Source organism: Phyllobacterium pellucidum (assembly GCF_013327855.1).
In the GTDB taxonomy this organism is placed as follows: Bacteria; Pseudomonadota; Alphaproteobacteria; order Rhizobiales; family Rhizobiaceae; genus Phyllobacterium; species Phyllobacterium pellucidum.
Map to the genome: position 1 here is coordinate 786,773 of NZ_JABUMX010000002.1, position 225,131 is coordinate 1,011,903.

218 protein-coding genes, 1 tRNA gene, 2 pseudogenes and 1 riboswitch (2 of these 222 running past the window's edge) are annotated in these 225,131 nt (G+C 59.3%); of the genes and pseudogenes, 99 read left to right on the forward strand and 122 right to left on the reverse strand.

Features of this window, described 5'->3' with window-relative positions; translation table 11 throughout:
* A protein-coding gene (gene trxB / locus HQ945_RS11805; RefSeq protein WP_174208106.1) for a thioredoxin-disulfide reductase crosses the window boundary here: on the reverse strand, positions 1 to 194 show its 5' end (the start). Its footprint begins 781 nt before the window's first position; 194 of the gene's 975 nt are visible here — the first part of the coding sequence; its start codon is at positions 192 to 194; the stop codon falls past the left edge of the window.
* Between the two features lie 313 nt (positions 195 to 507).
* On the opposite strand from trxB, the gene HQ945_RS11810 reads away from it, so the two are divergent.
* Both HQ945_RS11810 and HQ945_RS11815 read left to right on the forward strand, forming a co-directional pair.
* Positions 508 to 1,908 (forward strand): TrkH family potassium uptake protein, encoded by a 1,401-nt coding sequence (locus tag HQ945_RS11810; RefSeq protein ID WP_174208107.1) that lies wholly within the window; start codon positions 508 to 510, stop codon positions 1,906 to 1,908.
* Between the two features lie 98 nt (positions 1,909 to 2,006).
* Positions 2,007 to 2,477: an Lrp/AsnC family transcriptional regulator gene (locus HQ945_RS11815; RefSeq protein ID WP_027233388.1), complete on the forward strand. Its 471-nt coding sequence runs from the start codon at positions 2,007 to 2,009 to the stop codon at positions 2,475 to 2,477.
* Here the strand turns inward: HQ945_RS11815 and HQ945_RS11820 are convergent.
* Genes HQ945_RS11820 through greA form a run of 3 tightly spaced genes read right to left on the reverse strand, consistent with a single transcriptional unit; the run spans position 2,474 to position 4,743 of the window.
* The gene (locus HQ945_RS11820) at positions 2,474 to 3,208 is read right to left on the reverse strand and encodes a glycosyltransferase family 25 protein (protein WP_113282111.1); all 735 of its coding nucleotides are present in this window, start codon (positions 3,206 to 3,208) and stop codon (positions 2,474 to 2,476) included. The genes HQ945_RS11815 and HQ945_RS11820 overlap by 4 nt on opposite strands.
* The gene (locus tag HQ945_RS11825; RefSeq protein WP_113282139.1) at positions 3,205 to 4,251 is read right to left on the reverse strand and encodes a glycosyltransferase family 4 protein; all 1,047 of its coding nucleotides are present in this window, start codon (positions 4,249 to 4,251) and stop codon (positions 3,205 to 3,207) included. Before HQ945_RS11825 ends, HQ945_RS11820 begins: the two co-directional genes overlap by 4 nt.
* 18 nt (positions 4,252 to 4,269) lie before the next feature.
* Positions 4,270 to 4,743, reverse strand: a complete 474-nt coding sequence (gene greA, locus HQ945_RS11830; RefSeq protein ID WP_174208108.1) for a transcription elongation factor GreA — start codon at positions 4,741 to 4,743, stop codon at positions 4,270 to 4,272.
* A 305-nt stretch (positions 4,744 to 5,048) separates the two neighbouring features.
* On the opposite strand from greA, the gene HQ945_RS11835 reads away from it, so the two are divergent.
* The gene (locus tag HQ945_RS11835; RefSeq protein WP_113282110.1) at positions 5,049 to 6,185 is read left to right on the forward strand and encodes a PQQ-dependent sugar dehydrogenase; all 1,137 of its coding nucleotides are present in this window, start codon (positions 5,049 to 5,051) and stop codon (positions 6,183 to 6,185) included.
* A gap of 83 nt (positions 6,186 to 6,268) precedes the next feature.
* Entirely contained in the window at positions 6,269 to 7,213 is a 945-nt protein-coding gene (locus tag HQ945_RS11840) for a DMT family transporter (protein ID WP_113282109.1), read from the forward strand.
* On the opposite strand, the gene HQ945_RS11845 is transcribed toward HQ945_RS11840, so the two are convergent.
* On the reverse strand, positions 7,142 to 7,492 hold the full coding sequence (locus tag HQ945_RS11845) for a DMT family protein (protein ID WP_027233393.1): 351 nt from the start codon (positions 7,490 to 7,492) through the stop codon (positions 7,142 to 7,144). The genes HQ945_RS11840 and HQ945_RS11845 overlap by 72 nt on opposite strands.
* A 193-nt stretch (positions 7,493 to 7,685) precedes the next feature.
* Here HQ945_RS11845 and HQ945_RS23140 point away from each other — a divergent pair, with 193 nt between their 5' ends.
* Positions 7,686 to 8,726, forward strand: a complete 1,041-nt coding sequence (locus tag HQ945_RS23140) for an extensin family protein (RefSeq protein WP_174208109.1) — start codon at positions 7,686 to 7,688, stop codon at positions 8,724 to 8,726.
* Here the strand turns inward: HQ945_RS23140 and HQ945_RS11855 are convergent, their stop codons facing one another.
* A complete protein-coding gene (locus HQ945_RS11855) occupies positions 8,727 to 9,914 on the reverse strand; it encodes a low temperature requirement protein A (protein ID WP_113280781.1) in 1,188 nt (395 codons plus the stop codon).
* 174 nt (positions 9,915 to 10,088) lie between these two features.
* Between HQ945_RS11855 and HQ945_RS11860 the strand changes: the two genes are divergently transcribed.
* On the forward strand, positions 10,089 to 10,511 hold the full coding sequence (locus HQ945_RS11860; protein WP_113280782.1) for a VOC family protein: 423 nt from the start codon (positions 10,089 to 10,091) through the stop codon (positions 10,509 to 10,511).
* A 4-nt stretch (positions 10,512 to 10,515) separates the two neighbouring features.
* Here HQ945_RS11860 and HQ945_RS11865 read toward each other — a convergent pair whose 3' ends face one another.
* On the reverse strand, positions 10,516 to 10,893 hold the full coding sequence (locus HQ945_RS11865; protein WP_036815387.1) for an acyl-CoA thioesterase: 378 nt from the start codon (positions 10,891 to 10,893) through the stop codon (positions 10,516 to 10,518).
* A gap of 187 nt (positions 10,894 to 11,080) precedes the next feature.
* On the opposite strand from HQ945_RS11865, the gene HQ945_RS11870 reads away from it, so the two are divergent.
* The 3 genes from HQ945_RS11870 to uvrB all read left to right on the forward strand — a co-directional run bounded on the left by HQ945_RS11870 (position 11,081) and on the right by uvrB (position 15,659).
* Entirely contained in the window at positions 11,081 to 12,277 is a 1,197-nt protein-coding gene (locus HQ945_RS11870) for a mandelate racemase/muconate lactonizing enzyme family protein (protein ID WP_113280783.1), read from the forward strand.
* 199 nt (positions 12,278 to 12,476) lie between these two features.
* Positions 12,477 to 12,734 carry a SemiSWEET transporter gene (locus tag HQ945_RS11875; RefSeq protein ID WP_113280784.1) on the forward strand — a complete coding sequence of 86 codons (258 nt, stop codon included), beginning with the start codon at positions 12,477 to 12,479 and terminating at the stop codon, positions 12,732 to 12,734.
* A gap of 114 nt (positions 12,735 to 12,848) precedes the next feature.
* Positions 12,849 to 15,659 carry an excinuclease ABC subunit UvrB gene (uvrB, locus tag HQ945_RS11880; RefSeq protein WP_091923810.1) on the forward strand — a complete coding sequence of 937 codons (2,811 nt, stop codon included), beginning with the start codon at positions 12,849 to 12,851 and terminating at the stop codon, positions 15,657 to 15,659.
* 28 nt (positions 15,660 to 15,687) lie between these two features.
* Here uvrB and HQ945_RS11885 read toward each other — a convergent pair whose 3' ends face one another.
* Positions 15,688 to 16,260, reverse strand: a complete 573-nt coding sequence (locus HQ945_RS11885) for a TetR/AcrR family transcriptional regulator (protein WP_091923812.1) — start codon at positions 16,258 to 16,260, stop codon at positions 15,688 to 15,690.
* Positions 16,261 to 16,376: 116 nt separating this feature from the next.
* Between HQ945_RS11885 and HQ945_RS11890 the strand changes: the two genes are divergently transcribed.
* The 3 genes from HQ945_RS11890 to HQ945_RS11900 all read left to right on the forward strand — a co-directional run bounded on the left by HQ945_RS11890 (position 16,377) and on the right by HQ945_RS11900 (position 20,404).
* Complete coding sequence (locus HQ945_RS11890) at positions 16,377 to 17,420, forward strand: aldo/keto reductase (RefSeq protein ID WP_174208110.1); 1,044 nt, start codon at positions 16,377 to 16,379, stop codon at positions 17,418 to 17,420.
* Positions 17,421 to 17,452: 32 nt separating this feature from the next.
* Complete coding sequence (locus HQ945_RS11895; protein WP_113280787.1) at positions 17,453 to 18,757, forward strand: MFS transporter; 1,305 nt, start codon at positions 17,453 to 17,455, stop codon at positions 18,755 to 18,757.
* 126 nt (positions 18,758 to 18,883) lie between these two features.
* On the forward strand, positions 18,884 to 20,404 hold the full coding sequence (locus tag HQ945_RS11900; protein ID WP_113280788.1) for a helicase HerA domain-containing protein: 1,521 nt from the start codon (positions 18,884 to 18,886) through the stop codon (positions 20,402 to 20,404).
* Here HQ945_RS11900 and HQ945_RS11905 read toward each other — a convergent pair whose 3' ends face one another.
* Positions 20,405 to 21,130 (reverse strand): HAD family hydrolase, encoded by a 726-nt coding sequence (locus HQ945_RS11905; protein WP_244532949.1) that lies wholly within the window; start codon positions 21,128 to 21,130, stop codon positions 20,405 to 20,407.
* Between the two features lie 151 nt (positions 21,131 to 21,281).
* Here HQ945_RS11905 and HQ945_RS11910 point away from each other — a divergent pair, with 151 nt between their 5' ends.
* From HQ945_RS11910 to HQ945_RS11920, 3 genes are all read left to right on the forward strand, one after another.
* Positions 21,282 to 22,118 carry a transglycosylase SLT domain-containing protein gene (locus HQ945_RS11910; RefSeq protein WP_113280917.1) on the forward strand — a complete coding sequence of 279 codons (837 nt, stop codon included), beginning with the start codon at positions 21,282 to 21,284 and terminating at the stop codon, positions 22,116 to 22,118.
* Positions 22,119 to 22,510: 392 nt separating this feature from the next.
* A complete protein-coding gene (locus tag HQ945_RS11915) occupies positions 22,511 to 22,726 on the forward strand; it encodes a cold-shock protein (RefSeq protein WP_027233407.1) in 216 nt (71 codons plus the stop codon).
* A gap of 311 nt (positions 22,727 to 23,037) precedes the next feature.
* A complete protein-coding gene (locus tag HQ945_RS11920; protein WP_027233408.1) occupies positions 23,038 to 23,451 on the forward strand; it encodes a BA14K family protein in 414 nt (137 codons plus the stop codon).
* Between the two features lie 48 nt (positions 23,452 to 23,499).
* Here HQ945_RS11920 and HQ945_RS11925 read toward each other — a convergent pair whose 3' ends face one another.
* The 3 genes from HQ945_RS11925 to HQ945_RS11935 form a co-directional block, all read right to left on the reverse strand.
* A complete protein-coding gene (locus HQ945_RS11925) occupies positions 23,500 to 24,147 on the reverse strand; it encodes an MBL fold metallo-hydrolase (RefSeq protein WP_027233409.1) in 648 nt (215 codons plus the stop codon).
* A gap of 191 nt (positions 24,148 to 24,338) precedes the next feature.
* The gene (locus tag HQ945_RS11930) at positions 24,339 to 24,650 is read right to left on the reverse strand and encodes a hypothetical protein (protein WP_027233410.1); all 312 of its coding nucleotides are present in this window, start codon (positions 24,648 to 24,650) and stop codon (positions 24,339 to 24,341) included.
* A 132-nt stretch (positions 24,651 to 24,782) separates the two neighbouring features.
* The gene (locus HQ945_RS11935) at positions 24,783 to 25,673 is read right to left on the reverse strand and encodes a branched-chain amino acid aminotransferase (protein ID WP_091944310.1); all 891 of its coding nucleotides are present in this window, start codon (positions 25,671 to 25,673) and stop codon (positions 24,783 to 24,785) included.
* Positions 25,674 to 25,924: 251 nt separating this feature from the next.
* Between HQ945_RS11935 and HQ945_RS11940 the strand changes: the two genes are divergently transcribed.
* The 3 genes from HQ945_RS11940 (at position 25,925) to HQ945_RS11950 (ending at position 28,669) form a co-directional block, all read left to right on the forward strand.
* Complete coding sequence (locus tag HQ945_RS11940) at positions 25,925 to 26,428, forward strand: MarR family winged helix-turn-helix transcriptional regulator (RefSeq protein ID WP_091923819.1); 504 nt, start codon at positions 25,925 to 25,927, stop codon at positions 26,426 to 26,428.
* Positions 26,429 to 26,498: 70 nt separating this feature from the next.
* A complete protein-coding gene (locus tag HQ945_RS11945) occupies positions 26,499 to 27,203 on the forward strand; it encodes a response regulator (protein ID WP_027233413.1) in 705 nt (234 codons plus the stop codon).
* 170 nt (positions 27,204 to 27,373) lie between these two features.
* Positions 27,374 to 28,669: an ATP-binding protein gene (locus HQ945_RS11950; protein ID WP_370462209.1), complete on the forward strand. Its 1,296-nt coding sequence runs from the start codon at positions 27,374 to 27,376 to the stop codon at positions 28,667 to 28,669.
* 14 nt (positions 28,670 to 28,683) lie between these two features.
* On the opposite strand, the gene HQ945_RS11955 is transcribed toward HQ945_RS11950, so the two are convergent.
* Complete coding sequence (locus HQ945_RS11955; RefSeq protein WP_027233415.1) at positions 28,684 to 29,004, reverse strand: ribbon-helix-helix domain-containing protein; 321 nt, start codon at positions 29,002 to 29,004, stop codon at positions 28,684 to 28,686.
* Positions 29,005 to 29,222: 218 nt separating this feature from the next.
* Between HQ945_RS11955 and HQ945_RS11960 the strand changes: the two genes are divergently transcribed.
* The 3 genes from HQ945_RS11960 to HQ945_RS11970 all read left to right on the forward strand — a co-directional run bounded on the left by HQ945_RS11960 (position 29,223) and on the right by HQ945_RS11970 (position 31,902).
* On the forward strand, positions 29,223 to 29,618 hold the full coding sequence (locus HQ945_RS11960; RefSeq protein WP_027233416.1) for a VOC family protein: 396 nt from the start codon (positions 29,223 to 29,225) through the stop codon (positions 29,616 to 29,618).
* A 96-nt stretch (positions 29,619 to 29,714) separates the two neighbouring features.
* Positions 29,715 to 30,284, forward strand: a complete 570-nt coding sequence (locus HQ945_RS11965; protein ID WP_091923821.1) for a Twin-arginine translocation pathway signal — start codon at positions 29,715 to 29,717, stop codon at positions 30,282 to 30,284.
* 46 nt (positions 30,285 to 30,330) lie between these two features.
* Positions 30,331 to 31,902 (forward strand): GMC family oxidoreductase, encoded by a 1,572-nt coding sequence (locus HQ945_RS11970; RefSeq protein ID WP_113280790.1) that lies wholly within the window; start codon positions 30,331 to 30,333, stop codon positions 31,900 to 31,902.
* A 104-nt stretch (positions 31,903 to 32,006) separates the two neighbouring features.
* On the opposite strand, the gene HQ945_RS11975 is transcribed toward HQ945_RS11970, so the two are convergent.
* The 4 genes from HQ945_RS11975 to HQ945_RS11990 form a co-directional block, all read right to left on the reverse strand.
* Positions 32,007 to 33,221, reverse strand: coding sequence for an MFS transporter (locus HQ945_RS11975; protein WP_113280791.1), 1,215 nt, complete (start codon positions 33,219 to 33,221; stop codon positions 32,007 to 32,009).
* A gap of 60 nt (positions 33,222 to 33,281) precedes the next feature.
* On the reverse strand, positions 33,282 to 34,271 hold the full coding sequence (locus HQ945_RS11980) for an AraC family transcriptional regulator (RefSeq protein ID WP_113280792.1): 990 nt from the start codon (positions 34,269 to 34,271) through the stop codon (positions 33,282 to 33,284).
* Positions 34,272 to 34,368: 97 nt separating this feature from the next.
* A complete protein-coding gene (locus HQ945_RS11985; RefSeq protein ID WP_113280793.1) occupies positions 34,369 to 34,704 on the reverse strand; it encodes a tRNA-binding protein in 336 nt (111 codons plus the stop codon).
* Between the two features lie 32 nt (positions 34,705 to 34,736).
* Entirely contained in the window at positions 34,737 to 35,237 is a 501-nt protein-coding gene (locus HQ945_RS11990; protein ID WP_091924029.1) for a type III secretion system chaperone family protein, read from the reverse strand.
* A 518-nt stretch (positions 35,238 to 35,755) separates the two neighbouring features.
* Between HQ945_RS11990 and HQ945_RS11995 the strand changes: the two genes are divergently transcribed.
* The gene (locus HQ945_RS11995; protein WP_162737192.1) at positions 35,756 to 35,929 is read left to right on the forward strand and encodes a hypothetical protein; all 174 of its coding nucleotides are present in this window, start codon (positions 35,756 to 35,758) and stop codon (positions 35,927 to 35,929) included.
* Positions 35,930 to 35,991: 62 nt separating this feature from the next.
* Here HQ945_RS11995 and HQ945_RS12000 read toward each other — a convergent pair whose 3' ends face one another.
* Complete coding sequence (locus HQ945_RS12000) at positions 35,992 to 36,306, reverse strand: accessory factor UbiK family protein (protein WP_113280918.1); 315 nt, start codon at positions 36,304 to 36,306, stop codon at positions 35,992 to 35,994.
* A 179-nt stretch (positions 36,307 to 36,485) separates the two neighbouring features.
* Here HQ945_RS12000 and lgt point away from each other — a divergent pair, with 179 nt between their 5' ends.
* Genes lgt through HQ945_RS12020 form a run of 4 tightly spaced genes read left to right on the forward strand, consistent with a single transcriptional unit; the run spans position 36,486 to position 40,433 of the window.
* The gene (gene lgt, locus HQ945_RS12005) at positions 36,486 to 37,337 is read left to right on the forward strand and encodes a prolipoprotein diacylglyceryl transferase (RefSeq protein ID WP_113280919.1); all 852 of its coding nucleotides are present in this window, start codon (positions 36,486 to 36,488) and stop codon (positions 37,335 to 37,337) included.
* On the forward strand, positions 37,334 to 38,473 hold the full coding sequence (locus HQ945_RS12010; RefSeq protein ID WP_113280794.1) for a class I SAM-dependent methyltransferase: 1,140 nt from the start codon (positions 37,334 to 37,336) through the stop codon (positions 38,471 to 38,473). Before lgt ends, HQ945_RS12010 begins: the two co-directional genes overlap by 4 nt.
* A gap of 12 nt (positions 38,474 to 38,485) precedes the next feature.
* The gene (pgeF, locus tag HQ945_RS12015; protein WP_113280795.1) at positions 38,486 to 39,277 is read left to right on the forward strand and encodes a peptidoglycan editing factor PgeF; all 792 of its coding nucleotides are present in this window, start codon (positions 38,486 to 38,488) and stop codon (positions 39,275 to 39,277) included.
* Positions 39,278 to 39,281: 4 nt separating this feature from the next.
* Positions 39,282 to 40,433 (forward strand): M24 family metallopeptidase, encoded by a 1,152-nt coding sequence (locus HQ945_RS12020; protein ID WP_091923829.1) that lies wholly within the window; start codon positions 39,282 to 39,284, stop codon positions 40,431 to 40,433.
* 339 nt (positions 40,434 to 40,772) lie between these two features.
* On the opposite strand, the gene HQ945_RS12025 is transcribed toward HQ945_RS12020, so the two are convergent.
* The 3 genes from HQ945_RS12025 to HQ945_RS12035 all read right to left on the reverse strand — a co-directional run bounded on the left by HQ945_RS12025 (position 40,773) and on the right by HQ945_RS12035 (position 41,855).
* Positions 40,773 to 41,249: an Hsp20 family protein gene (locus HQ945_RS12025; RefSeq protein WP_113280796.1), complete on the reverse strand. Its 477-nt coding sequence runs from the start codon at positions 41,247 to 41,249 to the stop codon at positions 40,773 to 40,775.
* Between the two features lie 146 nt (positions 41,250 to 41,395).
* Positions 41,396 to 41,548 carry a hypothetical protein gene (locus HQ945_RS12030; protein WP_174208111.1) on the reverse strand — a complete coding sequence of 51 codons (153 nt, stop codon included), beginning with the start codon at positions 41,546 to 41,548 and terminating at the stop codon, positions 41,396 to 41,398.
* 127 nt (positions 41,549 to 41,675) lie between these two features.
* The gene (locus HQ945_RS12035; RefSeq protein ID WP_113280798.1) at positions 41,676 to 41,855 is read right to left on the reverse strand and encodes a DUF3606 domain-containing protein; all 180 of its coding nucleotides are present in this window, start codon (positions 41,853 to 41,855) and stop codon (positions 41,676 to 41,678) included.
* A gap of 390 nt (positions 41,856 to 42,245) precedes the next feature.
* Here HQ945_RS12035 and HQ945_RS12040 point away from each other — a divergent pair, with 390 nt between their 5' ends.
* Positions 42,246 to 42,785, forward strand: coding sequence for a hypothetical protein (locus HQ945_RS12040; protein ID WP_246272648.1), 540 nt, complete (start codon positions 42,246 to 42,248; stop codon positions 42,783 to 42,785).
* A 144-nt stretch (positions 42,786 to 42,929) separates the two neighbouring features.
* On the forward strand, positions 42,930 to 43,862 hold the full coding sequence (locus HQ945_RS12045; RefSeq protein WP_027233431.1) for a ribose-phosphate pyrophosphokinase: 933 nt from the start codon (positions 42,930 to 42,932) through the stop codon (positions 43,860 to 43,862).
* A 7-nt stretch (positions 43,863 to 43,869) separates the two neighbouring features.
* On the opposite strand, the gene HQ945_RS12050 is transcribed toward HQ945_RS12045, so the two are convergent.
* On the reverse strand, positions 43,870 to 44,223 hold the full coding sequence (locus tag HQ945_RS12050; RefSeq protein ID WP_174208113.1) for a HepT-like ribonuclease domain-containing protein: 354 nt from the start codon (positions 44,221 to 44,223) through the stop codon (positions 43,870 to 43,872).
* On the reverse strand, positions 44,223 to 44,507 hold the full coding sequence (locus tag HQ945_RS12055; protein WP_425500646.1) for a nucleotidyltransferase family protein: 285 nt from the start codon (positions 44,505 to 44,507) through the stop codon (positions 44,223 to 44,225). The genes HQ945_RS12050 and HQ945_RS12055 overlap by 1 nt, the downstream gene beginning before the upstream one ends.
* Before the next feature lie 233 nt (positions 44,508 to 44,740).
* Between HQ945_RS12055 and HQ945_RS12060 the strand changes: the two genes are divergently transcribed.
* Genes HQ945_RS12060 through HQ945_RS12080 form a run of 5 tightly spaced genes read left to right on the forward strand, consistent with a single transcriptional unit; the run spans position 44,741 to position 48,191 of the window.
* On the forward strand, positions 44,741 to 45,370 hold the full coding sequence (locus tag HQ945_RS12060; RefSeq protein ID WP_091923833.1) for a 50S ribosomal protein L25/general stress protein Ctc: 630 nt from the start codon (positions 44,741 to 44,743) through the stop codon (positions 45,368 to 45,370).
* Positions 45,371 to 45,400: 30 nt separating this feature from the next.
* Entirely contained in the window at positions 45,401 to 46,126 is a 726-nt protein-coding gene (pth, locus tag HQ945_RS12065) for an aminoacyl-tRNA hydrolase (protein WP_174208114.1), read from the forward strand.
* Between the two features lie 12 nt (positions 46,127 to 46,138).
* Positions 46,139 to 47,242 (forward strand): redox-regulated ATPase YchF, encoded by a 1,104-nt coding sequence (ychF, locus tag HQ945_RS12070; RefSeq protein ID WP_027233434.1) that lies wholly within the window; start codon positions 46,139 to 46,141, stop codon positions 47,240 to 47,242.
* 14 nt (positions 47,243 to 47,256) lie between these two features.
* Positions 47,257 to 47,727, forward strand: coding sequence for a MaoC family dehydratase (locus HQ945_RS12075; RefSeq protein WP_174208115.1), 471 nt, complete (start codon positions 47,257 to 47,259; stop codon positions 47,725 to 47,727).
* Entirely contained in the window at positions 47,724 to 48,191 is a 468-nt protein-coding gene (locus HQ945_RS12080) for a MaoC family dehydratase (RefSeq protein WP_174208116.1), read from the forward strand. The genes HQ945_RS12075 and HQ945_RS12080 overlap by 4 nt, the downstream gene beginning before the upstream one ends.
* A gap of 40 nt (positions 48,192 to 48,231) precedes the next feature.
* Here the strand turns inward: HQ945_RS12080 and HQ945_RS12085 are convergent, their stop codons facing one another.
* The 6 genes and pseudogenes from HQ945_RS12085 to HQ945_RS12110 all read right to left on the reverse strand — a co-directional run bounded on the left by HQ945_RS12085 (position 48,232) and on the right by HQ945_RS12110 (position 55,822).
* Positions 48,232 to 48,777, reverse strand: coding sequence for an adenine phosphoribosyltransferase (locus HQ945_RS12085; RefSeq protein ID WP_027233437.1), 546 nt, complete (start codon positions 48,775 to 48,777; stop codon positions 48,232 to 48,234).
* 107 nt (positions 48,778 to 48,884) lie between these two features.
* Positions 48,885 to 49,748, reverse strand: a complete 864-nt coding sequence (locus HQ945_RS12090; protein ID WP_027233438.1) for a cytochrome c1 — start codon at positions 49,746 to 49,748, stop codon at positions 48,885 to 48,887.
* A 29-nt stretch (positions 49,749 to 49,777) separates the two neighbouring features.
* A complete protein-coding gene (locus HQ945_RS12095) occupies positions 49,778 to 51,076 on the reverse strand; it encodes a cytochrome b (RefSeq protein WP_091923840.1) in 1,299 nt (432 codons plus the stop codon).
* Positions 51,077 to 51,097: 21 nt separating this feature from the next.
* A complete protein-coding gene (gene petA, locus HQ945_RS12100) occupies positions 51,098 to 51,661 on the reverse strand; it encodes a ubiquinol-cytochrome c reductase iron-sulfur subunit (protein WP_113280803.1) in 564 nt (187 codons plus the stop codon).
* A gap of 188 nt (positions 51,662 to 51,849) precedes the next feature.
* Positions 51,850 to 53,701 (reverse strand): annotated as a pseudogene (locus HQ945_RS12105) (ABC transporter ATP-binding protein).
* A 273-nt stretch (positions 53,702 to 53,974) separates the two neighbouring features.
* Entirely contained in the window at positions 53,975 to 55,822 is a 1,848-nt protein-coding gene (locus tag HQ945_RS12110; RefSeq protein WP_113280805.1) for an ABC transporter ATP-binding protein, read from the reverse strand.
* A 324-nt stretch (positions 55,823 to 56,146) separates the two neighbouring features.
* Here HQ945_RS12110 and HQ945_RS12115 point away from each other — a divergent pair, with 324 nt between their 5' ends.
* A complete protein-coding gene (locus HQ945_RS12115; RefSeq protein WP_027233443.1) occupies positions 56,147 to 56,602 on the forward strand; it encodes a tRNA (cytidine(34)-2'-O)-methyltransferase in 456 nt (151 codons plus the stop codon).
* Positions 56,603 to 56,663: 61 nt separating this feature from the next.
* On the opposite strand, the gene HQ945_RS12120 is transcribed toward HQ945_RS12115, so the two are convergent.
* Positions 56,664 to 57,767 (reverse strand): ABC transporter substrate-binding protein, encoded by a 1,104-nt coding sequence (locus HQ945_RS12120; protein ID WP_027233444.1) that lies wholly within the window; start codon positions 57,765 to 57,767, stop codon positions 56,664 to 56,666.
* Positions 57,768 to 58,000: 233 nt separating this feature from the next.
* Positions 58,001 to 58,273 carry a hypothetical protein gene (locus HQ945_RS12125; RefSeq protein WP_027233445.1) on the reverse strand — a complete coding sequence of 91 codons (273 nt, stop codon included), beginning with the start codon at positions 58,271 to 58,273 and terminating at the stop codon, positions 58,001 to 58,003.
* Positions 58,274 to 58,429: 156 nt separating this feature from the next.
* On the opposite strand from HQ945_RS12125, the gene hemF reads away from it, so the two are divergent.
* On the forward strand, positions 58,430 to 59,344 hold the full coding sequence (gene hemF / locus HQ945_RS12130; RefSeq protein WP_113280806.1) for an oxygen-dependent coproporphyrinogen oxidase: 915 nt from the start codon (positions 58,430 to 58,432) through the stop codon (positions 59,342 to 59,344).
* Positions 59,345 to 59,471: 127 nt separating this feature from the next.
* A complete protein-coding gene (locus HQ945_RS12135; RefSeq protein ID WP_027233447.1) occupies positions 59,472 to 59,654 on the forward strand; it encodes a DUF1059 domain-containing protein in 183 nt (60 codons plus the stop codon).
* Here the strand turns inward: HQ945_RS12135 and HQ945_RS12140 are convergent, their stop codons facing one another.
* Genes HQ945_RS12140 through HQ945_RS12150 form a run of 3 tightly spaced genes read right to left on the reverse strand, consistent with a single transcriptional unit; the run spans position 59,655 to position 62,169 of the window.
* On the reverse strand, positions 59,655 to 60,926 hold the full coding sequence (locus HQ945_RS12140; RefSeq protein WP_113280807.1) for a CCA tRNA nucleotidyltransferase: 1,272 nt from the start codon (positions 60,924 to 60,926) through the stop codon (positions 59,655 to 59,657). It lies immediately after the preceding gene.
* On the reverse strand, positions 60,923 to 61,564 hold the full coding sequence (locus tag HQ945_RS12145) for a CoA pyrophosphatase (protein WP_113280808.1): 642 nt from the start codon (positions 61,562 to 61,564) through the stop codon (positions 60,923 to 60,925). Before HQ945_RS12145 ends, HQ945_RS12140 begins: the two co-directional genes overlap by 4 nt.
* Complete coding sequence (locus HQ945_RS12150) at positions 61,561 to 62,169, reverse strand: DUF1285 domain-containing protein (RefSeq protein WP_113280809.1); 609 nt, start codon at positions 62,167 to 62,169, stop codon at positions 61,561 to 61,563. Before HQ945_RS12150 ends, HQ945_RS12145 begins: the two co-directional genes overlap by 4 nt.
* Before the next feature lie 152 nt (positions 62,170 to 62,321).
* On the opposite strand from HQ945_RS12150, the gene HQ945_RS12155 reads away from it, so the two are divergent.
* The 4 genes from HQ945_RS12155 to HQ945_RS12170 are packed head-to-tail and all read left to right on the forward strand — an operon-like array spanning position 62,322 to position 69,149.
* Complete coding sequence (locus tag HQ945_RS12155) at positions 62,322 to 63,329, forward strand: AAA family ATPase (RefSeq protein ID WP_091944242.1); 1,008 nt, start codon at positions 62,322 to 62,324, stop codon at positions 63,327 to 63,329.
* Positions 63,329 to 64,246 carry a DUF58 domain-containing protein gene (locus HQ945_RS12160; RefSeq protein WP_113280810.1) on the forward strand — a complete coding sequence of 306 codons (918 nt, stop codon included), beginning with the start codon at positions 63,329 to 63,331 and terminating at the stop codon, positions 64,244 to 64,246. The genes HQ945_RS12155 and HQ945_RS12160 overlap by 1 nt, the downstream gene beginning before the upstream one ends.
* Positions 64,243 to 67,068 (forward strand): DUF4159 domain-containing protein, encoded by a 2,826-nt coding sequence (locus HQ945_RS12165; RefSeq protein WP_174208117.1) that lies wholly within the window; start codon positions 64,243 to 64,245, stop codon positions 67,066 to 67,068. Before HQ945_RS12160 ends, HQ945_RS12165 begins: the two co-directional genes overlap by 4 nt.
* Before the next feature lie 8 nt (positions 67,069 to 67,076).
* Positions 67,077 to 69,149 (forward strand): hypothetical protein, encoded by a 2,073-nt coding sequence (locus HQ945_RS12170; RefSeq protein WP_113280920.1) that lies wholly within the window; start codon positions 67,077 to 67,079, stop codon positions 69,147 to 69,149.
* Positions 69,150 to 69,151: 2 nt separating this feature from the next.
* On the opposite strand, the gene HQ945_RS12175 is transcribed toward HQ945_RS12170, so the two are convergent.
* Positions 69,152 to 69,664, reverse strand: coding sequence for a GNAT family N-acetyltransferase (locus HQ945_RS12175; RefSeq protein WP_091923855.1), 513 nt, complete (start codon positions 69,662 to 69,664; stop codon positions 69,152 to 69,154).
* A 287-nt stretch (positions 69,665 to 69,951) separates the two neighbouring features.
* Between HQ945_RS12175 and HQ945_RS12180 the strand changes: the two genes are divergently transcribed.
* Positions 69,952 to 70,947: a glutathione S-transferase family protein gene (locus tag HQ945_RS12180; protein WP_113280812.1), complete on the forward strand. Its 996-nt coding sequence runs from the start codon at positions 69,952 to 69,954 to the stop codon at positions 70,945 to 70,947.
* Positions 70,948 to 70,952: 5 nt separating this feature from the next.
* Here HQ945_RS12180 and HQ945_RS12185 read toward each other — a convergent pair whose 3' ends face one another.
* Positions 70,953 to 71,423 (reverse strand): NUDIX domain-containing protein, encoded by a 471-nt coding sequence (locus HQ945_RS12185; RefSeq protein ID WP_113280813.1) that lies wholly within the window; start codon positions 71,421 to 71,423, stop codon positions 70,953 to 70,955.
* Between the two features lie 117 nt (positions 71,424 to 71,540).
* Between HQ945_RS12185 and HQ945_RS12190 the strand changes: the two genes are divergently transcribed.
* Positions 71,541 to 72,470 (forward strand): metallophosphoesterase family protein, encoded by a 930-nt coding sequence (locus HQ945_RS12190; protein WP_113280814.1) that lies wholly within the window; start codon positions 71,541 to 71,543, stop codon positions 72,468 to 72,470.
* A gap of 3 nt (positions 72,471 to 72,473) precedes the next feature.
* Here the strand turns inward: HQ945_RS12190 and HQ945_RS12195 are convergent, their stop codons facing one another.
* From HQ945_RS12195 to putA, 8 genes are all read right to left on the reverse strand, one after another.
* Positions 72,474 to 73,088, reverse strand: coding sequence for a hypothetical protein (locus HQ945_RS12195; protein ID WP_113280815.1), 615 nt, complete (start codon positions 73,086 to 73,088; stop codon positions 72,474 to 72,476).
* Between the two features lie 126 nt (positions 73,089 to 73,214).
* On the reverse strand, positions 73,215 to 74,921 hold the full coding sequence (leuA, locus tag HQ945_RS12200) for a 2-isopropylmalate synthase (protein ID WP_113280816.1): 1,707 nt from the start codon (positions 74,919 to 74,921) through the stop codon (positions 73,215 to 73,217).
* Positions 74,922 to 75,223: 302 nt separating this feature from the next.
* Positions 75,224 to 76,171, reverse strand: a complete 948-nt coding sequence (locus HQ945_RS12205) for an alpha/beta hydrolase (RefSeq protein ID WP_245273700.1) — start codon at positions 76,169 to 76,171, stop codon at positions 75,224 to 75,226.
* A 287-nt stretch (positions 76,172 to 76,458) separates the two neighbouring features.
* Positions 76,459 to 77,040 carry an NUDIX domain-containing protein gene (locus HQ945_RS12210; RefSeq protein ID WP_113280817.1) on the reverse strand — a complete coding sequence of 194 codons (582 nt, stop codon included), beginning with the start codon at positions 77,038 to 77,040 and terminating at the stop codon, positions 76,459 to 76,461.
* A gap of 28 nt (positions 77,041 to 77,068) precedes the next feature.
* Positions 77,069 to 77,977, reverse strand: coding sequence for a cation diffusion facilitator family transporter (locus HQ945_RS12215; RefSeq protein ID WP_027233464.1), 909 nt, complete (start codon positions 77,975 to 77,977; stop codon positions 77,069 to 77,071).
* A gap of 31 nt (positions 77,978 to 78,008) precedes the next feature.
* Positions 78,009 to 80,192: an anthranilate synthase gene (locus HQ945_RS12220; protein WP_174208118.1), complete on the reverse strand. Its 2,184-nt coding sequence runs from the start codon at positions 80,190 to 80,192 to the stop codon at positions 78,009 to 78,011.
* Between the two features lie 231 nt (positions 80,193 to 80,423).
* Entirely contained in the window at positions 80,424 to 82,103 is a 1,680-nt protein-coding gene (locus HQ945_RS12225; RefSeq protein WP_113280819.1) for a formate--tetrahydrofolate ligase, read from the reverse strand.
* A 99-nt stretch (positions 82,104 to 82,202) separates the two neighbouring features.
* Positions 82,203 to 85,295, reverse strand: a complete 3,093-nt coding sequence (gene putA, locus HQ945_RS12230; RefSeq protein ID WP_113280921.1) for a bifunctional proline dehydrogenase/L-glutamate gamma-semialdehyde dehydrogenase PutA — start codon at positions 85,293 to 85,295, stop codon at positions 82,203 to 82,205.
* Positions 85,296 to 85,404: 109 nt separating this feature from the next.
* On the opposite strand from putA, the gene HQ945_RS12235 reads away from it, so the two are divergent.
* Entirely contained in the window at positions 85,405 to 85,866 is a 462-nt protein-coding gene (locus tag HQ945_RS12235; RefSeq protein ID WP_027233468.1) for an Lrp/AsnC ligand binding domain-containing protein, read from the forward strand.
* Positions 85,867 to 86,205: 339 nt separating this feature from the next.
* On the opposite strand, the gene HQ945_RS12240 is transcribed toward HQ945_RS12235, so the two are convergent.
* From HQ945_RS12240 to HQ945_RS12260, 5 genes are all read right to left on the reverse strand, one after another.
* Positions 86,206 to 87,327 carry a DUF2333 family protein gene (locus HQ945_RS12240; protein WP_027233469.1) on the reverse strand — a complete coding sequence of 374 codons (1,122 nt, stop codon included), beginning with the start codon at positions 87,325 to 87,327 and terminating at the stop codon, positions 86,206 to 86,208.
* A gap of 146 nt (positions 87,328 to 87,473) precedes the next feature.
* A complete protein-coding gene (locus tag HQ945_RS12245) occupies positions 87,474 to 88,757 on the reverse strand; it encodes a DUF6638 family protein (protein ID WP_113280820.1) in 1,284 nt (427 codons plus the stop codon).
* Between the two features lie 76 nt (positions 88,758 to 88,833).
* Complete coding sequence (locus HQ945_RS12250; protein WP_113280821.1) at positions 88,834 to 90,744, reverse strand: AAA family ATPase; 1,911 nt, start codon at positions 90,742 to 90,744, stop codon at positions 88,834 to 88,836.
* Positions 90,745 to 90,791: 47 nt separating this feature from the next.
* Positions 90,792 to 91,943, reverse strand: coding sequence for a hypothetical protein (locus tag HQ945_RS12255; RefSeq protein ID WP_113280822.1), 1,152 nt, complete (start codon positions 91,941 to 91,943; stop codon positions 90,792 to 90,794).
* Between the two features lie 3 nt (positions 91,944 to 91,946).
* A complete protein-coding gene (locus tag HQ945_RS12260) occupies positions 91,947 to 93,035 on the reverse strand; it encodes a coiled-coil domain-containing protein (RefSeq protein ID WP_113280823.1) in 1,089 nt (362 codons plus the stop codon).
* Between the two features lie 184 nt (positions 93,036 to 93,219).
* On the opposite strand from HQ945_RS12260, the gene HQ945_RS12265 reads away from it, so the two are divergent.
* Entirely contained in the window at positions 93,220 to 93,603 is a 384-nt protein-coding gene (locus HQ945_RS12265) for a winged helix-turn-helix domain-containing protein (RefSeq protein WP_091944205.1), read from the forward strand.
* On the opposite strand, the gene modC is transcribed toward HQ945_RS12265, so the two are convergent.
* From modC to modA, 3 genes are all read right to left on the reverse strand, one after another.
* Entirely contained in the window at positions 93,597 to 94,673 is a 1,077-nt protein-coding gene (gene modC, locus HQ945_RS12270) for a molybdenum ABC transporter ATP-binding protein (protein WP_113280824.1), read from the reverse strand. The genes HQ945_RS12265 and modC overlap by 7 nt on opposite strands.
* Entirely contained in the window at positions 94,670 to 95,371 is a 702-nt protein-coding gene (gene modB, locus HQ945_RS12275; RefSeq protein ID WP_091923883.1) for a molybdate ABC transporter permease subunit, read from the reverse strand. The genes modC and modB overlap by 4 nt, the downstream gene beginning before the upstream one ends.
* A gap of 66 nt (positions 95,372 to 95,437) precedes the next feature.
* A complete protein-coding gene (gene modA, locus HQ945_RS12280; protein WP_113280825.1) occupies positions 95,438 to 96,232 on the reverse strand; it encodes a molybdate ABC transporter substrate-binding protein in 795 nt (264 codons plus the stop codon).
* A gap of 112 nt (positions 96,233 to 96,344) precedes the next feature.
* Between modA and HQ945_RS12285 the strand changes: the two genes are divergently transcribed.
* A complete protein-coding gene (locus HQ945_RS12285; protein ID WP_113280922.1) occupies positions 96,345 to 97,364 on the forward strand; it encodes an ABC transporter substrate-binding protein in 1,020 nt (339 codons plus the stop codon).
* Positions 97,365 to 97,373: 9 nt separating this feature from the next.
* Positions 97,374 to 97,898, forward strand: a complete 525-nt coding sequence (gene tsaA, locus HQ945_RS12290; protein WP_113280826.1) for a tRNA (N6-threonylcarbamoyladenosine(37)-N6)-methyltransferase TrmO — start codon at positions 97,374 to 97,376, stop codon at positions 97,896 to 97,898.
* Between the two features lie 6 nt (positions 97,899 to 97,904).
* Here tsaA and HQ945_RS12295 read toward each other — a convergent pair whose 3' ends face one another.
* Together HQ945_RS12295 and HQ945_RS12300 are read right to left on the reverse strand one after the other, a co-directional pair.
* Positions 97,905 to 98,111, reverse strand: a complete 207-nt coding sequence (locus tag HQ945_RS12295; RefSeq protein ID WP_027233480.1) for a TOBE domain-containing protein — start codon at positions 98,109 to 98,111, stop codon at positions 97,905 to 97,907.
* A gap of 81 nt (positions 98,112 to 98,192) precedes the next feature.
* Entirely contained in the window at positions 98,193 to 98,795 is a 603-nt protein-coding gene (locus HQ945_RS12300) for a thymidine kinase (RefSeq protein WP_113280827.1), read from the reverse strand.
* A gap of 189 nt (positions 98,796 to 98,984) precedes the next feature.
* Between HQ945_RS12300 and HQ945_RS12305 the strand changes: the two genes are divergently transcribed.
* The 3 genes from HQ945_RS12305 (at position 98,985) to choV (ending at position 101,923) form a co-directional block, all read left to right on the forward strand.
* The gene (locus HQ945_RS12305) at positions 98,985 to 99,926 is read left to right on the forward strand and encodes a choline ABC transporter substrate-binding protein (RefSeq protein WP_113280828.1); all 942 of its coding nucleotides are present in this window, start codon (positions 98,985 to 98,987) and stop codon (positions 99,924 to 99,926) included.
* Positions 99,927 to 100,040: 114 nt separating this feature from the next.
* The gene (gene choW, locus HQ945_RS12310) at positions 100,041 to 100,883 is read left to right on the forward strand and encodes a choline ABC transporter permease subunit (protein WP_027233483.1); all 843 of its coding nucleotides are present in this window, start codon (positions 100,041 to 100,043) and stop codon (positions 100,881 to 100,883) included.
* Entirely contained in the window at positions 100,880 to 101,923 is a 1,044-nt protein-coding gene (gene choV / locus HQ945_RS12315) for a choline ABC transporter ATP-binding protein (RefSeq protein ID WP_174208119.1), read from the forward strand. Before choW ends, choV begins: the two co-directional genes overlap by 4 nt.
* A 3-nt stretch (positions 101,924 to 101,926) precedes the next feature.
* Here choV and HQ945_RS12320 read toward each other — a convergent pair whose 3' ends face one another.
* The 6 genes from HQ945_RS12320 to HQ945_RS12345 form a co-directional block, all read right to left on the reverse strand.
* Entirely contained in the window at positions 101,927 to 102,193 is a 267-nt protein-coding gene (locus HQ945_RS12320) for a hypothetical protein (RefSeq protein ID WP_027233485.1), read from the reverse strand.
* Between the two features lie 105 nt (positions 102,194 to 102,298).
* The gene (locus HQ945_RS12325; RefSeq protein WP_027233486.1) at positions 102,299 to 103,132 is read right to left on the reverse strand and encodes a dipeptide ABC transporter ATP-binding protein; all 834 of its coding nucleotides are present in this window, start codon (positions 103,130 to 103,132) and stop codon (positions 102,299 to 102,301) included.
* Entirely contained in the window at positions 103,129 to 103,983 is an 855-nt protein-coding gene (locus HQ945_RS12330; RefSeq protein WP_051615418.1) for an ABC transporter ATP-binding protein, read from the reverse strand. Before HQ945_RS12330 ends, HQ945_RS12325 begins: the two co-directional genes overlap by 4 nt.
* A 2-nt stretch (positions 103,984 to 103,985) precedes the next feature.
* On the reverse strand, positions 103,986 to 104,846 hold the full coding sequence (locus HQ945_RS12335) for an ABC transporter permease subunit (RefSeq protein ID WP_051615420.1): 861 nt from the start codon (positions 104,844 to 104,846) through the stop codon (positions 103,986 to 103,988).
* 64 nt (positions 104,847 to 104,910) lie between these two features.
* A complete protein-coding gene (locus tag HQ945_RS12340) occupies positions 104,911 to 105,918 on the reverse strand; it encodes an ABC transporter permease subunit (RefSeq protein ID WP_027233488.1) in 1,008 nt (335 codons plus the stop codon).
* Positions 105,919 to 105,971: 53 nt separating this feature from the next.
* A complete protein-coding gene (locus tag HQ945_RS12345; RefSeq protein WP_027233489.1) occupies positions 105,972 to 107,576 on the reverse strand; it encodes an ABC transporter substrate-binding protein in 1,605 nt (534 codons plus the stop codon).
* A 335-nt stretch (positions 107,577 to 107,911) separates the two neighbouring features.
* On the opposite strand from HQ945_RS12345, the gene HQ945_RS12350 reads away from it, so the two are divergent.
* Positions 107,912 to 108,673, forward strand: a complete 762-nt coding sequence (locus HQ945_RS12350) for a 3-hydroxyacyl-CoA dehydrogenase (protein WP_113280829.1) — start codon at positions 107,912 to 107,914, stop codon at positions 108,671 to 108,673.
* Positions 108,674 to 108,843: 170 nt separating this feature from the next.
* Entirely contained in the window at positions 108,844 to 109,233 is a 390-nt protein-coding gene (locus HQ945_RS12355; protein ID WP_113280923.1) for a DUF930 domain-containing protein, read from the forward strand.
* 52 nt (positions 109,234 to 109,285) lie between these two features.
* Here the strand turns inward: HQ945_RS12355 and HQ945_RS12360 are convergent, their stop codons facing one another.
* On the reverse strand, positions 109,286 to 110,305 hold the full coding sequence (locus tag HQ945_RS12360; protein ID WP_051615425.1) for a cell wall hydrolase: 1,020 nt from the start codon (positions 110,303 to 110,305) through the stop codon (positions 109,286 to 109,288).
* A 194-nt stretch (positions 110,306 to 110,499) separates the two neighbouring features.
* Here HQ945_RS12360 and HQ945_RS12365 point away from each other — a divergent pair, with 194 nt between their 5' ends.
* From HQ945_RS12365 to HQ945_RS12375, 3 genes are all read left to right on the forward strand, one after another.
* Positions 110,500 to 110,691 carry a hypothetical protein gene (locus HQ945_RS12365; RefSeq protein WP_027233493.1) on the forward strand — a complete coding sequence of 64 codons (192 nt, stop codon included), beginning with the start codon at positions 110,500 to 110,502 and terminating at the stop codon, positions 110,689 to 110,691.
* A gap of 74 nt (positions 110,692 to 110,765) precedes the next feature.
* A complete protein-coding gene (locus tag HQ945_RS12370) occupies positions 110,766 to 111,545 on the forward strand; it encodes a DUF2470 domain-containing protein (protein WP_113280830.1) in 780 nt (259 codons plus the stop codon).
* Positions 111,542 to 112,366, forward strand: coding sequence for a TrmH family RNA methyltransferase (locus HQ945_RS12375; RefSeq protein WP_174208120.1), 825 nt, complete (start codon positions 111,542 to 111,544; stop codon positions 112,364 to 112,366). Before HQ945_RS12370 ends, HQ945_RS12375 begins: the two co-directional genes overlap by 4 nt.
* On the opposite strand, the gene HQ945_RS12380 is transcribed toward HQ945_RS12375, so the two are convergent.
* Both HQ945_RS12380 and HQ945_RS12385 read right to left on the reverse strand, forming a co-directional pair.
* On the reverse strand, positions 112,322 to 113,383 hold the full coding sequence (locus HQ945_RS12380; protein ID WP_113280832.1) for a coiled-coil domain-containing protein: 1,062 nt from the start codon (positions 113,381 to 113,383) through the stop codon (positions 112,322 to 112,324). The two genes, HQ945_RS12375 and HQ945_RS12380, sit on opposite strands and share 45 nt — an antisense overlap.
* 110 nt (positions 113,384 to 113,493) lie before the next feature.
* Entirely contained in the window at positions 113,494 to 114,072 is a 579-nt protein-coding gene (locus HQ945_RS12385) for a DUF1134 domain-containing protein (RefSeq protein ID WP_027233497.1), read from the reverse strand.
* A gap of 314 nt (positions 114,073 to 114,386) precedes the next feature.
* Here HQ945_RS12385 and chpT point away from each other — a divergent pair, with 314 nt between their 5' ends.
* The 3 genes from chpT to HQ945_RS12400 all read left to right on the forward strand — a co-directional run bounded on the left by chpT (position 114,387) and on the right by HQ945_RS12400 (position 116,092).
* Complete coding sequence (gene chpT / locus HQ945_RS12390) at positions 114,387 to 115,016, forward strand: histidine phosphotransferase ChpT (RefSeq protein WP_027233498.1); 630 nt, start codon at positions 114,387 to 114,389, stop codon at positions 115,014 to 115,016.
* Between the two features lie 126 nt (positions 115,017 to 115,142).
* Positions 115,143 to 115,499 carry a response regulator gene (locus tag HQ945_RS12395; RefSeq protein ID WP_228017854.1) on the forward strand — a complete coding sequence of 119 codons (357 nt, stop codon included), beginning with the start codon at positions 115,143 to 115,145 and terminating at the stop codon, positions 115,497 to 115,499.
* Complete coding sequence (locus HQ945_RS12400; RefSeq protein WP_113280833.1) at positions 115,499 to 116,092, forward strand: YdeI/OmpD-associated family protein; 594 nt, start codon at positions 115,499 to 115,501, stop codon at positions 116,090 to 116,092. The genes HQ945_RS12395 and HQ945_RS12400 overlap by 1 nt, the downstream gene beginning before the upstream one ends.
* Positions 116,093 to 116,150: 58 nt before the next feature.
* Here the strand turns inward: HQ945_RS12400 and ctrA are convergent, their stop codons facing one another.
* The gene (gene ctrA / locus HQ945_RS12405) at positions 116,151 to 116,852 is read right to left on the reverse strand and encodes a response regulator transcription factor CtrA (protein ID WP_027233501.1); all 702 of its coding nucleotides are present in this window, start codon (positions 116,850 to 116,852) and stop codon (positions 116,151 to 116,153) included.
* Between the two features lie 477 nt (positions 116,853 to 117,329).
* Between ctrA and HQ945_RS12410 the strand changes: the two genes are divergently transcribed.
* Positions 117,330 to 117,713: a hypothetical protein gene (locus tag HQ945_RS12410; protein WP_027233502.1), complete on the forward strand. Its 384-nt coding sequence runs from the start codon at positions 117,330 to 117,332 to the stop codon at positions 117,711 to 117,713.
* A 12-nt stretch (positions 117,714 to 117,725) separates the two neighbouring features.
* On the opposite strand, the gene HQ945_RS12415 is transcribed toward HQ945_RS12410, so the two are convergent.
* Together HQ945_RS12415 and HQ945_RS12420 are read right to left on the reverse strand one after the other, a co-directional pair.
* Entirely contained in the window at positions 117,726 to 118,022 is a 297-nt protein-coding gene (locus HQ945_RS12415) for a GNAT family N-acetyltransferase (RefSeq protein ID WP_081815999.1), read from the reverse strand.
* A gap of 63 nt (positions 118,023 to 118,085) precedes the next feature.
* Complete coding sequence (locus tag HQ945_RS12420; protein ID WP_113280834.1) at positions 118,086 to 120,197, reverse strand: carboxy terminal-processing peptidase; 2,112 nt, start codon at positions 120,195 to 120,197, stop codon at positions 118,086 to 118,088.
* 284 nt (positions 120,198 to 120,481) lie between these two features.
* On the opposite strand from HQ945_RS12420, the gene HQ945_RS12425 reads away from it, so the two are divergent.
* On the forward strand, positions 120,482 to 120,943 hold the full coding sequence (locus HQ945_RS12425) for a paraquat-inducible protein A (RefSeq protein ID WP_113280835.1): 462 nt from the start codon (positions 120,482 to 120,484) through the stop codon (positions 120,941 to 120,943).
* 69 nt (positions 120,944 to 121,012) lie between these two features.
* On the opposite strand, the gene sciP is transcribed toward HQ945_RS12425, so the two are convergent.
* On the reverse strand, positions 121,013 to 121,288 hold the full coding sequence (gene sciP / locus HQ945_RS12430) for a CtrA inhibitor SciP (RefSeq protein ID WP_081816000.1): 276 nt from the start codon (positions 121,286 to 121,288) through the stop codon (positions 121,013 to 121,015).
* Between the two features lie 301 nt (positions 121,289 to 121,589).
* Between sciP and mnmA the strand changes: the two genes are divergently transcribed.
* Complete coding sequence (gene mnmA / locus HQ945_RS12435; RefSeq protein WP_174208121.1) at positions 121,590 to 122,780, forward strand: tRNA 2-thiouridine(34) synthase MnmA; 1,191 nt, start codon at positions 121,590 to 121,592, stop codon at positions 122,778 to 122,780.
* Between the two features lie 75 nt (positions 122,781 to 122,855).
* On the opposite strand, the gene HQ945_RS12440 is transcribed toward mnmA, so the two are convergent.
* The gene (locus tag HQ945_RS12440; RefSeq protein WP_113280925.1) at positions 122,856 to 123,977 is read right to left on the reverse strand and encodes a DegT/DnrJ/EryC1/StrS family aminotransferase; all 1,122 of its coding nucleotides are present in this window, start codon (positions 123,975 to 123,977) and stop codon (positions 122,856 to 122,858) included.
* Between the two features lie 154 nt (positions 123,978 to 124,131).
* On the reverse strand, positions 124,132 to 125,115 hold the full coding sequence (locus HQ945_RS12445; protein ID WP_174208172.1) for a Gfo/Idh/MocA family protein: 984 nt from the start codon (positions 125,113 to 125,115) through the stop codon (positions 124,132 to 124,134).
* 570 nt (positions 125,116 to 125,685) lie between these two features.
* Between HQ945_RS12445 and HQ945_RS12450 the strand changes: the two genes are divergently transcribed.
* Positions 125,686 to 125,762 (forward strand) — tRNA-Met (locus HQ945_RS12450).
* Between the two features lie 240 nt (positions 125,763 to 126,002).
* Here the strand turns inward: HQ945_RS12450 and HQ945_RS12455 are convergent.
* A complete protein-coding gene (locus HQ945_RS12455) occupies positions 126,003 to 127,667 on the reverse strand; it encodes an arylsulfatase (protein WP_113280836.1) in 1,665 nt (554 codons plus the stop codon).
* A gap of 170 nt (positions 127,668 to 127,837) precedes the next feature.
* On the opposite strand from HQ945_RS12455, the pseudogene HQ945_RS12460 reads away from it, so the two are divergent.
* Positions 127,838 to 128,026, forward strand: a pseudogene (locus tag HQ945_RS12460) (sulfatase-like hydrolase/transferase); the annotation flags it as partial.
* 27 nt (positions 128,027 to 128,053) lie between these two features.
* Here HQ945_RS12460 and HQ945_RS12465 read toward each other — a convergent pair.
* On the reverse strand, positions 128,054 to 128,329 hold the full coding sequence (locus HQ945_RS12465) for a hypothetical protein (protein WP_027229593.1): 276 nt from the start codon (positions 128,327 to 128,329) through the stop codon (positions 128,054 to 128,056).
* 166 nt (positions 128,330 to 128,495) lie between these two features.
* Between HQ945_RS12465 and HQ945_RS12470 the strand changes: the two genes are divergently transcribed.
* On the forward strand, positions 128,496 to 129,125 hold the full coding sequence (locus HQ945_RS12470; protein WP_027229592.1) for a LysE family translocator: 630 nt from the start codon (positions 128,496 to 128,498) through the stop codon (positions 129,123 to 129,125).
* Here HQ945_RS12470 and HQ945_RS12475 read toward each other — a convergent pair.
* Together HQ945_RS12475 and HQ945_RS12480 are read right to left on the reverse strand one after the other, a co-directional pair.
* Positions 129,122 to 129,700 carry an alpha/beta fold hydrolase gene (locus HQ945_RS12475; RefSeq protein ID WP_091923922.1) on the reverse strand — a complete coding sequence of 193 codons (579 nt, stop codon included), beginning with the start codon at positions 129,698 to 129,700 and terminating at the stop codon, positions 129,122 to 129,124. The two genes, HQ945_RS12470 and HQ945_RS12475, sit on opposite strands and share 4 nt — an antisense overlap.
* A 60-nt stretch (positions 129,701 to 129,760) precedes the next feature.
* Positions 129,761 to 130,672: a LysR family transcriptional regulator gene (locus HQ945_RS12480; protein ID WP_113280926.1), complete on the reverse strand. Its 912-nt coding sequence runs from the start codon at positions 130,670 to 130,672 to the stop codon at positions 129,761 to 129,763.
* A 104-nt stretch (positions 130,673 to 130,776) separates the two neighbouring features.
* On the opposite strand from HQ945_RS12480, the gene HQ945_RS12485 reads away from it, so the two are divergent.
* Both HQ945_RS12485 and HQ945_RS12490 read left to right on the forward strand, forming a co-directional pair.
* Complete coding sequence (locus tag HQ945_RS12485; protein ID WP_113280838.1) at positions 130,777 to 131,400, forward strand: pyridoxamine 5'-phosphate oxidase family protein; 624 nt, start codon at positions 130,777 to 130,779, stop codon at positions 131,398 to 131,400.
* Positions 131,401 to 131,560: 160 nt separating this feature from the next.
* Complete coding sequence (locus HQ945_RS12490) at positions 131,561 to 134,134, forward strand: DNA translocase FtsK (RefSeq protein WP_113280839.1); 2,574 nt, start codon at positions 131,561 to 131,563, stop codon at positions 134,132 to 134,134.
* A gap of 62 nt (positions 134,135 to 134,196) precedes the next feature.
* Here HQ945_RS12490 and HQ945_RS12495 read toward each other — a convergent pair whose 3' ends face one another.
* The 4 genes from HQ945_RS12495 to HQ945_RS12510 all read right to left on the reverse strand — a co-directional run bounded on the left by HQ945_RS12495 (position 134,197) and on the right by HQ945_RS12510 (position 137,690).
* A complete protein-coding gene (locus tag HQ945_RS12495) occupies positions 134,197 to 135,219 on the reverse strand; it encodes a Tim44 domain-containing protein (protein WP_113280840.1) in 1,023 nt (340 codons plus the stop codon).
* 486 nt (positions 135,220 to 135,705) lie between these two features.
* Positions 135,706 to 136,479, reverse strand: a complete 774-nt coding sequence (locus HQ945_RS12500; RefSeq protein ID WP_091923929.1) for a molybdopterin-binding protein — start codon at positions 136,477 to 136,479, stop codon at positions 135,706 to 135,708.
* Positions 136,476 to 137,342 carry a cytochrome b/b6 domain-containing protein gene (locus tag HQ945_RS12505; protein WP_113280841.1) on the reverse strand — a complete coding sequence of 289 codons (867 nt, stop codon included), beginning with the start codon at positions 137,340 to 137,342 and terminating at the stop codon, positions 136,476 to 136,478. Before HQ945_RS12505 ends, HQ945_RS12500 begins: the two co-directional genes overlap by 4 nt.
* Before the next feature lie 69 nt (positions 137,343 to 137,411).
* Entirely contained in the window at positions 137,412 to 137,690 is a 279-nt protein-coding gene (locus HQ945_RS12510) for a hypothetical protein (RefSeq protein ID WP_113280842.1), read from the reverse strand.
* Positions 137,691 to 137,978: 288 nt separating this feature from the next.
* Here HQ945_RS12510 and HQ945_RS12515 point away from each other — a divergent pair, with 288 nt between their 5' ends.
* Complete coding sequence (locus tag HQ945_RS12515; protein WP_113280927.1) at positions 137,979 to 138,536, forward strand: sigma-70 family RNA polymerase sigma factor; 558 nt, start codon at positions 137,979 to 137,981, stop codon at positions 138,534 to 138,536.
* Positions 138,523 to 139,164 (forward strand): NrsF family protein, encoded by a 642-nt coding sequence (locus HQ945_RS12520; protein ID WP_091923936.1) that lies wholly within the window; start codon positions 138,523 to 138,525, stop codon positions 139,162 to 139,164. Before HQ945_RS12515 ends, HQ945_RS12520 begins: the two co-directional genes overlap by 14 nt.
* Before the next feature lie 23 nt (positions 139,165 to 139,187).
* Here the strand turns inward: HQ945_RS12520 and iolB are convergent, their stop codons facing one another.
* From iolB to HQ945_RS12550, 6 genes are all read right to left on the reverse strand, one after another.
* Entirely contained in the window at positions 139,188 to 139,985 is a 798-nt protein-coding gene (gene iolB / locus HQ945_RS12525; RefSeq protein WP_174208122.1) for a 5-deoxy-glucuronate isomerase, read from the reverse strand.
* A 3-nt stretch (positions 139,986 to 139,988) separates the two neighbouring features.
* Positions 139,989 to 140,201: a DUF3329 domain-containing protein gene (locus HQ945_RS12530; protein ID WP_113280928.1), complete on the reverse strand. Its 213-nt coding sequence runs from the start codon at positions 140,199 to 140,201 to the stop codon at positions 139,989 to 139,991.
* Entirely contained in the window at positions 140,201 to 141,085 is an 885-nt protein-coding gene (gene iolE / locus HQ945_RS12535; protein WP_113280844.1) for a myo-inosose-2 dehydratase, read from the reverse strand. The genes HQ945_RS12530 and iolE overlap by 1 nt, the downstream gene beginning before the upstream one ends.
* A 105-nt stretch (positions 141,086 to 141,190) precedes the next feature.
* The gene (gene iolD, locus HQ945_RS12540; RefSeq protein ID WP_113280845.1) at positions 141,191 to 143,041 is read right to left on the reverse strand and encodes a 3D-(3,5/4)-trihydroxycyclohexane-1,2-dione acylhydrolase (decyclizing); all 1,851 of its coding nucleotides are present in this window, start codon (positions 143,039 to 143,041) and stop codon (positions 141,191 to 141,193) included.
* A gap of 50 nt (positions 143,042 to 143,091) precedes the next feature.
* Entirely contained in the window at positions 143,092 to 145,020 is a 1,929-nt protein-coding gene (locus HQ945_RS12545) for a bifunctional 5-dehydro-2-deoxygluconokinase/5-dehydro-2-deoxyphosphogluconate aldolase (RefSeq protein WP_113280846.1), read from the reverse strand.
* Between the two features lie 176 nt (positions 145,021 to 145,196).
* Positions 145,197 to 146,030 carry a MurR/RpiR family transcriptional regulator gene (locus HQ945_RS12550; RefSeq protein ID WP_027229576.1) on the reverse strand — a complete coding sequence of 278 codons (834 nt, stop codon included), beginning with the start codon at positions 146,028 to 146,030 and terminating at the stop codon, positions 145,197 to 145,199.
* A 133-nt stretch (positions 146,031 to 146,163) separates the two neighbouring features.
* Here HQ945_RS12550 and HQ945_RS12555 point away from each other — a divergent pair, with 133 nt between their 5' ends.
* The 3 genes from HQ945_RS12555 to HQ945_RS12565 all read left to right on the forward strand — a co-directional run bounded on the left by HQ945_RS12555 (position 146,164) and on the right by HQ945_RS12565 (position 147,891).
* On the forward strand, positions 146,164 to 147,273 hold the full coding sequence (locus tag HQ945_RS12555) for a Gfo/Idh/MocA family protein (protein ID WP_113280847.1): 1,110 nt from the start codon (positions 146,164 to 146,166) through the stop codon (positions 147,271 to 147,273).
* Positions 147,274 to 147,344: 71 nt separating this feature from the next.
* A complete protein-coding gene (locus HQ945_RS12560; protein WP_113280848.1) occupies positions 147,345 to 147,599 on the forward strand; it encodes a type II toxin-antitoxin system RelE/ParE family toxin in 255 nt (84 codons plus the stop codon).
* Complete coding sequence (locus tag HQ945_RS12565; RefSeq protein ID WP_113280849.1) at positions 147,571 to 147,891, forward strand: HigA family addiction module antitoxin; 321 nt, start codon at positions 147,571 to 147,573, stop codon at positions 147,889 to 147,891. Before HQ945_RS12560 ends, HQ945_RS12565 begins: the two co-directional genes overlap by 29 nt.
* Positions 147,892 to 147,945: 54 nt before the next feature.
* Here the strand turns inward: HQ945_RS12565 and iolG are convergent, their stop codons facing one another.
* From iolG to HQ945_RS12585, 4 genes are all read right to left on the reverse strand, one after another.
* Complete coding sequence (gene iolG / locus HQ945_RS12570; RefSeq protein WP_174208123.1) at positions 147,946 to 148,935, reverse strand: inositol 2-dehydrogenase; 990 nt, start codon at positions 148,933 to 148,935, stop codon at positions 147,946 to 147,948.
* 181 nt (positions 148,936 to 149,116) lie between these two features.
* Positions 149,117 to 150,145: an ABC transporter permease gene (locus HQ945_RS12575; protein ID WP_113280851.1), complete on the reverse strand. Its 1,029-nt coding sequence runs from the start codon at positions 150,143 to 150,145 to the stop codon at positions 149,117 to 149,119.
* 22 nt (positions 150,146 to 150,167) lie between these two features.
* The gene (locus tag HQ945_RS12580) at positions 150,168 to 151,709 is read right to left on the reverse strand and encodes a sugar ABC transporter ATP-binding protein (RefSeq protein ID WP_174208124.1); all 1,542 of its coding nucleotides are present in this window, start codon (positions 151,707 to 151,709) and stop codon (positions 150,168 to 150,170) included.
* Positions 151,710 to 151,795: 86 nt separating this feature from the next.
* The gene (locus tag HQ945_RS12585; RefSeq protein WP_027229569.1) at positions 151,796 to 152,725 is read right to left on the reverse strand and encodes a sugar ABC transporter substrate-binding protein; all 930 of its coding nucleotides are present in this window, start codon (positions 152,723 to 152,725) and stop codon (positions 151,796 to 151,798) included.
* Between the two features lie 502 nt (positions 152,726 to 153,227).
* On the opposite strand from HQ945_RS12585, the gene HQ945_RS12590 reads away from it, so the two are divergent.
* Together HQ945_RS12590 and HQ945_RS12595 are read left to right on the forward strand one after the other, a co-directional pair.
* A complete protein-coding gene (locus HQ945_RS12590; protein ID WP_113280852.1) occupies positions 153,228 to 156,659 on the forward strand; it encodes a GH92 family glycosyl hydrolase in 3,432 nt (1,143 codons plus the stop codon).
* Positions 156,656 to 157,309 (forward strand): hypothetical protein, encoded by a 654-nt coding sequence (locus HQ945_RS12595; RefSeq protein WP_162737193.1) that lies wholly within the window; start codon positions 156,656 to 156,658, stop codon positions 157,307 to 157,309. Before HQ945_RS12590 ends, HQ945_RS12595 begins: the two co-directional genes overlap by 4 nt.
* Positions 157,310 to 157,788: 479 nt before the next feature.
* On the opposite strand, the gene HQ945_RS12600 is transcribed toward HQ945_RS12595, so the two are convergent.
* Complete coding sequence (locus HQ945_RS12600) at positions 157,789 to 158,616, reverse strand: TIM barrel protein (protein ID WP_175585001.1); 828 nt, start codon at positions 158,614 to 158,616, stop codon at positions 157,789 to 157,791.
* 138 nt (positions 158,617 to 158,754) lie between these two features.
* Positions 158,755 to 159,786 carry a LacI family DNA-binding transcriptional regulator gene (locus tag HQ945_RS12605; RefSeq protein ID WP_174208125.1) on the reverse strand — a complete coding sequence of 344 codons (1,032 nt, stop codon included), beginning with the start codon at positions 159,784 to 159,786 and terminating at the stop codon, positions 158,755 to 158,757.
* Positions 159,787 to 159,939: 153 nt separating this feature from the next.
* Here HQ945_RS12605 and HQ945_RS12610 point away from each other — a divergent pair, with 153 nt between their 5' ends.
* Genes HQ945_RS12610 through HQ945_RS12625 form a run of 4 tightly spaced genes read left to right on the forward strand, consistent with a single transcriptional unit; the run spans position 159,940 to position 163,445 of the window.
* Positions 159,940 to 161,043 (forward strand): fatty acid desaturase family protein, encoded by a 1,104-nt coding sequence (locus tag HQ945_RS12610; protein ID WP_113280854.1) that lies wholly within the window; start codon positions 159,940 to 159,942, stop codon positions 161,041 to 161,043.
* 39 nt (positions 161,044 to 161,082) lie between these two features.
* A complete protein-coding gene (locus HQ945_RS12615; protein ID WP_091944092.1) occupies positions 161,083 to 161,397 on the forward strand; it encodes a MocE family 2Fe-2S type ferredoxin in 315 nt (104 codons plus the stop codon).
* Between the two features lie 5 nt (positions 161,398 to 161,402).
* On the forward strand, positions 161,403 to 162,635 hold the full coding sequence (locus HQ945_RS12620; RefSeq protein ID WP_174208126.1) for an NAD(P)/FAD-dependent oxidoreductase: 1,233 nt from the start codon (positions 161,403 to 161,405) through the stop codon (positions 162,633 to 162,635).
* A 12-nt stretch (positions 162,636 to 162,647) separates the two neighbouring features.
* A complete protein-coding gene (locus HQ945_RS12625) occupies positions 162,648 to 163,445 on the forward strand; it encodes a 3-methyl-2-oxobutanoate hydroxymethyltransferase (protein ID WP_113280856.1) in 798 nt (265 codons plus the stop codon).
* A gap of 19 nt (positions 163,446 to 163,464) precedes the next feature.
* Here HQ945_RS12625 and HQ945_RS12630 read toward each other — a convergent pair whose 3' ends face one another.
* From HQ945_RS12630 to HQ945_RS12690, 13 genes are all read right to left on the reverse strand, one after another.
* Positions 163,465 to 164,556 (reverse strand): FAD-binding oxidoreductase, encoded by a 1,092-nt coding sequence (locus HQ945_RS12630; protein ID WP_162737194.1) that lies wholly within the window; start codon positions 164,554 to 164,556, stop codon positions 163,465 to 163,467.
* Positions 164,557 to 165,798 (reverse strand): aromatic ring-hydroxylating oxygenase subunit alpha, encoded by a 1,242-nt coding sequence (locus HQ945_RS12635; RefSeq protein WP_174208127.1) that lies wholly within the window; start codon positions 165,796 to 165,798, stop codon positions 164,557 to 164,559.
* A gap of 117 nt (positions 165,799 to 165,915) precedes the next feature.
* A riboswitch (cobalamin riboswitch) is annotated at positions 165,916 to 166,113 on the reverse strand.
* A gap of 132 nt (positions 166,114 to 166,245) precedes the next feature.
* Positions 166,246 to 167,529 carry an L-fuconate dehydratase gene (locus tag HQ945_RS12640; protein ID WP_174208128.1) on the reverse strand — a complete coding sequence of 428 codons (1,284 nt, stop codon included), beginning with the start codon at positions 167,527 to 167,529 and terminating at the stop codon, positions 166,246 to 166,248.
* 58 nt (positions 167,530 to 167,587) lie between these two features.
* Positions 167,588 to 168,433, reverse strand: coding sequence for a fumarylacetoacetate hydrolase family protein (locus HQ945_RS12645; RefSeq protein ID WP_174208129.1), 846 nt, complete (start codon positions 168,431 to 168,433; stop codon positions 167,588 to 167,590).
* 15 nt (positions 168,434 to 168,448) lie between these two features.
* Positions 168,449 to 169,183, reverse strand: coding sequence for an SDR family oxidoreductase (locus HQ945_RS12650; protein ID WP_091944074.1), 735 nt, complete (start codon positions 169,181 to 169,183; stop codon positions 168,449 to 168,451).
* 33 nt (positions 169,184 to 169,216) lie between these two features.
* Positions 169,217 to 169,672 (reverse strand): MaoC/PaaZ C-terminal domain-containing protein, encoded by a 456-nt coding sequence (locus HQ945_RS12655; RefSeq protein ID WP_113280860.1) that lies wholly within the window; start codon positions 169,670 to 169,672, stop codon positions 169,217 to 169,219.
* Positions 169,673 to 170,752: a Gfo/Idh/MocA family oxidoreductase gene (locus HQ945_RS12660; protein ID WP_174208173.1), complete on the reverse strand. Its 1,080-nt coding sequence runs from the start codon at positions 170,750 to 170,752 to the stop codon at positions 169,673 to 169,675.
* Positions 170,753 to 170,758: 6 nt separating this feature from the next.
* Positions 170,759 to 171,088: an L-rhamnose mutarotase gene (locus HQ945_RS12665; protein ID WP_091923977.1), complete on the reverse strand. Its 330-nt coding sequence runs from the start codon at positions 171,086 to 171,088 to the stop codon at positions 170,759 to 170,761.
* A gap of 2 nt (positions 171,089 to 171,090) precedes the next feature.
* Entirely contained in the window at positions 171,091 to 172,203 is a 1,113-nt protein-coding gene (locus HQ945_RS12670) for a mandelate racemase/muconate lactonizing enzyme family protein (protein ID WP_174208130.1), read from the reverse strand.
* 4 nt (positions 172,204 to 172,207) lie between these two features.
* Positions 172,208 to 173,305: an ABC transporter ATP-binding protein gene (locus tag HQ945_RS12675; RefSeq protein ID WP_027229553.1), complete on the reverse strand. Its 1,098-nt coding sequence runs from the start codon at positions 173,303 to 173,305 to the stop codon at positions 172,208 to 172,210.
* Between the two features lie 5 nt (positions 173,306 to 173,310).
* A complete protein-coding gene (locus tag HQ945_RS12680) occupies positions 173,311 to 174,177 on the reverse strand; it encodes a carbohydrate ABC transporter permease (RefSeq protein ID WP_174208131.1) in 867 nt (288 codons plus the stop codon).
* A 1-nt stretch (position 174,178) separates the two neighbouring features.
* Positions 174,179 to 175,075, reverse strand: a complete 897-nt coding sequence (locus HQ945_RS12685) for a carbohydrate ABC transporter permease (RefSeq protein ID WP_027229551.1) — start codon at positions 175,073 to 175,075, stop codon at positions 174,179 to 174,181.
* Positions 175,076 to 175,237: 162 nt separating this feature from the next.
* On the reverse strand, positions 175,238 to 176,554 hold the full coding sequence (locus HQ945_RS12690) for an ABC transporter substrate-binding protein (RefSeq protein ID WP_174208132.1): 1,317 nt from the start codon (positions 176,552 to 176,554) through the stop codon (positions 175,238 to 175,240).
* Between the two features lie 171 nt (positions 176,555 to 176,725).
* Between HQ945_RS12690 and HQ945_RS12695 the strand changes: the two genes are divergently transcribed.
* The 5 genes from HQ945_RS12695 to HQ945_RS12715 all read left to right on the forward strand — a co-directional run bounded on the left by HQ945_RS12695 (position 176,726) and on the right by HQ945_RS12715 (position 182,790).
* Positions 176,726 to 177,529 carry an IclR family transcriptional regulator gene (locus HQ945_RS12695; protein WP_027229549.1) on the forward strand — a complete coding sequence of 268 codons (804 nt, stop codon included), beginning with the start codon at positions 176,726 to 176,728 and terminating at the stop codon, positions 177,527 to 177,529.
* A gap of 19 nt (positions 177,530 to 177,548) precedes the next feature.
* Entirely contained in the window at positions 177,549 to 178,400 is an 852-nt protein-coding gene (locus HQ945_RS12700) for an amidohydrolase family protein (protein WP_246272649.1), read from the forward strand.
* An 87-nt stretch (positions 178,401 to 178,487) separates the two neighbouring features.
* Entirely contained in the window at positions 178,488 to 180,320 is a 1,833-nt protein-coding gene (locus HQ945_RS12705) for a monovalent cation:proton antiporter-2 (CPA2) family protein (protein ID WP_174208133.1), read from the forward strand.
* A gap of 13 nt (positions 180,321 to 180,333) precedes the next feature.
* Positions 180,334 to 180,885 carry a DUF924 family protein gene (locus tag HQ945_RS12710; protein ID WP_027229546.1) on the forward strand — a complete coding sequence of 184 codons (552 nt, stop codon included), beginning with the start codon at positions 180,334 to 180,336 and terminating at the stop codon, positions 180,883 to 180,885.
* 330 nt (positions 180,886 to 181,215) lie between these two features.
* Positions 181,216 to 182,790: a TerC family protein gene (locus HQ945_RS12715; RefSeq protein ID WP_113280865.1), complete on the forward strand. Its 1,575-nt coding sequence runs from the start codon at positions 181,216 to 181,218 to the stop codon at positions 182,788 to 182,790.
* Positions 182,791 to 182,833: 43 nt separating this feature from the next.
* Here the strand turns inward: HQ945_RS12715 and aztC are convergent, their stop codons facing one another.
* The 3 genes from aztC to aztA are packed head-to-tail and all read right to left on the reverse strand — an operon-like array spanning position 182,834 to position 185,481.
* Positions 182,834 to 183,772, reverse strand: coding sequence for a zinc ABC transporter substrate-binding protein AztC (aztC, locus tag HQ945_RS12720; protein ID WP_113280866.1), 939 nt, complete (start codon positions 183,770 to 183,772; stop codon positions 182,834 to 182,836).
* Between the two features lie 19 nt (positions 183,773 to 183,791).
* Positions 183,792 to 184,658 carry a zinc ABC transporter permease AztB gene (gene aztB, locus HQ945_RS12725; RefSeq protein ID WP_027229543.1) on the reverse strand — a complete coding sequence of 289 codons (867 nt, stop codon included), beginning with the start codon at positions 184,656 to 184,658 and terminating at the stop codon, positions 183,792 to 183,794.
* The gene (aztA, locus tag HQ945_RS12730; RefSeq protein WP_174208134.1) at positions 184,651 to 185,481 is read right to left on the reverse strand and encodes a zinc ABC transporter ATP-binding protein AztA; all 831 of its coding nucleotides are present in this window, start codon (positions 185,479 to 185,481) and stop codon (positions 184,651 to 184,653) included. The genes aztB and aztA overlap by 8 nt, the downstream gene beginning before the upstream one ends.
* A 178-nt stretch (positions 185,482 to 185,659) precedes the next feature.
* Between aztA and HQ945_RS12735 the strand changes: the two genes are divergently transcribed.
* Entirely contained in the window at positions 185,660 to 186,064 is a 405-nt protein-coding gene (locus HQ945_RS12735; protein ID WP_091944048.1) for a Fur family transcriptional regulator, read from the forward strand.
* A gap of 13 nt (positions 186,065 to 186,077) precedes the next feature.
* Here the strand turns inward: HQ945_RS12735 and HQ945_RS12740 are convergent, their stop codons facing one another.
* Positions 186,078 to 186,770: a TetR/AcrR family transcriptional regulator gene (locus HQ945_RS12740; RefSeq protein WP_091944045.1), complete on the reverse strand. Its 693-nt coding sequence runs from the start codon at positions 186,768 to 186,770 to the stop codon at positions 186,078 to 186,080.
* A gap of 146 nt (positions 186,771 to 186,916) precedes the next feature.
* Here HQ945_RS12740 and HQ945_RS12745 point away from each other — a divergent pair, with 146 nt between their 5' ends.
* The 6 genes from HQ945_RS12745 (at position 186,917) to HQ945_RS12770 (ending at position 194,012) form a co-directional block, all read left to right on the forward strand.
* On the forward strand, positions 186,917 to 188,098 hold the full coding sequence (locus tag HQ945_RS12745) for an HlyD family secretion protein (protein ID WP_113280868.1): 1,182 nt from the start codon (positions 186,917 to 186,919) through the stop codon (positions 188,096 to 188,098).
* Between the two features lie 18 nt (positions 188,099 to 188,116).
* Complete coding sequence (locus HQ945_RS12750) at positions 188,117 to 189,706, forward strand: DHA2 family efflux MFS transporter permease subunit (RefSeq protein WP_036812877.1); 1,590 nt, start codon at positions 188,117 to 188,119, stop codon at positions 189,704 to 189,706.
* A gap of 268 nt (positions 189,707 to 189,974) precedes the next feature.
* Entirely contained in the window at positions 189,975 to 191,078 is a 1,104-nt protein-coding gene (locus HQ945_RS12755) for an ABC transporter substrate-binding protein (protein WP_027229537.1), read from the forward strand.
* Positions 191,079 to 191,243: 165 nt separating this feature from the next.
* Positions 191,244 to 192,143 carry an ABC transporter permease gene (locus tag HQ945_RS12760; protein WP_027229536.1) on the forward strand — a complete coding sequence of 300 codons (900 nt, stop codon included), beginning with the start codon at positions 191,244 to 191,246 and terminating at the stop codon, positions 192,141 to 192,143.
* The gene (locus HQ945_RS12765) at positions 192,140 to 192,931 is read left to right on the forward strand and encodes an ABC transporter permease (protein WP_174208135.1); all 792 of its coding nucleotides are present in this window, start codon (positions 192,140 to 192,142) and stop codon (positions 192,929 to 192,931) included. The genes HQ945_RS12760 and HQ945_RS12765 overlap by 4 nt, the downstream gene beginning before the upstream one ends.
* Positions 192,932 to 192,947: 16 nt before the next feature.
* Positions 192,948 to 194,012 carry an ABC transporter ATP-binding protein gene (locus HQ945_RS12770; RefSeq protein ID WP_113280869.1) on the forward strand — a complete coding sequence of 355 codons (1,065 nt, stop codon included), beginning with the start codon at positions 192,948 to 192,950 and terminating at the stop codon, positions 194,010 to 194,012.
* Positions 194,013 to 194,096: 84 nt separating this feature from the next.
* Here HQ945_RS12770 and HQ945_RS12775 read toward each other — a convergent pair whose 3' ends face one another.
* The 5 genes from HQ945_RS12775 to HQ945_RS12795 all read right to left on the reverse strand — a co-directional run bounded on the left by HQ945_RS12775 (position 194,097) and on the right by HQ945_RS12795 (position 200,677).
* A complete protein-coding gene (locus tag HQ945_RS12775) occupies positions 194,097 to 195,263 on the reverse strand; it encodes an iron-containing alcohol dehydrogenase (RefSeq protein ID WP_113280870.1) in 1,167 nt (388 codons plus the stop codon).
* Between the two features lie 111 nt (positions 195,264 to 195,374).
* Positions 195,375 to 196,760, reverse strand: a complete 1,386-nt coding sequence (locus HQ945_RS12780) for an aldehyde dehydrogenase family protein (RefSeq protein WP_113280871.1) — start codon at positions 196,758 to 196,760, stop codon at positions 195,375 to 195,377.
* Between the two features lie 36 nt (positions 196,761 to 196,796).
* Complete coding sequence (locus HQ945_RS12785) at positions 196,797 to 198,167, reverse strand: glutamine synthetase family protein (RefSeq protein ID WP_113280872.1); 1,371 nt, start codon at positions 198,165 to 198,167, stop codon at positions 196,797 to 196,799.
* 82 nt (positions 198,168 to 198,249) lie between these two features.
* Positions 198,250 to 199,803 carry an amino acid permease gene (locus tag HQ945_RS12790; protein ID WP_027229528.1) on the reverse strand — a complete coding sequence of 518 codons (1,554 nt, stop codon included), beginning with the start codon at positions 199,801 to 199,803 and terminating at the stop codon, positions 198,250 to 198,252.
* A 67-nt stretch (positions 199,804 to 199,870) separates the two neighbouring features.
* Positions 199,871 to 200,677 carry an N-formylglutamate amidohydrolase gene (locus HQ945_RS12795; RefSeq protein WP_027229527.1) on the reverse strand — a complete coding sequence of 269 codons (807 nt, stop codon included), beginning with the start codon at positions 200,675 to 200,677 and terminating at the stop codon, positions 199,871 to 199,873.
* A gap of 143 nt (positions 200,678 to 200,820) precedes the next feature.
* On the opposite strand from HQ945_RS12795, the gene HQ945_RS12800 reads away from it, so the two are divergent.
* The 3 genes from HQ945_RS12800 to HQ945_RS12810 all read left to right on the forward strand — a co-directional run bounded on the left by HQ945_RS12800 (position 200,821) and on the right by HQ945_RS12810 (position 203,954).
* Positions 200,821 to 201,654 carry a MurR/RpiR family transcriptional regulator gene (locus HQ945_RS12800; RefSeq protein WP_027229526.1) on the forward strand — a complete coding sequence of 278 codons (834 nt, stop codon included), beginning with the start codon at positions 200,821 to 200,823 and terminating at the stop codon, positions 201,652 to 201,654.
* Between the two features lie 118 nt (positions 201,655 to 201,772).
* Positions 201,773 to 203,191 (forward strand): NADP-dependent phosphogluconate dehydrogenase, encoded by a 1,419-nt coding sequence (gene gndA, locus HQ945_RS12805; RefSeq protein ID WP_113280873.1) that lies wholly within the window; start codon positions 201,773 to 201,775, stop codon positions 203,189 to 203,191.
* Between the two features lie 148 nt (positions 203,192 to 203,339).
* Positions 203,340 to 203,954: an alpha/beta hydrolase gene (locus tag HQ945_RS12810; protein ID WP_113280874.1), complete on the forward strand. Its 615-nt coding sequence runs from the start codon at positions 203,340 to 203,342 to the stop codon at positions 203,952 to 203,954.
* A 38-nt stretch (positions 203,955 to 203,992) separates the two neighbouring features.
* Here the strand turns inward: HQ945_RS12810 and HQ945_RS12815 are convergent, their stop codons facing one another.
* Positions 203,993 to 204,604 carry a GNAT family N-acetyltransferase gene (locus HQ945_RS12815; RefSeq protein ID WP_113280933.1) on the reverse strand — a complete coding sequence of 204 codons (612 nt, stop codon included), beginning with the start codon at positions 204,602 to 204,604 and terminating at the stop codon, positions 203,993 to 203,995.
* Positions 204,605 to 204,684: 80 nt separating this feature from the next.
* Positions 204,685 to 205,818: an ornithine/lysine decarboxylase gene (odc2, locus tag HQ945_RS12820; protein ID WP_113280875.1), complete on the reverse strand. Its 1,134-nt coding sequence runs from the start codon at positions 205,816 to 205,818 to the stop codon at positions 204,685 to 204,687.
* A 543-nt stretch (positions 205,819 to 206,361) separates the two neighbouring features.
* Between odc2 and HQ945_RS12825 the strand changes: the two genes are divergently transcribed.
* The 4 genes from HQ945_RS12825 to HQ945_RS12840 all read left to right on the forward strand — a co-directional run bounded on the left by HQ945_RS12825 (position 206,362) and on the right by HQ945_RS12840 (position 210,302).
* Complete coding sequence (locus HQ945_RS12825) at positions 206,362 to 207,555, forward strand: amidase (protein ID WP_113280876.1); 1,194 nt, start codon at positions 206,362 to 206,364, stop codon at positions 207,553 to 207,555.
* 1 nt (position 207,556) lies between these two features.
* Positions 207,557 to 208,456 carry a LysR family transcriptional regulator gene (locus HQ945_RS12830; protein ID WP_174208136.1) on the forward strand — a complete coding sequence of 300 codons (900 nt, stop codon included), beginning with the start codon at positions 207,557 to 207,559 and terminating at the stop codon, positions 208,454 to 208,456.
* 80 nt (positions 208,457 to 208,536) lie between these two features.
* Positions 208,537 to 209,193 (forward strand): DUF1007 family protein, encoded by a 657-nt coding sequence (locus tag HQ945_RS12835; RefSeq protein ID WP_027229519.1) that lies wholly within the window; start codon positions 208,537 to 208,539, stop codon positions 209,191 to 209,193.
* A 14-nt stretch (positions 209,194 to 209,207) separates the two neighbouring features.
* Positions 209,208 to 210,302 carry a nickel/cobalt transporter gene (locus HQ945_RS12840; protein WP_027229518.1) on the forward strand — a complete coding sequence of 365 codons (1,095 nt, stop codon included), beginning with the start codon at positions 209,208 to 209,210 and terminating at the stop codon, positions 210,300 to 210,302.
* Positions 210,303 to 210,315: 13 nt separating this feature from the next.
* Here the strand turns inward: HQ945_RS12840 and HQ945_RS12845 are convergent, their stop codons facing one another.
* Complete coding sequence (locus HQ945_RS12845) at positions 210,316 to 210,519, reverse strand: hypothetical protein (RefSeq protein ID WP_036812866.1); 204 nt, start codon at positions 210,517 to 210,519, stop codon at positions 210,316 to 210,318.
* A 70-nt stretch (positions 210,520 to 210,589) separates the two neighbouring features.
* Positions 210,590 to 211,264 (reverse strand): GNAT family N-acetyltransferase, encoded by a 675-nt coding sequence (locus HQ945_RS12850; RefSeq protein ID WP_091925465.1) that lies wholly within the window; start codon positions 211,262 to 211,264, stop codon positions 210,590 to 210,592.
* 97 nt (positions 211,265 to 211,361) lie between these two features.
* Here HQ945_RS12850 and HQ945_RS12855 point away from each other — a divergent pair, with 97 nt between their 5' ends.
* A complete protein-coding gene (locus tag HQ945_RS12855) occupies positions 211,362 to 212,531 on the forward strand; it encodes a pyridoxal phosphate-dependent aminotransferase (protein ID WP_113280934.1) in 1,170 nt (389 codons plus the stop codon).
* Positions 212,532 to 212,762: 231 nt separating this feature from the next.
* Here HQ945_RS12855 and HQ945_RS12860 read toward each other — a convergent pair whose 3' ends face one another.
* From HQ945_RS12860 to HQ945_RS12885, 6 genes are all read right to left on the reverse strand, one after another.
* Positions 212,763 to 214,628 carry a 5'-nucleotidase C-terminal domain-containing protein gene (locus tag HQ945_RS12860; protein WP_174208137.1) on the reverse strand — a complete coding sequence of 622 codons (1,866 nt, stop codon included), beginning with the start codon at positions 214,626 to 214,628 and terminating at the stop codon, positions 212,763 to 212,765.
* A 113-nt stretch (positions 214,629 to 214,741) separates the two neighbouring features.
* A complete protein-coding gene (omp10, locus tag HQ945_RS12865; protein WP_027229507.1) occupies positions 214,742 to 215,128 on the reverse strand; it encodes an outer membrane lipoprotein Omp10 in 387 nt (128 codons plus the stop codon).
* 43 nt (positions 215,129 to 215,171) lie between these two features.
* Complete coding sequence (locus HQ945_RS12870; RefSeq protein ID WP_174208138.1) at positions 215,172 to 215,549, reverse strand: hypothetical protein; 378 nt, start codon at positions 215,547 to 215,549, stop codon at positions 215,172 to 215,174.
* 97 nt (positions 215,550 to 215,646) lie between these two features.
* The gene (locus HQ945_RS12875; RefSeq protein ID WP_174208139.1) at positions 215,647 to 217,095 is read right to left on the reverse strand and encodes a homospermidine synthase; all 1,449 of its coding nucleotides are present in this window, start codon (positions 217,093 to 217,095) and stop codon (positions 215,647 to 215,649) included.
* A 150-nt stretch (positions 217,096 to 217,245) separates the two neighbouring features.
* A complete protein-coding gene (locus tag HQ945_RS12880) occupies positions 217,246 to 218,160 on the reverse strand; it encodes a heme-dependent oxidative N-demethylase family protein (protein ID WP_174208140.1) in 915 nt (304 codons plus the stop codon).
* Positions 218,160 to 220,037: a M3 family oligoendopeptidase gene (locus HQ945_RS12885; RefSeq protein WP_174208141.1), complete on the reverse strand. Its 1,878-nt coding sequence runs from the start codon at positions 220,035 to 220,037 to the stop codon at positions 218,160 to 218,162. The genes HQ945_RS12880 and HQ945_RS12885 overlap by 1 nt, the downstream gene beginning before the upstream one ends.
* 351 nt (positions 220,038 to 220,388) lie before the next feature.
* Here HQ945_RS12885 and mepK point away from each other — a divergent pair, with 351 nt between their 5' ends.
* The gene (mepK, locus tag HQ945_RS12890) at positions 220,389 to 222,254 is read left to right on the forward strand and encodes a peptidoglycan L,D-endopeptidase MepK (protein ID WP_113280883.1); all 1,866 of its coding nucleotides are present in this window, start codon (positions 220,389 to 220,391) and stop codon (positions 222,252 to 222,254) included.
* A gap of 745 nt (positions 222,255 to 222,999) precedes the next feature.
* On the opposite strand, the gene HQ945_RS12895 is transcribed toward mepK, so the two are convergent.
* Positions 223,000 to 223,638, reverse strand: a complete 639-nt coding sequence (locus HQ945_RS12895) for a 2-dehydro-3-deoxy-phosphogluconate aldolase (RefSeq protein ID WP_091925459.1) — start codon at positions 223,636 to 223,638, stop codon at positions 223,000 to 223,002.
* A 169-nt stretch (positions 223,639 to 223,807) separates the two neighbouring features.
* On the opposite strand from HQ945_RS12895, the gene trhO reads away from it, so the two are divergent.
* Entirely contained in the window at positions 223,808 to 224,737 is a 930-nt protein-coding gene (gene trhO / locus HQ945_RS12900; RefSeq protein WP_113280884.1) for an oxygen-dependent tRNA uridine(34) hydroxylase TrhO, read from the forward strand.
* Between the two features lie 109 nt (positions 224,738 to 224,846).
* Positions 224,847 to 225,131, forward strand: partial view of a tellurite resistance TerB family protein gene (locus HQ945_RS12905; protein ID WP_174208142.1) — the 5' portion only. Its footprint extends 435 nt past the window's final position; only the first 285 of its 720 coding nucleotides appear in the window; the start codon lies at positions 224,847 to 224,849; its stop codon lies off the right edge, out of view.

The following is a 225,131-nucleotide window of genomic DNA, read 5'->3' on the forward strand; positions in this document are numbered from 1 at the left end:
ATCATCCAGGGTCCCTGAACGGGATCGGCGTAGCCCGGATAGTTCTCGACATCGGTCGTGATCATCAACTGGCCGCCCTGCTGCAGGCCCGCCACGATAAGCGGTTTCAAATTAGCGCGGGCAGCGTAGATCGCAGCGGTATAACCCGCGGGACCGGAGCCGATAATGAGAACGGGCACATGGCGCTTCGACATAACAAGACCTTAAATTCATTTCTCACAAAAGTTGGCGCGGGCCACAGCTCGCGTTCGACCGCCATAAGGTAGTGGCTCAGCCCCCGGTGTTGCAAGGTCTGTGCAAAACATAGGCGGGTTAGCCACAGCTTGCTGCTGCCTTTCCCGCCTCTTCGTTCCATTGTGCGCTCTGCACGAACCAGTTATGAAACTGAAGATGTCAAAAATGCGGACCACCGCCCTTTCCAGAACGTAGCGACCGATTTCTGACGGATGGAGGGTCAACGCCATTTTTCGCACCATCATCAATCTATGCGCGCGGTTCGGCCTCATCATGGCAGCGACGATGCTCATACCGGCCCTCATCGACCTCAAGGCCGGCAGTCGCGATTGGCTCGTCTTCGTCCAGGCAGCAGGTCTTACCGCTGTCCTGTGCTGGCTGACCAGCCTTGCCACGCACCACCCCGAGATCCGCTTCACCCCCCGGCTTGGATTCCTGCTGATAGTCGCCCTCTGGCTTAGCGCGGCCGTATTCGGCGCCCTGCCCTTCATCTTCTCACCGCTGCCGATCAGCATCATCAAGGCCTTCTTCGAGTCCATGTCCGGCATTACCGCCACCGGCGCCACGGTTCTGACCGGTCTCGACAGGATGCCACGCGGTATCCTGCTCTGGCGCTCGATGCTGTGCTGGTTCGGCGGCCTCGGCTTTATTGGCCTGGGGCTTTTGCTGCTGCCGTCCTTGCGCGTCGGCGGCATCCAGCTGCTGCACATGGAATCCTCGGACAAGTCGGAGAAGATACTGCCGCGCATCCACCAGATCGCGACCGGCATCGTCCTCGCCTATGTCAGCCTGACGCTGGTTTGCACCATTCTCTATTTTGTCGCCGGAATGGGCATGTTCGACGCCATAAATCATGGCATGACCACAGTTGCGACGGCGGGCTTTTCGACGCACGATTCATCACTCGGCTTTTACGCCCACAACCGCGCCATCCTCATCATCGCCACCGTATTCATGATCCTCGGTGCCCTGCCCTTCGTGCTCTATATCAAGGCGGCGATGCCGCAACGCCGGGTATCGATGAGCGATCCGCAGGTCACGCTGTTCTTCATCATCATTATCGGCTTCAGTGCGATCCTTGCCACCGGGCTGATGCTGGAAACCGGCATAGGGCTTGTTGACGCGATCATCGCGGCAACGTTCAACCTTGTCTCGGTGATCACCACGACGGGCTTTGCGACAGAAGACTATACGCTTTGGGGTGCCGAGGCGCTCGGCATATTCTTCCTTGTGACGTTCATTGGCAGCTGCTCCGGTTCAACTTCCGGCGGCATCAAGATCAATCGCCTCATCATTCTCTGGCAGATGGCATCTGCCAGCCTGACGCGCCTGATCCTGCCGAACGCCATCGTCAAGATGCGCTATGGGAAATCGGAAATCACCGACGAAGTCGCACAATCGGCCCTCCTGTTCATCTTTCTCTACATGGCCTCGCTCGTCGCAGGCGCCACGGTGCTTGCCATGCTCGGCAACGATCTCGGGACAGCTTTCACCGGCGCGCTGACTGCGCTTTCGAATGTCGGCCCAGGATTTGGCGAAACGATCGGCCCGGCCGGCAATTTCTCGACAATCGGCGATCCATCGCTGCTGGTTCTGAGCTATCTGATGCTCGCAGGACGTCTCGAAATCGTCACCGTCGTTATTCTCTTTACCCGTCGCTTCTGGACGAGATAAATCGCAACCTGTTTGCAACCGGCGGGCAATGCATTACACAGCAGCAGGAATCGCTTATGTATAACGCACTTACCGTGTGAAACAGGATAAAGGCACCCATGCCTCTGAAGGCGGAACTCGACGCGATCGACTGGAAAATCCTGAAACAATTGCAGGACAATGGCCGCATCACCAATGTGGAGCTCGCCGAACGCGTCGGTATCTCGGCGCCGCCCTGCCTGCGCCGCGTGCGCAAACTTGAGGAAAGCGGCGTCATTCAGGGCTATCGCGCGATCCTGAACGGCGCGGTCCTTGGGCAGGACATCGTCGCTTTCTGCATGATCCGCCTGCACCGCCAGTCCGATGCCGATCTGAAGAGCTTTGCCGAGAAGACCCAGAACTGGACGCTCGTGCGCCGTGCCTGGATGGTTTCAGGTGAATCGGACTTCCTGCTTCACTGCGTTGCGAGCGACCTTTCCACCTTCCAGAACTTCGTCATCGAGGAACTCACCTCGACTCCGAACGTCGATTCGGTGCGCACATCGCTGACCATCCGCTCGGTAAAGAACGAACCTTTGATGGTGCTCTAGGTTCGTCGCGTGCGGCTGTAGAGGTTCAACGCGACCCGGTAATACGGCCTTAGAATTTCCCGTTTCAAGCGGGCGCCGAAACTCTTGTTCTTGCCCTGAACGACCGTACCGCCAAGATCGAAATCGATCTCGCGAATGGTGATCGGCCGCGCGGAAAGAATGCGCGCGGTATGCAGCCAGCGCATCTGTATCGTCGTGTCGACCGGACGATCGAACCGCTCCGTCGCCTTCAGGAGTTCTGCGGCAGCCTCGCGGCCGACAAGTTGCATCTGCATGCCAAGGCCGGGCAAGCGCGGCTGCATGATCGAACAGGTGCCATTGCGCGCAATATCGGTTCCATGTTCGCCCCGCGTCCAGCGCGGAAAGCGGATATAATCGCCGGGCTGAATGGCTTCCAGCGCCAGTGCCAGTTGCTCAGCGAATGGCCCGTCGTCGATATCGACATCGTCCTCGATGACAAGCCCCGCATCGAGATTGCGCTCGACGATCGTCGCCCACGCCTTGCGGTGCGACTGGAAGCAGGCGATTTCCGAAGGACGCAGCTCGAACGGGTAGTACGGCTTTCGCAATGACCGGGCATAGACCGCATCGATTTCGCCCGGCGTCATGTTCATGGCGTCAACGGCATTGAGGATTTCAGCCTTGATTGGCAGGCGCTTGATCAGCTTCTCGACGTGTTCGCCGCGCTTTGTGGCGCGCTTTAGATGGATGATCAGCGCCGCAGTCTTCACCGCAGCCCGCCCGCGAAAATAGCCTCGTAGACGTCGAGTATCTTTCCGGCTTCCTTTTCCAGCGGAAAATTCTGCCGCACATGGGCAAGGCCGGCCTTGCCCATATTGGCGCACTGGGCCGGATCGGCAAGATAAGGCGCGATCGCTGCTTCCAGCGCCTTGCCGTCACCCGCAGGAACGACCGATCCTGCTTCGGGCGTAATCATCTCGGCATAGGCGCCCGCATCGCTCGCGACAACCGCCGTCTGCGACGCCATGGCTTCGAGCGGCGTCAGGCCGAAGCCTTCCTTGCGGGACGGGGCAACGTAAAGCGTCATGCGGCGATACCAGATGCGCACGTCCGGCACTTCGCCGAGGAAAAGAATGCGGTCCTCAAGTCCGGCAGCGGCGATCTTCTGCCGCAGTTCCTGCTCGAAACCCTTGTTTTCAACGGTTGTGCGGCCGGTCATGATTGCCGTCCATTCCGGATGGTGCGGCAAAAGGCTGATCATTGCGTCGACGAAGAGATCGGTTCCCTTCGAATGCCGAATCCGGCCCGAACAGCCGATGAGATATTTCCCCGGCAGGCCAGAGGCCGCAAAGCTGTCCTCTTCGCCCGATGGCGGGTGAAACCGCTCTGTGTCGACACCGTGCATGATAACCGTGTGCGGCACCTCAAGGAAGCTGCCGGATTTCCCGCTCGTCGCGATGACGGCGTTCATTTGCCGGATAAGCCACTTGGTGAAGGACCTGTGGTCACGCTGCGCCGCCGATGTAAAAAGCAACTTTAGCCGCATGCGCAACACCGAACGCATCAAAATGCCGGCGACCATCTCCGTATTGCGGCGGGCGTGCCAGATGCGGAACGGACGGGTTCGCGGCCTTAGCCATAGGCCAGGTAGCCCCAACCAGCGGATCTTCGACAGATCGTCCGGCAGGCCCGGCCCCAAGGTTGCTATCTTGAGGCCGTTTGCGCGTTGCAATGGAATAAGCTGGATGATGGTCGAGGTGACGCCAGAAAGCGTGCGCTTGAAGTTCGGCGCAATCACCTCGACGTTTGACACGGTATCGAACGACACCGCTTAAACGAATCTGAAGCCAAGGATCTCGTAGGACCGGGCGCCGCCCGGCGCATTGACTTCGATCGTGTCGCCTTCGCTCTTGCCGATCAGGGCGCGGGCAATTGGCGAGGAAACGGAAATCCGGCCCGCCTTGGGATCGGCTTCCTGGTCGCCGACGATCTGGTACGTCCGCTCTTCCTCGGTATCCTCATCGACAAGACGGATCGTTGCGCCGAACTTGATCTTGTCGCCGGAAAGCTTGGAAATGTCGATGATCTCGGCGCGCGCCGCATAGTCCTCGAGTTCGCCGACGCGACCCTCGTTGTGGCTCTGCGCTTCCTTGGCAGCATGATACTCGGCGTTTTCCGAAAGGTCGCCATGAGCGCGCGCCTCCGCAATCGCCTGGATGATGCGCGGCCGTTCTTCTTGCTGGCGCCAGCGCAGCTCTTCCTTGAGCTTGTCAAATCCTGCCTGAGTCATCGGGACCTTTTCCATGTCCTCTCCTTTCGTTGTAGTGCCAAAACGGGCCAAAACAGAGCCACGCGGCACAAAAAGAAAACGGTCGCCGGAGCTCAAAGCTTCGGAACCGTTCAATCATTCCTGACTTAATATAGCATCGTTTCAGGCAATTTCACGAAGAAAGTGGAAATAGTGCCGGCAAACGGATTTGCGAGCGATACATTATCGAATCACGAGGGACTCACATCACTGTGAGGCGACCGAACCGTCGAAATGTGTTCTCAATTTCCCAAACTGACTAGCCACGCCCGACAATGCCCACGATGAAAGGACCCTCATCGATGCGACGGAGAATAGCTATTTTGCTGGCCGGCGCCCTTTGCTTTGGCGGCCAGATGGCACATGCCGAGACCTTCGACACCGAGAAAGCGCCCGTCGCTTCCGAGACGGTCGCGAGCAACCTCGACCACCCCTGGAGCCTCGCCTTCCTTCCCGATGGCGCCCTTCTCGTAACGGAACGCGCCGGGAATATGCGGATCGTCAAGGATGGCAATGTATCGGACCCGCTGAAAGGTGTACCGGAGGTCGCTGCGATGGGCCAGGGCGGCCTGCTCGATGTCGTGCTGGCGCCGGATTTTGCGCAAAGCGGGCGCTTCGTTTTTACCTTCTCAGAACCTGGCAAGGACGGCGCGGGCACTGCGATTGCAAGCGCCAGACTCGTGCGCAGTGGGCAGGGCGGAACCCTCGAGGACGTCACCGTCCTCACCTCGATGCGCAAGAAGACCAGCAAGGGCCAGCACTTCGGCTCGCGCATCGTCATTACGCCGGATGGCAAGCTGTTCGTCACGATGGGCGAGCGCGGCGACCGCAACCGCGCCCAGGATTTCAAGGATGAAGCAGGTTCCGTGCTTCGCATCAATGCCGACGGTACCACGCCGGCGGACAATCCGTTCGCCGATGGCAATAAGGGGCTGCCGCAAATATGGTCGAAGGGCCATCGCAATCCGCAAGGGGCGACCTGGGATCCAGTCACGCAGACGCTCCTGACAGTGGAGCATGGCGCAAAGGGTGGTGATGAGATCAACCAACCTCAGGCAGGCAAGAATTATGGCTGGCCGGTCATCTCCTACGGCAAGGATTATTCCGGCGCCAAGATCGGCAAGGGCACGAAGGCCAAGGGTTACGAGCAGCCACTCTACTATTGGGATCCGTCGATTGCGCCGTCGGGACTGGCCGTCTATGAAGGCGAGATGTTTCCTGAATGGCAGGGCGATCTCCTTGTCGGATCGCTGAAGTTTGCAACGCTGGTGCGGCTTGAACGCGATGGAAAAGGCACGATCGCAACCGAGGAGCGCATGCTCAAGGACGCGTTCGGCCGTATCCGCGACGTCCGCGTCGCGCCGGATGGCTCGGTCTATCTTCTAACCGACGATGCTGATGGCAGGATCGTTCGATTGACACGCGCGCGAGCGAGCTAAGCGTCTTGCAGTCGTCGGTTGCAGCAGTTAGAGCAATTGCGACTGCGGAACCTGATGTAACCGCACCAACTTGTGGGATCGTCATGACGCATGGCCGCGCCAATATTCTGTTGCTTCTTGCCGGAGCGATCTGGGGTTTCGGCTTCGTTGCCCAGTCGACGGCCATGGCCAGCGTCAAGCCGTTCATGTTTGTCGCCATCCGCTTTTTTCTTGCGGCGCTGACCGTCCTGCCTCTCGCAATCCGTGAGGCAAAAAACGCGCGCCAAGGGCTGACACAGCGCGATTATCTTGGCTTTTTCTTCATCGGCCTCCTGCTCTTTTCCGGCGCAGCCCTGCAGCAGGTTGGCATGCTCACATCGTCCGTCACCAATGCCGGGTTCCTGACCGGGCTTTACGTCGTCATGGTGCCGATCCTCGGCGTATTTCTATTTTGGCAATGGCCGCATCCGGTCGTCTGGCCCTGCGCCATGACTGCGCTTGCCGGTATCTACCTTCTTTCCGGGGGCCGTCTCGATGGTCTGACCGTGGGTGACTGGCTTATCGTGGGATGTGCAGTTTTCTGGGCACTGCAGATCATCTTCATCAATCGCATCGGCGTTCAGAGCGGGCGCCCGATTATGCTGTGCCTCGTGCAGTATCTGGTTTGCGGCATCCTCGGCCTGCTGGTCTCGATGACAAGCGAGCGGACCGAACTGTTTTCGATCCTCGCGGCCGGTCCGGAACTCATTTTTGCGGGTGTCCTGTCGTCGGGCGTTGGCTTCACCCTGCAGGCCGTCGGCCAGCGTTTCACAACTGCGCCGCAGGCCGCCATCATGCTTTCGTCCGAAGCCCTTTTCGCCGCGATCTTCGGCATGATTCTGCTCGGCGAGCGCCTGACGCTTCAGGGCCTCGTCGGGTGCGCCCTCATTTTTTCGGCAATGATCGCTGTCGAACTCATCCCGATGCTGCGCAACAAGTCACGCCTTGAAGATCAAGGTCGCCCCGCCGGCAATCAGGGCAAATCCGGCCACGTGCTGCCAGGTGAATGATTCCTTGAGATAAAACACCGAGAACAGGCTGAAGACGACGAGCGTGATGACTTCCTGCATCGTCTTCAGTTCAGCGGTCGAATAGACCGTGTGGCCGATGCGATTGGCGGGAATGGCCAGCCAATATTCCATCAGCGCAATGCCCCAGCTGATGAACACCACCTTCGCCAATGGCGCTGACGGAAACTTGAGGTGACCGTACCAGGCGAAGGTCATGAAAACATTGGAAGCAATAAGCAGGAAAATGGGCGCAATGGATGGCGATAGGAAATTCGGCATGATCGCTCTTTCAAGAACATAGGTCGTTGGCTACGGCAGGCTAAATGCACCGGCAATTGCAGCAAAATCAAGCCATTTGCGGGCCCGTCATGTTTCGATCCCAAATGTTAAGAAGCCGCTGACCTTTCCTTTACGATTTGCCTCTACTTTCACCCGTTGCTGCGCCTCGATTCAGGCAATGGGATGTGGTGACATGAGTTGTGCGTTGTCGTCCGCTGTGCGCTTGAAGCGCTTATCCACGATACTGCTGTTGTCCGTGTCGACGACCCTCAGTGGCTGTGGCATGGACGAAGTGCGCCGTCCCATGGCCGACGTCGGCAGCGGTTCGGATACCGCTATTGCCAGCAGATCGCTCGCCAACGAGGAAAATCAGGTCGCTGTCGAAACGCAAACGCTGCCGAGCTCCGGGATGGACCAAATGTCTGGGCCACCCCCCGACGTCATTTCTGTGCCGGACACCAGCCAGGCGGCGAGCGAACCGATCGAGCCGGCGACGCCGACCTTGCAGCCGCCCGAAGCAGCGCCGGAAATTCCGCGGCTTGGGGAAACCAAGCCCTATTCCCTGCCGGAAATGGAACCCCCGTCGGATGATGACAAGAGCTATGGGTATCTGAAAAATTATAGTTATCCCAATGCGATACGCGATCCTATCGCACGCGGCGAAAGCGTTCTCGGCATGTCCGGCGGCGAGATGGCCTGCCGCACCGAACTCAAGAAGCTTGGCGTGGTGTTTCAGGAGAAGCCGCCAATCAACGATGGCGGCGCTTGCCGCATCGACCATCCGCTCGCGGTCAGCGGTTTTGCCAGCGGCAATATAAAGCTGAAGCCGACGGCTACGCTGAATTGCCAGATGACGCTTGCATTGGCTCGCTGGGTCAAGGGCGACCTCTCGCCATCGACGCGGCTGCGCTACCTTTCGGGCATCAACACCATACATCAGGCGTCGAGCTATTCTTGCCGCACCATGAGCAGCCAGCGCGGCCGGCCCATGTCCGAGCACGCCAGGGGAAATGCGCTCGACATCGCGAAAATCACGCTCAACAACGGCCGCGAAATCGAGGTCGAAAGGCCGGGGCTCTTCTCGTTCCGCCAGCGTGGTCTTCTCAACACCGTTCGTTCGGATGCTTGCGACTATTTCACCACCGTGCTCGGACCCGGTTACGACCGTTTTCACAGCACGCACTTCCATTTCGACCTGATGCAGCGGCGCAGCGGCCACCGCGCCTGCCGCTGATCAGTGCGGGTTTAATTTCCGCTGCTTGTAGCTCCGATATTCCCAGACGGTGACGACGATCAGGATAGCGCTGGTCGCGGCGCCGATCGCCAGCGGTGAAAGTGCCGGGCAAATGACCGCCAATCCGGCACACAGCACGAGCCCAACGAGATGGGATAGCGGTACCCGGCCATTGACGTAGCGCTTGAAGAGAAGATTGCCGACAAGATAAAGCGCCGTGCCGCCGACCGACGTCCAGATCATGGCAGCTTCCGCATGGCCGAGCGGATGATCCAGCACCAACTCGTCCGAGACGGCGACGACGATGATGCCAGCGACCAGCAGCACGTGGACATAGGTATAGGCGATGCGGGCGATTCGCCCCGGATCGTCGGTCTCTGCAATCTTGTGATGCGCTGCCGACTGGCCGAGATTGAAATAGATGAGATACATGGCGACGGACGCGACGAAAGTGGTCAAGAACGCCGCCAGCGAAACCAGGCTCCATTCTTGCTCCGAAAAGGTGGCGCCGGATACGAGGATGGATTCGCCGAGTGCAATGATGATGAAAAGGGCCGCCCTTTCGGCCATATGGTCGCCGCTGACATTCCAGTCCGTGGTGATTGAGGCGCCAAGCCGGGGCGCCCAAAATCCCACGGCCGGCCCAAGGATCTCAATTGCCAGCGCCGCTGCCCACAGCGGCAGACGATATTCCGGCATAGCCAGGCCACCGGCCAGCCAGAAGATCGCCGAAATACTGAGCCACACGGCAATGCGCTGGAAGTTGCGGAAGTTGGCATCGTCGTGATGCCGCACGGCCCACAGCATGAACAGGGTGCGTCCAAGTTGCATCGAGACATAGGCGAGCGCAAAGACGATGCCGCGCCCGGCAAAGGCGGCGGGGATCGAGGTGGAGAGCACAAGCCCGGCGAGCATCAGCGCGAACAGCATCGTGCGGACTGGCGCGGTCGCGGGGTCGAGCCAGTTGGTCACCCACATCGTATAGACCCATACCCACCATACGGCGGTGAGCAGCAGCGCGCTTTCGGCAAGGCCCTTGAGGCTCAGATCATGCAGGAGGAAATGCGATATCTGCGTAATGGCGAATACGAAGACGAGGTCGAAGAAGAGTTCGACGAAATCGACCTTCGCACTATCAGCAGCATCCCGCTGACGGGAATAGTCCCGAATTGCCCCGAAGAATGCCACGCCCCATCTCCCAAATCATTAGCCTGCCCGTAAGATGAAGCGGTTCCACTCAAAAATGAAATGGTTTTTGGCGCAGCCAGAACCTGAACGCGCACGACACTCCTGACAATTTGGGGTTGCGCTTGCGCGCCGCTTTCCCACTTTTAGATGATCAAACAACTCCGGGAGGAACCCATGCGCTTCGTTGACCGCTATCCAATCATCGTCACAGACCGCAAGGAGGCCTGCCGCGACTTCTGGATCGAGCATCTTGGCTTTGTCAGCGCATTCGACAGCACCTGGTTCTCTTACCTGATCGCCGAAGATCAATCGGCCAGCATCGCTTTCATGACGCCTGACCACCCGTCCGCCCCGCCCGGCCGGGAAAAGTTCAGCGGAACCGGCATGTGTTTCGAATTACAGGTGGAGGATGCCCGGGAAGCCTTCGACAAGATCGCGTCCACCGGCCTCAAGATCGAATACCCGCTGACCGACGAGCCCTTTGGGCAGCGCCGCTTCGGATTTCATGATCCATCGGGCCTCTGGATCGACGTTGTCGAGCAAATCGAATCGGCAGCTGGATTTTGGGATCGCTACATGATCGGCAGCCAGAGCTGATCGGTCAGATTTCCTTCGGAACCGGGGTGGGCTTGCCGTCCTTGTCCAGCGCAACCATGATGAAGTCGGCGTGGGTGACGAGTTCCATCAGGTCGGACAGGTAACGTTGCGCCCAGGCCTCGACCTTCAGCGTGATCGAGGTGCGTCCGACATGGGCGATATGGGTGTAGATGCACAGCGTATCGCCGATCTTGACCGGTTTTGCGAAGGCCATTTCCTTGACGGCAGCCGTCACTACGCGTCCGCGCGCCCGTTCCGCGGCCCGAATGCCGCAGGACAAATCCATCTGCGCCATGACCCAGCCACCGAAAATGTCCCCGGCCGCGTTGGCGTCCGCCGGCATCGCCAGCGTGCGCAGGGTGAGTTCGCCGATAGGCTTCATCTCTTCGGTCAATTGCCGTCTCCGTCAATGAATTGCGTTGCCGCCATGATGGGGTGCGGCCGCAGGATTGAAAAGGGGCCTTCGCCCGCAACTGTCAGAAACCCGACATTGCGGGTCGTTGACCGGTTTCGGTTTCGTATCGCCGCTGGCTTAGTCTGGCAGTACAGCGAATGTACCGGAGGGGATCATGAAAATAACCGACGTCAGGACCTTCGTGGTCGGCAATCCGCCGCCCTCGTTTGGTGGCACATGGTTCCTCTTCGTCAAGTTGACGACCGACTCCGGCGTTGTCGGCTATGGCGAGGCCTATAATTCCACGGTCAGTCCGCAGATTATGCGCAAGGTCGTCGAGGACGTCGCCGAGCGCTGGCTCATAGGCGAAGACCCGCACCACATCGAACGATTTTTCCGCCGCGCCTATTCGAGCGGCTTCACCCAGCGTCCTGACGTGACGGTCATGGGCGCCATTTCGGCGCTGGAAATGGCCTGCTGGGACATCATCGGCAAGGAAGCCGACAAACCGGTCTATGAACTTCTTGGCGGCAAGGTGCACGAGCGGCTGCGCAGCTACACCTACATCTATCCCAAGCCCGAACTCGGCGAGACCTCCGCCATCTACTGGAACGCGGAAGCGTCAGCGGAGCGTGCTGCCGAATATGTGGAGGAAGGCTATACCGCGGTGAAGTTCGACCCCGTTGCCCCCTATACCTCGTTCGATCCGCGCCAGCTTTCGCTCGAACAACTCGATCTCGGCGAGAAATTCGTTCGCCTCGTGCGTGAAGCCGTGGGCAGCAAGGCCGACCTTTTGTTCGGCACCCATGGCCAGATGACGCCGACCAGCGCGGTGCGGCTGGCCAAGCGGCTCGAACCCTATGATCCGCTGTGGCTGGAGGAACCAGTCCCACCTGATATGCCGGAGAACATGGGGTATGTGCAGCAGCACACCTCGATCCCGGTCGCGGCCGGCGAGCGCCTGACGACGAAGTACGAATTCCAGCGCCTTCTCGTCAATCGTGCCGCCAATATACTGCAGATGAATCTCGGCCGCGTCGGGGGCATTCTCGAAGCCAAGAAGATCGCAGGCATGGCGGAGACATTCCATGCGCAGATCGCACCGCACCTTTATTGCGGGCCGATCGTCGGAGCCGCCAACATCCAGATCTCCACCTGCAGCCCGAACTTCCTGATCCTTGAATGTATCCAGGGCTTCGGAGGGTTCCACGCCAATATCCTGAAAAAGCCGATCAAGTGGGAGGATGGCTACGTCATCCCGTCTTCGGAACCCGGCCTCGGCGTCGAACTTAACGAGGATGTTGCCGCCGCGCACGCCTATGACGGCCATGACCTGCATCTCGGCATGGGACGCGATCCGCTGATCGTATGATCGCAATGGACCTATCGATCTGGGCTCTGAGGCCGGTCGCGTTCCCGCCTCGGCGCGCTCAGCCATAGCCGTCAAAGCTGCCTTCCCGCGTTCCACGAAAATAATTGTCGCATGTAAAGCTTGATGCCATTATTCCGCTGTATTTCAAGGAAAAATCAGCTCATATATTAATCGCATTTTTCTTCGAAAGACCCGATCCGTGCCGCTCCATATTGAACTTGTCGGTAGCCTTGCTGCCGTGATCACCACGCTGTGCTGGATCCCGCAGATCATCAAGATCATGCGGCACCGGGAAACGGCCAGCATTTCCCTTGTATCCAACGCTTCGCTGATGCTCGGCGTTTTTCTGTGGCTGATCTACGGCATGATGATCGGCTCATTGCCGGTGATCATGGCAAACGGCGTCACTTTCCTGCTCATCCTCGCCATTCTCGGCCTGAAAATCCGCTACGGCTGATTGCCAGCAAACCGGCCTGGCTTGGCCGCCCTCCTGACAACCTATTGTCAGGAGCCTGTCAGTTTCTGCCGGGCCGCCCTTTCCATTTCGCCGGACTCTTACCATATTCGACGAATGGCTAAATCTCCTGACAAGTACAATGTAAGCGGTTTCGGCGAAGCGCCCCAATCCGAGCTGGAAGGCACGCCGCTTTCCGGCTCTATCAGCGATTGGGCGAACCAGATCACCGAAGCTTCGGCCAAAGCCAAGCCAGCGAAGGCCAAGGCAAAGCAGGGTGCGAAGACGCAATCCAGCGCTTCGCGGACATCGCGCGGGACGTCGATCGGCGGATCGACCGACCCGAAGACGCGCGCGGCCGCAGGCCTTAATCCCGTTGCAGGCCTCGATATCGGGCTCGAGGATGCTGGAAGTATCGCACCGGGCGGAGCCACGGCAACGGTCGCAGCGCTGGCGGCGCTCATCGAGAGTGGCAATCCGCTCTTCAAGAACGGAGCCGCATGGCAGCCGCACCGACCGGCCCGCCCGGAGAAATCCGAGGGCGGCATCCAGATCAGCATGGAGACCGATTTCCAGCCATCCGGCGACCAGCCGACGGCAATCCAGGATCTCGTCTCCGGCATCAAGGATGATGACCGCACCCAGGTCCTGCTCGGCGTTACGGGTTCGGGTAAAACCTTCACCATGGCCAAGGTGATTGAGCAGACCCAGCGTCCGGCCCTCATTCTCGCGCCAAACAAGACTTTGGCCGCGCAGCTTTACGGCGAGTTCAAATCCTTCTTTCCGAACAATGCGGTAGAGTATTTCGTTTCATACTACGATTACTACCAGCCGGAAGCCTACGTTCCACGCTCGGACACCTATATCGAGAAGGAATCCTCGATCAACGAGCAGATCGACCGGATGCGCCACTCGGCCACCCGCTCGCTGCTCGAGCGTGACGACGTCATCATCGTCGCTTCCGTCTCCTGCATCTACGGTATAGGCTCGGTCGAAACCTATACGGCGATGACCTTCGAGATGAAGATCGGCGACCGCCTCGACCAGCGCGCCCTGCTCGCCGATCTCGTGGCGCAGCAATACAAGCGACGCGACATGGACTTCACGCGTGGCTCGTTCCGCGTGCGCGGCGACACGATCGAACTCTTCCCGGCCCACCTTGAGGACCGCGCCTGGCGCATTTCCATGTTCGGCGACGAGATCGAGGCAATTACCGAATTCGATCCGCTGACCGGGCAAAAGACCGGCGATTTGCGTTCGGTGAAGATCTACGCCAATTCGCACTATGTAACGCCGCGCCCTACGCTGAACCAGGCGATCCGGTCGATCAAGGAAGAGCTCAAGCATCGGCTTGTGGAACTCAACGCCGCTGGACGCCTGCTCGAAGCGCAGCGCCTCGAACAGCGCTGCACCTTCGATCTGGAAATGCTGGAGGCCACTGGCTCCTGCGCCGGCATCGAGAATTATTCGCGCTATCTGACCGGCCGCAAGCCCGGGGAACCGCCGCCGACGCTGTTCGAGTATATTCCGGACAATGCGCTGGTCTTTATCGACGAGAGCCACGTTACGGTTCCGCAGATCGGCGCCATGTACAAGGGCGACTTCCGCCGCAAGGCGACCCTCGCCGAATATGGCTTCCGCCTCCCCTCGTGCATGGACAACCGTCCGCTGCGCTTCGAGGAGTGGGACGCCATGCGCCCGCAGACCGTTGCGGTCTCGGCAACACCGAGCAACTGGGAGATGGAAGAGTCCGGCGGCGTCTTTGCCGAACAGGTCATCCGGCCAACTGGCCTGATCGATCCGCCGGTCGAGGTACGCCCGGCGAAGAGCCAGGTCGATGATGTGCTCGGCGAAATTCGCGAGACGACCGCCAAAGGTTATCGTACCCTCGTTACGGTTCTCACCAAGCGCATGGCCGAGGATTTGACCGAATATCTGCACGAGCAGGGTGTGCGAGTGCGCTACATGCACTCGGATATCGACACGCTCGAACGCATTGAAATCCTACGTGACCTGCGGCTCGGCGCCTTTGACGTTCTCGTCGGCATCAACCTTCTGCGTGAGGGTCTCGACATTCCCGAGTGCGGATTTGTCGCCATTCTCGATGCCGATAAGGAAGGGTTCCTGCGCTCCGAAACCTCGCTGATCCAGACGATCGGCCGTGCCGCCCGCAATGTCGACGGCAAGGTCATCCTCTATGCGGACCACGTGACAGGCTCCATGGAGCGGGCGATGGCGGAAACCAACCGCCGCCGCGAGAAGCAGGAGGCCTATAACGCCGAGCACGGCATCACGCCCGCCAGCGTCAAGAAAAACATCGCCGATATTCTCAACAGTGTTTACGAACGTGACCACGTACGGGCTGACATTTCCGGCTTTGCCGAGTCCGGCGCCATGATCGGCAACAATCTGAAGTCGCATCTCGAGCATCTCGAACGGCAGATGCGCGAAGCGGCCGACGACCTCGACTTCGAAGTGGCGGCACGGCTGCGCGACGAGATCAAGCGCCTGCGCGAGACGGAACTTGCGATCGCGGACGACCCGATGGCGCGCGAGGTGGAACTGGAAAGTCCGGCCACGGGACGCACCAAGGGACGGCACAATGCCGGGCGGGCGATGCACCGCGTCGTCACCGACGATCAGGACCAGGACTCACAGCTGTTCCGCAAGCCGCATCTCGACGAGATGGGCGGTGACACGACGCGCCCGCTCGGCGTCTTCCGCAAGAACACGCTCGACGAGATGACTGTCGGTCGGACGGAAAAGCCAGTCGTCGGTTCAGTGCCGCAAAAGCCCGCCTTTACCGGCACGAACAGGAACGACCACGAAATCGTGCGGCGTGAGCGTTCGGGCGTTGGGTCTTACGAAGATGCCGGCGATGCGCGCAAGAAGCGTCGACCCGGCAAGACCGGTCGGCCAGGGCGGTAATCAGGGCAGCCCAGTTTAGGCTGGTTGATCAGTCCTGCTTGCCGAAGGCCGCCTGCCCTGCCGCAAGGATTTCATCGGCAAATGCCGGATCATCGACGGCGCGCGAAAGAACCAGCGTGCCGACGAGACCCGCCATGGTGGCAAGCGCCTTCTCGCGTTTCGCCTCTGCGGATACGCCCGGGATGATCTTAGCCAGAATATCAAGTAGGGCACGCGTTCCGTGCGTAAAGCGCTCGCGGACGCGTCCACTCTGCCGCGCGATGTCGGGAGCAAGCGCCGCCATGGTGCAACCCGTTGCCCGGTGGTCGCGATGCTCCTTTAGGAGATAGGCATTAATGAGGGCTGCGAACGCCTCTTCGGGCGACCGATCCGCCAGTTTGCCCCACTTTTCCGCCGATTGGTCCATGGAAGCAGCACAGGCTTCGGCGATCAAATCGTCTTTTGAGGCGAAATGGCCATAGAACCCGCCATGGGTGAGGCCAGCACTTTTCATAAGATCCGCGACGCCGATGCCATCGAAGCCCTTGTCGCGAAATTCGCGGCTCGCAACTTCGATGATGCGGTCCCGGTTCTTGGCAGCCTGTTCCTTGCTCACACGCATGACACCATCCTCACGAAAATTCTTTGTTGACATTTTATATGATGAACGTCATTTATAGTCAATCATTATGATCATCATTTAAATGCGGCTGCGATACGCCCGCACAGGAGCAGTTCATGCGCTATAAGCTTTTCGGCAATCATACGGGCCTGCGGGTTTCGGAATTTGCGCTTGGTACCGGCAATTTCGGTACAGGCTGGGGTTATGGCTCCACTCCTGACGTCGCCAAGCAGATATTCGACGCCTATGCTGAAGCGGGCGGCAATTTCATCGATACCGCAGACAGCTATCAGTTCGGGCAGTCTGAGACTATCCTCTCCGATCTCATCGCCGCAGAGCGCGACAACTTCGTTCTCGCCACCAAATATTCCCACGGCGCGTCTGCCAATGTCGGGCCCTCGGTTGTCGGCAATAGCCGCAAATCCATGATCCAGGCGGTGGAGGCAAGCCTGAAGCGGCTGAAGACGGAGCGCATCGACCTGCTTTGGGCTCACATGTCCGATGAGATGACGCCCATTGACGAGATCGTGCGCGGCTTCGAAGACCTCGTTCGCGCCGGAAAGATTGTCTATGCAGGCTTCTCCAATTTCCCCGCCTGGCGGATCGCCAGCGGCGCGACAATCGCCGCGCTGCGCGGCTGGACGCCGATTGTCGGCCTCCAGACCGAATACAGTCTTGTCGAACGGACTGCCGATCGTGAACTGCTGCCTATGGCGCGCGGTTTCGGGCTTGGCGTCGTCGGCTGGTCGCCGCTCGGCGGCGGACTTCTGACCGGCAAATACCGCAAGGGTGAAGAAGGCCGCGCAACTGGTCTGGGTGTCGTCATTCAGCACGAAGACAGCACACAGCGCACACTCATCATCGATGAAGTCATTGCAATCGCTGCAGAAATCGGCGTAACGCCGAGCCAGGTCGGCATTGCATGGGTCGCCGCCAAGGGCGTCCTACCGATTATCGGCCCAAAGACGCTCGATCAGTTCCGTGACAATATCGGCGCCGCAGCACTGGTTCTCACCAATGAACAGATAGAAAGGCTTTACCGCGTCAGCGCAATAGCACTGGGCGCGCCGCATGAACTGATCGGCAGCGTGCGCACGCGCCAGCGGCTGACGGGCGGCAAGCTCGAAGTTCTCGACCTGCCTTCGGCTCCCCTCATCTGATAGACGCCACACCACATTTGCGAAAGCCGACCATGCTCTCCACACCCCTCGCCGCCCTGCTGGCCCGCCGCAATGTTCATTATGGCTGGGTCGTTGTTGCCGTCACCTTTATCACGATGCTGGTCACCGCCGCGGCCGTGGGCGCGCCCGGCGTGCTCATCGTTCCACTCGAAAAGGAGTTCGGCTGGGAAACGGAACAGATCGCGACCGCGTTTTCCATCCGCCTCCTGCTGTTCGGCCTCATGGGGCCTTTCGCCGCCGCTTTCATGAACTATTTCGGCGTCAGACGTGTCGTCTGCGTTGCGTTGATCCTCATCACGGCCGGACTTTTTGCTTCGCTGGCGATGACGCGGATCTGGGAGCTCGTGCTTCTGTGGGGCGTCGTCGTCGGCTTCGGCACCGGCTTGACCGCCATGGTGCTCGGCGCAACCGTGGCGACGCGTTGGTTCACCGAGCGGCGCGGCCTCGTACTGGGCATGCTGACCGCAAGTTCCGCGACCGGTCAGTTGATCTTCATGCCGCTGATGGCTTCGTTAAGCGAAAACTACGGCTGGCGCACGGCAATCGTGCTGATCTGCGCTATGCTGCTCGTCGCCGTTGTGGGTGTCTTTTTCCTAATGCGCGATCGCCCGTCGGATGTCGGCTTGCCGGCCTATGGCGACAAGCTCGTCGCGACCGCCTTGCCGGTGACCGGCGGCCTGCTCTCGCTCATTACCATGCCGCTGCTGGCGCTGAAGGAGGCATCGCGCAGTTCGACCTTCTGGGTGCTGTTCGCCACCTTCTTCGTTTGCGGCGCAAGCACCAATGGCCTGATCGGCACGCATTTCGTAGCGTTGTGCGGCGATTACGGTCTTGCCGCCGTTGGGGCCGCAACCGTGCTCGCCATGATGGGCTTTTTCGATTTCTTCGGCACGATTGGATCGGGCTGGCTTTCCGATCGGGTCGACAATCGCTGGCTGCTGTTCTGGTACTATGGCCTGCGCGGCCTCTCGCTGCTCTATCTGCCCTATTCGGACTTCTCCTTTTATGGCCTCTCCCTCTTTGCCATGTTCTACGGGCTCGACTGGATCGCCACCGTGCCGCCGACGGTGAAGCTTGCGACCGAGCGCTTCGGCCGGGAAAAGGCAGGCCTGATGTTCGGCTGGATCTTTGCCGGACACCAGCTCGGCGCAGCATCAGCGGCCTATGGCGGTGGTTTTGCCCGCACTGAATATGCGACCTATGTCCCCGCATTCCTTGTCGCGGGCATCCTGTGCCTGATTGCCGCGCTGCTGGTGCTGACATTGAGCAAGCAGAGCAAGGACGATGCCGTCCCGGAACCCGCACCGGCAGGTTGAGGCCGGGCGACATGAAACGAGCTGTGGGTTTCCGTCGAAAACCCTGCGTCGAGGACATCGACCGATGCTAAGAGAGTCTGCGCGCCGGTTCGTCGCGCGGAATCACTTGAAGCAACTGGAGCATGGATGAAGGTCGACATCGACATGGGAGCGGCGCCCGCCGGCGCAAGAGCCATGCTCGATCTCGAAGAGCTTCTGGCCACGCGTCTTCTCGTGCAGGGCAATTCCGGTTCCGGCAAATCCCACCTCCTGCGCCGCCTGCTCGAACAGAGCGCGCAATGGGTCCAGCAATGCGTGATCGATCCGGAAGGCGATTTCGTCACCCTTGCCGAGAAATACGGCCATGTCATTGTCGACGGCGCACGCACGGAAAGCGAGCTGACGCGCATTGCAGCACGTATTCGCCAACACCGCGTTTCAGTGGTCCTCGATCTCGAAGGCCTTGATGTCGAGCAGCAGATGCGCTGCGCGGCGGCCTTTCTCGGCGGCCTCTTCGATGCGGAGCGCGACTACTGGTATCCGATGCTCGTCGTCGTCGACGAAGCCCAGCTTTTCGCTCCGGCTGTCGCCGGCGAAGTGTCGGACGAGGCCCGCAAGCTGTCGCTCGGCGCGATGACCAACCTCATGTGCCGGGGGCGTAAGCGCGGCCTTGCCGGCGTTATCGCCACCCAGCGTCTCGCCAAGCTCGCCAAGAATGTTGCTGCCGAAGCCTCCAATTTCCTCATGGGACGGACGTTCCTCGATATCGACATGGCCCGCGCTTCGGATTTGCTCGGCATGGAGCGACGCCAGGCCGAACAGTTCCGCGACCTCGCCCGCGGTCATTTCGTGGCGCTTGGACCAGCACTTTCACGAAGGCCATTGGCGGTGACAATCGGCGCGGTCGAGACCTCGGCGCGGTCATCGAGCCCCAAGCTCACGCCGCTGCCGCAGCCCGGTGAGGATGCCCGAGACCTGATCTTTACGCCGGCCCCGGAAGAGCGCAGGACGCCAATCCGGCGTTCGCCCACTCCGCCGCCGACAACGTCGACTGCGGACATTCTGAGCCAGCTCAACCAGGCGGCAAAGGCGGCTGCCCAGCCGGACAACCCTGCCCCGATGCTCTTCCCCGAAATCGACGAGGCGGAGCGCAACACGTCGATCAGCGCCGTCATGCAGGAAATGCTGGCAGATCCGGACGCGTCATTCCGCACCGATGCCGTCCTTTACCAGGATTTCCTCGTCCGCTGCCGCATTCGCCGCGTGCCAGGCGATGCACTCACCCTGCCAGAATTCCGGCGCCGCCTTGCAGTCGCCCGCGCCGGCATCGATGGTGAAACGGCGCAAAGCGAGCCATGGCAGCAGGCGCTCGAACTTTCCAAGACATTGCCTGACGATGTTCAAGGCGTGTTCTTCATTGTTGCGCAAGCCGCGGTTAAAGGCAGCAGTTGCCCGTCCGACGCTACGCTGGCGCGGGCCTACGGTACGCACTCGGCCCGACGTGCCCGCCGGCTGCTCACCTATTTCGAGGAACAGGGCCTGATCGTGGTCCGCACCGATTTTACCGGCAATCGCATCGTTGCCTTTCCCGATCTTGGCTGCGAGACCGGCCCCGGCGATCCCAACGGCCCCGAGGAAGCCGCGCCCGAACAGGAAGCAGCGGAATAGTCAGGCTAAATCGCCCAACAGCGGCAAGAGTTCGCCGAGATGGTTGATCTGCCGGAAGCGTGGCTCCTCAACAGGCGCATCGACGTGCTCGAGCACCCAGGTGAGTTCGTGCGGTACGAAGACGCCCCAGCTCCCCGCCTCGAGCGCCGGCACCACATCGGATTTCAGCGAATTGCCGATCATCATGGCCCGCTCCGCGCCATCGCCATGACGCCGGAAAATGGTCTCGTAGGTCGCCTTGTCCTTGTTGCTTACGATCTCGACCGCATCGAAAAAGTCGCCAAGCCCCGATTGCGCCAGCTTGCGCTCCTGATCGAACAGGTCGCCCTTGGTGATCAGCACCAGCCGGTAGGCATCAGACAACGCCTCCAGCGTTTGCGTAACGTGCGGCAGCGTCTCGACGGGGTGGCGCAGCATTTCGCGGCCCGCCGCGAGAATATCGGCGATGATCGATGCGGGCACCCGGCCTTCGGTGACCTCCACGGCGGTCTCGACGAGCGACAGGGTGAACCCCTTTATCCCGAAGCCGTACAGGTCGAGATTGCGCTTTTCGACGGCAAGAAGCCGCCCGGAAAGGTCAGGAACGTCGGCATAGGGCGCGAGGAGATCGGCAAAATGCCGTTCTGAACTGCGGAAAAACTGTTCGTTCTGCCACAGCGTGTCATCGGCATCGAAACCGATCGTGGTAAGAGCGCCAGGCGCAAGCATATCGCGTTCCACTTGCATGATTATTTTCCTTCATTCAAACATTGTCTGCAGCGCCCGAGCATGGAATCGGGCGTTCGACCTTTTAGCAGATTTGGGGCCATGCTTGGCATCTTCCGCCGAAGCATAAACGGGGAATGGCATCAGAGTGAATTGGCTCGCAAAGCCCGGCATGCTCCTGGCATTGATGCTCCTGCCTTCGCTGGGCGCGTCGGCGGCCGAGTCCCCGGCTGCCGCGCCACCGCCGCCTCCGACGATCGGGCAGATATGCGCAGCCATTGCGACCCATGCCGACGGTTTCGGTGTGCCACGCGATTTCTTCGCCCGGCTGATCTGGAAGGAAAGCCGGTTTGACGTGCAGGCGGAGAGCCCGGTCGGCGCGCAGGGCATTGCCCAGTTCATGCCGCGTACGGCCAAAGAAAGGCGGCTCGACGACCCCTTCGACTTTCACAAGGCGTTGCCGGCTTCCGCGAGCTTTCTCAAGGACTTGCGCAAGGCATTCGGCAATTGGGGATTGGCCGCTGCCGCCTATAATGCCGGCCCGACGCGCGTTGCCAACTGGCTGGCCAGCGGCGGATTCCTTCCCCTCGAAACCGAGGAATACGTCCTCGACATAACCGGGCAATCGCCCGATGATTTTGCTGCGGGCGCCGACATCAACAAGCGTCCGCTCAACGCCAAACTCAGCTTCGATGCCGCGTGCCGCCAGTTGCCGATCGTCCGGTTCGAGACCGTTGCCATGTCGCAGATCAAGCCCAAGCCCTGGGGAATTCAGATCGCCGGCAATTTCCGCCGCGCTGCCGCGGCGCGCCAGCTCGACCGCCTGCGCCAGAGCTTCCCCGCCATCCTCAATACGCATGAGCCGGTCATCAGCCGCAACCGCACTCCGATGGGAAGGCGCGGCATCTATGCGGTGCGAATAGGCGCCGACAGCCGTCCGGAAGCTGACAAGATCTGCGCCCAGTTGCACAGCGCGGGCGGAGCTTGCATCGTGCTGCGCAACCGGTGAGCGGGCGCAATACACCCCTCGGGACATCTCGTTTCTTTCGCGTCAAAGGTGTCATCGGGCGAACTTCCCGCGATTTTTTACTTCGCCAAGTATGCAGCCCGCAATGTCCTTCGATATAGTCGACTAAAAGGTAGTAAAACTTTTGCTTGCCAAAAAACACTTATTCTAGCAGTCTCAAAGCGTTCGGGCATCTGCGAACACTGGAAGACTGGAAGAACGGCGCGCCGGAACCGCAAGAATACCGGGTCGGGAGCAATCCCGGCAATGATCGGCTCCTTTCCTGAATTCGAGAACTGCCTGCATGACACCGTTGGACGTAACGCACCGAAAACGGCTCTACCAATCCCGCTAACCCGAGGGGGGACGCGGTAAGTAAGGAAAAGGAACGAAGCATGGCACAGACCGGTACGGTCAAATTCTTCAACAGTGAAAAAGGCTTTGGCTTTATCAAGCCCGACGACGGCGCAGCGGACATTTTCGTCCACATTTCCGCCGTACAGGCTTCTGGGCTCACAGGTCTCGCGGACAATCAGAAGGTTTCCTTCGATACCGAACCGGATCGTCGTGGCAAGGGCCCCAAGGCCGTCAACATCACGATCACCGAATAATACCGGCAGCTTGCGCTGCCAAAGATCCCCGATCGGCTGTCGGGGATTTCAGACGGCATCATTTTGGCGCGCCATTCGGCCAGTCGCCACGTTAAGCGTTTTGTGCTTCGATGCCTTGGATTTGCTAAAATTCTATGTGCTTTCTCGGGCTGCCGTCAGAAATGACCGGCAGGCGAGCGCACTGGCATTTGTTCAGCCTGCATTCATTCTGAAAGGCTTAAAACGGAACTACAACTGAGGCTACAGCATTGTCTCAGTCAGGACTACGCCAGAGCGCATGGCGCTCTGCAGCATGCTTCAAGGAGGCACACATGAATATCGGCACCAAGATTGCCATTCTCACAACCGCCGCGCTTGCAACCGTCGTTGCACCGCTGACCTCTGCCTCCGCCGACAACTGGCGCTGGCGTCATGGCGGTTACTATCATCACGACAACAGCGACGCCTGGGTCGCAGGTGCCGCAGGTCTTGCTGCTGGCGCCCTGATCGGTGGCGCTCTTGCCGCGCCGCGCCAGCCCGACGTGATCTATCGCGACTACGATGACGGCTATTATCGCCGCCCTGTAACGGTCTACCGCGAAGCTCCGCGTTATTACGGCGCCGGCGCACGGCCATGGTCGCGTGAATGGTACCGTTATTGCTCGAACCGGTACCGGTCATTCAACCCGGAAACAGGTACCTTCCGCGGATATGATGGCCGCGACTATTTCTGCAACGCCAACTGACTTGCAGCCATAAACATTCCAAAACCGCCGGCCAGTCCGGCGGTTTTGCTATTCGCCGGTCAGGAAAGGGTTGGTCCGGCGCTCCTCGCCAAAGCGCCCGCCCGGGCCATGGCCGCAGATGAAGCCAATATCGTCGCCAAGTGGCAGCAACTTCGTCTTGATCGAGTTGACCAGCGTTGCGTGGTCCCCGCCCGGCAGATCGGTCCGCCCAACCGAACCATTGAAAAGCACGTCACCGACATGCGCGAACTTGGCGGCGCGGTTGTAATAGACGACATGTCCCGGCGCATGGCCCGGGCAATGCAGCACCTCGAAAACATGCGTGCCGAACGACACGGTGTCGCCGTCCTTTAGCCACCGATCCGGCGTGCAGTTGCGCACATTATCGGTGATGCCGTATTGCACCGCCTTCGCCTCGATACTGTCGAGCAGGAAGCGGTCCGCCTCGTGCGGTCCTATGATTTCGACGCCGAGCGCTTCCTTCATATCCATTGCGCCGGCCGCGTGATCGATATGGCCGTGCGTAATCCAGATCGCTTCGATGATGATGCCGTTCGCCTGGATTGCGCCCAGCACCTGCTCATTGTCGCCGCCCGGATCAATAAGCACGCCATGCTTGTCGTCACTGTCGAAAAGGATCGTGCAATTCTGCTGGAAGGCCGTAACGGGGATGATTCCTGCCTGCAACTGTCCCATTAATATGCCTTCCTGTTTCTGTCTAACATATCACCAGCGGGCCTATCATCGCGGAAAAGCCCTCTTATTTCAGATGGCGGGCCGCTTATGAAGCGCAACCATCCTCTATTCGCTCAACCTTATAAGCCTCAATCCGCAAATGAAAAGGGCGGCCAGTGGCCGCCCAAAACTCGTTATGTCCCGAAACCAGATCAGGTCTTCGCCATCGAATTCTTGATCGCGCCGATGATCGCCGTCAGGATAATGCCGCCGATACCGCCGCCGGCGACCTGGCCGATGATCGCGCCAAGATCGAGCCCCGACGATGCTGCTGCGTTCGCGACCGCCTCGGCACCGCCGGCGCCGAGAAATTGCGTCAGATATCCGCCGATGAGACCCCCGATACCGCCAGCAACCGTGTTGCCGGTTGTGCCGAGGCTCAGGTTCTTGAGAAGTCCGCCGACAATATTGCCGCCGACGCCACCTGAGATAAGCTGGATAATGATAGGAAGAAGCGCTTCCATGATTGACACCCCGTCAACGTTTCATGCCAGACTCATGCCTGACATGGTCATGATGACTATGTTTTAAGCAAAGTCAAACAACTTGGCGTCGTTTTAACAGGGTATCAAACACTAATTTCATTAGACTTTCGTCTACTCCGCAGCCGCTTTCTTTGGCATTACTTCCGCAGCGTAATCATTCATCAGGTTGATTGCGATTTCACCAACGCTGAAACGATACGGTCCGATCTCGGAGACTGGCGTCACTTCGGCGGCGGTTCCAGTCAGGAAGCACTGTTCGAAACCTTCCAGTTCCTCAGGCATGATCGCCCTTTCGACAACCTCGTAGCCGCGCCGTTTGGCCAGATCGATGACGGTGCGCCGCGTGATGCCGTCGAGGAAGCAATCGGGCGTCGGTGTATGGATGACGCCGTCCTTGACGAAGAAGACATTCGCGCCCGTGGCTTCGGCGACTTGTCCGCGCCAGTCGAGCATCAGGGCATCGGCGTAGCCTTTGGCTTCAGCGGCATGCTTGGAGATGGTGCAGATCATGTAGAGGCCGGCGGCTTTCGACTTCGATGGAGCCGTTTTCGGATCCGGCCGGCGATACTCGGCAAGATCAAGACGAATGCCCTTCAGCTTTTGCGCAGGATCGAAATAGCTCGGCCATTGCCATATGGCGATGGCGACATTGATCTTGTTGGCCTGGGCGGAAACACCCATGGTCTCACTGCCGCGCCAGGCGACGGGACGTATATAGGCATCCTTGAACCCCTGCTTTGCCAGAAGCTTCCGGCAGGCATCGTTCAATTCTTCCACAGTGAAGGGTATCTTGAAGCCGAGGATGCGCGCTGATTCGTGCAGACGTTCGGTATGTTCATTGAGCTTGAAGATCTCGCCGCCATAGGCGCGTTCGCCTTCAAAAACCGAGCTTGCATAGTGCAGCCCGTGGGTCAGCACGTGAATTTTTGCATCCGACCAGCGAACGAATTCGCCGTTCATCCAGATGTAACCTTCAAGCTGATCAAATGGGACGGATGCCATGTTTTTCCTCCAGGCGTTGCATTCCTGTTATTTTTTCAAGTTCGAGTTGCTACCAACTGGTCCAGAATACCGATTGGTGTACCATTGCCGGCAGGCACAAACAGGCGTTTCGAAGAGGAAAATGTCTCGGAAACACTCATCGGCTTTTCGTTTTGTTCAAAACGCGGCCAACAGCTTGCCAAAAATTATCAACAGTCTAAAATTATGTCAACAACGCTGACATAATTTTCCAACTGGAGCGGGAAACCTGCATGAAATCTTATACACCCGATCGGCATATCGAGACAGCCCTGACGAAAAGCGACGCGCGCGAACTTGACATCATCGAGCTGTTCTTCTTTGCCTATCGCGACTTCACGGCCGATCCCGACATGATCCTCGAGAAACTTTCCTTCGGGCGCGCACACCACCGCGTTCTCTATTTCATCAATCGCAAGCCGGGAATGACCGTGGCCGAACTTCTGGACGTTCTGCAGATCACCAAGCAGAGCCTCGCCCGCGTCTTGAAGCAATTGATCGATACCGACCATGTGGTCCAGATACCGGGCCCGCACGACCGGCGCCAGCGCGAATTATACCCCACGCCCAAAGGGCGCGATCTCGCGCTCGAACTTGCGGCACCGCAATCACGCCGCATTGCCGGTGCATTGGACCAAATCGGTCACTCCGACCGCGCCGTGATCGAACATTTCCTCAAGGCAATGGTCAATCCTTCACAATGGCAACAGATCGACAGTCTACCCAAGGCAGGATAGAAATTTAGTGCACGAAGAATTGGAATTGAAAGAACAAGGGACGCAAGACCCGGCAATCAGAGGGACACACCTGGTGAGTGAAGAACATCCGCTATCGGACGATGCGCCGCATCTGCTCATCGTCGACGACGACACCCGAATTCGCAATCTACTATCGCAATATCTTACCGGCAGCGGCTTTCGTGTTACGGTGGCCGCCAATGCCGACGACGCCCGCCGCAAACTTGCCGGCATTGATTTCGACCTCCTGATTCTGGATGTTATGATGCCGGGCGAAACCGGCGTTGCCCTGACGCAGTCGCTGCGCAAGGAAAAGACCGTGCCGATCCTGATGCTGACGGCGCTGTCGGAAACCGACAGCCGCATCGCCGGTCTCGAAGCCGGCGCCGACGACTATCTGCCGAAGCCGTTCGATCCGCGCGAACTGATTCTCAGGATAAACAATATACTGCGCCGCGGCGCCCCGGCAGCCCAGGCCAAGATCGAACAGATCGTATTCGGTCCCTATACGTTCATCATCGCCAAGCGCGAACTGAAACGGTCCGGCGAAATCATTCGCCTCACCGATCGCGAACAGGATATCATGGCGATCTTCGCCGCGCGCGCCGGCGAGACCGTGCCCCGGCACGAACTGACGGGACAGGAAGGCGATGTCGGCGAGCGTACGATCGACGTCCAGATCAACCGCCTGCGCCGCAAGATCGAAAACGATCCAGCCAATCCGGTTTGGTTGCAGACCGTGCGCGGCGTCGGCTATAAACTCAGCGTGGAGTAGGATCCCGACCCTCGTGATCCGCGCCATTCCAATGCGTGAGCGGACAACGAGTAATGGCACAGACTGATACCGCAAAGCGCGCATTGGCCGTCAGAAAGCGTCACTGGCGGCGCAGACGAAGCACGCTGCTCGGTCCCTGGCGAAAGTTCACGCGCTGGCTCGCGCACTGGATGCCGAAACGGCTCTACGCGCGTTCCCTGATCATCATCATCGCTCCGATGGTCCTGTTGCAGTCGGTCATCGCCTTCGTGTTCATGGAAAGGCACTGGCAAACCGTTACGCAGCGCCTTTCCACGGCTGTGGTGCGCGACATTGCCGGCATTATCGACCTGATGGACACCTATCCGCAGGATCCCGGCTACGAGAATCTCATTCGAATCGCCCGCGAACGCCTCGCGCTCAACATCTCCATATTGCCGGGCGATCCGCTGCCCGCACCAGGCCCGAAGCCGTTCTTCTCAATTCTCGACGGCATCCTCAGCGAGGAAATCACGCGTCAGATCAACCGTCCGTTCTGGATCGATACAATCGGGGACTCCGACCTCGTGGAAATTCGCATCCAGCTCGACAACAAGGTCCTGCGCGTCTTCGCGCGCCGCAGTCAGGCCTATGCGTCGAACACATTGATTTTCCTGGTCTGGATGGCAGGCTCCGCCCTGGTTCTCCTGGCGATTGCGATCCTCTTCCTGCGCAACCAGATCAAGCCGATCCAGCAGCTTGCATCGGCGGCAGACAGTTTCGGCAAGGGACGCTCGCCGCCTCCCGACTTCAAGCCGCGCGGTGCCGAGGAAGTGCGGCGCGCCGGCGCCGCCTTCATCGTCATGCGCGAGCGCATCGAACGGCAAATCGAACAGCGCACGACCATGCTGAGCGGGGTAAGCCACGATCTTCGCACGATCCTTACGCGCTTCAAGCTGCAACTTGCCCTCGTCGGCAACAGGGTCGACACCGAAGCCATGGAGCAGGATATAGACGACATGCAGTCGATGCTCGAAGGCTATCTTGCTTTTGCGCGTAGCGAGGCCGAGGAAGAAACCGGCGCATTCAGCCTCGAGCGCTTCTTCGCCAAGCTCAAGGAGGAAGGAACGCTGCTCGACCGCGGCTTCAGCTCGATCATCAAGGGCGAGCCGGTCATTCAGGTCCGCCCCAATGCTTTTTCGCGCCTGATCTCGAACCTCGTGTCGAATTCGTTCCGCTACGCCAGGAATGTCTCGGTTCTGGCCGACCATCGTGAAGGCTGGCTGACGATCACGATCGACGATGATGGTCCCGGCATTCCGAAGGAGATGCGCGACGAGGTCTTCAAGCCATTCTTCCGACTCGACGAGGCACGCAATCAGGACTCGAGCGGAACCGGGCTCGGCCTTGCCATTGCGCTCGATATAGCCCGCAGCCATGGCGGCGACATTACGCTGGATGAAAGCCCGGCCGGAGGGCTCAGGGCTGTCGTGCGAATTCCGGCCTAGGCCTGTTGCGGCAGTCAGGCCGCATGTTCATTGATCAGCGCCGACCCGCATTCTCCGGGTTTTTCGGCTGCAATCTGGACGCCGCGCAGATAGAGCGCACATGTCGTGCGCAGCATTGAAGCAAAATTGGGTATTTCTCCCTGTGCTTGCAAAGCCTCGTCATAGAGCGTCGAAATGAAGCGTGGCGTCGTCATTTTCTGGCTTTCGGCAATCTCGTCGAGCAGTTGCCAGAACGTCGCTTCAAGTTGAATGCTGGTAGAATGTCCGCCGATGCGCACAGAACGATTGATCTGCCGATAACCCTGCGGATCCTGTTCTGCAAATACCTTGCACATTATCAAGACCTCCCTTTCTGCCTGATGACCGCGTCTGTAGTCGGTGCCCGATCGGACGGAATGGTCATTGGTGCGTTTTGAGAAAATTTATTCCGCTTGCAAGGCGGTGTGGTAGCCGATTGCCACCACTTTTCTTCTCCCAGGCGCATAATCACCGACAAGTCTCGACACTGCAACCTCGTTTTGAGACGAACCCGTCAACCTCCATGGAGGCGCCCTTGGCAAAAGCCATTCATTCGATGATCCGTGTTCTCGATGAGGAAAAATCGAGGTCATTCTATAAGTCGGCTTTCGGTCTCGACGTCGCCGACCGGCTGGACTTCGATACGTTCACGCTCATCTATCTGCGCAATGAAGAAACGCCGTTCGAACTCGAACTGACGATCAACAAAGGCCGGACCGAGCCCTACAATCTTGGGGACGGATACGGTCATCTCGCCGTCAGCGTCGACGACCTCGACGCCATCCACGCGCGGCTGAAGGGCCTCGACTACAAGGTCCGCGACATTGTCGAATTCAAGCGGGAGGAAACGATGATCGCGCGCTTCTTCTTCGTCGAAGATCCGGATGGATACAAGATCGAAGTCCTGGAAAGACAAGGCCGGTTCGTCTGAACCGGCCGAGCGGCGTTGGAGGAACGCCGTCATAGCCAGCAAGGGCATTTCGCCGGTTCTCCGGCGGGTGCCGATAGCAAGCAAGGGAGGAATTCAATGGTTACAATCTTCAACCGCAAGCCGGATCGGGACGAGTCCGGCCCGAGCGGCAAGGGCATATCCCGCCGCGATCTTCTGAAGAGTGGCGGCAGCGCAAGTCTTGGCGCCATTCTCATCATCAGCGGCAGTTCGATCATCCATCCAAAATTCGCCTGGGGATTGGAGACGACAAATCTCGATCCGCAGACCATGGCGACCCTGATCCAGATGGCGCGCGACGTCTATCCGCACGATCAGGTGCCCGACCGCTTCTATGCGATCGCCGTCAAGCCTTACGACGCCAAAGCCGGTGAGGACCCGAAAACCAAGAAGCTTGTCGTCGACGGCGTTGCCGATCTCGACAAGCGTGCCGGCAAGGGCGGTTACCTTGGTCTCGGCTGGGAAGAAGACCGCTTGGCTATTCTTCGCAAGATCGAGGACACGCCGTTCTTCCAGACCATTCGCGGCGGACTTGTAACGGGCCTCTACAACCAAAAGGACCTTTGGCCGATCTTTGGCTACGAAGGCGAATCCTTCTCGAAGGGTGGCTACATCGCCCGTGGCTTCAGCGACATTGAGTGGCTCTGACGGCAAGACCGATAGAACCGAAGTTTTTGGCTAATGGGAGGAAACCATGGCTGCACCTTATGATCTCAAAGACGACAGCGTCGTCGTCATCATCGGCTCTGGCGCCGGCGGCGGCACGCTGGGCAACGAACTTGCACAAAAAGGCATAGACGTCGTCATACTCGAAGCGGGCGCGCGTCACGAATATGATGATTTCATCAATGACGAGTGGGATAGCTTCGGCCAGCTTGCATGGGTCGACAAGCGCACCACCTCGGGCGATTGGCGCGTCGCCAAGGACTTTCCAAACCTTCCGGCCTGGATCGTCAAATCCGTCGGCGGATCGACCACGCACTGGGCGGGCGCATCGCTGCGCTTCCAGGACCACGAGTTCGAGGCGCTCACGCACTACGGCAAGGTCAAGGGTGCGAACCTTCTCGACTGGCCGATCACCCTTGCCGAACTCGAGCCCTACTATGCCAAGGCCGAGGACAAGATGGGCGTCACGCGCACCAATAATATCGAGGGTCTGCCCGGCAACAACAATTTCAAGGTGTTGAAAGCCGGCGCCGACAAGCTAGGCTACAAGGAATGCAATACCGGACACATGGCCATTAATTCGGCCGAGCGCGACGACCGCATGTCCTGCCAACAGACGGGCTTCTGCTTCCAGGGCTGCAAATGGGGCGCGAAATGGTCGACGCTCTATACGGAAATTCCGAAAGGGGAGAAGACCGGCAAGCTCGAGGTCCGTCCCAATTCAATGGTGCAGAAGATCGAGCACGACAAGAGCGGCAAGGTTACCGGCGTCCTCTACGTCGACAAGGATGGCAAGCAGCAATTGCAGAAGGCTCGCATCGTCGCCGTTGCCGGCAATTCGATCGAGAGCCCGCGCCTGCTGCTGAACTCCGCGTCGAGCATGTTCCCGGACGGGCTCGGCAATTCCTCCGGGCAGGTCGGACGTAACTACATGCGCCACACCACCGGCTCCGTCTATGCCGTGTTCGAAAAGCCGGTGCACATGTATCGCGGCACCACAATGGCCGGTATCATTCGCGATGAGGCAAAACACGATCCGTCGCGCGGCTTTGTCGGCGGCTATGAGATGGAGACGCTGTCCCTTGGCATCCCCTTCCTGGCGGCGTTCCTCGATCCGGGCGCGTGGGGCCGGTCTTTCACCTCGGCGCTCGACCAATATGTAAACATGGCCGGCATGTGGATCGTCGGCGAAGACATGCCGCAAGAGGATAATCGCATCACTCTGCACAAGGATGAGAAGGACAAATATGGCCTGCCCATCGCCAATGTGAACTTCAGCGACCATCCCAACGACAAAGCGATGCGGGATCATGCCTATAAGCAGGGTCAGGACCTCTATAAGGCCGTCGGTGCAGTGCGCACCTTCCCGACACCGCCCTATCCTTCGACCCACAACCTCGGCACCAACCGGATGAGCGAGAAGGCAAAGGACGGCGTCGTCAACAAGAACGGGCAGAGCCACGACATCAAGAACCTGTTTATCGCGGATGGGAGCCAGTTCACGACGGGCGGCGCGGAGAACCCGACGCTCACCATTGTCAGCCTGGCAATCCGCCAGGCCGACTATATCGCACAGGAGATGGCGGCCAAGACAATCTGAAAACGCCCGGTTGATTTCTCCCAAGCAGACCGGGCTACGCCATTGGCGCAATTTCCCGTCGAGATTGCGTCAATGGTGTAGCTAGGCCCTTGAACCAGCCGATCCTATTCTTCAGTGCGGGGCTGTAGCAGCGCCAGCACGGCTGTCGCTGCGGCAAGTATGCCGGTAAGGGTCAAGGGAGCCGTGGCGCCATAGGTATCGACGACATAACCGCCGACAACCGCGCCAATCGTGATGGCGACCTGGAAAGAGGTGACCATCAGGCTGCCCGCTGCTTCCAGCGCGTCAGGGGCTGCGCGGGACAAGTTTGTCGGCAGTACCACCGGAGCCATGCCGAAGGCAAAGCCCCACAGCGTGGCGAAGCCGAAGGCAACGCCAATATGCACGCCCCAAAGTACCAAAGCGAGCGCCGCAAATGCCATCAGGGCGGCGGTGACAGCCAGCGCCATGCGGATATTGGCGTCGGCCAGGCGGCCGCCGGCGATATTACCGACCACGGCGGCGACACCGAAGCCGAGCAGCGCCAGGGCAATCGGCCCGGTTGCAAGGAGCGTTACGTGTTCGAGGAACGGGCGCACATAGACCGAGCCGGCAAAATGCCCCGTCATCAGCAAAAGAATGGCTAGCATGCCGAGTTGAATGCCGCGCCGCCGTGTCAGCCGAAGAACGTCGCCAAGGCTGTTGCTTGTGGTTGCAGGCAGGGTTGGCAGGCTGAGCAACTGCAGCAGCATGGCAAACGCCGCCAGCCCCGCGGTCATGGCCATGGCGCTGCGCCAGCCCAGCCAGTCGCTGATCAATGCACCCATCGATGGTGCGGCAATGGTAGCGAGCGATACGCCGAGGGTGACGATAGCCATGCCCCGGCCTGTCGCATTGGCGCCGACCAGCCTTGCCACGACGGCGACTGAAAGCGCCCAGAACGCGCTGAGGGCGATGCCCAGCCCGGCCCGGCCCAGCAATAATAGCCAGAAATCGGTGGCTAGCGCCGCAAGAATGTTGGAACCGATGGCAAGGGCGCTGAGCCCGACCAGCACGGTCTTACGGTTCAAGCGGCCGATCAGAACATTGCTCAACATGGCCGTGACGGCGCCGACGGAAGCAGTGGCAGTGACGACCTGTCCGGCCGTTCCCTCGCTGATGCCGAGATCGCGCGCCATCGGCGTCAACAGGCCGGCCGGCAGAAACTCGGCGGAGACGAGAGCAAAGCTGGCCGCTGCCATCGAAAGGACCGCGAACCAGGTACCCCGGCTCCACGCAACTGGCGCGGCGCCATCAAGCTCTATTGCCGCGCCTTCAAGCTGTAGTGTTGTGTCTGTCATCGAAGCATCTCCAAGGTTTGGAGATATTTCATAAATCAGTTACCTCGGATGATCTGTATCCTAAAATCCGAAATTCATGTCTGTTCGTCCGGAAATTGTGCGGCGCACAACGCCCGGCGAGACATTGGTGATGCGTTTGAATGCGCGGGCGAAGGATGCCTCGGATTCATAGCCCAACCGGGTAGCAACCTCGGCAACCGACATGCCGCTTTGCCCCAGCAACTCGCGGGCAAGCTGCATCCGCAGACGGGCGAGATAGCGTGCCGCGCCCTCACCTAAAACAGCGCTGAAGCGTTCGGCGAAAATCGACCGCGACTGGCCGGCCAGGCCGGCGAGACTTTCGAGAGTCCAGTTACGGCCGGGGTCCCGATGCATGGCTGCCAGGGCGCGGCCTATATGGGGGTCGCGGATAGCGGCGAGCCAACCGGTTGTCGAGGCTCCGTTGCAATTTACCCAACAACGGATGAGCCGCGCCGTAAGGAGATCCGCCATGCGCGACAGGATGGTGGCGCTACCCATCTGCGGTTGCGCGGCCTCGGTCGTCATGGCCGCCAGCAAGGGACCGACGATCGGGTCATTGCCGGCCACATCGCAGCCCTTGATGATCGGCGGCATCAAAGTGATCAATGGGTTGAGCGCACATGCGTTCAGCGCCATGGAACCGCAGAAAAGGGTGCTGGTCGCCCCGGTACCTTCGCGCACAACTTCGCAGACATTGCTCCCCAACTTGGTCACCTGGCAACTCTCGAGCGAGTCGCCCGCCACGTCCGGCGCGCTGGCGAGCCGATGGGCGATGCCCTGCGGCAGCAGCACCAGGTCGCCATCGTGCAATTCCTGCCAGCCGTGCACTTCCGTATGCATCCAGCAGGGACCCTGCCCGACAAAGTGAAAACGAAGCAGCGGTTGTTGCGGAAAGGCGATGCTCCATGGATGTCGGAGCTCGCAACGACCATAATTGACGCCATTCAAGCGAAAGTCCTGCAGGACCTCGCTCAGCGCATCCATGGGAATATGTGGCGGCGAATTGGGTCGGGACGAATGATCAAGCATTTCGCTAATCTATATGCTGAACGTCCGACAGGCAAGTGGGGCCGATATTCTGCAATAGCCTTTCCAGCCTTCGGCGCTAAGGCGAGACGGCCGCCAACTAGAAGAGCTTGCCGCCATTCGGTACTGGCTTGCTGACCGCCGCAAGCACGACGGCGCCTTCCTCATCCGGAAATCCGAGCGTCAGGACTTCCGACATGAAGGGCCCGATCTGGCGGGGCGGGAAATTCACCACCGCCATGACCTGCCGGCCTTGCAATTCCTCGATCGTATAATGCTTGGTGATCTGCGCCGAAGAGCGCTTGATCCCGATCTCGGAGCCGAAATCGATCTTCAGCTTGAAGGCGGGCTTGCGTGCCTCCGGGAATGCTTGCGCCTCGATGATGGTGCCGACGCGGATATCGACCTTTTCGAAATCGTCAAAACTTATTGTCATGATCTTTGGATGCTGCCCGAACGTTGAACCGATCAGGCCGAACCTACCGTCTCGAACAGGATGCTGTCGAGTGATTCCCGTGCGGTCGAGCCCGACCAGACGACGAACTGGAAGGCCTGGAAATAGGTCTCGCAGGCATCGAGCGCGCTTGAAAGCAGAACTTCGACCTGTTTGCTGGTTGGCTCGGCACCGCCCGAAAGCAGCAGCGATTGACGGTACATGATGGCGCCTTCCTGGCGCCAAAGGTCGAAATGGCCCATCAGCAATTGTTCGTTTATCAGGGAAAGCAGACGCATGACCTCGTTGACCCGCGGCTCGCTGATCGCGATGTCGAAGGCGCAGGCAAGATGCAGCGCCTCGAAATCCTCCATCCACGAAAAGGAAATCTGGTAATCGGTCCAGCTCCCTTCGACGGTTATGGCAATTTCATCTTCCCCGGTGCGCTCGAATGCCCACTCATTGGTGTGGGCAACATGTTCAATCACATCCACTGGATGGAGATCACGCGCAATTTCTATTTCCAGAAGGCTCATCGCCATTACCTGCTATTTCGAATCCCATCGACGCTGCGGGAATGCAGCACCCACCCAAAGCACACATACGCTTGAAACCGCACCGACAGGCAGAACGCACCAGCCGGATGACGGCTGGACGCCAGCCCAACCGCTGCATGATCCCTTTTACGAATCATGCTGTAATTTCAGTGTATTGATGCTGAGTCCGAGCGCCAGCCCCCTTTTGGCAGAATGGCGCGAATGGGTGTGGAAAGACGCTGCCAAAAAGATTCACGAGCCCCCTTTAACCGACTCTAAGAAAACGATTTTCGGCGATTTCCACCTGTTGATAAATTCTTAAGATTTATTTTGGGGATTGCGCATTGGCGGCGGAAATACACAACGCCGGCGATGAAAAGCCACGTTCATTTCATAAACTTAAACGACGCGATCTATTTCTCGCGATAAGGCCAATGCATGGTTTCGTCATATCTCCGATATCGTGGGCATCTAACCTGTCGTTCGACAGGGCGACCAACAAAGAACGGAGATGTGCAATGTCCGGTGAACCAGGTGAAAAAGTGACTGTGAACCAGAAAAATGACGACGGGCTCTGGTACTATGCGATAACCGCCGAGGGCAAACAGGGACCAAAGGTTGGCCCGTTCGATACGGAGGAAGCGGCGCTCGCAGCCGGCGAGGACAGATTGGCAAAAGGCGAATCGGCTTAGATCGAGCCCGCACGCGAAAAGGTCTGATGAGACGCTTCTGATCGAGATCGCGGTGCTCGAGGCTATGCTTTCTTTGGCCCGGCCCTCGATATGCCGGGTTTCTCGGCGGCGTCCGCGGTTTTGCCATAGGTGCCTACGAGAGCCTCCAGCGCCTCGATCCGCGCCAGCAGCGCGGTGTTTTCGGCCCGGGCTCTGATCGCCATCTCGCGCACGGCCTCGAAGTCCTCGCGCTGGACGACGTCCATGGTGTTGAGCAGCCGTTCCGCCTGACCGCGAAAGGCGGTTTCGACTTCGCGCCGGACGCCCTGCGCCGCGCCCGCAGCATCGGTCACAAGCTTTGCCAGTTCATCGAGAACGCGGTTTGGTCCATTGCTCATGGCGGATACCTCTCTGGTTTCGTGAAACAAATAATCGTCGCCGACAGCGATTGCAAGCAAGTCCGACAATCGCCGTGATTGGCGCAAGCCCGCACAAATGTTACCCAACGCGCCGCTTGACGCTGTTCTTGCCCTCGCGCATGGTCCCGCCAACATTTGTCCTGCCACGGAGCGCCTTTGTGAGCGAAATCCTCCTTCCTGCATTAGCTGCGATTGCTTTTCCTGATATTGATCCTGTCATATTTTCCATCGGCCCGCTTTCCGTGCACTGGTATGGACTTGGATACGTCGTCGGCATCCTCTTTGCCTGGTGGTATGCGAAGAAACTCATCTCCAAGCCACGCCTGTGGGCGAACAACACACCACCAATGAAGCCGACCGATCTCGACGATTTCGTCCTTTGGGCCGCCCTCGGTGTCGTCCTCGGCGGGCGCACCGGCTACATTCTTTTCTACGATCTGCCGAAATATCTGTCCCATCCGCTCGATATCTTCAAAGTTTGGGAAGGCGGCATGTCGTTTCACGGCGGCCTGCTGGGTGTTATCCTTGCGATGATCCTGTTTGCCCGTTCGCGCAGGATCAACGTGTACAGCATGTTCGATACGATCGCGGCTGGCGTGCCTGTCGGGCTCGGACTTGTGCGCGTTGCCAATTTCATCAACAGCGAACTCTGGGGACGTCCGACCGATGTGCCGTGGGGCATGGTCTTTCCGACGGGCGGACCCTTCGTCCGCCACCCCAGCCAGCTCTATGAGGCAGGGCTTGAAGGCATCGTCCTTTTCACGGTACTCGCCGTGCTCATCTTTTACGGACGAAAGCTGAAATACCCGCGTTTCATCAGCGGAACCTTCATTGGCCTCTATGGCCTGTCGCGCATCTTCGTCGAGTTTTTCCGCGAGCCTGACGCGCAGCTCGGCTATCTTTACGGCGGCTGGCTCACAATGGGCATGGTGCTGTCGATACCGATGATTCTGGTTGGACTTGCCTTTATAGTATCGGCACGAAATCCCGAGGTCGCAACAGGGCGATGAACCTGAAAGAGCGGATCATCAGGCAGATCGAAGCGAGCGGCCCGATCAGCGTCGCCGACTACATGGCGATGTGCCTGTTTGATCGCGATGCGGGCTACTACACGACGCGCGAACCCTTCGGCAAGGATGGCGACTTCATCACCGCGCCGGAAATCAGCCAGATGTTCGGCGAGCTCATCGGCGTTTGGTGCGTCAATGCCTGGCGCGCGCTCGGCGCTCCTGCCTCCTTCGTTCTTTGCGAACTAGGTCCGGGGCGCGGCACGCTGATGCAGGACCTCCTGCGCGCCGCAGCCAAGCTCTCGCCGCAGTTCGCCGCCGCCGCCAAAATCCACATGGTGGAGATCAGCAATCGCCTGCAGTCGGTTCAACAGGAAAAGCTGGCGGAGCATGCCGAACGCATCATCTGGACAAAGACCTTCGGCGAAGTCGCCGATGGCCCTCTCCTCCTCATTGCAAATGAGCTTTTCGATGCCATTCCGTCGCGACAATACGTCAAGACCAACGGTCGTTTCGTCGAGCGCATGATAGCGGCCGACTCTGCAGGCCGGCTGTTCTTTGCTGCGGGTTCCGGTTCGATCGAGGCTGCCCTGTTGCCGGCCGGAAGCGATGTTGCACCCGAAGGCAGCATATTCGAGATCGCTCCGGCGCGAAGTGCGTTGATGCAGGAGATCGCCATGCGTCTGCGCAATCAGCGCGGCGCCGCGCTCCTGTTCGACTACGGTCACCTGCAACCCGGGTTTGGCGACACGCTGCAGGCCCTCAGCCGCCACGAATCGGTTGACGTGCTGCATATACCCGGCGCAGCCGATCTTACCACACACGTCGATTTCCACAGTCTGGCGCAGGCCGCCCGTCATGAGGGCTGCAAGACGAATGCCATGACCCAGGGCGATTTTCTCATCGCCATGGGCATCCTCGACCGGGCAGGCGCGCTTGGCCGTGACAAATCGCCGGAATTTCAGGAACGGCTTCGCGCCGATGTCGAGCGCCTCGCGGGACCGGACCAGATGGGCACACTGTTCAAAGTGCTGTGCGTCGCGGACGTGGCAACGCACACCTTTCCATTCGAACGCAGCGAAGCCGGAACCAGGGCAATTGACTTCGCGCGCTCGCTCAACCACCATCCCGGGCCTTGAAAGGCATACAGCATGATCAACTCCGAAAAACCGGCACCGTTGCGCTCAGCCCTGCTCGGATCCCCCGAAGAAGACCGAATCGCCCATGGATTTTTCACCCGCAAGGGCGGGGTGTCGGACGGCATTTATCGCGGCCTCAATGTCGGGAGCGGCTCCAAGGACAATCAGGAGCGCGTCCGCGAAAACCGCAGGCGCGTCGCCGAAACGCTTGGTGCCCCGCTGACACACCTCGTCACGGTGCATCAGGTGCACTCGCCGGACGTCATCACGGTGAACCGTCCCTTTGTCGGAACGCGGCCGAACGCCGATGCCATGGTGACGGCAACGCCAGGCATCGTCATCGGCTCGCTCTCGGCCGATTGCGGTCCGATACTTTTTGCCGACAAGGACAAGAAGGTGGTCGGCGCCGCCCACGCCGGCTGGCGCGGGGCGCTAGGGGGCGTCCTCGAAAATACCGTTGATGCGATGATCGCGCTCGGTGCAAAACGCGATCGCATTCAGGCTGTCCTCGGCCCAACGATTGGCCCCGACAATTATGAAGTCGGCAGCGAATTCTACGACCAGTTCGTCGAGCGGGACGCTTCCTACAAGGATTTTTTCCGTCCGTCGCACAACAATGGCCACAAGATGTTCGACCTTTGGGGTTTCATCGTCGGCCGGCTCGAAAAGGCCGGCGTGAATGCGTCGGCCCTTCGCCAATGCACCTATGCCGACGAGGATCAGTTCTTCTCCTATCGCCGGACGACGCATCGCAAGGAACCAGACTACGGTCGGCAGATCTCGGCGATCACCATTACGGAGTAACAGTATGGCCCTTCATTTCGAACCGGAAGAATTTGCTGCGCGCCGCGATCGCCTGATGATCGTGATGGCCGAGCAGAAGCTCGATGCGGTCCTGCTGTTTGCACAGGAGAGCATGTATTGGCTGACCGGCTACGACACATTCGGCTTCTGCTTTTTCCAGTGCCTTGTGATGAAGGCCGACGGCAGCCACGTGCTTATGACCCGGTCCGCTGATCTGCGGCAAGCGCGCCAGACCTCGAACATCGAAAACGTCGTGGTCTGGGCGGATCGCGAGAATGCCAATCCCGCGGCAGACTTGCGCGAAATATTGAATGATCTCGATCTTCTCGGCCGCCGCATCGGCATCGAATACCAGACCCACGGGCTGACGGCCGCTGACGGCCGACGTCTCGACGAGCAGTTGACGGCTTTCGGGCAACTGGTCGACATTTCCGGCATCGTCGACAAACTTCGTGCGCTCAAAAGCCCGGCGGAAATCGTCTACGCCCGCAAGGCCGCCGAACTCAGCGACGACGCCCTCGATGCGGCGTTGAAACTGATCAAGGCAGGCGCGGATGAAGGCGCCATTCTTGCGGCCATGCAATCGACGATCTTTGCGGGCGGCGGTGACTACCCGGCCAATGAATTCATCATCGGTTCGGGCGACGATGCGCTTCTGTGCCGCTACAAGTCCGGCCGCCGCAAGCTGACCAAGAACGACCAGCTGACGCTTGAATGGTCTGGTGTCTACCGCCACTACCACGCACCGATGATGCGGACGGTCCTTACCGGCAAGGCTTCGAAACGTCATCAGGAACTCTTCGATGCGGCGCAGGAGGCCCTGCTTGCAGTCGAGGCGGCCATGACCCCCGCCTCGACCTTTGGCGACGTCTTCGAGGCCCACGCCAAGGTCATGGAAGCCCATGAACTGACCCGCCATCGCTTGAATGCTTGCGGCTATTCGGTTGGCGCGCGCTTTACCCCGTCCTGGATGGACATGCCGATGTTCTATCCGGGAAACTCAGAGCGTATCCAGCCGGACATGACGCTGTTCGGGCACATGATCATATTCGACTCCGACTCGAATACGGCGATGACGCTGGGCCGGACCTATCTTACGACCAACGGCGCGGCCGAAACCCTGTCGCGCCAACCTCTTGATTTGATCGTAAAGTAGCGATGGTTGCGATTACAAACTAGAGATCCCTGCAAATCCGGCCTGCCGCAACCAAGCGGCGAGTCCCAACTCAGGGACTCGCCAATAAATGCATCGGTCAAGGCTTGTTGGTTTTGAACCGGTGCCTCATATACCCACCCTTGGCTTTTCGTAAAATGTCGGCAAGTGTCTGGGTGGCCTGGACGGTTTCCGACGTTTGGGATTTTATCTTTCGCAACAGTTCCGGAGGGGCTGTCCGCTGCTGTTTTGGTCCTGATGTAATAGCTTGCATGGCTGTCACCCTTCACAAAGATAACGGCGCTCCACCTCACCCAGTTGATGAGGTGGAGGCAGCCACTCCTAGGCAGCCCGATTATCGCTGACCCGGTTGGAACTATCGCCGGCTATCGTATTGGCGGATCCGCTGATCGCGATCCGACGCGGCTTCATTTCCTCGGGGATCTCCTTTTTGAGATCGATGATCAGCAGGCCATTGTCGACACGCGCATCGGTAACGCTTACATGGTCCGCGAGCTCGAAGCGGTGGGCGAATGGCCTTAGCGCCAGACCGTGGTGAAGATACTGCAGCTCTTCATCAACGGACTTGTCACCCTTGACCACCAGCAAATTTGGCTCATGGGTGATGGCAAGGTCATCTTGCCTGAAGCCGGCCACGGCAATCACGATGCGATACTTGTCCTCCCCGAGCTTGACGATGTCATACGGGGGCCATCTGTCCGAGCCTTGCGGTTGGGTAGAGTTTTCGAGCAGATTGAAAATTCGGTCAAAGCCGACGCTCGACCGGTAGAACGGGGAAAAATCGACGTTGCTTCTCATAGCTAGGTCCTCCTTTGAGCAACATAGAAATGAGGCGCGCCAAGAAGCTTGGCGCTCCCTGACGTCGGTCCACTGACGTGCAACCGACCGCTAAAAATTTGGTATTGGCCGGAAACGCTGTCAAGATTTTCGGTGCAAAAAAACTGCTAATCGTCCGAGCGATAAAGCTTCCTGGTTGCTTCTTTTGAGGCCTGCTTTTCTCGCTCGGTAAGGCGCCGGCGCTTCATCAGGCCAAAGGCAAGGATTGCGCCGAGGACGATCGGGCCGCCAAACACCACCGCAAACCACAGATACTCCATTCTAGCGTCCTTCAATGGCAAGATGACGATGACCACTTTTGGGTGGGCCGATCTCGGGAATGGAGGAGAGAAGGGCGGCGATCAAGACTGGAAGTGTCGTCCACAATAGATCATAGGCGGCCATGGGTCAGCGGCCTCCAAGTTCGCTCTCGATCTTCTTGCGACTGCCGCCGTGCTTCTTGATCAGCTCAAGGGCCCGGTCCCTGCTGATGTCATGTTTCGTCATGAGGTCGTTCACCTCATAGTCCTCGCTTGCCGATACTGTGGCGCGGTCTCGATTGTCCTGCTTGAATTTGTCATCTGACATTTGGGTTTCTCCCCGGCTGTTGCTGGTTGTTTCTCAACAGCCGCAAAGGATTTAGGTTCCACTCCCAGCCGAACTGATAGCTCGTTGCAAATGTTCTCAAGCTTCGTCGGGGTTGGAGCAGTCCGGCAGCTCGCAAGCGCGTGAAGCGCGCAAGGGTGACGACGTCTCCACGGAATTGCCTAAAAAGGTGCGCCCGACGCGACAAAAAGCGAAGCATAGTCAATAGCCGGGTTGACTTGATCGTAAAATAAAACTCTCTTCTGCTTCTATTTTGATAAGGTGGCTCATGACGGGGTTTGACTGAAGATGTGGTCTCGTAACTCACTGACATGCGCGGTCGCATTGCTTGCAACACTCGCGCTCGCCGCCTGCAACAGTTCGGAATCGCCAATGGGCGTCAGCAAGGCCGACCTGCCAGCGGCACAGGGCAGCGCGACCACACCGGCAACGCCTGGTACAGCCCAAACGACCGCCACAGCGGCGCAGACGACTGCCGGTGCACCCGTACCAGCTGCTGCCGGGGCCGCACCGAGCACCACCGCCAATGCGCCAGGCGCCGCGCGCACCGCCAAGCTTCGCTTTGCCCCTATTGTCGGCGCGCCAATCGCTGCCGCAACGCCGCTGTCGCAGCGTCTTTCGGCTCTTGCCAAGGAAAAAGGTATTGTCCTCGGCACCGCTGCCGATACCGACAACACGCACATCATGAAGGGTTATTTCTCGGCCCTGCCCGACGGCAACCAGACGACGATCATCTATGTATGGGACGTACTCGATCCGGCTGGCACCCGGCTGCACCGCATCCAGGGCCAGGAAAAAGTGCCGGGTGGCGGCGCCGATCCCTGGAGCACGGTACCAGCCAAGACCATGGAAGGCATCGCCGACAAGGCGATACAGGGTTATCTCGCCTGGGTTTCCGGCGCCAAGACGTGACATATTTACGCGTTTTGCCGGATAATGCCGCGGAATAGAGTTGGATTTCTTGCTGCATGCTTGCATTGTGCGGGAAGCACAGTAAAAGGCCCGCCATATCCTTTAATTGGCTGACGCTCTGAAAAGACGTGGGGAAAAATCGGCATGAAACTGTTCGCGGGCAATTCCAATCGTGTTCTCGCTGAATCTGTCGCCAAATATCTGAATATTCCGCTTGGAAAAGCCAGCGTTCGCCGCTTTGCCGACCAGGAGATATTTGTCGAGATCCAGGAGAATGTCCGCGGCGAAGATGTCTTCGTCATGCAGTCCACCTCGTTTCCCGCCAACGACCACCTGATGGAACTGCTCATCATGATCGATGCGTTCCGCCGTTCCTCGGCCAAGCGCATCACCGCGGTGCTTCCCTATTTCGGTTACGCCCGCCAGGACCGCAAGCCGGGTCCGCGCACGCCGATCTCGGCAAAGCTCGTTGCCAATCTGATCACCGAGGCCGGTGCCAATCGCGTCCTTACGCTCGATCTTCATGCCGGCCAGATCCAGGGGTTCTTCGATATTCCGACCGACAACCTCTATGCCGTGCCGGTCATCGCCCGCGATGTGCGCGCCCATTACGGCACGTCGAACGTCATGGTCGTCTCCCCCGATGTCGGCGGCGTTGTGCGCGCCCGCTCGCTGGCAAAGCGCATCGATGCGCAGCTTGCAATCGTCGACAAGCGGCGTGACCGCCCGGGCGAATCCGAAGTGATGAACGTCATCGGCGACGTGCGCGGCAAGGATTGCCTGCTTTTCGACGATATCGTCGACTCCGGCGGCACGCTGTGCAATGCGGCCGAGGCCCTCCTCGCCAAGGGCGCAACGAGCGTCACCGCCTATATCACCCACGGTGTTCTTTCAGGCGGCGCGGTCGCTCGCATAGCGAGTTCGAAGCTGAAGGAACTCGTCATCACCGATTCCATTCAGCCGACGCCAGCCATCGAATCTGCACACAACATCCGCGTCCTGTCGATTTCCGACCTGATCGGCGAGGCGGTATCGCGCACGGCCTCGGAAGAATCCGTTTCCAGCCTGTTCGACTAACGGCAGTTTATTCGGCGGTGCTGTCCAGTTTTGCTCGAATCTTGGTCATTGCGATTCTAAGCTGCGGGAGATGATCCGTCACAACGGACCAGACGATCGAATCGGCAAGCCTGTGGTACTCATGACGCAAAATGTTGCCGATGCCGCGAATCTGTTTCCAGGGAATTTCCGGGGCGATTAACAGCAATTCATCCGGCAGGTGGCGCGAGGCTTCAGAGATGATTTCAAGGGCACGCTGAACCCCCATCCGCAATAGCCAATCTTTGAAGTCAGCGAGCGATTTATTCCGTGTCGAAATTTCGATCCCGTCAATCGCTTCAATGATTTCCGCTACGACGGGTTCTATGCGACGGCGCGGCATCAGAAGATACGAATAGAAGATTGCTCGATTTCATGCTTCAGCATGGGATGAAGGCTGTCGCGCGTCGTTATGTCGATTTGCGCATCCATTGCCGCTTCCACTAATTGTTTAATGCTGATGAGATCGATCAGCGAGAACCGCCCCGACGCATCGTAATCCACGAACAGATCAATATCGCTATCGTCTGCGGCTTCGTCGCGCGCGGTCGATCCAAAAAGGTAAAGCCCGGTCGCGCCGATGCTTTTTATCGCATCCGCATGTCGCTCCAGTTCGGCGATGACCAAATTCCTTTTCATGCGCAAATCTTATACATTCGAGGCGTTGACAGCAACAAACTTGCACTGGCGCCGGGTTTCCGTTATAGAGCCGCCATCCGCGTAGACACCCTTGGAGGCAACGCGGAATGGGGCGGTCATTCATCCGGTCTCGGATGAGCATTGGACCGCTTCATGTTTTTTGTGCATCCACCTTGTGGTCTCGAAAAACACTCCAGATTTGAACCTCGAAAGGAAATGCCATGAGCGAAGCATACGAGCTCAAGGCCGAGGCGCGCGAACGGGTCGGTAAGGGGTCCGCCCGGGACATTCGCCGCAACGGTAAAGTGCCAGCAGTCATCTATGGTGACAAGCAGGCGCCAATCTCGATCACCCTCGACTACAAGACGCTGTATTACAAGATTCACGGCGGCGGCTTCAAAACGACGATTGCCAACATCCTTCTGGATGGCAAGTCGATCCAGGTCCTGCCCAAGGATTACCAGCTCGATCCGGTCAGCGACAAGCCGGTCCATGTCGACTTCCTGCGCGTATCGGCCAAGTCGGTCGTCAACGTCCATGTACCGATCCACTTCCTGAACGAAGAAGCTTCGCCCGGCATCAAGCGCGGCGGCGTTCTCAACATCGTTCGCCACGATATCGAGCTGCATGTTCCGGCCAATGCAATTCCGGAAGCAATCGAAATCGATCTCACCGGCACGCAGATCGGCGACTCGATCCACATTTCCGCTGTGACGCTCCCGAAGGGCGCGACACCGGTCATTCAGGATCGCGATTTCACGATCGCCACGATCGCTGGCCATGCAACCGCTGACGAAGAGACCACCGAAGCAGCGGAACCGACTGAAACTGCAGAAAAAGAAGGCGAGTAATCGTCCTTTCGACTATTGGGAGCTAGGCGCGTGCTGCTTATCGCAGGTCTTGGCAATCCGGGCTCCCAATATGCTGCAAACCGGCACAATATCGGTTTCATGGCGGCGGATGAAATACATCGCCGCCATGGTTTTTCTCCCTGGACCCGCAAGTTCCAGGCACTGATTGCCGACGGGATGATCGACGGCGAAAAGACCATCCTGATTAAGCCCCAGACATTCATGAACCTTTCAGGCCAGGCCGTCGGCGAAGCCATGCGCTTTTATAAGCTCGGCATCGGCGATCTCATCGTCATCTATGACGAACTCGATCTGGCCGCAGGCAAGGTGCGCGTCAAGATCGGCGGCGGTTCGGGCGGCCATAATGGCATCAAATCGATCGACGCCCATTGCGGCAAGGATTACAAGCGCGTCCGCCTCGGTATCAACCATCCAGGCGTCAAGGAAATGGTCTCCAACCATGTTCTCGGTAATTTCGCCAAGGCGGATCGCGAATGGCTCGATCCCCTGCTCGAGGTGATTGCCGCCAATGCCGGACTGCTGGTCCGCAAGGATGATTCCGGTTTCATGAACCGCGTCGCGCTTGCCGTCGGCGGCAACGCCAGGAGCGAGCCTGCGACAACCGAAAAGCCGGTTGCAAAAAGTACCGGACAAAGCCATATCCGGCAGGCGCGCCAGCAAAAGCCTGCCGTCACCATTCCAAAATCCGGCCCCATGGCCGACATGCTGAATAAGCTCTTCGGCAAGAAAGAATAAGGATCGCACATTATGGGTTTCAAATGCGGCATCGTTGGCTTGCCTAACGTCGGCAAATCCACGCTCTTCAATGCCCTGACCAAGACGGCGGCGGCGCAGGCCGCCAACTACCCGTTCTGTACGATCGAACCCAATACGGGCGAAGTAGCGGTTCCCGACCCGCGCCTGCAGACCATCGCCAAGATCGGCAAGTCAGCCAATATTGTCCCGACGCGTATCAGCTTCGTCGATATCGCCGGCCTCGTGCGCGGCGCATCGAAGGGTGAAGGCCTCGGCAACCAGTTCCTTGCGAATATTCGCGAAGTGGACGCAGTGGTGCACGTGCTGCGCTGCTTCGAGGACGACGACATCACCCATGTCGAAGGCCGCATCGATCCCGTCGCCGACGCGGAGACCGTCGAGACCGAACTGATGCTCGCAGATCTCGAAAGCCTCGAACGGCGCATCGTCCAGTTCCGCAAGCGTGCGAGCAGCAAGGACAAGGAAGCGCTCGCTGTGCTTCCGATCATGGAACAGGCCCTCTCGCTGCTCCAGGACGGCCAGCCGGTTCGCTTCATGCTGAACGGCATTGCGCCCGACGATCTCGCGATCCTTCAGGACCTCAATCTCCTGACCTCCAAGCCAGTCCTTTACGTCTGCAACGTTGCCGAAGGCGATGCCGCAACCGGCAATGAATATACCGAAGCTGTCGAGGAAATGGCGACCGGACAGGGCGCCGAGACAGTCACGATCTCAGCCGCCATCGAGGCCGAAGTCGCGCAGCTTCCCGATGAAGAAGCGCGCGAATATCTTGAGGCAATGAGCCTCGACGAGCCCGGCCTCGATCGGTTGATCCGCGCCGGCTACCGACTGCTGCACCTCATCACCTACTTTACCGTAGGCCCGAAGGAGGCACGCGCCTGGACCGTCGAGCGCGGTTCGAAAGCGCCAAGGGCGGCGGGTGTCATCCATACGGATTTCGAGCGGGGCTTCATTCGCGCCCAGACCATCGCTTATCAAGACTATGTGGGCCTCGGCGGCGAAGCGGCAGCCAAGGAAGCTGGCAAGGCCCGCGACGAGGGCAAGGAATACATCGTCCAGGACGGCGATATCATGCTATTCAAGTTCAACACCTGATACGGTTGTATGAAATGGCTGAACGCACGCCCACCTACGCCTATGAAGATTTCATCGTTGGCAGTGAATGGTCGCTCGGCTCCAAACAGGTGACGACGGAAGAAATCATCGATTTCGCCAGGCAGTTCGATCCGCAGCCCTTTCATCTGAACGAGGCCGCGGGCAAGGCCAGCATCCTCGGCGGACTGGCGGCGTCCGGCTGGCACACGGTCTCGATGTTTATGCGCATGCTATGCGACGCCTATCTTCTCGATTCGACCTCGCAGGGCGCACCCGGGATCGACTTCGTTAAATGGAAGCATCCGGTTCTCGCCGGCGACACGCTCACAGGACGAACGACGATCCTCGAACAACGCCTGTCGAAGTCGAAACCTTCCCTCGGGTTCGTCAAGATGCACCACGATGTCTTCAATCAGGACGGCACGTTGGTATGCGAGCTCGAACATACCGCGATGTTCTCGACACGGGAGCCTGTGCGACCATGAGCATCGAACAGTTCATTGGCGTGGAGCGCGATCTCGGCACCCATCGCTTCACCGCCAGCGAGATCATTGATTTTGCGTCGAAATACGATCCGCAACGTTTTCATGTCGATCCCGAAGCGGCTAGGAAAAGCAATTTCGGCGGACTTTGTGCCTCGGGCTGGCATACGACGGCGATATGGATGCGCCTTAATGTCGGGGACATGAAGCGGATCATCGCAGAAGCCTTGCAACGAGGCGAACAGCCACCGCAGTTCGGCCCCTCACCGGGTTTTGAGAACCTGAAATGGCTGAAGCCAGTCTATGCAGACGATACGATCCGCTTTACCCGGACCTTGCACGACGTGCGCCCGCTCAAGTCGCGGCCCGGCTGGTCGATGATGCAGATGTCCTCCGCCGCCTATAACCAGAATGGCGACAAGGTTCTTTCATTCGACAGCACCGCCCTTGTTGCGTTGCCGGCTTGAAGGTCGGCAGGCCAACAAAAGCGTAAAACAAAGAATCCGCTCAGTGCCCGTCGAAGGCGACCAGCGTCCTTACGTTGACGCCGAGTGCCTCGAGCTTCTTGCGGCCGCCAAGTTCCGGCAGGTCGATGATGAAGCAGGCGGCGACGATATCGGCGCCCATTTGCTGCAAAAGCTTGACCGCGGCCTCGGCGGTCCCGCCCGTCGCGATCAGATCGTCGACGAGGATGACCTTGTCGCCGGGCGCGATGGCGTCGCGGTGCATCTCCATCTCGTCGAGACCATATTCGAGGCTGTAGGCAATCCGCACGGTATCGCGCGGCAGCTTGCCCTTCTTGCGGATCGGCACGAAGCCCGATGACAGTTGATGCGCCATTGCGCCACCGATGATGAAGCCGCGCGCCTCGATGCCTGCAACCTGATCTACCTTGCCACCGGCATAGGGGTGCACCAGTTCATCCACGGCGCGGCGAAAGGCGCGGGCATTGCCAAGGAGTGTGGTTATATCGCGAAACATGACGCCGGGCTTCGGATAGTCCGGAATGTTGCGGATGGCATCAACCAGCGTCTGCTTGAGGCTTGAATCCATCTGATCGTTCCCTTCGCGCTGTCAGCGGGCAGACAATCTATGCAGCCCCGCCCTCAAAAGAAAAGGGCGCAAAGCGCCCTTCCCTCAAATTGATTCTACCGATCCGGTCAATGCTCGACGTCGGACCAGATCCGCCGCTTCGCCACATAGATGAGGCCTGCGAAGAGAACCAGGAACAGCATGACGCGGAAGCCGGTCTTTTTGCGCGCCTCAAGGTGCGGCTCGGCCGCCCACATCAGGAACGCGGCAACGTCCTGCGAATACTGCGTGAGTGTCTGCGGCGATCCATCGTCATAGGTGACCTGGCCGTCCTGCAAAGGCTGCGCCATCTTCAGCGACTTGGCGGCGATGAAGAACGGGTTGTAGTGCGTGCCTTCAGGGATCTGCATGCCTTCCGGCGGCGTTTCGTTAAAGCCGGTCAGAAGCGCGTGGATGTAGTCCGGACCGCCTTCCTGGTACTGCGTGAAGATATCGATCAGGAACCGCGGGAAGCCGCGCTCTACCGCACGCGCCTTGGCGATCAGCGAAAAGTCCGGCGGCACCGCGCCGCCATTGGCTGCTGCCGCCGCTTCCGGATTGGCGTAAGGCGACGGGAAATGATCGGCAGGAATAGCCTTGCGGGTTGTAGGCTCGCCATCGGCGTTGGGTTCGCCCGGCACTTCGTATTCGGCCGCAAATGCCTTGATCTGAGCATCGCTATAGCCGAGTTCCGCCAGCGAACGGAATGCCACGAGGTTCATCGAATGGCAGGCCGAGCAGACCTCTTTGTAGATCTTGAGGCCGCGCTGCAACTGCTGCTTGTCATAGCGTCCGAACGGACCCGCAAAGGTCCAGTTCATCTCTTCCGGCTTCTTGATCGGGAAGTGCGTCGGTTCGGCGGCGTTATGCGCTTCTTCGGCGGTCGCAACCGTTCCGAATGCCAGCATGGTTCCGAGACCGGCAGCTGCAAGACCGAGGAGGATTTTTTTCATGGGAAAGTTCCTTGAGCCCTTCACGATTCTCAGCCTTTGGTTTCCGGAGCCGCGGTGACGCCTACCGGCCGGCCACCACCTTTGGTTTTCGCAAGCACCGCCTCGGTGATCGAATTCGGGAGTCGGCGCGGGGTTTCAACGAGTCCAAGCAATGGCATGAGGACGATGAAGAAGCCGAAATAATAGGCCGTTCCGAGCTGCGAGAAGACCACGTAGAGACCTTCGGCAGGACGCGATCCGAGCCAGCCGAGCATGATGGCGTTGGCAACGAAGATCCAGAAGAACAGCTTGTACCAAGGCCGGTAGACGGCCGAGCGGACCTTCGACGTATCGAGCCAGGGCACGAGGAAGAGGATCGCGATCGAGCCGAACATCGTCAGGACGCCGCCGAGCTTCGAGTTGATCGGGCCGATGTTGAAGGTGATGGCACGAAGCATCGCATAGAAGGGCAGGAAGTACCATTCGGGGACGATGTGAGCCGGGGTCTTCAGCGAGTCGGCCTGGATATAGTTATCCGGATGGCCCATGAAGTTCGGCAGGTAGAAGACAAAATAGGCGAAGAGGATCAGGAACAGCACCAGACCGAACGCGTCCTTGACGGTGGCGTAAGGCGTGAAGGCGACCGTATCCGTCTTCGACTTCACTTCGATGCCGGTCGGGTTGGTCTGGCCGGTCACATGCAGCGCCCAGACGTGCAGGACGACGACGCCGGCAATCATGAATGGCAGCAGGTAGTGCAGCGAGAAGAAGCGATTCAGCGTCGGGTTGTCGACGGCAAATCCACCGAGCAGCAATTGCTGGATCGGATCGCCGATGATCGGGAACGCGGTGAAGAAGCCGGTGATGACCGTCGCACCCCAGAAGGACATCTGGCCCCACGGAAGCACGTAACCCATGAAGGCCGTCGCCATCATCAGGAGGAGGATGATTACACCGAGAATCCAAAGGAGTTCGCGCGGCGCCTTGTACGAGCCGTAATAAAGGCCGCGGAAAATGTGGATGTAGACGGCGAGGAAGAACATCGAGGCGCCGTTGGAATGCAGGTAGCGCAGGAGCCAGCCTGAATTCACGTCACGCATGATCTTTTCGACGGAATTGAAGGCAATGCCGGTGCTGGCGGCATAATGCATGGCAAGCACTACGCCGGTCAGGATCTGCGACACCAGCATGATCGCCAGGATGCCGCCGAAGGCGTAGGCATAATTCAGATTGCGCGGAACCGGATAGGCTACGAATGAATCGTATAGCAGACGCGGCAACGGCAGTCGCGCATCAAACCATTTTTCGATTCCGCTGTTCGGCGTGTAGGATGAATGTCCACCGCTCATGTCGTGTCTCCCCGTGGAACCTTAGCCGATCTTGACGACGGTGTCGGAAATGAAAGAAAGTGGCGGGATCGCCAGGTTTTCCGGCGCCGGTCCCTTGCGGATGCGTCCCGCCGTATCGTAGTGCGAGCCGTGGCAGGGGCAGAACCAGCCGCCGAAATCACCCTGTTGTCCGAGCGGAATGCAGCCGAGGTGGGTGCACACGCCAACCATCACCAGCCAGTTTTCCTTTTCCTTCGAAGCGGTACGATCGGCATCGGTGGCCTGGGCATCGCTTGGAAGGTTGGCATTGCGCGCAATCGGGTCCTTGAGATCGCCGAGCGCGACAGCCTTGGCTTCCTCGACTTCCTTGGGCGTACGGTTGCGGATGAAGATCGGCTTGCCGCGCCACTTGACCGTGAGGGACATACCCGGCTGAACAGCCGAAACATCAACTTCAATGGACGAGACTGCCAGCGTGGATGCGTCCGGTCTCATCTGGTCGATGAAGGGCCAGGCAAAAGCCCCTGCGCCGACCACACCGGCCATACCTGTCGCAATATAGAGGAAGTCACGCCGTGTCGGCTCGGTCTTATCGTGTGCGCTCACGGGGCCTGTTCCTTTCCGAATAACAACGCAGCGGGAGAGTCCACGAAGTCAGCATAACAGAAGACAGGCCCAAGAAGATGAGCCCCGCGGAATCCCCAACATATCGCGTGGTTTCTAAGCATGTCGCATGAGCTTGTCCAGCCTGACAGCGGCATAAGGGCAGGATGTCGCAGGGATAAACCGGCAGCTTATTCCTGCCCGATAAATCCGCCCGACTGGCGCGCCCAGAGCCCGGCATAAAGCCCGTTGGCAGCAACAAGCTCGGCATGCGTTCCGCTCTCGACGATGCGGCCCTCATCCATGACGATCAGGCGGTCGAGAGCCGCGATGGTCGACAGGCGATGCGCGATCGCAATGACGGTCTTTCCTTCCATTAGCCGGTAGAGGCTTTCCTGTATCGCCGCCTCGACTTCCGAATCGAGCGCCGAGGTCGCTTCGTCGAGGATGAGGATCGGCGCATCCTTGAGCATGACGCGGGCGATGGCGATGCGCTGGCGCTGCCCGCCCGATAGCTTGACGCCGCGCTCGCCGACATGGGCATCAAGGCCGCGACGGCCCTTGGGATCGGTCAAGGTATCTATGAATGCCTCCGCCTGGGCGTTGATCACCGCATCGCGCATCATGTCGTCGGAAGCGTCGGGCCGGCCATAAAGGATGTTGTCGCGGACCGAACGATGCAGCAGCGACGTATCCTGCGTGACCATGCCGATATGGGCACGCAGCGAATCCTGCGTGACATTGGCGATGTCCTGGCCGTCGATGAGAATGCGGCCACTTTCGACGTCAAAGAAACGCAAAAGCAGGTTGACGAGCGTCGACTTGCCGGCGCCTGAGCGGCCGACAAGGCCGATCTTCTCGCCCGGCCGCACATGCAGGGAAAAATCGTCGATGACGATCCGTGCCGACTCGTAGTGAAATCGGACGTTCTCGAACGTGATTGCGCCCTGCGTCACAGTAAGCTGCTGGGCTCCGGGCTTGTCGACGACGCTGACGGGGCGCGCGAGGAGTTCCATGGAATTCTGGATCGTGCCGTAGTTGCGAAGCAAGCCATTGAGGTTGGCCATCATGCGCGTCAGGAGCATGCTGAGCCGCAGCACAAGACCCAGCGTGAAGGCGACCTCGCCGGACGAAATCTCGCCCCTTCAGCCAAAGATCGATCGAAAGCGCCGCCACGACGCAGATCATCGCCCCGCTTGTGCTGGCGAGCGAAATGCGAATGCCGCTCAGACCCCGCGTCAGCGACATGATCGCGACGAGCCAGCGATCCATGCCGCGGCGCATATAGGCATCGTCGCGTTGTATGGTGCCGAACAGCTTTAGCGTCTGGATATTGCTGTAGCCATCGACGAGCCGGCCCATGACCAGCGAGCTCGTTTCGGCCGTATCGCGCGCCGCCTTGCGCACGCGCGGCAGGAAATAGCGGGCGGTGAAGCCGAAAACGACGAGCCACACGCCGACGACTGAAGCCAGCCGCCAATCGAGGCGGCCGATGAGAAAGAGTGTCGTCGCACAGTATACAAGGCTGAACCACACTGCCTGCAGCAGCGTCACCATGAAATCGCCAAGCGCCTGTCCGGCAGCCCAGACCTTGGTAACGATGCGGCCGGAAAAATCGTTCTGAAAAAATGCAAGGCTCTGCCGGTAGACGACGCTGTGAGCCTGCCAGCGGACGAGATTGTTGAAACCCGGCACGATCGCCTGCTCCTCGACGAGGGCAGCAAGGGAAAGCACGAGCGTTCGCCCAAGAAACACAGCAAGCAGCATTAAAAGCAGCGCGACACCGTGGCGGTCGATAATACCCTGCCAGCCTTCGACGCGATCGGTGGAGGCGAGGATGTCGATGATCTTGCCGACGAACCAGAAGAGCCCGGCCTCGAACAGGGCAATCAGCCCGCCGCAGACGAGCATCGCCAGGAAAACGTACTTCTCCTGTCGGACATAGAACCACATGAAGGCGAGCGACTGGTTCGGAACCCGTTCCGCCGGCGCACTGGCATAGGGATCGACCCAGCTCTCGAACAGGCGGTAAAGGCGTGTCATTCAACCTGCATTGCGTTGAAAAATCATCACGATGATGAAACCAATGGGCGAAGGGCCACCATCGGTTGAGTCCCGCGATGCGTCAAATTAAACTTCGGTTACCGGAAACTCTTCATGGCTTGGCTTCTCACCCTCCCCCTTGTGGGGAGGTTCGAACCGCAGGTTCGGGGTGGGGGGCTTGATCAGAAGTCGGGCTTAGACAAAGTCAAGCAAGTCACCTCCCGGCTGCTGCGCAGCCACCCTCCCCACAGGTGGGAGGACAGGAACTGAGCCCTACTCCGCCGCTTCCTGATCGTCGAGCCCGAGGAACCCGCCGGACTGGCGCGCCCAAAGCCCCGCATAGATCCCGTTTGCGGCGATGAGTTCGTCGTGGCTGCCGCTCTCGACGATCTTGCCCTTGTCCATCACGACAAGGCGGTCAAGCGCCGCAATGGTCGAAAGGCGATGGGCGATGGCAATGACGGTCTTTCCCTGCATGAGCCGATAAAGATTGTCCTGTATCGCTGCCTCGACTTCGGAATCGAGCGCCGAGGTCGCCTCGTCCATGATCAGGATCGGTGCGTCCTTCAACATGACTCGAGCGATGGCGACACGCTGGCGCTGACCACCGGAAAGCTTGACGCCGCGCTCGCCGACATGAGCTTCGAAACCCCGGCGGCCCTTGGGATCGGTCAGTTCCTCGATAAAGCCATCGGCCTGTGCATTGCGCACGGCCTGCCGCATCAACTCATCCGATGCATCGGGTCGGCCATAGAGCACATTGTCGCGCACCGACCGATGCAGCAGCGATGTATCCTGTGTGACCATGCCGATATTCGCCCGCAACGAATCCTGGGAGACTTTCGAAATGTCCTGACCATCGATCAAAATGCGCCCGCTCTCGAGGTCGTAAAAGCGCAGCAGCAGGTTGACGAGCGTTGACTTGCCGGCGCCCGAGCGGCCAACGACGCCGATCTTTTCGCCGGGCCGGATATCCAGCGAGAGCTTGTCGATGATCCCCGCACCTTTGCCGTAGTGAAAGCCAATGGCGTCGAAAGTGATCGCGCCCGATTTCACGACGAGCTCGGGCGCATTCGCAACGTCCGGCACCAGGCGCGGCAGCGAAATCGAGGTGATGCCGTCTTCCACCGTTCCGATATTTTCGAACAGGGCGGACATTTCCCACATGATCCACTGCGACATGCCGTTGAGGCGCAGGACCAATCCGATCCCGACGGCAACGGCGCCGACGGAAATGGCCGAGTCCAGCCACAGCCAGATGGCGATGCCGCCCACCGAAAACAGCAGGAGACAGTTCATGGCATAGAGGCAGAAGTGGAAGCTCGTCACCATGCGCATCTGGCGATGCACGGTGCCGAGAAAATCCTCCATTCCTTCGCGCGCGTAGCTTTCTTCGCGCTTCGAGTGCGAGAAGAGCTTGACCGTGGCGATATTCGTATAGCTGTCGACGATCCGGCCGGTCATGGTCGAACGGGCGTCCGCCTGCCGTTCCGAAATGATGCGGATTTTCGGAATGAAGTAGCGCAACAGTCCGATATAGGCGAGGAGCCAGACGACGAATGGCAGCATCAGCCGAAGGTCGGCCGCTGCCGCGATGATCAGGGTGCCGCTGAAATAGACGATGACATAGTTGAGAACGTCGAGCAGCTTCATCACCGCTTCGCGCACCGCGAGCGAGGTCTGCATCAGCTTCGTCGAGACGCGCCCGGCAAACTCGTCCTGGAAAAACGTCATCGACTGGCGGATCAGGTAGCGATGCACCATCCAGCGGATACGCATCGGATAGTTGCCAAGCAGCGTTTGATGGATGACGAGCGAATCGATCAAGACGATGCCGGGCATGACGACGAGGATCACGCCGGCAATCAGCGCCAGCTTCCAGCCCTCTTCGGAAAGGAAGGTCTCGCGCGAGTGGTTCGACAGCCAGTCGACGATATTGCCCATGAAGGCGAACATCGACACTTCGAGCACGGCGATCAGGGCTGTGCAAACGGCCATGACGGCGATGAATGGCCACACGCCGCGCGTATAATGCAGGCAGAACGCCACGAGCGATCTTGGCGGCTCACTGGGCTCGGCTGGCGGAAATGGTTCGAGCCTCTCTTCAAACCAGCGAAACATTTTCAACCTCGTAAACACCTGTCCTGATCACGGTAGCGGACCGCGAGCCGGTCGTTGGGATACTGCTTGGGACAAACATGGAAAACACCTGCAAACGCGAAGATCGGCGGTTTGCGGCTCTTGTCGGAAAGACGGAATTTCTAATTAGGGAGAACCGACACGCAACCGCAAAGGCAACCGGACATCGTCCAGTTTGGAAGAAGTCGCATCAATTTTGGCATCGACACCTCCAAGTTAGCGTTGCGGTTTGCTTCCTATAGCGATTATGAACGCAAAAGGCGAGAGGCCATCGCAATGGAGCCGTAAGTATTGACCAACGCATCAGTGGACCTTCGCATCGCCCTTTATCAGCCGGACATTCCAGGCAATACCGGAACGATACTGCGTATGGCAGCCTGTTTCGGGATCGCGGTCGATGTGATCGAGCCTGCAGGTTTTGACCTTTCCGACCGGGCGTTGAAGCGTGCGGGCATGGACTATCTCGAACAGGCGGCGTTGACGCGTCATGCCAGCTGGGCGGATTTTCAGGCGTGGCGGCTTGCCGCAAAACGGCGGCTGCTGCTCTTCTCGACGAAAGCTGCGGTGCCCTATACGAAGTTCGCCTTTGAACCCGGCGACATCCTGCTGTTTGGACGCGAATCCGCCGGCGTTCCCGATGAAGTCCATCAAGCCGCCGATGCGCGGTTGATCATTCCGATGGTCGAGGGCGCGCGCTCGCTCAACCTTGCGCTGTCCGCGGCCATCGCCGCAGCTGAGGCACTGCGGCAATTTCAAGCTTAAAAAAAAGCGAATCCGCCGGCCATTTCTGACCGGCGGACCTTGGGTTTTCAGTCGGACAGAATTAGTTGATCTGTTCGGCCTTGCCGCCTTCCCACTTGTAGAAGACGAATGCCGGCGTGGTGAGATCGCCGGTGCTCGAGTAGGTCAGGTCGCCGACGACGGTCGAAAGCGGCTCGCCCGACTTGATCTTTGCTGCGACTTCCGTCGGCTCGACCGAACCTGCCTTCTCGATGCCGCCCGCGATGATCTGCATGGCCGCATAGGCATTCAGCGTGAAGGCTTCCGCCGGGATGTTCTTCGCCTGGAGAGCCTCGACGACCTTGGCGGCGGCTGGGTTCTTCGTGGGGTCGGCGCTGTTGGTGAACAGCGTGCCGGCTGCAGCGTCACCGCCGATTGCCCAGTATTCCGTGTTCGAAAGACCGTCCGGCCCGATGATCTGGGCCTTGACGCCCTGATCATGCAACTGGCGAGCAATCAGACCACCTTCGGCATGATAGCCGCCGAAGTAGATCACATCAGCCTTTTCCGACTTGATGCGGGTGATGAGAGCGCTGTAGTCCTTTTCGCCGGCATTGATGCCTTCGAAGACGACTTCTGTGACGCCGCCCTTGTTGAGAACCGACTTAAGGCCATTGGCGATGCCGGTACCGTAGGGCGTCTTGTCGTAGACGATGGCGATGCGCTTGTCCTTGAAGTTGTCGAGCATGTACTTGCCGGCAACATCGGCCTGCTGGTCGTCGCGGCCGCAGGTGCGGAACACGGTTTCGAGGCCGCGTGTGGTCAGATCGGGCGTTGTCGCGGTCGGCGTGACCATGATGATGCCGTTTTCAGCAAGAACGTCCGATACCGGCATGGCAACGCCGGACGTTACCGGTCCGACGATGAACTTGATGCCTTCGCCGACGACCTGGTTGGCGACCGACACGCCCTGCTTGGGTTCGCCCGCATCATCAAAGATCTTGGTGACGATCTTTTCGCCCTTGATGCCGCCCGCCGCATTGATGGCCTCGGCAGCGCTTTCGGCGCCATTCTTCACCTGCAGGCCGTAGGCGGCGACAGGACCGGTGACCGGCGCGATAATGCCGACGACGATATCGGCCTTGGCGAACGACGTCATCGCCATGACGGCAGCCAACGCCACGCCAGAGATCAACGATAAGCGCATAGTTTCCTCCTTGGATTTTTTGTGCATCCGAACGACTGTCCGGGGCTGGGCAGAGTTCTAGTGACTTTGGAAATGGCTGTCAGCAACGATTGCTTGGATTTTGGCGCCTACTGACGAAAAATTGAAAAATCTTGCAAACTCGCGGCAATTTTCGACCATATCAATCAATTTCTTGAAAAATATCATCAATTTTATTGCTGAATCGACAGTTTTGGCGCTCCTCTTACCAAAAGCTAATCCGCGTTGGGCAACCTGCGCATTGTAAATTCGATGATATCACCCGGCCGCTCTTGCCAGCTTTCGATCTCGGTCCAATAGGCGGCTTTTGGGAATTGCTCGAACCATTCGCGGGCTTTTTCACGGGCTGCCAGTCGCGGCAGGCGGAAGCTTTCGCGAACGAACGCGCCGCGTTGCTGGCCGGCGTCGCGGCGGCTTTCCTTGAGCTGCTTGCGCAAGCCCTCGAGCGGTGGCTTGGGGAATTGCGACCTGGGCGCTTTGGAGACCATTCTTTGAGCCCTCACTCAACGCTTTACACTGTAAACTTATGCAGTGTTGTTGCGGAAAACGAGTCATTTTTTGGAGATCGGCGGATTGAGTAAACGCCCCTTCCCTTTGTCTTTTCGATGTTGTGATATGTCCGCATAAACAAAGGATTCTTTGCCATGGACCGCCCTGACATTCCCGCCGCTCTTCCCGATGCACTCGACGACAAAAAAGCCGCAGCCACAGCCTGGTTTACGGAGATTCGTGACAAGATCTGCTCCTTGTTCGAACAGTTGGAGGACGAACTGGAAGGCCCTCTGTCGGATCGCGCCGCGGGTCGCTTCGAGCAGACGCCCTGGCAACGTGACGATGGCAAGGGCGGCGGCGGCATCATGTCGCTCATGCATGGCCGCGTGTTCGAGAAGGTCGGGGTGCACATTTCAACGGTTCACGGCGAGTTCTCGCCGGAATTCCGCAAGCAGATACCCGGCGCCGATGAAGACCCGCGCTTCTGGGCGTCCGGCATTTCGCTGATCGCACATCCGCAAAGCCCCTATGTGCCGGCGGTTCACATGAATACGCGTATGGTTGTGACGACCCGCCAGTGGTTTGGCGGCGGCGCCGATCTGACGCCGGTGCTCGATCGCAAGCGGACCCAGGAGGACGCCGATACGGTCGCCTTCCAGAAGGCGATGAAGTTCGTGTGCGACAAGCATTCCGCCGTTGCCGACTATGACAAGTTCAAGGCCTGGTGCGACGAATATTTCTACCTGCCACATCGCAAGGAACCGCGTGGTACCGGCGGCATATTCTATGACTGGCTGCATTCGTCGGACGAAATCGGCGGATGGGACGCCGACTTCAACTTCACCCGCGATGTCGGCCGCGCTTTTTCGGTGGTCTATCCCTATCTGGTGCGCCAGAACTTCAACAAGGACTGGACCGACGCCGATCGCCAGGAACAACTGGTGCGTCGCGGCCGCTACGTCGAGTTCAACCTTCTCTACGATCGCGGCACGATCTTCGGACTCAGGACAGGCGGGAACGTGGACTCGATCCTTTCTTCGATGCCGCCGGCGGTCAAATGGCCATGAACGGGAAATTTGAGGGATCAAATACAGGAATGATGCGTTATCATGCTTCCTTGGCGCGGTTGATTGTCCGCGCCTGATCGAGCGCGTCAGGCATATGTTTGCGGGCTCACAACAGGGAGAGAAAGCCATGAAAGAACTTCATTGCATTGTTCCCGGTTGCCAGTGGCATACACGTCACGAAACCGAAGCTGAAATCATCCGCCGCGCAAGCGAGCACTTGCGCGAGACCCATGGTGAAACGGTCATTCGCGAATCCATGCTCGAAACGATCAAGGCAAACATTCAGCCCGAAAAGGGTAAAGCCGCCTGATCAGGCCTTTCCCGCATGGTGGGGAATTCTTGCCAGCAGTTCATCGCGCTCGAGGCTGAAGCCGGACTCGATCCACTCATCCTCGAGCGCGCGCTGCACCTTGCCGACATCAGGTCCTTTCGAAAGGCCAGCCGTGACGAGGTCGCCGCCGGATAAGGGAAATTTCGGCCGCTCATAATCCTTGAGGTAATCCAGAAGCCGCGACAGGTTGCCGGCGCGGAACATGGCCGCATCGTCACTCGCCGCGTCGTTACGGGCGGAGGCAAGGGCGAGCCTCAAGCGATCCCGCATACCCTGCACGTCGCTGCGATAGAGCCGCTTTGCAAAGCCGGTCTCGGATATCTCGGGATGTGGCGGCACCGTCGCGGCAAAAGCCGCCAGGCGGTCGCGCTCCTGATTTGAGAGCTTGAGCCGAACGGCAAGCTCCGCCAGCCGCTCCGTGTTCGGCGGCACCATGCTGGCAAGGCGCAACAGAGGGTCGGCCTCCCAACCGAGTGCCTGTTCGGTCTGAACGAGGCCGTGGATGGCATCGATGCCCCACTTTTCCGTCTCCGGCAGCACAGCCGTCAGAACACCGGCCTGCCGCATCCACAAGAGGGCGCGCGACGGGTCCGGCGCTGAGAGAAGCTTCTTCAGTTCGGACCAGACACGCTCGGCCGAAAGACGCGAAAGTCCGCCTTTGAGGCGCGCGCAGGCCTTCAGCCCCTCCGTTTCGGGCCGGCCCTTCCCATACCACGCAAAGAAGCGGAAGAAGCGCAATATGCGCAAATAGTCTTCGCGGATACGCTGTTCCGGATCACCGATGAAGCGCAGGGTCTGGCTCTCGATGTCGGCAAGACCGCCGACAAGATCAACGATTGTGCCATCGGCCTCGACATAAAGCGCGTTGATCGTGAAGTCGCGGCGTTCGGCATCGACCTGCCAGTCCTTGCCGAACGCAACTTCCGCGTGACGCCCGTCGGTTTCGACATCGGCGCGCAAGGTCGTCACCTCATAGGGACTTCCCTTGGCGACGACTGTGATTGTCCCGTGAGCTATGCCCGTAGGGACTGCCCTGAACCCCGCATCTTCCGCGCGCCGCAACGTTTCCTCGGGCAGGCAGGTCGTCGCGATGTCGATATCGCTTACTGGTTGCCCAAGCAGCGTATTGCGCACGGCACCGCCAACGACGCGGGCGCTCTCGCCCCCGACCGAAAGCGCTGCCAACAGAACTTGCAATTGCTCGTTGGCAAGCCACGGCGCCTTGCCGGAAATGGACTTTATCGCGCTCAAGAATAGAGCCTTTCATAAAGAGTACGAATGATGCCAGCCGTCACGCCCCAAATGAAGCGATCGCCAAACGGCATCGTGTAGTAGAACCGCTCCTGATCCTGCCACATGCGGCTTTCGCGGCGATGATTGGCCGGGTTCATCAGGAACGACAGCGGCACCTCGAATACATCGGCAACTTCGTCCGGGTTGGCGGCGATTTCGAAAGGCGGGTGGACAAGGCCAAGAACCGGAATGATCGAGTATCCGGTGGTCGTCAAATAGCGCGGCAGGCGGCCGAGCAGTTCGACATGCCGTCCTTCGAGCCCGATTTCCTCATGCGCCTCGCGCAACGCCGCCTTTTCCGGCTCGTAATCGTCTTCGGGATCGATGGCGCCTCCCGGAAACGCCACCTGGCCGGAGTGCTTGCGCAGGCTGGTCGTGCGCAATGTAAGAATGACGCTTGCCTCATCGCCGCGGTCAACGATAGGGACGAGCACCGCTGCATCGCGCAGCGGTTTTGCGGCAATCAGCGCATCGAGGCCCGGATTGAGCCGGTGATCGCCGTGGTCATCGTCGAGCCGCTCATTGCCCTTGAGCGCGACGCGACGCGCGAACGCGCGGGCCGAAAACCCCTCATCGAGCGGGTCGGCTGAGGTCATCGACTTTGCATTTCGAGTTGGCCCGACGGCATGATCGGAAAGGCAACGCCCCTGGAGCGAACCGCGAACATCGATTTGCCGTCGACAACGATATCTTCGCCATGGTTGACGAGATCGTACATGACGGCGCGGGCGAGCAATGCCTCGAGCCGGCCCCGCACCAGCAAGTAAGGCTTCAGCCCGCCATTCCCGGCATCGACCACAAAGCGAAGCGGGTTTTCGGCGCCCGCCTCGGCCACATCGCCGACATTAGTGCGGAAGGTCATGACCTGATCGTCGCCGGCGCCGGATACATTGAGCTCGACCGCAAGGAAGGGCGCATCCTCGACGCGGATCCCGACCTTCTCCACCGGGGTGACGAGATAGGTCTTTCCGTCGGCATCCTTGCGCAGGACTGTCGAAAACAGGCGCACGAGAGGCTGTCTGCCGATCGGCGTTCCCATATAGAACCAAGTGCCGTCGGCCTTGATCTCCATATCGAGATCGCCGCAGAACTCAGGATTCCAGCGGTCGACCGGTGGCAGACCCTTGCCCTGCGCAGCGGCCCGCGAGATCAGCGCCTCAAGTCCCGCCGTATCGCGCACACTGGTTTCACGCACTGCCATAGCCCTGACCTTTTTTCTCCACCCGTCACGAAATAGTCACCGTTGGACCGCTTGTCAGCATGTCATAGTGATTTAGAGTCTTTTCACATGTCATAGTGACTTGGAGTGATTTAAGAAAGACTCTGCACATATACCAGCGGCGAGGTAAATCGATGACGATGATTAAACCAGAGGTGGCGTCCGATCCAAAGGCGATGGTCGCCGAGGCCGAGAAAGCGCTGGCCGATATCGCCAAGATCAGGAACGGCATCGGAACGGTCATCTTCGGCCAGGAGAGCGTTGTCGAGCGCACCCTCGTAGCCCTTCTCGCCGGTGGACACGCCCTGCTCGTCGGTGTTCCCGGCCTTGCCAAGACCAAGCTGGTCGAGACGCTCGGAACCGTGCTTGGACTGGACGACCGCCGCATCCAGTTCACGCCGGACCTGATGCCGTCCGACATTCTCGGCTCCGAGATCATGGAGCAGGACGACAATGGCAAGCGCTACTTCCGTTATGTCAAAGGTCCGATCTTCGCCCAGCTTCTCATGGCCGACGAAATCAACCGCGCCTCGCCGCGCACCCAGTCGGCGCTGCTGCAGGCCATGCAGGAATATCACGTGACTGTCGCCGGCGAACGGCACGACCTGCCGCGCCCCTTCCACGTGCTCGCGACCCAGAACCCGCTGGAGCAGGAAGGCACCTATCCGCTTCCCGAGGCTCAGCTCGACCGCTTCCTGATGCAGATCGACATTCTTTACCCCGAGCTCGACGCGGAGCGCCGCGTGCTGCTTGAGACCACGGGGACCTCCGAAGCTTCCGCAGCTCGGGTGATCGACGCCGAACGTCTTCTCGAGATGCAGCAATTGATCCGCCGCATGCCGGTTCCCGAAGGCGTGGTCGACGCTATTTTGACCCTCGTCCGCTCGGCGCGCCCCGGCGCCGACAACGACATTGCGAGAAAGTTCATTTCCTGGGGACCTGGTCCCCGCGCCAGCCAGGCGCTGATGCTCTGCGCCCGCGCCCGCGCCCTTTATGACGGTCGTCTCGCCCCATCGGTCGATGATATCAAGGCGCTCGCCGAACCTGTCCTGCAACACCGCATGGCCTTGACGTTTGCGGCCCGCGCCGACGGCATGAACGTACGCGATGTGATCGCAAATGTGACCAAGGTTGCCCTCTGATGGCAGCAATCGGCACGCAAGTCCGGCGAACCGAGACAGGCGACGCGCTTGCGCGCGCCCGTCAACGTGCCGCCTTGCTGCCGGACCTCCTCGTCGAGGTCCATCGCATTTTGAATACAGTGAATACCGGCTGGCACGGTCGTCGCAAGAGCGGCGTTGGTGAGAGCTTCTGGCAATTTCGCCCCTATACTGACGGCGAGGCCGTCTCGCGCATCGATTGGCGCAGGTCCGCCCGCGATGATCGCACCTACATCCGCGACCAGGAGTGGGAGGCGGCCCACACCGTCTGGCTTTGGGCCGATCCTTCACCATCGATGCTGTTCAAATCCGAACAGGCGCAGGTCTCGAAGGAGTCGCGCGCGCTCGTAATGGTGCTCGCATTGGCGGAATTGCTCTCTCGCAGCGGCGAACGCATTGCCTATCCCGACATTTCCGACCCGTCCTCGGCACGCAATGGCGCCGAGCGCCTGGCAACCCTTCTCTCCCACGCCGCCAACTTGCCGGCCAAGCCTGATCTCGACAGGGTGCGTCGTTTCTCGGATGTGGTGCTTGTCAGCGATTTCCTGGAGCCGGTCGAAGAAACGCTCGAAACCCTACAGAAGCTCGCTCATGTCGGTGCGCGTGCGCATCTCATTGAAATCTACGATCCGGCCGAGGAAGACTTTCCCTACAGGCGCCGCACCGAATTTGTCGACCCCGAGACGGGCGCTTCGCTCACTTTCGGACGGGCCGAGGACTATGCCAGCGACTATCGCAACCTGTTTTATGCCCGCCGCGAGACCTTGAGCGCCTATTGCAAACGCATCGGCTGGAGCTACACAATCAATCGCACTGACCGCCTCGCTTCCGAGGCGCTTGTGACGGTGCATATGAACATGACCGCCAAGATCGGCTATCAGGGTGGAGGCGTCGCATGAATGCGCTTCCCCTCGCCTTTGGCGCTCCGGCGATTCTTGCAGGATTGATCGCCCTTCCGGTCATCTGGTGGCTGCTTCGGGTGACGCCGCCCCGTCCGGTACGCGAAATCTTTCCGCCCTTGCGGATCCTGGCACAGCTTCTCAAAAAGGAAGAGACGCCGAACAAGAGCCCGTGGTGGCTGACGCTGCTGCGGCTACTGCTTGCAACCCTCGTCATCCTTGCCCTGTCGGAGCCGGTGTGGAACCCACGCCCGGAAACGCTGACCGGCAAAGAACCGGTCGCGATCGTCCTCGATAATGGCTGGTCCTCGAATGAGGAATGGCCGGCGCGCAAGGAGACGGCGGAGCGCCTTATCGGCGATGCGGCGAATTCGGGCGCGCTGATCTACATTCTCGGAACGGCCGAACGAGCGAACACGGATATCGGACCATTCGACGCGACAACCGCGCTCGAGCGCGTACGCGCCTTGAACGTGCGGCCGATCCCGGTCGATCGTGCGGCCGCGTTCGCCCGGTTGAAAACCGCGCTTGCCGACATTTCGGGAACCCGCATCGCCTATCTCAATGACGGTATCGATACGCCAGCGGCCGATGCTGCGTTGAAATCGCTGCAGGACGCAAAAATCGCATCGATGATCTGGTATCAGCCATCGATCAGCGCCATCTCCGCTATCCGCCAGGCCGAAAACAGTGCAAATGGGCTGACGGTTCATGCGGTGCGAGCGAGCAATGACCATGGACAGGGCGCAGTCACCATCGGCGCCTTCGACGAAAAGGGCCGGCGCATCGCCGAGACCGGTCTGGTTTTCTCCGCAGGAGAAGCGACAGGGCAAGCGGTCATCAATGCGCCATACGAGCTGCGCAACGACTTTCACACGCTGCGCATCGACGGGACGGCGCAAGCCGGTGCGACTTTCCTCATCGACGACAATAACAAGCGCCGCCGCGTTGCGTTGCTTTCAGGATCGGATGCGGATCTGTCGCAGCCCCTGCTTTCTCCGCTCTACTACATTTCAAGGGCGCTTGAGCCCTTTGCCGATCTCCTGCGGCCGCGCAACGCCGAACTCGTGCGCGCCGTTCCGGAATTGCTCGAGCAGAAGCCGTCGGTCGTGATCATGGCGGATATCGGCAAATTGCCGCCCGAGACCGAGCGCCTGCTTTCCGACTGGGTCAATAATGGCGGCACCCTGATCCGCTTCGCCGGCCCCCGCCTTGCCGGCAGCGACGAAGATCCCCTGCTTCCGGTTACGCTGCGCAAGGGCGAGCGCTCGCTTGGCGGCGCTCTTTCCTGGAAAGAATCGCAGCCGGTCGCGGCGTTCCCGGACAACGGTCCCTTTGCCGGACTTCCGACCCCGCAGGACGTGACGGTAACGCGGCAGGTCCTCGCCGAGCCGTCCTCGGACCTTTATGACAAGAGCTGGGCCAACCTCGCCGACGGAACGCCGCTCGTTACCGGTGAAACACGACAGCGTGGCCAACTGGTGCTGTTTCATGTAACGCCCGAGGCGACCTGGTCGAATTTGCCCATCAGCGGCAGCTTCGTCGATATGCTGCACCGCCTCGTTGCCCTTTCGCGCAATGCGGGTCCGGCAGCCAATGGCAACGGCGCCAGCGCGTCCCGTGCCTTCCCGCCCTACCTCATCCTCAATGCCGAGGGCGGGCTCATGCCGCCCACAGGTGACGCAAAGCCATTGATCACCAAGCCAGGTGAAACACCGCAGGTGAGTTTCGACAATCCTCCCGGCTTCTACGGAGTGGAAGACGCGATGTCGGCACTCAACCTTTTCCGGCCCGATGGGGAGATCAAGCCGCTGGCCCGACCCGATATGTCATTCCCGGTCACCACGGCGCGCTACGCGGTCGACGAATCGCTGCCGCTGCGCGGCCCGCTCTTTGCGCTGGCTGCATTGCTGCTGATCGCCGATGCCCTGGCCATCCTCTGGCTCGGAGGCCATCTGCGCCGCCGCTATCGCACGGTGGCTGCCTCGCTCGCGATTCTGCTCTTGCCGGTTCTCTTTGCTATCGCTCCTTCGCCTGCCCATGCGCAGCAAAACGACAGCAAGCCCGGCGACGAGGCCATCATCGAGGCGGTAAACGCCACCCATCTTGCCTATGTGATCACCGGTGACAGTGCGGTCGACGATATCAGCAGGGCCGGCCTTGCCGGGCTCTCGCGGGCACTCGCCGACAGCACGGCGCTGGAGCCGGGCGAGCCGGTCGGCGTCAATCCGGCAACGGACGAGCTTGCCTTCTATCCGCTCATCTACTGGCCTGTCGATGCGGCTGCGCGCATGCCATCGCCTGAAGCCATCGCCAAGATCGACGCCTATATGCAGCAGGGTGGAACCGTCCTCTTCGACACGCGCGACCAGGATGCGGCGGCTGTGAGTTTCGAAAACGCGACCACGCCCTCGAACCAGCGATTGCGCGATATCCTTGCCGGCCTCAACATTCCGCCACTCGAGCCGGTGCCCAGCGATCACGTTTTGACCAAGTCCTTCTATATCCTGCAGGATTTCCCCGGCCGCTACCGCGGCAGCCCGCTTTGGGTGCAGGCGTCGCTTTCCATCGAGGCAAGGTCGGACCGGCCCGTGCGCGCAGGCGACGGCGTGACCCCAATCATGATTACCGGTAATGATCTTGCCGGCGCATGGGCCATCGATGCCAGCGGCTCGCCCATGTTTCCGACCATTCCCAACGATCCGATGCAGCGCACCTATGCCTTCCGCACCGGGATCAACATCGTCATGTACATGCTTACCGGCAACTACAAGTCCGACCAGGTGCATGTACCGGACCTGCTTGAGCGTCTGGGGAATTAGCCATGTACCTGTCGCTCGATTTCCAGCCGCTGCTCTCGACCACCCTGCTCGCCATTCTGCTTGTGCCATTGCTCGCCTTGACGCTGGCGGGCATCTATTTTCGCCAACGCGGGAGCCTCCTTCGCCTTGTCGCACTGGCCGCCTTCGCCATGGCGCTGCTCAATCCGATCGTCGTCAATGAGCAGCGCGATCCCTTGAAAAGCGTCGTTGCGGTGATCGCCGACCGCAGCCAGAGCCAGGATCTCGGCAACCGCAGCGCGGATACGAACACCGCGCTCAAGGAGGTGCAGACCGAGCTTGCACGCCTGCCGCAATTCGAGGTTCGCACGGTCGAAACCGGCCGTGCCAGCGAGAATGATGATGCCACCTCCACCCGTTTGTTCGGTGCATTGAACGGAGCGCTGCGCGATGTGCCGCCTTCCCGCGTCGGCGGAGCGATCATGATCACCGACGGGCAGATCCACGATATTCCGGCCAACCAGGCGGGACTTGGCTTCAATGCTCCCATTCATGGGCTGATCACCGGCGTCCCCAATGAAATCGATCGGCGCATCCAGTTCGTGCGCGCGCCGCGCTTCGGGCTGACTGGAAAGCCGCAGCAGATGACCTACAAGGTCACCGCTTCGGGCGAAGCGCCGGGCGGCAGCGCGCGCGTTCATGTGCGCGTCAATGGCAACGAGACCGGCAGCGAAGATGCCATCATCGGCGAGGAAATGCCGCTTGAGGTTACGTTGTCGCGCGCCGGGGTCAATATCGTCGAGATTACCGTCGATCCGATTCCAGGCGAGCTTACGGGCGTCAATAACCGTGCCGTCGCCATGGTCGACGGTATTCGCGAAAATCTGCGGGTGCTGTTGATTTCAGGCGAGCCGCACAACGGCGAGCGGACCTGGCGCAACCTCCTGAAGTCGGACGCGTCCGTCGACCTCGTCCACTTCACCATTCTGCGCCCGCCCGAAAAGCAGGATTCGACGCCGCTTCCGGAACTCGCGCTGATTGCCTTCCCGACGCGCGAGCTCTTCGTCGACAAAATCGATCAGTTCGACCTGATTATCTTCGATCGCTACCAGCATCGCGATGTGATGTCGCTGCTCTATTACGACTACATCAACGACTATGTGCAAAAGGGCGGAGCCCTGCTTATTGCCGCCGGTCCGGAATTTGCCGGCCAGATGTCGATTGCGAACACGCCGCTTCTTTCGGTGCTTCCGGCCACGCCAACGGGCAATATTGAGGAAAAGGCCTTTTATCCGCGCCTCAGCGACCAGGGTAAACGCCATCCCGTCACGCGCGGCCTTGAAGGCAGTACGCAGGAACCGCCGGCATGGAGCCGATGGTTCCGTGTAATCGATGTCAATCCACCGGAAGGCTCGGTCATCATGAACGCGGGAGACCGGCCGCTGCTGGTTCTCAACCGCATTGGCGATGGCCGGGTCGGCATGTTCCTTTCCGACCAGGGTTGGCTCTGGGCGCGGGGTTTCGAGGGCGGCGGTCCGCATGCCGCGCTCTATCGCCGGATCGCGCATTGGCTGATGAAGGAGCCGGACCTCGAGGAAGAGGCGCTAACGGCAACGGGTAATGGCCGCAATCTCGAAATTCATCGCCAGACGATGCAGAAGACGGCTGAGCCCGCCAATATCATCACGCCGTCGGGCAAGACGCGGTCGGTTCCGCTGACGGAAACCGAGCCCGGCGTCTTTACCGCCTCTGTGCCGACCGATGAGATCGGGCTCTACCAGGTTGCCAATGGCGATCTGACGACGCTTGCCCATGTCGGACCGGTCGATGCGCCGGAGTTCACCGACAATGTTTCGACACAGGCAAAACTCGATCCGCTTGCCCGCGACACCGGTGGCGGGACGCGCCGCCTGCGGGCCGCCAATCAGAGCGACATCGAGGTACCGAACATCGTTGCCTCGCGCGGCACTGCAAGCGCCAGCGGTGACAATTGGATCGGCTTGCGCCAGACCAATGAGACGGTGCTGAAGAGCGTCACCCGCCTGCCGCTTTTCTCGGGCTTCCTTGGCCTTGCAGCCATGATGCTTGTGCTCGGCGGCATGTGGTACCGCGAAGGCAGGTAAAGCTACTGGCCTGCCATTGCGGCGTGGATGACCTTGCCTTCGACATCCTGCAAAGCCCGTGGTGCGAGTTCACAAGCGAGGAACCGCGCCGGATCAACCGGCGCCGGCAATACGATCCGGTGGCCTGGTATCTGGCGGAAGCCGAAAGGCGCGTAATAGGGCTCGTCACCAACGAGGATGACGAGCTTGTGTCCGGCAACGCGCGCAGCTTCCATGCTGGTGCGCATAAGCGCAGCGCCGATGCCCTGTTTCTTCCACGCCGGGCGCACGGCGAGCGGGCCGAGAAGCATCGCCGGGGTAGTGCCGATGCGGATGGGCGTCAGCCGGACCGACGCGACGACGTGTTCGCCATTGAGCGCTACGAAGGAGAGGTTGCGATCATGCGGTCCGCCCTCGCGAATGCGATAGGCCGCCCGGGCAAACCGCCCCGGCCCGAAAGCTTCCCGGTTGATGTCTTCGATTGCAGCATCGTGCACCGGTTCTTCCGGCGCGTAGGTCACGACATGGTTCAGCATGTTGGATTTCTTTGAAGAGAGTGGTCGTTCGCCTCGGCAAATATCGCCATTGGCCAGCACAGGAGCATCCGTCGCACGAGGCGCCGGTTCAGGTTTCATCGTCGGATGATCAGAAGTCCTGCCACAAATCTCTCCTTTTTCGTTCGCCTAACATCAATCTGTCGCGACGTAAACCAAAATCTAAAAGGCCACTGTCGAAGAGTTACGCTCTGTTCACCGCCCGGGGGCTGAATTAACAATCCTGCAGCGCCAGCTATAGGCTCAGTAACCAATGGAGATTTGAAACGATGGGTTTGTTGATCGACGGCGTATGGCAGGACAAGTGGTACGACACCAAGGAGAGCGGCGGACGCTTTATTCGCACTGAATCGCAATTTCGCAACTGGGTGACAGCCGATGGAAGCGCCGGACCGTCCGGCCACGGCGGCTTCAAGGCGGAGCCGGGACGCTACCATCTATATGTATCCTATGCCTGTCCCTGGGCGCATCGCACGCTGATCTTCCGCGCGCTTAAGCAGCTCGAGGATGTCATTTCCGTATCGGTGGTCGACCACTTCATGGGTGTTGAAGGCTGGACCTTCCTTGAACGGGATGGCGCGACCGGTGACCAGCTTTTCGGCTACGACTATCTGCATCAGGTCTACACGCGGGCCGATCCCAAATATTCAGGCCGGGTGACCGTGCCGGTGCTTTGGGACAAGAAGCAGAACACGATTGTCTCGAACGAATCGTCGGAGATCATCCGCATGCTGAATTCGGCATTCGATGCCTTCGGCGATCACGCCCTGGATTTCTACCCGGAGGCGTTGCGCCAGGAAATCGATGCCGTGAACGCCCTCGTCTATCCCAACATCAACAACGGCGTCTATCGCGCCGGTTTCGCCACCACGCAGGAGGCTTATGAGGAAGCCTTCACCCAGCTTTTCGGCGGGCTCGATCAAATCGAGGCGAAGCTCGCAAAACAGCGTTATCTCACCGGCGACCGCCTGACGGAAGCTGACTGGCGCCTGTTCACGACACTGCTGCGCTTCGATCCGGTCTATGTCGGGCATTTCAAATGCAATCGTCAACGGATCGCGGACTATCCGAACCTGTCGAACTATACGCGCGAACTCTATCAGGTGCCGGGTGTCGCGCCGACGGTCAATCTCCTGCATATCAAGGCGCATTATTATGGCAGCCACCGGACAATCAATCCAACCGGTATCATCCCTGTCGGCCCGGCGCTCGCTTATGGCGCGCCGCACGACCGCGACCGGTTGAAAGCGTCAGCGTCTGACTGAGGCCGCTACCAGGCGGTGGGAATCTCCGCACCCTCGAATATTTCGGCGAGGCGCTGCCGGGTTGAAGGCGTCGTGTCCTTGGGCAGGTCGTCGAGGCTGAAGAATCGAGCCTCGGCGATCTCGCGGTTGGGGAGGAAGGGCGCTGTCTGGCGGAACGACCGGCATATGTAGAGCGCAACATGATCGCGTTTCGACGCATGAGCATTGTGATATATCGCAAAGAGCTCTGGCCGGCCGGTCAGTTCGATGTTGCCCTCTTCCAGGAGTTCCTTCTCCAGTGTCTCTTCCATTGTGTGACCAGTCTCGACCCCCCCGCCCGGAAACTGCCAGCCATGCACATATGTGTGGCGGATGAGGAAGACCGTACGCGCTTTTTCATCGATGATGACCCCGCGGGCGCCGAGGGTCATGGGGCGCCGCAGCAGGAAATAGGCATGGAGCACACGGTGGCGCCAGGTGGAACGCTTGTCGGTCATTCTTTCCTTCTTCAGGTGGAACAGTCTAACCTCGCGACTGTTTTGTTATCGGGTGCGCCATTCGCGCGAAACGTTCTACCACTGGATTTAGCCGTCATACTCTCCTAAAGCTGAAAAATGTTCCGTCTTGCCCACATCTCAGACATACATTTATCGCCGCTTCCTGCACCGAACTTGCGGGAACTGATCTCCAAGCGCATCACCGGCTATATTAACTGGCGTTCCAACCGCAAGGGAACGATGACCGGCAGCACGCTCGATACGCTCGTTGCCGATATCAAGGCGCACACGCCCGATCACATTGCGGTGACCGGCGACCTCGTCAATCTGGCGCTCGATGAGGAACTGGAGACGGCAGAGCGCTGGCTGAGGACGCTGGGCGACCCGGCCAATGTGTCGGTCGTTCCCGGCAATCACGATGCCTATGTGCCCGGCGCGCTGAAGAAGGCACGGCGCCTTTGGCAGCCGTGGATGCGAGGCGATATCGAAGTCGCCGAAAACAAGCCTGTCGAATTTCCGTATCTTCGCGTACGCGGCGACGTGGCGCTCATTGGCGTCTCCTCGGCCCGCGCGACCGCCCCCTTCATGGCGACGGGCGACATTCGCGAACGCCAGGCGCGCAAGCTCGGCGAGGTTCTCGATGAGACCGGCAAGCGCGGGCTCTTCCGCGTGATCATGATTCATCACCCGCCGGTTCGCGGCGCGGCGCCCTCGCACAAGCGCCTTCTCGGGATCGGTCTCTTTCAGCGAACGGTTGCTGAATACGGCGCTGAACTCGTCCTCCACGGTCATACGCATCTTGCGACTCGCTACTCGATCAACGGACCGGACTGGGAAATCCCCGTGGTCTGCGTGCCGGCCGCAAGTCAGGGTTTCGAGCTCGGACAGCACAAACCACCAGCGGGCTTCAATCTTTTTACGATCTCGAAGACCAATGCCGGATGGGATTGCACCATGGTGGAGCGTGGCATCGTCGACGCGCAATCGACGATCCGTACGATCCGCGAGCACAATCTCAAGGTAGGCAAGGTGCTGGCTGGGATTTGAGGCTCAGAAAATTGGCTTGATCAGGCTCCAGAGCTGGGCCAGCACGCCGCTTGTGCCAATTGTCGCGCCTATAGCAAGGCAGACAATCGCGATCAAGAAAACGGTCAACCCGGCAGTCCTCGGCGCGGCGGCAGCCGTAATCTCAGCTGGTCGCCCGATTGCATTTCCGGGGTCGATACTCGATTCCGAACGCAAAGAAACCCGCTCGCCTTCCATCAGCCGCTGCCGCTCGACGATACGCTCGGCGATATAGGTCGTGACCGCTTCCGAGACGTTCTTCACTTCGGGTGATTCTGCGAGCACGATCCGGCCAAGGCGCGTATCGCGCACGAAACGATAGGTGCGCCGATCGCGCGCCATCATCACATGGGCGGTAGCATCGATCCAGAGCCGCGGCTGCACTCCCCTGGAAATGGCGAAGTCCCACTGCGGATCGTCGGCAGGCACATCAGCGAAGACCGGCTTCAGATCTTCGGCAAGAATTTCGATGCGCGCCAGATCGGCTTCCTTCATGTCGATGACGACATCGCCGCGATCCGCGGCCGCAATCTGAACACCCCGAATTGCTTCGGCGAGCCGGCGTTCGTCGGGCGTTCTCTTCTCGCGCATTTCATTCATCGGCGTTTTCCGGCAAGGAGGCGATTTTACCAATCCTTAACGACAAGTCGCGGCAATTGCATCAAAAACGTACCCTTGCCCCATCGCGTACCAGAAATGGGTGAAGGGCCCGAGGGGCCCTTCCATTCATTTGCCGATAATGCGGTTGGCGGCGGATATGATCCCTTCAAGGGATGCCGTCACGATGTTCTTGTTGATCCCCGCGCCGAAGAGCTTGCCGCCCGGATATTCGATTTCCATGTAGCTGATGGCGGCTGCGTCGGACCCGTGCTGCAGCGAGTGTTCGGAATAATTCACCACCGACAGCTTGATCCCGAGATAGTGGGACAGTGCATCGATGAAGCCATCCACCGGCCCCGTTCCACGCCCCTCGATCCGTTTCGTTTCGCCGCGATCCGTGATTTCGGCGGAAAGGATACGCATGCCCTTGCGCTCCGTATCGGGATAGGTGTGGTGGTCGACAAATCTCAAACGCGCATCCGGCTGCTCGACATAGAGTTCCTGGAAGCGGTCGTAGATCCGCTTCGAAGGCATTTCCTTGCCTTCCTCGTCGGTGATGTGCTGGATGTCCTCGCGGAACTCCACCTGCATGCCGCGTGGCAGATTGAGGCCGTAATCGGCCTGAAGGATATAGGCGATGCCACCCTTGCCAGACTGGGAATTGATGCGGATGATCGCCTCATAGCTGCGACCCACATCCTGCGGATCGATCGGCAGGTAGGGCACCTCCCACAGGGTCTTGTTCGCCTGCTTGATCGCCTTCATGCCCTTGTTGATCGCGTCTTGATGCGATCCGGAGAAAGCCGTGTAGACCAGTTCGCCGACATAGGGGTGACGCTCCGGGATGACGAGCTGGTTGGAATATTCGTAGACTTCCTTCATACGGTTGATGTCCGAGCAGTCGATCTCGGGGTCGACGCCTTGCGTGAACATGTTCAAGGCCAGGGTGACGATGTCGACATTGCCCGTGCGCTCGCCATTGCCGAAGAGCGTACCTTCGACGCGGTCGGCGCCAGCCATCAGGCCGAGTTCCGTAGCAGCAATGCCCGTACCGCGATCATTGTGCGGATGCAGCGAAATGATCAGGTTCTCGCGATTGTCGAGCTGGCGGCACATCCATTCGATCCGGTCGGCATAGATGTTCGGCGTCGACATTTCGACCGTAGAAGGCAGGTTGATGATCAGCTTGTTGTCCGGCGTCGGCCTGACGATCTCGGTCACCGCATTGCATATTTCCAGTGCGACATCGAGTTCGGTCCCGGTGAAGCTCTCCGGCGAATATTCGAAGCGGTAGCCGCCGCCGGCTTTTGCAGCCATGTCGGTGATCATCTTGGCAGCATCGGTCGCGATCGACTTGATGCCGTGGACATCCTTGTTGAAGACGACGCGGCGCTGCAATTCGCTGGTCGAATTGTAGAAATGGACGATCGGCCTGTGCGCGCCTTCCAGGGATTCAAACGTACGCGTTATGAGTTCGGGGCGGCACTGGACCAGCACCTGCAGCGATACATCGTCGGAAGCATTGCCCTCCTCGACACACCAGCGGGCAAAATCAAAGTCGGTCTGGGACGCGGAGGGGAACCCGATTTCGATTTCCTTGAAGCCCATGTCGAGCAACAGCGCGAACATACGCACCTTGCGGTCATGGCCCATGGGGTCGACCAGCGCCTGGTTGCCGTCGCGCAGATCGACAGAGCACCAGATCGGCGCCTTTTCAATACGTTTCGACGGCCACTGCCTGTTGGTGAGTTCAACGAACGGATAGGGTTCGTACTTGTTGCCGGCATTGGGCATGCCGGCGGTCGGTTTCCTCGGAGCGATAATATCGGTCATTGTGCTTCTCGTTTCCGGCCGGATACGCGACAGTTTCAAGCGATCTCGGCACTTTTTTAAGCGTTACATCGGACTTGTAAAGGGTAAGGAGCAGAAGCCTGGCGGCACTTTCGACCGCCGGACGCTCCTCTCAACGAGCCCGGCGGTCGCCGATAAGGTCGAGGAGAAGCGGAAGGAGGAAGGCGCGATTCGTCAAGCCTGCAAAAGCGGACAAGGCGAAGGACTTGTGGGTCGGGCGCGTTCTCATGGGCCAGACAAATAAACGACTGTCTGGCCAGATGCAAGGATGAGTTTCGAGCGGATCAGTTCTTTTTGAGCTGGGCCGTCATGCCGGACAGCCATTCGCTGACGACCTTGACGTCTTCCTTGCCGAGGCCATGATCGGACTTGATCGAACGAGCTTCGACGCGGGCGCCGTGCGAGCGCAGCATATCTTCGAGTGCCGGCGCATAAGGCGCATAAAGCTGGTCCGTGGCGCCCGAAACCGTCAGGACGCGGGCATTGGCAAGGTTCGCCTCGGTCGATCCAGTCAGAACCGGCATCGAGCGCAACAGCACGGCCTGTTTGACGATGTCCGGATAAAGCATCATCACCGCGTTGACGAGGTTCGCGCCGTTGGAATAGCCGAGGAAAGTCGTGCGCTTCGGATCGATCTTGTATTGCAGCGCCGCCTGCTTGAAGAAATCGGCAAAGGCCTTCGCCTCGGAGCGGATATCCTTCTGGTCGAAGCTGATCGGGGTTAGACGGCGATACCATCGGTTGGAACCGTCCTGCACCACACGCCCGCGCACGGCGAGGAGCAAAGCATTCGGCGCGATCTTGGCGCCGAAGGAAACGAGGCTCGTTTCATCCTGCCCAGAACCATGGAGAAGCACAAGCGTATCGCCGTTCGGCGCGTCGGGGCGATAGATGCGGTATTTGAATGGAAGATCGGCATGAAGCATACCGTCGCTTTGCGGAATGATTTCACCCTTGATCGCCTTGTTCAAGATCGTGGCCCCACCTGTTGTGAGCGTATTGACCGGCGTCGCCTTGATCTGCATCGCTGGCATGGCCTTGCCTTTTTGCGAGCAGGCATCGGCAGCGGTATTCTTATCGATGTCGGGCGTCGGATCAACCGCGTTCGAACGCACCTCGGCCTTGCCGGATTGCGGTTTCTCACAATCCGCTATCCCGATTGCGTGCGCCGATTGGGCCGCAGCAACAAGTGAAAGGCCTGCGATGAGTGCGTAGAGATACGGTTTACCCATAAGTTAATCCTAAAAGTTAAAGGTTAACCAAGATTGTAAACAGCCGCGGTCGTCCGCTGGGCGCTGCCATGCCTATTGGCGCTCGATTCTCAGAAACTGGAATTGATGCGTCCCGCCAATTTATGTTCCCTGACGTACGCCCCCTGCGTCGCATCAAGATGAATTCGCATTGCTGGGCAATCACTCGCCCAAGCACCTGCTCTATGTCAACATAATTGTAACGAAATCATGACGAACTGAAACAGTCCGTTACATTTTGTTGCGGTCGTGCATCGATTTCCGGCAATTCAGCCGATCAAACCCCTCAGCTTGACATGCTGGAGCAGCATGACGGTCTTGGCATCGACTATCTCATGGCGCTCCACCCGAGCAAGCGCATCGTCGAGGGTCATCTCCAGAACTTCGATGTCCTCCCCTTCGCCCTCGTGCCCGCCGCCATCGGAGATGCGGTCCGAAGCGTCGTAGACGGCGACGAAGAAGACCAGCCGCTCAGTAACGCTGCCAGGGCTCATGAACACGTCGAAGACACGCTCGATGTCGCGCAGGCGATACCCGAGTTCCTCTTCGGTTTCCTTGCGCGCGGTCGTTTCAGCATCATTGTCGTCGAGAAGCCCGGCGCAGGCTTCGATCAGCATCGGATCGTGTCCCGTCACATAGGCCGGCAGGCGAAACTGGCGGGTGAGCAGCACCGTCCCACGGGAGGGATCATAGGGCAGCACCACCGCGCCATTGCCGCGATCGTAGACTTCGCGCTTGTGCTCTTCGATGCGCCCGTCGCGCCGCGCCATGTCGTAGGTATATTTTTTCAGCGTGCCCCAATTATCAGAAAGGAGCTCGACCGACTTCATGCGCACGGGACTGTCGTTCATCGAAACGCTCCTGGAAAGGATGGAAATATCAGGCAAAGGGAACGGCGGCCGTTCCGATTGGCAGCTTGGCTTCGTCCTCGGGTTCAACATGAATGACGACGCTGGCCTCGGGGATTTGTTCCATCAGGGCATTCTCGATCCGGTCGCAGATCACGTGGGCGTCGCCGACGCTCATCTTGGCATCGACCACGAGATGAAACTCGATGAACGTTACCCGGCCGGCAACGCGGGTCTTCAGGTCGTGTACTTCGAGTGCGCCGCCGGCATTGGCAGAAATGACGTCGCGGATCTGGATCGTCTCTTCGGTCGCAACACCCATATCCATAAGCCCCTGCACCGAATTGCCGATGACATTCCAGCCTTGAAACAGGATATTGACAGCAACGATTACGGCAAGGAGCGGGTCGAGGATCGTCCAGCCGGTAAGAACTGCACCCACCAGGCCAGCGAAAACACCGACCGACGTGACGACGTCGGTCATCAGATGCTTGCCATCGGCAAGGAGCGCCGGCGACTTCGCGATACGTCCGCGATTGATGAGAACGGTCGCCCAAATGGCGTTGATGGCAGACGCGCCGCCGTTGATGGCAAGACCGAGCCACGGCTGGTCGAGCGTCTTCGGCGTCTGCCATGCGAACCAGACCTCGCGCAGGATCAAGAGTGCAGCCACGATGATCAGTGCGCCTTCGAGCACAGCCGAGAAATACTCGGCCTTGTGATGACCGTAAGGGTGATTCCGGTCGGCAGGGATATGGCTGACGCGGATCGCCCACCAGGCCGCCAGGGCCGCAACGACGTTTACGATCGATTCGAGCGCATCGGAATAAAGCGCGACAGAGCCGGTCACGTGGTAAGCGACGTACTTCAACGCCAGCACAGTGCAGCCGATGATGATCGACCAGAACGCCAGTCGCTGAACTGTAGTTTCTTGGCTCATGCTCAAGCTGCTCGTTGCTTCGCTGCCCGTATCAGGCAGCGCGTTCCTTGGCGCGTCGCGGCAGATGCGCCACGACATTCTCGATCATGCGCATACCAGCATTGTGGCCGAGTGTCATGATGGATTCGGGATGGAATTGCACCGCTGCAATGGGTTCGCTCTTGTGCTCGAACGCCATGATAACACCATCCTCCGTTTCCGCCGTGACGACGAATTCGTCCGGAAGCCGGACCGGATCGGCAAAGATCGAATGATAACGGCCGACCGTCACTTCCTTCGGAAGGCCCGAGAACACCTTGCCCGGCTTGGTAATGCGAATGCGCGAGGGCTTGCCATGCATCGGCACGTGCAACTGTCGCAACGTACCGCCATAGGCTTCTGCCAACGCCTGAAGGCCTAGGCAGACGCCGAAAATCGGCAGCTCACGTTTGCGCGCCTTCTTGATCGTCGCCTTGCAGTCGAAATCCTCCGGCGTGCCCGGTCCCGGCGAGAGCACGACGAGATCAGGCTTGATCCGGTCGAAAATCTCATCCGGAACCGGCGTTCGAACCGTGGTCACGGTTGCCCCGGTCTGGCGGAAATAATTCGCCAATGTGTGCACGAAGGAATCCTCGTGATCGACGAGCAGGATCTGCAGGCCCTCGCCCACGCGCGCCACGGCGCGCTCCTCGGCAAGAATGTTGGTCTTGTGCGCATCCCGCACCGCGGCGATCATTGCCGAGGCTTTGAGTTCGGTCTCGGCCTCCTCTTCCTCGGGAATGGAATCGAAAAGCAGGGTTGCGCCGGCGCGAACCTGCGCAATGCCATCCTTGATGCGAATGGTGCGCAGCGTCAGCCCCGTATTCATGTCGCCGTTGAAGCTGACCATGCCGATGGCCCCGCCATACCACGCGCGCGGGCTGCGCTCGTTTTCTTCGATAAAGCGCATTGCCCAGAGTTTTGGCGCTCCGGTAACAGTTACCGCCCAGGCATGCGAGAGGAACCCGTCGAACGCATCCATATCCTCGCGCAGACGACCCTCGATGTGGTCGACCGTATGAATGAGGCGGGAATACATCTCGATCTGGCGCCGGCCGATGACGCGGACCGACCCCGGCTCGCACACGCGGCTCTTGTCGTTGCGGTCGACGTCCGAACACATGGTCAGCTCGGACTCGTCCTTCTTCGAGTTGAGCAGCTTGATGATCTGCTCGGAATCGGCAATCGCGTCCTCGCCGCGCTTTATCGTACCCGATATCGGGCAGGTCTCGATGCGGCGACCAACGACGCGCACGAACATTTCGGGCGAAGCACCGACCAGATACTCGTTGTCGCCGAGGTTGATATAGAACGAATAGGGCGACGGGTTGATTGCCTTCAGACGCCGCGAAATGACCGACGGCGAGGTTTCGCAGCGTTCATAGAATGTCTGGCCCGGCACTACCTCGAAGAGGTCGCCGCGCTTGAAGCTCTCCTTGGCCTTTTTTACGAGTTCGGCATAGTCGCCCGGATTGTGATCGCCCCGGCCCGGTATCGTGGCGGTCGGCTTGAACGGCTTTGACTCGGTTTCGCGGGACAAGCCTTCGGTCGAAAGGTCGTCAAAGGCGTAGTCGTAACGATCGAGCCATGCCTTCGCCGCATGGTGGTCGACCACCAGAATCTCGTCCGGAAGATAAAGCACGAGGTCGCGCTGGTCGTCAGGCCGTTTCAGCTTGTACTGGACCGGATCGAACTGGAAGGCGAGATCATAGCCGAAAGCGCCGTAAAGCCCGAGGCTTGCGTCGTCCTCGGTAAAGAAGAGGCCGACGATGGCACGCAGCACCGTAAAGACTGACGGAATGCGCGAGCGCTCTTCCTCCGTGAAGTGACGGGTCGGCAGCGCTATCTCAAGCTCTATCTTTGTGGCACTCGTGGCAGCAACCGATACTTCTTCCAGTGCCGCAACGGTCTTGCCGATGGCAACGAGAAGGACCTCGCCGCGCTTGTTCAGCGCCTCGATGGTCATATGCCGGCCATTCGAGGTGATGACAACGGGCGGATCGACGATCGCTGTATCCCAACGTGTGTAGCGCCCGGGATACTCGTAGTTGGACGAAAACACCGCGCCGCGGCGCTCGTCCAGGGCATCCACGTAGCTATCGATGGCGCTGGCGTAGGCCGTGCCGATGCGCTGGCGCGAAATTGTTATGCCGCCTTTGGTGTCGAAGATTTCGACGTCGCCCTCAATTCTATGCATCTTGTTCTCCGTCTCGTTGCATTTGGCCTTGGGGGCTTCTGGCGATAAACAAAAAGGCCGCCCGGAAAACCCGTTGCGGCCCTGTTCCCTTTACGCATGCAAAAGGCTGTGCGGCCGCTAAGAGCGGAGCCACCACCAACCAGTGTTGTTAACGTGCGTATTCATGCGCTGATTGTTAGCGGCAGCCGAGGCTGCTTGCAACTGCAAAAACGCGAGGGCTTTCGCGGATTATCAGAAGAGCCCCTCGATCAATCCGTCTTCATTGAGATGGATACGTTCCGCGGAGGGCGATTTCGGCAATCCCGGCATGGTCATGATCTCACCGCAGATGGCGACGACGAAGCCGGCGCCGGCAGCAAGGCGGACCTCGCGCACATGCACCACGTGATTGACCGGCGCGCCCCTGAGATGGGGATTGGTCGAAAAGGAGTATTGGGTCTTGGCCATGCACACCGGCAGATTGCCATAGCCCGCATCTTCCCATTGCCGGAGTTGGTCGCGCACGCTCGAATCGGCATCGGCCTCGGCACCCCGGTAAATGCGTTTGACGATGGTTTCGATCTTGTCGAAGAGCGGGAGTTCATCCTCGTAGAGCGGAGAGAACTGCCCCGATCCGCTTTCTGCAAGTGCGACAACCTTGTGCGCGAGTTCCTCGATGCCGGCCGAGCCTTCGGCCCAGTGGCGGCAAAGCACAGCCTCGGCGCCGTGGGCGGCGACGAAGGCCTTCAGCGCATCGATTTCGCCTTGCGTATCGGCGGTGAAATGATTGATGGCGACAACGACGGGCACACCGAATTGCCTGACATTCTCCATATGCCGGCCGAGATTGGCACATCCCGCCTTGACGGCTGAGATGTTTTCCCGGCCGAGATCCTCGCGGGCAATGCCGCCATGCATTTTCATCGCCCGGACGGTTGCGACAATGACGGCGGCAGCAGGTTTCAAGCCGGCCTTGCGGCACTTGATATCAAAGAATTTCTCGGCCCCGAGATCGGCACCAAAACCGGCTTCGGTCACCACATAATCGGCAAGCTTCAAGGCCGTCGTCGTCGCGACCACTGAATTGCAGCCATGGGCGATATTGGCAAAGGGACCGCCATGCACGAAAGCGGGGTTGTTCTCCAGGGTCTGCACGAGGTTCGGCTGCATCGCGTCTTTCAGAAGCACGGCCATGGCTTTGTCCGCCTGGAGGTCGCGCGCATAGACCGGCGTCTTGTTGAAGCGATAGCCGATGATGATCTCACCGAGGCGCTGTTCGAGATCAGCAAGGTCGGTGGCGAGGCAGAGAATGGCCATGACCTCCGAGGCGACCGTGATATCGAAGCCGGACTCGCGCGGAAACCCGTTGGCGACACCGCCGAGCGACGTCGCAATGTCGCGCAAGGCGCGGTCGTTCATGTCCATCACCCGACGCCAGGTGATGCGGCGCGTATCGAGATTAAGCTCGTTGCCCCAATAGACATGATTGTCGATCATCGCCGCGAGGAGGTTATGCGCAGCGGTGATCGCATGGAAATCGCCGGTAAAGTGCAGGTTTATGTCTTCCATTGGAATGACCTGCGCATAGCCGCCGCCTGCCGCACCTCCCTTGGTGCCAAAACAAGGGCCGAGCGACGCTTCGCGGATACAGACGATCGCCTTCTTGCCGACGCGGTTCAAACCGTCGCCGAGCCCGACTGTCGTCGTGGTCTTGCCCTCGCCTGCGGGTGTCGGACTGACGGCCGTTACAAGAATGAGCTTGCCATTCCTGTCCCCCCGCTTGGAGCGAATGAATTCTGCTGAAAGCTTGGCCTTGTCATAGCCGTAGGGAGCGAGGTGCTCGGGTGGAATGCCGATCTTCGCACCGATTTCCACGACCGGCTTTTTTGCCGCGTGACGGGCAATCTCAATATCGGATTTGACGACAGTCATCGCATTCCCCCCATATTGCTATTCATCAAATAGCATTCCGGGAAGAAAATGGGGATAGTCCGATCGTACTATCCCCATTGGCATCGATTTTGCCGCTGCCTATTCGCCCATGGCGATCAGGCTGGCATTGCCGCCGGCCGCGGCAGTATTGACGGAAACGACCTGCTCAAGCGCAAAACGTCCGAGATAGGCGGGCCCGCCAGCCTTTGGCCCGGTACCGGAGAGACCCGACCCGCCGAAGGGCTGCGTACCGACGACGGCGCCGATCGTATTGCGATTCACGTAGACGTTGCCGACGTCGAGCCGATCCACGACCTTGTTCACGGTGGACTCGATGCGGGTGTGCAAGCCGAAGGTTAGGCCATAGCCGGTCGACGCAATCTGGTCGAGCACCCTGTCGAGGTCCTTGGCCTTCCAGCGCACGACGTGGAGCACAGGTCCGAAAACCTCGCGCTCCAGCACTTCCGGCCGATCGAGCTCGACAATATGCGGCGCAAAGAACAGCCCGTCATTCGGGGCTTCGCCGGCATAATGCACCTTCTGGCTCTTGCGCATGGCCGCTATGTGATCGCGCAGCATCTTGCGCTGGTCGTCATCGATAATCGGCCCGATATCCGTCGAAGGCAAAGACGGATCGCCAACGGTAAGCTCCTTGGCTGCGCCCTCGATCATCTCAAGCATATTGTCGGCGATGTCCTCCTGGAGATAGAGGATGCGCAGTGCGGAACAACGCTGGCCGGCCGACCGGAAAGCCGACATCACCACATCGTCCGTTACCTGCTCCGACAGGGCCGTGGCGTCGACGATCATGGCATTAAGCCCGCCGGTCTCGGCGATGAGCGGAACGATCGGCCCCTTCTTGGCGGCAAGGGCACGGTTGATTGCCCAGGCCGTATCGGTCGAACCCGTAAACGCAACGCCGGCAATCTCGGCATGCGAGGTCAAGGCCGCGCCGACCGAGCCATCGCCCGGCACATAGAGCACGGCGTCCTTCGGCACGCCGGCTTCGTGCAGGATGCGAACTGCCTCGTAGGCGATCAGCGGCGTCTGCTCGGCAGGCTTGGCAATGACACTATTGCCCGCGGCCAGCGCTGCGGTTACCTGACCGAGGAAGATCGCCAGCGGGAAATTCCACGGGCTGATGCAGACGAACGCCCCCCGGCCGCGATGACGAAGCTTGTTGTCTTCGCCGGTGGGTCCCGGCATGACCTTGTCGGCACCGAATTGCCGGCGCGCCTCGGCGGCATAGTAGCGGCAGAAATCCACTGCCTCGCGAATTTCGGCAATGCCGTCATCGATTGTCTTGCCTGCCTCGCGCGAAAGCAGATCGAGCAGGTGATCCCGGTTGTCCTCAAGCAGGTCGCCGGCCCGCTCCAGCATTTTCGCACGCGCATCGACAGCAACGCGCGACCAAGCGGAAAAACCCTTGCGCGCAACCGTAACAGCTTTTCCAGCCTCTTCTGCGGTGGCAAACACGACCGAGCCGACCTTCGCGCCGTTGACCGGCGAGATCACATCCTGCGCCTTGCCCCAAGGCTTCAACCCATCGATGAGCGGAACGGCGTTGACAGAGCGCGACGCCTTGGCGATACCGCCGAGAAGCGCCGCAAGTTCCGTGCGCACGCCAAGTTCGACGCCGGCCGAATTGGCGCGCTTGCCATAGATTTTCGGCGGCAACGGAATGTTGGGATGCCGGTAGCCCTTGCCGTCATTGAGCTTCTCTGCGGGACGGACGAGGAGATCGGCAATCGGAATGTCATTGTCGCCGACGACCGAAACGAAGGAAGAGTTGGCACCATTCTCGAGGAGCCGGCGCACAAGATAGGCAAGGAGATCACGATAGCCACCAACCGGCGCGTAGATCCGGCAGGCGATCTTGTCGCCCTTTTCGGTTATCTGCTTGTAAAGGCTTTCACCCATTCCGTGCAGGCGCTGGAACTCGAAACCGGTCTTGTCGTCACCGGCCATTTCCAGAATCATCGCGACCGTCAGTGCATTATGGGTAGCAAATTGCGGGAAGAGCCGCGGTCGCGCGGCCAGCATCCGCTTGGCGCAGGCAAGATAAGACGCATCTGTCGCCGGCTTGCGCGTAAACACAGGGTAGTCGGCGAGCCCGCGTTCCTGCGCACGCTTGACCTCCGTATCCCAATAGGCGCCCTTGACCAGGCGCACCATCATCTTGCGGCCGTGCCGGGCCGCTAGGCGGTCTACATGCTCGATAACGTCGAGCGCCCGCTTCTGGTAGGCCTGGATGGCGAGCCCGAATCCGTCCCAGCCTGCGAGAGAGGGATCCCCGAAAACCCGGTCTATCACATCGAGCGAAAGTTCGAGCCGGTCAGCTTCTTCGGCGTCGACAGTGAAATTCAGATCGTAGGACTTCGCCTTTTGCGCCAGCGCCAACAGGTCAGGCACGAGCTCAGCCATGACCTGGTCGTGATGTGTGGCGAGGTAGCGCGGGTGCAGCGCGGAAAGCTTGACCGAGATGCCCATGCGGTCGGGAAGCTTCTTGTTGCCTGTCGCGCGGCCGATGGCGTCGATCGCATCGGCATATGACTTGAAATAGCCGCGTGCGTCTTTCCGGGTGCGCGCGCCCTCGCCCAGCATGTCGAACGAGTGGCGGTAGCCCTTCGCCTCGTTGGTGCTAGCGCGTTTGAGGGCATCCTTGATGGTCTCGCCGAGAACGAAGTGGTGGCCGAGATAGCGCATCGCCTGCTTGGTTGCGGTACGAACAGTCGGCAGGCCGATGCGCTTGACCAGCGATGAGATAACGCCTTCCGGCGTCTCGCCCGGCTTGATGACCTTGGCGGAGAGACCCAGCGCCCACGCGGAAGCCGAGACAAACCAGGTGTCGCCGCTCGGCTCGTGTTCCGACCAATGGCCCTGCTTGAGCTTGTCCTCGATCAGCTTGTCCTGCGTCGCAGCGTCTGGAACCCTCAGCAGCGCTTCGGCGAGCACCATCAATGCCAGCCCCTCGCGGGTCGACAGGCCGTATTCGCGCAGGAAATCCTCGACGCCGCCAATGCCGCGCGCTTCCTTGCGGATAGTGGCGATGTATCTGCTGGCGCGTGCGTCGATACGGCGGTTAACATCCTCCGGCAGCGCAATCGTCTTCAGAAGGCTGGCGACGAGTTCCTGGTCGTCGACCGCGTAGGGCGCGGAAAAATCATCGGTTGTGGGCATTTGAACGGTCATCACGGTCCCCTTATTGATTTTTCCCATATAATCTATTCTACTTGGTCATTCTCACCAATGAGTGACACATATTTGATGAAAAAGACCAAAAAAGAGGTATAATTTAGTGATGAAGAATCTGGATAGCCTGGATCGCAGGATCTTGCGCGAGTTGCAGAAGGACGGCCGCCTTTCCAACACTGAACTTTCCGAGCGTATCAGCCTTTCGCAAACGGCCACAACCGAACGGGTAAAGCGCCTGACTCGCGATGGCTATATCCTTGGCTATACGGCAAAATTGTCGCCCAAAAAGCTCGACCGCGCAATGCTGGTCTTTGTCGAAATCAAGCTCGACCGCACGACGCCGGACGTATTTGCTACCTTTGCCGCAGCCACGCGCCGCAACCCCGATGTAATGGAGTGCCATATGGTCGCCGGCGGCTTCGATTACTTGATCAAGGCCCGCGTCGCCGACATGGAGCACTACCGGCGGTTTCTGTCCGATGCCCTTCTTTCCTTGCCTGGAGTGCGCGAAACGCACACCTACGCGGTCATGGAAGAGGTGAAGGAATCGTCGGCCTTGCCAGTCTGACCCCTCAACTGCCTACCTCACGACGCACAACCGTGCATGCGTGGTGAACGCGGACGATTTGCTCCATGACTTGAGAGTTGAAGGCAGAAGCACCCGCGCCGGGCCAGCGGCGTATCGGACAGGATAGGCTTTTCCGACTGAGGCAACAGCCTTGCCATCAAACTTGGAGGTGTATGCTCATGCGGAGTTTGCCGTTTAGCATCACCCTGGTCGTGAAAAGGATCCGGAATCGCTGGCAAGTGACCATCCGGATCCAATTCAACTAACCAGGAAAGAGGGTGGGCGAAAAGCTCGCCGTCACTCCAGCATCAAATATAGCAATTTACCAAGCCAAGTCCACTACTGCTGCAGCACCTGCTTTATGTCGATAAGGTTTGAGCGCACTCGCAGGATGTAGAAACCCATCGTCGTCAGATGGTTCGGCAACAGCCAGCCGCCCTCGCTGCCATTGGCGATGATCCACGGCTTGATGTTGAGCGCCGAACGCAATTGTCCGTCCATGCCGTCCCAGAGAGGTGCCAGATGCTTTTCCTGCAGAACCTGGTTGAAGTCGACCTGTGCGGCGTTCATGAGACCGTAATAGGCATAGAGCTGCCCGTAGGCGAACCAGAAGCGGTCGTCGGCGCGGAAATCAAACCAGCCGTAATTATTGTTTTCGGATCTGTCCTTGAGAATGGCGGAAGTTCCGCCGATGTCGTTGGCGATGCGGTCGATGAACTGGATGAGATTGTCGGCGCGCGCATCGAAGATGGCGTTGCAACTCTCAAGCTTGGCGTTGAACGTGCGCAAGTCGCGCACGGCCGAGCGATAATAGCTCGGCGTCGGCGTCTTGGGACCGAATGGATTGAGGCCGAAATACCAGGAATCTTCCGCAAACTGCAGGTTGCCGCGGGCCTTCTGCAGGTCTGCATCGATCTGCGACGTGCCGCGGATACGACCGAGCGTATCGACGAGTTCGACCGCGGTACGCCGCACCGCATTGTTGATGCCGCGCTGGAACGACGCCTTGTTGTCCATGAAGGGCGTGTCGTCCCAATCCTTGCCGAAAAAGCCGAGCTTATAGAGCAGCATGGATGATATCCATCCATTCTGGTTCACGTTGAAGTCGGTCAGATCGGCCGTCACTTCGACGATTGCCGAACGTGCGCATGTCTTTGCGCCGGTTGCAGCCGCCTGCGCTATCGGCTCGCCCGCGGGGACGTTGCGGCTCTTGAAATCATAGACATTGACGTAGTCGGGATTGAAATTGGTCCAGACCTGCGTGTTGTAGAAGAAATAGCCGTAGAGACCCAACCAGACCAGGACCAGAACGCCAAGCACAGCCTTTAGAATGAGGCCGCGCTGACCATACCATTTGCCGATCCAGATGAAGGGCCAGAGTATAAGACCGATCAGAAAACCGATCCCACGCCCGATATAATAAAACAAACGGCTGAAAAAATTGATCACGGGCTCGAGCATCCTGTTTCCTCGTTACTGTTCAAGTCCATAGAGCCGTTTGTCCAGCCCCTCAGGCTTCTCACATAGGCGGTTTTGAAGGTGCGGACAATGTTGCGTTGCGAATTAACACCGTTGCCATGAGGCAGGTGATCGTCTCATTTACAAAACTACGACAACCCGTACATCTTCTTTCGCAACCCTTCCTTGTCCTTGAGATACTTCGCCTTGAGTATGTCGACGACGTGCTCCTGATAGGCCGGGTTCCACGTTTGGTAGTCGGCATAGAACCCGGGCTTGTTAAAGACATAGCGGGCGAGGAAATCAAAGGGGACGAAATCGCTGATCAACTGATTGACGAGCCAGGCGTCGGCGTGGCGCGGTGCGGCACGTACGACGAGGAACCGTCGCTTCGGCTCGATCTCCGCCATGTTGAGCTGGCCGGTCTGGCTGATCTCGCGCTTGGCGGCATTGAGGAACGGCCAGATGCCGTCATGATTGATTGAAGCGGCATTGGCGTGGATCCAGGTCTGCAGCCAGATATGGTCGATGTTGCGCAAGTCGCGGTCGGGTTCCAGCGTCTGGATGAGATGGCGGATGACCATCTCACCGCGATTTTCGAGGTATCCGGACTGTTCGATCCAGGATGCGCGCGGCAATTCAAGACGTGAGGACGTTGCGAGAAACTGGAAAACCGCTTCGGCATCCCGGATCGAGATATAGTTCACTTGCCAAGGGCGCGAACGGCGAAAGCCGGGTGCCGAGGGATCGCCGATGACGGTCGTAGTGTTGTCATCGACGAAGACATATGTGCCGCCGAAATGGCTGGTCCAATAGGCACGGTGGCGGAAGATCACCTTGTCGGGCACGAGCGAGTTCTCGCGTATGTCTCCAGTGACCTTGGCAAGCGATACCATGCGCGTGATCATGGCATCGTCGCGCCATGCGTCCGGCTCGTTCTGCAGCCGGTCGACGAGCAGCCGCAGTTCCGCTGCCTGGCCCATGACATTTTCGGCCGAAAGCACCCGGAATTCCACCTGATTGATCGAAAGCAAATCCTCGATATCGTTGACCACCGACACCGAGTCTTCGATCTCCCCGTAGATGACGTCCTTTATCGTCAGCGCATTGATGGCGCGGGCATTGTTCGAAAAGAACTCATACATCAACTGCGATGTGTTGGAGAACTGGGTGTGGACGACTGGAAGGTCGGCCTGCGCCGGCGTAAGGATGATGAAGCGGCGATTGACGCCGTTCGGATCGAGATAGGACGGGTCCTTCAGTTCAGCGGCAATTTCCGGCGAGAACCCGGTGCGGTCGATATTGAAGGCACTGAGCTGCGTTGCGGCAAAACCAAAGGCTGCGAGCGCGCGATTGTAGCGTTCGATCAGATGCGGATGGTCTACGTTAAGCAGGCGGCCATAGATCAGTTCGTTTTCGTAGAGCAGATCCACCGATCATACCCCCCTGCGCTGCCGGGCATCTTCCCCACAAGTGGGGTGATCGGCTTTGCCTGAAAGCGACGCGAGACTAAACATCCCACTGTCCTTTCGCCTTCAAGGTCTCGACTTCGCGCACCGCTCGCTCCCGCAGCCTCGCGTCGCGGACCATTTTTTCCACGGCAGCATCATCGGACTTGTCGGCGTAGCGGAACTCGGAATCCGCATAGCGGTTGGTTTCCTGCAGCACCATTTCCATCGTGAACGGCTTACGCAATTCCTCGATCATCGCTTTCTTCTCGTCATAACCCTTGTGCATGAAGGTTTCGGGTTTCTCGAACCATTCGTCAGGTAACTCGACATCCATCGCCCGCATCTTGATGGCATCGGTGACATTCTTGATGGCGCGGCCGGTAAAGCGCGGTTCGCGCTCCTTGATCATATGAAGGTAAGTGCCGATATCGGCGAGGGTCTCCGGCGCACCGTTTTCGGCAATGAAGCGGTCATATACAGAGCGAAGCCCGTCCTCCTGTGGCTCCGAAAGTTGATCATAGGCGGTCTCGACAGCGCGTTCGATCTGCTGTGCCTCAAAGAGCTTGTGGTCGCCTAGCGGAATCTTATGATTCTTGCCGGCGAGCAGCGCAAAAATGTCGATATAGTCGTCGCGGGATTGTGGGCCGTCCACCAGCCACCGGGCACCTGCCCGCTGGCGCAGCGCATCGTCGACATTCTCGGGGTAGTTGGAAAACATACCGAACGCGCAATTGCCCCGCACAACGGTCGAGGCGCCGGAAAATGCCTCCATCAAAACACCGGTGATTTCGTGCTGGCCGGACGAGGCGCGATCATCGGAGCGCTTTGCCGCCACCTGGTCGATATCATCGATCGTCCCGAAGCCGATGGCGCGCGGGTTGAGCACATTGGTGACGAACTGCTTGCAGTTCTGCCCCGACTTGCCCTGATAGGACGAAATCTGGTCGACGCCGAAATTCTCATAATGGAAGGGATAGTCCGCGACCTGGCAGTAATCGTTGACGAGGCCGGCAATCATCTGGATGAGCGTCGTCTTGCCCGTACCCGGCGCGCCGTCGCCGATAAAAGTGAAGAGAAATCCGCCAAGCTCGACAAAGGGATTGAGCTGCCGGTCGAAATCATAGGCCATCAGCATTTTTGACAGTTTCAGCGCCTGGAACTTGGCGATGTGATTGCCGACGACTTCATCGGGTTTCTTGAAAGTCATTGTCAGCGGCGTGCGCTTCTTCGATGGCGCAACGTCGAAACCGTCGAGCGTGAAATCATCGGTGTCCAGCCGCAAATGTGTGTCTTCGAAATTGCCCAGGCCATCGAAGCGCGCCTTGCGACGCAGCAGTCCTTCGATCGACTGCGCCGCGAACGCCTTCGCTCGCGAGAGCATGGCCTGTTCGTCACTGGCGCCAGAGATCGTCCTGTCGAGCCCGGCAATTACCGATTTCAGCGCATCCTGCGCCGTATCGAAATTGAAATCGGGTTCGGTAATATCGCTGACGGGTTCCGCATCGGATTCGACAAACTGCGCAAGGTAGGCCGACAGTGCAAATGCCGCTACGTAAGCTGCAGCCGACAAAAGCCGCTTGAAGCGGCTCGCCTCCTCGCCCTGCAGTGGTGCTGACGCATTGCGGGCACCAAGGCTCTCAAGATCGCTCTGACGCCCGAAGATATCGGCAACCGCAAGCGCGACGGCGACACCTCGGCGGGCGCGAAACAGCAATGTATGCTGCGCGATCGACAGCATCGGGTCGTCGGGTCGAACGGACTGGATCGACTTTGCCAATTCCACTTCGCGCGTCTTCCGCAGACCACCGGTCGAAATGGTAGGAACGAAACGTCGGCCCGTTCCGGCGATTTCGGTGCCGGCTTTGCCCTCGCCAGTCTCAAGAGAGACAAAACGCGTCACCATAGCCTGCGCCACCGCCAGATGCCGGGCAATGTCCTGTTCGCTGATGGTCGTCAGACCGATATCCATGGCCGTCTCCTCAAATGCGGCATCGCCTGCCGGCAAAATCCGGGCATCTAGATGCCGCTTATCACCTGGCCGTTGGACAGGATATGCGTCTGGAACCCCGTGAAGATGCGCGATGCTTCGCCGGACGCATAAAGCGCCTGATATGCTTCGTGCGGCACCAGCGCATGCTGTTCATAATGGCTGACGCCCTGGCGCGTGGCTTCCAGATCGTCGGTATTGATGTGGAATTCCTCGCGCGCCGGTTCCGACGACCAGAGCCCGCGTTTGCCCGGCTTCTCGGCAACCGAAAATACCTCCTGCAATGTCCAGGTGAGGAGCCACGCGTCTTCCGGGCGGCGCACACTGCCCAGCACATCGGCAACCTTCTGATTGTGCTCGGTAATACCGGCCGTATAAAACGGGCCGAGCACGAAACGGCGCAACTGCTTGGGGTGAAGCTCAGGAAAGTCCTGATCGAGGCTGGTCGCAATCGTCACCGGCGAAAGCGAATAGGCGGAATTCCTGGCCGCGAAATCATCGAAGCGGCGCGCAAGGACCGGATTAAGCAGGCCGCCGACAGGAAGCGGAATTTTCACAGCAGGATTGAGCTTGCCGTCCTTTCCGACCAGCGCCTCGACCATATCCTCTGAGGAATCCTCGATCACAGCCATATAGACGAGCGGCAGGTTTGAAGCACCGTCGAAGGCGCCCCAATGCACGACATAGAACGGTCGCATCGTCTTCGGATTGACGGAAACACGGATGGTTTCCGGCAAAAGGAAGGGTGAGAAAACTTCGCCCCTTTCGACGGTCTCAAGATAAACGCGCTCCGCCATCGAACGCTGTAGGTCGTGGGGAAAGTCGCGACTGCGCAGAATGAAATCGGCCATTTCACTTCGCAGCGCCTCGGCCGGTGGTATTGCCGCAAGCCTTGCCTTGGCGTCCTTCTTGTCATTCTCAAGTTCAAGAACGTTCTGAAACACCGGAAACCCGCTATCTGCGCGCGATATGCGGAACCGTTCGGCAAAGCCGAGCCGGTTGCGCCAGCAGTCGAACGAAGCGCTCAGCCGCTGCAGGTATTGCGCGACGGTCTGGGCCACCAGGTCATGCTTGTAGAGCGGGGAATCCTGCTGGTTCAAGAATATGCCGAGCCCGTCCAGCGCAGAGCGAATGGCGCCAAAATAGCGCTCGGCCGCCCCGATGTCCGCTTTATCGTCCATAGACTAGCTCTTCACGTAGTCAGCGGTGTTGTGCTTCTTGAGTACTTCAGAGAACCGGCGCGAGAATGCGTCGTCGGCGAGCTTCTTGCGCCGCTGTATGTCCTGCGAACTCACCATGTTCTTTTCATGCATTTCGAGAAGGTCGCCAATGTGCTTTTGTGCAGCGGCCCCCACACCGGCCATCGTCTCTTCGGCCGCCGTGTCGACCTTGCTGCCGAGTGTATTGATCTTGTGCGCAACATCCTGCTGTGCCGCCGTCTTCAATGAGTCCTCGAGCGCCTTGTAAAGGACGATGCGCTGTTCGGTATCGATCGACAACTTGTTGATGAGTGTGCTTTGCGCGGCGATCTGATTGTTGAGCGAATCGACGAAGGTCTGGAACATTGAGGTATAGCGCTCCAGGGTCTGGCTTTCGGCGAGCAGTTCCTGCTCCTTCGCCTGACGCTCATTGTACTCGGTCGCAAGCTTTGAGCGCTCGCCTTCGAGCGCGGCCCGTGCGCCCTGATCCGTTGACGCCGCGATGCGGTTTTCGATGTCGAGCAGTTGCGGGTTCAGTTCCTCGATTCGCTTCTGCGTGGCTTCGAGATTTGCGATCGTCGTCTTGCGCCGTTCGATGACGGAGGCGAGGCTTGTCTCCGACGTCTTGTAACGCTGGTCGAGCACACCCTTCTGCTCCTTCAGGATACCGACGATGCGATCGGACTTGGAAAGAAGCTCCTGCAGGTTGCCAGCAAGCGACATATTGCGGACGCGGTCGGAACGCATGCGCTGCATCTTCTGTTTGGAGAATACGCCGATGAATTTTTCCCAGCCGGAATAGCCCTTCATGCTCTCGAATTCGGAGCCGAAGACGTTGGTGGCATCCTCAAGACCAATGATGAGTTCAGCGATATTGCCTTCCATCACCTTCTGCTGCCGCAGCACATCATCGATGCGGGCATTCTCGATATCGAAGTCGGATGCGCCGATCTTTTCATCTGCCTTGGCGAACTTGTCGAGAACGACGCTCGACTGGTCGATCTTGGTCCGCATGTCGTTGACCATGGACCGCGTCTTTTCGATTTCAGCATCGAAATTCTGCAAACTCGCCATTAGAATATTTCCTTTGTTTCCCAATAATAATTTCCGCCTCGAGCAGCGAATATAGACACGCCACACTGTGAATAAAACCCTACCAATGTACGACGACGCACAAGTAATCTATCACACTGGTGTTCTGGCCATGCGCCTTGCTATAGAACGGCGGGCATAGCGGCATGGGCGCGGTAGCAATCAAATGGGTTCGACTTCCAAAACGACGCTGAAAACGGTGTTCCGCATCGACTTTCCGAATAAGGACCGGCTCGGTCGCGGGAAGATGCAATTGCTCGAGCGCATTGCCGCCACTGGTTCGATCTCGGCTGCTGGCCGGTCGATGGATATGTCCTACAGGCGGGCCTGGCTGCTGGTCAGCGAAATGAACAAAATGTTCGCGGCGCCGGTTGTCGATTCGCAGCGAGGCGGCAAGCAAGGCGGCGGCGCGGTCGTCACCGCCTTCGGCGAAGAGCTTCTCAAGCATTTCCATGCCATGGAGGCGAAAATCGCTGCGGCAATTGCCGAGGACATCGATTGGCTGGACGCCAACCGCAGCAAGACGACGACGCCGCCGGACGATCAGTAGGGCTCCAGCGCCACTGTCTTGATGATGGCGTAGACGGGAAGCCCCAGCTTCAAACCGAGCCTCTCGCAGGATAGCTGCGTGATGCGCGCGAGGATCGGCGCACCATCGCATTCAATGCGGATGTCAGCGGAGCCGGCTGCATCGAGGCTGATCGCTTCGACGGTCCCCTCGATGATGTTCAGCGCACTCAGATGCTCCGGCCGCATGGTCGACAGCATGACATCCTTGGCGAGGATATGAACGCGGACAGATCGGCCTTCGGCAATCTCCGTACCCGAAACATAGAGGCGGGAAGAATTGAACCCGATGGTGGCAAGCCGGTGAACAGCGTCGTACGTTATAACCCTGCCCTCGACAACCGCGCCGGCTTCGCGCTTTGAGGCTGCGACCGAGACGGAGGTTGCGTTGAGAATGTCTGTCGCGGCGCCCGCCATGGCGACCTTGCCCTCGCTCAGCGCGATCACCCTGTCGGCAAGCCGCGCCACTTCCGCGACCGAATGGCTGACATAGATGATCGGGATATTCATCTCGTCACGCAGCGCTTCGAGATAGGGCAGGATCTCGGCTTTGCGGGTGTCGTCCAGCGCGGCAAGCGGCTCATCCATCAAGAGCAGGCGCGGCGACGACAAAAGCGCCCTGCCGACGGCGACGCGCTGCTTTTCACCGCCCGACAGCTTTCCGGGCCGACGGTCGAGAAGTCCGCCAATGCCAAGGAGGTCGACGATCTTCGCAAGATTGTCCGCTCGATCCTGCTTCGGCGTGAACCAGCGTCCGTAATTGAGGTTCTGCAGCACCGAAAGGTGCGGAAACAGCCTCCCTTCCTGGAACACCGTCGCGAAGCGGCGCTTGTGCTTCGGCACGAAGATGCCACGTTGCGTATCGAGCAGAACATCGCCATCGAAAACGATCCTGCCCTCGGTGGGACGCGCCAAGCCCGCAATGATGCGGATCACCGAGGTCTTGCCTGACCCCGAGCGTCCGAACAGGGCAGTGACGCCGCTTTCCGAAACGAACGCCACGTCGAGATCGAAGGTGCCAAGCCGTTGCTTCGCCTCAAACTGCAGCCTCATTCGAATTCCACCCGGCGTCCGACGAGATATGCCATGAATTCCGATGCCATCAGCGCGGCCATGGATATGACGACGGAGATCATCGTCAGGCGGAATGCGGCGGCGTCGCCGCCCGGCACCTGTGTGAACGTATAGATCGCCGCAGAAAGCGTCTGCGTTTCGCCGGGGATATTGGAAACGAAGGTTATCGTCGCGCCGAACTCGCCCATCGCCTTGGCAAAGGAAAGGATCATGCCGGCAATAATTCCCGGCAGGATCAGCGGCAGCGTTACGGTGAGGAACACCCAGGCCGGGCTTGCGCCGAGGGTGGCCGCGGCATCCTCGAGGCGGCGGTCAACCGCCTCGACTGACAGGCGGATGCTGCGCACCATCAAGGGAAACCCCATCACGCCGCAGGCAAGCGCGGCGCCAGTCCAGCGAAAGGAAAGAACGATGCCGAGGTATTCGGCCAGGAATGCGCCGATCGGGCCACGCCTGCCGAACAAGATCAGGAGAATGAAGCCGGTAACGACCGGCGGCAGGATGAGCGGCAGATGGACGAGGCCGTTGAGGATCGATTTGCCCCAGAATTTTCCGCGGGCGAGCAGGATGCCGACGAAGATGCCGGGAATGAGGCTGGCAAGCATCGCAACTGAAGCAATTCGCAGCGTAAGATGGACCGCCGTCCACTCTTCATTGCTTAATGCAAACCAGTCCAATGCATGCCCCTCGCCCGTTCAAATTGCAGGACTATCCGAACGCAAGGTCTGGAAAGTCCGAGGATGTTACTTCAATACGGTAAATCCTTGCTTTTCAAAGAATGGCGTTGCCTTGTCAGATTTGATGTAGTCCAGCAGCGAGGCAGCATCCGGGTTCTTGCTTTCAGCGAGGAGGGCGATCGGGTAGATGATCGGCTTATGGCTGTCCTCGGGGAACGTGCCCACAATCTTCACTTCCTTGTCGGCGGCTGCATCGGTCTGGTAGACGATGCCGTAAGGCGCCTCGCCGCGCGATACGAGCAGGAGCGCGGCACGCACGCTTTCCGCGCCGGCAATCTTCTTTTCAACCGACGACCACACGCCAAGCGACTCAAGCGCCTCCTTGCCGTATTTGCCAGCCGGGACGGAATCGACCGCCCCCATTGCAAGGCGGCCATCGCCAAGAAGCTTTGCAAGATCAAAGCCTTTCTTGATTTCAACGGGTTCCGCCTTGTCCTTGCCAGCGACGAGGACGATGCGGTTGCCCAGAAGGTTCTTGCGCGTATCCGCCTTGATCAGGTTCTTCTTGGCGACATAATCCATCCAGTCGAGATCGGCCGAAACGAAGATATCGGCCGGCGCACCGGATTCGATCTGCTTGGCGAGCGCCGAACTCGCCGCATAGGAAATCGCCGTTTCCTTGCCGGACTCTTTCGTCCAGGCGGCGGCGATATCGTCAAGGGCGTTCTTCAGGCTTGCCGCAGCAAAAACCGTGACCTTCTCCTGCGCCTGTGCCGTTGCAACCGGCCCTGCTATGCCAAGCCACGCCGCCGCACATGCGGCCGCTGCCAATTTCAACCATTGCCGACGTTGAATGCCCATTTAACCCTCCAGTTCAGGCGTTCGAGATATTTTTCTGCATATATCGGTGGGCATCATATAGCCAGTGTTATATTTCTTGAAACATATTGCTCGGTGAATGGAGGATTGGCGCATGCAACGGATAGCGTTTTTGACATTGCTTTTCCTGAGCTTCGCGCTTGCGGCACGGGCAGAAACCTTCACCGACGCAGCGGGTCGAACCGTCGAACTTCCGGCGCGCGTCGAACGCATCATGGCGGCAGGCCCGCCCGCCTCGGTTCTCCTATATGTGCTGGCCCCGCAGAAGCTCGCAGGCTGGGTGCACGCCCCCTCGTCCGCGGAGGGCAAGCTCCTTCTCCCGGATGCCTCGAAATTGCCAGAACTGGGGCGGCTGACGGGCAAGGGGAATGCGATCCGCGCCGACATCGTGACGAAGGCCAAGCTGGATTTGATTATCGATGTGGGCGATGTCAGCGAGGAATATGCAGCTCTCGCATCGCGTAGCCAGAACGAGACCGGCGTGCCCTATATACTCCTCGATGGAAGCCTCGCAAAGACGCCCGAGGTTTTCGAGACGTTGGGGAAGGTCGTCGGAGAACCTGAACGCGGCACGGAACTTGCGCGATACGCCAGGATGACGCTGGACAAGGTTAACGCCGGTCTCGCCAAGATTCCCGCCGACCACCGTCCCCGGGTCTATTACGGGCGGGGCGCCGATGGAATGCAGACCGGGCTCGCCCGTTCCATCAATCTCGAGTTGCTCGACGCCCTCGGCGCGGTCAATGTTGCCGCCGAAAAGGGGCAAGGCGGGTTGACGAAAGTGACGCCGGAAGAGGTCGCCAAATGGAATCCCGACATTATCATTGCATCGGACCCGAAGTTCGCTGCCATGGCGCGATCCAACCCTGCCTGGAGCGGCATCAATGCGGTAAAAGGCGGCCGTGTCTTCGTCCAGCCGGCACTGCCCTTCGGCTGGTTCGACGGGCCGCCCGGCGTAAACCGCCTGATGGGCATAATCTGGCTGGAACAATTGCTCTATCCCGATGTATTCCCGACCGACCTGCGCAAGGAAGCGAAAGCGTTTTACAAGGCCTTCTATCAGGTCGATCTAAGTGACGCGCAATTTGACCGATTATTGCAGGATAAGCCCTAGGAGCGAAAAATGGTACGGGAGAATGAAATTCGCGCCAATGAAGTAGCGGTCAGAGCGCCCGAGCCGGCTGATGCCGCCCTCGCTTTCATCGGCCGGATCTCAACGCCGTGGACTTCTCGCCTTACATGTCCACGTCAGGGCCGCCACGATGGGCCGCTCTGCACTATCGAAGTGTTCGAGCCCTGGGCGGCCGGACTTGAAGGTGTTGCAGCGTTCGAGCGGCTCGAAATCCTCTACTGGCTCGACCGGTCGCGCCGCGATCTCGTCTTGCAAAGCCCTGGCAATAATGGCGTGGTTCACGGCACATTCTCATTGCGCTCGCCAGTCCGGCCGAATCCTATCGGCACGGCCATCGTCAAGCTCGAAGCTGTTAACGGGTCAATCCTGTCAGTGCGCGGGCTCGATTGCCTCGACGGCACGCCGCTTCTCGATATCAAGCCGGACAGGACGCTGTTCAAGCCGATTGCACCGCCACAGCCCGGCGATTTCGAAACCGATCCGGCCGCGACGGCACCCTATTGTCAGAAGCGGTAGAGAATTCTAGTCGATTGCGACCATCACGTCGGAGGCCTTGACCACTGCATAGGCATTGTCGCCGACCTTGAGGCCGAGTTCATCGACAGCCTCATTGGTGATCGAAGCCGTGACGACCGATCCACCAACGTCGATGCGGACATGGGCGGTCGTAGCGCCCTTGGTGACCTCTACGACCTTGCCTTTCAGACGGTTGCGTGCGCTGATTTTCATAAGTGCCCTCCGTTATTGCGCCTGCCGCGCTTGTTGAATGTGCGACCATACCTTGCCTTGCCGATACTGGCCATTGAACACTTAAAGAGCCTTGAAATCGCCCGGCGATACGCGCCCCGTCTCTTCCTCCCAATGCTTGCGGCACAGCGAAACATAAAGGGATTTCTCGATCGCCACCTGGTCGCCTTCGGTCAATGCATGACCCTCGGGATCGCGCCGGACGACCATCGTCGCCTTGGCGCCGCAATGGCAGATGGTGCGGATTTCACGCAGGCTGTCGGCGATGGCGAGGAGTTCCGACGAACCCGGAAACAGCTTGCCCTGAAAATCCGTGCGAAGCCCGAAGCACATGACCGGAATGTTGAGCCGGTCGGCAACGCGCGCGAGCTGCCATACCTGATCCTTTGTCAGGAATTGCGCTTCATCGACAAATACGCAGCTGATGGCACTAACCTTGTGCGCGACGGCAATTCGTTCGAACAACCTGTCGTTTTCGCGATAAAGCTCTGCAGCGGCGCTGACGCCGAGGCGCGACGTTATTTTTCCAATGCCGTTTTCGGCATAGTGCGCGGCGGTAAACAGCATCGTGCGCATGCCACGCTCTTGATAATTATAGGAAGCCTGCAGCAGCAGCGTCGATTTGCCGGCATTCATTGCCGAATAGCTGAAATAGAGTTTTGCCATGACCTGCTTTAACCGGAATGAGCGGTGGCATGCACCCCTCACACAAGCTTGTCCGCAACTTTTGTCGGATTTTTAACAACTGTCGCGATTTGACCGGATTTATGCGCGCCTATGCTTGAATGGCTGCCGATTTGGTGCTTGGTTCTTGCAAGTATCAACCGGGAGAAACCCGGAGAGGGAGAACTACCAATGAACGTACTATCCAAACTCACCGTTTCGCTGGCTCTTGTTTTGTCTGCTGGCACCGCGTTTGCCGCCGAGCCCGATTCCTGCAAGGCCGTTCGTTTCGCCGACGTCGGCTGGACCGACATTACCGCAACCACCGCAGCGACGAGCGAAGTGCTCAAGGCGCTTGGTTATTCCACGGACACGAAGGTTCTTTCCGTTCCTGTCACTTACGCCTCGCTCGGCAAGAAGGACATGGACGTCTTCCTCGGCAACTGGATGCCGACAATGGCTGCCGACATCAAGCCATACCTAGAAAACAAGACCGTCGAGGATCTGGGCCCGAATCTCACCGGCGCGAAATATACCCTCGCCGTGCCGCAATATCTCTATGACGAGGGTCTCAAGGATTTCAAGGACATCGCCAAGTTCAAGGACAAGCTGGGCGGCAAGATCTACGGCATCGAACCCGGCAATGACGGCAATCGCCTCATCCTCGGGATGATCTCCAAGGACCAGTTCGGATTGAAGGATTTCGAGCTCGCGGAATCGTCCGAGCAAGGCATGCTGGCGCAGGTTGCCAAGGACACGAAGGGCAAGAAGCCGATCGTCTTCCTTGGCTGGGAACCGCATCCCATGAATACGAACTTCAAGCTCGCCTATCTTTCCGGCGGCGATGACGTGTTCGGCCCGGACTTTGGCGGCGCCGTGGTCCACACCAACGTCCGCGCGGGCTATACGACCGAATGCCCGAATGTTGGCAAGCTGCTGACCAATCTCAAATTCAATCTTGAGATGGAAAACCAGATCATGGGCAAAATCCTCGACGATGGCGAGGATGCACCCAAGGCTGCATCGGAATGGCTCAAGGCCAATCCCACCGTTCTCGATACCTGGCTGGCTGGCGTTACCACCGTCGACGGCAAGGAAGGTCTGCCCGCCGTCAAGTCGGCTCTGGGACTCTAACAGGCGATCCCGACGGGGGAACGGCTGTAACAACGAAAAGAAGCTAGGCCGCCCGGCACATCCGCCGGACGGCTCCTTTCATCCATTCGTTTCGCGACAGAGGGATATTTCCGCTTGGACTGGTTAACGCAAGACAAGATTCCGGTTGGCAGGACTGCCAAGCAAATCGTCGATTGGCTGACGAACAATTTCGCCTGGTTCTTCGACGGTCTCGCGATCCTGATGCAGGGCTTCATCGACGCTCTCATGTTCGTCCTGAAATATCCGCATCCTCTCATCATGGTCGCGATCTTTTCGGCGATCGCCTATGCGCTGCGCCGCTCCATTGGCGTTACTATCCTGACTGCACTTGGCTTCCTCTTCATCCTCAACCAGGGCTACTGGCAGGAGACGATGGAGACCCTGACGCTCGTCCTTTCATCATGCATACTGTGCATGGGCATCGGCGTGCCGATCGGCATCATCGCAGCCCATCGCCCCAAATTCTATGCGGCGATCCGGCCGATCCTCGACCTCATGCAGACCTTGCCGACCTTCGTCTACCTCATTCCGGCCATCGTCTTCTTCGGCATCGGCATGGTACCAGGTCTGCTTGCGACCGCCATTTTCGTTCTCCCAGCGCCGATTCGCCTGACCCATCTCGGCGTCTCTTCGACGCCGACGCATCTGATCGAGGCTGGCGAAGCCTTCGGCGCCTCGTCGCGCCAACTCCTGTGGAAGATCGAACTGCCCTATGCCATGCCGCAGATACTGGCCGGCCTCACCCAGACGATCATGCTCTCGTTGTCGATGGTCGTCATTGCCGCGCTCGTCGGCGCCGATGGACTGGGCGTTCCGGTCGTCCGCGCGCTCAACTCGGTCAATACCGCGCTCGGCTTTGAAGCAGGGCTTGTCATCGTGGTCGTCGCCATCGTGCTTGACCGCATCTTCCGTCCCGGCAAGGAGGCAGGGGAATGACCGCGATTACGCTCGACAATGTCTGCATTATCTTCGGCAAGAAGACGGACGGTTCGCTCGCGCTTGCCGATAAGGGCAAGAGCCGTTCGGATATCCAGGCCGAGACCGGCCACGTGCTCGGCGTGCATAATTGCTCTATCACGATAGAGGAAGGTGAAATCGTCGTGCTCATGGGGTTATCCGGCTCCGGCAAATCCACGCTTCTGCGGGCGATCAACCGACTTAACCCGATCTCCCGCGGTTCCGTCGTCGTGCACAACAATGGCCGTTCCATCGATGTCGGCAAAGCCGACAAGGGTACGCTGCGGGATCTGCGCAAGCATCTCGTTTCAATGGTATTCCAGCAATTCGGCCTGCTCCCCTGGCGCACGGTCGAGGAAAATGTCGGCTTTGGCCTGGAGCTTTCCGGCGTTCCCAAGGAAGAGCGGGCCAAGGCCGTCCAGCAGCAGCTCGAACTGGTGAACCTCAAGGATTGGGCAAAGCGCAAGGTCGGCGAACTTTCCGGTGGCATGCAGCAGCGCGTCGGCCTCGCCCGTGCCCTCGCCACCGGCGCGCCTATCCTGCTCATGGATGAACCCTTCTCGGCGCTCGACCCGCTGATTCGCACGAGGCTCCAGGATGAGCTTTTGAGCCTGCAGGCGCGCCTGAAGAAGACCATCGTTTTTGTCAGCCACGACCTTGATGAGGCGATGAAAATCGGCAATCGCATTGCCATCATGGAGGGCGGCCGCATCATCCAGTGCGGCACGGCGCAGGACATCCTGCTCAACCCGGCAGATGACTATGTGGCGGATTTCGTCGCCAACATGAACCCGCTTGGGGTGCTGACGGCGGCGGATATTATGGTGCCGCTCGACCGGACCCGGCCGGCCAGCCGGCCTTTTGCCGCAACGGCGCGTCCGGAAACCCCGGTACGTGAAATAATGCAGGCTGTCGCCAAGAACAGCGGCGACGTCGGCGTCGTCGACAAGGGCACCATACTCGGTATGATTTCGGCCGACGACATCGTCCGCGGGCTGCTACGACACCAGAAGCACTAGCCTTTACTCGGCCTCGGATTGATCCTCGTCATCGCGGGATTTGCCGGCTGGCTGCCAGGATTGCGGCGAGACCTTTTTTTGCGTGTTGGAATCAGTAAAGATCCACCAACCGGCATCGGTCTCGTCCCACTGTCCCCCCGTCGCCTTCAGTCGCTCGAGCGAGCGATACTGGCCGATCGATTCGTTTTCCTGGCCATCTTCGTCGGTCCAGAAGACCGTGACCTTGCTTCCGTCCTTGGGCGCCGTGGAAATTGGCTGTTTGCCGGCCATGCGTATCGCTCCCTGCTTCATATGCGTTGTTAAGTCACCATGAAGCAGGCATCGAATGCAAGCGGTCACGCGCGTTTTCCGCAATGACGGCCCATACGCGGGAGATCAGGCGGCCGCTTTCTTCTTCTCGATACGGGCGCGAATGCTTTCGACATCGGCCTTCGGCGTCGCCGCAAACAGCGTCTTCGTATAGCTGTGCTGCGGGTTGGCGAAAACCTCGTCGCGCGTACCGTACTCGACGACCTCGCCGTAATACATCACCATCACCTCGTCGGCGATGTAGCGCACCACCGAAAGGTCATGGCTGATGAAGACGTAGGTGAGGTTGAACTCGTCCTGCAGGTCGGCGAGGAGATTGAGCACCTGCGCCTGCACAGAAAGGTCGAGCGCGGAGACGGGCTCATCGAGGACAAGCAGGCTCGGGCTCAGCATCAGCGCGCGGGCGATGGCAATGCGCTGGCGCTGTCCGCCGGAAAACATGTGCGGATAGCGGTTATAGTGCTCGGGGCCAAGACCGACCTTGATCAGCATCTGCATGGCAAGATCACGACGTTCCGCCGCCGTCTTCTTCGTGTTGAGGAGCAGCGGTTCGCCCAGCACCTCACCGATCTTCTGGCGCGGATTGAGCGAGCCATAGGGGTTCTGGAAAATGATCTGCACCTTGCGGCGCAGTTCGGGCGTCACGGTATCCTTGGCGATATTGATCGGCTTGCCTTCGATCAGAAGTTCGCCCGACGTCTGCGGATCGATCAGCGTCAGGATGCGCCCGAGCGTTGACTTGCCGCAACCGCTCTCGCCCACAATCGCGAGTGTCTTGCCGCGCTCGAGCGTGAAACTGACGCCCTTCACGGCCCGAACGGATTTGTCCTTGCCGAACAGGCCCCCGCCGACGTGATAGTCACGGATGATATTGCGGCCTTCGAGCACGATCTCGCTCATGGTGCCACTCCTGCATTGGCCGCTTCGTTCTTCATGAAATCCGCAACGGTCGACAACCGGTCGCCGGTGGCATTTTCCGGCAGGGCTGAAAGCAGCGCGCGCGTATAGGCATTCTTGGGCGATTCGAAGAGCGTCAGCACATCCGCCTCTTCCATCTTGCGCCCCTTATATTGAACGATGACGCGATCGGCGGTTTCCGCGACGACGCCCATGTCGTGGGTGATCATGATGAGCCCCATGCCGTGCTTGGCCTGCAGGCCGACGAGCAGATCGAGAATCTGCTTCTGGATGGTCACATCAAGCGCAGTCGTCGGCTCGTCGGCGATCAGGAGCTTGGGGTTGCAGGCGATTGCGATGGCAATCATCACGCGCTGGCACTGGCCGCCCGACATCTGGTGCGGGAACGAATTCAATCGTTCTTCCGGCGTTGGAATGCCGACCTGCTTGAGCAGTTCGATCGCACGCTGGCGGCGCGCCTTTCCATCCATTTTCATGTGGACGCGCAAGACTTCCTCAAGCTGGAAACCAACGGTAAAGCATGGATTAAGGCTGGCGACCGGTTCCTGGAAGATCATGGCGACGTCGCGCCCGACGATCTCGCGCCGTTGATTGGACGACATCGCGAGAAGATCGTGTCCGTCGAAGGTCATGCTGTCGGCGGTCACCGTAGCGGTCTTCGGAAGAAGCCCCATGACCGCGAGCATGGCCACCGACTTGCCCGAGCCGGATTCACCGACGATCGCGAGCACCTCGCGCGCATTAACATGCAGGTCGATGCCCTGTACCGCCATGAAGAGACCGCTGCTGGTATCGAAGCCGACCGACAGATTCTTGATTTCTAGAAGCGCCATGCTCAGCTCCTCTTCAGTTTCGGATCGAGAGCATCGCGCAGTCCATCGCCAACGAGATTGATGGCAAGGACGGTGATGAGGATGGCGAGGCCGGGGAAGGTGACGACCCACCAGGCCCGCAGGATGAATTCACGTGCTTCAGCAAGCATCGTACCCCATTCCGGCGTCGGCGGCTGGGCGCCCATGCCGAGAAAGCCGAGAGCGGCCGCTTCGAGGATGGCGTTGGAGAATGATAGCGTCCCCTGCACGATCAACGGTGCGAGACAGTTCGGCAGGATGGTCTTGAACATCAGCCGCAAGTGGCCTGCCCCGGCGAGCTTCGAGGCGACCACATATTCGCGGTTCTTTTCGCTCATGACGGCCGCGCGGGTAAGGCGGGCGAAGTGCGGCTGCAAGACCAGAGCGATTGCGATCATCGCATTGAAGAGCCCAGGCCCGAGGATTGCGACAAGCACCAGGGCGAGGAGCAGCGGCGGGAATGCGAGAATGATATCCATGATGCGCATGATCAGCGCATCGACCCAGCCACGGAAATAGCCGGCGAGCACGCCAAGAATCACGCCGGTTACCATCGAGATCGTCACGACGATAAGGCCGATGAACAGCGAGAAGCGTGCGCCATAGATGAGGCGCGAGAGCAGGTCACGGCCGACCGCGTCCGTTCCGAGCAGGAACATCGAATTGCCGCCGGTCTGCCAGGATGGCGGCGTCAGCAGCGCCTCGCGGTATTGCTGGTAGGGCGCGTGGGGCGCGAGCACCGGCGCGAAAATGGCGACGAGCATGAGGAAGACGAGGACTCCAAAGCCGATCACAGCGCCCTTGTTGACGCTGAAATAGAACCAGAATTCCGAGAGTCGTGCCATCCGCCCCGCGGACTTGGGCGCGGCGAGCGGTACGGGAGGGGAAACTTCGTTAGTCAAGACTTCCTCACTTTACGCGGATGCGCGGATTGACGACTGCATAGAGCAGATCGACAATCAAATTTACGGTCATGACGATGAGCGCGACGAGCATGAGGCCACCTTGCACGACAACATAGTCGCGCTTGGCAATTGCGTCGATCATCCATTTACCGATGCCCGGCCAGGAGAAGATCGTCTCAGTCAGAATCGCGCCCGCCATCAACAGGCCCATCTGCAAACCGATCGTCGTAATGACGGGGATCATGGCATTGCGCAGGGCGTGAACGCCGATGACCCGGCGGGGTGCGAGGCCCTTGGCGCGCGCCGTGCGCACATAGTCTTCGCCCAGCACTTCGAGCATGGCCGAGCGCGTCTGCCGCGCAATGACGGCGAGCGGGATCGTGCCGAGAACGATCGTCGGCAGCACGAGATGCGAGAATGCCGATTTGAAGGCGCCCTTCGGCCCGGAAATCAGGCTGTCGATCAGCATGAAACCAGTGGTGGGTTTGAAGAAATAGATGAGATCCATGCGGCCCGAAACCGGTGTCCAATGCAGGATGCCGGCAAAAAGAATGATCAGCAGGATGCCCCACCAGAAGATCGGCATCGAATAACCGACGAGGGCGATGCCCATGCTGAGCTGGTCGAACACCGAGCCACGCTTGACGGCGGCAAAAATGCCGGCGGGAATTCCGATGATGGTCGCAAAGAGCATCGCGCAGATGCTGAGCTCGAGCGTCGCCGGAAAGAGCGTCAGGAAGTCGGTGAGAACTGCGCGCTTGCTGGCGATGGATGTTCCAAAATCCCCGTGGAATATGTTCCAGACGAACGAGAAATATTGTTCCCAGATCGGCCTGTTGAAACCGAACTGCTCCATGAGCAGTTGATGCCGCTCGGGCGTCATGCCGCGTTCGCCGGCAAGCGCAATGACCGGATCACCAGGAAGCAGGCGGATGAAGATAAAGGCAATGAAGCTGATGCCGATGAATGTCGGGATCAGCAGCAGCACTCGGGAAGCGATATAACGGAACATGGCAACCTGAAAAAATGCGGTACCGGCCGAAGCCGGTACCGCGAGGAGTCTGATTACTCGGCGATGTCAACGCTTTCGAAATTGTGGACACCGAAAGCGCTCGGCACGTAGCCGGTGACGTTCTTGGTCATTGCCGTCGTAACGAGCGAATGAGCGAGCGTTGCCCACGGAGCTTCGCGCTTGAACACGACCTGCGCCTGTTCGTAGAGCTTGGTGCGCTCGGCAACGTCGGAAACCACAGCGGCCTTGTCGATCAGGTCGGTGAATTCCTTGTTGCACCATGCAGCGCGGTTCGAGCTGCCTACGGCCTGGCAAGAAAGAAGCGTTGCAAGGAAGTTGTCCGGATCGCCATTGTCACCGGTCCAGCCGATGATGACGGCACCATCATGCTTCGGATCCGAAGCGCGCTTCAGATATTCCTGCCAATCGTAGCTGACGATCTCGACCTTGACGCCAACCTTGGCAAAGTCCGACTGCAGCAGTTCCGCGGTACGGCGGCCGTTCGGCATGTATGGACGAACAACCGGCATTGCCCAGATCTTCATCGAAAGATCCTTGACGCCAGCCTTTTCGAGAGCTGCCTTTGCCGCTTCAGGATTGTACTCGTCATCCTTGATCGACTTGTCGTAGGACCACATCGTTGGCGGGATCGGGTTGATCGCCGGCGTGCCCTGACCGAGATAGACGGCATCGACGATAGCCTTCTTGTCGATTGCCATGTTGAGCGCCTTGCGCACTTCCGGCTTGTCGAACGGAGCCTGCGTCGTGTTGTAGGCGAGCGTCGAAACGTTGAGGCCGCTTTCCTGCAGGACTGTGAGATTCGAGTCGGCCTTCAGGCCCTCGACGTCAGCCGGATCCGGATAGATTGTCAGCTGGCATTCGCCGGCCTTGAGCTTCTGTACGCGAACGGCAGCATCCGGCGTAACAGCGAAGATCAGGTTGTCGAGCTTGACCTTGCCCTTCCAGAAAGTCGGATTGGCTTCGTAGCGGATGGCGGTGTTGAGCTGATAGTCGACGAACTGGAACGGGCCTGTCCCGACCGGCTGCTCGTTGAACTTCTGCTGGGTGCCGTCAGCCTGCAGCTTGTCGGCGTATTCCTTGGAGACGATGGACGAGAAGTCCATGGCAAGGTTGGCGATCATCGGCGCATTCGGCTTGGTCAGCGTGATCTTGACGGTCAGGTCGTCGACCTTCTCAACCGACTTGATCAGCTTGGGGAAATCCATGCCTTCGAAATATTCATAGGAAGCACCGTCGACATATTTCGCCCAGGGGCTGCCTTCCTTCTGACGCTCGAAGGAGAAAACGACGTCGTCGGCATTGAGGTCACGCGTCGGCGTGAAATAGCTAGTGGTCTGGAACTTGACGCCCGGACGCAGCTTGAACGTGTACTGCAGGCCATCGTCGGAGATCGTCCAGCTTTCAGCAAGCGCGGCCTCGACTTCGGACTTGCCCGGCTTGAACTCGACCAGCTTGTTGAAAACGGCCTGTCCCGTAGCGTCGAGCGTCTCGCCGCCGGTATAGAGCGCAGGGTCGAAGCCGCCCGGTGCAGCTTCCGAACAATAAACCAACGTCTTGGCCGAGGCTCCACCTGCCATCAGCCCACCCGTCAGCATTGCGAGCGCGCTCGCCGCAAGGAGTTTCTTGTAGGTATTCATCTTTTCCACCTTCAGAGGTTTTTTGTGTTGCAGGCCCCCATGCCTACAACGAAAGTCGCATGGAAGCCTTTGCCATGTCGCAATGCAAGCAGATTCATTCGCAGTCAACCCGTCCCGGAAGGCATAATTGTCGATTCTGGGGAAAATCGCCCCATTTAATCAATTAACGGTGAAATCGACTAAAAATCCGTCCACTAACTTTTGGTATGCTGGGTAGCAGCGTTTACCAGTTTGACGCAAACGTGGCGTATTTCGCGCCAAGAGGGTACATTTCAGTCTAGGTCAGCACCAAAACCCGTGCAACAACGCCATAAGTGCAACAGGAGTGGTCTATTTTGGACGCAAACGGGCAAACAGCAATTGTTACAGGCGCCGGATCGGGGCTCGGGGCCGCCACGGCGCGCGCCCTCGCACAAAAAGGCGCGAGGGTTGCCATCATCGATATCAATCTCGAAGCGGCCGAAAAGGTCGCCGCTGAGATCGGCGGAATTGCCCTTGCCTGCAACGTAGCCAATGCTGCCGAGGGCGAAAAGGCGGTCGCCCGCGTGGCCGATGAACTTGGGACGCCGCGCATTCTTGTCAATTGTGCCGGCATCGCCAATGCCGGCCGTATCGTCGGCCGCGATGGTCCGCACGATCTCGAATTGTATCGCCGCGTTATCGAGGTCAACCTCATCGGTTCGTTCAACATGTTGCGTCTGGTGAGCGACCGCGCTGCGAAGCTTGAACCCCTTGCGACCGGCGAGCGCGGTGTCGTCATTTCAACCGCGTCGGTTGCCGCCTTCGATGGCCAGATCGGACAGGCCGCCTATGCCTCGTCGAAAGCGGGAATAGCCGGCCTCACCCTTCCAGCGGCACGCGAACTCGCACGCTTCGGCATCCGCGTGATGGCGATTGCGCCTGGAATCTTCGGCACGCCCATGCTGCTTGCCATGCCGCAGGAGGTCCAGGATTCGCTGGCAGCCTCGATCCCCTTCCCCTCGAGACTGGGCAAACCGGAAGAATATGCCGCCCTCGCGCTGCATATCATTGAAAATCCCATGCTGAACGGCGAGACGATCCGGCTCGACGGTGCCATTCGCATGGCACCAAAATAGCCGGGCGTGACGCCAGAAGATGGATCGGCTGGGCAGGCCGAGGAACGTTTCATAATTTGGTCCCAATCGGCGGAGTATCTAGGGCAATTCTTGTTACTCTAGCGCTTTGAGCTTCGGCCGGCCTGTTGCCGGTCCCTGCTTCGATATCCTGCAATTTGAAAGCCGAAATGATGAAACGAATTAGCGCCATGCTGTTGCTGCCGCTCGCTTTGGCGGCGCCGGCCGGGGCCATGGATAGCGGTGCAACGGAAGAGTTGCAGCGGCTTGATCCCGAAACCAGGCTGGAACAGCGCTGCGACGTCGAGGCGATGGACCGCATACATAAGGACCCGGCCAAGCTGGTGCCTGACGAACTTGTTGCCTATGCTTTTGAAGAGCCGAAGATCAAGGGCGATAAGATCCGCTCGGCCGGGGCAGCCTTTCGCAGCAAGGGAGAGTGGTATCACCTCTCCTACACCTGCTCGACCTCACCCGATCACATGACGATCCTGACGTTCCAATATGCGATCGGCCAGGTGGTGCCGCACGATCAGTGGGCGCACCACTACCTCGTCCCCTAAAAATTCGAGGCGCACAAGGCGCCTCGAATGATCTCTCTGAAACGAAAAGCGGTCAGTTGAACGTCGGTCGATCCTGCGCGAGCAGCATTTGCCCGATGGCATCGACCTTCTTGGCGTTCGGCGCCTCATAGGCGAGCAAGCTCGGATCGGTTGCCGGCGCTGAAGCTGGCTGTGCCACGCGAACGGTCGGCTCGCTGGTCCGGTAATCCATCGCCTGCGGCGGCGGATCCATCGGCACGGCAACCTTCGCCGGATTGGCGATGACCGGAGTTATGTCAGCCTGTGCCATGAGGATCGGCTGCTGGTTGGCAGTGACACGTCCCGCTGTCGCGGTCGAGGTCGTCGTCGCAGCCGCCGGCGCTGCGGCGACCGAAGTCGTTACGCCCGGCACATTGCTCGCGACCATAGTCGGGGCAGTTGCGATTGTCGGTCTGCCGCCCATGCGCAGGCTGGCGATATAGGCATTGGCGATGGCTGCGCTTGCATCCTTGGACGCGATGTCTGCCGTATTATAGCGGTCGCGCTTTTCATAAAACGCGTTGCCACCGGCAACGACCGTATAGTGCATGTTCTTATAGGGGAAGCGAAGACCCGCCGTGTGGAAATACATGGCATTCTTCACCTTGGTATTGCGCTCGCCGCGCAGCACCGCGTCGGCGGCAGCCTGCACATCCGGGAGGGCAACGGACTTCATCGGGCGAGAAAGCACGCCTGGAGCAAACTGCCCCTTTTGTCCGACCACGCCACAGATGGAGTCGCCCCATTTGCCGGAATCGAGGCGGTTCATCACCACCGTGCCAACCGCAACCAGTCCGTCCTGGCTCGAACGGTTGGATTCGAAGAACATCGCCCGCTCAAGACACTCTTTGTCCTTCGGCGTATAGGCATAGCTTTTGCTGGTGCCCTTATTCGTCAGATTGGCTGAAATTTTCGAGTGCTGTCCGGTCTGCGTGCAACCACTGACAAGCCCCGCGGCCGCTATGATGCCCGCAATTGAATGGATCTTCCACTTAGCGAAGCCGATCACGAAGCAATTCTCATCGCTGTTGTTCCTGCTGGTGAAGGTGCTCACAGAATGATCTCATTTAGGGCCAAACAATGGCAAAGATGACGTTAACGTTACCATGCCTATTCATCCTTTTGAAATCATGAACTTATTTTATTCACCCGCACAGCAAAAAAATTTCAAAAATGGCAAAATTAAGAATTCGTTTACCGTAATTGCCTTAATGTTTTGGCCAGTAAACATGCTCAAAGGCACGGCCGATGCACAAGCGCTCCCACCGGTATGACACGCGCGAATCACTGATGGAAGCGCTGAAAGAACTTGTGGCGCTGCAGGTTCCGGCGGAGGACGTGGCGCCGGTCCTGTGCACGATCGGCCCGGTTGATCTCGATCTCCTCGATGATTGCATGGATGCGATCGGATTCAACGACAACCAATCAGTGGCGGCCTGAGCCACTGCTACCAAACAGCTTGTTCCCCTGCCCGTCACGCACTATCAATCGGCCAACAGATTGAGAGGTATCCCGTGGCCGAAAAGAAAGACGTCTTGCGTGAAATCGATGAAGGCGCCGTTCGCCTGGCGCGTACATTGCTGCGCACCGCGCGATATGCGGCGCTGGCGACGCTCGAACCTGGCTCCGGCCATCCTATCGCGACGCGGGTAGGCCTTGCCACCGACCACGACGGCGCCCCTGTCATTCTTGCATCGGCACTGGCCGCGCATACGCCGGCGCTCCTTGCCGATCCTCGCTGTTCGTTGCTGGTGGGAGAGCCTGGAAAGGGCGACCCTCTGGCCCATCCCCGCATGACCGTTACGGCCAAAGCACGCCAAATCGCACGCAACACGCCGGAACATGAGCGGATCGAGTGGCGCTATCTTTCGCACCTTCCAAAGGCCCAGCTCTATGCAGGCCTTGGCGATTTCAGTTTCTTCCGGCTCAAACCCGACAATGCCCGCCTGAACGCCGGTTTCGGGCGCGCCTATCAGCTGCCGCCAGCCGAATGGCTCAGTCTCAATCCGGCTAATGACGCGCTTGCGGCGGCGGAAAAATCGGCGGTCGAGCACATGAACGAGGATCATGCGGCGGCGATTGCCCTTTATGCCCGGTATTTCGCCAAGGCGGATGACGGCAACTGGCGGATCACCGGCATTGACGCCGACGGCTTCGATATCGCGGATGGCGATGCGGTTGAGCGTGTCTTTTTTGCTTCGCCGCTCACATCGGCTGAGGATATGCACAAGACGCTCGTCCGCATGGCGGGAGAAGCGCGCGCCGGTCTGCAGGCGTTCCAATCTCCGGCATGACGGCGTCGCCCGATCAAAGGGTCATTCGTATCGACGATCCTCGCGATGATCGACTTGCGCCCTATCGCGACGTGCGCGAGCGCGATCTCGTCGGCCGCGAGGGTCGATTCATTGCCGAGGGCAAGGTTGTTCTGAACGTGCTCTTGACGAGCCCGCATTTTGCCACCGACTCGCTCCTTGTGCTGGAGAACCGGCTTTCGGGCCTGTCCGAACAGCTGAAACTGTGTCCGCCCGACGTACCGGTCTATTGCGTCAGCCGGGAGACGATGGATGCGATTGCCGGCTTTCCCATGCATCGCGGCATTCTGGCAATAGGACGGCGCAGCGGACAGCACACCGTCGACACATTGCTTGCCGCCATGCCGGAACACGGGCTGGCGGTTGTCCTGTGCGGGCTTTCAAACCACGACAATATGGGGTCGATCTTCCGCAATGCCGCGGCATTCGAGGCTGACTGCATTCTCATGGACGAGACGAGTTGCGATCCGCTCTACCGCAAGGCGATCCGCGTTTCTGTTGGCGCGGCGCTCAAGGTTCCATTCGCCCGGGAGGGATCGATCGAAGCCCTTGTCAGTAAACTGCAGAGGGCAGGCTATACGACTTTTGCCTTGAGTCCCTCGGGCAAGACGAGCATCAACGCGGCTGAGCCCGTACAGCGCACCGCACTTCTCCTTGGAACGGAAGGGGAAGGTCTACCGAAGGCGCTTCTGGACCGCCTTCAAACCGTGCAAATACCCATGTCGAAGAGCTTCGATAGTCTAAACGTTGCAACCGCCTCAGGCATCGCTCTCGCGCGGTTCAGCCGCTTTAGCGGGCTTTGAGGCATTCTGCAGGGCGCGCACCCGGTCGGCAATGCTGACGATGGCCTCGCCATTTTCATCATAGACCGCCGGCACCTGCCTTTTAGCCTTGCCTAGAATGTCGTTGACGGGAGACTTCTCGCCTTCAAGCTTCGCCACCATCGCCACGACCTGTGCGGCAAGCGTATTCATCTCGTCGCGCATAAGCCGTGTTTCGTCGGCCTGGATCAGCGCTTGCTTGCCACGTGGCGTATCGACAACGGAAGTGCCCTGCTTGCGGCCGTCAGCGAGGACCTTGCGCAGTCTCTCGTTCAGCCGTTCCATGTCTTTCTCGCGACGGGCGAGTTTCGCCTCTGCGTCGGACAACTTGGTCAAAAGCACGGTCGCCTGCTTTTCGAACTCGGTACGCTGCGCCGTTTCCTGCTCCAGTCTATGTTGCAAAGCCTTGTGCTCGGTCTCGATTTTCCGCCGCTGCTCGTCGCTGTCGCGCTTTTCGCGCCGCGCGTCGTTCAATTCGTCGAGGAGGTTTTCGACGCGCGCGGATTGGGCAGCGAGTTCAATCTGCAGGCTATCGGCGTCGATCGAGAGTTTAGAAAGACGCCGGTTCAGCTGCTCAACCTCGTTGGTGCGCTCTTCTAGCGTCTTCGCCGTGCCACTGAGATTTTGTGACGATCGTTCGAGCGTGTCTTCATTAGTACTCAGTGACGTTGAAAGACCGGCGATACTGGTTTGCCGCTCGCCGAGATCCGCCGTGAGCTTGCGAATGAGCCGTTCCTTTTCGCCGATCTGGGTCAGGTGCAGCGCCGCCTTGTTGCGCGCGCTTTCGAGTGCAAGTTCGAGCTTGCGCTCCGCCATCGCGTGTTCGGCGCGCAATCCATCCCTTTGCGCCTGAATTTCATTGAGCGTCAGGGGTGTCTCGGCCTCGACATGCTTGCGGGTCAAAAGCATGGCCCTGCGCCAGATTGGCGGCGCGAGCAGCAGGACCAGGAGCACGGCACTCAAGAACCCAAGGGCAAAATAGATTACGGACTGGATCAAGATCGGGGTCCTGTTGGCGTTTCTTTAAAGGGAGTCTTAGCAGCGGGGGCGCCGAAAACAAAGACGCGGACCGCATGGGTCCGCGCCGGGCAGACTTGAATCCTGCTCGGTCAGAACGGATTCCATGTCGGGGTCTGGGTCAGCTTCAAGTAACCGACATTGACGCCAAGACGCGCGCCGACACCCGTTCGGATCGGAACGAGCAATACCTGGTTGCGCTTGAGAACATTGAAGCCCACGCCGGCAAAAAGGTAGGCAGAACCAGCAACCCCAACAAAGCGCCCGTAAAGATTTTGAACATCGTCGAGGTTATAAACCAGCATCATCACGCGGGAGCCCTGTCCGCCAAAATCCCAGCCGATCGACGGGCCCTGCCAGTAGGTCTTGTGATCGCCGGCGTTCTTTGTATAGAGCGTGCCCTCCCCGTAGGTCAGGCCGCCGATGAGAGCGCCCGATCCTTCCTCGCCAAGGACATAGCCGTTAGGAAGGCCGTAACTCGCGAACACCTTTTCGACAGCTGTGGCCAATCCGCCTGAGGTCGATCCGAAGAACCGCTGACCGGAATTGACGATCTCTTCCATCGTATAGGTTTCTTGCGCGCGGGCCCCCTGGGCCTGGGCAAAAACAAGTGACACGAGTGTCAGGACGAGAAGAAGACCACGGTTCATAGACAAGAGTAGAGACGCCATCGTAATTCCTTTTGGCTGTTCGCTTCTTTGCCTGACGCCTGATACGGGAAATTTGCAGATCTTGCGCCTGCCTAATGATTTGGTGCTCAATTTAAGGCGCTAAACCTTGTATAAAAGTTTATGAATCGATCTTGGCATTTCAATGACTTGCAAAGATCGGCAAAAATGCCGGAAATTCAGCATTCACAGGCTTTCGCCACGAGCTTCTTGCCGATCTGGACGCGTCTATGTATCCAAATAGCGCTGAAATTCGAAGTGATTCGCTTGCCAGTGATTCGCGAAAACCCACTCGACCACCTCCAGGAGAAGCCCTCATGACATTGCCCGTAATTCTCTCGGCAACGGACCTCGGAGCACTCCTGAGCAGCCGCATCTGCCATGACATCATTTCGCCGGTTGGTGCAATCAACAACGGCCTCGAACTCCTCGAGGAGGGCGGCGCCGACGAGGATGCGATGAACCTCATCAAGTCGAGCGCTCGTAGCGCCTCGGCCCGCCTGCAATTTGCCCGCATTGCTTTCGGCGCGGCAGGATCCGCAGGCGTCCAGATCGACACCGGCGACGCGCAAAACGTCGCCAACGAATATATGAAAGGCGAGAAAGCACAGTTCACCTGGGAAGGCACCCGCGTCCTTCTGCCGAAGAACAAGGTGAAGCTCTTGCTCAACCTCGTCCTGATCGCCAATGCCGCCCTTCCCCGTGGCGGCACGCTCGCAGTCAAGCTTGAGGGCGGGGACACCGAGCCGCGTTTCAGCCTCACCTCGCGGGGGCCGATGCTGCGCGTACCGCCGAAGTTCCTCGAACTTCACAGCGGCAGGGTACCGGAAGAACCGATCGACGCCCACGCGGTACAGCCCTACTATACCCTGCTGCTTGCGCAGGAAGCCGGCATGACCATCTCGATCCATGCGACACCGGAAGAGATCGTTTTCGCCGCAGCCTGATCGCCGCGCAAAAGTTGCACTAATATTTACCATCAACCTTGGGTATTTGTTCACCCAGGCCCGCTAGTCTTCTTACCCGGAACGGTATGTTTCTGGCCTGCCGGGGGTATTGTATTGCTGCGTTGCATGATCATTGATGGCTCGCCGGTCGTGCGGAAGGTCGCCCGCCGACTCATCGCGAGCGAAACGACCGTCGTCACGACCGCCGACACCGGCTTCCAGACGGTTGCTGCCTGCAGCGTCGAGATGCCCGATATCATCATTCTCGACAGCGCGATCGCCGACATGCCGGCTGCCGATGTCATCGCACAGGTAAAATCGCTTCCCGGCGGCGCCAACAGCAAGATCTACCTTTGCCTTCCGGAGATCGACCTTGCCAAGATCATGCGCGCCAAGCGCGCTGGTGCTGCCGGCTATCTGCTCAAGCCTTTCAACCGGGCATCGATCGCCGAAATCCTGCCGCAGGTTCCAGTGGCGGGCTGATGCCGAAGAGCGATCTTCCTGTGAGGTTCTTTGCGTCGGCAAGGGAGCTTGACGATTTTCTCGCCGCTGAACCGATCACTTCGCAGGGGATTTGGCTAAAGCTTGCGAAGAAGAATGCCCCGATCAAGGGCGTGTCTCGCGAGGAAGCGATCGAATGTGGGCTCTGCCATGGCTGGATCGATGGCCAACTCGACAAACTCGACGAACACCACTGGCTTATCCGCTTCACACCTCGTCGGGCCACCAGCAAGTGGTCAGAGAAAAATCGAGACAAGGCGATCGAACTGATGGCGCAGGGCTGGATGCAACCGGCAGGCCTTGCCGAAGTCGAAAAAGCCAAGGCCGACGGGCGCTGGGATGCCGCCTATGCCCGGCAGAGCACCGCGACAGTACCTGACGATTTGCAACGGGCCCTGGATGCCAATCCGGAGGCGCTGACGTTCTTCAACCAGCTTGATGGCCACAACCGGTTTGCAATTCTCTACCGCGTCCATGGCGTGAAACAGGCTAAAACACGGGCAGCGCACATACAGAAATATATCGCCATGCTTGCCCAGGGTGAGACCATTTACCCGCTCAAACGCAAACGCTGACTCCAAAAGCAAAAGGCTCCGCGCTAACGGAGCCCCTTGAATTTCTTGCGCAATGTTATCAGGCGATTTCGCGCAGTTCGGTCGAGTCCGGCTCGCGCAGCACATAGCCGCGGCCCCATACGGTTTCGATGTAATTCACACCGTCGGAAGCCGAGTCGAGCTTCTTGCGCAGCTTGCAAATAAATACGTCGATGATCTTGAGTTCAGGCTCGTCCATGCCGCCATAGAGGTGGTTGAGGAACATTTCCTTGGTCAGCGTCGTGCCCTTGCGCAGCGAGAGCAGTTCCAGCATCTGGTATTCCTTGCCGGTCAGATGCACGCGCTGTCCGCTGACTTCCACCGTCTTGGCATCGAGATTGACGATGAGATCGCCCGTTGTGATGACCGACTGGGCGTGACCCTTCGAGCGGCGAACAATCGCATGGATGCGGGCGACGAGTTCATCCTTGTGGAAGGGCTTCGTCATATAGTCGTCGGCGCCGAAACCGAGGCCGCGAACCTTGTCCTCGATGCCGGCCATGCCGGAGAGGATAAGGATCGGGGTCTTCACCTTGGACAGGCGAAGCGTCCGTAGCACTTCGTAGCCGGACATGTCCGGCAGATTCAGGTCGAGAAGGATGATATCATAGTCGTAGAGCTTGCCGAGATCGACACCCTCCTCGCCCAGATCAGTCGTATAAACATTGAAGCTTTCCGACTTGAGCATCAGTTCGATGCTCTGGGCCGTTGCACTATCGTCTTCGATTAAAAGAACCCGCATATCATTCCCCTTTTCCCGCCGCTGAAATGGGTTGCCGTGCAATCCCGAAGCCAGGTCGCGAACAAGCCGTTTCCATAACGTTAAGATTGCCACCGAATGGTTAACAAAATCTGATTCCGCTTTGCAAGTGCCCTCGACTCTTAATTTAGAGATCGCAGGCACCGCATTGATTCATAAGGTCAACTCGCCTGCCAAAAACCATTAGATGGTGCTTCAGGTTCAAAGGCTAAGCGATTCATTCGACTCAATAAAATCTCTGCCTAGAAACTTCAGGATTCGATTTACCGAGCTTTAAGTCTTAAGGCGTATGATTAATGCTGAACGTAAAGGAAAGGTTACCAGACGGGGCCGCCTTTAAGTTTTTGTTTCATTTTCCCGAGGTGATTCGGGTGGAATACCGGCTGGATGGACCGCCGCCTCGCATTTGGCGGCTTACTCGTACCGGCCTGAGAGTATGGCGTTGAGGGGGTAGTGAGCATGAAGTCGCATGAGGGTTTGGTTCGGCTGAAACTCTTTCAGGTCAAGGAAAAGCGCCGCCAGCTCGGTCAACTCGATCTGATGATGGGCGAATTCGAACGCATGGCCGCTGAACTGGACGCCCAGATCCTTTCAGAGGAAAAGAAGGCCGGCATCACCGACACGACGCACTTTGCCTATCCCACGTTCGCAAAGGCCGCGCGCCAGCGCCGCGACAATCTTTTCGACTCGATCCGTGACCTGAAGGCGCAAAAGGACGAGGCGGAAGCCGCCCTTGCCGAATCGGAAGCCGAACTTGCCAAGGCCGAGGCGCTTGAGCAGCGTGACGGCAAGCCGCGCGAGGAAGAGATCCCCCTGACCGACAAGCGCGCCATGATTGGCTGACGGACTGTCGCCCTATCGCTGCTGGATTACGTCCGACCATTCGCTGTGACGCAGCGATTGCGCCCGCATGAACGGGCAAAGCGGAATTATCTTCCAGCCACCCGCTCGCGCATCTTCCACCGCATTCAGGGCGAGCGCCTGGCCGACGCCCTGCCCCCGAAGCGCGTCAGGCACCGCGGTGTGGTCGATGATGATGAGATGGGGGCTTGCGCGCGAGAAGGTCATCTCGGCTTCATGGCCGGATACAACAGCCACATAGCGTCCGCCCTTGCCCGTTTCCTGCTTTTCGATACTGATCTGACCACTCATTGTTACACCATCGTTATTGCGACTCGCGGTACCCGATGCCGGGTGCCCATCAACTGCCATTGATCAATTGTTTTTCGCCGACGTGACTTTGCCGAGGTCGGATGCATCGCTGAGAATGTGCACCGTCTCGTCGAGAAGCACGTCTTTTGCATCCTTCAGCGCTTTTTCGCTCGCAATATCCGCACTCATGCTGCGCTCGTCGGCCTGCAGACCATCCTCTTGAAATACAAGATCTGTGGTCGACGCTGAGTCCTTGCCATCGGCTGCTTCACGGGCCTTCAGGCGGCCAATCTGGCGATCCCTTTCGGCACGTCGCTCGGTTTCATTGAGGGATATGACCCGCTTGTCACGCAAGTCCTTGAGCTCGTTCACGTCTTCGACGAGTCTCTTGAGATCCCTGTCTTCCTTGGCACGCGCGTCGTGGCGGCTTTGAAGTTCCGGCAAGATCGGCTTGATATCCCCGAGCGGCTTGTACTTGGCAGGTTTGATCTGCAACCATGGCAACGCGTTGTCGTAACTCGACTCCCCGAGCGTCTCCTCGTCCGAAAACCCGGGCAGGATGATATCCGGCGTCACGCCGCGCAGCTGGGTAGTCCCGCCATTAATGCGGAAGAACTGCGCGACCGTCATCTTCAATTCGCCGAATTCCGGCTTTGGATTGCGCGCTTGCTCATCGAGGTCGACCACAGTTTGCACGGTGCCCTTGCCGAAGCTTGGTTCGCCGATAACAAGCCCTCGGCCATAGTCCTGTATTGCCGCGGCAAAAATCTCGGAAGCCGAGGCCGATCCGCGATTGATAAGGACTGCAAGCGGCCCAGTCCATTTCGCCTGGCCACGATCATTGCCATCGACCTTGATGTCGCCCTCGCCATTGCGCTGTTGCAGGACGGGTCCCTTGCCAACAAACAGGCCGGTCAGTTCGATCGCCTGAGGCAAGGAGCCCCCGCCATTGTTGCGCAAGTCGATAACGACGCCGTCAACCTTTTCGTCTTCGAGTTCCGCCAACAGCTTGGCAACATCGCGGCTCGCGCTGCGATAGTTCTTGTCACCCCGTCGCCGTCCCTCGAAGTCGTCATAGAATGTGGGCAAATCGATAACGCCGATTTTGCGCGTGAGATCACCATTCTTCACGATCCTGATGCTTTTCTTGGCGGCCTGTTTTTCCAGGCTGATGTTATCGCGCACCAGAGTAATGAGCCGGTGCTTGCCGTCGGGGCCCGCGTCGGATGGCATGATATCCAGCCGTACGACCGTATCCTTTTCTCCGCGTATGAGCTTTACCACCTCGTTCAATCGAGTGCCGACGACGTCCACCATTGGACCGTCCTTGCCTTGTGCCACCCCGACAATTCTGTCGCCCGCATTAAGCTGGCCTGAGAGTTGGGCAGGTCCGCCGGCCACCAGTTCCCGTATGGTCGTATACTCATCGCGCTCCTGAAGAACGGCGCCGATGCCGACGAGCGAGAGTTTCATTGAAATGTCGAACTCCGAAGCGGCGGCAACGCCAAAATAGTCGGTATGGGGTTCGACGGCATTGGTATAGGCGGTCATGAACGTCTGAAATACATCGTCGCTCTTGTATTTATAGGCGCGGGCCTGCGAGTTCTCATAACGCTTGCCGAGTGTCTCGCGTATCTTTGCATCGGACGTACCGGCCAATTTCAGGCGCAGCCAGTCGTTCTTGACGCGCTTGCGCCATATATCCTGGCTTTCCGCTTCGGTTTTCGGCCAAGGCTCCTTGTCCCGTCGGATCGTAAAGTCTTCTTTTTGGTTGAAATCGAACCCATCCTTGAGAAGTCCGCGTGCGTAACTCATACGCTCCACGAAGCGCTGGTCATAAACGTTGAACATCCCAAACGGGATAGTGAGATCTTCGGCATAGATGGCATCGTCCAGTTTGTCCTTGCTGGCCATGAACGTGTCGATATCGGACTGAAGGAAAAAGGATCGGTCCGGGTCCAGCAATTCTATGTATCGATCGGTGATTTTCGCCGACAAAGCGTCGTCCAGCGGCACTTTCTTGTAGTGATAATAGGTCAATACCTGCGCACTCAAATGCGCAGCCTTGCCTTGATCCTCCTCAGGCGCGAGCACCGGAGGTGAGGCGGTTTCCAACGCCTGAGCAGAGGAAACGACCGTCAGGAAAGCAAGCAACAAGCCAAATCTGGTACGCATAAGGTGCACGAATCCAATGCTCTGTGTGGATTAAACCATCAAATATTACCGCCGGCGGACTGCCGGCCGCATCTAAACTTACTATGGCGATCCATCATGTGAAGCGTCAATCGGTAACAAGTGAATGTGATCCAGTCTCTCTAGTGCAAATCTTGTTTAAATTGAGCCGATCCTGCATCGCGAAGGGCAAACTCTTGCCGTGGGCGCAAATTGTCTTCGCCGTCCTTGACGGGCGCCATGCATTTCCTTCATGCATGGGCTGTCAGCCTCGGTCGGATATCAGCATGTCGACAAGATTTATCATTCCGATCCTGCTTTTCATCGCGACATTCACCCTCGCATTGGGGCTGACCATGCCGCTGATGAATGTGAGCAAGCTCTATTTCTTCGACGAAAGCCCGTCGCTTCTCGATATCATCGGCTCGCTGTGGCGCAGCGGCGACTGGTTCCTCGCACTCACCGTCCTTCTCTTTTCGGTTGTCCTGCCGGTCGTAAAGCTCGGCGTCGCGCAGATGGCGGCGGCGCAGGTACCGGCCGCGTCCCGGGCCCTTCATCGCTGGGTCGGGCTATTGTCTAAGTGGTCGATGCTCGACGTGCTTCTGGTCGCCCTCGTGATTTTCGGCGCCAAGACCAGCGGGCTTGCTACTGCGATCGCACAGCCGGGCCTCTGGTTCTTCACCGCCTCGGCAATACTTTCGGCGGTCGCGGCCCACCTTATCGTTGCCAGGGAAAAGCAGGCAGATTAATCGCGGCATGGCCAAATGGAAAAAGGCTGGTCTTGCGACCAGCCTCTCCCAACTTTCTTGCACCATCATCTAATGACGATATTGCTGTATCCGGGTTGTTCTAAGGCCAGCCAGCCCGTGATCGGAGATCGAGGACTGCCAGGACAGGAACTCCTCCACCGTCAAAGTGTAGCGCTGGCATGCTTCCTCAAGACTAAGAAGACCACCGCGCACAGCGGCAACCACCTCAGCCTTGCGGCGAATGACCCAACGCCGCGTATTCGCGGGTGGAAGATCGGCGATGGTCAGTGGACTGCCATCCGGGCCGATAACATATTTTACTCTCGGTCGAACAAGATCGGTCATTGTACTCTCTACACTAAACTTCAAGACCTATCGCAGCAGACATTACAGAGAGGGCTTTAATAATTGCCTAAACGCCGAGTCATTGTCTGGTAACCTCGGTTAATGGAGGCATAGGGATTTCATTAAACTTTTGTCCAACTGCAAATATTTCACCGGGTGCCCGTCGGCTTTGTTCAGAAAACTTTGAACGAGAAAGACTTATCTTGGCGCACTTCCTGTTGGCAGAACCGGTCAATTCACCTATATAGAGCCCGACAATAGCGCTGCGCCTTTATGCCGCTGCCAATAACCGGATCCGCTTATGACCTTGAATAGCCTCGATCTGCCGGGAAAGCCGGAAGACACCCGTATCGTCGTTGCCATGTCTGGCGGCGTGGATTCTTCTGTCGTCGCGGGCATCCTGAAACGCGAAGGCTATGATGTTGTCGGCGTGACATTGCAGCTTTACGATCATGGCGCCTCGACCCATCGTGCAGGCTCCTGCTGCGCTGGCCAGGACATCGAGGACGCGCGCCGGGTGTCTGAGCTTCTCGGTATCCCCCATTACGTGCTCGATTACGAGGCACGTTTCCGCGAAGCTGTGATCGATCCGTTCGCTGCAAGCTATGTCAGCGGCGAAACGCCGATCCCTTGCGTTTCCTGCAATCAGACTGTCAAGTTCGCCGACCTGTTGCAGACCGCGCGTGACCTCGGGGCCGATGCCCTGGCGACCGGCCATTATATCCGCAGCCACGCCAATGGTGCCCACCGTGCCCTCTACCGGCCGGTCGATACCGACAAGGACCAGAGCTATTTCCTGTTTGCGACGACGCAGGAACAGATCGACTATCTGCGCTTTCCGCTCGGCGGCATGACCAAGACCGAAACCCGCGCCATCGCCGAGGAGCTCGGCCTCACCGTCGCCAACAAGCAGGATAGCCAGGACATCTGCTTCGTGCCGCAGGGCAAATATTCCGACATCATCTCGAAGCTGAAGCCTGAGGCCGCGAACCCGGGCGATATCGTTCACATCGACGGGCGCGTGCTCGGCCGGCACGAGGGTATCGTCCACTATACGATCGGCCAGCGCCGCGGCATTGGCGTCGCGACGGGCGATCCGCTCTACGTCATCCATCTCGATGCCAGGAATGCGCGGGTTGTCGTCGGCCCACGCGAGGCCCTGGAAACGCACAAGGTGTTTCTGCGCAACATCAACTGGCTCGGCGATGGCTCGCTTTCGGCAATTCCCGAGGGCGGTGTCGAAGTCTACGCCAAGGTCCGCTCCACCCGTCCGCCGCGCCCGGCACTCCTGCACCATCGCGACGGCGAGACCTTCGTCGAACTCGTCGATGGCGAAAGCGGCATTGCTCCCGGCCAGGCCTGCGTGCTCTATTCCGACAACAGCAATACGGCCCGCGTCTATGGCGGCGGCTTCATCGGCCGCTCCGAGCGCGCTCCAAAGGCCGAAGCCATGCTGAAGCGGCTCGCCCAGCAGGGCCACGCCGCCGCGTGAGGCGGCTTGCTTGTCTCATGCCTGATGGGTCCTCGGGACATAGCCCGAGGAGCCATCTCCGGGGTGACTAACCCCTCAGGCCTTCTCGTGAAACTCGCGAATGGTACCGATAATACGGTCCTGATCGGCTTCGCTGAGGTAGGGGTGCATCGGCAGGCAGAGTATATTCTTTGGCAAGGTCTCCGATACAGGTAGCCCGCCCGGCGCACGCATATAATGCTCATACGCCTTCTGCAAATGCAGCGGCTTCACGTAGTAAATCACCGAAGGAATGCCATTTGCCTGAAGATGCGCCTTCAAGGCATCGCGTTTTTCCGTCTCGATAGCATACTGTGCCCAGGCCGAGCGTGAGCCGGCCGGCATATGCGCAACCTTGACGGCGTCCTTCAGCCCATTGGCGTAGCGCTTCGCCACCACCTGACGCGTTTCCATCTCGTCCTCGAGAATGGCGAGCTTTTCGATGAGCACCGCCGCCTGGATCGTGTCGAGGCGCGAATTGAGCCCGATACGGACATTATCATACTGGGTCTCGCCCTTGCCGTGGAACAGCACGGACCGCAAAATCTCGGCAAGCGAAGCGTCATTGGTGAACATCGCCCCGCCGTCGCCATAGCATCCGAGCGGCTTGGCCGGGTAGAAGCTCGTTGCGGCGACATCGCCGAACGCGCCGCACATGGCATTGTCACGTTTGCCGCCGATCGATTGGGCCGCGTCCTCGATAACGAAGAGGCCTTCCTTGGCGGCAATGGCGGAAAGCGAGGTGTAATCGGCGGCAAGACCGAAAAGGTCGACCGGAATGATCGCCTTGGGCTCGAGGCGCCCTTCGGCGCGCACGGCGGCAATTGCCGCCTGCAACTGCTCGACATTGATGTTGTAGGTCTCGGGATCGACATCGATGAATACCGGCTCGGCCCCGGCAAGCGCCACGACTTCGGCGGTTGCAGCAAAGGTGAAACTCGGGACGAACACCGCGTGGCCCGGACCGATGCCCTTCGCCATCAGCGGCATCAGCAGCGCATCGGTGCCGTTGGCGCAGGCGATCACATGTTCGACGCCGACATATTCGGCGAGACGCTTTTCGAATTCGGCAACTTCAGGCCCGAGGATGTATTTACCCTCGCGAACGACCTTGGCGATCGCCGCGTCGAGTTTGCCGCTAATCCGTTCACGCTGTGCGCCGAGATCGATGAACTGCATCATTGCTCCAATATCAAATATGCTCGCGCAATCGCCGCGAGCAACAGTCAAGGCGATTGTTTAGATGGGCAGCCAGTGGACTGCCAGACGTCGCCATTCAAAGTTTGTGCGGCCTTGTAACAACGCTTTATGCCGAGTGCAATCTTTGCGCGCGTCAACCGTAGGCTGGTGTATCGCGCTTGGGCTCCGTGTGCGCCACGGTGCCGGCTGTCAGGATGCGCAGCACGCGGATTGCTTCCTCGCCATCGGTGCGCGGCTCCTCTCGCGTTTCGATGCACGATATGAAATTTTGCAGTTCGCGCGTCAGCGGCATGCCCTGTGCGATCTTGACATAGGTCGGCTCTTCCGTGGTTGATGCCCAGGCGCCATTATCCTGCCAGATCGAGTGCTTGTAGACTGCGAGTTTCTTGTCCCATTGCTCCATGTCATCGAAGACGGCCATGGCCTTGGTGCCGACGACGGTCAGGCGACGCTCGCGATAGGGATTGAGGCGCGAAGCAAAGAGATGCCCGCGCACATTGTCGGGAAAGCGAAGGTGGAGGTGCGCAAAATCACTGAGGTGGTCGAGCACCGCGGCGCCCTCGCCGCGCACTTCGATCGGCTCGGTCCCAGTAATCGCCAGGATCATCGACAAATCATGCGGAGCCAGATCCCAGAGCGCATCGTTCTCCGTGTGAAACTTGCCAAGGCCGAGCCGGTGCGAATGGATATATCGCACGTTTCCGAGATGGCCGGCCTTGATCAGGTCGAGCAGCTTTTCGAAAGCCGGATGAAACCGCAGCACATGGCCGACCATGAAGATGCGGCCATTATCGTGGGCAGCTTTCACCGCAGCTTCGGCGTCGGGGACAGTCAGCGCGATCGGCTTCTCGACGAGCACGTCCTTGCCGTTGCGAACGGCCTTGATTGCAGCCTGCGCGTGAAACTGCGGCGGCAGCGCCATGACGATCGCGTCGACGTCCGGATGCGTGTAGATTTCGTCGGCAGCAATATGCAGGACGCCTTGCTCGGCGGCAAAGCCCGCGGCACGATCGCTGTTCTGGTCCGAGACGGCATAAAGGGCGCCAAGGCTCTTCAGGGTACGGATATGGTTGCTGCCCCAATAGCCGCAACCAAGCACTGCAATCCGTGGAGCCATCTTTTCAGCCTTCTTCATGTCGGCATCCAATATCTGGAGCAAGAAACGATGACAAGACCTCGAACCCGGCAATTCCATGTCGAGGTTTTAAAGCCGGTGCACAATTCTTTGAGATTCGGGCGCGGTGCAACGGCAAGATCGCATCAGTTACCCGGGAGAGTGAACCTCGGGACAAGCGCCGTCCCTCGGTTGAAACGCGAGAATGACGGCAACGGCGGATTAGGGTGACGGCACTTGTGGATTAGGGTGCCGGCAGTGGTGGACAAGGAAGACTGCAATGCTGGTGGATGAGGGGGCACCTATTGATGCGCTGACAAAGAGAGGATCGCGTCGTCGCAATTCAAATGATCTCGGACCGGCTATATTGGGTGCGAAGACGCGTTACTTTAATTTTCCCACCTTCCCGGTCATCCGTGTGCTTTGACCCGAGGAGCCATTCGCAACTTGGCCGAGTCATCCACTTGACAGGCAGTTTCTACGCACATATACCCCGCCCGTCCCTGTCGATTGACAGCGCGTTCCCCGGTACAGCTTTAAAGGCAGGCCATTGACGGAACGCTTGGCATATGGGGCGAAGTAGCTCAGTAGGTTAGAGCAGAGGAATCATAATCCTTGTGTCGGGGGTTCGAATCCCTCCTTCGCTACCATTTCTTTTCTCGATAGAATCAACCAGATACCAAGTTGACGGATGCCAGAATAGGCAGACTTGTGTCGCATCATGCTGCAACTGGCTGCTATTGATTAACAACGATTTTATTGGAAGGGCGGCGTATCCATGGGCAATATTTGCAATCAAAGCTCTATTTTAGTTTTGGTCGCTTTTCGACGGTTGTCGATCACGTTGTCCTGAGGGAGGCCAAGTGGCCTCCCGCGACATGACCGGACACTTATTGAGGCCGCAACGCTTCTAAATCGTTAAGCCGTTTAAGCGCGTCTTGCTGGCGCAGCATCCCGTAGTTGATGCCGCTTGCATTGAGCGAACTGCCTTCCTGATAAGGAAACTGAGTAAAATCAGAGAAAAATTCCTTGATCTTGCCTTGGACTGGCACAAGCAACCACATGTTGCGAGCGAGGAATTCGAGCGCACCGCCTCCATCCTCCATACCGCGCTCATACGGATCCATACGCAAGTTCGCGATAAGAGCCCAACTCGGCACTTCCCTGGTGGCCGTTGCAATGTTGCCGTGGCTGGCGACTGCAAAGCTCAACTTCCAGTCGTTCCAACGTATGGCATTGAGGTTGCCGCCTTGATCGAAGTAATACACCGCGTCACGCGGGCCGGTTGGCGTGTCCCCCTTGAGTAACGGCATGAGATCATAACCATCCAGGTGGACTTTGAAATCCTTCGAGCCGGATTTGAAGCCTGTCTTCATTTGGTCCTTGAGATCGGGGATGCCGGCCGCGCTTGCGAATGTCGGCATCCAATCCATGAGCGTAACAATGTCGTTAACCTCCGTCCCAGGTTTGACGACTCCTGGCCAGCGGACCATCATGGGAATACGGAAACCGCCCTCCCACGTCGTTCCCTTTTCGCCGTGGAACATTGTCTGGGCGCCATCCGGCCAAAGCGCGAGTTCAGCGCCATTGTCGGTCGTGTAAAGGACAATGGTATTTTCGGCGATTCCGAGTTCATCTAACTGATCGAGAAGCTGTCCGACGTGTCCATCATGTTCGACCATGCCGTCAGCATGAATTCCTTTGCCTGTTTTTCCCATCGAGTCAGGCTTAAGGTGCGTGAAGACGTGCATCCGCGTGGAATTGAACCAGACGAAAAACGGCTTGTCTGCCTTATGCTGGCGATCGATATAGTCCTTGGCAGCAGCAAGGAATTCCTCATCGATGGTTTCCATCCGCTTGGTATTGAGCGCGCCCGTATCTTCGATCTTTCCATCCGCACTCGACTTGATCACACCGCGCGGGCCGAACTGCTTTCGGAAAGACGGATCCTTCGGATAAAAATATCCCTCGGGCTCTTCCTCAGCATTCAGGTGATAGAGATTGCCGAAAAATTCGTCAAAGCCATGATTTGTCGGCAGGTGTTGATCCTGATCGCCGAGGTGGTTCTTCCCGAACTGGCCTGTGGCGTATCCTTTCGACTTCATTACATCGGCAATGGTTGGCATCCAATCCTGGATACCGTGCGGATCGCCCGGCATGCCTATAGTAAGAAGTCCGGTGCGAAAGGGCTCCTGACCGAGAATGAAGGACGCACGGCCCGCAGTGCAACTTTGCTGACCATAGGAATCCGTAAAGATCGCGCCTTCTTTTGCGATGCGGTCGATATTCGGAGTACGATACCCCATCAACCCCATTGTGTGGGCGCTGATCTGTGGAATACCAATATCGTCGCCAAATATGACGAGAATGTTCGGCGGCTTACCTGACCCGCCGGATTGGGCTTCGGCGGCGGGCTGTTGAGTTTGTGCGTTACTTCGATCCACGGTGGAGGCCACAGCAAGGGCCGCGACGGCAAGGGAACTGCCGCCAAGCAAAAGTTCGCGGCGGCTGACGGAAGGTGCTCCGTCCGACTTTCCGGTCTTTGTATCCTTCATCGGAAATTCTCCTCAAGAGATTACAATGCGATTGCAATTCAGGCGTGAAAATTCATAGGTGGAAGTACGTTACGGTAAATCCGCGCGTAAATATGTGCTTGTCCGAATTTCAGGCGATGCAACTTTACTCCCCAAGAGCATAGTAAAAACTAGGAAAATATTGTGCTTCCTATGGAGACACTGGTCCCTATCTTGGGGGTGCAGCCAGAGGCATACCCACGCCTAACATTGATCAGCTTGCGAAGGACGGAATCATGTTCACGTCCTTTTATGCTCAACCGAGCTGCATTCCCGGACGGGCTGCGATTCAAACCGGTCGGATTCCAAAGCGATCAGAGATGACAACGGTGCTCAGACAGCAGTACGCCAGCGACCAGTCCATGGTGCTATTTTGACCTGTTATTATCGCCCTGCTTTATCGTATTGAACCGTTGCAGCGTGTTGTAGCGCAAGTTCCTGATTTCAACGACGCCGCCTTCCAGAACCGTGTAGACAACTTCCCCGTTCTTGGCTGTCGCGGTTTCGCCGGGTTTGCCCTCGCCTCTTATGATCTTGTTTATGGTTGCAAGCTGAGATGTGCTGTCGTCCTCGGCAAATGCGGGCGGGGAATGCAGGCCGATGGTAAAGACCAAGGAAAGAAGAGCCGTTACTGGTCTGATCATGACTATCCTCAGCAAGGTGAGCGCAAAGCAAAGCGTCGCAACTTAACTCAATTTGTGCCTTGATGGCGAACGTCATTCTTGGCCATCCTTGATGACTTTTGCAGCGCTTGCCAGTATTGAATGCTTGGGCCCAGTCAGGGCGAACCTCCCGCACCGGAGCAGAGAAATGCCATCGAGCGAATTGTTGATCGCGTTCCTGATAACGACGGCGATCTTCGCCTATATTCCAGGGCCAGCCATGCTCTACGCCGCCGCCCAGACGATCGCGCGCGGACGCCGTGCGGGCTTGATGGCATCCCTCGGCATTCATCTTGGTTGCTATGTCCATGTCATTGCCGCCGCGGCGGGCCTGTCGATGCTCTTTCACGCCGTGCCAATGCTCTACATGCTGGTGAAGCTTGCCGGTGCTGCCTATCTTGTCTGGCTCGGCATCTCGTTGTTTCGTGCCAGGGTCGAGGATGTCGCGCTGCCCGGGATTGAGGCAAAGTCCGGCCGCCGCGCATTCCTTGAGAGTATCAGCGTCGAAGTGCTTAACCCCAAGACCGCCATTTTCTTCATGGCGTTCCTGCCGCAATTCATTGATGCTTCGGCGGCATTCCCCATCTGGGTACAGTTCCTGATCCTTGGAACAATCGTCAACCTGATGTTTTCATCCGCCGACATCGTCTGCGTCTTTCTCGCTGGGGCAATTGTCACGCGGCTCCGGCGCTCAAACCACGCCCGCAGGCTCATGCAGCGGGCCGGCGGCGCCCTGCTCGTCGGTCTCGGCACCCATCTCGCCTTGCAGCGCAGCTAGTCTCCTGTCGGCTCCTCACTCCGTCCGGTGACCGCCCGAACGTCACGCGCGACCTCGCGCATATCATTGTTGAGCTGATGGTCCCGGCCTTCGAGCGTGCAGATCACCGCGTGCGGCAGAGCTTTCATATAAAGGTCCGTGTGCGCGGCGGGCACCACATCGTCGGCCGTTCCGCGATAAAGATAGATGGGAATGCCGCGCGGAAGGCGATCCGCAAGGTCGTCGCACGCCCCGATGTCATCGTCCGGCCACCCGCCTTCGCCGATGAAAGGCGGTGCTATCAGGAACAGCCCGCCAAACGCGCGTGGTAAGGCCGATTCCGCGAGGACGTGCAGCAGGATCGTGCCGCCGACCGAGTGGCCGACAAGAATTGCACCGTCGTCCAGGCCATCGAACGCGCTGAGCAACGCACCTTTCCAGGCGGCATACTTCGGATCACCCTCATCGGGCATGCGCGGATAGTGGACCGGATAGGCGGCACCGAGTTCCTGTCGGAGGCTCTCCGCAAGCTTGTCGTCCCAGTGATCGTGGGTACCTTCCCCGGCGCCTTGAACGAAGAGGATATCTCTGGCCATCTCCCGATTTTATGCGACTGCACTGACGGGTACAAGACGCGGGCCCGGCGCACAGGCACCTCAGGTGGTAAGGGACAATGCCGCCATTCTCTCGCGTAGCAATGGAACGGCAAAATCCACGAATGCGCGAAGTTTCAGTGGAGTCCGCCCTTGCGCGACATAGACCGCGCTTACCGGCCATGGCGCTGGCTCGAAGTCTTCAAGCAGGAGGACAAGTTTTCCAGCGGAGACAGCGCCTTGCGCCTGGTAGGAGAGCAATCGCGTAATGCCGAGCTCGGCCGCCGCCGCGTCGGCCGCCGCTTCGGCGGTGGTCACGCTGAGCCGCGATTGTACAGGAACGTCGATCTCGCGCTTTCCCTCGACGAAGGTCCATATCCTGGGCGAGTTGAATCCCTCGAAGGTGATGCAGTCATGGGTCGCGAGTTCTTCCGGGCGTGCGGGTGTGCCACGTCTTGATAGATAGGCCGGGCTTGCATAGGCGGCCCGTCGGATCATCCCGACCTTCGTCGCCACGAGATTGCTGTCCGGCAGATTGCCGATGCGGATGGCAAGGTCGATGTGATCCTCGATCAGATTGACCTGCCGATCGCTAAGGCTCAACCGGAGATTGATCTGTGGATAGGCCTTGAGGAATTCGGTTACCACCGGCAGCACATGCAAACGGCCGAAAACGATGGGCGCGGTGACGGTCAGGTCGCCCTTTGGCGCTACAAACTCCCCGGCAGCTATCCGCTCCGCTTCTTCGACCTGCTGCAGAATCATTTTGCTCGCCTCAACATAGGCGCGCCCGGCGTCGGTTAGCTCGAACTGCCGGCTCGAGCGTATCAGGAGACGCGTATCGAGGTAGGCCTCGAGTTCGGCCACTTTTCGACTTACCGTTGCAAGCGGTATGTCTAGTCGTCGGGAAGCCGAAGACAGACTGCCCGCGTCCACGGCAGCCAGAAGCACGGCCATTGCATCAAGACGATCCATCAAGCCTTCCATATTTTGGTAGGATAACTCCCGATTTCCCTTTCTACTGCGATTTGATGAAAGAAGCTATATATGCGTCACGTTCAACGCACGAGGTCACAGTCATGTCGTCCGCCCCTGCCTATTCAAGCGATGTAGCCTTCACGCCGACGGTAAAATCGATCCAGGCGCGCAAGGGTTCGCGCGCCGGTTATGCCAGCATGGAAGAGCGTGGCTCGTGGCGGACGGGGTTCACTCCCGATCTCGTCGCCTTTATCGAGAGCCAGACCAGTGTTTTCCTTGCCACCGCCAATGCGGAAGGCCAGCCCTATATCCAGCATCGCGGCGGCCCGGCGGGGTTCATGCACGTTGTCGATGACCATACGATCGCCTTCGCCGACTTTGCCGGCAATCGGCAGTACATCACGCAAGGCAATCTGGAAGACAATTCAAAGGCCTACCTTTTTCTCATCGACTACCGTACGCGCCAGCGCGTGAAGCTTTGGGGCGAGGCCGAGGTGGTCGAAGACGCTGAACTCACCGCAAAGCTCATGCCCGAGAACTATCGGGCCCGCCCGGAACAGGTGATCATTTTCAGGGTTGCTGCCTGGGATGCGAACTGCCCGCAACATATACCCCTGCGATTCGAGGCTGCGGAGGTCGAAGCAATCGTCGCAGGGCGTGACGTAAGGATCAAGGAACTCGAGGCCGAGGTAGCACGTCTGTGTAAAGCGCAATCCTCGCAGTAACCCAATCGATTTTCGGCGGGATTTGCGGGCTGTTGCCCTGCTGCCACGCAGGTGAAATAGGCGGTCTGCAACCGGCAAAAGTAGCGAGTTGTTAACCTTGGTTTTCTATTCAAATAGGGAGCCCATCGGGTAACACCACACCATTCCGTTTGCAGGCATCATGCGCATCCCAAGAACAAATTTTCCAATTAAAACAGACGAATATGAGTTCGAGACCGAATTGGAGCGGGTGCCGAATCGCGTCCCTCCATATGAGGCACCGGTCGCTGCGCCCGCGCCGGCACAAGCGCCGCTACGCGCCGCCGAGCCGCCCCGCCGTGTGAGCGCCCAATATGAACCTGTCGACGTGCGTCGCAGCATCACGCCTGCGGTGCCGGCCCGTCCGGTATCCCCCGCCATACGCCCGCAGCGGGTAAACCCGATGAACGCTGACGACCCGTCGCTGCCGATCTCCAAACGCATGTTTTCGCTTTCCGAGAATGTCCGGTTTACCCGTACGCCCGACAGCGAACTCCTGAAGGGCAAGCTGCCGGAGATCAGGCCGGCGCCTCGGCCGGCCGCGTCCACGGCAAAGCCCACGCCGATCGCTGTGCCGCAAGCACCCGCTGTGCCGCAACCGCCATACGTCGCGGCAGCGCCGCGCCAGGCACCCGCACGTATACAAAAGGTACCCGCACCCACTCGGGCCGCAGAAGTGGGGCAAGCGTCGCTACCGCCGGTAAGCGCCTCGCCCCTCGCCTATGTCTCGGACTTTGCCTTCTTTGATTCGATGAATATTCCCCTCGATACAGCGCCGAAAATTGTCGCGCCGGCCCGGCCGAACCCGAAGCCGGCCTTCAGCCTTGATGAAATCACCGCCCGGTTTCGCATCGTCGAGTGCACGCCGGCAGGTGCCCTGGAGGCAGCGCGGAAGCCCCGGCTTGTGGCACCGCCACTGGATTCCGCGCCGGTTGAAGAAAGGCTCATCGAAACGTCCGCGCCGATCGTAGCGGAAGTGATCGAGGCCGAGATCGTTATGGACACCATCGAGCCCATGGTCGTGATCGAGGCCGAGCCGGCCCCGGTCGTCATTGCACCGACCCAAACGGCAAAGCGGCGCGACATAGTACGCTCCGCACAGCCGCTCGCGCCCCGCCCGTTCGCGCTTGCACCGGCTGCGGACCGTGCGATTGCAGCCACGCATTCGGGCGGATATGAGAAGCCGCCGGTGACGCTGCTCCAGGAGGCGGTGACGCAGGATGCGGTCACGATCTCGCAGGAGACGCTGGAGCAGAATGCCGGCCTCCTCGAGAGCGTTCTTGAGGATTTCGGCGTGCGCGGCGAAATCATCCACGTTCGGCCGGGGCCGGTCGTGACGCTCTATGAATTCGAACCCGCCCCCGGCGTAAAATCGTCCCGCGTCATCAACCTTGCCGACGACATTGCCCGCTCGATGTCGGCGCTCTCGGCCCGCGTCGCGGTCGTCCCGGGCCGCAACGTGATCGGCATCGAATTGCCCAATGCGACGCGCGAGACGGTTTATCTGCGCGAAATGGTTGCCTCGGAGAATTTCGACAAGACCAAGTTCAAGCTCGCTCTTTGCCTCGGCAAGACCATCGGCGGCGAGCCGGTGATTGCCGAACTCGCCAAGATGCCGCATCTTCTGGTTGCCGGCACGACAGGCTCCGGCAAATCCGTTGCCATCAACACCATGATCCTCTCCCTCCTCTACCGGCTGACGCCGGACGAGTGTCGGCTGATCATGGTCGATCCGAAGATGCTGGAATTGTCGATTTATGATGGCATTCCCCACCTTCTCACACCCGTCGTCACCGACCCGAAAAAGGCGGTCATGGCGCTGAAGTGGGCGGTGCGCGAGATGGAAGATCGCTACCGCAAAATGTCGAAGCTCGGGGTGCGCAACATCGACGGTTTCAATGCGCGCGTAACCGGCGCCGCCGAAAAGGGCGAGACGGTCACATGCACTGTGCAGACCGGCTTCGACAAGGGCACGGGCGAGCCGATTTACGAGCAGGAAGCCATCGATCTGAAGCCGATGCCGTTCATCGTCATCATCGTCGATGAAATGGCCGACCTGATGATGGTCGCAGGCAAGGAGATCGAAGGCGCCATCCAGCGCCTGGCGCAGATGGCGCGCGCCGCCGGCATCCATCTGATCATGGCGACGCAGCGCCCCTCCGTGGACGTCATCACCGGCACCATCAAGGCGAATTTCCCGACCCGCATCTCCTTCCAGGTCACCTCCAAGATCGACAGCCGCACCATCCTTGGCGAACAGGGCGCCGAACAACTTCTCGGCCAGGGCGATATGCTGCACATGATCGGCGGCGGGCGTATCTCCCGCGTCCATGGTCCCTTCGTTTCCGACGAGGAGGTCGAGAAGATCGTCGCGCACCTGAAGGCGCAGGGCCAGCCCGATTATCTCGACACCGTGACGGCGGACGAGAGCGAAGAAGAAGAGCCGGAAGCCGAGGACAGCGCAGTGTTCGACAAGAGCGCCATGGCAGCCGAGGATGGCAACGAACTCTACGAACAGGCCGTCAAGGTGATGCTGCGCGACAAGAAGTGCTCGACCTCCTATATCCAGCGCCGCCTCGGCATCGGCTACAATCGCGCGGCATCATTGGTCGAGCGGATGGAAAAGGAAGGCCTGGTCGGGCCCGCCAACCATGTCGGCAAGCGTGAAATCCTGCATGGCCGTAGGGAAAGCGCCATGATCGACGATGTGGACTAACGACCCATTTAAACGCAAAAGGCCCGCGCCGGTAAAGCGCGGGCCTTTTGTTTGTGAATGAATTAAGCGGCGTCCTGAATCGCTGAAAGCTTCCAGTCCGCATTGGGCTTGCGCACGAAGGTCCAGACTTCCGTGGTCTGGCTCGGCTCCTTCTCGTCGCCATTGACGATGCGGCCGGTTTCGCGGTCGACCATGGAGTCGATGCTCGAATAGCGCATGGCGGTCGTCGCATATTCCGTATCGCCTTCGGCCCAGGCTTCGGCAATATCCGCCTGCAACAGCTTTACGCTGGAAACGCTGTTGCGCAGGCCATCGGTTGCGTTCTGGCCGAGTTCCTCGGCGAGATAGGACATGGCTTCCGGCGTCGTCAGCTTGCGCAACGTGGCATAATCTTCCTTGCCATAGGCAGTCTGCACTTCCGTCAAAAGCTGCTCGAAACGGTCGAGATCATCCTGTTTCAGGCCGATCTCGTCGCCGCCCGGGGAAGCTGCCGCCGCTTGATAGCCGCCACCATTACTGTAGTTGGCATTTCCCGCCGCACCTGAACCCGAACCGATCGTCGGAATTCTGAAGGACGCGTTTGAGGGCGCATTGCCTTCGGCGCTGCGGCCGAATGCAGGCCCGCCTGCCGGCGCCATGGTCGTCTGGCGCGAGCGGAAGAAGCGCATCGCAAGCATCACCACGCCAATAAGGAGCCCGATCTGCAGCAACATGCCGAGGAACCCGGCTGCACCGCCGAAGCCGTGGCCAAGCAAGGTGCCGATCAGGCCGCCGACCAGCAGACCGCCGATGAGTGAGCGGCCCATGCCGCCGAAAAGACCCGGACGCTGCTGCTGGCCCAATTGCGGCTGTGCGGCAGAGGGCTGGGCCGCATCGGGCCGCGGGCTCATGCTGCGCTCGATTGGCGCTGCCGGAGCCGGCGCCGTGCGCGTCGGCGCGGGCGCCTGAAACGTGCGGGCGCCGCGGCTGCCAAACCCGCCGCCACCACGCCGGGCGTCAGCGTCATGGACAACGCTGAATGACACCGCCATGCCCAGGGCAAGAATAGCGGCAATCCGGCTTAAGCGGTTTAGAACGGGCAGCATGCAACAGTCTCCTCAATCATGTTACGAAACATCTGTTGCGCCGCATATGGTGAAAGCCGGCGGGCTTTTGAAGGATCGGCGGCAAGTTTTTCGCTGGCGTCGTGTTGAAAGCGTGCTTCCTTGGGCTCTCGTCCCGAGCAAGCACTCTTGCGGCAACCAGCGAAGCGGCGCCTGTAAATAACACCATCCCGGGCATCGTCGTATTCTCGCCACATCAACCGCTAGGCTTGATGCCTGCTGTTGCGATGGCGCGGCACTTAAGGGGAATGGGTTCTCTTCTACGATCAGCCGACGTTGTGGATCAGGTCTGCAGCGAGACACGAATCTCCAGATGAGGGACCGAACTATTGGTTCATCAATGCGTCGTAATACTTGTGCTCTTGACGTTTTTCGCCTTGCTGGGAGCGCTTGCGCTGTTTTCAGACAATAACGGTCCCCTGCGACAGTCGCCACAGACGACCGTTGAGTCGCCCCTTTAGGCAGGTCTCAAATACCCGCATACCATTCATAGCCTCGGTCCTCCCAAAAGCCGCCCTTCCCGCCCCAAATACCCCTGAAACTGTCGGTGAGCTCGATGCGCATCACATATTTGGCGTGCTTGTAGCCGAGTTGGCGTTCAACGCGCAGCCGTAGCGGCGCGCCGTGCGCCACTTCGAGTTCCTTGCCGTTCATGGCATAGGCGAGGATCGTCTGCGGGTGCCAGGCGTCGACGAGATCGATGCTCTCGTAATATTTGCCGCTGCCATCGAGGGTCTGCTCCAGTTCGTCTGCGCAATAGAACACCGCATACCGCGCGCCGGGAGCAAGCCCCGCCTTTTCGAGTATCAGGCCAAGCGGGACACCTGTCCATTTGCCGATTGCGCTCCAGCCTTCGACGCAATCGTGCCGGGTAATCTGCGTCCGTGACGGCATGGCTTTGAGGTCAGCCAGCGAGAGCTCCAATGGCCGCTGCACCATTCCGTTCACGACGAGTTTCCAGTCGGCGAAGTTGGTTTCCCTGAGCTGGGCATACTCCTCGCTGCCCGGTTCCGACGTGCCATTCGGCTTGAACACCGGTGAAAGATCGGCTTCGCTGAATTCGCGCGCCAGGGGCTGGTGCCCCATCAAGAGTCGCTGGGCTCCCATTGTCAGCGATTCTGCCCGTTGCAGTATATCGTTGACGGTTGTGCTCTGGACGAGCGCGTCGCAGCCGGTCAAAAGCCCGGTCGCCGCAACGCTGGAGCCGATGAGGAAGCGGCGGCGGGTCAGGTCGATGCTCATGTCGACTTTTCCTTTTCAGGCTCGACGCGCAGCGCATAATAGCCGGTGATCATCGAGCGCAAATTGTTCCAGACGCCTGAAACCAGCACCATCACGATATGGACGATGACAAAGGCGACGAGGAGCGAGGCGGTAATGAAATGGAAGGTCCGCGCCGATTGGCGGCCGCCGAAGAGATCGAGCAGCCATGGAAAGATCGCGTTGAACCCCGGTGACATCGTCAGCCCCGTGAGGACCATGAGCGGCAGCAGGACGAAGATCACGCCGACATAGGCAAGTTTTTGCAGGGCGTTGTAATGGCGGGCCGCTTCGCCTTTTGGAAAGCGCAGCCGCGCATGTTCGGCAACCTCGTGGGCAAGATGGCCCGGCGTCAGTTCGGTTCGGGTCGGCGCAAGATCGCGGCGAAAATGCCCGGCGAGAAGGCCATAGAGGAGATAAACGAAACCATTGATGACGAAGAACCAGGCGAAGAAGAAATGCCAGCGCCGGCCGGTGGCAAGGTCCTGATAGCTCGGAATCGTGATCCAGGACGGGAAGGCGCGCGGTGCAAGTTCGCCATCGACGATCGATGCACCGAGGACCCCGGTCGTCGGAAGAGAGATGGAGCCGATACGGGTAACGCCCTTGATCGTATCGCCATCCTCGACCGCGCCGATTGAAATGAACGATGGATCGGGTCTCGCATCGGCGCCGTATTGCCCCCAGTAAAGCGCCGGATGGGCATTGAAGATTTGCAGGCCGCTCATCAAAAGAAAACTCAGGCAGAGGACGTTGAGCCAATGCGTGATACGCACGAGCACCGAATGCCGATAGAAGAGCACCTTGCGCGACTTCGCCGTTTCGGATTGTGCAATGCTTGTCATGGACGGCCTCCAAAGCCGAAGCGGCTGCAATTATGCGTGGGAACTCACCCGCCACGCACGATCTCCATGTTACTTTTTCTTGGGCGCCATCGTGCCCATGGCATCTGAGGTGCCGCTCTTCTTCATCATTGTATCGGATTTCATTGTATCCTTTTTCATCGCCATCTGGTCGCATTCCTTCATCATGGAATCCTTCTTCATGGCGCCCTTTTCCATGCCCGCATGCTTCATGCAATCGGATTTGGTCATCGGCTTCATTGCCTCCGCGGCCGATGCCGCATTTGCCCCGGCAATGCCGGCGCCAGCAACGAGAGCCGAAACGGCGATGCGGCGAATGAGAGTGTTCATGGGTGTTCTCCTTTGGTTTGAAGTAGATACGGTGCGACGCGTCCTTTAGTTTCGGGACACATTCCGCATCCTTGCCTTCCGGTCGTTGCCGGAAACTCTCTGCTCTCGCTGTCACGCCGGCTGCGCGCCGATCACATCAAGCAGTTCGTGGTGGGGCGCAGATCGGTTACAGCATCACGCATTGGTGATCATTCTTTAGTGGAATACGGCGCAAGCCATTGACGCGCCGGCGGCTTGGCTCTCATCTGTAACCTTTTCGCCATGCCTGCGAATAAAGGATGAATGAGAGTGCTTTCGCTCGAAACGCGATTGAAGGAACTCATGCTCGCCAGCCTTGCCGGCGATGCGCGCAGCTATGGAGTCCTTCTCAACGAGGTGGCGAGGCATCTGCGCTTCTATTTTTTGCGGCGGCTGTCCGATGCGCACAAGGGCGATGCCGACGACCTGGTGCAGGAGACGCTGATGGCGCTGCACACGCGGCGGGCAACATATGAGATCGACAGGCCCTTTACGGCCTGGCTGCATGCTATTGCGCGTTACAAGCTGATCGACCATTTCCGGCGCAACCGCATCCGGGCCACTGTGCCCCTCGACGAGGTGGAAGACCTGTTTGCGACGGATTTATCCGACGCTGCAAGCGACCGCATGGATGTCGAGCGGCTGCTTGAAGCGGCGCCGGAAAGAACGCGCGATCTGATCCGCCGCACCAGGATCGAAGGACAGTCCATCGCCGAGGTGGCGGAAAGCACTGGCCTTACCGAAACGACGGTCAAGGTCAGCATACACAGAGGAATAAAGGCCATAGCGACGAAGCTCAAAGGGCGGGCTGCCAATGACGACAAATGACCTGATTGCGCGTCTGATGGGCGAGTTGAAGCCTGTGTCACCCATGGCCGTCTTCGGCCGCGTCGCTGCGGGGCTCGGCCTTGGCTCCATCGCCTCGGCGCTTCTCATGTATTTCTGGCTCGGCCTGAGGCCTGACATGGCAACAGCCATGGGCACGACGCCGTTCTGGGTCAAGTTCGCCTATACGCTTGCGCTTGCCGCCGCTGGCGGCTGGGCGGTAAAGCGCATCGCCCATCCGCTCGGCAGCATCCGCGTCAGCCTTGCCTTGATGGCGGTAGCAATCATCGTGATCAGTTTCCTCGCCTTTGCCGAGCTCGCGGCAACGCCCCCCGAACAATATATGGCAATGATGAAGGGCCGTTCGGTCAGCGTGTGCACGTTCAACATCGTCATGCTCTCGCTGCCCCTGCTCATTGCAGCATTCTGGGTGCTGCGCGGCCTTGCTCCAACGCGGCTGACAGTTGCGGGCGCCGCTGCCGGCCTGGCGGCCGGGGCGATCGCCTCATTCGTCTATTCGTTTCATTGCACTGAAAGCGGCATGCCATTCATCGCCATGTGGTACACGCTGGGCGTGCTCGTAACCGGCCTCATCGGGGCGATAGTGGGGCGGTATGTTCTGCGGTGGTGAGTCCCTGGGCGTAGTGTGACGCGCTACGCCTTCATCAGCCACTCGTGTTCGGCAGCATTGTGGAACTTCCAGGTGCGCTTCGGTCCCGCCATGACATTGAGATAGTAAAGGTCGTAGCCATGACAGGCGGCGCAGGGATGGTAACCCTTTGGCACCATCACCACGTCGCCATCCTCGATCGCCATAGCCTCGTCGAGCGAGCGATCATCCGTGTAGACCCGCTGGAAACCGAAACCCTGCGGCGGATGGAAGCGATGGTAGTAGGTTTCTTCCAGATAGGATTCGGCCGGCAGATTGTCCTGATCGTGCTTGTGCGGCGGATAGCTGGATGTATGCCCGCCAGGCGTGATGACCTCGACCACCAACAGCGAATCCGCTGGCTCGTTCTCCGGCAGGATGTTGGTGACATAGCGCGTATTGGTGCCCTTGCCCCGTGTTTCCTGGCCGAGATCGTCGGGGGAAATAACCCGCACCGGCAGACCGCCGCCAAGGCCTGGCGCTGAACACACTGCAAGCTCGACGGCCGTCTCGGCGGCGACCGACCATTCCGCGCCTTCCGGAAGATAGACGGACCAGGGCTTGCCATCAAACGGCGACATGCGGGTTCCAAGAATGCCGAGATCATCGCCATTGGCGACCACCCTGCCCTTGCCGGTCACGAAGACGAGGCACACTTCCTTGTCGCCCGTGGTGCCGCTCGCAGATTGGCCCTCGTCCAGTTTGTGCAGGTCGAAGCCGACATAGGTCCAGCCCGCGCTTTCCGGCGTCACATGCGCAACGCGCCCCTTGCCGGGCGCTGCCTTGATGAGCAATTTCGACATGCCCTACTCCTTCTTGTTCTCAGGGTCTGCCTGCTGCTCCGACGCATCGTAGATAATGAAGAACTGCCAGACGCCGTAGCCGGCAAATCCGAGCGCGATGACACCCCAGAACGGCGTGCCGGTGGCAAACTCGAAGATCGCCCAGGCAACACAGAAGGCAACCACGGCAATACGGCGCCACAGCGGACGGAAAAACGGATGGTTCGAGTCCTTGATCAAGCGAGACCTGCTTCCTTGATGAAGCGGCTGAGATTGCCGTATCCAAGCTTCGAATAGACGGCCGGATCGGCTTTCTCCGGATCCTGCTCAGCCTCGACCACAACCCAGCCGCTGTACCCTTTCAGTTCTTTCAGAACCCGAACATAGTCGATCATGCCGTCGCCAGGAACCGTGTAAACGCCGGCAAGGACGGAATCGAGAAACGACCAGTCCTCGCGGTTCGAGCGCCACATCACGTCCTCACGAATATCCTTGCAATGGACATGGCTGATGCGCGCCTTGTAGTGGCGTGCAAGCCGCGCCGGATCGGCGCCGCCCCACGTCGCATGGCCGGTATCGAGAAGAAGGTGCACCGGTGCGCCGGTGGCTTCCATGAACCGGTCGATCTCGCACTCGGCCTGAACCACTGTGCCCATATGGTGATGGTAGACGAGTTGCAGGCCGTAAGTCTGCTGGATCGCCTCGGCAAAACGCGTGTAGCGCTCGCCAAACACCGTCCAGGAAGCCTTCTGCAGGACGGGTCGGGCCGAGAGCGGCATATCCTTGTTGGAGTGGATGGCATTGGACGTCTCCGCGGCGATCAGCACCGAGCAGCCCATATCCTTGAGCAAGGTCGCATGTGCCTTTGCGGCTTCAAGTTCCGCATCGACATCGCGCAGCAGGAGTTCTGTGGAATACCAGCCGCTGACGAGGCTGTGGCCGTAAGATTCGAGAATGGGCCGCAATTTGTCGGCGGTGCGCGGAAACTTGTTGCCGAGTTCCATGCCGGTGAAGCCGGCCGCCTGCGCCTGCTCGAGGCAGGTCTCCAGCGGTATGTCCCCGCCGATCTCAAGCATATCGTCATTGGACCAGCCGATTGGGTTCGCCCCGATGCGGATCATTCTTTCATTCCTTTGGTTCTGGGTTGATTTGAGATTGTAAATCGGCGCCGTCGCTTCGCTTCGACCCTGCCCACAAGTGGAGGGTAAGGGCAGCGACTTGCCTGATCAATCACCAACCCGTTGCAGTTTCTGTTTTGCTTCGTAGTTCCGCCGCGCATCGTTCACCTGGCTGCGCGCACTGACCTCCGGTACAGCGACATCCCACCAGAAACCGCCGTCCTCGGTCGAGATCAGCGGATCGGTATCGATGACAACCACCGTCGTTCGGTCGTTCTGCTTGGCGCGTGCCAGGGCACTTTCGAGCTCCGCGATGGAGGCTACCTTTTCGGAAATGGCGCCAAGACTGCGCGCATGGGCAGCAAAGTCGATGTCGGGCAGAACCTCGTGCTTCGTGTCCTTGAGAAGATTGTTGAAATTCGCGCCACCGGTGCCCATCTGCAGCCGGTTGATACAGCCATAGCCGCGATTGTCGAGCAGCACGATGTTGATCTTGTGGCCGAGCATGACCGAAGTCGCGATCTCCGAATTCAGCATCAGATACGAGCCGTCACCGATCATCACCACGACCTCGTCGTTGGGCTTTGCCATCTTCGCTCCGAGACCGCCGGCGATCTCGTAGCCCATGCAGGAAAAGCCGTATTCGGCGTGGTAGGAACCGGGAGCGCCCGCCTGCCAGAGTTTGTGCATTTCCCCCGGTAATCCGCCCGCAGCGTGCAAAACGGTCGCCTGCGCGCCCATGGCGCGTTGCACGGCGCCAATCACCTGCGCGTCGGAAGGCAGGGACGCATTGGTCGGTCCCGTCACCTTGGCCGCCGCCCGCTGCCATTCTTCCTTGCCGCCTTTCGCATTGCCGGTCCAATCTATCGGGGCGCGGTAATCCTTGAGGGCGGCCGCAAGCTCCTCGAGCCCTTCCCTGGCGTCGGCGACAATCGGCAGCGCCCGATGTTTTGTCGCGTCGAAGGGCTGGACGTTGAGCCCGATAAAGGTCTTCTCCGCGTTCTGGAACAATGCCCAGGACCCTGTGGTGAAGTCCTGAAGCCGCGTTCCGACGGCGAGAATAACATCCGCCTCCTGCGCGAGCCGGTTAGCCGCCGAGGTGCCCGTCACGCCGACCGCGGCCATGTTGAGAGGATGCACGTCCGGCAACGAGGACTTGCCGCCTTGTGTTTCACAAACGGGTATACCTGCCGCTTCGACGAATGACGCAAGTTCGTTCGATGCCTGCGAATAGATAACCCCGCCGCCCGCGATGACGAGCGGTTTCTTGGCCGATTTCAGCGCGGCAACCGCCGCAGCAAGCTCGTCGCGATCCGGCCGCTGCCGGCGTGGAGTCCAGACGCGTTCCTCGAAAAAGCTTTCCGGATAATCGTATGCCTCAGCCTGCACATCCTGGCACAGTGCAAGCGTCACCGGTCCGCACTCGGCCGGATCGGTCAGGACGGCCATGGTGCGGGCGAGCGCCGGGATGATCTGTTCGGGACGAGTGATGCGGTCGAAATAGCGTGAGACCGGACGGAAGCAATCATTGGCCGAAACAGTTCCGTCGCCAAAGGACTCGACCTGCTGCAGAACGGGATCGGGCACCCGGTTTGCGAATACATCGCCCGGCAGCAGCAGGAGCGGCAGGCGATTGACATGCGCCAGTGCCGCCGCAGTCACCATGTTGGTGGCCCCGGGTCCAACCGAACTCGTCACCGCCATCATCCGCTGGCGGAAGCTCGCCTTGGCAAAAGCGATCGCCGCATGCGCCATCGCCTGCTCGTTGTGGGCGCGATAGGTTGGAAGCTCCTCCCTGACATGATAGAGCGCCTCCCCCAAGCCCGCGACGTTGCCATGGCCGAAAATCGCCCAGACCCCGGCAAAGACCGGCACCTTTTTGCCATCAACCATCGTCATCTGGCGGCTAAGGAAACGCGTCAGGGCCTGCGCCATGGTGAGGCGTATCGTCTTGGTCATCTCAGTCTCCTCCCGGGAAGTTCTCTATCCCGACGCTGGCAATACTAGTCCTATGCCGCCTGCCGGTCGCGGCTGGCAAGCCAGGCCTTGGTCAATTTTTCGAAACGGCCGGCCATGTCGTCGATCGCAGCCTCGTCCGAGATCCGTCCCGCGAGCCAATTCTCTGCCGCATCCATGAACAATGTCCGCCCGACGGCAAAGCCCTTGACAATCGGGGCACCAGCTGTGGCAACGAAAGCCGCCTCAAGTTCGTCATGTGGCGCTTCAAGTCCGAGGAGTACGACACCACGGCACCACGGATCGTTCTTTTCGATCACCGCTTCAATTTTCTTCCAGGCGCCAGCCGATGCCTGCGGTTCGAGCTTCCACCAGTCCGGCTTTATCCCGAGCGCATAGAGTTCCTCAAGCGCCTGCGGAATAGTGTTGTCATCGACCTCGCCATGCTTGCCGGCGATGATTTCGATCAAGAGCTCGCGGCCGACCTTGCGAGCGGCCTCGAAGAGTGACCGCAGCTTCGCCTGCTGCTCTTCCTTCAATGCCGCCGGATCATCCGGTCGGTAGAAACACAGGCACTTGATGCAATGATCGACCGGCCATTCCGCCAGTTGCGAACCGATGTCCTGTGAAAACTCGAAGCGCAGCGGGCGCGAACCCGGCAGTTCGACGGGACGCCCGAGCCAATCGAAATTGTGGCGGGCGAATTCGAACATCGCCTCGCGGCCGAACTTCTCGTCGATCAGCATGCCGTAGCCGCTGCGCCCATCTGCGACCTTGGCGGCGGCCTTCACCGCCAGTTCCTTAAAGGCCTCGATTTTATCAGCCCCTGCGCCGAGCTTCTCTGCCAGCGCCTCGAGCTGGACGCGGTGATCGATCGCAAAAGCCATCATTGCCGGAATATCGCGGCGGCGCGTCGTCGCCCAATGGACGTGGTTTATCGCCTCGTCCTTGCGCAGCGCATGGTAGCGGCTGCCATGTTCGAGGAAATATTGCAGTTCCTCGTAAGTCGGAATTTCCGGGGCGCATAGCAGCCTCGACACGGCAAAGGCGCCGCAGGCATTCGCCCAGGTCGCGGCGGTGGCAAGGCTTTCGCCGCCGAGCCAGCCGCGCAGGAAACCGGACATAAAGGCATCGCCGGCGCCGAGCACGTTAAAGACCTCGATCGGAAAGCCTTTGCCGACGATTCCGTCCTCGAGGTCATCGGATATGGCGCCTTCATAGACGATACAACCCATGGGACCGCGCTTGAGCACGATGGTCCCGCTGGAAAGGGCGCGGATCGCCTTGAGGGCGCTCAAAAGATCGGCTTCGCCCGAGGCGATCAGCACTTCTTCCTCGGTGCCGACAATGAGGTCGCAATCGGCGAGAACCGTTTTCAGATGGTTGGAGACCTTGTCGGAGGCGATGTAACGGCTGTCGCCAGCCCCATGACCGGCAAGGCCCCAGAGATTTGGACGGTAGTCGATATCAAAGACGACCTTGCCGCCGGCTTCCTTGATCAGGCGAATTGCCTTGCGCTGCGCTGCATCGGTATTGGGCTTGGAAAAGTGCGTGCCGGTCACGACCACGGCGCGCGCCGACCGGATGAATTCCGGATCGACATCGCTTTCATCGATGGCCATGTCGGCACAATTCTCGCGATAGAAGATGAGCGGAAAGCTCTTGTCGTTTTCCACCGAGAGGATGACGAGCGCCGAAAGCCGTTCCGGATCGGTGATGACGCCTTGCGTCGCAACGCCTTCGCGCTGCAGTTGCTCACGGATAAAACGCCCCATCTGTTCGTCGCCGACTCGTGTCAAAAGCGCCGAGCGCAGTCCGAGCCGCGCCGTACCGACAGCGATATTGGTGGGACAGCCGCCGACGGACTTGGCAAACGAGGCAATGTCCTCAAGCCGCGAGCCGATCTGCTGGCCGTAAAGGTCAACCGAGGAACGACCGATCGTTATGACATCAAGCAGCTTGCTCGTATCAGCTCCGTCCATGATGGTCCTCCCGATATGCTGATTGTCCCGCTCGCTGAGCCTGGGAATTTTGCCATATGAAATAATAATTCTATCAAATCGTCAATATGGAATGTCTGTTCTTTTCGTAATCGAGCCAGAGTGAACGCGCATTTCATGCGTCAAGCCTGGCTATGAATGAGGACGAGATTGCACCGCTAGGTATTTCGGCGCTTCTCCGCGACACTGACAGTCAGAGCCATCGCCAGTGCCATGGTGCCGGAGAGGGAGCGGAAGCCGGAGAAATCGCCCTCCGCCGCTTCGAACCATACGCTCGCAGACTGGGCAAGTGGTGAGAAGGCGCTGTCGGTAATGGCGACAACCGGAACATTTCGGGCCGATAATGCCGCAGCATGTTCGATCGTGGCAGAAGCATATGGCGAGAAGCTGATGGCGATGGCGGCATCGCGGGGCCCGGCAAAAGAAATGATCTCAGGGTCGATACCGGCGGTCGATTCGATCAGCTGGTTGCGAATTTTCAGTTTGCCGAATGCATATGCCATATAGGCGGTGATGGGATAGGAGCGGCGGCGCGCCAGGAGATAGATCGTCTCGGCACCCGATAAAATGTCGACCGCCCGTTCGAGAACATCCTCTTCCACATTATGGGAAATCGTTTCGATCGAATGCGTCGCTGCCGTAAGAAAGCCATTCAGTATCGTGCGGTTCTTCGAAAGGCCATGCGTATCACCCCGCAGGGCCGATAGCCGTTCTTCGTACGATGTTTGCCGCTCGCGCAGACGTTCACGAAACACCGCCTGAAGGCTGGTAAAGCCGTCGAAGCCGAGATGCTGGGCAAAGCGGATGAGCGTCGACGGCTGCACGCCCGCTGTCTGGGCGATACTTGCGGCGGTGCCGAAGGCGATCTCGTCGGGATTGCTCAATGCGTAAGCCGCGATCTGCGCGAGGCGTTTGGGCAGCACTTCGCGGCGATCGAGGATCATCGTGCGCAGCGCATCGAAATCCCGCGGCAGGGCCGCCTCGTTGTCCATGCTCGCCACCCCTATCCTTTCCCGCAACTGGTGCCCGCCGCGACAAAATATTTATATCGAGACGGATCAGTTATTCCATTTACTCCACTTATAGATTATTTCAATCAGGAACTGCAAGCGATGGGAGAGAGCGATGCTGGGTGTTGGGCTGATCGGAACCGGCTTCATGGGCAAATGCCATGCGCTGGCGTGGAACTCGGTTCGCGCCGTCTTCGGCGATGTGGGGCCGGTGCGGCTTGTGCATCTCGGTGAAGCCAACGCCGAACTCGCAGTGCGCAGGGCCGGCGAATTCGGCTTTCAGAAGGGCTCCGGCGACTGGCGCTCCGTGATCGAGGACCCGGAGATCAATGTCGTTTCGATCACGACGCCAAATCAGTTTCATCCCGAAATGGCAATCGCCGCGCTGGAAGCCGGCAAGCACGTCTGGTGCGAGAAGCCCATGGCACCGCTTTTCGCCGACGCCGAAGCCATGCTTGCAGCAGCGAAGCGAAGCGGCAAAGTTGCCGCACTCGGGTATAACTACATCCAGGGACCAGCGATCCGCCACATTCGCAGGCTCCTGGCCGAAAGGATCATCGGCGAGGTCAATCATCTGCGCATCGAGATGGACGAAGATTTCATGGCCGACCCCGATGCGCTGTTCAACTGGAAACACGCATCGTCATCAGGCTACGGTGCGCTCGACGATTTTGCGGTGCATCCCCTGTCGCTGCTGTTTACGCTGTTCGGCCGCGTGTCGCGCGTGATGTGCGACATGTCCAGGCCCTATCCAACGCGCAAGACGGAGGATGGCAGCGATCGCGCCGTCGAGACCTTCGACAGCGCCAGCGTGCTCATACACATGGAAAACGGCGTCGCCGGAACGTTGCAGGTCAACCGCTCGGCCTGGGGCCGCAAGGGGCGTATCTCACTGCAGATTTTCGGCTCAAAAGGCTCGATTCTGTTCGACCAGGAGCGCGCAAATGAGTTCCAGCTCTACGTGACCTCGGATCGGAAGACTGAACAGGGTTATCGTACGATCCTCGCGGCGCCGCATCACGAGCCCTACGACCGATTTATCCCCGCGCCCGGCCATGGGCTTGGTTTCAACGATCTGAAGATCATCGAGTGCCACGAACTCATCAAGCGCATCAGTGGTGCGCCCGCGCATTTGATCGAATTTGCCGATGGGCTCGAGATCGAGCGGACTGTTCACGCCATGGCCCGCTCCTACCAGGAACAGCGCTGGGTGGACGTCCGATAGCCCGCAGGCACAACTTCGTTCAACCTCTATAACGTGTTGCGTTATAGTACGAGTTCGATTATCGTTTCAGGATGATCCAGAGCTTTGGCATCAGAAGCCGCAAGTTGCCGTCCGATATTCAGGCTGTCGCCTTGCGAAAACTGCGCTTGCTTAACCAGGCGCGCGTGATCGATGACCTTCGGATCCCTCCCGGGAATCGACTTGAGGCACTCAAAGGTAATCTCGCCGGGCAGCATTCGATCCGCATAAACGATCAATGGCGCGTCTGTTTCAAGTGGGCGGAAGGAGGGCCACGCGATGTCAAAATTATCGACTATCACGACTGAACACAACTTGTTGCCGAACCCGCATCCCGGTGAGATTCTGCTGCACGAGTTTTTAGTGCCGATGGGCCTTAGCCAAAATGCGCTGGCGCGAGCGGTACATGTCCCGCCGCGACGCATTAATGAAATCGTCCTGGGCAAGCGCGTAGTAACTGCTGATACCGATCTTCGGCTTGCCAGATATTTCGGCATATCCGAAGGTTTCTTTCTCGGGCTGCAGGCCGATTATGATTTACTGAAACGGCGGCGCGAAATCGGAAACGACCTCGTTACGATCGAGCCCAGGGCAGCTTGACAGAACTTGGGATTCCACCCTCCCCGCGCCGGGGAGGGTTTCGCCGAGCATGGCTTATAGAGTGATGGTTCGACCTTCCTTTACCGAGCGCAGAGCCGCATCTGCAAGCGCCAGTGCCTTGAGACCATCGTCGCCGCCTGGCGCGGCCGTTGATCCCTTGGCGATGGCGTCAATGAATGCAGCGATCTCATTGGCGTAAGCTTCGGTGTAGCGCGTCATGAAGAAGTCATGCAGCGGCGGGCGGGTATAGCCGCTGCCGTTCGCCACTTCGATCGAGACCGGCCGCTGGTTCTCGGCCGAAACCATGCCCTTCGAGCCGTGCACCTCGATGCGCTGGTCATAGCCATAGGTGGCGCGGCGCGAATTCGAGATCACGCACTGCTTGCCCGAAGCCGTCGATAGAATGACGCTGACGCTGTCATAGTCGCCAAGTTCGCCGATCTTCTTGTCGACGAGCACCGCAGCATGCGCGGTGACCGCGACCGGCTCCTCGCCGAGGAGGAAACGGGCCATATCGAAATCATGGATCGTCATGTCGCGGAAAATGCCGCCCGAGCGCGTGATATATTCCGCCGGCGGCGCACCCGGATCACGCGAGGTGATCGTGACCATCTCGACATCGCCTATCGCGCCATCGTCAATCGCCTTGCGCACCGCCGCAAAGTGCGGATCAAAGCGGCGGTTGAAGCCCACCATCAGCGTTGCGCCGGTTTCCTGAACCACGTTCAGGCACTGTCTGACCCGCTCGACGTCGAGGTCGATCGGCTTTTCACAGAAGATCGCCTTGCCAGCGCGCGCAAAGCGCTCGATCAGGTCGGCATGCGTGTCGGTCGGCGTGCAGATGATCACGGCGTCGATGTCCGTAGCCTTTTCAATATCGTCGATGCTGCGGATTTCGCAGCCATGCGCCGTGGCAAGGTCCCTGGCGGCCTGTTCGAAAGCATCCGCAACGGCGACGAGTTTCGCCTGCGGGTTTGATGTGACGGCCTTCGCGTGGACCTTGCCGATGCGGCCCGCCCCGAGCAGGCCAAAGCGTACAGTCATTTTCAATACCTCTTTAAAGAAGCCCGGAACAAACCCGGGCGTTGTTATCCGCCCCCTGCCGTGATCCCCCGGGCTAGACCCGAGGGCTCAAAGGACGCAGAGCGCGTATTCGCTTGGATCCCGAGGGGCAAGCCCGACCCTCGGGCCAGGCCCGAGGATCGCAGTTCAACAGTCTTTACCGCTATACCTTGCGCTTCTTCTGGCGGTACACGTCAACGATAACCGCCGCAACGATAATCACGCCCTTGATGATTTCCTGGTAGTAGGCATCGACCCTGAGGAAGGTGAAGCCGGAAATCATCACGCCGAGGATGATGGCGCCAATAACCGTACCGGTGATGCGGCCGATACCGCCCGTCAGCGATGTGCCCCCGATAACCGCAGCGGCAATCGCGTCAAGTTCGTAGGTAACGCCCATGCCGGCCTGTGCAGTCTGGGCACGTGCGGCGGTGACGATGCCGGCAAGCCCTGCCAGAAGACCGGCAATGGCATAGACCTTGATGAGATGGCTCTCAATATTGATACCGGAAACGCGCGCAGCCTGGGCATTCGCGCCGATCGCATAGGTGAACTTGCCGTAGCGCGTATAGCGCAGCGCAATGTGAAAGACGAGCGCAACGACCAGGAAAACGACGACCGGCCAGATGCTGGTGCCGATGAAATTGAACTGATCGGTCAACCCTGAAACCGGCGAGCCCTTCGTATACCACTTGGCCACGCCGCGGGCCGATACCATCATGCCGAGCGTCGCGATGAAGGGCGGTATCTTGGTATAGGAGATCAGCCAGCCATTGATGATGCCGGCGAGGAGACCAATACCAAGGCCAATGCCGATCGGGATAAAAAACGGCAGGTCTGTCAACGCAGGATAGACCGGCCGTGCCCATGTGGAGGACTGGGCAAAACTTGCGGCGATCATCGCCGTCATGCCGACCACGGAGCCGGATGAAAGATCGATGCCGCCGGTAATGATGACCTGGGTAACGCCGACGGCGATAATGCCGATCACCGAAACCTGCAGAATGATGATGCGCAGCCGCTGGACATTCATCAGAAAGCTCTGACCGGCAAAAATCCAACCGAGAATCTCGAAAATCAGCGCAATACCGATAAGGACGAGGAGGATATTGACCTCAGGTGGCAGCCGCCTGCGGCTTCGCGGCGCTAGAGGGGGTGTCGTTGCCTTGGCGGTTACAGGTTCGCTTGTCATTGTTCGTTCCTCCCCGGCGCGCTCACTTGGAAGCGAGCTCCATCACCTTGACCTGGGTTGCTTCGTCTCGATCGAGAAATCCGGTTACGCGACCTTCGTGCATCACCATGATGCGGTCGCTCATGCCGAGCACTTCCGGCATTTCCGACGAGATCATGATGACGGCGACGCCCTGTTTGGCGAGTTGTGAAACAAGGCGATGAATCTCCGCCTTGGCGCCAACGTCGATGCCGCGGGTCGGCTCGTCGAGAATGAGAATTTTCGGGTTCGTCAGGAGCCAGCGGCCGATCAGCACCTTTTGCTGGTTGCCGCCTGAAAGGTTTTCGACCTTCTCTTCAAGGCTCGGCGTCTTTACCCGCAGCGTATCGCTCATTGTCTTGCACGCCTTGGAAATCTGCCTTTCCGCAACGAAGCCATATTTGACGAAGCGGTCCTGAAGCACGGCGATCTGCATGTTCTCAAGCACATCGAGAATGAGCAGGCAGCCGGTTTCCTTGCGGTCTTCGGTGATGAACGCCATGCCATGGGCGATCGCCTTGTGGGGCGTATCGATCTTTACGTCCTTGCCGTTGATGGCGATGGTGCCTGTCGTTGCCGGCGTCACCCCGAAGACCGTCTCCGCCACATTCGAGCGGCCCGAGCCGACCAGTCCGGCAATGCCGAGGATCTCGCCCGCGCGCACATCGAACGAGATATCGTGGAAGACGTTTTTCAGTGAAAGGTCCTTTACCGAAAGCACCACATCGCCGATCGGCACCGTTTCCTTCGGAAACATCTGCGTAATTTCGCGCCCGACCATCATCTTGATGATGTCGTCGCGGGTAACGTCCGTCGATGCATGTGTGCCGATAAAGCGACCGTCGCGGAACACCGAAAACTCGTCGGCAATCTCGAAGAGCTCGTTCATCTTGTGGGTGATGTAGACGATGCCGATACCCTGCGACCGCAGATCGCGAATGATGGCAAAGAGATGCTCCACTTCGCGCTCTGTCAGCGCCGAAGTCGGCTCATCCATGATAAGGACGTCGGATTCGTAGGAGACCGCCTTGGCGATTTCGACCATCTGCCGGTTCGCGACGGATAGGTCGCGCACCTGGCTGTCGGGATCAAGGTTGATATTGAGCCGCTGGAACAGCTCTGCGGTCATGTCGTGCATCTTGCCATGATCGACGAAGCCGAACCCGTTCTTGGGCTCGCGCCGGATCCAGATGTTCTCCGCCACGGTCATGAACGGCATCAGGTTGAGTTCCTGATGGATCATGGCGATGCCGTTTTCGAGCGCATCGAGCGGCGATTTCAGGCGGATCGGCACCCCTTTGAGGAAGACTTCGCCCTGATCTGGAATATATATTCCAGCGAGGATCTTCATCAGGGTGGATTTGCCGGCGCCGTTTTCGCCCATGAGCGCGTGCACCGTGCCCCGCTTCAACCGGAACTGGACATTGTCCAGCGCGAGGACGCCCGGAAACTCCTTGCGGACGTTTTCCGTATTCAGGAGATATTCGGCCTGCGGTATGGCGCCACTGGCGCGCACCGCCGCCATGGTCGAGGGACTGACTGCCATGATCATCTCCTCCCAGAGAGGCTCCATTATAGACCGGAACGCATGAAAACGATGCGTTCCGGATCGTCAAAAGGCGTTGAACGGCCTTAGTTCGACTTCTGGTACTTCGAGAGGTTCTCCGGTGTTACCAGTTCGAACGGAACGTAGACCTTGGCCTCGACCTTCTCGCCCTTGGCAAGTTTCAGCGCTGCATCGACAGCGCCCTGCCCCTGGCCCGCGGCGTTCTGGAACACGGTTACGTCGAGATCGCCCGCCGCCATGGCGGCAAGCGCGTCCTGCGTCGCATCGACACCGCCGATCACGACGGAATCCATGGTGCGGCCGGCAGCCTTCAGGGCCTGGATCGCGCCGATGGCCATTTCATCATTGTTGGAGATCACCGCATCGAACTTGAGACCGGCGGAAAGCCAGTTCGTCATGAGGTCGGCGCCCTGCGTACGGGACCAGTTAGCAGTCTGTTCTTCAACGATTTTAAGGCCTTTGCACTCATCCGTGGCGATCACATCGTGAATGTCCTTGGTGCGCTGGCGCGCGGCCTGGTTGGAGAGTTCGCCCATCATGACGACGACGTCGCCCTTGCCCTTCAGCAGACGGCAGACTTCCTTGGTCTCGAGGGTACCGGACTCAACCTCGTTCGACGCCACGAATGCCTGCTTCTCGGGCAGTTCATTGACGTTGACGGGTTCGCGGTTGACGTAAACCAGCGGAATGCCGGCGTCGGCGGCGATCTTCGACATGGCCGCAGTCGCGTCCGTATCGACCGGGTTCACGATGATCGCATCCACCTTGGAAGCGATGAAATTCTGGATCTGGCTCTGCTGCTTGGCGACGTCGTTCTGCGCGTCTTCAACCTGAAGGGTCACTCCATCGAGCGTCTTGGCATAGTCCTGCATTCCATTGCGCAGAACGGTGAGGAAGTTGTCATCGAACAGAGCCATCGACACGCCGATATTGGCGGCGAAGGCCGAACTGCTCATCAGGGCCGAAACAGCCACGGTCATCAGTAACTTTTTCATTTCATCTCCTCCACAAATGGTGCCCGGCCACACCCGCTTTAATCCGGATTGTCCCCACACCTTGGTACACGCAGCCAACCTACCCCTGGATGCGAGATTGCGGCGAGGAGAGTGCGCGAAGTTTCGCGCAAACCTGATCCCGAGCCTCCTAGAACGGAATATACAAACCGTTGTGCTCAGTTTCTGAAATATTTATTCCATTTTATCGTTCAAGCGTCAAGCAAGATTCAATTTGAAGCGGCAATAATTGCCGGTCTAATTTTGCACGGCTGTGCAACTGGAAGTGGTTTCTGACGATGCTGATAGGCGAAACGATCGATGCATCGTGTACGACTTTGGTCCGATTGACACCTTTTGCACCAACTCGAAATATGCAGCGTTTGTTTAATCGGTTTAGGTTGGCATTTTGGGAGGAATGCGACATTCGACGCCAGTCGATATTTGAAGGCAGCGCCCATTTGCGCATCAACACATTTTTCAAGAATTCATTTGGGAGGAGACGATGATGATTAGACGCACCTTGGTGGCGTCCCTGCTTGGTTGCACGATATTGACAGGTTGCGACGGCAAGGACGAAGCGCCAGCACCAACCAGTACGTTTGCAGCGGATGTTGAAACGCTCAAGCACGACAATGCCGCGCTCAAGGACGATAACGCTTCCCTGAAAGCAGCGGGCGAGGCGGCCAGCGTGCAAATCGCTCAATTGCAGTCACAGGTTGCGGAGAGCAAAACCACCGACAGTGTTGCGACAACGGCTATGTCAGATGCCATCAACCGCCTGCAAAGCCAGTTCGACGCCCTGCAGCAGTCTGCGACTGACACCAAACAGTCGGACGACGCGTTCAAAGCCAGCCTGCAAGCCAGCCTGGACAAACTGGTCGAACTTTCGAAAAATCCGCAACTGACCCCAGCCGACCGCATCGCGCTTGACGGGTTGACCGGCACGCTCAAAACGATGGGCGACGGCATTGCCGCCACCGCAAATGTCAAGGATTTGGAAACTGTAAAGGCCAAACTGGCAGAGCTGCAAAAGAGCCCGCAGCTCACGGCCTCCGACCGTACAGCCCTTGATGAACTTGGCGGCAAGCTCAAGGGCCTGAGCGATGATATTGCCACGGCGGTCAAGACCGCAGGCGACGACAGAACGAAACTCACAGCCGCCAGCGACAGCATCAAGCAGTTGCTTGAGGCGATGAAATCCAAGGCGGACACCACGACCGTTGCCGCTCTCGGCGAGCAGCTGGCCAAACTGGCAGAGCTGCAAAAGAGCCCGCAGCTCACGGCCTCCGATCGTACGGCCATTGATGAACTCGGCGGCAAGCTCAAGGGCCTGAGCGATGATATTGCCACGGCGGTCAAGACCGCAGGCGACGACAGAACGAAACTCACAGCCGCCAGCGACAGCATCAAGCAGTTGCTTGAGGCAATGAAATCCAAGGCGGACACCACGACCGTTGCCGCTCTCGGCGAGCAGCTGGCCAAACTGCAGAGCGCCTTCGACGTTTCCGCCAAATCCAGCGCCGAGACCGCAAGCAAAATCGCCGCTCAACTGGCCGCGATCGAAGGTTCGATGGCCAAGCTGGTTCCGGACGATTTGACCGCCTACGTCAACCAGTTTGTCGGCACCGCCGACGCCAAGATGGCCGAAGGCGCAGTTGCCGTCGCCGCCGGCAAAGGCGGATCGCTTTCGCCAGGCGCGGGCGTACCATTCGGCATGGTCTTCTGGGCGCCGGAAAATCATTACAATTGGGAGTCGAAGACCTGGCCTTCCGGTTATTACTGGAGCAATAATGGGACAACAAAGGGCATAAAGGGTTTCAGCCTTACCCATATGAACGGCGCAGGCTGCGCCGGCAATGGCGGTGAGTTTCCCATGATGCCGCTGACCGGCGCCTCCTTCGACCTTTCCAAGGGTATTACCTTTTCCCACGCCAATGAGTCGGCGGCGGCGGGATACTACCAGGTCAAGCTCGACTCAAACGTCAATGTCGAACTCACCGCGACTGCGCGCACGGGTTTCGGCCGTTTCGTCTATCCCGCCGACGGAAAAGCCTTTCTTTTGATCGATCCGACGCGCACGAATGTACGCAAAGGGCAGTCCGGTGAAATCAAGGTTGCCCCGGACTCGCCCCGCGCCCTCGTTGGCAGAGCGCAGACCGGCGCGTTCTGTGTTCCGTACAATGGTGACGATAAGCCTGATGCCTTTATCTATGCCGAATTCAATCAGGACTTCGTCGTGACGACGATTGCCGGCGCGCCGGCATTGGAGTTTACAACGGTACCCGGCAAGCCAACCGATATCATGATGAAGGTCGGTGTTTCATTCGTCAGCCAGGACAACGCCAAGCTCAACCTTCAGCAGGAAAGCGTCAAGGAATGGAATTTCGACGCCGCAAGAGCGGTGAATCGAAAGCAGTGGAATAACAAGCTTGGAACGATCAAGGTCGATTGGGACAAGGCGAAGAACAACGATTATTTCATCCATCAGAAGCAGAAGCTCTACACTTTTTTCTTCAGGTCATTGCTTGCGCCGACGATCGCAAGCGACGTCGATGGCAGCTATATGGGTTTTGACCGTCAGATCAAAAAGGCTGAGGCGGGACACGTTCAATACACCAACTTCTCTGGCTGGGATATTTACCGGCAGCTTACGCCCCTTCACGCCCTGTTCTTCCCGAAAGAGGCCGCCGATATGGCCCAGTCCATGGTCAATATGGGCAAGGTGTGCGGCGCACTGCCCCGTTGGGTCAACTACAGCAACGACAAGGGTGTCATGTCCGGGGATTCCGGGCCTATCATTGTGGCTCAGGCACATGCCTTCGGCGCCACGAATTTCGATACGGAATCGGCGAGACAACTTATGGTCAATGCCGCCGATGATCCGGTCGCGCACTGCCAGGGCAAGTCGATTGCGGATGTGCGGCTCGGCTATCTTTCCCGCGGCTATATTTTCAGTGCTGATTGGAACGGCTATATCTCGACGAGCCTCGAACTCGCCGCCAGCGACTACGCTGTCGGAAAATTCGCCAGCAAGCTTGGCGACACCGCTAATGGCAACCGGCTGATTAACCAATCCGCGAGCTGGAAGAACTCGCTGAATAAAACGGGTGCCAAACCGGTGATGGCGCAAAAGGGTCGTGACGGCAAATGGGGCGGCTCCTGCGCGCCAAATGGCTGCTTCATGGAAGGTTCGGACGAACAATATCTATGGATGGTGCTGCACGATCTCGGCGGGCTGGTCGATGAACTCGGCGGTGCGAAAGCGACATCCGACAGGCTTGACGTGTTCTTTACTGAATTGAACGCCGGTGAAAAGAGCAAGCATGCCTATCTTGGCAACGAGCCATCATTCGGATCGCCCTGGGTCTATAATTGGACGCAGAACCCGGCCGGAACGCAGCGCGTGGTCCGCCGAATGGTCGGGACAGTCGAGGACTTCCAAAACAAGAAAGACGCCGTCTTCGAGCTCAATCCGGCGGGCCTCCCAGGCAACGACGATCTCGGCTCGATCTCAGCCATGTATGTGTGGGGAGCACTTGGCTTCTATCCGGAAATTCCAGGAGAAGGCGGCGTAAGCCTCCACTCGCCGCTGTTCCCGGCGACGCAACTGCGTCTTGCTGACGGTAAGGCCGACGTGGCCATCAGAGCTGCGAATGCGCCAGCAACCTATACCCAAGGCCTCCGCCTCAACGGCGTGCTGTACGACAGCACCTGGCTTCCGGTGGAAAATCTGATCGCCAACAGCCTGGCGACTCTTGACTTCACCCTTGGCGACGACCGTCGCAATGGGCAACGCTGGCAACGCCGGCAATTCTCCCGCCCTCACCCGCTAAGGGAAAGGTCTGGGAAAAGGCTTCGTACAAGGGCCTGGCTGCCGCGTTCAACAATTGCGGCATCGGCGGCCTTGCGACATCGTGCATTACCACTTCGATGATGGTCCCGACACCCAACGACAGCGTCTATTCAACTGGCGGCGTCCCTGGAACGAGCATCGATGGGACGACGCTCAAACTCGCCGATGTTAATTCGGAGGGATTGAAACTCATTGCCGGACTTTTCGATGCGCTACCGACCCAAACAAGACTGCATCCGCTGGGCCGCGACAACGTCATTTCCTACGGGCAGATTGTAAAATTCGACAAGCCATTGAAGGGAAATACGCTTTTCGTTCTCGGTGCAGGGTCGAGCGGCACCGGCAGCGGCAAGGCGATCTTGACCTTCAGCGACGGCACGAGCGAAACCGTAAGCATATCCTTGCCGGATTGGACGGACCCCACCGCATATTCGCCGCCAGCAATAGGCGCGACAGGCAGCACTGATGCACAAAAGCTTGCTGCTTATAGCGCCGACTCGACCAAAGGAAACGGCTACAGGATCGTGTATGAAGCGGATGGACGCCTCAAATGGGCCGGCGGTAAAACCACGACGAAGGCAAGGCTCTACTACCAGGCCATCAAGCTGTCGGGGACAAAGGAGATTGCCCAGATTGAACTGCCCGACATGGCAAGCAGTTCCAGCACGTCTCCTCCTTCCAACCTGCTTCATATCTTCGGCATTAACGCCGCGGATGTGAGCTACCCCTGATCTGCAAGGCGAGATTGAAGTAGAATTGGCCACCGCAAGGTGGCCAATTCATTCCGGAATGTTGGTAGAATATGCTGTTTGCATCCGCACCTTCGAGCGCTGCGGCCGGTCAATTTCTTCTCCCACCACTCGAAGCTTCGCTCAATTGAGCGATGCCTCCTTCGCGGCTGGACCACTATAAGGCGGTGCGTCGTAAAATTTATCGAGCGCCGCTTTCAACGGTTTGCGCGCTTCCTCCGAATAGTGGGTCGAGTGCCCGCCCTCGAACAGCTTCACCGGTACGCGCTGCCCCAGCCCCGCAACATTGAAGTGGCCACCTGGGTGGCCACTTCGGTTTTCTAGAAACCGTATTGAATGAGAAATGGATACAGGCCGCGCCTTCCCATCCGTCTATTGCATCGCACTGCCTTGACTGATCGCGGACGTCCGGGGACCGGGCAGATGGAGGAGCATAATATCTGCGCCTGCCCAGACCGTTTCTAAACCAGCCCGGCCCTGATTCCGTCCATGCTGTCCCGGACTGCCTCGGCCGGGTTTTCGAGCTGCTGAACTTCCTCGGCAAAAGGCTCGAAGGAAAAGGCGCCGTCATACCCCTGATCGATGAGCGCGCGCATCTGCTCGATATTGCCGAGCCGGTCCTCGGCGTCGACCAGCACCCGATGCGGATCGCGCATGGCGCTTACCGTGACGTCCGGATCGGTCACCCCGGAAATATGGACGAGGCCGGTCATCGCCGGGAAAAGTTCCGGCTCGCCGGCAAGATGATGGTGGAACGTGTCATGCACGAGCTTGAACCGCTCCTCCCCGCCGACCGCCTGAATGGCCTCGACGGCCTCACGCTTCGAGCGCAGGGAGCAAACCTCGAAGCCGAGCGGCTCGACATAGCCGATCAGGCCACGTTGTTCGAGAATGGGCTTTAGCCCCTTCAGCGCAGAGCGCAGGTTCGCCTGGCGCTCACCATCCCTTTGCCCGGTGCCGTCATTGACGGGAACGAGCACCAGTGCCTTGGCGCCGACGTCCCTTGCATAGTCCGCAAGTTCTATTGCCTCTTTCTCGCGCTCCGGTGACCAGTCGTTGAAGCGCTGCAGCGCGTTGATCGTTGCGATTCTCACGCCGACCTCATCAGCCAATGCCTTCACTTCGCTCGCGTCCGTGCCGTCCATGATGGCGTTGCCGCCAAGATCATTGCGGATCTCGACATCCTTGAGGCCAAGCGACTTTGCCAGTTCAAAGAATTTGCGCGGCGAAAGCCCGGGAGCGACCATATGATTGAGAGCAAAAACTGGATGCGAAATTGTGTCGGTCATGTGATTTCCTCCCGAAGATCCGAACGTCGCGCAAGGACGTTGCCGTTGGGCGTGAACATCTGTCGTGATCGCCTCGTCGTCAATCACCATGATGAGCGAAAAACTATCATTCCTGATAGATTCGGTGGTGACGAGACGTCAGATATTCTCCGGCAGGTAGATGTCGAAGGGCAGGAAGGTCTGGCCCGGTGCATTGGCCGCGCCCCGCTCGATCGCATGGCCCATGAGGTCGACGAGTTCGCGGCAAAGCCGCTGCAGCGGCGTGGAGATCGCCATTGTAACGATGTTGTCGGCAAGCGCGGCGCGCGATTCCGGCGTGATCTCATTGACGATCATCACCGGCGGCGATTTGATGCCCGTTTCCCGCAGCGCGGCGATTGCCCCCTCCATGCCGCCACCCGCCACATAGCAGCCCGCAAGGTCGGGATGGCGGCGCATCAGGTCGAGCATGGCCTCATGGGTGATCTGCCGGGTTTCAAGGTTTACCATCGTATCGAGAACGGTGAACTCCTGCGCCTCTTCGCGGAAAAATGCCCGAAAGCCGATCTCGCGCAGTTCGTGACCGTGATAGCGATGGCTTCCAACGAAGATGACGACCTTTCCGGGCTTGCGCGCCGCCTTGGCAATCATCCACGCCGCAGTCCGCCCGACCTTGCGATTGTTGACGCCGATATAGCCTTCGCGCACCCCGGCGGCGAAATCGGACAGCAGTGAGAAGACCGGAATATCCTTCTGCTTCAATTCCTCTACCTCAGCGGTGATCGCCGGATGATCCGGCGCAACCAGGCCGACCGCCCGGCACCGGCCGGCAAGCGGCCTCAGCTTGGCGACGATATCTTCGGGCGATTGCGAAGCGCAGAATTCAACCTGGGCAATGCCGCGAAAATGCGCGGCTTGCGCAACGGCGTTTTCGATCTCGCGTGCAAAGCTTTGATAGAATTGATGACCCGGCTTGCTGAGCAGGAAGCCAACCTTGTATTCCGGGAGTTCCTGACGCATGCGCTGGCGAATAAGACCGGCGGCGTGATAGCCGATCGTGTTGGCCGCCTCATAAACGCGCCGCGCCGTCTCTTCACGCACCGGCAGCCGGTTGTTGAGCACCCTGTCGACCGTGGCAACGCTGACACCAGATTCCCGCGCAAGATCAGCAATAGTCGGTCGGTTCGCCAATGTCTTCTTCGCCTGATAGATTCTATCATCGTTTCCTACCATGGCATGAGGGTAAATGATAGAATTTCCTCATCCTCGATTGAGGCGCGGCAGCCATACTCATAATATCCCGGCGACACGCATTTCCATTGCATCGATCTGGGAGGTCACGCAATGAACACAGCCAGCTTGGCGGCGCCGACAAAAAGGGATTACAGCCTCATCGGCCGGGATTCCCGCCTTGCCGTGGAATCCGGTCTCGCCGCTGCCGAGTGGTATCATACTGACATTCCGCGCAAGCAGATGAAGGAACTGATGAAACGCAGCGATGGCCCCGCCATTCGCGATACGATCATCTGGCTCGGGAGCATGACCATCCTTGCCGGTCTTGGCATCTACTTCTGGGGCAGTTGGCTATGCATGCCCTTCTTCCTCGCCTACGGCGTGCTCTACGGCTCCGCATCTGACAGCCGCTGGCACGAATGCGGACATGGCACTGCATTCAAGACGCGCTGGATGAACGACGCGGTCTATGAAATCGCCTGTTTCATGATCATGCGCAACCCGATCACCTGGCGCTGGAGCCACACGCGCCATCACACGGACACCGTTATTGTCGGCCGTGATCCCGAGATCGCCGTCATGCGCCCGCCCGACCTCTTGCGCCTCGTCCTCAACTTCTTCGGCATTCTCGACGCCTGGCACGCGATGACCGATCTTGTCCGCAATGCGTCCGGCATTGTCAGCGCCGGGGAAAAGACTTTCATTCCCGAACAGGAACAGCCCAAGGTCATCCTTGTCGCGCGGATCTGGGCGGCGATCTATCTCGCGACCATCGCGCTTTCCATCTATATGGGCTCGATACTGCCGCTGATGATCATAGGCCTGCCCCGCCTTTATGGTGCCTGGCACCATGTCATGACCGGGCTTCTGCAGCATGGCGGCCTTGCCGACAATGTCATCGACCACAGGCTCAACAGCCGCACGGTTTACATGAATCCGGTCAGTCGCTTCATCTACTGGAACATGAACTATCACGTCGAGCATCACATGTTCCCGATGGTGCCCTACCACGCGCTGCCGCAGCTCCATGCCATGACCAAGCACGACCTGCCCGCGCCGAACCCATCCATTCTCAGCGGCTACCGCGAAATGATCCCCGCCTTCATTCGCCAATTGCGCAACGAGGACTACTTCCTGAAGCGTAAACTGCCGGCAACGGCAAAGCCCTACCGCGAGGCGTTTCACAACGAAACTTTGGCGTCCGCGGCGGAATAGCCGGGTCTGTATCCAGGACAATATTCGGGAGGAATGAATATGAGCAATTGGGTTGAGGCCTGCACCTCCGACGATATCGACGAGGAGGACGTCATGCGCTTTGATCACGACGGGCGCACCTTCGCGATCTATCGCAGCCCCGAGGACGAGTTCTTCGCCACCGACGGCTTGTGTACGCATGAGCATATCCATCTTGCCGACGGCCTGGTCATGGATGAGATTATCGAATGCCCGAAGCACAACGGCCGCTTCAACTACAAGACCGGCCAAGCCAAAGGCGCGCCGGTCTGCGTCAATCTCAGGACATATCCGGTCAAGGTCGAGTCCGGCAAAGTCCTCATTCAGCTCGGGTGACAGTCATGGAACATGGCATGGTCATCATCGGCGCCGGCGAATGCGGGGTGCGCGCGGCATTTGCCCTGCGTGAAAACGGCTATGGCGGGACGATCGCGTTAATCGGCACCGAACCGCACCTCCCCTATGAACGCCCGCCACTTTCGAAAGAGACGATGGTCTCCGACGATCATCCCTTGCCGAGAACCATCGCCAGTATCGAACAATTCGCTGAGCAGCGGATCGACTTCATCGGCAATTCAACGGCTGCTTCTATCGATCGTGCCGCAAAGTCGGTCGTCCTTCACGACGGCCGAAAAATTCCATACGAGCGGCTGCTGATTGCCACAGGCGCTCTGCCGCGCGCCCTGCCGCTTGCAGCAGGCAGCAAACATTGCGTCACCTTGCGCAGCTATGACGACGCGCTGCGCATCCGTGCGCGCTTCGGTCCGGCGGCACGCATTGCTATCATCGGTGGTGGGTTCATCGGTCTCGAACTTGCCGCAAGCGCGCGCAAGCGCGGCGCGGTGGTGACGGTCATCGAGGCGCAGCCGCGTATCCTGATGCGGGGCGTGCCCGAAGAGATCGCCGAGGTCATCGCCGCCCGCCATCGCCATGAAGGCGTCACTCTGCGCTGCGGAACAGGGATCGCATCGATCAACGACACGGACGACAGCGTCGACATCACCCTCGCTGACGGCATGGAAATTGCCGCCGATCTTGCGGTGATCGGGATTGGCGCCGTCCCTGTCACGGATCTGGCTGAAGCGGCCGGTCTCGAAACCACCAACGGCATTATTGTCAACGATTGGCTGCAGACAAGCGACCCGGACATATTTGCTGCCGGGGATTGCTGCGCCTTTCCACTCGCGATCTATGGCGGACGGCGCGTCCGCCTGGAGGCTTGGCGCAATGCGCAGGAACAAGGTTCCCTCGCCGCGCGCAACATGCTCGGCGGCCAGGAGCCACACGAATCCGTACCGTGGTTCTGGTCCGATCAATACGAACTCGGCCTGCAGGTCGCGGGACTTGCCGACGAAGCGACGCAGACGATCCGCCGTGACCTTGGCGACGATGCCTTCATCCTCTTTCATCTTGCCGCCGATGGCCGGCTTGTCGCGGCAAGCGGCATCGGACCCGGCAATGCTGTCGCCAAAGATATTCGCCTCGCCGAGATGTTGATCCAACGGGGCGCGCGGCCGGTTCCGGCGCAGCTTCAATCGAGCCATGTCAAACTCAAGTCGCTGCTCGCGGCCTAATGCGGATAAACCATGCGAAACCTGCGCCCCACCGTCGCCGACATTCTTGCACTTAAGGGCCGCCGCCAGCTAACCATGCTGCGGGTCGAAACGCTGGAGGAAGCCGAGGCCGCCGAACGCGCCCGCGTCGACATGCTTTCCATACCGCCGGCGTTGCTTACGCCGGAATTTCGCGACGCGGCGCCCTCTGCCTTTACCGTGCCGGGACTCGAATACGGCGATTTCGTCACCGCCGAGGATTACCTGCGCGGCGCGTTCATGGCACGCAAGGCGGGCGCTGACGCCGTCTATTGCGCTGCAAGTCTTGCCACGGTGCGCCGGCTTCGCGACGAAGGTATCCCCGTATGCGGACATGTGGGCCTTATCCCCTCCAAGGCGACCTGGACGGGCGGATTCAAGGCGGTAGGCAAGACCGCGACGAGCGCGCTCGAAATCTGGCGGCAGACCAGGGCGCTTGAAGAGGCAGGCGCCTTCGCCGCCGAGATCGAGGTCGTGCCGGTTGACGTCGCCTCCGCCATCAGCGAGCGAACATCGCTTTTCATGATCTCGATGGGCGCGGGCGCGGGCTGCGATGCGCAGTATCTTTTCGCAGCGGACGTGCTCGGTTCAAATCGCGGCCATTATCCGCGCCACGCCAAAGTCTATCGCAACTTCACGGCTGAACTCGACCGCCTGCAGCAGGAAAGGATCGCGGCCTTTTCCGAGTTCGTCGCCGACGTGAGTGCCAGGACATATCCGGGACCAGAACATGTCGTCGGCATGCCGCGCGAAGAACTGGACCGGTTCTTGCGCGAACTGCCCTCTCTCTGATCTACGGTCGCCGTTTGCCTTAAGCCTCGACTTCGACATTGCCGAGCGGCTTGGAGCAGCAGGCGAGGATATAGCCCTCGTCGATTTCCTCATCGAGGATGCCGCCATTGTGGTCCATGTCGACGTCGCCGGCGAGCTTCATGACCTTGCACGTGCCGCAGAGACCTGACTCGCAGGCGGCAGCAATGCGAATGCCAACACCGCGCGCCGCCTTGAGGATTGTTTCTCCGGCCGCGCATGGCACCTCCATGCCGGACATCGAGAACGTCACCGTCGCGCTCGCGGCGGCCGGCTCCGTGGAGATCCCGTCGAGCATCGGCAGAACAGGCTCGGGCGCCGGGCCGAAGCTTTCCTGATGGTAGTGGGCCATGTCGAATCCGGACGCTTCGAGCATATTGCGCACATCGCGCATGAAGCTTTCCGGACCGCAGCAGAAAATGGTCCGGTCCTTGAAGTCCGGTGCGAGCAGCGGCAGCTTCGGCGTTTCGAGCCTGCCGCGTATGCCGGTCCAGACCTGCCCCATTTCGTGCTCCTTGATGAGGAAGGTCAATTTCAGGTTCGGCATGCAGCTCGTCAGATATTCGAGTTCCTTGCGGAAAATGATATCGCTCGGCCGCCGCGCGCAGGTAACGAAATTGATATCGCTCTGCGGCGCGCAATCATGCATCCAGCGCGTCATCGACATCATGGGCGTGATGCCTGAGCCGGCTGATATGAAGAGATACTTGCTGCCTGGATGCTTGCGCATCGAAAAGTCGCCGAGCGGGCCAAATGCCTTGAGGCGCACGCCCGGCATGAGATGATCGAGCATCCAGCGCGTGCCGATGCTGCCTTCCTGCGCCTTGACCGTCACGGCGACGGTGAAGGGTCGGGAGGGGCTCGATGACAATGTAAAGGTACGCAAAACCGCTTCCGGTTGCACGGGCAGCTCGAAGGTCATGAACTGGCCAGGCTCATAACGAAACCAGTTATGATTATCCGAGCGGAAGGTGAAGGTCTTCACATTGGGCGCTTCCTCGACGACCGAAAGACATTCGAGAAGATGCAGCCGGTCGTTCCACGGCTGCATCTGGTCGAGGTGCGGATAATTCTGGGAAACGCCCATGTTCATTCAAGCAACCCTACTGAGTTTCGTATCGCCGGAAAGCCGGGTTTCCATGGCATTGCTGTACCATTCGAGGAATTGAAGGACGCCGCCTTCATGCTCGACCGAATAGGGACCGGGTTCATAGGCCGGCGAGCGAATGCCGAACGCGTTTTCCTCGACGATGCGACGGTCCTGATCGTTGGTTTCCAGCCAGACATGCGTCAGCTCTTCGAGATCATAATCGACGCCCTCAACCGCATCCTTGTGAACCAGCCACTTGGTCGTGACTTGCGTCTCGTTCGGACCGAGCGGCAGGACACGGAAAGAAATCGCGTGGTCGCCAAGGATATGATTCCACGTCGTTGGATAATGGTAGAGCAGGAGCGAACCTATGCTCCTGGCGTTGACGTCGTCGCTGAGCTGACGGCCGACGGCGCGCTTGCCCGATAGAGTATAGCTCTCGGCATTGTTGATGAGCGGAACACGGGTCGCCCGATACTGCCCATCTTCAGCGATGCGGAATACACTTGGCAAACCCGCAGCCTCGCACTTGTCCCAGTGCGATACCATTTCCGGATCTTCCTTCGAACCCTGAATTCCGGTGGCGCTCGGCGCTTCAGGGAAGGTCTTGCAAAGCTCAGGATGGTTGCCGGCGCAATGGTAGCACTCGCGGTTATTCTCCCAGACGAGCTTCCAGTTGCCTTTCTCGACGATCGAACTCTGGAAGGCGACCTTGGTCTCCGTCAGCCGGTGTGGCGCAAGGTACGGCTCGAGCAGGGTGCGTGTCGGGGTGAAATCGGGCGCGATCTGCGCCAGGCAGATGAAGATGTAGCCGCCGACGCTCTCGCAATGCACCGTTTTCAGACTGAACTGGCTCGCGTCGAAATCCTCGCCCATCTGGCGGGCAAAAAGCAGACGTCCGTCGAGCTCGTACGTCCACTGGTGATAGGGGCAGACGAGCTTTGCCGAACTCCCCTTTTCACCCGCGCAGATGCGCGAGCCGCGATGGCGGCAGGAATTGTGGAAGGCGCGGATCTGTCCCTGGCGGTCGCGCACGATGACGACGGGGTAGTCGCCAACCTGCACGGTGAAATAATTGCCGGGTTTCGCGACTTCGCAATCATGGCCTATAAAGAGCCAGTCGCGATAATAGATCGTCTCCATGTCGAGACGGTAATAGTCTGGGTCCGAGTAGAAAGCCTGTTCCAGTCCGTAGCCCGGTTTCCGGTTTCTGAGATTCCGGAAAAGTTCATTGCGAATGTCCATGTCGCGTCCTCGCCTTAAGCCTGCAAAGAACTGACTGGTGGTGACGGAGAAGAACGTCCGTACAGCCAACGTTTGTCGACCGCACAAAGCCATGCTCCTTGATCGCCCACCGCGATCAGTCGGTTTTCCCTCAAGGCTGGTTTCCGGGCTCTGGAGTTGCCTTTCAGACTTCACGGCGCCTTCCCGGGGTGCACTCCCAGTGGCTGTTTTGCCGCGTTTTACTCCACTACCGTTGCGGGGGCAGCGCCGGGTTTTAACCGGCTTCCCAATTCTCCGCCTTCCCTAGAAAGCGGCACCTCAAGTGGTCACGATAAAAGCATCGGGCTTTGGAAAAGGATAGGTGCGGAAACGACATCGCATTTACGAACGGCGACACGCAGCATTTCGGTCAAATGGTGCGCCGCACCCTTGAACCCGGGCGCTGTCGATTTGTGGCGCCTTCGCCGATCATATCATTGGGCGATGCAGATATTGCCTGATCGATTCTGGCTTCATCTCTATCGAGAATCCCGGCATCGAAGGGGGCATATAGGCGGCATTGCGAATATCGCAGGGATCGACGAAATGCTCATGCAGATGATCGACATATTCGATGACCCGCCCTTCCTTGGTGCCCGATACCGCGATGTAGTCGATCATCGACAAATGCTGCACATATTCGCAGAGGCCAACCCCACCCGCATGCGGCCAGACCGGCAGATTGTATTTCGCCGCGATCAGCAGCACCGCCAGCACCTCGTTGAGCCCGCCCATGCGGCAGGAATCGATCTGGACCACATCGATGGCACCTTCAGCGATGAACTGCTTGAACATGATCCGGTTCTGGCACATCTCGCCGGTCGCCACCTTGACCGGCTTGATTGCCTGGCGAATCTTGCGATGCCCGGCGACATCGTCCGGGCTCGTCGGTTCCTCGATGAAGTACGGCTTGACGAAGGCAAGCTTCTTCACCCAGTCTATGGCCTCGTTGACCTCCCAGACCTGGTTGGCATCGATCATCAGGATACGATCAGGCCCGATCACTTCGCGGGCAATCGTCAGCCGGCGGATGTCATCCTCGAGATCGCGCCCGACCTTCATCTTGATGTGGTTGAAGCCGGCGTCGACGGCCTCCTGGCAAAGCCGGCGCAGTTTTTCATCGGAATAGCCCAGCCAACCGGCGGAGGTCGTATAGCAAGGATAGCCTTCGGCCTTGAGGGCAGCGATGCGTTCGGCCTTACCGGCATCCGCTTTCCGCAGAATGTCGAGTGCCTCGTCGCGGGTCAGAACATCGGTCAGGTAGCGGAAATCGACAATGTTGACGATTTCCTCCGGCGTCATCTCGCCGACCAGCTGCCAGACTGGTTTGCCGGCTTCCTTAGCCAGCAAGTCCCAGACGGCGTTGACGACGGCGCCGGTGGCAAGATGCATTGCGCCCTTGTCCGGCCCGATCCAGCGCAATTGGCTGTCGCCGGTGATGAAATGCCAGAAGCGTCCCGGATTTTCCTTCACCCAGTCGAGTTCAAGTCCGATGACCAGATGCTTCATCGCTTCGATGGCGAGGCAGCAAATCTCGTTGCCACGCCCGATGGTGAATGTGAGGCCGTGCCCGGCAAGACCACCCTTATCCGTATCAAGAACGACATAGGCCGCCGAATAATCCGGATCCGGGTTCATCGCGTCGGAACCGTCGAGGCCCTGCGACGTAGGGAAACGGATGTCGAAAACCCGAAGATCGGTGATGCGGGTCATGTCTTGCTCCTGAAATTGCCCAGTAATCTCGTGTTCAATTTTGGTTTGTCGCAAATGATCAGGTGTCGGCGCGCGCCACCTGCTTCTGGTTGCCAAGGCCCTCAATTCCAAGCTCGATAACGTCGCTTGCCTTCAGATAGCGCGGCGGCTTCATGCCCATTCCGACGCCGGGCGGCGTGCCGGTCGAAATGATGTCGCCGGGCTGCAGGCTCATGAACTGGCTAAGATAGGAAACGAGGAAGGCAACGCCGTAAACCATGGTCTTTGTCGAACCGTTCTGCATCGTCTCGCCATTGACGGTGAGCCACATCTTGAGGTTTTGGGGGTCGGCGATCTCGTCCTTCGTCACCAGCCACGGGCCGGTGGGCCCGAACGTGTCGCAGCTCTTGCCCTTGGTCCATTGCCCGGCACGCTCGATCTGGAAGGCGCGCTCGCTGACGTCATGGACGGTGCAGTAGCCGGCGACGTAGTCGAGCGCGTCGGCTTCGCTGACATATTTTGCGGTACGGCCGATGACGACGCCGAGTTCCACTTCCCAGTCGGTCTTTTCCGAACCGCGCGGTATGAGCAGGTCGTCATTCGGCCCGACAATGGCGGAGGTCGCCTTCATGAAGATCACGGGTTCCGGTGGCACGGCCATCCCGGATTCCGCAGCATGGTCGGCATAGTTGAGGCCGATGCAGATGAACTTTCCGGTACCGGCAACGCAGGGACCGAGACGCGGGGTGCCCTCGACGAGCGGAAGGGCATCCACATCGAGATCGGCCAGCTTTGCCAGCGCTGCTGGATCAAGCACAGCGCCCGAAAGGTCGCTGACTTTTTCCGAGAGATCGCGAATCTGGCCCTGATTGTCGAGTATTCCGGGCTTTTCCTGTCCGGGGGCGCCATAGCGTAGAAATTTCATCGTTTATTCCTTTGGTTAGACCGTCCAGCCGCCATCGATATTGTAGGCTTGACCGGTCGTGTAGGTCGCGCCGGCGAGATAGACGGCAAGATCGGCAATCTCTTCCGGCAAGCCGAGGCGTCCCATGGGCTGGCGCGCGATGAATGCAGCACGCGTCGTCTCATAGTCGCCCCCGGCGCGCATGCGCTGCTCGAGCGACGGGCTTTCGACCGTGCCCGGGCATATCGCGTTGCAGCGAATACCTTGCGTGATGTAGTCGGCGGCCACCGCCTTGGTCAGACCGAGCACCGCAGCCTTGGTCACGCCGTAGGCGAAGCGGTTCGGCACGCCTTTCACGCTGCTTGCAACAGAAGACATGTTGACGATCGCGCCATCCTTTCGCTCGATCATTCCGGGCAGCACCGCCCTGATCGTACGGATCATCGCGCGAACGTTGAGGTCGAGGGCAAAGTCGAGATCGGCATCCGGCATTTCGAGGATCGAGCCGCCGTGCACGAAACCGGCGCAATTGAACAAGATGTCGATCGCCCCGATCTCGCCGATCACCCTGTTGACCTCGTCGGTTTTCAGCACATCGAGCTTGCGCGGATGGATAACGGATTCCTTGGGCAAGGCATCGAGGAGTTGCTCGTTGATATCCGTCGCATGGACGATCGCGCCTTCGCGGGCGAATGCGAGCACGGATGCCCGCCCGATGCCCTGCCCTGCCGCCGTGATGAGAACGCGCTTGCCCGCAAGCTTGCCTGTCATTTCAAACCTCCATTTCGACACCTATCGTGCCTGTCATGCACCCGATGCCCTGCGCTCGGCAATCAGGATGTGATCTGCGGCGAGAACCACCTCGTCGCGCTGGTTCAGAACTTCGCAGCGCTCGACCACGCGGCCGCTGCCGGTGCGCTTCGGATCATCTTCCTTGGCGCTGATGGTCACGCGGGTCCGGATCGTATCGCCGATGAACACCGGGCGCACAAAGCGCAGCCGGTCGTAGCCATAGGAAAAAGCCACGGGATTGATCAGGCTCGCCGTGAGCCCGACGCCGATCGAAAAGATCATTGTGCCGTGCGCCACGCGCTGGCCGAACGGCGTCGTCTTGGCAAATTCCGCGTCCATGTGGTGCGGGAAGAAATCGCCGGTATGGCCCGCATGCACCACGAAATCGGTCTCGGTGATCGTCCTCCCGGAGGTGACGCGTACATGGCCAAGTTCATAGTCCTCGAAATAGATTGCCTGTTCGGCCATTCACGCCTCCGCCAGTTTCGCCAGCGGCGTTGCCGGCATTGCGCTCGATTCATAAGCCGCCTCGACCAGCGCCATCGTCTGCCAGCCATCTTCGACCGAACTGACCAAGGTCTCGTCTTCTCCACTCGCGAAACGCTGCAGATTGGCCATGCGCCCAACGAAGGCATCCGGGAACCAGGCGCCCTTCAGGGGAACGTCGATCCAGTCCGAGCCGCCCTTCGGGTAGATCATCAGCACGTCCGGCTCGCCGCGCGGATAGTCGAGATTGACCCCGAGCTTCACATAGGCAGCGCCTTCAGTGCCGCAGATACGGAACTCGCAGGCCTGGAATTTGCGGCCGAATTTGTGGTCATGGTTGATGGAGAGCGCACAGCGCACGGTATCGCCGTAATCGAGAATGGCGCTCGTCCGCGTCTGCGCGACCTTGTGGTTCGGATGCCCCAGCGTCTTGGCATGAACGCCCAGCGGATTGCCGAGAATCTGGCGGATGAGATCGATATAATGGATCGAATGCATGGCGATTTCGACCCGGGGCAGGCCAGCGAGGAACGGCCAGAGCGACCACGGTGTATCAAGCGCCAGCCATGCATCGAAATCGATGACGTCGCCAAGCCAACCTTGTGCGATCGCATCTTTCAGGGCGAGCATCATCGGCGCAAAGCGCAGCTGGAAGTTGACGGCGGCCGTGATATTGCGCTCGCGGCAAATCTCCACGATTTCGGAGGCTTCTCCAAGGTCACTGCCCATAGGCTTCTGGATCAGCGCGAACGACCCCCGCGGCAGCGCCCGCAACACATCCGCATGGCGCGAAGGCGGCGTCGCCAGATCGAAGATCGCATCCTCCACCGCAGCGGCTTCGGCCAGCGACGCGTAAGCGGTCACGTCCCACTGATCAGCCAGCTTGCGCGCCTTGTCGAGGTCGGGGTCAAACAATCCGGCAATCGGAAAGCCGCCCTTCCGATAGGCCGGGTAGTGCGCATCGCCGACGATGCTGCCGGCACCGAAGGTCACGATGGGCCTTGGCTTTTCAGGCAATGGCCAGCTCTGCTGCAGGGCCGTCGGGTCAAAACGCATCACTATTCCTCATCAGTCGAGATGGAACACTTCTTCCATCGTCGCCCACCACTCGCCTTCGGCCCTGGTTTCAAGCGGAATCTGGCATGGCATGCACTCGGCCCACCATTCCTGGTTCCTCGGGTCCGCTGCCATCTTCGCCATATCGGCGGCAAAATCCGTTCCGTGATATTCGAAGGTGCCGAACAGGACGTTTTCCGGCTCGCGCAGAAAGATCGTGTAGTTGCGGATATTGCAGCTCGAAATAAGCGCGAGAATCTCCGGCCAGACAGCAGCATGCAGGCGCTTGTATTCGGCGACCTTATCCGGGTTGAGCCCGATCATCATGCCCATGCGCTGCATCGTCAGACCCTTATCTCGGTGGTGAATTCGTCGACGCTCCGGCCTTTGACGGCATCCCAGTCCCAATCGATGCCGATACCGGGTTCGGAGGGCGCCACAGCATGGCCGTTCTCGATCCGCATCTGCGTATGGGTGAGATCATCGAGCTGCGGGATGTATTCGACATATTTGCCATTCTGGACGGCGCAGGTAAGGCTCACATGCAGTTCCATGAGGAAGTGCGGGCAGACCGGCATGTCGAAGGCTTCCGCCGTGTGCGCGACCTTCAGCCATGGCGTGATACCGCCGATACGACCGACATCGACCTGCACGATCGAGCAGGCACGCTTCTGCATATATTCGCGGAAGTGGCGTATCGAATAGAGCGATTCGCCGACCGCGACCGGGATTGCCGTGGCGGATGAAAGGCGCACATGCCCATCGATGTCATCCGCCGGCAGCGGCTCTTCCAGCCAGGCAAGATCGACATCGCGCAGCACATGCGAACGACGAATGGCCTCGTCGAGGGCAAAGCCCTGGTTGGCATCCGTCATGATTTCGAAGCCGGAACCGACAGCATCGCGCACGGCGGAAAGCCGGTCGAGATCCTCCGAGCCATGCGGCCGGCCAATCTTGACCTTGGCGCCGCGGAACCCCTTGGCCTGCGCCTGCAGCGCATCGTCAACCAGCGCCTGCTTTTCAATGTGCAGCCAACCACCCTCGGTTGTATAGAGGGGACAGCGATCCTTGGCGCCGCCTGCAAGTTTCCATAGTGGCAGGCCCTGCTTCTTCGCCCGCAAATCCCAGAGCGCCGTATCGACGGCCGCCAGCGCTATCGCCGTGATTGCACCAATGGTCGTCGCGTGCGTTGCGAATTCGAGATCACGCCAGATGGCTTCGATCTGGTCGGCATCCTTGCCGAGTATGCGCGGAACAAGGTGATCGGAAAGGAGCCGCATGACCGAGGAGCCGCCTGTGCCGATCGTATAGCTGTAGCCGGTGCCGGTTGCGCCATCGCTGTCGGTGATGGTGACGATAGGCGTTTCCTGGCTGACGAAACTCTGGATGGCGTCGGTCCGCAGGACCTTCGGCGGCAGATCCACCATACGCAGTTCGACGCGTTCAATCATTGCCATCGTATCAGCTCCGCAAGGTTTTGCCGGTTTCGGGCGAGAAGAGATGCGCCTGCGACAGGTCGAAACTGAACTTTACCACCTCACCCCCGGCAATGGCGCGCGGATTGAGCATGCGCGAAACCCATTCGCGCTCTGCCATGGTGACAAAGAGCAGCGTTTCATTGCCGAGCGGCTCGGTGATCGACACCGGCAGCTCCAGTTCGTGAACATCGGTGGCTTCACCGGAATTGAGGCCGTGCCCGGTCGGGTAGATATCATCAGGACGCAAGCCGAAAATCACCTTGTCGCCGGCCGCGACCTTGTTGCGGAATTCGGCCGGCAGCGGCAGGCTCTGGCCGCCCTCGAAAATAAGCTTTCCGTCCGCGACGCTGGCTTCGTTGAGGTTCATCGGCGGCGAACCGATGAAGCCGGCGACAAAGCGCGTGGCCGGACGCTTGAATACCTCGTCTGGCGTTCCGACCTGTTCGATATAACCGTCGCGCATGATGACGATGCGATCTGAGAGCGTCATCGCCTCGACCTGATCGTGCGTCACATAGATCATGGTGGATTGCACCTTGTTGTGCAGGCGCTTGATCTCCGTTCGCACCTGTGTGCGCAGCTTCGCATCGAGATTGGAGAGCGGTTCGTCGAAGAGGAAGACGTCGGGCTGGCGCACGATGGCCCGCCCCATCGCGACACGCTGGCGCTGGCCGCCGGAAAGTTGCGACGGCCGACGGTCCATATATTTGCCGAGATCGAGAATCTGTGCCGCTTCGTTGACGCGGGCGTCGATCTCGCTCTGCGCAACTTTGCCGATCTTCAGCGAAAAGCCCATATTCTCCCGCACTGTCATATGCGGGTAGAGCGCGTAGGATTGGAACACCATCGAGATATTGCGGGCGCGCGGCGGCAGATCGTTGACGGGCTTGCCGCCGATCTCGATCACGCCGTCGCTGATATCCTCGAGCCCGGCGATCATCCGCAGCGTCGTCGACTTGCCGCAGCCGGAAGGACCGACCAGCGCGATAAACTCGCGATCCTTGACCTCAAGATCGATGCCATGCACGACGTCGACATTGCCGTAGCGCTTGACCAGCTTTTTGAGTGTGACGGGAGCCATACGAACTAACCTTTCACCGCGCCGAACGTCAGTCCGGATACGAGATGCTTTTGAATGATGAACGTCAGGGTGAGCGCCGGAATGATCATGACGACGGCGAGCGCGCACATGCCGCGCCAGTCGATGGTAAATTCCGACGTATAATCGAGAAGGCCGACGGGCAGCGTCTTCGAATTCACCGAGCGGGTGATCTGCGAGGCAAGCGCATACTCGTTCCACGAGGTGAGGAATGCGAAGATGCCGGCGGAAGCAATGCCGGGCCCGGCGAGCGGAAATTCCACCTGCCAGAATGCCTGCCAGAGCGTGCAGCCGTCGATCTGCGCGGCCTCCGCAAGGTCCTTCGGCACCTGGCGGAAGAAGCCGTCGATCAGCCAGATCGTAAAGGGCACATTCAGCGCCACATAGACCAGGATCATCGCAAAGTGCGTATCGATGATGCCGAGGCGCGCGAAGATCATAAAGAGGGGCAGCGACAGCGCAATGCCGGGCACCGCACGCGTCAGCATGAAGCCGAGGAAGATACCGGACTTTCCCTTGAACTTGTAGCGGGCAAAGGCGTAGCCGCCGGCGGTGCCGACAACCAGCGCGATGATGGTCGATGTAATCGAGATGATCAGCGAGTTGCGGAAATAGTCGATGACCGGAATGCCGCCTTGCCCTGCCCCGCCGAACATGGCGCGATAGGCGTCGAATGACAGTTCCTGCGGAATCCAGACCGGTGGCTTCGCCATGATCTCGACAGTGGGACGCAGCGAACTCAGGACGATCCACAGGCCCGGCAGGCAAATTACCAGCATCGCGAGGAACAGGCCGACGAGGTGGGCGAACTTCAGCGCGCGGCGCTTGAATCTATGGGATGTATTCAGATCCATCTTACCACTCCGCTCCAATCTGCTGGCGCGCAGCCGCAAGTTTCCTGAAGAAATAGACAGTGAAAAGGATCGACAGCAGGATCGAGATATAGGCCATGGCATTGGCAAACCCCATGCGGCCATCACTATAGGCGGTGCGCCCGATGAGGGTCCACAGGAGTTCGGTGCGCTTGGCCGGCCCGCCATCGGTCATGATCTTGACAATGTCATAGGCGCGCGCAACGTCGAGCGAGCGGATCGTCATGGCGATGAACGCGAACGGCATCAGGTACGGCCATGTGACGAAACGAAAAGTCTGCCAGGGCGTGCAGCCGTCGACCCGCGCCGCTTCGATCGGCTCCTGCGGCATGGCGAGAAGTCCGGCAAGGATCAGGATGGCGAAGACCGAGGTCGACGACCAGATCTCGGCGACGATGATCGAGAACAGGGCAAGGTTGCCGTCGATCAGCCACGGTATGGCATTGGTGGCAAGACCGAGCGATTGCAGGGCGTTGTTGATGAAGCCCACATTGTCATTGAAGAGGAACTTGAACTGGAAGCCGACAAGCACCGGCGAGAACATCATCGGGAACATCATCAGTGTGCGCAGGAGCCGCTGACCGTGCGTTGCCTTGTTGACGAGCATGGCAAGTCCGAGGCCGAGCATCATTTCCGCGTTGAGCGCAATCGTCAAAAGCAGAACGGTGCGTCCGAACGCCGTCCAGAATTCATAGCTGGTGAGTGCCGTGACGTAGTTCCGGAAGCCGATGAGAACCCAGATCGTCTCGGGCTTGGTCAGACGGAACGGCGTAAAACTCGAATAGAGCGAGAAAAGCAGCGGCAGGACGATCACGGCGGCAAGAACGATGATCGCGGGCAGTAGCAAGAGTGTCGGCGCTGATAGTTTGAGAGATTTCATCGGATGCCTTGTTCTGACGTCACCTGGACAGCGAGCCAGCGCAATAATCACTGACCTTAAAGGTAAAACTTCCAGCTCAGGGCAAGGTCATTGCCCCGCGCCGGATGAATTGGACGATCGGGACAGCACCGCGTGCGGCACCGTCCCGAAATTGAAATCAGATCAGAGCTTGCCGGCGTCCTTCAGGATGTCGGTTGCCTTCTGGGCCGCGGTATCAAGCGCTTCCTTTGACGTCTTGTCGCCAAGGATCGCCGCCTGCAGTTCCGGATAGACCGCATTGGAAATTTCGATCCATTCGGCAAGTGGCGGAACCGGGAAAGCGCTCTTTGCCTCTTCCTGGAACGCATTTAGCACTTCCGACTTGTACGGATCGGATTTCGACTGCTCGATATCCCATTCCCATACCTTGGTGCGCGTCGGCAGCGGGCCATTCTTGGCTTCGAGCTTCTGGCTGTCTTCGTTGGTCAGCCACCAGACCAGGGAAGCAGCAGCATCCTTGTGGGCGCAGTTTTCCGTGACCGAGAAGCCGTGATGACCCGACCAGCCGGTGCGCTTGCCGGAAGAACCCTTAGGCGCCACCTTGATGCCGACATTGCCCGCGACCTTCGACGACTTCGGGTCGTTGAAGAAGCTGGCCCAGCCCGGCCAATCGAGGTTGATGGCGATCGAACCTGAAGCGAAGCCCTGGCCGAGATCATCCCACAGATAGTTGGTCGTGCCAGCAGGCACAGCCTTTGCCTTGTAGAGGTTGACGAACCAGTCGAGCGCCTTGACGCCGGCTTCCGAATTGAAGGCCGGCTTGCCTTGCGCATCGATATACTCGCCGCCTTCGGCAATGACCATTTCATAGAAGCGGCCGTTGATCGCCTCTTCCTTGCCGGCGAACTGCGTGCCGTAGAAATCCGGCGCCTTGGTGAAGAACTGCGCCTGATCCGAAACCTGCTGCCAGGTATCCGGCGGCGTCAGGTAGTAGCCGTACTTTTCCTTGAACGCCTTCTTGTTGGCGTCGTCCTCGTAAAGGCTCTTCTGGTAATAGAGCGCCGATACGTCGAACTGCGCGCGCGGCAGCATGACGAGCTTGCCGTCAAGCGTCGAGGCCTTGATGTTGTTGGGGACGAATTCCGCGATTTCTTCCGCCGGAAGCAGCTTGTTCAGGTCGGTATAGATGCCTGGATACTGCGGTGCGAACGACGAGTGGTTCGATCCAACACACCAGTTCAGGCTGCCCGAGGCGATGTCCGACTTGATCTCCTTGTCGAGCTCGAAGTGGTTCTTCTTCGACAGGATGTTGACCTTGGCGCCCGTCAGCTTTTCCCACTCGTCGATACGCTCGTAGAGGGGCTCGTACTGCTGACCGCCGATAAGCTTGGCGTCGATCGTCACGCCGTCGAATTTTCCAGGCAAGTCTGCCGCAACGGCTCCCTGCGCTGCCAACAACGCGATAGCCCCAGCTGAAACGCTGGCCAAAAGATACTTCATCGAAATTCCTCCCAAAGCGGGACCGCTCCCCGGCTCCCGCACAGTTAAACACCCATATATGGGCGCTTCATTCATATACAAACATTAATTAGGCTCTATCGTCAAGCAAGGAATTCGCTTTCCTACGAATATCCTCTTCGTATATGCATACTCTCAATGGGGAGATTTTTCATGACGGACGAAGACGACAGCGACCGGTATCGGGCGCCTGCGCTCGACAAGGGGCTAGATATTCTCGAACTGCTTTCCGGGATTGATGGGGGGCTCACTCAGGCGGAAATCGCCAAGTTTCTCGGGCGAAGCCCCAATGAATTTTATCGTATGCTCGACCGGCTGGTGCGGCGCGGCTACGTTACACGGCTGGAGGGAGACCGCTACTCTTTAACCCTTAAACTCTTCGGCCTTGCGCAGCTCCATGCGCCGGTACGCCGCCTGGTATCCTATGCGACGCCCTTGATGCGCGACCTTGCCGTCAATTCTAAGCAGGCCAACCAGCTCAGCGTCTTCGATCGTGGCGCGGCGGTGGTCATCGCCCAACAGGAAGCCCCGGAATACTGGGGCATCTCGATCCGCGTAGGCTCGCACATCAGCCTGTTCAACACCGGCTCCGGTCACGTGCTTCTTGCCTTCAGGTCCGATGATGAGCGCGCCCTGATGATTGCAGAATACGAGAAACACGCGGACGATATTGCCCAGCCCGCGGACTTTCTCGAGCGCCTCAACCAGATTCGCGAGCGTGGATATGAGGTCATGCCGAGCGCTCAGACCGCAGGCGTCTACAACGTTTCAGCGCCGGTGCTTGGACCCGACGGGCGCGCCATTGCCGCCCTCACCTGTCCCTATATTCAGCTCCTGAACATTGCGAACGCTCCGGCCATCGACGATGCCCGCAAGATGCTGGTGGCGACGGCCCAGAAATTATCGGCACTCGCCGGGGCCGACGTCATTCATTCAAGCGTGCCCCGGCACGCCTGACCGAAGGAGGAAATCCCCCATGTCAGTCATGCCCTTGATCGATACCCACCTTCACATTATCGATCAGTCCGCCCTCTCTTATCCCTGGCTTGCCGGCGCAGAAGCTCTCAACCGCGACTTCAGCTACGAGGAATATGCTGTGCAGGCGCGCCGCGCCGGCATTGCACAGGCGCTACACATGGAAGTGGATGTCGCCGCGCACGAGATCGAGACGGAAACGGCCTACATTGCGGGCCTTGCCCGCCGCGAGGACAGCCTCATTGTCGGAGCCATATCCTCCTGCCGTCCGGAAGACGGGGATTTCCCGGCCTTTCTCGAGCGACAGCTTGCCAACCCCATGGTGAAGGGTTTCCGCCGCGTGCTCCATGTGATGCCAGACGCGCTTTCGGAAAGCCCGACGTTTCGCGACAACATCAAGCGCCTTGCCAAGACGAGGTTCACTTTCGACCTCTGTGTCCTGCCCCGCCAGATTGACAAGGCGATTGCGCTCGTTGACCTTGCGCCGGATGTCACCTTTATCCTCGATCACTGCGGCGTGCCGGATATCAAGGGCGAAAAGTTCGACGAATGGAGCGGGAAGGTCGCCGAGATCGCCAAGCGCAGCAACGTCATCGCCAAGATATCGGGGGTAGTTGCCTATGCGAACGCCGACGCTTGGCAGGTGGATACGCTCAAGCCCTATGTTCATCACGTGATCGACAGTTTCGGCTTTGACCGGCTCGTCTGGGGCAGCGATTGGCCCGTTTGCACGCTTGGCGGCGGGCTTGCTACCTGGGTCGCGGCAACCCATGCGCTCGTTTCCGGCTGCAGCAACGAGGAGCGGGGCAAGCTTTTCTCGCAGAACGCCCGCCGCATCTGGAATCTCGGCTGAATCTGCTATCGGTTCAAATAGGCTTGCCTGCTGCCGCCTGCCGCTTTACCCATGGTAAAATCAGCGGCACAAATGGCAGGGGCGACAATGGCGGTAGAGACAAGCGGACCGGATCTTTTAAGCGTCGTGGTCCTGCTCGGCGCGGGCGTCGTCGCCGTGCCCTTGTTCAAGCGCCTCGGCCTTGGCTCCATCCTCGGTTATCTGGCAGCCGGGGTCGTCATCGGCCCGTTCGGCCTTAAGTTCTTTTCCGATCCCGAAACGATCCTGCATGTGGCGGAACTCGGCGTCGTGATGTTTCTTTTCATCATTGGCCTCGAGATGCAGCCTTCCCGGTTATGGGGGTTGCGCAAGGACATCTTCGGACTTGGCGCGCTTCAGGTCGGTGTCTGCGCCCTCCTTCTGACCGGCGTCGGCATCGCCACCGGCTTTCCTGTGGCGCATTCCTTTGTCGCCGGCGCCGGCTTCGTTCTGACGTCGACCGCCATTGTCATGCAACTTCTCGAGGAGCGCGGCGAGACGGCGACGCCTCAGGGTCAGCGCATGGTGTCGATCCTTCTTCTTGAAGATCTGGCCATCGTCCCCCTGCTCGCGATCGTCGCTTTTCTCGCCCCGATGAGCGTGGAAGCCGCAGGCGGCATGCACTGGGTTCCGATCGGCATAGGGATGGGGGCCATTGTCGGGCTCGTGCTGGCCGGCAAATACCTGCTCAATCCGCTCTTCGGATTTCTTGCGCAGTCGCGCGCCCGCGAGGTCATGACGGCGGCGGCGCTGCTCGTCGTCCTTGGATCGGCGCTGCTGATGCAGGTGAGCGGGCTCTCCATGGCCATGGGCGCGTTCCTTGCCGGCGTTCTCCTTTCCGAATCGACGTTCCGCCACCAGCTCGAAGCCGATATCGAGCCTTTCCGCGGCATCTTGCTCGGCCTGTTCTTCCTCGCAGTCGGCATGTCGCTCGACTTGAGCGTTGTCGCTGCCAACTGGAAGACCGTCATTTTCTACGTCATCGCCTTCAAGGTCGTGAAAGCGACCGGGATCTATGCCGTTGCACGGCTGCTGAAATCTTCCAACCGCGAGGCAATCGAACGCGCCGTCATCATGGCCCAGGGCGGCGAATTCGCTTTCGTGCTCTATGCGACAGCCACGGCCGTGGGCATTCTCGACGGCCAGGCGAATGCAATTCTTACAGCCGTGATCATCTTCTCGATGTTCCTGACGCCCCTGCTTCTCGTTGCCCTGCGTTTTCTCATGCCAGAAGAAAAACAGGACCTGGAAGCGGTCGAGGTGGCGGAAGGCCTTTCGGGCAACGTGCTGATCATCGGCTTCGGCCGGTTCGGACAGATTTCCTGCCAGCCGCTGTTGCTGCGCGGCGTCGATATCTCAATCATCGACAACGACGTTGAAATGATCCAAGCGGCATCGCAATTCGGCTTCAAGGTCTATTACGGCGATGGCACGCGGCTTGATATTCTGCACGCCGCCGGCGCCGGTCGGGCCCAGGCCGTTCTCATTTGCGTCGACAAGGCTGAGACAATCCTTTCGATCGCCAACCTGCTCAAATCAGAATTCCCGCTCGTGCAAATCTATGCGCGCGCCTACGACCGCGGCAATACGATCGAACTGATCAAGATCGGCGTCGATTACCAGATGCGCGAGACCTTCGAATCGGCGCTGATCTTCGGCGAGAATACGCTCGTCGGGCTCGGCGTCGACAGGCGCGAGGCCGCCGACGTGATCGAGGATGTGAGACGGCGCGACGCCGAACGTCTCGACCTTCAGGTGGCAGGCGGCATACGCGCCGGCATCGACCTCATGAAGGGCAATGCCCCGGTTCCCGGCCCGCTGATCAAGCCGCGCCGCGCCGGTCAGGTAATCAACCCCGAGGTCGCCGGGGTGCAACCGCCGCAAAACGCCGACGCAAACTGAAGGGATCATCATCATGCCTGACACGGACGATGCGAAGATCACAGCCATTGTCGATTTCTGGCGCGAGGCCGGAGAGGAAAAATGGTGGACCAAGGACGAGGCATTCGATGAACTGTGCCGCGCGCAGTTTCTCGACGACCACTATGTCGCGGCGCGCCGCGAATATGAACACTGGGTCGATACTCCCCACGGAGCCTTGGCACTGATGGTGCTGCTCGATCAGTTTCCCCGCAATTTCTTTCGCAATACCGGCCATATGTATGCTACGGACTCGCTGGCCCGCATGTATGCCCACCGCGCCCTCGAACAGGGTCACGACATCTCCATCGAAAATCCCTTGCGCGCCTTCTTCTATCTGCCCTTCATGCATTCCGAAGACCTCGACGATCAGAGGCGGTGTGTGGAACTTTGCAGCGGCGGCTCGCCTGCCAATGTCGAATACGCCCATGACCACTACGATATCATCCAGCGCTTCGGCCGCTTTCCGCATCGCAACGCCATTCTCGGCCGCACAATGACCGAGGAAGAACAGACCTTTCTCGATGCCGGCGGGTTTGCCGGGTAGCCAAAACACCCAGCTACCCCTTGAACTCGAACCTTGCGGCTGCCATTATAGGCCGATCTGGCACACGCAATTTTCACTTTGACAGCCAGTCAAACAGGGACTGACCGCGCATCGATGCCGGACGATCAATCTGAAGAGCCTCCAAGTCCGGACTTGCGAAGCATGCTGACTCTGCATGCGCAGCGTCAGCGACTACACTCCTATTGCGCTATTTATTCCGTTTTCCCCCACGCCCGCGGCTCCCGCTGTGGCATCGCGTTGTCACGCGTCGGCGCATCCGCCCGCCGCGCTGTACGCTGATTATTTTCTTCGAAAGGACCTGACGTTCCAATGGAATGGACCCTTGACTGGATTGCCGATCCCAATGCCTGGATAGGACTCCTGACCCTGATCGTGCTCGAGATCGTTCTCGGCATCGACAATCTCGTCTTCATTGCGATTCTTGCCGACAAGCTGCCTGCGCACCAGCGCAATCGCGCGCGCATTCTTGGCCTTTCGCTGGCGCTGATCATGCGCCTGCTGCTGCTTGCCTCGATTTCCTGGGTGGTGAAGCTCACGACCCCGCTGTTCAGCGTGGCAGGCTTCGGGTTCTCCGGGCGCGACATTATCCTCATCATCGGCGGCGTGTTCCTCCTGTTCAAGGGCACGATGGAACTGCACGAGCGCCTTGAAGGGCATCTTTCCGCCAAGGAAACGAATGCCGCCAACGCGGTGTTCTGGCAGGTCATCGCCCAGATCGTGGTTCTTGATGCTGTGTTCTCCCTCGATAGCGTCATCACCGCTGTCGGCATGGTGAAGTATCTCGAAGTCATGATGATCGCGGTCGTCATCGCCGTCGGCGTGATGATGCTGGCGGCAAAGCCGCTCATGAATTTCGTCAATCGCCACCCTACGGTCGTTATCCTCTGTCTCGGCTTCCTGATGATGATCGGCTTCAGCCTCATCGTCGAAGGCTTCGGATTCCACATTCCGAAGGGCTATCTCTACGCGGCGATCGGCTTCTCGGTCCTCGTCGAAGCGGCCAACCAGCTTGGACGCCACAACCGCGAGAAACACGTCACCACGATGGACCTGCGCGACCGCACCGCCGGCGCCGTGCTGCGCCTTCTCGGCGGCGGACGCGGCGCGGAGGCGCCGCATTCCGATACGCTCGATGTCATAGCCGAGCACAGCGCCGCAAGCGACGTTTTCCATCCGGAAGAGAAGGAAATGATACGCGGCGTGCTCGACCTCGTCGAACGACCGGTGCGCTCGATCATGTCGCCCCGCAATGAAGTCGAATGGCTCGATCTCGACGAGACCAACGAGGAACTCCTTGCCGAAATCCGCACCCTGTCCCACAGCCGCGTCGTGCTGGCGCGCGGACGCGTCGATGAATTTGTCGGTGTTGCGCTGACCAAGGACCTGCTGTTTGCCATACTTGACGGCGGCAAAATCGATTGGGAGAAAGTGACGCGCCAGCCGCTGATCTTCCACGAAAACGCCAATGTGCTGCGCGTTATGGAACAGTTGCGCGGCTCTTACGTGCAGATGGGCGTGGTACTCGATGAGCATGGTTCGTTCGAGGGCATCGTCACGCCTACCGACGTTCTTGAGGCGATCGCCGGCGATTTCCCCGAGGAGGGCGAGGATAGTCCGGTCATCGAGCGCGCCGAGGACGGCAGCATGGTCGTTGACGGCTATATCGACATTCGCCGCCTTGGCGGCCTGATCGATCGCGACCTGGTCGACGATGGCGACCGCTACACGACGCTTGCGGGCTATATCCTGTGGAATATGGGTCACATTCCCGCAGCGGGCGAGAAACTCACCGTCGACGACCTCGAATTCGAGATCGTCGAGATGGAGGGACGCAATATCGGCAAGGTCCGCATTTCGCCGGCCCAGACCGCAGCCTTCATCTGACGAAAGCCGTGGTCCGGACGTCTTCCGGACCGCTCAGTTGCCATCAACTGCCGAGGATGGCCTTTTTGAACGTCTCGATATTGTGGTGCATCATGTCGATGTAGGTGCTGGCACCCTCGTCCGGCTTTGACAGGGCATCCGAATAGAGCGTTCCGCCGACCTTGAGCTTTGTTTCGCTGGCGATCTGCTCGATGAGGCGCGGATTGGTGATGTTCTCAACGAAAATCGCCGAGGCCTTATCTTCCTTGATCTGCTTGATCAGGGCGACAATATCGGCAGCAGAGGCCTCCGAATCCGTCGATATCCCCTCAGGCGCGAGGAAGGTCAGCCCATATTCGTGCTGGAAATAGCCGAAGGCATCATGTGACGTGATGACCAGACGCTTGGACTCCGGGATAGAGGCGATTGCCGCCTTGACCTCGGTTTCGGTGGCGTCGAGCTTTGCCGTATAGGCGGCCGCGTTGCTTTTATAAGTGTCGCAATTTGCAGCGTCGGCCGTGCAGAAGGCATCGACGATATTCTTCACATAAATCTTGGCATTGCTGATCGATTGAAACGCATGTGGATCGAACGCCTCATGTTCTTCGTGCTGCGTGCCGCTGGCCGCTTCATAATGGTGTTCGTCCTCGGCGCTCTTGATCGGCTCGACGCCCTTGCTCAACTCAATGATCGGCGCCTTTGTGGCGCTCGCCTCAACGAGACGCGGCAGAAAGCCTTCGAAATGCAGGCCATTCACCAGCACCACATCGGCGCTGGCGACCGCCGCGGCATCAGCGGGCTTCGGTTCATAGACATGCGCATCGCCGTCCGGGCCGACGAGGGTCGTCAGCTTGATCTTGTCGCCGCCGACATTCTTGGCGAAGTCCGAAATCACCGTGAAGCTGGAGACCACCTTGAGCGGATCCGCAAATGCGGTCGAGTAGGCCCCGCTCAGTAATAGTATAACATTCACAGTTGCGGCAAGTTTGAAGGCTTTTTTCATGGGTTCCATTCCTGGTTTGCTAGGCGGTTCTGTGGCGGTGAGGACGCAGGCGGCTATTGATGACGCCACGCGTGCCGATGACGATCGAACTCAGATAGATCGTGCCGGCCGATAGAATGATGGCGGGCCCCGAAGGCACGGCAAAATGATAGGAAATCAAAAGCCCGCCGGCGCATGAAATGCAGCCGATGACGATGGCAAGACCGCACATGGGTCCGACGCGCGACGTCCAGAAACGGGCAGCGGCGGCTGGCAGCATCATCAGGCCGACGGCGAGCAAGGTGCCGAGCGCCTGGAAGCCGCCGACGAGGTTGATGACAACCAGGGCGAGGAAAATGAAATGCACCGGCGTGCCGATGCGGCTTACCGAGCGCAGGAAGAGCGGATCGAGACATTCGGCGACAAGGCCGCGCCAGAAAATGGCGAGCGTGACGACGCTGATGGCGGAGATTATCCCGATCAGGCTCAGCGCCTCATTGTTGAGTGCGAGCACCGTTCCGAAGAGAACATTCATCAAATCGACATTCGAGCCGCGCAACGAGACGATCAGGACCCCGAGCGCCAGTGAAATCAGATAGAAGGCCGCCATCGACGCGTCCTCCTTCTGGATGGTGAAGCGCGAGACGGCGCCGGCGCCGAGCGCGACGATGACGCCGGCCACAAGACCTCCAATCGTCATCGGCACGATTTGCAGCCCGTAAAGGAGAAAGCCGACCGCGGCGCCAGGCAGGATGGCATGCGCCATCGCATCGCCGGTCAGGCTCATGCGCCGTAACATCAGGAATACACCGACCGGGCAGGAACCGAGGGCAAGTGCGACCGAGCCAAGCAAGGCGCGCTGCATGAAGCTGTAGTCGGCGAACGGCGCAATAAAGAAATCATACATGATCGCGCTGCCCGTGATGATGGTGCTCGTGATCGTGATGCGCGTGATGGTGATGACCATCGTCGTGGTGGTGCGCCACCACATGGGCGTCATCGTCCTCGCACCAGGGCGCGCCCTCTTCCCACGCCTCGTGAAATTGGCGCGCATGCAGGAGATTTTCCGGCCGCAGCGTCTCACGCGATGCGCCCCAGGCGATGGGTTTTCGCGCAAGGAGCAGCGTTTCGGGAAAATGCTCTCGCACAAGGTCGAGATCATGGACGACGACCATGATCGTGCGATTCTCGCCGTGCCAGCGCTTGATAAGTTCGATCAGGTCGCTGACGGTTTTCGTGTCGATCGCATTGAAAGGCTCATCTAGCAGGATAAGATCGGCATCCTGCAGCAGGACCCTGGCAAATAGCGCACGCTGCAACTGTCCGCCGGAAAGTGTATCGATCGGGCGCAGTTCGAAGCCTTCGAGCCCGACGCTCATCAGGGCCTTGGACACTCTTTCCTTGTCTTCAGCCGTGATGCGTCCAAGCAGTCCGCGCTTCGGCCAAAGGCCAAGCGAGACGAGATCGACAACCCGCGCAGGGAATGAGCGGTCGAGTTCGGACTGCTGCGGCAGGTATGCAATGCGCGTCCCCTTCTCGACCGTACAGGACCCCGACATCGGCTTTAAAACACCGACAATCCCCTTCATCAGCGTGGATTTGCCCGACCCGTTCAGCCCAACGACAGCTGTAAGCGAGCCGCGGCGAACGCTTCCATTCAAATGATGCACGGCCGGGTGCCGGTGATAGCCGAGCGTAAGGTCGCGAAAGGTCAGGCAGGGTACGGGCATTGTTTCTACTGCGTTCGCTGAAGGTGCCGCCAGTGCGCGGGCTTTTCCAAATCGATATGTGATGTTATTACATTAGTCAACAATGGCGAATTTGAGAACCGCTGAAAATCGTGTATCCACTGGCACCAAGGCCAAAGACTGACTATCTGCTACTGATGATCAAGGAGCATTTTCGGCAATGACATCGACGCAAGAGCTGACCAAGAACCAGGCGCTGGTTTTCAATGCCCTGGCTCGCGCCGAGGGGCCTCTCAGCGCTTACACGATACTCGACCAGCTGCGCGGCGAGGGTTTCCGCGCCCCGCTCCAGGTCTATCGCGCCCTCGACAAATTACTCGACTACGGCATGATCCACCGGCTCGAAAGCATCAATGCCTTCGTTGCTTGCTCGCATCCGCACAACCACAGCCACAGCCATGGCATGACCGCCTTTGCCATCTGCGAGAAATGCGGTCAGGTATCTGAATTTTCCGATGAAGTGATCACGGGACGCGTGCGCGAGTGGACAAGCGAAAACGGCTTCAGGCAGTCGAAAACCACGATTGAAATACGCGGCGTTTGCGCCAACTGCGCGGCGGCCTAATCGCCTTCTACAATCAGCGTTTGTAGGCCTTCAGCCAAATATCCACGCCGGATGTCACGGTCTTGCGGATAAGCGCGGGCGACGGAGGCGTCGCCATGCAGCCGAATATGCGCTTCTTGAAAAGGCCTGACATGAAAAGGTCAGCCAGCTGATAGGTTGCAAGCTCGGTGTCCTCGATGTCGAGGGTTCCGGCGGCGACATGCTTGTCGATCAGCGCCCGCATAAGAGCTTGGCCACGCCGCGGACCCCTTTCGTAGAAATCGCGGCTCATTGACGGCATGCGCTCGGCAACGCCGATGACGACACGCTGCGCGCGGATGACGACATCAGAGGTTACGACCGTCGCCAGAGCAGTGCCGAACTCGATCAGAGCGTCGCGCAGATCGCCTTCGCTTTCCAGCGCATGGTAGATGTCGGCAAACAGCACTTCGCGATAGTGATTGCAGAGCTCCATGAAGAGCTCTTCCTTGCTGTCGAAGTAAACGTAGATCGTGCCCTTAGAAACGCCGGCCTCACGCGTGATGTCATTCATGCTGGCCGCATCAAAACCCATCTGCGAGAAAATGCGGTTTGCCCCCTCGAGGATCTGCTGACGCTTGGCCGGATCCTGGCCCGCTGCAAGACGACCCGGACGGTCCCCATCGGTCATGAACTCGGCATCCGAAAGGGGGTGCGCCTTCACGACGTATGGCTTGGTAGACGACATATGAAAGTATTTTCCTTATTTCCGATTCTTTTTCGAACCAGTCGGTTCGATCCACTTGATATGCGCCTCCATTTGCGCTATGTCAATGATCGAACCGATTGGTTCAATCACTTTTCAGAGTGAATTCCATAAGAAAGAGCCTTTCAATGCCAGCGTCCAAAGCAAAGAATGAAGCTGATATCCGTCAGTTTCCGGCCCCGGCTCCTGCCGCCAAGGTAGAGGCTCCGGCGAAGGTCGAAGCGCCGCAAGCCGACATTGCCGCGGCAGCGCCGGCAGCGCCGAAGAAGCGTTCGAAGAAGCGCTTGATCCTGCCGGTCGTGGTTGTCGCTGCCCTGTGCGCAGGCGTTTGGTACGGCCACGAATGGTGGACGACGGGCCGTTTCATGGTTTCCACTGACGACGCCTACGTTCAGGGCGATATCACCGCCATTGCCCCGAAGGTCATGGGCTATATCGACACGATCAATGTCGTTGCCAACCAGCGCGTTAAGGCGGGCGACCCGCTGATCACGCTCGACAATGGCGACTATACGATTGCCGAGAAGCAGGCCGAGGCGCAGATCGAAACGCAAAGACTTTCTCTAGACCGTATCAAGGCGCAGACGGAAGCCGCCAGGGCTTCGCTGCAGCAGGCCCAGGCTGGCAAGCTTGCCGCCCAGGCTGTGCTGACCAATGCGCAGAATAGTTCGGTTCGCGCCAAGCAGCTTCATGCAACGAGCTTTGCATCGCAGTCGCAGCTCGACGACGCGACGGCAGCTCTCGACCAAGCAAAGGCAAACATCGCTTCGTCCGATGCGCAGATTGCCACGGCAAACGCCAATATCGGCGTGCTCGACGCCCAGTATAAGGAAGCTCAAAGCGCGATCGCCTCGCTGCAACTCGCCAAGGACAAGGCGGCTCGTGACCTGGGCTTCACCATCATCCGCGCGCCCGTGGATGGCGTCGTCGGCAATCTTGCCGCCAAGAAGGGCGATCTCGTCAGCTCGGGTCAGCGCCTCGCCGCCCTCGTTCCGGTGAACGCGCTCTATATCGATGCAAACTATAAGGAAACGCAGCTCAAGGATATCGAAGTCGGGCAGAAGGTGCATGTACGTGTCGACGCGCTGTCGGGCGAGACCTTCGAAGGCACCGTTGCCTCCGTGGCGCCCGCTTCCGGCGCCGTCTTCTCGCTGCTTCCGCCTGAAAACGCGACCGGCAACTTCACCAAGGTCGTCCAGCGCGTACCCGTCCGTATCGCCTTGCCCGCCGACGTGCTTGCCAGCGGCAAGCTCCAGGCTGGTTTGAGCGTTGTCGTCGACGTCGATACCCGCACGACGCCGAGCTCATAGCCGGATAGGCCGAGAATCATGTCAAAAGCCGCAGCCATCGGAGGGCCCGCAGCACCTGCGGTTCCTGACGAACATATCGATCCGAAGAAGGCGATCGCCTTCCTCGCCATGGTCTTTGGCATGTTCATGGCGATTCTCGACATTCAGATCGTCTCGGCCTCCCTGGCCGAAATCCAGGCCGGCCTCAGCGCCAGTTCCGATGAAATCTCCTGGGTGCAGACGTCCTACCTCATCGCCGAAGTCATCATGATTCCGCTGTCCGGGTTCCTCGGACGGCTGCTTTCGACACGTGTCCTCTTTTCGGCATCGGCCGCAGGCTTCACGCTCGCCAGCATTCTTTGTGCGACGGCGACGAACATCGACCAGATGATCATCTACCGCGCGATTCAGGGCTTTATCGGCGGCGGCATGATCCCCAGCGTTTTTGCTGCGGCCTTTACCATCTTCCCGCCCTCCAAGCGCTCCATCGTTTCGCCGATGATCGGTCTCGTCGCCACGCTCGCGCCGACAATCGGGCCGACAGTCGGCGGCTATTTGAGCAACGCTTTCTCCTGGCACTGGCTCTTCCTCGTCAACGTCATACCGGGCATTCTGGTCGCCGTCGCCACCTGGAACCTCATCGACTTCGACAAGGGCGATCGCTCGCTGCTCAGCAAGTTCGACTGGTGGGGGCTTGCCGGCATGGCAGCGTTCCTCGGTTCGCTCGAATACGTTCTGGAGGAAGGCCCGCGCAATGACTGGCTGCAGGACACGACGATCTTCTATTGCAGCATCGTGCTCGTGATCGGCGCCGTCACCTTCTTCTATCGCGCCTTTACCGCCGAACAGCCGATCGTCGACCTTTTCGCCTTCAAGAACCTGAACTTCGCGTTCGGGTCGGCATTCTCATTCGTCCTAGGGATCGGACTCTATGGCTTGACCTATATTTATCCGGTCTATCTTGGCCGCATTCGCGGCTACGACGCGCTCATGATCGGCGAGGCACTGTTTGTCAGCGGCCTTTCCATGTTCCTGACGGCACCGATTGCCGGCTTCCTTTCCGGCCGCATGGATCCGCGCATCATGATCATGATCGGCTTCCTTGGCTTTGCCGCCGGCACCTGGACCATGACGCATCTCACCGCCGACTGGGATTTCTACGAGCTTCTCATTCCACAGATCCTGCGTGGCTGCTCGCTGATGCTGTGCATGGTGCCGATCAACAATCTGGCGCTCGGCACATTGCCACCGTCGCGATTGAAGAATGCTTCGGGACTTTTCAACCTGACGCGTAATCTCGGCGGTGCGGTAGGGCTTGCGGTTATCAACACAATTCTCACGGACCGTGGCGCATTACACTATGCGCAGCTTTCGGAGAACGTTCGCTGGGGTAATCCTGAAGCGCAGGACCTCATCGACAGCATGACCAGGAAGTTTGCGGCCAACGGCCTCGACGGCCCGACAACGGCGCTGAGCAAGGTCTCGGGGATGGTGCATCAACAAGCGTCGCTGCTGTCGTTCATGGATGTTTTCTACATCCTGACGCTGCTCTTTGCCTCGCTCGCGGTTTTTGCCATTCTCATGCGCAAACCCGGCGCACCAGCGCCCGGGGGCGGCGGCGGCCACTGAACGGAATAACTATTTAGTCGGCGCATATCGCCTGAGGGTTCCCCTCGCCATTTCCGGGTCAGCTAAGCTACTCGAACTAATGCGTAAGATGTACCTTTCGTATTAATTGCTAAGCCACGAAAAAAGTGGTTCACTCCAGCGTACCCGCTCAGGGAGAAGACGTTCACCAGCTTGTCATCGGTCTGTCATCCAACTGACATGAGAGACCTTTATCGGGGAGCAGAACGTCCAAAAGAGCCAATGACGTATCGCAAAAGGGGTTTACCAAATGATCGATTATTCCAAACGATTGCTCGCGCTGTCGACGGCTGTGCTGTTCGCGGGTACGACGATTTCGTTCGCCGAAGCACCGGCCGAACTGGTCGCCGCGGCCAAGAAGGAAGGCACGTTGACGACGATCGCCTTGCCGCACGACTGGTGCGGATATGGTGACATCATCGCCGGCTTCAAAGCCAAGTACGGCCTCGAAGTCAACGAACTCAATCCGGATGCCGGTTCGAAGGACGAAGTCGAAGCCATCAAGGCGAACAAGGACAACAAGGGTCCGCAGGCTCCTGACGTCATCGACGTCGGTCTTTCGTTCGGTCCGGATGCCAAGAAAGACGGCCTGACGATGCCTTACAAGGTATCGACCTGGGATTCGATCCCGGCCGAACTGAAGGACGCCGACGGCCATTGGTTCGGCGACTATTATGGCGTCATGTCGCTGCAGGTAAACACCGATATCGTCAAGAACGTCCCGAAGGATTGGGCCGACCTGCTCAAGCCGGAATATGCCAACAGCGTTGCGCTGGCCGGTGATCCGCGCGCCTCGAACCAGGCGATCCTCGCCGTATCGGCTGCCGGCGCGTCGACAGGCGCCAAGCCCGGCGCCGCAGGCGGCGAAGCCGGCCTGAAGTACTTTGCCGAACTCAACAAGGCTGGCAATTTCGTTCCGGTCATCGGCAAGTCCGGCACGCTCGCGCAGGGTGCAACCCCGATCATCATAAGCTGGGACTACAATGCTCTTGCTGGCCGTGACACCCTCAAGGGCAACCCGCCGGTTGAAGTCGTCGTTCCGCCGTCCGGCGTTCTGGCCGGCGTTTACGTGCAGGCCATCAGCGCCTACGCACCACACCCGAATGCTGCCAAGCTCTGGATGGAATACCTCTATTCCGACGAAGGCCAGATTGGCTACCTCAAGGGCTATTGTCACCCGGCCCGTTTCCAGGATCTGGTAAAAAACAACAAGGTCCCGAAGGAACTTCTCGACAAGCTTCCACCAGCAGCAGCCTACGAGAAGGCATTCTTCCCAACGCTCGATGAACAGGCTGCCGCCAAGGAAGTCATCACCAAGGGTTGGGACAAGGTCGTCGGCGCCAACGTCCAGTAAGCCGCATTCAGCGATCCCCGCGGAGCAATCCGCGGGGATTCCTGCATTGAGCAACGCGTTGTGCTAGGTTGCACACGCGGGCTTATCTGAAAGCGATTGTCGGCTCATCCTGTGCTGGTATCCTGCACCAGGAATTGGAACCCAAGAAGCGGTCTCGAACACTCCATGAGTGCAATCTCAGAACCAGGTCCTACACTTCCCGTCGCGGCGGCCGAGAAAAAGCGGCTTTCGCTCGATTGGCTCGGCGTCATGCCGTTCATGATCTTCGCGCTCCTGTTCCTGGTCCTGCCGACCGTCTTTCTCGTCGCAGGCGCATTCCAGGATCCGCAAGGCAAACTGACTTTTGCCAATATCGCCAACCTCTTCCAGCCGTCGATCCTCAATGCCTACTGGATCTCGATCAAGATTTCGCTGGCCTCTGCCCTTCTTGGCGCGGGAATTGGCTTCGCCATCGCCGCCGCCGTCGTCCTGGGCGGTCTGCCTGCATGGATACGCGCACCGTTGATGACCTTCTCCGGCGTCGCATCGAATTTTGCCGGCGTTCCGCTCGCCTACGCTTTCCTGTTCACATTGGGGCGCACCGGGCTTGTTACCTATCTTTTGTTGAACATCTTCGGCTTTAACCTCTACGCCCACGGCTTCAACTTGCTGAGCTTCTGGGGCCTGACGATAACGTATCTGTATTTCCAGATCCCGCTGATGGTCCTCATCATCACGCCGGCGCTTGACGGATTGAAGCGGGAATGGCGGGAAGCTGCGCTCATTCTCGGCGCGACGAAGAACCAGTATTGGCGAATGGTTGCCTTTCCGATTCTCTGGCCGGCATTGCTGGGCACGATCCTGCTGCTGTTTGCCAATTCGTTTGGAGCAATCGCCACCGCCTATGCGCTGACCGGGTCTTCGCTCAGCATCGTGCCTATCGTCCTTTATGCGCAGATTCGCGGCGACGTCCTGCAGGACCCGCAGCTCGGCTACGCGCTCGCCTTCGGCATGATCGTCATCACCGGCATTTCCAACGGCGTCTATATCTGGATGCGTGCCCGCAGCGAACGGTGGCTCAAATGAAGACGAATCGCTTCTGGTCCTGGCTCGCGCTCGCCTTCGGCATCCTCTATTTCACACTGCCGCTGATCGGCCTTCTCGAGTTTTCGCTGCGGATGCGGCGCGGTACCTATTCGCTTGACGCCTACTGGGTCGTCTTGAGCGATCCGGGCTTTCAGGCAACCTTCGGTTATTCCGTGGTCATGGCCATCGCGACGATCATCGTCGGCGTAGTCCTGGTCGTTCCGACCGCCTATTGGGTACGGCTGCGACTACCGGGGTTGCGTCCGTTCATCGAGTTCATCACCCTGTTGCCGCTGGTCATTCCCGCAATCGTTATCGTCTTCGGCTATATTCGCCTTTATAATACCTCGTCGATCTTGCCTCTGACCGGATCTGCGATGGGAACCAACATCCTGCTTTGCCTCGGCTATACCACATTGGCGCTGCCCTATATGTACCGTGCTGTCGACACGGGCCTTGGCGCCATCGATATACGGACCATGACGGAAGCCGCCGAAAGTCTCGGCGCAAGCCGGATCATCATCATGTCGAGCATTATTCTGCCGAATGTGCTTGTCGCCGTGCTTTCGGGTGCATTCCTGACCTTCGCCATCGTCATCGGCGAGTTCACCATGGCGGCGCTGCTCAACCGGCCCGCATTCGGCCCGTTCCTGCAATTGCTCGGCGCCAACCGTGCCTATGAGCCGGCCGCGCTATCCGTGATTGCCTTCGCCATTACCTGGGTCTGTATGGGCCTCATCCAGGTCGTTACCCGCCTTAACAAATCTCTCGCTGCGACCCGGCGATAATCGGAAGAACAACACCATGTCGTTCCTTACCATCAGCCATTTGAAAAAGAGCTTCGGAGCCACAACCGTCGTTCATGATTTCAATCTTAACGTCGAGAAGGGCGAATTCATTTCGTTCCTCGGGCCGAGCGGCTGCGGCAAGACGACGGTGCTGCGCATGGTTGCGGGCTTCGAAACGCCATCTTCGGGCAGCATAAGCATCGGCGGCAAGGATGTCGTCAACTTGAAGCCGAACCAGCGCAATATCGGCATGGTCTTTCAGGCATATGCTCTCTTTCCCAATATGACGGTTGCGCAGAATGTTGCCTTCGGTCTGAAGGTGGCAAAGAAGCCGCAGGCTGAAATCACTGCGACGGTGCAAGAGATGCTGTCCTTGATCAAACTCGATCACCTGGCCGAGCGCTTCCCCTATCAGCTTTCCGGCGGACAGCAGCAGCGCGTCGCGCTGGCGCGCGCGCTCGCGACGAAGCCGCAGGTGCTGTTGCTCGATGAACCGCTCTCGGCCCTCGATGCCAAGATCCGCGTCTCGCTGCGCGAGGAAATCCGCGCCATCCAGCGCAAGCTCGGCATCACCACCATCTTCGTGACGCATGATCAGGAAGAAGCGCTGTCAATATCCGACCGCATTGTCGTCATGTATGAGGGCCGTGCCGAGCAAGTCGGCGCTCCCTTCGAGATCTATAATCAGCCGGCATCACGCTTTGTCGCGTCGTTCGTCGGAACGCTGAATACGATCGACGCCGTGGTTCGCGACGCCAAGACGGGCATCATCACGGTTGACGGCAAGGATGTCGCCATCGGTCCGCGCCTCAACGGTCACCAGTCCGGCGACCGGATTTCGCTCGCGGTGCGCCCCGAGGCAGTCAGCCTCGGCGAAGCCACGGACAAACGCGAGACAACGCTAGACGGCAAGATCAACAGCGTGCACTTCCTTGGCTCAGTGATCCGTATCCGCGCATCGCTTGGCGAAAATGTCGTCTCGTTCGATACGTTCAACAATCCGAGCGCTCCGCCGCCGGAACCCGGCGAGAACGTCAAGGTCAGCCTCGCGGCAAAGGACCTCCTGGTGCTCGGGCACTAAGTCTTGAACTCACGAGCCATGCAATCTCACGACTGGACGGGAGCGCCGTTCCCGCGCCCCCTTGTTTAATCGCAGTACCTGCGGCTATCCCGCAATCGCCTCATCAAGCAGTTTCAGCGCCGCTTTCTTGGTGAGTTTTACTGGATTGCCACCGGCCGTCGGATCGACAATCGCCATATCCGCGATGTGTTCCTTCTGCTTCTTGCTCATGTCCAGATCTTTGATAAGGCCGGGCAGCGTATGCGGGACTTTCAGTTCCTTGCGCAGTTTCAACACCGCCTTGGCAAAGCCGTCGAAGCCCCCCTTGATGCCGATATAGTTGGCAAGGCGGCCAATTCGCTCCTCGACGGCGTCGCGGTTGAAGGCGAGCACATAGGGCATGAACACCGCATTGGTCATGCCGTGATGCGTGTCGTAGATCGCGCCGATCGGATGCGACAGCGAATGGATTGCACCGAGCCCTTTCTGAAACGCCGTTGCACCCATGGCCGCTGCGCTCATCATGTGCGCACGCGCGGTCAAGTCCTTGCCGTCGGCAAAGGCCTTGGGGAGGTTTTCGAATACCAGCCGGATGCCTTCGACCGCGATGCCGTCGGCCATCGGGTGATAGCCCGGCGCGCAATAGGCTTCGAGGCAGTGGGCGAGCGCATCCATGCCCGTGCCTGCGGTGATGAATGCCGGCATGCCGACCGAAAGTTCGGGATCGGCGATCACGATTGCCGGCAGCATCTTCGGGTGGAAGATTACCTTCTTGGTGTGGCTTTCCTCATGGGTGATCACGCCGGCGCGGCCGACTTCGGACCCGGTTCCGGCCGTTGTCGGCACGGCAATGACCGGCGCGATCGCATCGCTATTTGCCCGCGTCCACCAGTCGCCGACGTCCTCGAAATCCCAGAGCGACCGTGTCTGCCCGGCCTGAAAGGCGATCAGCTTGCCGAGGTCGAGCGCCGAACCGCCACCAAAAGCGATGACGCCATCATGCTTGCCCTTTTTGAAGGCGGCGATACCCGCCGTCAGGTTCGATTCCACCGGATTGGGTTTCACATCCGAGAATACCCCATAGGGCACTTTGGCGTCGTCGAGGATTTTCAGCGTGCTCGATACGACCGGCAGTCTGGCGAGCCCTGGATCGGTGACGAACAGCGGATTTTTGATCCCCGTCGCTTCCAGCACTTCCGGCAGTTCCTTGATGCGCCCCGCGCCGAAACGAACCGTCGTCGGATAATTCCACTTGGAAATGAGTTTGCTCATGTGATTTTTCTTTCGGATGGATGGGATCAGTATGTGAGATTACCCCCTCTGTCCTGCCGCCCATCTCCGCTGTCGGGAGATGGGCGGCAGCCCAGAGGGGGTAGATCATCATCAAATGGCTTCCCGCAAATGATACGATTTCGGCCGGGTGAGATTGCCATAGCCGATCGCGGACATGGCACCGCCCTTGCCCGTCTCTTTGACCCCGGTCCAGACCAGCGCCGGATCGATATAGTCGCAGCGATTCATGAACACGGTGCCGGTTTCAATCCGATCGCCGATCTTGGCGGCGTGGTCGGTGTCGGTCGTCCACAGCGATGCCGTAAGGCCGTACTGGCTGTCGTTCATCAGCGCGAGCGCCTCCTCGTCATTGCGCACCTTCATGATGCCGACGATCGGGCCGAAACTCTCTTCTCGCATCACGCTCATCTGATGATCGACCCCCGTCAATACCTCGGGAGCGAGGTAGGGCGAACCTGCAATGTCCTTGGCGACACGCAGGTTGACATGAGCCTTGGCGCCCTTGCGCAGCGCCTCCGCCTTTTGCTCGCGCACAAGATCGGCAAAGCGCGTCTGCGCCATCGGTCCCATAGTGGTCTCCGCATCCAGCGGATTGCCGACGACATACTGCTTGGTCAGATCGATGAAACCATCGACGAAGCGGTCATAGACGTTCTCATGCACATATATGCGCTCAATGCCGCAGCAGCATTGTCCCGAATTGAAGAACGCGCCATCGACGAGGTTGGCAACGGCATGGTCAAGATTGACATCAGGCAACACGTAAGCCGGGTCCTTGCCTCCAAGCTCAAGGCCAAGTGTCATGAAGGTTCCAGCTGCCGCCTTCTCGATGGCACGACCACCCGCCACCGACCCGGTGAAATTCACATGGTCGATACGGCCTGAACCCAGCAGCTTTTCGGTCTGGGCGTGGCTGAGCACGATGTTCTGGAAGACACCCTTGGGTAGCCCCGCCTTCTCGAAAGCCTGCGCGAAGCGCTCCCCGACGAGCAGCGTTTGCGCCGCGTGCTTGAGGATCACGGCATTGCCGGCCATCAGGGCGGGAATGATCGTGTTGACTGCGGTGAGGTACGGATAGTTCCACGGCGCAATGACCATGACGACGCCGAGCGGCACATGTTTGATGTAGCGCCGAAAGCCCGGCCTGTCGTTTTCAACGACGGGCGCAAGCGCCTGCTCGGCGATGCGGACCATATAGCGGGTACGCTCCTCGACGCCGCCCTTTTCACCGCCATAGCGCACCGGTCGGCCCATCTGCCAGGCGATCTCCGGCACGATCTCGTCATTCATGGCGAGCAGCGCGTCGAGTGCCGCAAGACAGAGCCGTCCGCGCTCTTCGATGCTCGTCTGCGCCCAATCCATCTGCGCAAGTTTCGCTGCTTCCACCGCTGCATCCACGGCTTTGTCGGTAGCGATGGGGCGTTCCGCATAGACGGATCCGTCAATGGGGGTAATCAGTTTGACCGTGTCGGCCATGGGTTCAACCTCTAGTCTGGTTCTGGTGTTCCGTCTTCAATACCGTTCGAAGCCGCGATGCAACTCCCAGTCGGTCACGCGCCGATCATATTCGAACTGTTCCCAGCGCGCGGTGTGGACGTAGTGCTCCACCACATCGTCGCCCAGCGCGGTTTTGAGCATCTTGGAACGGGCAAGCGTTTCGGTGGCGTCACGCAGCGTCTTCGGAATTTCCTTGAGACGAGCGCCGCCATAGGCGTCCCCCTTGAAGGGCGCCGCAAGCTCCAGTTTCTCGTCGATTCCCGCCAGCCCCGAGGCAATCAGTCCGGCGAAAGCGAGGTATGGATTGAGGTCAGCGCCGCCGATGCGGCATTCGATGCGGATGCCCTTGGTGCCTTCGCCGCAAAGACGGAAACCCGCCGTGCGGTTGTCGAGGCTCCATACATTCTTCGTGGGCGCGAAGGTACCGGCCTGAAAGCGCTTGTAAGAGTTGATGTAAGGCGCGAGAAAATAGGTGAAATCATCGGCATATTTCAATTGGCCGGCCACCCACTGACGCATCAGCGCTGACATCGTGTGTTCGGCGTTCTTGTCGTAGAAGAGCGGGGTCTTGCCGTCGGCGCTCCATAATGAATTGTGGACATGGCTCGAACTGCCGGCGAGAGAATAATCGTACTTTGCCATGAAGGTGATCGCCTTGCCCATCTGGGTGGCGATCTCCTTGCAGCCATTTTTCATGACGACGTGGCGGTCGGCCATTTCCAGCGCCTCGGCATATCGTACATTGATCTCTTCCTGGCCCGGGCCCCACTCTCCCTTGGAATTCTCGACCGGAATGCCGGCGTCGAACAGGCCATTGCGGATCGCCCGCATGACCACATCTTCCTTGGTCGTCATCTGGATAATATAATCCTGGATATAGGGCGAAGCCGTCGCCATGCCTTTCCAGTTCTTGGCCCGCGCCGTCTCATAGGTCTCGTCGAACAGATAGAATTCGAGTTCCGATGCAAAATAGGCGAGATAGCCGCGGTCCTTCAATCGCGCGAGTTGGCGTTTCAGGATGCTGCGCGGCGAATGCGGCAGATCCACGTGATGGTGATGGTCAAGAATATCGCAGAGAACGAGGGCGCATTTTTCGAGCCAGGGAATATGGCGGATAGTCGAAAGATCAGGCTTGATGACGAAATCGCCATAGCCCTGCTGCCAGCTCGCGGCCTTGTAGCCTGGCACCGGCTCCATATCGATGTCGTTGGCCAGGAGATAGTTGCAGCCATGCGTTTCGTCATGCGCCGACTCGACGAAATAGGAAGCGTGGAACCGCTTGCCGACGAGGCGGCCCTGCATGTCGACGAAACAGGCCAGCACCGTATCGATCTCGCCATTGGTCACGTGGCGCTTTAGTTCGTCGAAACTCCAATGTCCGGGCATAGTCTTTCCTTGTACGAGATATATTCATCACGGGCAAAATAAGGGCGGCGACCAGCAAGCCTGGTCGCCGCCCTTGCGTGGGTCAGCTTCGTTCGCCGACGGCCTGCTCGGCTGCCTTGATCGCAGCCTGACGTGCGGCAATGATTTCGCCGAGTGGAGGACCCTGGAAACGACGCTTTTCGAAGGCGAACCAGACGATTGCCGTCAGGATGAAGAAGCCTACCGTGATGTAGAGCGCCCAGTCATTCGGCGGCTGAATGCCAATGATGAAGATCAGGATCATCGAAATAACCGACAGGATCGCGAACAGCGTGAAAATGCCGCGTCCCATGTTCCATGGTCCCATCTTGTCCCACTTCGGCGTACCCCAGGCGAGGAGGCCGAGAACGATCGGAACGGTGAAGGACAGGAACAGGAAGATGACCGTGCACGAAACGACGATCGTATAGGCCGAGGTACCGGCAACGGAGACGATCGACGAGCCCCAGACGAACAGAACCGAAAGCACTGCGGCCGTCCAGATCGCGGCGACCGGCGTGCGATACGTCGGGCTGACCTTGGCGAGTGCAGCGGAGCCCGGCAGGCCCCCGTCACGCGAGAATGCGAAGATCATGCGCGACGCCGACGTCACCGTGGCGAGACCGCAAAGCAGCTGCGCCAGGAAGACGACGATATAGACGAATTCCTTGAGGCCGGTGCCGACGCGCTGGTCGAAAGCCCAGAAGAAAACGTTCCAGCCCTGTGCGGCGGCCTCGTCCATGTTCGGAATCATCAACACGAAAGCCGCAAGGAACAGGTAGCCGAAGATCGCCGACCAGACGACCGACATGACCATGGCGCGCGGCACGGAACTTGCGGCCTTCAGTGTTTCTTCGGATGTATGCGCGGAGGCATCGTAGCCGGTGATCGTATAGATCGGCAGCAAGAGGCCGAGGGCGAACACCCATGCGTTCGATACCGACGGCCAGACGTTGCCACCCGCTTCGCCGGAATAATTGTGGAACGAGAAGAGACGGCTGAAGTCCCAGGTCTCGGCGGAGAGAAGGCACACGACCGCAATAAGGATCGACCCGAAGAAAATCAGGTAGCCGGAGAAGTCGGTGAGTTTCGCCGTGAGCTTAATGCCTAGGTGGTTGATGAGCGCTTGGGCCCCGGTGATGATCACGAGAAAGATCATCTGCGTCGTCAGCGTGTTCTCAATGCCGAGCGCCGGGCCGAAGGCGCCGACGAAGAACGTCCAGGTGCCGACATTGATGGCGCCAAGAACGGTGATGAGACCAAGCAGATTGAGCCAGGCCGTCACCCAGCCGGTACCGCGATTGCCGAGGATCGAACCCCAATGGTAGAGACCGCCCGCTGTCGGATAGGCGGAGCTGATCTGCGACATGGCGACGGCAAAGGTCAGCGAGACGAAGCAGCCGACCAGCCAGCCGATACCGATGCCGATGCCGCCCGCGCCCGAAGTGGCCTGGGCCAGCGAGTTGATACCGCCGGAAAGAATGCAGATGATCGAAAAGGAGACGGCAAAGTTGGAAAAGCGGCTGAGCCGCCGCTCCAGTTCCTGGGCGTAGCCCATGCTGTGAAGGACCTTTATGTCCTCCGATTTATCTGTGTCAGTATAGTCCTGCTGTGTCATCACGTTCCCCTATTATTCTGGTAAGTTGCAACGTCAGGTACTCGCGAGCGCTACTCCGTAAGCTTGTCTATGCCGTCCCCGTTTTTGGTGAGCTCGCCGCTTGCGCAAGCGGCCGCTCCACAATCTCCCTGAGCAGCCTTGAGAGCGTTTCGCCCCAGGCCATTTCTTTTTGAGCGGTGGTGATGAGATCGTTACGGATCTCGATCATCACTGCCGGAAACCCGAGAGCGGACGCGTGCCGCTCCAAAGTGTAATAGACGCGATCCGCCGGCGAATAGGGCTCGTTGACCCCGACGCAAAATTGCGTCAGCGCCTCAAGGCCGGCAATGAGCGGTGCGGCGATCCTGTCGTCGGCATCGTGGATGATGCCGATGTCCCAGGGCCGCGGAATGCCCCGGTAGACCGGCGTAAAGGAATGCACGGCGACGTAGATCGGGTCGGGCAGACCCTTGGCGGCACGTGCACGCGCCAGATCCTCGATCGCTGAGTGATAGGGTCGATGCGAAATGCCAATTCGCCTTTGTTTCTCTTCCTCGCTCAATTCGGCATTGGCCGGAATTGCCGTTGATTCGCTCAGCGAAGGAATAAGATCGGGCGCATCCAGCGGGCGATTGCAATCGATGATCAGCCTAGACACGCAGGATTCGACCAGCGGCGCATCGAGAAGGCTGCTCATGACCATGCTTACGCCGATGGCGCCGGGATCCCAGGCAATATGCCGCTTCAGGTCGATCGGCTTGAGTCCAAGCGTGCCATAGCCTTCGGGAATGTGATTGGACGCGTGATCGCATAAAATGATGAACGGGCCGGCGCCATCCGCGTTAGACACGCGGACCACATCCTCGCTTTTTACCGTTGCCTGCGACATTCCCATTGCGGCTCTCTGGCAAGCTGTAATTTACGTTACATTTTGTATTTTTGTTTCCACTCGCGTATGATTTGATACACAACGATAAAATTTGTCAAATCCGAATTTACGTTCCAGCGGATATTGGCGGCGAAGATGGGGAAGCACCGATGCAGACCAGCATTTCCGAGCTGATCGCCGAAAGAATCGACAACATGTCGACCTCGGAGCGCAAGGCAGCACAGACCCTTGTCGCCAACTATCCGTTGATCGGACTGCGAACGGTCGCTGAATTTTCGACTCAGGCGGGCGTGAGTTCACCCACAATACTTCGATTTGTCTCGCGCCTTGGCTTCCAGAGCTACCCGGAATTCCAGGGCGCGCTCCAGGAGGAGCTTGCTGCGCAGTTGCAGTCGCCCTGGAACCGCGCGGCAACCATCCAGGCGAGCAATAACAGCGCCGAATTTCCGTTGATGGAAGCCGCGATCGACAATATCCGCGAAACGTTCCAGCATCTTTCCGTGCAGCAGCTCGGCGATGTCGTCGACGCGATCAGCCGTGCACGCGCCCGCATCTACCTGCTTGGCGGGCGCTTTACCGATCCCATTGCCCGCTACATGGCCGCACATCTCAAAATAACACGTCCGGGCGTAACGCATCTTACCGGCCAGGAAAGCCATTGGCGCGATCAGCTGATCGACATGGGCAAGAAGGACGTCCTCGTCATTTTCGACATTCGGCGCTATCAGGACAGCCTCATCCGCTTTGCGGAGAAGGCACAGGCTCGGGGCGTGGAAATCGTGCTGATCACCGACCAGTGGCTCTCGCCGATTGCGCGCTTTGCACGGCACGTGATCGCCGGCCGCACCGCGGTCCCATCGCCATGGGATTCGTCCGCGACGCTATTTCTCGTCGCCGAGACCCTGATCGCCGAAGTGACGCGCAAGCTCGAAAAAAGCAGCGCCAACCGCATACGTGACATGGAGCAACTGCGCGACAAATGACAGGCGGGGCATTGCCCCCTCGCCCGATTGATATACAAATGCGGTTCCCGGCCAGGCAGGCCCGCCAGGCGCGTGGCTGCGCTGAAAAACATTATCGGATTGATCAAGGACAAATATCATGCAGCAAGCTGACATCGGATTGATCGGCCTTGGCGTCATGGGCGCCAACCTGGCGCTCAATATTGCCGAGAACGGTTATCGCGTCGCGGTCTTCAACCGGACGGTTGCAAAGACCCACCAGTTCTACGAGGACGCCGGCGACCTGAAGGACAAGATAGTCCCTTGCGAAACGCTCGAAGACCTTGCGAAGAACATCAGGGCGCCGCGTCCTATCATCCTGATGGTCAAGGCTGGCGAGGCCGTCGACGAGCAGATCGCTGCCCTTAAGCCGTTCCTCGCCAAGGACGACATCATAATCGACGCCGGCAATGCCAATTTCCATGACACGGTGCGCCGCCTGGCCGCGCTCGGCCCCAATGATCCGACCTTCGTCGGTATGGGTGTTTCTGGCGGCGAGGAAGGCGCGCGCCATGGTCCCTCGATCATGGTGGGCGGCACGCCTGAATCCTATGCTCGTATCGAGCCGGTGCTCACGGCCATATCGGCGAAATACAAGGGCGAGTCCTGCTCGGCGCTGCTCGGGCCCGATGGCGCCGGTCATTTCGTCAAGACCATCCATAACGGTATCGAATATGCCGATATGCAGATGATCGCCGAGGTCTACGGCATATTGCGCGACGGCCTTGGCCTTGCGCCGGATGCCATCGGCAGGATTTTCGAGAAATGGAACGAAGGCCCGCTCAACTCGTACCTCATCGAGATCACTGCCAAGGTTCTTGCGGCCACCGACAAAGATACCGGCAAGCCCGCAGTCGATGTCATCCTCGATAGCGCCGGCCAGAAGGGCACGGGCCGCTGGGCCGCCATCGAGGCGCAGATGCTGGGCATCCCGGCAACGGCGATCGAAGCGGCGGTCGCGGCGCGTTCGATCTCTTCGCTGGTCGGTGAGCGCAAGCTGGCCGCGGACGCCTATGGCGATCTGCTTGCCGGTAGAAAGCTCGTCCATGATGCCGCGTTTATCGACGCGCTTGAAGACGGACTGCTTGCCGGAAAGATTGCGGCCTATGCGCAGGGCTTCGAAGTCATGGCAGGCGCTTCAAAAGAGAATGGCTGGAACGTCCCGCTGGCGACAACTGCCCGTATCTGGCGCGCGGGATGCATCATCCGCTCGCAATTTCTTGACGAGATCGCTGCCGCCTTCGAAGGCAGCGAGGGCAAGAACCTGCTCCTGGCGCCAGCCTTCGTCGAGCGCATGAAGACCGGGTCGGCATCCCTGCGCAAGGTGGTCGCGGAAGCGGCGCTCGCCGGTCTGCCGACACCTGCTTTGTCCGCCGCGCTCAACTATTTCGACGGCTACCGGCAGCAACGCGGCACGGCCAATGTCATTCAGGCGCAACGCGATTTCTTCGGCGCGCATGGCTTCAAGCGGCTCGATCAGGACGGTGACTTCCACGGCCCCTGGTCGGACGTCGATTAATTTTTGGCGTCGTCGCGCCGCCATTGTCTACGGGACGGCGACAATCCATCAAGCGGAAGCCGGGTTTAAGCACGCCCGGTTCGGCGACATATAGCGGGCATGTAACGCAACAAGAGGGCCGGTAAATACCGCGCCGGAGTGACGGATCATGTCAGTCAGCAGCTATCAACATCGCATTCACAAGGCAGGGGAACCGGGCAAGCCGCTGTTTTTCGTTTTCCACGGCACCGGCGGCGACGAGAACCAGTTCTTCGATTTCGGCCGCAGGCTGCTTCCTGAAGCCGGCATCGTCTCGCCGCGCGGCGACGTCTCCGAACATGGCGCCGCCCGGTTTTTCCGCCGCACGGGCGAAGGCGTCTACGATATGGACGATCTCGCCTGGCGCACTACGGCTATGGCCGATTTCATCCGTGCTCACAAATCTGAAGCCCAGCCTTCGAAGCTCATTGGCCTTGGCTATTCCAATGGCGCCAATATTCTTGCCTCAGCCCTGTTGGCGCAGCCCGATCTCTTCGATGCAGCGGTGCTGCTGCATCCGCTCATCCCATGGCAACCGGCGCCGCAGCCGGCGCTCAAGGGCAAGCATGTGCTCATCACGGCCGGACAGCGCGACCCGATCTGCCCTCCCGCGCTGACGCAGGCGTTTGCAGATTACCTGACGGCGCAGGGCGTTGATATCGAGCTCGTCTGGCATCCGGGCGGCCACGAGATTCAGCAGAGCGAAGTCACCGCCATCGAGCGTTTCGTTAGGCAATTTGCCTGACGATGCCTGGCCCCCTCTGATGGAGGGGGCTCTCGTGGCTACATCGAAAAACGCAGGGAAACCGGCGCAGCCTGTGTTGCACGTGACGGCTTGCGGCCGCGCGGCGACAAAAGGCCATGTGCACCCGCAAGGTGGCCGGGCTTGAGTTCCAGCGCCAGGAACCGGCGGCGCTCGACTGGGCCGGGCATGGCAAGCAGCGCCGTCTTCTCGCCTTCAAAGCCGAAGCGCTCATAATATTCCGGATCGCCGACGAGGATGATCGCGCCGTGACCAAGGCGAGCAGCCTCGCTGATGCCATGGCGCATCAGGCCAACGCCGATGCCGTGACCCTTGAGTGCGGGTTCGACGGCGAGCGGTCCGAGCAGGAGCGCGCGCACCGGCTTGCCAGCCGCGTCATGGCCCGCCTGAATATCCCACAGCCGCACCGAACCGAGCAGCATGCCACCATCGCCGCGTGCGACAAAGGCGAGGCCTTCGGAGGGCAGGCGCCCACGCCGCAGCTTTTCCGAAGACTTGCGGCGACGTCCCTCGCCCATGGCGCGGTCGAGCAGCGCTTCGCGCGCCGCTTCGTCCTGCGCCGTCTCGTTGCGTATCGTATAGGCCTGTGCGCCTTGGACGTGCAGGTTCTGGTTGAAATCTAATGCGTTCATCTTCTTGACCAATCTTCAATCATGGGCGTGATCAAGGCCGGCAAATTGCCGGCCAAATTCCACGATCGGGCGATGCCCGATCAGATGACGTATGATCGGAGGGGTTCGAAGCCGTTGAAGGCAACCGCCGAGTAGGTCGTTGTGTAAGCGCCCGTACCCTCGATCAGCACCTCGTCGCCAATTGTCAGCGAGATCGGCAGCGGATAGGGGTTCTTCTCGTACATCACGTCGGCGCTATCGCAGGTCGGGCCGGCGAGAACGCAAGGCGCATTGTGATCGCCATCACGCGGCGTAGTGATCTGATAACGGATCGCTTCGTCCATCGTCTCGGCGAGACCGCCGAACTTGCCGATGTCGAGATAGACCCAGCGTACATTGTCGTTGTCCGCCTTCTTCGAGACGAGAACGACCTCGGCCTTGATGACGCCGGCATTGCCGACCATGCCGCGGCCGGGCTCGATGATCGTCTCTGGCAGGCGATTGCCAAAGTGACGGCTCAGCGCCTGGAAGATCGCCTGGCCGTAGGCCTGTGCGGTCGGCACGTCCTTGAGGTAACGGGTCGGGAAACCGCCGCCCATGTTGACCATCTTCAGCGTGATGCCTTCCTTGGCAAGCGCATCGAAAACCTGCTTTGCATCGCCAAGCGCGCGATCCCAAGCGGAGAGATCCGTCTGCTGCGAGCCGACATGGAAAGAAACGCCATAGGAGTCGAGGCCGAGCTTCTGCGCAGCGCGCAGGACGTCGATAGCCATCGCCGGAACGCAGCCGAACTTGCGCGACAGCGGCCATTCAGCGCCGGCGCCATCGGTCAGAACGCGGCAGAACACGCGCGAACCCGGAGCAGCGCGGGCAACCTTTTCAACTTCCTCGACGCAATCGACGGCAAAGAGACGGATGCCGAGTTCGAAGGCGCGCGCGATGTCACGCTCCTTCTTGATCGTGTTGCCGAACGAAATGCGGTCCGCTGTTGCGCCGGCGTCCAGAGCCATTTCGACTTCGGCCACGGAAGCCGTATCGAAGCTCGAGCCAAGCGAGGCGAGCAGGCGCAGGATCTCAGGCGCGGGATTTGCCTTCACCGCATAGAAAATCTTCGACTCCGGCAGAGCCATTTCGAAATTGTGGAAATTTTCCCGAATGACTTCAAGATCGACGACGAGGCAGGGGCCGTTCGGGCGTCGGGTGTTGATGAAGTCGAGGATGCGCTGCGTAGCCATCTTGGGTCTCCAATCCGTAGCGGCACTTGCGGCCGCCTTGAGCAAGTCGCGGTTTCATGGGACGCGCCCGATGTACCGCATGGACAAAGTGCATGAGTCGGTCCTGCGTGAGGCCAGCCTTTGGAGATGCTGAAACCACGAGACTTTTTTCATGCGGCGATGGACCGACGCTGAAACCAGCGTAAATCCGCTTTGTCTGCCTTGGCTTGGATGTACCCATCCGCACTACAGGCAATGAAGGTGTGCCTCTTCAGTAATCCCGGCTTATGGACAGCCGGAAGACACCAGAAAGGCCCGCACCGTCGTTGCTTCAAGATGTCCTCAGTTCAGCAGTAGGCCGCTAAACTGACTGGAGGGGTTAGTTCCAGGTACCATACCGTTTCCTCACCATTATGAAGATCGGCGGACACCCACAGGCACGTGCGACTTTGGGCAAGCGCCATATAAGGTGAAAGATGTGTCCAATCAATGAAAATTCTGCGGCAACGCCAATTTTTTTATTCGTTGAACAAGGTGTCGAAAATGGCCTAGAATCATTGAACGATGCACACAATTCCGCCCCTGAATGCCCTGCTCGACGTTCCGTTACCCGCGCTTGCTTCGGGTCGCGGGCCTCTGACCGGCGAGACGCTCGCCGTAAAGGACATTTTTGATGTGGCCGGGATGGTAACGGGCGGTGGCAACCCGCAAAAAGCGGCCGAATCACCCCCTGCCATGCACACGGCGCCAGCTATCCAGATGCTGCTCGACAACGGGGCGAAACTCGCGGGAAAATCCCAGACGGACGAATTCGCCTTCTCGCTGCTTGGCCAGAACGCCCATTTCCCGCATCCGGTCAATCCGGCAGCGCCCGACCGCGTGACCGGAGGATCGTCGTCAGGTTCAGTCTCCGCCGTTGCCGGCGGTCTCGTCACCATCGCAGCGGGCTCCGATACGGGCGGTTCGATCCGCGCACCGGCAAGTTTTTGCGGGCTCCCGGGCTTGCGGACGACGCATGGGCGTATCACCCTCGAAGGTGCATTGCCGCTCGCGCCTTCGCTCGACGTCTTCGGCTGGTTCGCCAAGGATATTGCGCTTTACGAAAAAGTCGGAGCTGTCCTTCTTGGCGCCGACGCGCAGGACTTCAAGCTGACGCGCCCGCTTTTCATCCCGCTGCTCGAACATTTTCTGATCGGCGAGGCAGAGGATGCCGCCTACAGAAAAATGTACGCCACCGTTTGCGCCCATCTGGGCCAAGCCCGTTCCGCACGCCAGCCGACCGCATCAATGGACGATCTATATCTGTGTTTTCGCCAGATACAGGGTTTCGAGGTCTGGCAGGCGCATGGCGCATGGATCGCCGCCAAGGATCGCGGCCTTGGACCGGGCGTGCGCGAGCGTTTCGAATATAGCTCAAAGATCGACCGGACCACTTACGATACGCAGACGCGCCGCCGCGATCTCTTCCGTTCCGAACTCGGCGACCTGTTGCGCGACGATGGCGTCCTTATCCTGCCGACTGTGCCCGGCGCGGCGCCGCTGGCCGCCGCAGCCTTCGACGATCTACAGACCTATCGCGAGCGAATGCTGCATCTCCTTTGCCTGTCGCCCCTCTCCGGCTTCCCGCAGATCACCTTGCCGCTAGGCAAGGTGCACGGCGCACCTTTCGGCATATCGCTGCTTGGACCGAAGAACAGCGACCGCGCGCTTATCCGGCTCGGCCGGGCTATTCTCGACAAATCGGCAAGGGCGATCTGAGATGGATACGCTCACCCGCATGCGGGCTTTCATCGACGTGGTCGAGGCCGAAGGCTTTTCGGCGGCGGCGCGCAAGATCGGACGTTCCAAGGCCCTGCTTTCGAAATATGTGCGGGAACTCGAAGATGAACTCGGAGCGCTGCTCCTCAATCGCACCACCCGGCAGTTCTCGCTGACCGAAGCCGGGCATACTTACTACCAGCGCGCCAGCGAAATTCTGCGCGAAGTCGAAAGCCTGCAGGAGGCAGTGCGCGAATCGAGCAGCGATATCAAGGGCCGCATCAAGATATCCGCGCCGCGCACCTTTGCCGATGCCGAGATCGGCCAGTGCCTCATCGACTTTTGCGCCGAGCAGCCGGATATCGTTCTCGACGTTCGGCTGGACGACCGCTTCGTGGACCTTGTGGAAGAAGGGTTCGACCTTGCCATTCGCATCACCCGCATGCAGGACTCCTCGCTTATAGCCAAGCGCCTTGCACCCTTCCATGTCATTGCCTGTGGTTCGCCGGACCTGATCGAGCGGCTGGGACGCCCTGAGCGCCCCGAGCTTCTCGCCTCCCTGCCCTGCCTTGTCGATACGAACAATCGCTCGCGCAATACCTGGCAATTCCTGAATGAAGACGGGGCGCCGTTATCCGTCCAGGTATCGGGGCCGATCGAAATCAACAGTCCGCATTCAACGCGCCGGGCCGCCCTTGCCGGCCTCGGCTTTGCCCTGCTGCCGGATTTTGTGGCCCAGGCCGATATTAATAGCGGCAGGCTGGTCGGCGTTCTTGAGCAATTCATTCCACGCGATGCCGGCATTCATGCGGTCTATCCGCACCGCCGCTACCTGCCTGCAAAGGTGCGCGTTCTCGTCGATTATCTTGCCAAGTGGTTCAAGGACAATCGCCGCTCCTAATTATGTTAAATGTTATATTATATCGTCCCAATTTCGCCAATTTCGGCATATCCCTTAGCGCAACTCACGAAAGGCTTTTCATGCAGCAGAGATTCGCGGTTTTTATCGGCGCAATGGCGGCGGGACTGACCTTTGCCACCCCTGCCTATGTGCACCCGCATGTCTTTGCCGAAGCGCGCCTGGATGTGTCGATCAAGCCCGACGGGACCGTTGAAAAGCTCGGCCACGTCTGGCGCTTCGACGACATATTTTCAAGTACGGTGCTGGTCGAGTTCGATAAGAACGCGGACATGAAACTCGACGAAAAGGAACTGACGGAACTCGCCTCGACGATCAACGCGTCGATATCGGAATACGACTATTTCCAGTCCGTCACGCTCGATGGCAAGCAGATCGCCATGGGAGCGCCACAGCACCTCATCGCGGACTTTCAGAACAACCAGTTGCTGATCATCTTCGAGAGTGCGCCAAAGCAGCCGCTGAAGCTCGGCAAGAAGACCAGTTTCGGCGTCTATGACCCGACATTCTATACGGCAATCGACTATGTGAACGACACGGACATCCATGTCACGGGCGTGCCCTCCGGCTGCACGCATAAGGTGGTCCGTCCGGATCCTGACGAAGCGATCGCCGCCAACCAGGCGACGCTGACCGATGCCTTTTTCAACGATCCAACAGGGACCAACATGTCGAAGATCTTTGCGACCCGGCTGGAAATCGAATGCCCCAAGGGCTGAGTGAAGGATAGACCATGCGCAAACGCACCCTGGTGGGTACCCTGGCAGTCCTCGTTCTTGTCGGCGGGCACGCCCTCGCCCAGACCTCCTCGCTCGGGATCGGCTCCAACGAGGTTGCCATGCAGCCGACAGGGCCGTTCGCCGAGCTCATCCTCTGGATAAACATCCAGCAGCGCAATTTCTATCTCGCCATGACCCACGCCCTGAAAGGCATGCGCGAGGATCCCTGGCAAGTGTCGATACTCGTCGGCCTGTCATTCCTCTACGGTATCCTCCACGCGGTCGGCCCGGGACATGGCAAGGCTGTCATCTCCTCCTACATGCTGGCCAATGAGACGACCTTGCGGCGTGGCGTGCTTCTGTCATTTGCCTCATCCATGCTGCAGGCGTTCACCGCGCTCTTCATCATCGGCCTGACATTTCTGGCGCTACGCGGCACCACGGTTTCGATGAACGACGCGGCGCGCTACATGGAGATCGCGAGCTTCGTGCTGATTATCGCCTTCGGCCTTTCATTGCTCTGGCGCAAGGTTCCGCAGCTGTTTCGCCCGCGCGTAGCTCAACTCGTGGCACACGGCGACGGCACTGCCGTACTCGCCCCCGATCATCATCACCACCATCACGACCATGGTCATCACGCCCATCACCAGCATGATCACGTGCACCATGCCCATGCCGGACACGATCATGAACATCATCATGCTCATGGTCACCATCACCATGCCGAAGGCGACGTGTGCGAGACCTGTGGGCATTCGCACGCGCCGGACCCTGCCATGCTTGCGGGGGAGTTCAACTGGAAGACAGCCTGGGCGGCGATCGTAGCCGTCGGTTTGCGTCCCTGTTCAGGCGCGCTAATCGTCCTTACCTTCTCGCTGCTCAACGGGCTTGTTCTCGGCGGTGTGCTTTCGGTGTTCGCAATGGCGCTCGGAACGTTCATCACCGTCGCGGTCCTCGCCACACTGGCAGTGACGGCAAAGAATGTAGCGCTGAGGGTTTCGGGCGCCTCCGCGCTTTCCGGGCGGGTCCAGAACATTATCGAAGTTGCCGGGGCACTCTTCATCGTGCTCTTTGGCATCCTGCTCCTGACCGCATCGCTGCGGTTCTAGAGCTTGCTCGAGATCAGTCGTCCTTGTGCTGTCGCCTGGCACGCAGCCAGAACACCACGAAGAAACCGGCAACGAAGACGACGGCAAGGATTCCGGCGGCCGGTGCCGATCGCTCGCCAAGCGCCAGCATCAGTGTCGGCATGAAATAGGCGACGATGCCAAAACCAAACATGATGCAGGCAGCCGCGATGGCGGCACTACGGGTTTTCGGATCCATCACGCTTCAAACGCCTCGATTGCTGTTGGCAGGTTTGTAGCGGCAGCACGTATTTATGCAAGGGGCGCTTTCACGCAGCGCGAAACTCTTCGAGCCGCTTGATCTGCTTGCCCGCGGCATCGAAATTCTCCGGTGAAAGCCATTTCTGGTAGGCGGCCTTCAGCGCCGGCCATTCGCTGTCGATGATCGAGAACCACGCCGTATCGCGGTTCTTGCCCTTTTGCACCATATGCTGGCGGAAAATGCCTTCGAACTTGAAGCCAAAGCGTTCTGCCGATCGTTTGGAGGGCTCATTGGCATTGTTGCACTTCCACTCATAGCGCCGGTAGCCGAGTTCGTCGAAAATGTAGGCCATGAAAAGATATTGCGCTTCGGTGGCCGCGGGCTTGCGCGAGATCAGCGGGCCCCAATAGATATTGCCGATTTCGATCACGCCGAAGGCCGGATCGATGCGCATCAGCGTCTGGCGCCCGGCAACCTTGCCGCTCGCCTTGTCGATGACGGCAAAGAAAAGGGGGTCCTTGCTCGCGGCAACCTTCTCCAGCCATTCATTGAAAGCCGCGCGGTTCTGGGGCGGAGCCTCAAACAGATAGCGGAAACGGTCGTTGGCGTCAGTGACGCTCGATGCCTCGAAGAGGCCGTCGCCGTGTTTTGCCGGATCCAGCGGTTCGAGGCGGGCGAAACGCCCTTCGAGGGGTTCGCGCGCAGGCAGGGGCCGGGGTGTCCAGGTCGTCAGGTCGGTCATGGTGAAATTTGCTCGCTCAGCGTCATCCAGAATGTTTGACTTGTTACTGTACTCAAAGCACAAAGCAGAAGTTGAAAATTGTATGTGGGACAAGAATATGCTGCGCACTATTCCGGGGTTTGACCGCATCGGTGAAGAGAATGCATTTGCCGTGCTGGCACGCGCGACTGCTCTGGGCGCCCAGGGCAAGGACATCATCAATCTAGGCATTGGCCAGCCGGACTTCAAAACGCCCGCCCACATCGTGGACGCCGCCATTAAGGCGCTGCGCGATGGTCACCATGGCTATACGCCCGCCACGGGCCTTGTCGCAGCGCGCGAGGCCGTGGCACGGCGCACGCTGGCAACGACCGGCATGGAAGTCTCTCCGGACAACATCATCATCGTACCTGGCGGCAAGGTGACGATGTTTGCGGCGATCATGATCTTTGGCGAACCTGCCGCCGAGATCCTCTATCCCGATCCGGGTTTTCCGATCTATCGCTCCATGATCGAGTTCACCGGCGCCAAGCCTGTTCCCGTCCCGATACGGGAAGAGAACGGCTTTGCCTTTTCGGCCGATGAAACGCTGGCGCTGATCACGCCGAAGACGCGTCTCCTTATCCTCAACTCGCCCGCCAATCCGACTGGCGGCGTGACGCCCCGCGCGGAAATCGAAAAGCTGGTGAAAGGCCTTGAAGCCCACCCTCATGTTGCGATCATGTCGGACGAAATCTATGACGTCATGACCTATGATGGCGAGGAGCATCTCTCGCTCTTGACCTTCCCATCCATCCGCGACCGCCTGATCGTGCTCAACGGCTGGTCCAAGACATGGGCGATGACCGGCTGGCGCATGGGCTGGTCGATCTGGCCGGACCAGCTTTACGACAAGGTGCGCAAGCTCGCGGTCAATTGCTGGTCCTGTGTGAACGCGCCGAGCCAATATGCCGGCATCGCCGCCATCGACGGACCGCAGGACGATGTCGAAAAGATGTGCCGGGCCTTCGACAATCGCCGGCGCATTGTCGTCGACGGGCTGAACAGCCTGCCGGGCATCAGTTGCGCGACGCCGAAGGGCGCCTTCTATGCCTTTCCAAATGTCAAGGAAACGGGCTGGCCGGCCAAGCAGCTGGCGTCAGCCCTGCTCGAGGAGGCAGGCGTTGCGTTGATCGGCGGGCCGGATTTCGGCATTCTCGGCGAAGGATATGTGCGCCTTTCCTATGCCAACTCCGAAGAGAACATCCTACGCGCTATTGAGCGGATCGAGAAGTTCCTGGCGAAGTAGGGCAGAGATTTGTCAGCGTCCATCAACGGGCGCGGGAGGGTGGGATTCTTTTGATATCCCGCCGTGATCTTTTCTTCGACCTGCACTGCCGTCATCGGCCCTCACCTACCGCCACTGCCGTCATTCTCGGCTATTGTCCCAGCACTGCCGTCATCCGCCGTCAGCGTCCGTCCATCGTCCTTGGGCTCTTGTCCCGAGGATCCACTTCATGTGCGGTCATGTACAATTAGGCTATAGGCCGGGCACCTTCATTTGCGCGCCGATCGGCAGCTTCATCGGTTTCATCCCGGGATTGGCTCCGGCAAGTTTTTTCCATTCGATGCCCTTGCCGTAAATCTCCTCGGCAATCTCCCAGAAATTGTCGCCGCGCTTGATCGTATAGCTGTCCGGATGATGGTTGGCGGCAGTTTGCGCGGCCGGCTTTGCCGGTTCGGGCGCCTTCTGTGTTTCGGGCGGCGCTGGCACCGGATCGACGCCCGGCGCGGCCGCCGCCATCGTTATACGCCCATCCGTATAGGGTTTGTAGGGGATGTGCTGGCCGAGATAATCGGCAAGAACGAGTTCCAGTCCCGGACCGTAATCATACGCATTGACGGCGTTCGTAGAGAAGATCTTGTAGCCGTCGCCGCCGGCACGCATGTAATTGTTCGAAACCACGCCATAGGTTGCGCCAGGATCCAGCGGCCGAAAGCTGTCGCCCTGCATCACCGCTATATCGGAGATGCGGCTGCCGACCGGCTTTGATATGTCGAACGTGTATTTGAGACCGGCAACCTGCGGGAAGCGCCCCGCGCCCTGGTCGATCTGGCCGACACCATTTTCGAGTGCGGCAACGACATCCGATCCGCGCAACTGGAATGTCGCCAACGTATTCTGGAACGGCAGCACGGTCAGCACTTCGCCCATGGTCACATCGCCCGCATCGATCGAGGCACGCAGGCCGCCACCATTGATGATAGCGATCGTCACGCCCTGGCCCTTGACCCGGTCCAGCATGGCATCGGCAACGAGATCACCCATGCTGCATTCGCGCGCTCGGCACACCTCGCGGGCCGCTTCGATCACGCCGGTCGATTCGCCGACCTTGCGCGACTTCAATTCCTCGATTGGCTGGGCAAGTTCCTTGATGCGGGCGGCGAAGGCCGGGTCAGGCGTCACGCTCGAGTCGAGAAGGATGGGCGCGCCCTCGCTCTTGATGACATTGCCCTCGTCGTCGAAGGTCACCTTGAGTTCGCCGAGATATTTCGAATAGGATTTGGCCTGGACGATCGGCACATCGCGGCCGGAAGGGCCTTTGACCAGCGTCGGATAGGGGCCGATTGCTTCGGGATCGGTATTGGAGAGCAGTGTATGGCTGTGGCCGCCGACGATGACGTCGATGCCGTCGACCTGCGCGGCCAATTCCTTGTCCCTGAGATAGCCATCGTGATTGAGCGCGATGATCTTATTGACACCTTCGCCCTTGAGGGTGTCGACAACCTTCCGCAGCGTCTCGGCTTCATTTGCGAATTTCACGCTCGGGCCAGGGCTGGATATTTCCGCCGTATCGGTGGTCAGGGCCGAGATGATGCCGATTTTCTCGCCGCCGATCTCCTTGATGAGATAGGGCTTGAATTTGCCGGCTATCGGCGAATCCGGCGCGGCTTCCGTATTGCTGGAAATGACCGGAAACTTCACCTTTTCGAGGAACTTCGCGAGGCTTTCCGGCTTGTCGTCGAATTCGTGATTGCCGAGGGCCATCGCGTCGAAGCCCATCTGGTTCATGAATTCGGCGGTGTCGTCGCCCTTGTAGGTCGTGTAGAACAGTGAACCCTGGAATTCGTCGCCGGCATCGAGGACGATGACATTGCCGCCATCCTTCGACAGCGCGGCGCGGCGCTCGTCGATCTTGGCCTTGACCCGGGCTATACCGCCGAAGCACTCGTTCTTGGCCGTTTCTTCAGCCGAGCAGGTCGAATCGTACTTGTTGATCGGCTCAATGCGCGAATGCTGGTCGTTTATATGCAGGATGTTGAGCGTATAGTCGGCCATCGCCGCACCGGCCGACAGGCCAAACACTGAAGTTGCAACGAGAAGTCGGGCAAGAATTCCGGACATGATCTGCTCCCGGTTGACTGGCTCCAAATCGGCGCGTGGAGCATCGGTTGACGAGCAATGGTTTCATTCGTTTGACCGCCATGCAATCGAGCAATTGGTCGAATGTTTCGGCCTCAGCCCGTTTGCGGGCCGCGCCGCGTCAGCGAGAATTGCTGGCCGCTGGACGAGGTGCAGTTGAGCTGGCCGGTGCTGACGAGGGCGCAATTCACCTTGGACTGCGTGCCGCGCGCGAGCGAGCGCATGTTGATCTCGATCAGATTGGCCGAGGCGAAGCGATAATTGCCTTCAGCAAGTTTTTCCTTGGTGTCGTTGGCGCGGGTCTCGAAGACGCCGCCGTTGAAATTCGAGAAGGCGACGCCCGAGGTGTCGAACCATTGGCCCTGGACGGCGTCCGTCGGCTTGGCGACCTGCACGCCTGCGCCATCCTGCATGGACCCGCTCATGCAGCCGGCAAGGGAAAGGCTAAGCGTAACGGCGACGGGCAGCGAAAAACGTCTCATCCAATATTCTCCCATGGTTCTGGATATCTAGATGCCGTGAAAATCAAGCAGAAACAAGACCTAAGTTTAATTGCAGATTGGAAGTGTTTGAGGCTACCATTTGTTCCATCCAGACATTCAACTCCAAGATGCATCCGGCTAAACACGCTTCCAGGCGCAGGACCAGATGATCGTTCGACCCGCGACACACAAGGATGCGATCAATGCCTGCCGCGTCCTTCGCCGATCCATAATAGAGTTGTGTGATGACGATCACGCGAACGACTCGCAACGGCTTTCGGCATGGCTGGCCAACAAGACCGAAGCGAATGTCCGCAAATGGATCGGCGCGGTCAGGCGGTAAGGCGACATAGCTTTGAAGCTTGGGTGCCGCACGATCGGCGGTTCTGCTGGTCGTCTTCGCCGGGTCGTTCTTTTGCAAGATGGATCCTCGGGACAGGGCCCGAGGATGACGGCGGGGGGTAGGGAATGACGCTCGGGGGCGGATGAAAACGGCAGCCCGGAAGCTGCCGTTTGCGTCACGAGCGGACGAGGATGTTGCGGAACTGCCAGGGATCATCCATGTCGAGATTTTCCTTGAACAGACCCGGTCGGTTGTGGAGCGGCGTCCAGTCCGTATAGTGGCCCTTGAGCGGTCCGAGATAGGGTGTCTGCACCTCGAGGCAGCGGCGGAAATCCATCTCGTCGGCTTCGACAATGCCGGCGTCCGGATTTTCCAGCGCCCATACCATTCCCGCCATGACCGCCGAGGAAACCTGGAGTCCGGTCGCGTTCTGGTAAGGGGCAAGCTTGCGCGCTTCCTCGATCGTCAGTTGCGAGCCATACCAGTAGGCGTTCTTCTCATGGCCGTAGAGCAGAACGCCGAGTTCATCGGCGCCATCGACGATTTCAGATTCGTCGAGCACGTGCTGGATCGCTTGTGGCTGGCCGGCGGCACCGAACATCTCGTCGAGCGACAATGTCGCGACGTTCGCGGGATGGTAGGCATAATGGCAGGTCGGGCGGTAGGAAACCTTGCCCTTCTTGTCATGCACGGTGAAGAAATCCGCGATCGAGATCGATTCGTTATGGGTCACCAGCAGTCCGAACTGCGCGCCTTCGGTGGGGCACCAGGTGCGAATGCGCGTGTCGGCGCCAGGCTGCTCAAGGAAAATCGCCGCCTTGTTGCCCTTCTTTTGCTTGCGCGCATTTTTCGGCATCCACTTTTCGTGGGTGCCCCAGCCGAGTTCGGCCGGCTGCAGGCCTTCGGAAATGAACCCTTCGACCGACCACGTATTCCAGAATGCGCCGAAGGGCTTCGGGTCGCCAGCGCGCTGCGTATCGCGCTCGGCAATATGGATGCCCTTGACGCCGACCTTGCTCATCAGCTTGGCCCAGCCCTTTCGGTCGTCGCGTGCCGGTTCGCTATGGTCGATGCCGAGATCGCGGGCGAGTTCAAGCAGGCCCTGCTTGACGAACCACGACACCATGCCGGGATTCGCGCCGCAGCACGAAACAGCGGTCGGTCCGCCCGGATGCTTCCTGCGCTCGGCCAGCAATGTCTGGCGCAGCGCATAATTGGTGCGGTCGGCATTGTCCATGTCGTTGTCGTAGTAGAAGCCGATCCACGGCTCGATCACGGTGTCGATATAGAGTGCGTTGTTCTTGCGGCACAAATGCATGATATCGACTGAAGAGGTGTCGACGGAAAGATTGATACAGAAGCCTTGGCCGCCGCCTTCGGTAAGAAGGGGCTTCAAGACGGTCTTGTAATTGTCCTTGGTGATCGCCTGCTGGATAAACCGGATGCCGCGCTCGTCGAGCAGCTTCTTGTTGGCATCGCTGGGGTCGATAACGACCAGGCGGGATTTGTCATATTTGAAGTGGCGTTCGATGAGGGGCAGGGTACCCCGACCGATGGATCCAAAACCGATCATCACGATCGGACCGGTAATTTCTCCATGTATAGGCCATTCAGCCTTCGCCATTTTTTTCGTGCTCCTAATTTTGATCTCCATCATTGAGGCAGCCGCTATAGATCGGCATCAAAGAAACCATAGAGCATAGATGTGACAAAGAGCAAACAACCCTTTGCGCTGCATGTTGAAAATTTCAATCTACTGTTAATCGAGGCGCGATTATAGGGTTCTCAGCGCGGTTAAAAGCCGATCGCGGATCGTCATAATACCTTTGTAGTGCAATTGCGCCGGGTTCAATGCCTCGAGTTGCCGGCAAAAAGCTTCAGCGACGGCCCGGCACTCCGGGTGTTTCTTGAGCGCCTTTATCGGGTCGAGGTGGATGCGGATGGTGAAGAGAATATCGCGGGAGACGGGAAGCTTGCGCAACGTCTGACGCTCGACCCGAACGAAACTCTGCGCTGCAATGTCGTCGTCCGTGTAGAGCGCGCCTTTCTCATGGCTTGCCAAGGGGTGGTAGAGCTCGCCATCCGGCTGAAGCGACCAGTTCATGCGGAAAACCGAGCGGTCCGGGCGCAGATTGTCGAACATGCGCGCGATGAGGCCCGCATTGCGGGTGCCTGCGCCGAAATCCGGGACGGGCGCATGAATCTCTTCCATGGACCGGCCGAATTTTTCGAGAAGGGTCCATGATGATGGGAAGGATAACGAGGCGGCACCGAGGTGCCAGCCGCGCCTTTCGTCCTTGCGCATGAGCACAAGGTCCTCCTGCACGAGGTTTGCCGCCCGGTGCAGGTAGGGCGTTGCGGCTTCGCCGATCGCAATGGCATCGTCCCTGCCAGAGACAATGACAGCATTGCCCTTGCGAACATATCGTTCCGGATAATGTTCGATGAGGTGGGCGGTCAGCAGGTCGAAAACTTCCTTCTGGCCCGGTTCGCTGCTTGGCTCCTCTACGAAAATCTTCTCGCCGTGGCGTGCAAAAAGCCGCTGCTTTTCGGCAAGATAGCTAAGCAGATGATCGTCAATTTCGATCCAGTCCCTGTGGTCGAGCTGTTGCAAGCCGATGGTGAAAGGTTGCGCCGAACCGTCATAGGGCGTGTGCGTCGGGGCTTGCCAGGGTGACTCTGCATCCATCAGTCGGCGTCCATGGCTTCCAGTTCGTCGATGATGCCTTCGATGACCGAAAGGCCCTTCTGCCAGAAAGCGGGATCGGTGGCATCGAGGCCGAATGGCGCCAGCAGCTCGGAGTGGTGCTTGGTGCCGCCGGCCTTGAGCATGTCGAAATACTTCTGCTGAAAGCCCGCTTCGGCATTCTGGTAAACCGCATAGAGCGAGTTCACCAGGCAGTCGCCAAAGGCATAGGCATAGACATAGAACGGCGAATGGATGAAATGCGGGATATAGGTCCAGAAGGTCTCGTAGCCCGGGGCGAAATGCACCGCCGGCCCAAGGCTCTCCTTCTGCACGTCGAGCCAGATTTCGCCGATACGGTCGGAGGTAAGTTCCCCCTCCATGCGTTCGGTGTGAACACGGCGCTCGAACTGGTAGAAGGCGATCTGGCGCGCGACGGTGTTGATCATGTCCTCGGCCTTTTGTGCCAGCATCGCCTTGCGCTCGCGCTTGTCGCGCGTCTGTTCGAGGAGCGATCGGAACGTCAGCATTTCGCCGAAGACGGATGCCGTCTCTGCAAGCGTCAGCGGTGTCGAGGCCATCAAGGCGCCCTGACCGCCCGCAAGCACCTGGTGCACGCCGTGGCCGAGTTCATGGGCAAGCGTCATCACATCGCGCGGCTTGCCCATATAGTTGAGAAGCACATAGGGATGGGCGGAGGGAACGGTGGGGTGTGCGAAGGCTCCGGGTGACTTGCCAGGCCGAGTGGGTGCGTCAATCCAGTTCCTGTCGAAGAACCGGCGCGCAATATCGGCCATTTCGGGGGCAAAGCCGCTATAGGCGGAAAGCACGGTTTCACGCGCATCGTTCCAGGAGATGACCGCCTGCGGCGTTTCCGGCAGCGGGGCGTTGCGATCCCAGTTGTTGAGAAATTCAAGGCCGAGCCACTTCGCCTTCATCGCATAGTAGCGGTGCGACAGTTTCGGATAGGCAGCCTGAACCGCCGCCGCCAGCGCATCGACCACCTCCCGCTCGACCCGGTTTGCGAGGTGCCGGCTATCGGCGATATCCTCAAAGCCGCGCCAGCGATCGGAGATTTCCTTGTCCTTGGCGAGCGTGTTGGTGATGAGGGTGAAGGTGCGCAAATTGTCCTTGAATGTTGCAGCGAGTGCTTCGAATCCAGCCTTGCGCAGAGCCGGATCTGCATCCTGCAGCAGGTTCAGAGTGGGCTCCAGCGCCATTTCTTCGCCGTTTACCGTAAACCGCAACGCCGTCATCGTCTCGTCGAACAGACGGTTCCAGGCACCGCGCCCGGTTATCGATTTTTCGTGAAACAGCTGCTCCAGTCGGTCTTCAAGCTGGTAGGGCTTGTCCTTGCGCAGATCCGTCAGCCAGGGGCGATAGTGGCCGATGGCGGGATTGTCATTCATCGCCTTGTCGAGAATGGCGTCATCGATGCGGTTCAATTGGAGGCTGTAGAAGATGAGGTGGGTGCTGGCATCCGTCATCTTCTGCTGGATGTCGCCATAAAGCTTGGCATGTTTGGGGTCCGACGTGTCACCGGCATAAACGAGGCCGGCAAACGAGACGATCTTGCCGATCAGCTCTTCAAGCGCCTCGAACTCGGTGATGGACTGAACGAAGTCGCCCCCATTCGGCTTTCCGGCTTCAGCGGCAAGTTTGTCCTTCCAGCGGTCTTCGAATGCCACCGCAAGCGCGTTGGCGCGGACGAGATCGGCCTTGAGTTCACTGCTGTCCGCGGAAGGATAAAGGTCGCCGAGGTTCCATACTGGAAGCGTGCCGAGCGCGGTCTGATCGGCCTTTGCCGGATTGCCAGTGTCCTTCGCAGGAGCAGCCCGCACAGCATCTTCGCCTGTGTATCTATCTGTTTCCAAAGTCATTTCAGCACCATGTTAAAGCAGTGAAACAATCCGTGAAGGATCGAATCGGAGTAATCAGTCGGAAATTGCTAAACCTTAAAAACGAGTTTGCAATGGTCCTAGTAGCATCTAGCTTATTTTACATTGAAGCACTTTTTAGACTTTTGCAGGATGGATTCATTCGTTAAAACGCCTTAATTGTGCTGTTAACAACCCGTTGACCATGTCACAAAACGATGGATTCTTCGTGCGTTTTTGCCATGCTCTCAACGTATTTGTTCTTCAGTAAAGCGACCATTAACCATTAAATCCGATAATTCAGCCATCCGGGGGTTGTGTATCGCGGTCAGGGTTGGGACGAAATTGGCATATATGAAGCATGCAAAGAACGGCGGTTTGACGGTTGCCTCGCTCGCGCGTACTGCGTGGTTTGCCGTCACAATGATCTTCGCGTCGATGCTCTTTGCCTCCACCCAGGCAAATGCAGAAACCCGCACCCTCAAGCTCTACGCCGTCCACACGAATGAACGCATCGAAGTCACGTTCAAGAAAGATGGCCGCTTCCAGCAGGATGGTTTGAACAAGCTCAACCAGTTCCTGCGCGACTGGCGCCGCAACGAACCCACCAAGATGGATCCCCGCCTGTTCGATCTGGTCTGGCAGATTTACCAGACGGTCGGCGGTCGCGACTATATTTATGTTGTCTGCGGCTATCGCTCGCCATCGACCAATTCCATGCTGCGCTCGCGCTCGCGCGGCGTTGCTGAAAAAAGCCAGCATATTCTGGGCAAGGCCATGGACTGGTACCTCCCGGGCGTGAAGCTGCAAACGCTTCGCTACACCGCCCTGAAGTTCCAGGCCGGCGGCGTCGGCTACTACCCGACGTCCGGCTCGCCCTTCGTTCATACCGATGTCGGTAATGTGCGCTATTGGCCGCGCATGAGCCGCAAGGAACTCCTCACCGTATTCCCGGATGGCAAGACTTTGCACATTCCGTCGGATGGCAAGCCGCTGCCTGGCTATGAACAGGCCGTTGCCGCCTATGAAGCGCGCCGCCGCAATGGCAGCTCCATCCAGATCGCCAGCGCTTCGCGCTCTGGCCGGAGCAAGACGTTATTCGGCATGCTCTTTGGCGGCGGTGCCGACGAAGATGAAGACAACAGCGAAGGTTCAGTTGCTGTAGCGTCGGCGGCAAAGCCGGCGAAAAGCGCCGTGACCAAGCCCGCATCCGTCGCGGACGAGGCCGAGGGTACGGCCGCTCCGGTCGCAACGACGGCCAAGGCGCCGCAGCCGGCCGAACAGGACCAGGCCGGTACGCCGGACGACAGCCAGACATTGGCCTTGAACGTGCCGGTGCCGCTGCGCCGCCCCGATTATACGCCGACGCCGGCGCCGGAGGCTCCGGCAACGCTCAACGCGCTAGCGTCTGACAAGTCGACGGTTATCGCTGCTTTGCCCGAGCCGCGTCCGCAGGATAGCGCGAGCGCCATCCGCGAGCTGATCGCGGCCAACCCTGACGATTCCGACAGCGATGCCGGCAAGGCGCAGGCCGAGATGGTCAATGCGCTCGTGCCCGTGCCGTTCGAAAAGCCGAAGCACAATGACATGCTGATGGCGTCGATGGTTCCCGATCAGCGGCCCGCGCCGGCGAGTGCTGCAGCCGTGGCAAGCACTCCAACTGCTGAGAACGCTTCGGCCGAACAGGATGTTATCACCATACCGGACGAGGACCCGACACCGGAGGCGCTGTTGCGCCAGTCGGTAGCGGCGTCGCAGCCCAAGGTTCTGCCAACCGTTCAAGGCTCGACAGGGGGCCGCGTGGCCCACCCGCAGCCGGCAGCCCAGCAAAACCTGCAACTGGCTTCAGCTGAGCCGATGGCGACGCTGCGCGAGACGATGTTGCATGCCAAGGGCGATCCTGCCGCGCTGCTCAACAGCGGGGTCGTGACCACGACGAAGGGTGCCAAACCGCACCGGAAGGCGGCGGAGGAACAGGCGCCGCGGGCAATCCAGGTTGGCAACGAGGTGCCCGATCGCGCGCTCTCGACCCGACAGGTAGCAGCGGTGGCGCCGCACGTCGAACCGGCAGTGATCCGCAACGCCTTGCTACGCACCGCGCCGACGACGGTCTATGTCACGGGCTTCCAGCATGATGCGCCGGTCGACGCCAACAAGTTCACTGGCAAGGCCGTGACGTTCCTGCAGATCGCCAAGTTCAGCCCGACCAGCGGTTCGTAGGTTCCCCTCCTGCGACACCGAGAAGGGCAATGTTGGCACGTTGACCGCCATGGGGATAGTGCGGGGATGCCCGTGGATAACATCGCGGTCACGTGACAACCTCCCAGTGCGTGTGGATAGGTATCACCCTTATCCGCCACTGCTGGCGTCATCCGTCGATCATGACCTTCGTCCACCCCCACCCTTATTCACCACCACCGCCGTCATCCTCGGGCTCTTGTCCCGAGGCTCCATTCTTCCTTTTGCGGGTCGAGAGTCCAAAGGTGGATCCTCGGGACAAGAGCCCGAGGATGACGGCGGAGGGGTCGGGATCAAAGAAGTCACCCCTCCGCACGCCGTCATAGCCGTTTAAGTCAGTGTGGAATTAGCGCGTCGCTGTCGCCGCCGCGGGATAGTACGGGGATGCTATTGAACCGTGGATGACATCGCGGTTAAATGACCCCTCCTAGTGAGTGTGGATAGTATCACCTTATCCGGTAAGACTGGCGTCATGCATACATCGATCCATCCATCCCGGCCTTCATCCAGTACCACCGTTATCCACCACTACCGCCGTCATCCTCGGGCCTGACCCGAGGACCCATAACCACGTAACCGAGCCGTACCGCATCCGAATCGAAGGTGGATCCACGGGACAACGCCCGAGGACGGCGGAGAGTAGGGTAAGAGGGGGCAGAGGCGGAGGATGCCCCGGGAGACGGTCGATCCGAGGATGGCGGTGGAGGCGAGTAGCTGATGTGGAACGTCAGCCCGCCAGCTTTGCGGCGTCTGCCGCAAGCCTGGTGATTTCGTCCCAGTTGCCGGCCTTGACATGCTCTTCCGGCGCAACCCACGATCCGCCGACGCAGACGACGTTCGGCAGGCTCAGATAGGTTCTGGCGTTGGCGGCGCTGACCCCACCCGTGGGACAGAACATGGTGCCCGCAAGCGGGGAAGCCAGCGATTTCAGGAAAGTCGCACCGCCTGCCTGCTCAGCCGGAAAAAACTTCAGCATCGTATAGCCTTCCTCGCGCAGCGCCATGATCTCGCCGGGCGTAATCGCGCCGGGCAAAAGCGGTACGTTGCTGTCCCTCGCGGCCTCGATCAGCTGCGGCGTTGCCCCGGGGCTGACGATGAAGCGAGAGCCCGCAGCGCTGGCCTCCTCATACTGGCGCGCATTGAGTATCGTGCCCGCGCCGACAATCGCTTCCGGCACTTCCGCGGCGACGGCGCGGATGGCGTCAAGAGCGGCGGGCGTGCGCAGGGTGATCTCGATCGCCGGCAGGCCGCCCTTGGCAAGCGCCCGCGCGAGCGGCACGGCGTGCGCAACATCGTGCACGAGAATGACCGGAATGACCGGTTGGCCCTTGAGGACGGGTAACAGCAAATCGGTCTTCTGGGTCATGTCATTCTCTCCACTAGCCTTGGGTTCAATCGATTTAGTAGCGCGGGGCGGTTTTGTCCATCGAAACCCGGAAATACTGGCAAACAAGTGCGACGAGAGTGTGAGGCGACCGCGCCGATTTGCCAAAATGCTTGAAATCCGCCTGCCGGCACAGTAGTTGGAGGCGATCATGACAGACCTTTCTTCAAACCTGCCCTTCAAAGTGGCCGCGCTCTATCGCTTTGCGCGACTGGATCACTACCAGTCGCTGCAGGAGCCGCTGGCGAAGCTTTGCTGCGGTCTCGGCATCAAGGGGACCCTCTTGCTTGCCGCCGAAGGCGTCAACGGCACTGTCGCGGGATCGGCCGCAGCCATCCAGCAGCTTGTCGATTTCCTCGATGCCGAACCCGCTATCGCCGGCATGGAGCTGAAATATTCCTATGCCAGCGAAATGCCCTTCAAGCGCATGAAGGTGCGGCTGAAGAAGGAGATCGTCACGATGGGGGTCGCTGATATCGATCCCTTGCAAAGCGTCGGCACCTATGTGGAGCCCGAGAACTGGAACGCGCTCATCGCCGCTTCGGATACGATCCTCATCGACACGCGTAACGATTACGAGACGGCGATCGGCACCTTTGCCGGGGCAGTCGATCCGCAGACAAAGACCTTCCGCGAATTTCCGCAATGGGTCGAAGACCACCGCGACGAACTGGAAGGCAAGAAGATTGCCATGTTCTGCACGGGGGGCATTCGCTGCGAAAAGGCGACGGCTTTCGTCAAGGGCCTCGGTTTCGAGGACGTCTTTCACCTCAAAGGCGGCATCCTGAAATATCTCGAGGACGTGCCGGCCGAGGAAAGCCGCTGGGAAGGCGAATGCTTCGTCTTTGACGAGCGGGTGTCGGTCGGTCACGGTCTTGTCGAGGGTGAGGCGGAGCTTTGCCACGCCTGCCGCAATCCGATCGCGCCCGAGGACAAGCTTTCGCCGCTGTTCGAAGAGGGCGTTTCCTGCCCCCATTGCTATCATGAGCGAACCGAGGCTGACCGTGCCAGATTTGCCGAGCGGCAGAAGCAGGTGCGTCTTGCCCGGGCGCGTGGCGCCAAAGAGCACCTAGGCTCGTAGGCCCGCGCCGCCGAAGACCGGACGACAAATCTCCTTCCTGTCATTGCAATGCCATGAACCCGGTCCTAACTAAGCCAGGCCAGTTCATGCAGCCAAAGAGGAGATTAGCATGCTTGATCCGAAGAAGATTCTCGATGATTTCCTTGGAAGCAATATCCCCGGCGTCGGCACGTCCGTGCGGGACACTGCGGACAAGGCGACGCAGATGGCCAAGGACAATCCCTTGGCGGCCGGTGCGATCGCGGCTATCCTCCTTGGCACCGGAACTGGCCGGGACGTTGCGGGCGGTGCCCTGAAGCTCGGTGGTCTCGCTGCCGTGGCGGGCCTCGCCTACAAGGCCTATCAGAATTACCAGTCGGGCAAGACGCCTGCCGAGGCCGAGCAGCCGACGGCG

What these genes read in the sequence shown, in the direction of transcription:
- HQ945_RS23140 (WP_174208109.1), top strand. Translation starts at nt 7,686, where the DNA reads ATGAGTTGTGCGTTGTCGTCCGCTGTGCGCTTGAAGCGCTTATCCACG.
- HQ945_RS12160 (WP_113280810.1), top strand. Translation starts at nt 63,329, where the DNA reads ATGGCAGCAATCGGCACGCAAGTCCGGCGAACCGAGACAGGCGACGCG.
- HQ945_RS12825 (WP_113280876.1), top strand. Translation starts at nt 206,362, where the DNA reads ATGCACACAATTCCGCCCCTGAATGCCCTGCTCGACGTTCCGTTACCC.
- HQ945_RS12650 (WP_091944074.1), bottom strand. Translation starts at nt 169,183, where the DNA reads ATGACAGGCAAGCTTGCGGGCAAGCGCGTTCTCATCACGGCGGCAGGG.
- HQ945_RS12800 (WP_027229526.1), top strand. Translation starts at nt 200,821, where the DNA reads ATGCAGACCAGCATTTCCGAGCTGATCGCCGAAAGAATCGACAACATG.
- aztC (WP_113280866.1), bottom strand. Translation starts at nt 183,772, where the DNA reads ATGAAAAAAGCCTTCAAACTTGCCGCAACTGTGAATGTTATACTATTA.
- HQ945_RS12520 (WP_091923936.1), top strand. Translation starts at nt 138,523, where the DNA reads ATGACGACAAATGACCTGATTGCGCGTCTGATGGGCGAGTTGAAGCCT.
- HQ945_RS12815 (WP_113280933.1), bottom strand. Translation starts at nt 204,604, where the DNA reads ATGAACGCATTAGATTTCAACCAGAACCTGCACGTCCAAGGCGCACAG.
- HQ945_RS11980 (WP_113280792.1), bottom strand. Translation starts at nt 34,271, where the DNA reads ATGCTTGATCATTCGTCCCGACCCAATTCGCCGCCACATATTCCCATG.
- HQ945_RS11895 (WP_113280787.1), top strand. Translation starts at nt 17,453, where the DNA reads ATGCTCTCCACACCCCTCGCCGCCCTGCTGGCCCGCCGCAATGTTCAT.
- iolD (WP_113280845.1), bottom strand. Translation starts at nt 143,041, where the DNA reads ATGACCAAGACGATACGCCTCACCATGGCGCAGGCCCTGACGCGTTTC.
- HQ945_RS11920 (WP_027233408.1), top strand. Translation starts at nt 23,038, where the DNA reads ATGAATATCGGCACCAAGATTGCCATTCTCACAACCGCCGCGCTTGCA.
- HQ945_RS12010 (WP_113280794.1), top strand. Translation starts at nt 37,334, where the DNA reads ATGAACCTGAAAGAGCGGATCATCAGGCAGATCGAAGCGAGCGGCCCG.
- HQ945_RS12120 (WP_027233444.1), bottom strand. Translation starts at nt 57,767, where the DNA reads ATGCGCTTATCGTTGATCTCTGGCGTGGCGTTGGCTGCCGTCATGGCG.
- HQ945_RS12595 (WP_162737193.1), top strand. Translation starts at nt 156,656, where the DNA reads ATGATGGTCCCGACACCCAACGACAGCGTCTATTCAACTGGCGGCGTC.
- HQ945_RS12285 (WP_113280922.1), top strand. Translation starts at nt 96,345, where the DNA reads ATGCAACGGATAGCGTTTTTGACATTGCTTTTCCTGAGCTTCGCGCTT.
- HQ945_RS12300 (WP_113280827.1), bottom strand. Translation starts at nt 98,795, where the DNA reads ATGGCAAAACTCTATTTCAGCTATTCGGCAATGAATGCCGGCAAATCG.
- HQ945_RS12150 (WP_113280809.1), bottom strand. Translation starts at nt 62,169, where the DNA reads ATGGCAGTGCGTGAAACCAGTGTGCGCGATACGGCGGGACTTGAGGCG.
- HQ945_RS12675 (WP_027229553.1), bottom strand. Translation starts at nt 173,305, where the DNA reads ATGGCTCCCGTCACACTCAAAAAGCTGGTCAAGCGCTACGGCAATGTC.
- HQ945_RS12780 (WP_113280871.1), bottom strand. Translation starts at nt 196,760, where the DNA reads ATGGCCGACACGGTCAAACTGATTACCCCCATTGACGGATCCGTCTAT.
- HQ945_RS12135 (WP_027233447.1), top strand. Translation starts at nt 59,472, where the DNA reads ATGAAAGAACTTCATTGCATTGTTCCCGGTTGCCAGTGGCATACACGT.
- odc2 (WP_113280875.1), bottom strand. Translation starts at nt 205,818, where the DNA reads ATGGCTACGCAGCGCATCCTCGACTTCATCAACACCCGACGCCCGAAC.
- chpT (WP_027233498.1), top strand. Translation starts at nt 114,387, where the DNA reads ATGACATTGCCCGTAATTCTCTCGGCAACGGACCTCGGAGCACTCCTG.
- HQ945_RS12590 (WP_113280852.1), top strand. Translation starts at nt 153,228, where the DNA reads ATGATGATTAGACGCACCTTGGTGGCGTCCCTGCTTGGTTGCACGATA.
- HQ945_RS12125 (WP_027233445.1), bottom strand. Translation starts at nt 58,273, where the DNA reads ATGGTCTCCAAAGCGCCCAGGTCGCAATTCCCCAAGCCACCGCTCGAG.
- HQ945_RS12655 (WP_113280860.1), bottom strand. Translation starts at nt 169,672, where the DNA reads ATGGCCGAACAGGCAATCTATTTCGAGGACTATGAACTTGGCCATGTA.
- sciP (WP_081816000.1), bottom strand. Translation starts at nt 121,288, where the DNA reads ATGACCGATCTTGTTCGACCGAGAGTAAAATATGTTATCGGCCCGGAT.
- HQ945_RS12365 (WP_027233493.1), top strand. Translation starts at nt 110,500, where the DNA reads ATGCACAAGCGCTCCCACCGGTATGACACGCGCGAATCACTGATGGAA.
- omp10 (WP_027229507.1), bottom strand. Translation starts at nt 215,128, where the DNA reads ATGAGACGTTTTTCGCTGCCCGTCGCCGTTACGCTTAGCCTTTCCCTT.
- iolB (WP_174208122.1), bottom strand. Translation starts at nt 139,985, where the DNA reads ATGTCGAAATTGCTCATCAAGGCAGCGCCCGGCAAGGGGCGCGTTGCG.
- HQ945_RS12075 (WP_174208115.1), top strand. Translation starts at nt 47,257, where the DNA reads ATGGCTGAACGCACGCCCACCTACGCCTATGAAGATTTCATCGTTGGC.
- HQ945_RS12880 (WP_174208140.1), bottom strand. Translation starts at nt 218,160, where the DNA reads ATGGATGCAGAGTCACCCTGGCAAGCCCCGACGCACACGCCCTATGAC.
- HQ945_RS12215 (WP_027233464.1), bottom strand. Translation starts at nt 77,977, where the DNA reads ATGAGCCAAGAAACTACAGTTCAGCGACTGGCGTTCTGGTCGATCATC.
- HQ945_RS12630 (WP_162737194.1), bottom strand. Translation starts at nt 164,556, where the DNA reads ATGAACATGGGCGTTTCCCAGAATTATCCGCACCTCGACCAGATGCAG.
- HQ945_RS12670 (WP_174208130.1), bottom strand. Translation starts at nt 172,203, where the DNA reads ATGGCAATGATTGAACGCGTCGAACTGCGTATGGTGGATCTGCCGCCG.
- HQ945_RS12735 (WP_091944048.1), top strand. Translation starts at nt 185,660, where the DNA reads ATGACATCGACGCAAGAGCTGACCAAGAACCAGGCGCTGGTTTTCAAT.
- HQ945_RS11905 (WP_244532949.1), bottom strand. Translation starts at nt 21,130, where the DNA reads ATGCAAGTGGAACGCGATATGCTTGCGCCTGGCGCTCTTACCACGATC.
- HQ945_RS12480 (WP_113280926.1), bottom strand. Translation starts at nt 130,672, where the DNA reads ATGGATCGTCTTGATGCAATGGCCGTGCTTCTGGCTGCCGTGGACGCG.
- HQ945_RS12765 (WP_174208135.1), top strand. Translation starts at nt 192,140, where the DNA reads ATGAAGACGAATCGCTTCTGGTCCTGGCTCGCGCTCGCCTTCGGCATC.
- HQ945_RS12475 (WP_091923922.1), bottom strand. Translation starts at nt 129,700, where the DNA reads ATGGCCAGAGATATCCTCTTCGTTCAAGGCGCCGGGGAAGGTACCCAC.
- HQ945_RS12790 (WP_027229528.1), bottom strand. Translation starts at nt 199,803, where the DNA reads ATGACACAGCAGGACTATACTGACACAGATAAATCGGAGGACATAAAG.
- HQ945_RS12850 (WP_091925465.1), bottom strand. Translation starts at nt 211,264, where the DNA reads ATGACCGACCTGACGACCTGGACACCCCGGCCCCTGCCTGCGCGCGAA.
- HQ945_RS12635 (WP_174208127.1), bottom strand. Translation starts at nt 165,798, where the DNA reads ATGGACATTCGCAATGAACTTTTCCGGAATCTCAGAAACCGGAAACCG.
- HQ945_RS12180 (WP_113280812.1), top strand. Translation starts at nt 69,952, where the DNA reads ATGGGTTTGTTGATCGACGGCGTATGGCAGGACAAGTGGTACGACACC.
- HQ945_RS11810 (WP_174208107.1), top strand. Translation starts at nt 508, where the DNA reads ATGGCAGCGACGATGCTCATACCGGCCCTCATCGACCTCAAGGCCGGC.
- HQ945_RS11865 (WP_036815387.1), bottom strand. Translation starts at nt 10,893, where the DNA reads ATGAAGCCTATCGGCGAACTCACCCTGCGCACGCTGGCGATGCCGGCG.
- HQ945_RS12050 (WP_174208113.1), bottom strand. Translation starts at nt 44,223, where the DNA reads ATGCCGCGCCGTCGCATAGAACCCGTCGTAGCGGAAATCATTGAAGCG.
- uvrB (WP_091923810.1), top strand. Translation starts at nt 12,849, where the DNA reads ATGGCTAAATCTCCTGACAAGTACAATGTAAGCGGTTTCGGCGAAGCG.
- ctrA (WP_027233501.1), bottom strand. Translation starts at nt 116,852, where the DNA reads ATGCGGGTTCTTTTAATCGAAGACGATAGTGCAACGGCCCAGAGCATC.
- HQ945_RS12550 (WP_027229576.1), bottom strand. Translation starts at nt 146,030, where the DNA reads ATGGACAACGAGGCGGCCCTGCCGCGGGATTTCGATGCGCTGCGCACG.
- HQ945_RS12085 (WP_027233437.1), bottom strand. Translation starts at nt 48,777, where the DNA reads ATGGATTCAAGCCTCAAGCAGACGCTGGTTGATGCCATCCGCAACATT.
- HQ945_RS12155 (WP_091944242.1), top strand. Translation starts at nt 62,322, where the DNA reads ATGACGATGATTAAACCAGAGGTGGCGTCCGATCCAAAGGCGATGGTC.
- HQ945_RS12415 (WP_081815999.1), bottom strand. Translation starts at nt 118,022, where the DNA reads ATGAGTGGTCAGATCAGTATCGAAAAGCAGGAAACGGGCAAGGGCGGA.
- HQ945_RS12715 (WP_113280865.1), top strand. Translation starts at nt 181,216, where the DNA reads ATGGAATGGACCCTTGACTGGATTGCCGATCCCAATGCCTGGATAGGA.
- HQ945_RS12025 (WP_113280796.1), bottom strand. Translation starts at nt 41,249, where the DNA reads ATGAGAAGCAACGTCGATTTTTCCCCGTTCTACCGGTCGAGCGTCGGC.
- HQ945_RS12600 (WP_175585001.1), bottom strand. Translation starts at nt 158,616, where the DNA reads ATGACCGACACAATTTCGCATCCAGTTTTTGCTCTCAATCATATGGTC.
- HQ945_RS12505 (WP_113280841.1), bottom strand. Translation starts at nt 137,342, where the DNA reads ATGACAAGCATTGCACAATCCGAAACGGCGAAGTCGCGCAAGGTGCTC.
- HQ945_RS12690 (WP_174208132.1), bottom strand. Translation starts at nt 176,554, where the DNA reads ATGAAGTATCTTTTGGCCAGCGTTTCAGCTGGGGCTATCGCGTTGTTG.
- HQ945_RS12260 (WP_113280823.1), bottom strand. Translation starts at nt 93,035, where the DNA reads ATGGCGAGTTTGCAGAATTTCGATGCTGAAATCGAAAAGACGCGGTCC.
- HQ945_RS12750 (WP_036812877.1), top strand. Translation starts at nt 188,117, where the DNA reads ATGTCAAAAGCCGCAGCCATCGGAGGGCCCGCAGCACCTGCGGTTCCT.
- gndA (WP_113280873.1), top strand. Translation starts at nt 201,773, where the DNA reads ATGCAGCAAGCTGACATCGGATTGATCGGCCTTGGCGTCATGGGCGCC.
- HQ945_RS12610 (WP_113280854.1), top strand. Translation starts at nt 159,940, where the DNA reads ATGAACACAGCCAGCTTGGCGGCGCCGACAAAAAGGGATTACAGCCTC.
- HQ945_RS12335 (WP_051615420.1), bottom strand. Translation starts at nt 104,846, where the DNA reads ATGGCACGACTCTCGGAATTCTGGTTCTATTTCAGCGTCAACAAGGGC.
- HQ945_RS12020 (WP_091923829.1), top strand. Translation starts at nt 39,282, where the DNA reads ATGGCCCTTCATTTCGAACCGGAAGAATTTGCTGCGCGCCGCGATCGC.
- HQ945_RS12425 (WP_113280835.1), top strand. Translation starts at nt 120,482, where the DNA reads ATGTCGACAAGATTTATCATTCCGATCCTGCTTTTCATCGCGACATTC.
- HQ945_RS12835 (WP_027229519.1), top strand. Translation starts at nt 208,537, where the DNA reads ATGCAGCAGAGATTCGCGGTTTTTATCGGCGCAATGGCGGCGGGACTG.
- HQ945_RS12470 (WP_027229592.1), top strand. Translation starts at nt 128,496, where the DNA reads ATGCCATCGAGCGAATTGTTGATCGCGTTCCTGATAACGACGGCGATC.
- HQ945_RS12195 (WP_113280815.1), bottom strand. Translation starts at nt 73,088, where the DNA reads ATGAATGAAATGCGCGAGAAGAGAACGCCCGACGAACGCCGGCTCGCC.
- HQ945_RS12455 (WP_113280836.1), bottom strand. Translation starts at nt 127,667, where the DNA reads ATGAAGGATACAAAGACCGGAAAGTCGGACGGAGCACCTTCCGTCAGC.
- HQ945_RS12585 (WP_027229569.1), bottom strand. Translation starts at nt 152,725, where the DNA reads ATGAAAAAGTTACTGATGACCGTGGCTGTTTCGGCCCTGATGAGCAGT.
- HQ945_RS12510 (WP_113280842.1), bottom strand. Translation starts at nt 137,690, where the DNA reads ATGAACACTCTCATTCGCCGCATCGCCGTTTCGGCTCTCGTTGCTGGC.
- HQ945_RS12840 (WP_027229518.1), top strand. Translation starts at nt 209,208, where the DNA reads ATGCGCAAACGCACCCTGGTGGGTACCCTGGCAGTCCTCGTTCTTGTC.
- HQ945_RS12665 (WP_091923977.1), bottom strand. Translation starts at nt 171,088, where the DNA reads ATGCAGCGCATGGGCATGATGATCGGGCTCAACCCGGATAAGGTCGCC.
- HQ945_RS12305 (WP_113280828.1), top strand. Translation starts at nt 98,985, where the DNA reads ATGAACGTACTATCCAAACTCACCGTTTCGCTGGCTCTTGTTTTGTCT.
- HQ945_RS12325 (WP_027233486.1), bottom strand. Translation starts at nt 103,132, where the DNA reads ATGAGCGAGATCGTGCTCGAAGGCCGCAATATCATCCGTGACTATCAC.
- HQ945_RS11940 (WP_091923819.1), top strand. Translation starts at nt 25,925, where the DNA reads ATGAAATCTTATACACCCGATCGGCATATCGAGACAGCCCTGACGAAA.
- HQ945_RS12400 (WP_113280833.1), top strand. Translation starts at nt 115,499, where the DNA reads ATGCCGAAGAGCGATCTTCCTGTGAGGTTCTTTGCGTCGGCAAGGGAG.
- HQ945_RS12220 (WP_174208118.1), bottom strand. Translation starts at nt 80,192, where the DNA reads ATGCATAGAATTGAGGGCGACGTCGAAATCTTCGACACCAAAGGCGGC.
- HQ945_RS12295 (WP_027233480.1), bottom strand. Translation starts at nt 98,111, where the DNA reads ATGAAAATCAGCGCACGCAACCGTCTGAAAGGCAAGGTCGTAGAGGTC.
- HQ945_RS12685 (WP_027229551.1), bottom strand. Translation starts at nt 175,075, where the DNA reads ATGAAATCTCTCAAACTATCAGCGCCGACACTCTTGCTACTGCCCGCG.
- HQ945_RS12500 (WP_091923929.1), bottom strand. Translation starts at nt 136,479, where the DNA reads ATGAGCATCGACCTGACCCGCCGCCGCTTCCTCATCGGCTCCAGCGTT.
- HQ945_RS12340 (WP_027233488.1), bottom strand. Translation starts at nt 105,918, where the DNA reads ATGTTCCGTTATATCGCTTCCCGAGTGCTGCTGCTGATCCCGACATTC.
- modC (WP_113280824.1), bottom strand. Translation starts at nt 94,673, where the DNA reads ATGAGGCTGCAGTTTGAGGCGAAGCAACGGCTTGGCACCTTCGATCTC.
- HQ945_RS12845 (WP_036812866.1), bottom strand. Translation starts at nt 210,519, where the DNA reads ATGGATCCGAAAACCCGTAGTGCCGCCATCGCGGCTGCCTGCATCATG.
- HQ945_RS11885 (WP_091923812.1), bottom strand. Translation starts at nt 16,260, where the DNA reads ATGCGTGTGAGCAAGGAACAGGCTGCCAAGAACCGGGACCGCATCATC.
- HQ945_RS12030 (WP_174208111.1), bottom strand. Translation starts at nt 41,548, where the DNA reads ATGGAGTATCTGTGGTTTGCGGTGGTGTTTGGCGGCCCGATCGTCCTC.
- HQ945_RS12775 (WP_113280870.1), bottom strand. Translation starts at nt 195,263, where the DNA reads ATGAGCAAACTCATTTCCAAGTGGAATTATCCGACGACGGTTCGTTTC.
- HQ945_RS12175 (WP_091923855.1), bottom strand. Translation starts at nt 69,664, where the DNA reads ATGCTGAACCATGTCGTGACCTACGCGCCGGAAGAACCGGTGCACGAT.
- HQ945_RS12860 (WP_174208137.1), bottom strand. Translation starts at nt 214,628, where the DNA reads ATGTCCGGAATTCTTGCCCGACTTCTCGTTGCAACTTCAGTGTTTGGC.
- HQ945_RS11870 (WP_113280783.1), top strand. Translation starts at nt 11,081, where the DNA reads ATGAAAATAACCGACGTCAGGACCTTCGTGGTCGGCAATCCGCCGCCC.
- HQ945_RS12625 (WP_113280856.1), top strand. Translation starts at nt 162,648, where the DNA reads ATGCGAAACCTGCGCCCCACCGTCGCCGACATTCTTGCACTTAAGGGC.
- HQ945_RS12620 (WP_174208126.1), top strand. Translation starts at nt 161,403, where the DNA reads ATGGAACATGGCATGGTCATCATCGGCGCCGGCGAATGCGGGGTGCGC.
- HQ945_RS11840 (WP_113282109.1), top strand. Translation starts at nt 6,269, where the DNA reads ATGACGCATGGCCGCGCCAATATTCTGTTGCTTCTTGCCGGAGCGATC.
- HQ945_RS11860 (WP_113280782.1), top strand. Translation starts at nt 10,089, where the DNA reads ATGCGCTTCGTTGACCGCTATCCAATCATCGTCACAGACCGCAAGGAG.
- putA (WP_113280921.1), bottom strand. Translation starts at nt 85,295, where the DNA reads ATGACCGTTCAAATGCCCACAACCGATGATTTTTCCGCGCCCTACGCG.
- HQ945_RS12565 (WP_113280849.1), top strand. Translation starts at nt 147,571, where the DNA reads ATGTCAAAATTATCGACTATCACGACTGAACACAACTTGTTGCCGAAC.
- HQ945_RS12210 (WP_113280817.1), bottom strand. Translation starts at nt 77,040, where the DNA reads ATGAACGACAGTCCCGTGCGCATGAAGTCGGTCGAGCTCCTTTCTGAT.
- HQ945_RS11950 (WP_370462209.1), top strand. Translation starts at nt 27,374, where the DNA reads ATGCCGAAACGGCTCTACGCGCGTTCCCTGATCATCATCATCGCTCCG.
- HQ945_RS12770 (WP_113280869.1), top strand. Translation starts at nt 192,948, where the DNA reads ATGTCGTTCCTTACCATCAGCCATTTGAAAAAGAGCTTCGGAGCCACA.
- HQ945_RS11890 (WP_174208110.1), top strand. Translation starts at nt 16,377, where the DNA reads ATGCGCTATAAGCTTTTCGGCAATCATACGGGCCTGCGGGTTTCGGAA.
- HQ945_RS12225 (WP_113280819.1), bottom strand. Translation starts at nt 82,103, where the DNA reads ATGACTGTCGTCAAATCCGATATTGAGATTGCCCGTCACGCGGCAAAA.
- HQ945_RS11990 (WP_091924029.1), bottom strand. Translation starts at nt 35,237, where the DNA reads ATGAGCCTTCTGGAAATAGAAATTGCGCGTGATCTCCATCCAGTGGAT.
- HQ945_RS12420 (WP_113280834.1), bottom strand. Translation starts at nt 120,197, where the DNA reads ATGCGTACCAGATTTGGCTTGTTGCTTGCTTTCCTGACGGTCGTTTCC.
- ychF (WP_027233434.1), top strand. Translation starts at nt 46,139, where the DNA reads ATGGGTTTCAAATGCGGCATCGTTGGCTTGCCTAACGTCGGCAAATCC.
- HQ945_RS11975 (WP_113280791.1), bottom strand. Translation starts at nt 33,221, where the DNA reads ATGACAGACACAACACTACAGCTTGAAGGCGCGGCAATAGAGCTTGAT.
- HQ945_RS12785 (WP_113280872.1), bottom strand. Translation starts at nt 198,167, where the DNA reads ATGCCCGGACATTGGAGTTTCGACGAACTAAAGCGCCACGTGACCAAT.
- HQ945_RS11815 (WP_027233388.1), top strand. Translation starts at nt 2,007, where the DNA reads ATGCCTCTGAAGGCGGAACTCGACGCGATCGACTGGAAAATCCTGAAA.
- HQ945_RS12165 (WP_174208117.1), top strand. Translation starts at nt 64,243, where the DNA reads ATGAATGCGCTTCCCCTCGCCTTTGGCGCTCCGGCGATTCTTGCAGGA.
- HQ945_RS12110 (WP_113280805.1), bottom strand. Translation starts at nt 55,822, where the DNA reads ATGTTTCGCTGGTTTGAAGAGAGGCTCGAACCATTTCCGCCAGCCGAG.
- HQ945_RS11915 (WP_027233407.1), top strand. Translation starts at nt 22,511, where the DNA reads ATGGCACAGACCGGTACGGTCAAATTCTTCAACAGTGAAAAAGGCTTT.
- HQ945_RS12330 (WP_051615418.1), bottom strand. Translation starts at nt 103,983, where the DNA reads ATGGCGCTTCTAGAAATCAAGAATCTGTCGGTCGGCTTCGATACCAGC.
- HQ945_RS12040 (WP_246272648.1), top strand. Translation starts at nt 42,246, where the DNA reads ATGGGCGTCAGCAAGGCCGACCTGCCAGCGGCACAGGGCAGCGCGACC.
- HQ945_RS12645 (WP_174208129.1), bottom strand. Translation starts at nt 168,433, where the DNA reads ATGAAATTTCTACGCTATGGCGCCCCCGGACAGGAAAAGCCCGGAATA.
- HQ945_RS12615 (WP_091944092.1), top strand. Translation starts at nt 161,083, where the DNA reads ATGAGCAATTGGGTTGAGGCCTGCACCTCCGACGATATCGACGAGGAG.
- choV (WP_174208119.1), top strand. Translation starts at nt 100,880, where the DNA reads ATGACCGCGATTACGCTCGACAATGTCTGCATTATCTTCGGCAAGAAG.
- HQ945_RS12465 (WP_027229593.1), bottom strand. Translation starts at nt 128,329, where the DNA reads ATGATCAGACCAGTAACGGCTCTTCTTTCCTTGGTCTTTACCATCGGC.
- HQ945_RS12240 (WP_027233469.1), bottom strand. Translation starts at nt 87,327, where the DNA reads ATGCTCGAGCCCGTGATCAATTTTTTCAGCCGTTTGTTTTATTATATC.
- HQ945_RS12875 (WP_174208139.1), bottom strand. Translation starts at nt 217,095, where the DNA reads ATGGCGAAGGCTGAATGGCCTATACATGGAGAAATTACCGGTCCGATC.
- HQ945_RS12410 (WP_027233502.1), top strand. Translation starts at nt 117,330, where the DNA reads ATGAAGTCGCATGAGGGTTTGGTTCGGCTGAAACTCTTTCAGGTCAAG.
- HQ945_RS12895 (WP_091925459.1), bottom strand. Translation starts at nt 223,638, where the DNA reads ATGACCCAGAAGACCGATTTGCTGTTACCCGTCCTCAAGGGCCAACCG.
- HQ945_RS12445 (WP_174208172.1), bottom strand. Translation starts at nt 125,115, where the DNA reads ATGGCTCCACGGATTGCAGTGCTTGGTTGCGGCTATTGGGGCAGCAAC.
- HQ945_RS12090 (WP_027233438.1), bottom strand. Translation starts at nt 49,748, where the DNA reads ATGAAAAAAATCCTCCTCGGTCTTGCAGCTGCCGGTCTCGGAACCATG.
- HQ945_RS12680 (WP_174208131.1), bottom strand. Translation starts at nt 174,177, where the DNA reads ATGGATCTGAATACATCCCATAGATTCAAGCGCCGCGCGCTGAAGTTC.
- HQ945_RS12440 (WP_113280925.1), bottom strand. Translation starts at nt 123,977, where the DNA reads ATGCAGTTCATCGATCTCGGCGCACAGCGTGAACGGATTAGCGGCAAA.
- HQ945_RS12385 (WP_027233497.1), bottom strand. Translation starts at nt 114,072, where the DNA reads ATGGCGTCTCTACTCTTGTCTATGAACCGTGGTCTTCTTCTCGTCCTG.
- HQ945_RS12265 (WP_091944205.1), top strand. Translation starts at nt 93,220, where the DNA reads ATGGGTTCGACTTCCAAAACGACGCTGAAAACGGTGTTCCGCATCGAC.
- HQ945_RS12395 (WP_228017854.1), top strand. Translation starts at nt 115,143, where the DNA reads ATGATCATTGATGGCTCGCCGGTCGTGCGGAAGGTCGCCCGCCGACTC.
- mnmA (WP_174208121.1), top strand. Translation starts at nt 121,590, where the DNA reads ATGACCTTGAATAGCCTCGATCTGCCGGGAAAGCCGGAAGACACCCGT.
- HQ945_RS12545 (WP_113280846.1), bottom strand. Translation starts at nt 145,020, where the DNA reads ATGGACGGAGCTGATACGAGCAAGCTGCTTGATGTCATAACGATCGGT.
- HQ945_RS12745 (WP_113280868.1), top strand. Translation starts at nt 186,917, where the DNA reads ATGCCAGCGTCCAAAGCAAAGAATGAAGCTGATATCCGTCAGTTTCCG.
- HQ945_RS12485 (WP_113280838.1), top strand. Translation starts at nt 130,777, where the DNA reads ATGTCGTCCGCCCCTGCCTATTCAAGCGATGTAGCCTTCACGCCGACG.
- HQ945_RS11965 (WP_091923821.1), top strand. Translation starts at nt 29,715, where the DNA reads ATGGTTACAATCTTCAACCGCAAGCCGGATCGGGACGAGTCCGGCCCG.
- HQ945_RS12560 (WP_113280848.1), top strand. Translation starts at nt 147,345, where the DNA reads ATGATCCAGAGCTTTGGCATCAGAAGCCGCAAGTTGCCGTCCGATATT.
- modA (WP_113280825.1), bottom strand. Translation starts at nt 96,232, where the DNA reads ATGGGCATTCAACGTCGGCAATGGTTGAAATTGGCAGCGGCCGCATGT.
- HQ945_RS12235 (WP_027233468.1), top strand. Translation starts at nt 85,405, where the DNA reads ATGAAGAATCTGGATAGCCTGGATCGCAGGATCTTGCGCGAGTTGCAG.
- hemF (WP_113280806.1), top strand. Translation starts at nt 58,430, where the DNA reads ATGGACCGCCCTGACATTCCCGCCGCTCTTCCCGATGCACTCGACGAC.
- HQ945_RS12885 (WP_174208141.1), bottom strand. Translation starts at nt 220,037, where the DNA reads ATGACTTTGGAAACAGATAGATACACAGGCGAAGATGCTGTGCGGGCT.
- HQ945_RS12045 (WP_027233431.1), top strand. Translation starts at nt 42,930, where the DNA reads ATGAAACTGTTCGCGGGCAATTCCAATCGTGTTCTCGCTGAATCTGTC.
- HQ945_RS12490 (WP_113280839.1), top strand. Translation starts at nt 131,561, where the DNA reads ATGCGCATCCCAAGAACAAATTTTCCAATTAAAACAGACGAATATGAG.
- leuA (WP_113280816.1), bottom strand. Translation starts at nt 74,921, where the DNA reads ATGACCGATATTATCGCTCCGAGGAAACCGACCGCCGGCATGCCCAAT.
- HQ945_RS12855 (WP_113280934.1), top strand. Translation starts at nt 211,362, where the DNA reads ATGCTGCGCACTATTCCGGGGTTTGACCGCATCGGTGAAGAGAATGCA.
- HQ945_RS12760 (WP_027229536.1), top strand. Translation starts at nt 191,244, where the DNA reads ATGAGTGCAATCTCAGAACCAGGTCCTACACTTCCCGTCGCGGCGGCC.
- HQ945_RS12060 (WP_091923833.1), top strand. Translation starts at nt 44,741, where the DNA reads ATGAGCGAAGCATACGAGCTCAAGGCCGAGGCGCGCGAACGGGTCGGT.
- HQ945_RS12190 (WP_113280814.1), top strand. Translation starts at nt 71,541, where the DNA reads ATGTTCCGTCTTGCCCACATCTCAGACATACATTTATCGCCGCTTCCT.
- HQ945_RS11970 (WP_113280790.1), top strand. Translation starts at nt 30,331, where the DNA reads ATGGCTGCACCTTATGATCTCAAAGACGACAGCGTCGTCGTCATCATC.
- HQ945_RS11925 (WP_027233409.1), bottom strand. Translation starts at nt 24,147, where the DNA reads ATGGGACAGTTGCAGGCAGGAATCATCCCCGTTACGGCCTTCCAGCAG.
- HQ945_RS11845 (WP_027233393.1), bottom strand. Translation starts at nt 7,492, where the DNA reads ATGCCGAATTTCCTATCGCCATCCATTGCGCCCATTTTCCTGCTTATT.
- HQ945_RS12695 (WP_027229549.1), top strand. Translation starts at nt 176,726, where the DNA reads ATGACGGACGAAGACGACAGCGACCGGTATCGGGCGCCTGCGCTCGAC.
- HQ945_RS12375 (WP_174208120.1), top strand. Translation starts at nt 111,542, where the DNA reads ATGACGGCGTCGCCCGATCAAAGGGTCATTCGTATCGACGATCCTCGC.
- HQ945_RS12205 (WP_245273700.1), bottom strand. Translation starts at nt 76,171, where the DNA reads ATGGGTAAACCGTATCTCTACGCACTCATCGCAGGCCTTTCACTTGTT.
- HQ945_RS11910 (WP_113280917.1), top strand. Translation starts at nt 21,282, where the DNA reads ATGCTCCTGGCATTGATGCTCCTGCCTTCGCTGGGCGCGTCGGCGGCC.
- HQ945_RS11900 (WP_113280788.1), top strand. Translation starts at nt 18,884, where the DNA reads ATGAAGGTCGACATCGACATGGGAGCGGCGCCCGCCGGCGCAAGAGCC.
- HQ945_RS12700 (WP_246272649.1), top strand. Translation starts at nt 177,549, where the DNA reads ATGTCAGTCATGCCCTTGATCGATACCCACCTTCACATTATCGATCAG.
- pgeF (WP_113280795.1), top strand. Translation starts at nt 38,486, where the DNA reads ATGATCAACTCCGAAAAACCGGCACCGTTGCGCTCAGCCCTGCTCGGA.
- HQ945_RS12755 (WP_027229537.1), top strand. Translation starts at nt 189,975, where the DNA reads ATGATCGATTATTCCAAACGATTGCTCGCGCTGTCGACGGCTGTGCTG.
- HQ945_RS12740 (WP_091944045.1), bottom strand. Translation starts at nt 186,770, where the DNA reads ATGTCGTCTACCAAGCCATACGTCGTGAAGGCGCACCCCCTTTCGGAT.
- aztB (WP_027229543.1), bottom strand. Translation starts at nt 184,658, where the DNA reads ATGTATGATTTCTTTATTGCGCCGTTCGCCGACTACAGCTTCATGCAG.
- iolE (WP_113280844.1), bottom strand. Translation starts at nt 141,085, where the DNA reads ATGATCCGCATCGGGGCGAACCCAATCGGCTGGTCCAATGACGATATG.
- tsaA (WP_113280826.1), top strand. Translation starts at nt 97,374, where the DNA reads ATGGTACGGGAGAATGAAATTCGCGCCAATGAAGTAGCGGTCAGAGCG.
- trhO (WP_113280884.1), top strand. Translation starts at nt 223,808, where the DNA reads ATGACAGACCTTTCTTCAAACCTGCCCTTCAAAGTGGCCGCGCTCTAT.
- HQ945_RS11930 (WP_027233410.1), bottom strand. Translation starts at nt 24,650, where the DNA reads ATGGAAGCGCTTCTTCCTATCATTATCCAGCTTATCTCAGGTGGCGTC.
- HQ945_RS12080 (WP_174208116.1), top strand. Translation starts at nt 47,724, where the DNA reads ATGAGCATCGAACAGTTCATTGGCGTGGAGCGCGATCTCGGCACCCAT.
- HQ945_RS12710 (WP_027229546.1), top strand. Translation starts at nt 180,334, where the DNA reads ATGCCTGACACGGACGATGCGAAGATCACAGCCATTGTCGATTTCTGG.
- HQ945_RS11935 (WP_091944310.1), bottom strand. Translation starts at nt 25,673, where the DNA reads ATGGCATCCGTCCCATTTGATCAGCTTGAAGGTTACATCTGGATGAAC.
- HQ945_RS11985 (WP_113280793.1), bottom strand. Translation starts at nt 34,704, where the DNA reads ATGACAATAAGTTTTGACGATTTCGAAAAGGTCGATATCCGCGTCGGC.
- HQ945_RS12555 (WP_113280847.1), top strand. Translation starts at nt 146,164, where the DNA reads ATGCTGGGTGTTGGGCTGATCGGAACCGGCTTCATGGGCAAATGCCAT.
- HQ945_RS11955 (WP_027233415.1), bottom strand. Translation starts at nt 29,004, where the DNA reads ATGTGCAAGGTATTTGCAGAACAGGATCCGCAGGGTTATCGGCAGATC.
- HQ945_RS12355 (WP_113280923.1), top strand. Translation starts at nt 108,844, where the DNA reads ATGAAACGAATTAGCGCCATGCTGTTGCTGCCGCTCGCTTTGGCGGCG.
- HQ945_RS12795 (WP_027229527.1), bottom strand. Translation starts at nt 200,677, where the DNA reads ATGGGAATGTCGCAGGCAACGGTAAAAAGCGAGGATGTGGTCCGCGTG.
- HQ945_RS12095 (WP_091923840.1), bottom strand. Translation starts at nt 51,076, where the DNA reads ATGAGCGGTGGACATTCATCCTACACGCCGAACAGCGGAATCGAAAAA.
- HQ945_RS12320 (WP_027233485.1), bottom strand. Translation starts at nt 102,193, where the DNA reads ATGGCCGGCAAACAGCCAATTTCCACGGCGCCCAAGGACGGAAGCAAG.
- mepK (WP_113280883.1), top strand. Translation starts at nt 220,389, where the DNA reads ATGAAGCATGCAAAGAACGGCGGTTTGACGGTTGCCTCGCTCGCGCGT.
- HQ945_RS12575 (WP_113280851.1), bottom strand. Translation starts at nt 150,145, where the DNA reads ATGACAAGCGAACCTGTAACCGCCAAGGCAACGACACCCCCTCTAGCG.
- HQ945_RS12705 (WP_174208133.1), top strand. Translation starts at nt 178,488, where the DNA reads ATGGCGGTAGAGACAAGCGGACCGGATCTTTTAAGCGTCGTGGTCCTG.
- HQ945_RS12810 (WP_113280874.1), top strand. Translation starts at nt 203,340, where the DNA reads ATGTCAGTCAGCAGCTATCAACATCGCATTCACAAGGCAGGGGAACCG.
- HQ945_RS12035 (WP_113280798.1), bottom strand. Translation starts at nt 41,855, where the DNA reads ATGTCAGATGACAAATTCAAGCAGGACAATCGAGACCGCGCCACAGTA.
- greA (WP_174208108.1), bottom strand. Translation starts at nt 4,743, where the DNA reads ATGGAAAAGGTCCCGATGACTCAGGCAGGATTTGACAAGCTCAAGGAA.
- aztA (WP_174208134.1), bottom strand. Translation starts at nt 185,481, where the DNA reads ATGCCCGTACCCTGCCTGACCTTTCGCGACCTTACGCTCGGCTATCAC.
- HQ945_RS12495 (WP_113280840.1), bottom strand. Translation starts at nt 135,219, where the DNA reads ATGCTGCCCGTTCTAAACCGCTTAAGCCGGATTGCCGCTATTCTTGCC.
- HQ945_RS12640 (WP_174208128.1), bottom strand. Translation starts at nt 167,529, where the DNA reads ATGACCCGCATCACCGATCTTCGGGTTTTCGACATCCGTTTCCCTACG.
- HQ945_RS11995 (WP_162737192.1), top strand. Translation starts at nt 35,756, where the DNA reads ATGTCCGGTGAACCAGGTGAAAAAGTGACTGTGAACCAGAAAAATGAC.
- iolG (WP_174208123.1), bottom strand. Translation starts at nt 148,935, where the DNA reads ATGACTGTACGCTTTGGCCTGCTCGGGGCGGGCCGCATCGGCAAGGTC.
- HQ945_RS12185 (WP_113280813.1), bottom strand. Translation starts at nt 71,423, where the DNA reads ATGACCGACAAGCGTTCCACCTGGCGCCACCGTGTGCTCCATGCCTAT.
- HQ945_RS12145 (WP_113280808.1), bottom strand. Translation starts at nt 61,564, where the DNA reads ATGACCTCAGCCGACCCGCTCGATGAGGGGTTTTCGGCCCGCGCGTTC.
- HQ945_RS12830 (WP_174208136.1), top strand. Translation starts at nt 207,557, where the DNA reads ATGGATACGCTCACCCGCATGCGGGCTTTCATCGACGTGGTCGAGGCC.
- HQ945_RS12250 (WP_113280821.1), bottom strand. Translation starts at nt 90,744, where the DNA reads ATGGATATCGGTCTGACGACCATCAGCGAACAGGACATTGCCCGGCAT.
- HQ945_RS12255 (WP_113280822.1), bottom strand. Translation starts at nt 91,943, where the DNA reads ATGGACGATAAAGCGGACATCGGGGCGGCCGAGCGCTATTTTGGCGCC.
- HQ945_RS12000 (WP_113280918.1), bottom strand. Translation starts at nt 36,306, where the DNA reads ATGAGCAATGGACCAAACCGCGTTCTCGATGAACTGGCAAAGCTTGTG.
- HQ945_RS12345 (WP_027233489.1), bottom strand. Translation starts at nt 107,576, where the DNA reads ATGAATACCTACAAGAAACTCCTTGCGGCGAGCGCGCTCGCAATGCTG.
- HQ945_RS11835 (WP_113282110.1), top strand. Translation starts at nt 5,049, where the DNA reads ATGCGACGGAGAATAGCTATTTTGCTGGCCGGCGCCCTTTGCTTTGGC.
- HQ945_RS12580 (WP_174208124.1), bottom strand. Translation starts at nt 151,709, where the DNA reads ATGGCAGTCAGTCCCTCGACCATGGCGGCGGTGCGCGCCAGTGGCGCC.